This is a genomic window from Lysinibacillus sp. NPDC056185 (assembly GCF_047737915.1).
Lineage (GTDB): Bacteria > Bacillota > Bacilli > Bacillales_A > Planococcaceae > Lysinibacillus.
Genome location: NZ_JBLLLQ010000009.1, coordinates 1 through 169,815 on the forward strand (window position 1 = coordinate 1; position 169,815 = coordinate 169,815).

General features: G+C 36.4%; 171 protein-coding genes and 2 riboswitches. Of the genes, 138 read left to right on the top strand and 33 right to left on the bottom strand.

Features of this window, described 5'->3' with window-relative positions:
- Positions 1–84: 84 nt before the first annotated feature.
- The 3 genes from nspC to ACMZ42_RS11030 form a co-directional block, all read right to left on the bottom strand.
- Positions 85–1,224: a carboxynorspermidine decarboxylase gene (nspC, locus tag ACMZ42_RS11020; RefSeq protein WP_415731476.1), complete on the bottom strand. Its 1,140-nt coding sequence runs from the start codon at positions 1,222–1,224 to the stop codon at positions 85–87.
- Positions 1,221–2,450: a saccharopine dehydrogenase family protein gene (locus ACMZ42_RS11025; RefSeq protein WP_370081673.1), complete on the bottom strand. Its 1,230-nt coding sequence runs from the start codon at positions 2,448–2,450 to the stop codon at positions 1,221–1,223. Before ACMZ42_RS11025 ends, nspC begins: the two co-directional genes overlap by 4 nt.
- 280 nt (positions 2,451–2,730) lie before the next feature.
- The gene (locus ACMZ42_RS11030) at positions 2,731–2,937 is read right to left on the bottom strand and encodes a hypothetical protein (RefSeq protein WP_415731478.1); all 207 of its coding nucleotides are present in this window, start codon (positions 2,935–2,937) and stop codon (positions 2,731–2,733) included.
- A 750-nt stretch (positions 2,938–3,687) separates the two neighbouring features.
- Between ACMZ42_RS11030 and ACMZ42_RS11035 the strand changes: the two genes are divergently transcribed.
- The 20 genes from ACMZ42_RS11035 (at position 3,688) to ACMZ42_RS11130 (ending at position 20,941) form a co-directional block, all read left to right on the top strand.
- A complete protein-coding gene (locus ACMZ42_RS11035; protein WP_415731479.1) occupies positions 3,688–4,428 on the top strand; it encodes a tetratricopeptide repeat protein in 741 nt (246 codons plus the stop codon).
- Positions 4,429–4,913: 485 nt separating this feature from the next.
- Positions 4,914–5,384 carry a flavin reductase family protein gene (locus tag ACMZ42_RS11040; protein ID WP_415731481.1) on the top strand — a complete coding sequence of 157 codons (471 nt, stop codon included), beginning with the start codon at positions 4,914–4,916 and terminating at the stop codon, positions 5,382–5,384.
- Between the two features lie 27 nt (positions 5,385–5,411).
- Entirely contained in the window at positions 5,412–6,890 is a 1,479-nt protein-coding gene (locus tag ACMZ42_RS11045) for a 4-hydroxyphenylacetate 3-hydroxylase family protein (RefSeq protein ID WP_415731482.1), read from the top strand.
- Between the two features lie 22 nt (positions 6,891–6,912).
- The gene (locus ACMZ42_RS11050) at positions 6,913–7,668 is read left to right on the top strand and encodes an IclR family transcriptional regulator (protein ID WP_415731483.1); all 756 of its coding nucleotides are present in this window, start codon (positions 6,913–6,915) and stop codon (positions 7,666–7,668) included.
- A gap of 26 nt (positions 7,669–7,694) precedes the next feature.
- Positions 7,695–8,255 carry a 3-hydroxyanthranilate 3,4-dioxygenase gene (locus ACMZ42_RS11055; protein ID WP_370081684.1) on the top strand — a complete coding sequence of 187 codons (561 nt, stop codon included), beginning with the start codon at positions 7,695–7,697 and terminating at the stop codon, positions 8,253–8,255.
- Entirely contained in the window at positions 8,240–9,271 is a 1,032-nt protein-coding gene (locus tag ACMZ42_RS11060; protein WP_415731484.1) for an amidohydrolase family protein, read from the top strand. The genes ACMZ42_RS11055 and ACMZ42_RS11060 overlap by 16 nt, the downstream gene beginning before the upstream one ends.
- Positions 9,246–9,707 carry a RidA family protein gene (locus ACMZ42_RS11065; protein ID WP_370081688.1) on the top strand — a complete coding sequence of 154 codons (462 nt, stop codon included), beginning with the start codon at positions 9,246–9,248 and terminating at the stop codon, positions 9,705–9,707. Before ACMZ42_RS11060 ends, ACMZ42_RS11065 begins: the two co-directional genes overlap by 26 nt.
- Before the next feature lie 79 nt (positions 9,708–9,786).
- Positions 9,787–11,253: an aldehyde dehydrogenase gene (locus tag ACMZ42_RS11070; RefSeq protein WP_415731611.1), complete on the top strand. Its 1,467-nt coding sequence runs from the start codon at positions 9,787–9,789 to the stop codon at positions 11,251–11,253.
- Between the two features lie 14 nt (positions 11,254–11,267).
- Complete coding sequence (locus tag ACMZ42_RS11075) at positions 11,268–12,047, top strand: 2-keto-4-pentenoate hydratase (RefSeq protein ID WP_370081690.1); 780 nt, start codon at positions 11,268–11,270, stop codon at positions 12,045–12,047.
- A 17-nt stretch (positions 12,048–12,064) separates the two neighbouring features.
- Positions 12,065–12,955: an acetaldehyde dehydrogenase (acetylating) gene (locus ACMZ42_RS11080; RefSeq protein ID WP_370081692.1), complete on the top strand. Its 891-nt coding sequence runs from the start codon at positions 12,065–12,067 to the stop codon at positions 12,953–12,955.
- Entirely contained in the window at positions 12,948–13,961 is a 1,014-nt protein-coding gene (gene dmpG, locus ACMZ42_RS11085; protein ID WP_415731485.1) for a 4-hydroxy-2-oxovalerate aldolase, read from the top strand. The genes ACMZ42_RS11080 and dmpG overlap by 8 nt, the downstream gene beginning before the upstream one ends.
- On the top strand, positions 13,961–14,731 hold the full coding sequence (locus ACMZ42_RS11090; RefSeq protein WP_415731486.1) for a 2-keto-4-pentenoate hydratase: 771 nt from the start codon (positions 13,961–13,963) through the stop codon (positions 14,729–14,731). Before dmpG ends, ACMZ42_RS11090 begins: the two co-directional genes overlap by 1 nt.
- A gap of 12 nt (positions 14,732–14,743) precedes the next feature.
- On the top strand, positions 14,744–14,929 hold the full coding sequence (locus tag ACMZ42_RS11095; RefSeq protein ID WP_370081698.1) for a 2-hydroxymuconate tautomerase: 186 nt from the start codon (positions 14,744–14,746) through the stop codon (positions 14,927–14,929).
- A gap of 43 nt (positions 14,930–14,972) precedes the next feature.
- A complete protein-coding gene (locus ACMZ42_RS11100; RefSeq protein WP_370081700.1) occupies positions 14,973–16,019 on the top strand; it encodes a TRAP transporter substrate-binding protein in 1,047 nt (348 codons plus the stop codon).
- An 18-nt stretch (positions 16,020–16,037) separates the two neighbouring features.
- Positions 16,038–16,523: a TRAP transporter small permease gene (locus ACMZ42_RS11105; RefSeq protein WP_415731487.1), complete on the top strand. Its 486-nt coding sequence runs from the start codon at positions 16,038–16,040 to the stop codon at positions 16,521–16,523.
- The gene (locus tag ACMZ42_RS11110; protein ID WP_370081704.1) at positions 16,520–17,800 is read left to right on the top strand and encodes a TRAP transporter large permease; all 1,281 of its coding nucleotides are present in this window, start codon (positions 16,520–16,522) and stop codon (positions 17,798–17,800) included. Before ACMZ42_RS11105 ends, ACMZ42_RS11110 begins: the two co-directional genes overlap by 4 nt.
- Positions 17,801–17,969: 169 nt before the next feature.
- Positions 17,970–18,878 carry an MFS transporter gene (locus tag ACMZ42_RS11115; RefSeq protein ID WP_415731488.1) on the top strand — a complete coding sequence of 303 codons (909 nt, stop codon included), beginning with the start codon at positions 17,970–17,972 and terminating at the stop codon, positions 18,876–18,878.
- Positions 18,797–19,168 (top strand): MFS transporter, encoded by a 372-nt coding sequence (locus ACMZ42_RS11120; protein ID WP_415731489.1) that lies wholly within the window; start codon positions 18,797–18,799, stop codon positions 19,166–19,168. The genes ACMZ42_RS11115 and ACMZ42_RS11120 overlap by 82 nt, the downstream gene beginning before the upstream one ends.
- Positions 19,169–19,433: 265 nt before the next feature.
- Positions 19,434–20,066 carry a LysE family transporter gene (locus ACMZ42_RS11125; protein ID WP_415731490.1) on the top strand — a complete coding sequence of 211 codons (633 nt, stop codon included), beginning with the start codon at positions 19,434–19,436 and terminating at the stop codon, positions 20,064–20,066.
- Between the two features lie 452 nt (positions 20,067–20,518).
- Positions 20,519–20,941, top strand: coding sequence for a hypothetical protein (locus ACMZ42_RS11130; protein ID WP_415731491.1), 423 nt, complete (start codon positions 20,519–20,521; stop codon positions 20,939–20,941).
- Between the two features lie 160 nt (positions 20,942–21,101).
- On the opposite strand, the gene ACMZ42_RS11135 is transcribed toward ACMZ42_RS11130, so the two are convergent.
- Both ACMZ42_RS11135 and ACMZ42_RS11140 read right to left on the bottom strand, forming a co-directional pair.
- On the bottom strand, positions 21,102–22,148 hold the full coding sequence (locus ACMZ42_RS11135) for a Cj0069 family protein (RefSeq protein WP_402874639.1): 1,047 nt from the start codon (positions 22,146–22,148) through the stop codon (positions 21,102–21,104).
- 138 nt (positions 22,149–22,286) lie between these two features.
- A complete protein-coding gene (locus ACMZ42_RS11140) occupies positions 22,287–23,228 on the bottom strand; it encodes a DMT family transporter (RefSeq protein WP_415731492.1) in 942 nt (313 codons plus the stop codon).
- 110 nt (positions 23,229–23,338) lie between these two features.
- Here ACMZ42_RS11140 and ACMZ42_RS11145 point away from each other — a divergent pair, with 110 nt between their 5' ends.
- The 3 genes from ACMZ42_RS11145 to ACMZ42_RS11155 all read left to right on the top strand — a co-directional run bounded on the left by ACMZ42_RS11145 (position 23,339) and on the right by ACMZ42_RS11155 (position 26,016).
- Complete coding sequence (locus ACMZ42_RS11145; RefSeq protein ID WP_415731493.1) at positions 23,339–24,226, top strand: AraC family transcriptional regulator; 888 nt, start codon at positions 23,339–23,341, stop codon at positions 24,224–24,226.
- A gap of 268 nt (positions 24,227–24,494) precedes the next feature.
- A complete protein-coding gene (locus ACMZ42_RS11150; RefSeq protein WP_370081718.1) occupies positions 24,495–24,977 on the top strand; it encodes a MarR family winged helix-turn-helix transcriptional regulator in 483 nt (160 codons plus the stop codon).
- A gap of 1 nt (position 24,978) precedes the next feature.
- Positions 24,979–26,016, top strand: a complete 1,038-nt coding sequence (locus tag ACMZ42_RS11155; RefSeq protein WP_415731494.1) for a beta-carotene 15,15'-monooxygenase — start codon at positions 24,979–24,981, stop codon at positions 26,014–26,016.
- A gap of 121 nt (positions 26,017–26,137) precedes the next feature.
- Here ACMZ42_RS11155 and ACMZ42_RS11160 read toward each other — a convergent pair whose 3' ends face one another.
- The 4 genes from ACMZ42_RS11160 to ACMZ42_RS11175 all read right to left on the bottom strand — a co-directional run bounded on the left by ACMZ42_RS11160 (position 26,138) and on the right by ACMZ42_RS11175 (position 29,534).
- Positions 26,138–27,250: an ABC transporter permease gene (locus tag ACMZ42_RS11160; RefSeq protein WP_415731495.1), complete on the bottom strand. Its 1,113-nt coding sequence runs from the start codon at positions 27,248–27,250 to the stop codon at positions 26,138–26,140.
- The gene (locus ACMZ42_RS11165; RefSeq protein ID WP_415731496.1) at positions 27,243–27,941 is read right to left on the bottom strand and encodes an ABC transporter ATP-binding protein; all 699 of its coding nucleotides are present in this window, start codon (positions 27,939–27,941) and stop codon (positions 27,243–27,245) included. The genes ACMZ42_RS11160 and ACMZ42_RS11165 overlap by 8 nt, the downstream gene beginning before the upstream one ends.
- A 146-nt stretch (positions 27,942–28,087) precedes the next feature.
- Positions 28,088–28,552, bottom strand: coding sequence for a hypothetical protein (locus ACMZ42_RS11170; RefSeq protein WP_415731497.1), 465 nt, complete (start codon positions 28,550–28,552; stop codon positions 28,088–28,090).
- A 208-nt stretch (positions 28,553–28,760) separates the two neighbouring features.
- Positions 28,761–29,534 (bottom strand): type II CAAX prenyl endopeptidase Rce1 family protein, encoded by a 774-nt coding sequence (locus tag ACMZ42_RS11175; RefSeq protein ID WP_415731498.1) that lies wholly within the window; start codon positions 29,532–29,534, stop codon positions 28,761–28,763.
- Positions 29,535–29,930: 396 nt separating this feature from the next.
- Here ACMZ42_RS11175 and bioD point away from each other — a divergent pair, with 396 nt between their 5' ends.
- The 6 genes from bioD to ACMZ42_RS11205 all read left to right on the top strand — a co-directional run bounded on the left by bioD (position 29,931) and on the right by ACMZ42_RS11205 (position 35,426).
- On the top strand, positions 29,931–30,635 hold the full coding sequence (gene bioD, locus ACMZ42_RS11180) for a dethiobiotin synthase (protein WP_415731499.1): 705 nt from the start codon (positions 29,931–29,933) through the stop codon (positions 30,633–30,635).
- Positions 30,616–32,019 carry an adenosylmethionine--8-amino-7-oxononanoate transaminase gene (gene bioA / locus ACMZ42_RS11185; RefSeq protein WP_415731500.1) on the top strand — a complete coding sequence of 468 codons (1,404 nt, stop codon included), beginning with the start codon at positions 30,616–30,618 and terminating at the stop codon, positions 32,017–32,019. The genes bioD and bioA overlap by 20 nt, the downstream gene beginning before the upstream one ends.
- A complete protein-coding gene (locus tag ACMZ42_RS11190; RefSeq protein WP_415731501.1) occupies positions 31,986–32,576 on the top strand; it encodes a biotin transporter BioY in 591 nt (196 codons plus the stop codon). Before bioA ends, ACMZ42_RS11190 begins: the two co-directional genes overlap by 34 nt.
- A gap of 134 nt (positions 32,577–32,710) precedes the next feature.
- Positions 32,711–33,706, top strand: coding sequence for a biotin synthase BioB (bioB, locus tag ACMZ42_RS11195; protein ID WP_415731502.1), 996 nt, complete (start codon positions 32,711–32,713; stop codon positions 33,704–33,706).
- 665 nt (positions 33,707–34,371) lie between these two features.
- Positions 34,372–34,494, top strand: coding sequence for a hypothetical protein (locus tag ACMZ42_RS11200; RefSeq protein ID WP_255350007.1), 123 nt, complete (start codon positions 34,372–34,374; stop codon positions 34,492–34,494).
- 368 nt (positions 34,495–34,862) lie between these two features.
- On the top strand, positions 34,863–35,426 hold the full coding sequence (locus ACMZ42_RS11205; RefSeq protein WP_415731612.1) for a uridine kinase family protein: 564 nt from the start codon (positions 34,863–34,865) through the stop codon (positions 35,424–35,426).
- A gap of 168 nt (positions 35,427–35,594) precedes the next feature.
- Here the strand turns inward: ACMZ42_RS11205 and ACMZ42_RS11210 are convergent, their stop codons facing one another.
- Positions 35,595–36,758 (bottom strand): PLP-dependent aminotransferase family protein, encoded by a 1,164-nt coding sequence (locus ACMZ42_RS11210; protein WP_370081738.1) that lies wholly within the window; start codon positions 36,756–36,758, stop codon positions 35,595–35,597.
- 133 nt (positions 36,759–36,891) lie between these two features.
- On the opposite strand from ACMZ42_RS11210, the gene ACMZ42_RS11215 reads away from it, so the two are divergent.
- From ACMZ42_RS11215 to ACMZ42_RS11225, 3 genes are all read left to right on the top strand, one after another.
- Positions 36,892–38,289, top strand: a complete 1,398-nt coding sequence (locus ACMZ42_RS11215) for a PLP-dependent aminotransferase family protein (RefSeq protein ID WP_415731504.1) — start codon at positions 36,892–36,894, stop codon at positions 38,287–38,289.
- A gap of 324 nt (positions 38,290–38,613) precedes the next feature.
- Positions 38,614–39,414, top strand: a complete 801-nt coding sequence (locus ACMZ42_RS11220) for a hypothetical protein (RefSeq protein ID WP_415731505.1) — start codon at positions 38,614–38,616, stop codon at positions 39,412–39,414.
- Between the two features lie 338 nt (positions 39,415–39,752).
- Entirely contained in the window at positions 39,753–40,988 is a 1,236-nt protein-coding gene (locus ACMZ42_RS11225) for a DNA polymerase IV (RefSeq protein ID WP_415731506.1), read from the top strand.
- A 160-nt stretch (positions 40,989–41,148) separates the two neighbouring features.
- Here the strand turns inward: ACMZ42_RS11225 and ACMZ42_RS11230 are convergent, their stop codons facing one another.
- Complete coding sequence (locus ACMZ42_RS11230) at positions 41,149–43,248, bottom strand: hypothetical protein (RefSeq protein ID WP_415731507.1); 2,100 nt, start codon at positions 43,246–43,248, stop codon at positions 41,149–41,151.
- A 439-nt stretch (positions 43,249–43,687) separates the two neighbouring features.
- Here ACMZ42_RS11230 and ACMZ42_RS11235 point away from each other — a divergent pair, with 439 nt between their 5' ends.
- The 3 genes from ACMZ42_RS11235 to ACMZ42_RS11245 all read left to right on the top strand — a co-directional run bounded on the left by ACMZ42_RS11235 (position 43,688) and on the right by ACMZ42_RS11245 (position 45,155).
- Complete coding sequence (locus tag ACMZ42_RS11235; protein WP_415731508.1) at positions 43,688–44,455, top strand: alpha/beta fold hydrolase; 768 nt, start codon at positions 43,688–43,690, stop codon at positions 44,453–44,455.
- 341 nt (positions 44,456–44,796) lie between these two features.
- Positions 44,797–44,949 carry a hypothetical protein gene (locus ACMZ42_RS11240; protein ID WP_415731509.1) on the top strand — a complete coding sequence of 51 codons (153 nt, stop codon included), beginning with the start codon at positions 44,797–44,799 and terminating at the stop codon, positions 44,947–44,949.
- Between the two features lie 32 nt (positions 44,950–44,981).
- Positions 44,982–45,155, top strand: coding sequence for a hypothetical protein (locus tag ACMZ42_RS11245; RefSeq protein ID WP_415731510.1), 174 nt, complete (start codon positions 44,982–44,984; stop codon positions 45,153–45,155).
- 51 nt (positions 45,156–45,206) lie between these two features.
- Here the strand turns inward: ACMZ42_RS11245 and ACMZ42_RS11250 are convergent, their stop codons facing one another.
- Positions 45,207–46,118 carry a LysR family transcriptional regulator gene (locus ACMZ42_RS11250; RefSeq protein ID WP_415731511.1) on the bottom strand — a complete coding sequence of 304 codons (912 nt, stop codon included), beginning with the start codon at positions 46,116–46,118 and terminating at the stop codon, positions 45,207–45,209.
- A gap of 204 nt (positions 46,119–46,322) precedes the next feature.
- Here ACMZ42_RS11250 and ACMZ42_RS11255 point away from each other — a divergent pair, with 204 nt between their 5' ends.
- The 10 genes from ACMZ42_RS11255 to ald all read left to right on the top strand — a co-directional run bounded on the left by ACMZ42_RS11255 (position 46,323) and on the right by ald (position 60,603).
- Entirely contained in the window at positions 46,323–47,699 is a 1,377-nt protein-coding gene (locus tag ACMZ42_RS11255) for an aspartate aminotransferase family protein (protein ID WP_415731512.1), read from the top strand.
- 61 nt (positions 47,700–47,760) lie between these two features.
- Complete coding sequence (locus ACMZ42_RS11260) at positions 47,761–49,182, top strand: NAD-dependent succinate-semialdehyde dehydrogenase (protein WP_415731513.1); 1,422 nt, start codon at positions 47,761–47,763, stop codon at positions 49,180–49,182.
- Between the two features lie 167 nt (positions 49,183–49,349).
- Positions 49,350–50,006 (top strand): GNAT family N-acetyltransferase, encoded by a 657-nt coding sequence (locus ACMZ42_RS11265; RefSeq protein WP_415731514.1) that lies wholly within the window; start codon positions 49,350–49,352, stop codon positions 50,004–50,006.
- 155 nt (positions 50,007–50,161) lie between these two features.
- Positions 50,162–51,796, top strand: coding sequence for an amidohydrolase (locus ACMZ42_RS11270; RefSeq protein WP_415731515.1), 1,635 nt, complete (start codon positions 50,162–50,164; stop codon positions 51,794–51,796).
- A 308-nt stretch (positions 51,797–52,104) separates the two neighbouring features.
- Positions 52,105–53,376: an APC family permease gene (locus tag ACMZ42_RS11275; RefSeq protein ID WP_415731516.1), complete on the top strand. Its 1,272-nt coding sequence runs from the start codon at positions 52,105–52,107 to the stop codon at positions 53,374–53,376.
- A 54-nt stretch (positions 53,377–53,430) separates the two neighbouring features.
- Positions 53,431–54,819, top strand: a complete 1,389-nt coding sequence (locus ACMZ42_RS11280) for an APC family permease (protein ID WP_415731517.1) — start codon at positions 53,431–53,433, stop codon at positions 54,817–54,819.
- A gap of 77 nt (positions 54,820–54,896) precedes the next feature.
- Positions 54,897–56,150 (top strand): ArgE/DapE family deacylase, encoded by a 1,254-nt coding sequence (locus tag ACMZ42_RS11285; RefSeq protein ID WP_415731518.1) that lies wholly within the window; start codon positions 54,897–54,899, stop codon positions 56,148–56,150.
- A gap of 527 nt (positions 56,151–56,677) precedes the next feature.
- Positions 56,678–57,988 (top strand): aspartate aminotransferase family protein, encoded by a 1,311-nt coding sequence (locus ACMZ42_RS11290; protein ID WP_415731519.1) that lies wholly within the window; start codon positions 56,678–56,680, stop codon positions 57,986–57,988.
- 22 nt (positions 57,989–58,010) lie between these two features.
- Positions 58,011–59,432 carry an aldehyde dehydrogenase family protein gene (locus ACMZ42_RS11295; protein WP_415731520.1) on the top strand — a complete coding sequence of 474 codons (1,422 nt, stop codon included), beginning with the start codon at positions 58,011–58,013 and terminating at the stop codon, positions 59,430–59,432.
- Positions 59,433–59,457: 25 nt separating this feature from the next.
- Positions 59,458–60,603: an alanine dehydrogenase gene (gene ald, locus ACMZ42_RS11300; protein WP_415731521.1), complete on the top strand. Its 1,146-nt coding sequence runs from the start codon at positions 59,458–59,460 to the stop codon at positions 60,601–60,603.
- Positions 60,604–60,735: 132 nt separating this feature from the next.
- On the opposite strand, the gene ACMZ42_RS11305 is transcribed toward ald, so the two are convergent.
- Positions 60,736–60,969 (bottom strand): four helix bundle protein, encoded by a 234-nt coding sequence (locus ACMZ42_RS11305; protein ID WP_415731522.1) that lies wholly within the window; start codon positions 60,967–60,969, stop codon positions 60,736–60,738.
- Between the two features lie 100 nt (positions 60,970–61,069).
- On the opposite strand from ACMZ42_RS11305, the gene ACMZ42_RS11310 reads away from it, so the two are divergent.
- Positions 61,070–62,347 carry an MFS transporter gene (locus tag ACMZ42_RS11310; protein ID WP_415731523.1) on the top strand — a complete coding sequence of 426 codons (1,278 nt, stop codon included), beginning with the start codon at positions 61,070–61,072 and terminating at the stop codon, positions 62,345–62,347.
- A gap of 211 nt (positions 62,348–62,558) precedes the next feature.
- Positions 62,559–63,314 (top strand): IclR family transcriptional regulator, encoded by a 756-nt coding sequence (locus tag ACMZ42_RS11315; RefSeq protein WP_415731524.1) that lies wholly within the window; start codon positions 62,559–62,561, stop codon positions 63,312–63,314.
- Between the two features lie 79 nt (positions 63,315–63,393).
- Here the strand turns inward: ACMZ42_RS11315 and ACMZ42_RS11320 are convergent, their stop codons facing one another.
- On the bottom strand, positions 63,394–64,425 hold the full coding sequence (locus ACMZ42_RS11320; RefSeq protein ID WP_415731525.1) for a biotin-dependent carboxyltransferase family protein: 1,032 nt from the start codon (positions 64,423–64,425) through the stop codon (positions 63,394–63,396).
- Positions 64,416–65,156 (bottom strand): 5-oxoprolinase subunit PxpB, encoded by a 741-nt coding sequence (pxpB, locus tag ACMZ42_RS11325; protein ID WP_415731527.1) that lies wholly within the window; start codon positions 65,154–65,156, stop codon positions 64,416–64,418. The genes ACMZ42_RS11320 and pxpB overlap by 10 nt, the downstream gene beginning before the upstream one ends.
- A 278-nt stretch (positions 65,157–65,434) precedes the next feature.
- On the opposite strand from pxpB, the gene ACMZ42_RS11330 reads away from it, so the two are divergent.
- From ACMZ42_RS11330 to ACMZ42_RS11350, 5 genes are all read left to right on the top strand, one after another.
- Positions 65,435–66,199, top strand: coding sequence for a LamB/YcsF family protein (locus ACMZ42_RS11330; RefSeq protein ID WP_402873513.1), 765 nt, complete (start codon positions 65,435–65,437; stop codon positions 66,197–66,199).
- A 40-nt stretch (positions 66,200–66,239) separates the two neighbouring features.
- The gene (locus ACMZ42_RS11335) at positions 66,240–67,457 is read left to right on the top strand and encodes an NRAMP family divalent metal transporter (RefSeq protein ID WP_415731613.1); all 1,218 of its coding nucleotides are present in this window, start codon (positions 66,240–66,242) and stop codon (positions 67,455–67,457) included.
- A gap of 68 nt (positions 67,458–67,525) precedes the next feature.
- On the top strand, positions 67,526–68,317 hold the full coding sequence (locus tag ACMZ42_RS11340; protein WP_415731614.1) for a putative hydro-lyase: 792 nt from the start codon (positions 67,526–67,528) through the stop codon (positions 68,315–68,317).
- A 599-nt stretch (positions 68,318–68,916) separates the two neighbouring features.
- A complete protein-coding gene (locus ACMZ42_RS11345) occupies positions 68,917–70,356 on the top strand; it encodes a PLP-dependent aminotransferase family protein (protein ID WP_370081301.1) in 1,440 nt (479 codons plus the stop codon).
- A gap of 155 nt (positions 70,357–70,511) precedes the next feature.
- Positions 70,512–70,961: a YfmQ family protein gene (locus ACMZ42_RS11350; protein WP_415731528.1), complete on the top strand. Its 450-nt coding sequence runs from the start codon at positions 70,512–70,514 to the stop codon at positions 70,959–70,961.
- Between the two features lie 142 nt (positions 70,962–71,103).
- Here the strand turns inward: ACMZ42_RS11350 and ACMZ42_RS11355 are convergent, their stop codons facing one another.
- Positions 71,104–72,231: a DUF4261 domain-containing protein gene (locus ACMZ42_RS11355; protein WP_415731529.1), complete on the bottom strand. Its 1,128-nt coding sequence runs from the start codon at positions 72,229–72,231 to the stop codon at positions 71,104–71,106.
- Positions 72,232–72,666: 435 nt separating this feature from the next.
- Here ACMZ42_RS11355 and ACMZ42_RS11360 point away from each other — a divergent pair, with 435 nt between their 5' ends.
- The 4 genes from ACMZ42_RS11360 (at position 72,667) to ACMZ42_RS11375 (ending at position 77,874) form a co-directional block, all read left to right on the top strand.
- Complete coding sequence (locus ACMZ42_RS11360; protein WP_370081295.1) at positions 72,667–73,362, top strand: FadR/GntR family transcriptional regulator; 696 nt, start codon at positions 72,667–72,669, stop codon at positions 73,360–73,362.
- Between the two features lie 382 nt (positions 73,363–73,744).
- Complete coding sequence (locus ACMZ42_RS11365; RefSeq protein WP_415731530.1) at positions 73,745–75,157, top strand: FAD-binding oxidoreductase; 1,413 nt, start codon at positions 73,745–73,747, stop codon at positions 75,155–75,157.
- On the top strand, positions 75,150–76,433 hold the full coding sequence (locus tag ACMZ42_RS11370; RefSeq protein WP_415731531.1) for a (Fe-S)-binding protein: 1,284 nt from the start codon (positions 75,150–75,152) through the stop codon (positions 76,431–76,433). Before ACMZ42_RS11365 ends, ACMZ42_RS11370 begins: the two co-directional genes overlap by 8 nt.
- A gap of 64 nt (positions 76,434–76,497) precedes the next feature.
- Positions 76,498–77,874 (top strand): MFS transporter, encoded by a 1,377-nt coding sequence (locus ACMZ42_RS11375; RefSeq protein ID WP_415731532.1) that lies wholly within the window; start codon positions 76,498–76,500, stop codon positions 77,872–77,874.
- 337 nt (positions 77,875–78,211) lie between these two features.
- On the opposite strand, the gene ACMZ42_RS11380 is transcribed toward ACMZ42_RS11375, so the two are convergent.
- From ACMZ42_RS11380 to ACMZ42_RS11395, 4 genes are read right to left on the bottom strand one after another with little or no spacing between them, the layout of a single operon-like run.
- On the bottom strand, positions 78,212–78,757 hold the full coding sequence (locus ACMZ42_RS11380; RefSeq protein ID WP_415731533.1) for a DUF402 domain-containing protein: 546 nt from the start codon (positions 78,755–78,757) through the stop codon (positions 78,212–78,214).
- 15 nt (positions 78,758–78,772) lie between these two features.
- The gene (locus ACMZ42_RS11385) at positions 78,773–79,627 is read right to left on the bottom strand and encodes an SDR family oxidoreductase (RefSeq protein ID WP_415731534.1); all 855 of its coding nucleotides are present in this window, start codon (positions 79,625–79,627) and stop codon (positions 78,773–78,775) included.
- Positions 79,624–80,652 carry a polysaccharide biosynthesis protein gene (locus tag ACMZ42_RS11390; protein WP_370081283.1) on the bottom strand — a complete coding sequence of 343 codons (1,029 nt, stop codon included), beginning with the start codon at positions 80,650–80,652 and terminating at the stop codon, positions 79,624–79,626. The genes ACMZ42_RS11385 and ACMZ42_RS11390 overlap by 4 nt, the downstream gene beginning before the upstream one ends.
- Before the next feature lie 39 nt (positions 80,653–80,691).
- Complete coding sequence (locus tag ACMZ42_RS11395) at positions 80,692–81,291, bottom strand: glycosyltransferase family 2 protein (protein ID WP_415731535.1); 600 nt, start codon at positions 81,289–81,291, stop codon at positions 80,692–80,694.
- Between the two features lie 289 nt (positions 81,292–81,580).
- Between ACMZ42_RS11395 and ACMZ42_RS11400 the strand changes: the two genes are divergently transcribed.
- Positions 81,581–82,684: a glycosyltransferase family 4 protein gene (locus ACMZ42_RS11400; protein ID WP_415731536.1), complete on the top strand. Its 1,104-nt coding sequence runs from the start codon at positions 81,581–81,583 to the stop codon at positions 82,682–82,684.
- Between the two features lie 308 nt (positions 82,685–82,992).
- On the opposite strand, the gene ACMZ42_RS11405 is transcribed toward ACMZ42_RS11400, so the two are convergent.
- The 5 genes from ACMZ42_RS11405 to ACMZ42_RS11425 form a co-directional block, all read right to left on the bottom strand.
- Positions 82,993–86,490 carry a S8 family peptidase gene (locus ACMZ42_RS11405; RefSeq protein ID WP_415731537.1) on the bottom strand — a complete coding sequence of 1,166 codons (3,498 nt, stop codon included), beginning with the start codon at positions 86,488–86,490 and terminating at the stop codon, positions 82,993–82,995.
- A gap of 260 nt (positions 86,491–86,750) precedes the next feature.
- A complete protein-coding gene (locus ACMZ42_RS11410; protein WP_415731538.1) occupies positions 86,751–87,587 on the bottom strand; it encodes an energy-coupling factor ABC transporter ATP-binding protein in 837 nt (278 codons plus the stop codon).
- Positions 87,587–88,357 (bottom strand): cobalt ECF transporter T component CbiQ, encoded by a 771-nt coding sequence (cbiQ, locus tag ACMZ42_RS11415; RefSeq protein WP_415731539.1) that lies wholly within the window; start codon positions 88,355–88,357, stop codon positions 87,587–87,589. The genes ACMZ42_RS11410 and cbiQ overlap by 1 nt, the downstream gene beginning before the upstream one ends.
- A gap of 5 nt (positions 88,358–88,362) precedes the next feature.
- Positions 88,363–88,635, bottom strand: coding sequence for an energy-coupling factor ABC transporter substrate-binding protein (locus ACMZ42_RS11420; protein ID WP_370081271.1), 273 nt, complete (start codon positions 88,633–88,635; stop codon positions 88,363–88,365).
- A 1-nt stretch (position 88,636) separates the two neighbouring features.
- The gene (locus ACMZ42_RS11425; protein WP_370081269.1) at positions 88,637–89,383 is read right to left on the bottom strand and encodes an energy-coupling factor ABC transporter permease; all 747 of its coding nucleotides are present in this window, start codon (positions 89,381–89,383) and stop codon (positions 88,637–88,639) included.
- A gap of 138 nt (positions 89,384–89,521) precedes the next feature.
- Positions 89,522–89,707, bottom strand: a riboswitch (cobalamin riboswitch).
- 229 nt (positions 89,708–89,936) lie between these two features.
- Positions 89,937–90,119, top strand: a riboswitch (cobalamin riboswitch).
- 138 nt (positions 90,120–90,257) lie between these two features.
- Between ACMZ42_RS11425 and ACMZ42_RS11430 the strand changes: the two genes are divergently transcribed.
- The 18 genes from ACMZ42_RS11430 (at position 90,258) to rnz (ending at position 107,769) form a co-directional block, all read left to right on the top strand.
- Positions 90,258–90,629, top strand: a complete 372-nt coding sequence (locus tag ACMZ42_RS11430; RefSeq protein ID WP_370081267.1) for a (2Fe-2S) ferredoxin domain-containing protein — start codon at positions 90,258–90,260, stop codon at positions 90,627–90,629.
- A gap of 4 nt (positions 90,630–90,633) precedes the next feature.
- Positions 90,634–92,304 carry a precorrin-3B C(17)-methyltransferase gene (cobJ, locus tag ACMZ42_RS11435; RefSeq protein WP_370081265.1) on the top strand — a complete coding sequence of 557 codons (1,671 nt, stop codon included), beginning with the start codon at positions 90,634–90,636 and terminating at the stop codon, positions 92,302–92,304.
- A gap of 14 nt (positions 92,305–92,318) precedes the next feature.
- Positions 92,319–93,239, top strand: coding sequence for a sirohydrochlorin chelatase (locus tag ACMZ42_RS11440; protein WP_415731540.1), 921 nt, complete (start codon positions 92,319–92,321; stop codon positions 93,237–93,239).
- Positions 93,236–93,997, top strand: a complete 762-nt coding sequence (gene cobK / locus ACMZ42_RS11445) for a precorrin-6A reductase (protein WP_415731541.1) — start codon at positions 93,236–93,238, stop codon at positions 93,995–93,997. The genes ACMZ42_RS11440 and cobK overlap by 4 nt, the downstream gene beginning before the upstream one ends.
- A gap of 12 nt (positions 93,998–94,009) precedes the next feature.
- Positions 94,010–94,669 carry a precorrin-8X methylmutase gene (locus tag ACMZ42_RS11450; protein ID WP_053594968.1) on the top strand — a complete coding sequence of 220 codons (660 nt, stop codon included), beginning with the start codon at positions 94,010–94,012 and terminating at the stop codon, positions 94,667–94,669.
- A 32-nt stretch (positions 94,670–94,701) separates the two neighbouring features.
- Entirely contained in the window at positions 94,702–95,802 is a 1,101-nt protein-coding gene (locus ACMZ42_RS11455; RefSeq protein WP_402873603.1) for a cobalt-precorrin-5B (C(1))-methyltransferase, read from the top strand.
- Complete coding sequence (gene cbiE / locus ACMZ42_RS11460; protein ID WP_370081259.1) at positions 95,759–96,979, top strand: precorrin-6y C5,15-methyltransferase (decarboxylating) subunit CbiE; 1,221 nt, start codon at positions 95,759–95,761, stop codon at positions 96,977–96,979. The genes ACMZ42_RS11455 and cbiE overlap by 44 nt, the downstream gene beginning before the upstream one ends.
- Entirely contained in the window at positions 96,972–97,679 is a 708-nt protein-coding gene (cobI, locus tag ACMZ42_RS11465; RefSeq protein ID WP_415731542.1) for a precorrin-2 C(20)-methyltransferase, read from the top strand. Before cbiE ends, cobI begins: the two co-directional genes overlap by 8 nt.
- Entirely contained in the window at positions 97,679–98,464 is a 786-nt protein-coding gene (gene cobM / locus ACMZ42_RS11470; protein WP_370081255.1) for a precorrin-4 C(11)-methyltransferase, read from the top strand. The genes cobI and cobM overlap by 1 nt, the downstream gene beginning before the upstream one ends.
- Positions 98,457–99,578, top strand: coding sequence for a cobalt-precorrin 5A hydrolase (locus ACMZ42_RS11475; protein ID WP_415731543.1), 1,122 nt, complete (start codon positions 98,457–98,459; stop codon positions 99,576–99,578). The genes cobM and ACMZ42_RS11475 overlap by 8 nt, the downstream gene beginning before the upstream one ends.
- 11 nt (positions 99,579–99,589) lie before the next feature.
- A complete protein-coding gene (locus ACMZ42_RS11480) occupies positions 99,590–100,957 on the top strand; it encodes a cobyrinate a,c-diamide synthase (RefSeq protein ID WP_415731544.1) in 1,368 nt (455 codons plus the stop codon).
- Positions 100,950–101,588 (top strand): precorrin-2 dehydrogenase/sirohydrochlorin ferrochelatase family protein, encoded by a 639-nt coding sequence (locus ACMZ42_RS11485; RefSeq protein WP_415731545.1) that lies wholly within the window; start codon positions 100,950–100,952, stop codon positions 101,586–101,588. Before ACMZ42_RS11480 ends, ACMZ42_RS11485 begins: the two co-directional genes overlap by 8 nt.
- Complete coding sequence (gene cobA, locus ACMZ42_RS11490) at positions 101,585–102,352, top strand: uroporphyrinogen-III C-methyltransferase (protein WP_415731546.1); 768 nt, start codon at positions 101,585–101,587, stop codon at positions 102,350–102,352. The genes ACMZ42_RS11485 and cobA overlap by 4 nt, the downstream gene beginning before the upstream one ends.
- A gap of 37 nt (positions 102,353–102,389) precedes the next feature.
- Positions 102,390–102,950: a nitroreductase gene (locus ACMZ42_RS11495; protein WP_370081246.1), complete on the top strand. Its 561-nt coding sequence runs from the start codon at positions 102,390–102,392 to the stop codon at positions 102,948–102,950.
- Between the two features lie 14 nt (positions 102,951–102,964).
- On the top strand, positions 102,965–103,501 hold the full coding sequence (locus ACMZ42_RS11500; protein ID WP_370081244.1) for a cob(I)yrinic acid a,c-diamide adenosyltransferase: 537 nt from the start codon (positions 102,965–102,967) through the stop codon (positions 103,499–103,501).
- 903 nt (positions 103,502–104,404) lie between these two features.
- The gene (locus ACMZ42_RS11505; protein ID WP_415731547.1) at positions 104,405–105,904 is read left to right on the top strand and encodes a cobyric acid synthase; all 1,500 of its coding nucleotides are present in this window, start codon (positions 104,405–104,407) and stop codon (positions 105,902–105,904) included.
- The gene (locus ACMZ42_RS11510; protein WP_415731548.1) at positions 105,901–106,737 is read left to right on the top strand and encodes a class I SAM-dependent methyltransferase; all 837 of its coding nucleotides are present in this window, start codon (positions 105,901–105,903) and stop codon (positions 106,735–106,737) included. The genes ACMZ42_RS11505 and ACMZ42_RS11510 overlap by 4 nt, the downstream gene beginning before the upstream one ends.
- A 99-nt stretch (positions 106,738–106,836) precedes the next feature.
- Complete coding sequence (rnz, locus tag ACMZ42_RS11515; RefSeq protein ID WP_415731549.1) at positions 106,837–107,769, top strand: ribonuclease Z; 933 nt, start codon at positions 106,837–106,839, stop codon at positions 107,767–107,769.
- 199 nt (positions 107,770–107,968) lie between these two features.
- Here the strand turns inward: rnz and ACMZ42_RS11520 are convergent, their stop codons facing one another.
- On the bottom strand, positions 107,969–108,511 hold the full coding sequence (locus tag ACMZ42_RS11520) for a TetR/AcrR family transcriptional regulator (RefSeq protein WP_402873593.1): 543 nt from the start codon (positions 108,509–108,511) through the stop codon (positions 107,969–107,971).
- 169 nt (positions 108,512–108,680) lie between these two features.
- On the opposite strand from ACMZ42_RS11520, the gene ACMZ42_RS11525 reads away from it, so the two are divergent.
- The 10 genes from ACMZ42_RS11525 (at position 108,681) to ACMZ42_RS11570 (ending at position 117,955) form a co-directional block, all read left to right on the top strand.
- Positions 108,681–110,114 (top strand): DHA2 family efflux MFS transporter permease subunit, encoded by a 1,434-nt coding sequence (locus ACMZ42_RS11525; protein ID WP_402873596.1) that lies wholly within the window; start codon positions 108,681–108,683, stop codon positions 110,112–110,114.
- Between the two features lie 410 nt (positions 110,115–110,524).
- Entirely contained in the window at positions 110,525–111,097 is a 573-nt protein-coding gene (locus tag ACMZ42_RS11530) for a glycoside hydrolase family 73 protein (RefSeq protein WP_415731550.1), read from the top strand.
- 12 nt (positions 111,098–111,109) lie between these two features.
- Positions 111,110–111,748, top strand: a complete 639-nt coding sequence (locus ACMZ42_RS11535) for a response regulator transcription factor (protein ID WP_415731551.1) — start codon at positions 111,110–111,112, stop codon at positions 111,746–111,748.
- A complete protein-coding gene (locus ACMZ42_RS11540) occupies positions 111,745–113,100 on the top strand; it encodes a histidine kinase dimerization/phospho-acceptor domain-containing protein (protein ID WP_415731552.1) in 1,356 nt (451 codons plus the stop codon). Before ACMZ42_RS11535 ends, ACMZ42_RS11540 begins: the two co-directional genes overlap by 4 nt.
- A 391-nt stretch (positions 113,101–113,491) precedes the next feature.
- Entirely contained in the window at positions 113,492–114,061 is a 570-nt protein-coding gene (locus ACMZ42_RS11545; RefSeq protein WP_402875168.1) for a DUF6434 domain-containing protein, read from the top strand.
- A gap of 217 nt (positions 114,062–114,278) precedes the next feature.
- Entirely contained in the window at positions 114,279–114,509 is a 231-nt protein-coding gene (locus ACMZ42_RS11550; protein WP_402875171.1) for an acyl-phosphate glycerol 3-phosphate acyltransferase, read from the top strand.
- A gap of 218 nt (positions 114,510–114,727) precedes the next feature.
- On the top strand, positions 114,728–115,348 hold the full coding sequence (cdaS, locus tag ACMZ42_RS11555) for a sporulation-specific diadenylate cyclase CdaS (protein ID WP_402875174.1): 621 nt from the start codon (positions 114,728–114,730) through the stop codon (positions 115,346–115,348).
- Between the two features lie 98 nt (positions 115,349–115,446).
- Positions 115,447–115,890, top strand: a complete 444-nt coding sequence (locus tag ACMZ42_RS11560) for a MarR family winged helix-turn-helix transcriptional regulator (RefSeq protein WP_402875177.1) — start codon at positions 115,447–115,449, stop codon at positions 115,888–115,890.
- A 52-nt stretch (positions 115,891–115,942) separates the two neighbouring features.
- Positions 115,943–116,884, top strand: a complete 942-nt coding sequence (locus tag ACMZ42_RS11565) for a ring-cleaving dioxygenase (protein ID WP_415731553.1) — start codon at positions 115,943–115,945, stop codon at positions 116,882–116,884.
- 15 nt (positions 116,885–116,899) lie between these two features.
- On the top strand, positions 116,900–117,955 hold the full coding sequence (locus tag ACMZ42_RS11570; protein WP_415731554.1) for an LLM class flavin-dependent oxidoreductase: 1,056 nt from the start codon (positions 116,900–116,902) through the stop codon (positions 117,953–117,955).
- A 230-nt stretch (positions 117,956–118,185) separates the two neighbouring features.
- On the opposite strand, the gene ACMZ42_RS11575 is transcribed toward ACMZ42_RS11570, so the two are convergent.
- The gene (locus tag ACMZ42_RS11575) at positions 118,186–119,565 is read right to left on the bottom strand and encodes a sigma-54 interaction domain-containing protein (RefSeq protein WP_415731555.1); all 1,380 of its coding nucleotides are present in this window, start codon (positions 119,563–119,565) and stop codon (positions 118,186–118,188) included.
- A 182-nt stretch (positions 119,566–119,747) separates the two neighbouring features.
- Here ACMZ42_RS11575 and ACMZ42_RS11580 point away from each other — a divergent pair, with 182 nt between their 5' ends.
- From ACMZ42_RS11580 to ACMZ42_RS11615, 8 genes are all read left to right on the top strand, one after another.
- On the top strand, positions 119,748–120,521 hold the full coding sequence (locus tag ACMZ42_RS11580) for an SDR family NAD(P)-dependent oxidoreductase (RefSeq protein WP_415731556.1): 774 nt from the start codon (positions 119,748–119,750) through the stop codon (positions 120,519–120,521).
- A gap of 24 nt (positions 120,522–120,545) precedes the next feature.
- Positions 120,546–121,937, top strand: a complete 1,392-nt coding sequence (gene gcvPA, locus ACMZ42_RS11585; RefSeq protein WP_415731557.1) for an aminomethyl-transferring glycine dehydrogenase subunit GcvPA — start codon at positions 120,546–120,548, stop codon at positions 121,935–121,937.
- Between the two features lie 21 nt (positions 121,938–121,958).
- Complete coding sequence (gene gcvPB / locus ACMZ42_RS11590; protein WP_415731558.1) at positions 121,959–123,533, top strand: aminomethyl-transferring glycine dehydrogenase subunit GcvPB; 1,575 nt, start codon at positions 121,959–121,961, stop codon at positions 123,531–123,533.
- Positions 123,534–123,578: 45 nt separating this feature from the next.
- A complete protein-coding gene (locus ACMZ42_RS11595) occupies positions 123,579–124,331 on the top strand; it encodes an SDR family NAD(P)-dependent oxidoreductase (protein ID WP_415731559.1) in 753 nt (250 codons plus the stop codon).
- 177 nt (positions 124,332–124,508) lie between these two features.
- A complete protein-coding gene (locus ACMZ42_RS11600) occupies positions 124,509–125,294 on the top strand; it encodes an ABC transporter substrate-binding protein (RefSeq protein WP_415731560.1) in 786 nt (261 codons plus the stop codon).
- A 34-nt stretch (positions 125,295–125,328) separates the two neighbouring features.
- Complete coding sequence (locus ACMZ42_RS11605; RefSeq protein ID WP_415731561.1) at positions 125,329–125,994, top strand: amino acid ABC transporter permease; 666 nt, start codon at positions 125,329–125,331, stop codon at positions 125,992–125,994.
- Positions 125,995–125,998: 4 nt separating this feature from the next.
- Positions 125,999–126,721 (top strand): amino acid ABC transporter ATP-binding protein, encoded by a 723-nt coding sequence (locus tag ACMZ42_RS11610; RefSeq protein ID WP_415731562.1) that lies wholly within the window; start codon positions 125,999–126,001, stop codon positions 126,719–126,721.
- Between the two features lie 57 nt (positions 126,722–126,778).
- Positions 126,779–128,428 carry a M20/M25/M40 family metallo-hydrolase gene (locus tag ACMZ42_RS11615; RefSeq protein WP_415731563.1) on the top strand — a complete coding sequence of 550 codons (1,650 nt, stop codon included), beginning with the start codon at positions 126,779–126,781 and terminating at the stop codon, positions 128,426–128,428.
- A gap of 248 nt (positions 128,429–128,676) precedes the next feature.
- Here ACMZ42_RS11615 and ACMZ42_RS11620 read toward each other — a convergent pair whose 3' ends face one another.
- Positions 128,677–129,693 (bottom strand): DUF2332 domain-containing protein, encoded by a 1,017-nt coding sequence (locus ACMZ42_RS11620; protein WP_415731564.1) that lies wholly within the window; start codon positions 129,691–129,693, stop codon positions 128,677–128,679.
- A 122-nt stretch (positions 129,694–129,815) separates the two neighbouring features.
- On the opposite strand from ACMZ42_RS11620, the gene ACMZ42_RS11625 reads away from it, so the two are divergent.
- The 13 genes from ACMZ42_RS11625 (at position 129,816) to ACMZ42_RS11685 (ending at position 139,414) form a co-directional block, all read left to right on the top strand.
- Positions 129,816–130,697, top strand: a complete 882-nt coding sequence (locus ACMZ42_RS11625) for a LysR family transcriptional regulator (RefSeq protein WP_415731565.1) — start codon at positions 129,816–129,818, stop codon at positions 130,695–130,697.
- A 139-nt stretch (positions 130,698–130,836) separates the two neighbouring features.
- A complete protein-coding gene (locus tag ACMZ42_RS11630) occupies positions 130,837–131,124 on the top strand; it encodes a hypothetical protein (protein WP_415731566.1) in 288 nt (95 codons plus the stop codon).
- Between the two features lie 81 nt (positions 131,125–131,205).
- Positions 131,206–131,880, top strand: a complete 675-nt coding sequence (locus tag ACMZ42_RS11635) for a response regulator transcription factor (protein WP_415731567.1) — start codon at positions 131,206–131,208, stop codon at positions 131,878–131,880.
- Between the two features lie 82 nt (positions 131,881–131,962).
- Complete coding sequence (locus tag ACMZ42_RS11640) at positions 131,963–132,886, top strand: ABC transporter ATP-binding protein (RefSeq protein ID WP_415731568.1); 924 nt, start codon at positions 131,963–131,965, stop codon at positions 132,884–132,886.
- Complete coding sequence (locus ACMZ42_RS11645; protein ID WP_415731569.1) at positions 132,879–133,661, top strand: ABC transporter permease; 783 nt, start codon at positions 132,879–132,881, stop codon at positions 133,659–133,661. The genes ACMZ42_RS11640 and ACMZ42_RS11645 overlap by 8 nt, the downstream gene beginning before the upstream one ends.
- A 13-nt stretch (positions 133,662–133,674) precedes the next feature.
- Complete coding sequence (locus ACMZ42_RS11650; RefSeq protein ID WP_415731570.1) at positions 133,675–134,559, top strand: sensor histidine kinase; 885 nt, start codon at positions 133,675–133,677, stop codon at positions 134,557–134,559.
- Positions 134,560–135,568: 1,009 nt separating this feature from the next.
- The gene (locus ACMZ42_RS11655) at positions 135,569–135,940 is read left to right on the top strand and encodes a DUF5713 family protein (protein ID WP_415731615.1); all 372 of its coding nucleotides are present in this window, start codon (positions 135,569–135,571) and stop codon (positions 135,938–135,940) included.
- A 163-nt stretch (positions 135,941–136,103) separates the two neighbouring features.
- Entirely contained in the window at positions 136,104–136,697 is a 594-nt protein-coding gene (locus ACMZ42_RS11660) for a DUF6241 domain-containing protein (protein WP_415731571.1), read from the top strand.
- Between the two features lie 95 nt (positions 136,698–136,792).
- Positions 136,793–137,059: a hypothetical protein gene (locus ACMZ42_RS11665; RefSeq protein WP_415731572.1), complete on the top strand. Its 267-nt coding sequence runs from the start codon at positions 136,793–136,795 to the stop codon at positions 137,057–137,059.
- A 217-nt stretch (positions 137,060–137,276) separates the two neighbouring features.
- Positions 137,277–137,585: a hypothetical protein gene (locus ACMZ42_RS11670; RefSeq protein ID WP_415731573.1), complete on the top strand. Its 309-nt coding sequence runs from the start codon at positions 137,277–137,279 to the stop codon at positions 137,583–137,585.
- 239 nt (positions 137,586–137,824) lie between these two features.
- Positions 137,825–138,283, top strand: a complete 459-nt coding sequence (locus ACMZ42_RS11675; protein WP_415731574.1) for a hypothetical protein — start codon at positions 137,825–137,827, stop codon at positions 138,281–138,283.
- 191 nt (positions 138,284–138,474) lie between these two features.
- Positions 138,475–139,005: a DUF4303 domain-containing protein gene (locus tag ACMZ42_RS11680; protein WP_415731575.1), complete on the top strand. Its 531-nt coding sequence runs from the start codon at positions 138,475–138,477 to the stop codon at positions 139,003–139,005.
- A 61-nt stretch (positions 139,006–139,066) separates the two neighbouring features.
- Positions 139,067–139,414: a hypothetical protein gene (locus ACMZ42_RS11685; RefSeq protein WP_415731576.1), complete on the top strand. Its 348-nt coding sequence runs from the start codon at positions 139,067–139,069 to the stop codon at positions 139,412–139,414.
- A 244-nt stretch (positions 139,415–139,658) separates the two neighbouring features.
- Here the strand turns inward: ACMZ42_RS11685 and ACMZ42_RS11690 are convergent, their stop codons facing one another.
- Positions 139,659–140,672, bottom strand: a complete 1,014-nt coding sequence (locus tag ACMZ42_RS11690; protein ID WP_415731577.1) for a DUF2167 domain-containing protein — start codon at positions 140,670–140,672, stop codon at positions 139,659–139,661.
- A gap of 27 nt (positions 140,673–140,699) precedes the next feature.
- Positions 140,700–140,909 carry a hypothetical protein gene (locus ACMZ42_RS11695; RefSeq protein ID WP_415731578.1) on the bottom strand — a complete coding sequence of 70 codons (210 nt, stop codon included), beginning with the start codon at positions 140,907–140,909 and terminating at the stop codon, positions 140,700–140,702.
- 519 nt (positions 140,910–141,428) lie between these two features.
- Here ACMZ42_RS11695 and ACMZ42_RS11700 point away from each other — a divergent pair.
- The 10 genes from ACMZ42_RS11700 to ACMZ42_RS11745 all read left to right on the top strand — a co-directional run bounded on the left by ACMZ42_RS11700 (position 141,429) and on the right by ACMZ42_RS11745 (position 148,727).
- The gene (locus ACMZ42_RS11700; protein ID WP_415731579.1) at positions 141,429–142,280 is read left to right on the top strand and encodes a hypothetical protein; all 852 of its coding nucleotides are present in this window, start codon (positions 141,429–141,431) and stop codon (positions 142,278–142,280) included.
- Positions 142,281–142,334: 54 nt separating this feature from the next.
- Entirely contained in the window at positions 142,335–142,616 is a 282-nt protein-coding gene (locus ACMZ42_RS11705) for a hypothetical protein (RefSeq protein ID WP_415731580.1), read from the top strand.
- Positions 142,617–142,674: 58 nt separating this feature from the next.
- Positions 142,675–143,130 carry an SMI1/KNR4 family protein gene (locus tag ACMZ42_RS11710; RefSeq protein ID WP_415731581.1) on the top strand — a complete coding sequence of 152 codons (456 nt, stop codon included), beginning with the start codon at positions 142,675–142,677 and terminating at the stop codon, positions 143,128–143,130.
- An 80-nt stretch (positions 143,131–143,210) separates the two neighbouring features.
- Positions 143,211–143,675: an SMI1/KNR4 family protein gene (locus ACMZ42_RS11715; RefSeq protein ID WP_415731616.1), complete on the top strand. Its 465-nt coding sequence runs from the start codon at positions 143,211–143,213 to the stop codon at positions 143,673–143,675.
- Positions 143,676–143,913: 238 nt separating this feature from the next.
- Positions 143,914–144,660, top strand: a complete 747-nt coding sequence (locus tag ACMZ42_RS11720) for a hypothetical protein (RefSeq protein WP_415731582.1) — start codon at positions 143,914–143,916, stop codon at positions 144,658–144,660.
- 155 nt (positions 144,661–144,815) lie between these two features.
- Positions 144,816–145,115 (top strand): hypothetical protein, encoded by a 300-nt coding sequence (locus ACMZ42_RS11725; RefSeq protein ID WP_415731583.1) that lies wholly within the window; start codon positions 144,816–144,818, stop codon positions 145,113–145,115.
- 291 nt (positions 145,116–145,406) lie between these two features.
- A complete protein-coding gene (locus tag ACMZ42_RS11730; RefSeq protein ID WP_415731584.1) occupies positions 145,407–145,880 on the top strand; it encodes an Imm30 family immunity protein in 474 nt (157 codons plus the stop codon).
- A 171-nt stretch (positions 145,881–146,051) separates the two neighbouring features.
- On the top strand, positions 146,052–146,648 hold the full coding sequence (locus ACMZ42_RS11735; protein WP_415731585.1) for a hypothetical protein: 597 nt from the start codon (positions 146,052–146,054) through the stop codon (positions 146,646–146,648).
- Between the two features lie 380 nt (positions 146,649–147,028).
- Positions 147,029–147,292 carry a hypothetical protein gene (locus ACMZ42_RS11740; protein WP_415731586.1) on the top strand — a complete coding sequence of 88 codons (264 nt, stop codon included), beginning with the start codon at positions 147,029–147,031 and terminating at the stop codon, positions 147,290–147,292.
- Between the two features lie 379 nt (positions 147,293–147,671).
- Positions 147,672–148,727: a hypothetical protein gene (locus ACMZ42_RS11745; protein WP_415731587.1), complete on the top strand. Its 1,056-nt coding sequence runs from the start codon at positions 147,672–147,674 to the stop codon at positions 148,725–148,727.
- A 347-nt stretch (positions 148,728–149,074) separates the two neighbouring features.
- Here the strand turns inward: ACMZ42_RS11745 and ACMZ42_RS11750 are convergent, their stop codons facing one another.
- Complete coding sequence (locus ACMZ42_RS11750) at positions 149,075–149,191, bottom strand: putative holin-like toxin (RefSeq protein WP_415731588.1); 117 nt, start codon at positions 149,189–149,191, stop codon at positions 149,075–149,077.
- 905 nt (positions 149,192–150,096) lie between these two features.
- On the opposite strand from ACMZ42_RS11750, the gene ACMZ42_RS11755 reads away from it, so the two are divergent.
- The 11 genes from ACMZ42_RS11755 (at position 150,097) to ACMZ42_RS11805 (ending at position 156,835) form a co-directional block, all read left to right on the top strand.
- Positions 150,097–150,738, top strand: coding sequence for a DUF1963 domain-containing protein (locus tag ACMZ42_RS11755; protein WP_415731589.1), 642 nt, complete (start codon positions 150,097–150,099; stop codon positions 150,736–150,738).
- Between the two features lie 48 nt (positions 150,739–150,786).
- Positions 150,787–151,329: an SMI1/KNR4 family protein gene (locus tag ACMZ42_RS11760; RefSeq protein WP_415731590.1), complete on the top strand. Its 543-nt coding sequence runs from the start codon at positions 150,787–150,789 to the stop codon at positions 151,327–151,329.
- A 112-nt stretch (positions 151,330–151,441) separates the two neighbouring features.
- Positions 151,442–151,801, top strand: a complete 360-nt coding sequence (locus tag ACMZ42_RS11765; protein ID WP_415731591.1) for a hypothetical protein — start codon at positions 151,442–151,444, stop codon at positions 151,799–151,801.
- A 72-nt stretch (positions 151,802–151,873) separates the two neighbouring features.
- Positions 151,874–152,227: an immunity 51 family protein gene (locus ACMZ42_RS11770; RefSeq protein WP_370083376.1), complete on the top strand. Its 354-nt coding sequence runs from the start codon at positions 151,874–151,876 to the stop codon at positions 152,225–152,227.
- A 146-nt stretch (positions 152,228–152,373) separates the two neighbouring features.
- On the top strand, positions 152,374–153,237 hold the full coding sequence (locus ACMZ42_RS11775; protein WP_415731592.1) for a hypothetical protein: 864 nt from the start codon (positions 152,374–152,376) through the stop codon (positions 153,235–153,237).
- A gap of 60 nt (positions 153,238–153,297) precedes the next feature.
- Positions 153,298–153,717, top strand: coding sequence for an SMI1/KNR4 family protein (locus ACMZ42_RS11780; RefSeq protein WP_415731593.1), 420 nt, complete (start codon positions 153,298–153,300; stop codon positions 153,715–153,717).
- A gap of 105 nt (positions 153,718–153,822) precedes the next feature.
- A complete protein-coding gene (locus ACMZ42_RS11785; protein ID WP_415731594.1) occupies positions 153,823–154,041 on the top strand; it encodes a hypothetical protein in 219 nt (72 codons plus the stop codon).
- Positions 154,042–154,178: 137 nt separating this feature from the next.
- Positions 154,179–154,793, top strand: a complete 615-nt coding sequence (locus tag ACMZ42_RS11790) for an Imm43 family immunity protein (protein WP_415731595.1) — start codon at positions 154,179–154,181, stop codon at positions 154,791–154,793.
- A gap of 484 nt (positions 154,794–155,277) precedes the next feature.
- A complete protein-coding gene (locus tag ACMZ42_RS11795) occupies positions 155,278–155,721 on the top strand; it encodes a hypothetical protein (RefSeq protein ID WP_415731596.1) in 444 nt (147 codons plus the stop codon).
- Between the two features lie 134 nt (positions 155,722–155,855).
- Positions 155,856–156,470: an Imm43 family immunity protein gene (locus ACMZ42_RS11800; RefSeq protein WP_415731597.1), complete on the top strand. Its 615-nt coding sequence runs from the start codon at positions 155,856–155,858 to the stop codon at positions 156,468–156,470.
- An 86-nt stretch (positions 156,471–156,556) separates the two neighbouring features.
- Positions 156,557–156,835 (top strand): DUF1450 domain-containing protein, encoded by a 279-nt coding sequence (locus ACMZ42_RS11805; protein WP_415731598.1) that lies wholly within the window; start codon positions 156,557–156,559, stop codon positions 156,833–156,835.
- Positions 156,836–156,905: 70 nt separating this feature from the next.
- On the opposite strand, the gene namA is transcribed toward ACMZ42_RS11805, so the two are convergent.
- Both namA and proC read right to left on the bottom strand, forming a co-directional pair.
- On the bottom strand, positions 156,906–157,916 hold the full coding sequence (gene namA, locus ACMZ42_RS11810; RefSeq protein ID WP_415731599.1) for an NADPH dehydrogenase NamA: 1,011 nt from the start codon (positions 157,914–157,916) through the stop codon (positions 156,906–156,908).
- 198 nt (positions 157,917–158,114) lie between these two features.
- A complete protein-coding gene (gene proC, locus ACMZ42_RS11815; protein ID WP_415731600.1) occupies positions 158,115–158,921 on the bottom strand; it encodes a pyrroline-5-carboxylate reductase in 807 nt (268 codons plus the stop codon).
- A 522-nt stretch (positions 158,922–159,443) separates the two neighbouring features.
- Here proC and ACMZ42_RS11820 point away from each other — a divergent pair.
- The 11 genes from ACMZ42_RS11820 to ACMZ42_RS11870 all read left to right on the top strand — a co-directional run bounded on the left by ACMZ42_RS11820 (position 159,444) and on the right by ACMZ42_RS11870 (position 169,474).
- A complete protein-coding gene (locus ACMZ42_RS11820) occupies positions 159,444–160,391 on the top strand; it encodes an MBL fold metallo-hydrolase (protein ID WP_415731601.1) in 948 nt (315 codons plus the stop codon).
- An 8-nt stretch (positions 160,392–160,399) separates the two neighbouring features.
- Positions 160,400–161,155 (top strand): SDR family NAD(P)-dependent oxidoreductase, encoded by a 756-nt coding sequence (locus ACMZ42_RS11825; protein ID WP_415731602.1) that lies wholly within the window; start codon positions 160,400–160,402, stop codon positions 161,153–161,155.
- A 189-nt stretch (positions 161,156–161,344) separates the two neighbouring features.
- Complete coding sequence (locus ACMZ42_RS11830) at positions 161,345–162,544, top strand: hypothetical protein (protein ID WP_415731603.1); 1,200 nt, start codon at positions 161,345–161,347, stop codon at positions 162,542–162,544.
- 398 nt (positions 162,545–162,942) lie between these two features.
- Positions 162,943–164,136, top strand: coding sequence for an argininosuccinate synthase (locus ACMZ42_RS11835; protein WP_415731604.1), 1,194 nt, complete (start codon positions 162,943–162,945; stop codon positions 164,134–164,136).
- 87 nt (positions 164,137–164,223) lie between these two features.
- Positions 164,224–165,597 (top strand): argininosuccinate lyase, encoded by a 1,374-nt coding sequence (gene argH, locus ACMZ42_RS11840; RefSeq protein ID WP_415731605.1) that lies wholly within the window; start codon positions 164,224–164,226, stop codon positions 165,595–165,597.
- A gap of 209 nt (positions 165,598–165,806) precedes the next feature.
- On the top strand, positions 165,807–166,184 hold the full coding sequence (locus ACMZ42_RS11845; protein ID WP_370083362.1) for a carboxymuconolactone decarboxylase family protein: 378 nt from the start codon (positions 165,807–165,809) through the stop codon (positions 166,182–166,184).
- 518 nt (positions 166,185–166,702) lie between these two features.
- The gene (locus ACMZ42_RS11850; protein WP_415731606.1) at positions 166,703–167,080 is read left to right on the top strand and encodes a GntR family transcriptional regulator; all 378 of its coding nucleotides are present in this window, start codon (positions 166,703–166,705) and stop codon (positions 167,078–167,080) included.
- Between the two features lie 87 nt (positions 167,081–167,167).
- Positions 167,168–167,536, top strand: a complete 369-nt coding sequence (locus ACMZ42_RS11855; RefSeq protein ID WP_415731607.1) for a hypothetical protein — start codon at positions 167,168–167,170, stop codon at positions 167,534–167,536.
- 20 nt (positions 167,537–167,556) lie between these two features.
- A complete protein-coding gene (locus ACMZ42_RS11860) occupies positions 167,557–167,874 on the top strand; it encodes a DUF1648 domain-containing protein (RefSeq protein ID WP_415731608.1) in 318 nt (105 codons plus the stop codon).
- Positions 167,875–168,042: 168 nt separating this feature from the next.
- Positions 168,043–168,177, top strand: a complete 135-nt coding sequence (locus ACMZ42_RS11865) for a DUF5808 domain-containing protein (protein ID WP_415731609.1) — start codon at positions 168,043–168,045, stop codon at positions 168,175–168,177.
- Positions 168,178–168,190: 13 nt separating this feature from the next.
- Positions 168,191–169,474 (top strand): alpha/beta hydrolase, encoded by a 1,284-nt coding sequence (locus ACMZ42_RS11870; protein ID WP_415731610.1) that lies wholly within the window; start codon positions 168,191–168,193, stop codon positions 169,472–169,474.
- Positions 169,475–169,815 lie beyond the last annotated feature (341 nt).

Below are 169,815 nucleotides of genomic sequence, written 5' to 3' on the forward strand. Positions count from 1 at the left end.
GTTCTTAAGCTCTTCTATCCTTTTAATTTCTATATATTGTGTGACCTTATAAAAGAGTTCACTATTTAAAATAGTTTCAGCTTATTATGAAAGTCGGCCGCTATAGTCTTCGAATTTAAATTCACGAATGACTTTAATGCCTTCTGCATCGTTATAAGAAACGATAGATGGAAGGTTTACACCATTAAACATATGATTTTTCACCATTGAGTAATGTGCCATATCTGTAAATACTAGACGATCGCCTGGTTGTAAAGGTTGTTCGAATGAATAATCACCAATTACATCACCAGCAAGACATGTAAGCCCGCCTAGGCGATATGTGTAAGCTAGTTCATTTGGTTGACCAGAACCGATGATCATTGGGCGGTACGGCATTTCTAGAACATCTGGCATATGGCAAGTTGCCGATGTATCTAAAGTTGCTAGGTCCATACCGTTTTTCTGTACATCAAGAACCGTTGCTACTAAATAGCCTGTATTAAGTGCAACAGCTTCACCGGGCTCTAAATAGACGAGAAGGTTATACTTGTCTTGAATGTAATTAATGATATTCACAAGCTTTTCTACATCATAATCATCACGTGTAATATGGTGACCTCCACCAAAGTTTAACCATTTCATTTGATGTAAAACATCACCAAATTTTTCTTCGACAACTTGTATAATGCGCTCTAACGTATCTGAGTTTTGCTCACACATTGCATGGAAGTGTAAGCCGTCAATACCGTCAAGCTGTGACTTGTCGAAGTTGGCTAATGTTGTGCCAAGACGAGAATTCGTGTAGCAAGGATCGTAAAGTGCTGTTTCAATTTCAGAGTACTCAGGATTGATACGAATACCACATTCAATTGTTTTACCAGCAGACTTTACTTTGTCCTTATATTGATTCCATTGGTTAAATGAATTAAACACAATATGATCAACATAGCCAAGAAGCTCGTCCATTTCATGTTCCACGTAAGCTGGTGCATAGACATGAACTTCTTTGCCCATTTTTTCATAGCCGAGTTGAGCTTCAAATAATGAGCTAGACGTAATTCCTGCTAAATATTCACCCACTAATGGGAATGTGGAATGCATTGAAAACCCTTTTAAGGCAAGTAAAATACGGCAACCTGTGCGATCTTGAATCGATTTTAAAAGTTCTAGATTTTTTGTTAATAATCGTTCATCCACTACGTAAGAAGGGGATGGAACTTTTGAGAAATCAATTGGCTTCATCGACTTAATTCCTTTACATCTAACTCAAGGTCAAGTAATTCTGGATTATGGCTTTCTTGCCATGGTAGACCCCATTTATTTAGTGCATCCATGAATGGATCTGGATTGAAATCTTCGACATTCCAAACGCCAGGTTTACGCCATTGACCGTTCATCACTAGCATTGCACCAATCATTGCTGGGACACCAGTTGTGTAGGAAATTGCCTGTGAACCAACCTCGTTATAGCATTCCTCGTGGTCACATACATTGTAGACATAATAAGTTTTTTCCTTACCATCTTTTAGACCGCGAATAATACAACCGATGTTAGTTTTTCCTTTTGTACGTGGTCCAAGTGATGCTGGATCAGGCAGTACAGCTTTTAGGAAGTGAATTGGTTGAATCATTTGTCCTTCAAATTCAATAGGCTCGATAGAAGTCATACCAACATTCTCTAATACTTTTAAATGTGTTAAGTATTTTTCAGAGAATGTCATCCAGAAACGGATTTGCTTTAAGCCTTTAATGTTTTTAGCAAGTGATTCTAGTTCTTCATGGTATAAAAGGTAAATATCTTTTGGTCCGATTTCTGGTAAGTTATAAACCTCTTTTTTCTCAAGTGGTGCAGTTTCAATCCACTCGCCTGCTTTCCAGTAACGACCATTCGCTGTAATTTCACGAATGTTGATTTCTGGGTTGAAGTTTGTAGCGAAATGGTAACCGTGATCACCGGCATTTGCATCCACAATATCTATGTAGTGGATTTCATCAAATTCATGTTTTTGTGCATGAGCTGTGAAAACGCCCGTTACACCTGGATCAAAACCGCTACCAAGTAAAGCAGTTAGACCAGCTTTTTCGAACTTCTCTTTATAAGCCCATTGCCATTTATATTCAAATTTTGCCGTTTCAGGTGGCTCGTAGTTTGCAGTATCCACATAGTGTACACCTGTCGCTAAGCAAGCATCCATAATCGTTAAGTCTTGATAAGGTAGTGCTACATTAATAACAACTTCTGGTCCGAAGGCTTTAATAAGCTCAATAACCTCTTCCGTATTGTCTGCGTCTACCTGTGCGGTATGAATCTTTGTTTTTCCGCCATCTAGTTTTTCTTTTAGAGCGTCACATTTTGAAACAGTTCTACTTGCGATACAAATTTCCTCAAATACGTCCGAATTTTGAACACACTTGTGTACCACAACACTGGCTACTCCGCCAGCTCCTATAATCAATGCTTTACCCAATTGTCTACCCCCAAATTCAAATTAGTATTGTCAAACAAGCTGATTATACAGAAAATTGAATTACTACTCAATCATTCTTTTTAAATTTTCTACAAAATTTTTTATTTTTCAACAATAATTCGGCGTATACAGAGGGGAATGCCACGAAAAAAGAAGCATTTCGTGAAAAGAAATTCCCTCAACTACTGATGTAGAAAAGGGGGAAATCGCTTTTTTGTTCAATGGCAGTGTTCGAAAAAATCTGGGATGACTTCAAAACTATAGTTTGAAACCACCCAAGTTATTTAGAAAAACGATTCGATATTTGTTGTTTTTCATCCCCCCATAAATAAAAAAAGATCAGAAGTAATGTGCTTAAAAATCCCATCACAAGGGCATATGTGCTGAGGGCCACATCTACTTGACTTTGCATAGCGTAAATGAAAATAGCACCTATTGTTAACAAATTTCCAATAATAAGCGATACAAAATGAATTCGTCTATTCATAGCACAAGCCCTCCTATATATAATTTACTTGTTCTCAAAAAGTGAAAATACACTTCAATTATCTCACAATTCAGAACTTTATCCAATGTTTTTTTATCTGGGGTTTATCGTAACAGATGTATGTGTTAGCGGCGGAAGGGCACGAGTTAGCGGCGGAAGGCACGAGTTAGCGGCGGAAAGACACGAGTTAGCGGCGGAAGGGCACATGTTAGCGGCGGAAAGGCACGAGTTAGCGGCGGAAAGACACGAGTTAGCGGCGGAAGGGCACATGTTAGCGGCGGAAAGGCATGAGTTAGCGGCGGAAGGGCACGAGTTAGCGGCGGAAAGGCACGAGTTAGCGGCGGAAGGCACGAGTTAGCGGCGGAAAGGCATGAGTTAGCGGCGGAAAGCCCAGTTAGCTTCGAAAAGCCATGAGTTAGCGGCGGAAAAGCACGACCAAGCGGCAGAAACCTATGTCCAAGCGGCGAAAAGTCTCCATCAAGCGGCAAAATGCACGATCAAGCGGCGAACCCCCGTGCCGAGCAGCGCGAGTGAAGCGGCTCATCGGACGCCCTCGAGAAAACGCCCAATAGAAACGGAAATCAACTCTCGCTATGTGATGAACCATATTGTTATCAGACTTTTAATGTGGTCATTTGGCTCTGAATTAAAAGAATTGTAGAAAAATTATTTCTATTTAGTTTGTTTTAGATTTAAAGATGGTAAAATACCTATAATACTTTTCTTTTGGTGAAGGTGAGGATTTTAATAGTGATTAAACAGTTTGATGAGCAAGTACAACAGATAAATGAATTATTTTTAAATGGTCATGTGAAAGAAAGCTATCAATTAGCCAAAGCACTGTTAGCTAATAGTGCGTTTACAGAACATGAATCTTTTCCAACAATTCAACAACACGTCGCATTGTTGGAAGCGAACGGTTATGCAAATATGCCTATTCCTTCTGCTGAAAAAGGGAAGCAAAGTGTTGAACGAACAGATGGCTCCTATCCAGAGCGTGATGTACTCGCTGCATATCTAGGAAGTGAGGATGATCAGCAATTCGGTAAAGTAGTAGATGAATTATTAGCTGGATCGGTCGAGGCGCAAGCGAATGCTTACTATACTATGGCTGAATATTTTGCTCTTGCTAAGGAGCATGACAAAGCACTTGTGCAATATGCGGAAGCGATAAAACTACAGCCAAATAAAGCTCTATACTGGGGAGCGTTCGCACAGTTTTTGAGTCGAAATGAAGGCAGTCCGTATTTGGCATTACGTCTTATTGAAGAGGCTATTCAGTTAGATGGCATGAACCCTCGTTGGTATTACATTCAAGGAAATATTTTTTTACAACTTGTCGCAACTACAAAAAATTTAAGCTATTTACCAGCTCTAGAAGAAGCATGGGAGAAGGCTAAAAAGCGTTGCTCTGCCAAGCAAGTGGCATTAAAAGTGGACATTGCGAAATCCAATGACGTGTTAGCGCAATGGAAAAAGCAAATGCTCTAAAAGAAAACATACTAACATTAGTAGTACAAACTAAGACAATGGTTTGTGCTACTTTTTTTATTGTAGAAAGTGAAGAAAGGTCGATCAGTTTTTGGGGACAAGTATGAGTCCATATTAAAAACCGACCAACTTCGCACCCTTATTTTAAATAATAAAAACTAAATGGATGAAGCCATCTCTATAGGAGTTCTTCCCTTTTTGCTCATAAACGCAGAAAAAAATAGACTGAATTTTCGTGAAAATAAAAATGATAATAAAGTTTCAGATAAATAGATTTAAAGCAGAAAAATATCATATAAATCAGCGGGTTATCAAATCGTAGATGGTCATTACTTCATCTGAATAGAAAAATACTGATTTTTGCAGAAAAAATAAGTTTAAAGCAGAAGATAATTTTGTTCGATTTCACTATTTGAAATATAATGCATTTCAAAGAGAAGAGAAGTTGTTATGATTCTAATAATAAATAAAAGGAGGTGCTGTAAATGGAAACAAAATTACTTAGACAAACATTTGGGAAATTTCCTACAGGTGTGACGGTGGTTACTTGGTTTGATGGCGCGGGTATTAATGGAATCACAGTGAACTCATTTACTTCCGTTTCGTTAGAGCCAGCTCTAGCACTAGTATCTATCGATAAAAAAGCAAATTCTTTATCTCAAATGAAAAACAAAGCTTTTACAATTAATATTTTAGCAGATCAACAGGAGTCCATTGCATGGCAATTTGCAGGACGGAAGCAAGAAGGACTTGAAATTACATGGATTAAAGACGGTATAGCTCCTAAAATTGAAGGTGTGTCTGCTTTTATCGAATGTAAACCATGGAAAGAAGTAGATGCAGGAGATCATGTGTTATTTATCGGAGAAATAATAAATTTTGGACGCACCGAAAGGGAAGCGCTTACATTCTTTGAAGGCAAGATGGGCTCGACAAAACAGCTAATACAACAATAAATATTTCGGAGAGGGGGATTTTCAGTTATGGGAATCAGAACAGGACAACAATATATAGATGCATTAAAGTCAAGAAAACCGGAAGTATGGCTAAATGGCAGTTTAATAGAGAGTGTTTACGATGAACCCTATTTTCATCAACCAATCCAAGAAATTGCAAAGTTATTTGATTTACAACATGATCCAAAATACCAAGAAGAATTAACGCATGTTTGTGAAGAAACAGGTGAACGTGTAGCAACTTCATTCCTATTTGCTAAATCTTATGAAGACATCATGAAACGTAGTAAAGCTTTTGAAGTTGTAGCTCGACAAACATATGGCTTGATGGGCAGAACACCAGATTTTTTAAATACAGTGGTGACTTCATTAGCACAAAATTCTTGGTTCTTAGCGAAATACAACCAAGATTGGGCTAAAAATATTGAAGCTTATTATCGCCATATACGTGATAATGATGTGTTCTTAACTCATGCAATTGTGAACCCGCAAAATGATCGAAGTAAATCATCGCATCAGCAGTCAGATATGTTTACACATTTAGGTGCAGTAGAAGAACGTCCAGAGGGATTAGTCGTCCGCGGAGCAAAAATGCTAGCAACATTAGCAGCACTTACGGATGAAGTGATTGTCTATTCATTCCCTGGATTTGCACCAGGAGATGAGCGATATGCATTAGCTTTTGCCGTACCAATTGATGTGAAAGGATTAAAAATTATTTGTCGTGAACCAGTTCAAGATGGTACACGTTCAACATTCGATCATCCGCTGGCTTCTCGCTATGAGGAAATGGATGCTCTACTCATTTTTGAAGATGTATTAGTACCATGGGATCGTGTATTTTTATACAACAACGTTGAAGCTGCGAACTTGCTGTATCCAATGACAGGTATTGCAGAACAGCCAGCACATCAGTCAGGTGTTAGAGGATACATCAAACTTGCATTTGCTGTAGAGGTGGCTTGCAAGGTTGCTGATTCGATTGGTGTAGATCAATTTTTAAATGTGCAACGTGACCTCGGTGAATTAGTGCAATCTGTAGAAGTCATCCGTGCATTGCTTCGAACAGCAGAGCATGAATTTACAATTACAGAGCACGGTGAAGCTCGATTAAATCCAGATGCCTTAGAAACAATTCGCGGCATGATGCCTGAAATGTATCCGAGAGCAATTGAAGTAATGCAAACAATTGGTGCAGGCGGTTTACTTATGATGCCAACTGAAGCAGATTTCCTAAATCCAGAACTCCGTCCAAGCATCGATCGCCATTATGGTGGACGAGAAGGTGTAGATGCAGAACTAAGAATGAAAATCTTTAAGCTAGCTTGGGATCTATGTGGTGAAGGGTTTGGTATGAGAGCACTTCAATATGAACGCTATTATACAGGGGATCCTGTTAGGAAACGTGCTATTTACTACAATAAATTTAAGAAACAGTATTCTTTTGATTTAGTTGATTCAATTCTTGCTAAGAAAGAAGAAGTAAGAGAGAAACAAATAATTTAAATTGAACTTGGAGGTGAAGGATTTGATTTCATCAGTAAAAAAAATCACACGCATTATCGATTTATTTTCGGATGGCGAACCATCTTTGAGTAATAAAGAAATTGCAGATAAGCTAAATTTACCTCCGAGTTCAGTCCATCATTTCTTAAAAACAATGTGTAAAGAAAGTATCCTCTTGCAAGGCAGTGATAAACGTTACCGATTGGGCTGGAAAATTCTTGAGTGGAGTAACAAAGTTATGTATTCCCAAGATATTAATTTTGAAGCAGGACCCATTATAAGTAATTTGATTGCGCGTTTTAAAGGTACTTCTCATATTGGGATGTTTGATAATGGGGAAGTTCGATTTGTCTACAAGGCCATGTCTCCACATGTGGATGTAGTACCAACGTTTGTCGGGATGACTCGTTATCCTGCTTATTCAACAAGCATCGGAAAAGTATTGTTAACGTATAATCCGGCATTTATGATACCGATGATGGAAAAAGGAATGTTTAAACAAACGACCAATACCATTACTTCTGTGGATGACTTGAAAAAGGAGCTTGAAGTGGTATATAAAAACGGCTATGCCATTAGCGATTTAGAAAATGAATCGAATACTTATGGAATTGCAGCACCAATTAAAACCTATAATGGACAGGTTGTGGCGGCTCTTAACTTAGTAGGTGAAAAAAGTTATATGAACGGTAAGGATAAACATGCGATTGTTCGTGAAGTAATCCGTTCAGCAGAAATGATTTCGAGACAAATAGGCTATATGACAATCAATTATTAAATCTAAAAAACAGGAGGAATTCAAATATGTCAAATTCAACGCAAGTAAGCAAATTACAAGCTCGTTCTCAAAACCTTTTAAAAATCATTGAGGAGAACAAGAATTTACTAAAACCGCCAGTGAATAATAAAGTTCTATGGGAAGACTCTGAGTTTTTAATTATGTTAATTGGTGGTCCAAATGCTCGTCGTGAATTCCATGTTGACCCATCAGATGAACTATTCTATCAAATTAAGGGTTCTTGTTTTGTAGAGGTTATTAATGATGAAGGTAAACGTGAAGTAATTGAAGTGAAGGAAGGCGAAATGTTCATGCTACCGGCAAACGTTCCTCATTCACCGCACCGTATAGCAGACACATATGGAATTGTCGTGGAGAGAAAGCGCAAAGAGGGCGAGTTAGAAGATTTAGTATGGCTATGCAGTGAATGTGACCATGAATTGCATCGTGTACGCATTCAAGTAACAAACATTGGTAAACAAATTGCAGAAGGTATTGATCACTTCAACTCTTCTAAAGAATTACGCCAATGTGATAATTGTGGACATGTAATGCCTGAGACGGTGAGTGAATGGCAATGCGAATAGATTTCCATACACATATTTATCCAAAAGATTTACCGAATTTTGCTATTAAGTATGAAAATGAAAAGTGGCCTGTCCTAGAGCAAAAATGTTCTTGTGGAGCGGATATTATGGTAAGTGGTAAAGTGTTTAGGGAAGTGACCGATCAAGTCTGGGATGCGAAAAAACGCATTGAGGATATGGATAATGAGGGTGTGGATATGCAGGTTATTTCACCTGTACCTGTAACATTTTCTTATTGGGCTCCTATTGAACAAGCAGTAGAGCTTGCACAATTCCAAAATGATTTTATTGCAGAGGTTGTTAAAGAACATCCAGATCGATTCGTCGGCCTAGGAACTGTACCGTTGCAAGATGCAAAAGCGGCAATTGTTGAGTTAATACGGTGCAAGGAAATGGGGCTAGCTGGAATTGAAATCGGCACTAATATAAATGGAGAAAATTTAGACAGCGAGTATTTACTGCCATTTTTTGAAGCGGCAGAACAATATGAAATACCACTATTTATTCACCCTTGGGAAACCTTAGCTCAAGATAGAACACCAAGACACAATTTTTTATATACAATCGGCATGCCAAGTGAGACAGCTTTAGCAGCAGCAAGCTTAGTGTGGAGTGGCGTAATGGAAAAGTGTCCGAATTTAAAGGTTTGTTTTGCACATGGTGGCGGATCATTCCCTTACATTCTTCCACGTCTAGATCAAGGTTGGGATGTTTGGCCAAATCTTAGACGTACAAAGTATCCTCCAAGCCACTATACGAAAAACTTTTACTTTGATTCATTAGTATATGAATCACATAATCTACATTATTTAATTGAACGTTTTGGCCATGAGAAAATTATTATGGGATCCGACTATCCATTTTTACTGAGAGAAATTAACCCTGGGAAAATTATAGATGAAACCTTGGACTTGTCAGAAGAAGTACGTAAAGCAATTTTAGGCGAAAATGCTATGACATTTTTAAATGTAGAAAGGAGCAAGGTTTTAAATGGTAAATCAAGTGAAAACACCTGAAGAACGATTACAAGAACTTGGAATAGAGCTTGCTGAGCCTAGGGAAGCAGTTGGAAATTATGTTAGTTGCGTACGAACAGGTAATTTAATTTTTACTTCGGGGCAAGGTGTCGATCAGTATCATGGCAAATTAGGTGAAGATTTAACAGTAGAGGATGGCTATGCAGCTTGTCGCCAATCAATGATTAACCTTTTATCTGTATTGAAATATGAATTAGGTGATTTATCGAAAGTGAAGCGTATTGTAAAAATTTTAGGGATGGTCAATTCTACACCTGATTTTATACAACAACCAAAAGTTATGAATGGTGCATCAGATTTACTAGTGGATGTTTTTGGAGAGCGAGGTAAGCATGCTCGTTCGGCAGTTGGAATGGCCCAACTCCCTAATAATACAGCGATTGAAATAGAAATGGTTGTTGAATTTTCAGAATAATCAAAAAGCGACTTCGGGAAATAAGGTAAGAGACTCTTTTCCTTAAAGTCGCTTCATAATTGAGGGAGTGAGAAAAGTGATGCAACATGCAACGATTAAAACGAAAAGTATCAATTGCCGTAATTTCATAAACGGCGAATTCATTGAGACTACAGATGGGAAAGTATTTGAAAATATAAATCCTGCGACAGAAGAAGTCATTGGATGGGTAGCAGAAGCGACTAGAGAAGAGGTTGACGCAGCAGTACAGTCTGCAAAAGCTGCTTTGAAAGGAACATGGGGAAGATTCACTGTCAAAGAGCGTTCTCAACTTTTACGACGTATTGGCGACCTCATATTAGAAAATGTTGAAGAACTCGCTGCTTTAGAGGCAACCGATACAGGCAAGCCGTATCATTTAGCTTTAGAAATGGATATTAAACGTGCGGCACATAATTTCCACTTCTTTGCGGATTATGTTACTTCACTTGGGAATGAATCTTACAACCAAGACAATATGGCACTACATTATTCAGTGACACGACCAGTAGGTGTTGTGGCCATGATTAATCCTTGGAATCTACCATTACTACTTTTAACTTGGAAATTAGCCCCTTGTCTAGCGGCAGGTAGTACTGCTGTCATGAAACCGGCGGAGCTTACACCAATGACAGCTACTCGCTTGGTTGAATTGTGTCAAGAAGCGGGGGTACCAGACGGTGTTGTAAATTTAGTTCACGGTTTTGGTGGAAATTCAGCAGGTGCATTTCTATCGGAACACCCTGATGTAGATGCTATTACATTTACGGGGGAAACCAAAACAGGTACCACTATTATGAAGGCTGCCGCTCCTACATTGAAAAAAGTCTCATTTGAATTAGGCGGCAAAAATCCTAATATTATTTTTAAAGATTCGGACCTAGATGAAGTTCTTACGACAACGCTAAAATCGAGCTTTATGAACCAAGGGCAAGTGTGTCTCTGTGGTTCTCGTATATATGTAGAACGTGATATTTATGAAGAATTTGTAGAGAAATTTGTAGCGCGCACAAAAGAATTAAAGATAGGGGATCCATTTGATGCAACGACAGATATCGGCTCTGTTGTTGGGAAAGACCATTACGAAAAAGTAATGGGTTACATTCAAACTGCGAGAGAAGAAGGTGGCAATATTCTTACAGGCGGTGGTCCCCCAGCTAATATAGATAAAGGCTATTATATTGAGCCGACAATTATTACAGGATTAACGGATCAAGATCGTTGTGTACGCGAAGAAATTTTTGGCCCGGTTGTTACAGTATTGCCTTTTGATACAGAAGACGAAGTGATTGCACGTGCAAATGATACAAATTACGGCTTAGGCGCAACTATTTGGACAAATGATTTAAGACGTGCACATCGTGTTGCAGGTCAAATTGAGTCAGGAATCGTTTGGGTAAATACATGGTATTTAAGAGATCTTCGGACACCATTTGGTGGTATGAAGCACAGCGGAATCGGGCGTGAAGGTGGCGCACATAGCTTTGAATTCTACTGCGAGGTCTCAAACGTAACAATTAAATTATAACATGGGGTGATAGCATGGTAGTGAATCTAATTGAATGGTCTAACAAATTACTAGAAGCGGAAAGAACACGCATTGGAATTGCGCCAATTACTCAATCAATTAAAGATATTTCATTGAAAGATGCTTACTCCATTCAACTTGAAATCATTAATGAGAAGTTACTGAACGGCCATAAAATTACAGGTAAAAAAATTGGTTTGACATCATTAGCAATGCAACATCTATTAAACGTAGATGAACCGGATTATGGACATCTTTTATCGAATATGGAAATTACAGAAGGAAAAACCGAACGAACTGGTTATTTAAAGCCAAAAGTGGAAGGTGAAATTGCGTTTGTATTCAAGTCTCCATTAAAAGGACCTAATGTGACTGTTGAGGAGGTACTAGAAGCAACAGATTATATTGTAGCTAGTCTTGAAATCGTGGATAGTCGCATTGCCAATTGGCAAATAAAATTGCTAGATACAATCGCAGATAATGCTTCCTCTGCAAAATATGTACTAGGTCAAGTGAAACGCGAGGTCTTCAATGTTGACTTACCAGCAATCGAAATGCAGCTTTATAAAAATGGAGAGTTTATGAATGAAGGTAAGGGAGAAGATGTTTTAGGTAATCCGGCAAGCTGTGTTGCATGGCTTGTGAACCGTCTAGCAGATTTCAACATTGGTATTGAAGCAGGAGAAGTTATATTATCCGGCGCTTTATCGGCAGCATTGGATGCTGAACAGGGTGATAAGTTTACAGCAGACTTTGGTGAACTATTAGGTACAGTCGAGCTAGAGTTTGTGTAAAGGGAGGCAAAGCTACCATGACAAAAATTAAAGTGGGCATTATTGGATCAGGAAATATTGGTACGGATTTAATGGTGAAAATTCAACGATCTCCGTACATAGAAATGTCAGTACTTATTGGTATTGATCCTGAATCAGATGGTTTAAGACTTGCACAAGAGGCGGGTTTTCAGACGATTTCTAATGGTATTGAAGGATTTCTAGAACAACCACATTTGGCTGATATTTTATTTGATGCAACATCAGCAAAAGCACATATTGCACATGTGGAAGCTTTACAAGGTTTAAACAAAAGATTAATAGATTTAACCCCAGCGGCTGTAGGTCCATTTGTTGTACCGACAGTGAATTTGACAGAGCATATTGAAAAGCCTGTTGTAAACATGATTACGTGTGGGGGTCAGGCGACGATACCAATCGTCAATGCTATTAGCCGTGTACAAAGCGTTGCTTACGCTGAAATCGTTGCAACGATTGCTTCAAAAAGTGCAGGTCCAGGAACACGAGCTAATATCGATGAATTTACAGAAACAACATCAAATGCAATCGAGCTGATTGGCGGAGCAAAAAAAGGTAAGGCAATTATTATTTTAAACCCAGCAGAGCCACCTTTACTCATGCGTGATACGGTATTATGTCTACTTGAAGATGAAGCTAATGCTGAAGAAATTATAGAATCCGTAAAAAATATGGTCGCAAATGTAAATGAATATGTACCAGGCTATCGTTTGAAGCTAGATCCAATTGTAGATGGAAAGAAAGTTACGGTATTTATTGAAGTAGAAGGATTGGGAGATTATTTACCGATCTACGCTGGAAATTTAGATATTATGACGGCTGCTGGGTTGAAAGTGGCTGAAGAAATTGCAAAAACAATGCACTTAAGGGAGGTGGAAGTGTATGAGTAAGATCTATTTAACAGAAGTTGCACTTCGTGATGGTAGTCATGTAGTTGCCCATCAATTTTCTTCTGAGCAAGTTCGTTATGTAACGAAGCAATTAAGTGATGCAGGTGTACCGTATATCGAAGTCACGCATGGAGATGGTTTAGGAGGCTCGTCACTTCAATATGGGTTTTCTAAAGAGCACGATATTCAGTTAATAAAAGCGGCAGTAGAAGTTGCTGGAGATTCTAAAATAACAGTTTTACTTATCCCTGGAATTGGCACGATACATCAATTGAAAGAGGCTTATGAAGCTGGTGCTCGAGTTGTTCGTGTCGCAACACATGTAACTGAGGCGGATGTATCAAAGCAACATATTGAAACAGCGAAAGCACTAGGTATGGAGGCATTTGGTTTTTTAATGATGTCACATTCTGCATCACCTGAAAAAGTATTAGAGCAGGCATTGTTAATGGAATCATATGGAGCTGATGCTGTGTATGTCACGGACTCAGCGGGAGCTATGCTACCTTCAGATGTACAGGATCGTATTCGTCTATTGCGTACTAATTTAAACATTGAGATTGGTTTTCATGCGCATAATAATTTGTCTCTAGCTGTTGCCAATACACTTGTAGCGATTCAAGAAGGTGCTACGCGTATCGATGGTAGTATCTGTTGTTTAGGTGCAGGTGCAGGCAATACACAAACCGAGGTATTGGTCGCTGTATTAAATCGCATGGGTATTGAAATAGGCATAGATTTATACAAAATGCTCGATTTGGCTGAATATGTTCGTGCCAATATTTTGCCACATCCTCAAGATATTACGACAGGTAGTTTAGTAATGGGCTATGCTGGCGTATATTCGAGCTTTTTACTTCACGCAAATATAGCCGCTGAAAAAGTGGGCGTCGATGCTAGAGATATTTTAGTAGAGTTAGGCAAATTAAATGTTGTAGGTGGACAAGAAGATACAATCATTGAAGTAGCACAGAAAATCGCACAACAGAAAGTGGGGAGCGTATAGTGTCTTTATTTGAATATGCTGAGCGAGTAGCGGAAGCACAAGCAACAACAGAGGCAATTGAAAAGATTACCGAATCAAAACCAAATCTTACAGTAGAAGAAGCATATGAAATTCAGAAAATTAGTATGGAAAAAACGATGACAGCTGACAATCGGTTTATCGGTTGGAAAATGGGCCTAACGAGCATTGCTAAACAGCAACAAGTGGGGGTGAATTCTCCAATTTATGGGCGTTTAACTTCAAAAATGAATCTTAGGGCAAATGAGATTACAGCTTCTGAATATATCCATCCACGTGTTGAAGCAGAGGTGGCCTTTGCTTTTAAAAAAGAGCTACAAGGAGCGGATTTAACACCTTTAGAGGTTTGGGATGCGATTGAAAATGTATTTCTAGCACTTGAAGTAATTGATAGCCGCTATAAGAACTTTTCATTTACATTACCTGATGTAATAGCTGATAATGCTTCTTCATCAAAAATATGGTTGAGTGCGCAAGCGTTTTCACCATATGCATGTGATTGGGCTTCTACAGAAGTTATTTTGAAACAAAATGGAGAAGAAAAATTACATGGTACAGGAGCAGCGGTGCTAGGTCATCCAATTTATTCAGTCATCGAATTATTAACGATGTTAGCAAAAGAAGGTAGGGGTATTTTACCTGGTCAACTAGTTTTAACAGGTGGCATAACTGATGCAATTCCAGTAAAAGCCGGTGATGAAGTAGAAGCAGACTATGGGACACTCGGCAAACTAACATTAGTTGTGAAGTAGCGAGGACTAAGTATGCCAATTGTTCAAATTCAGTTGTTAGAAGGACGGTCTGTGGAGCAAAAGAAAGAAATTATTCAGGGAGTAACAGCTGCCATTGTTCAAACGGCACAAGTTCCAAAGGATAGTGTACGCGTTATTTTAATAGAAGTATCACCCATTCATTGGGGAACAGGTGGAAAGACGAAGGCGGAGCAATAACAAATGCAACATAATAAATCAAAAATAGAGGGGATATTTTATTATGAAAAAACCGCTAAAGTTTACGCTAGTTAGTTGTTTACTAGCACTTTTATTTGTATTGGCAGCTTGTAGTAACTCGAACGCAACAAAGGAAACAGACAACAAATCAGCTGAATCAACAAATAGTTCGGGTAGAGATATTCCGGAGATGAAATTTAAGCTTGCACATATTACATCAACAGATCATATGTGGCATAAAGCAGCTGAAAAATTTAATGAAGAATTAAAGGCACGTTCAGATGGCAAGATGGAACTTGAAATTTACCCTGCGAGTCAATTAGGTACTGAAGCAGATATGGTACAACAAGTAGAAGCAGGCTCAATAGACTTTGCTTTTATTACAGCCGCGTATTTAAGTGCACGTACACCTGAGATGTCCGCGTGGTTCGCACCGTACACTTTTAAAAATTTACAAGAAGCATCTGATGCAAGTCATACGGATATTGCACGTGAAATTTTAGGGAAAATAGAAGGAACGGGCTTAAAAGGGTTAGATTACTTATTCGCTGGTCAACGTACGATGGTATTCAAATCAAAAGAAGTTAAAAAAGCTTCTGATTTAGAAGGTTTAAAAATGCGTGTAACACCAAGTCCGCCGCTTCAAATATTCTATAAAGAAGCGGGAGCTGCGCCAGAAGGTTTACCATTACCAGAAGTATATTCAGCTTTACAGACAGGCGTTATTGACGGAATGGATATGGACTTAGATGCGACAATCACAAATAAATACTCTGAAGTAGCCAAGTATGTAGCTGTTACAAACCACATGGTATGGCCATCAATTGTCGTCACAAATGAGAGGATGCTTGATGGATTATCTGAAGAGGCTCAAAAAATTATTAACGATTCCTTACAAGCAGCAATAGCTTATGCAGTAGAAACTCGCTCTGGACAAGAAGAAGAATTCAAAAAGGAACTTGCCAGTCAAGGAATGACTGTTTATGAGTTAGGTGCAGATGTATTTAAAGAGCAAATCGAAGCTTTCGATGCCGAGTACAGTGCGAAATCAGATTTGATTAAACAGTTTATCAAAGAATTCCGTAAGTAAATTAGGGGGAATGGCTAAATGGCGAAAATTAGTCAAGGCATTACTAAAATCGAAGAATTTCTGATGACCATTTTAATGGCTGCTCTAGCTGTCTTAATGATATTTGCTGTTATTTTTCGTTATTTTTTAAAAGATCCCATCCCTTGGGCTGGTGAAGTTTCGATTTTCTTATTAATATGGACTTCGTTTATCGGAGGAAGCTGGGGCCTGAAATATGGCACCCAGGCTTCTGTTACATTTTTATACGATGCTGTATCCGAGCGTAATAAGAGAATATTGAGGATTATTCAGGATTGCATCATGATTGCATTCTTATTTATATTAATCTATTACTCTTATAAATGGATGATGCACCCATCTATGTTGCTGCAAAAATCTAGCTCATTGCAATTGCCAATGTGGATTCCATATAGTGCAGTATCTGTTGGATTAATTTTTGCAGCAATTCATCTTATTTCACATTTGATTGACACAATTATGAATAGAGAGGGAGAAAATACATGACATATATTGTACTCGTAATTTTCTTTCTTTTACTTATAATTGGTATTCCAATCTCGATGGTGCTTGGTATTACGACAGTTATTTATTTCATATTAAATGGTCAGATGACATTATTAAATTCTACACCATTACGTATGTATTCAGGTCTTGAAAATTTTGGACTATTAGCGATTCCGTTATTCATGTTAATGGGGGAAATTATGAATGAGGGAGGAATTACAACGAGGCTTGTTCAATTTGCTCGTGTACTTATCGGGCATTTTAGAGGAGGATTGGCCTATGTTACAGTTGTTGCTAATATGTTCTTAGCATCGATTTTAGGATCAGCTAATGCCCAAGCTGCGATGATGAGTAAAGTAATGGTACCGCAAATGGAAAAGGAGGGTTATAAACGTGAATTCGCAGCGTCTATAACGCTAGCATCTTCTATTATCGCACCTATTATTCCACCAAGTATGATTTTCATTATTTATGGTACGTTATCAAGTACATCGGTTGGTGCTTTATTTATGGCTGGAATTGTCCCAGGGATTATTTATGGACTTGTTTTTATTTTAGTTATTTCTTATATGGGCTATAAACAAAATTTCCCGAAAAGTGAACGTGCTTCGTGGACAGTTATTAGAAGCAATACATTACAAGTAGTTCCAGCACTATTAATACCAATTACAATTGTTGTAGGTATTTTAACGGGTGTATTTACAGCAACAGAATCTGCTGCTATTGCTTGTTTACTAGCAGTAATTGTAGGTTTATTTTTCTATAGAGAGTTAGATATTAAAAAGCTCCCTAAAATGCTGATCAATACGGTGACAAATACTGCAACGGTAACGTACTTAATTATTATGGCAAATATTTTTGGATGGATGATTGCATTTGAACGGATTCCACAATTGTTAGTAGAAAGTATGTTAAGTATTACAGAAAGTCCATGGGTATTCTTATTATTAGTGAATTTAGCATTGTTAATAGTCGGCATGCTACTAGATGGAATTGCAGCATTAATAATTCTAGTACCTGTAATGATGCCACTCGTAATAGCATTTAATATTGACCCGGTGCATTTTGGAGTCATCATTTGTATTAACTTAACGTTGGGCTTATTAACACCGCCAGTAGGTACAGGACTTTTCATAGTATCATCGATGGCGGATGTGAAATTCGAAACGCTAGTAAAGAATGTTTTTCCATTTATAGTTATTTCATTTGTCGTACTATTATTCCTGACATATATTCCGGACCTTGTATTATTCGTACCAAAATGGTTGGGGGTGTAGGGAGTATTTAGTTAAAAGTATTTAGGTATATTAATTTTTACAAGGTAATGGCAAAAGTGGTGGTTAAATTTAGCTAAAAAACAAATCTGAAAAGTTCTATTACTTTATTAGGTAGAAATAAATCTTTGCGAATGTGCTCATTAAGAGTAAAAGGTGGTTTTGATAAATTATGCAACAGATGAAATTTATCGCAATGTGGATCATCATTGCTCAATTTTTAACTGCCTTTGTTGGGAGAAGCATTAGCCCTTTAATGTTCTATATTAGTGCTGACTTATCACTGAATAAAGGGCAGTTAGGATTCCTTCCAACTGCCCTTTTTATTGGTCAATTTATAGCAACGTTGATAATTGGGTATTTAGCAGATCGATTAAGTACCCGTAAAATGATGGTTTGCTTGATGACTGTTGTTGGAACAGGCTTTTTAAGTTTTGCTTGGATAGACAATTATTCGTTGGCCTTACTATTTGTTGTACTAGCAGGGATGGGTTATGGAGGAATGCATCCTGTCACAAATCGTTTTCTTGTGAATACACTTCCGATAAATAAAGTTTCATTACTAATGGGTGTAAAACAGATGTCTATCACACTAGGGTCAGCAGGCTCGAGTGTTGTGTTGATTCCGTTGGTAGCGTACATCGGTTGGCGCTACACATTGTCGGTTGCAGCAGTATTATTATTATTGTTTAGCTTCATCATACCTTTTGTATTAAAGACAAAAGAAGATTCACAAAGTGAGATGGCTACTAAGATGCCTTTACGTCAGCAGTTACGCATTTTCTTTCACTCAAAATGGCTATTTTTTACGAATAGCTCTGCATTCATATTAATGGGTGTTCAAATTACATTTAACACGTACATTATATTATTTTTGTATGAAATAAAGGACTGGTCAATTTATAGTGCTGGAATATGCTTGGCTATCTCTGAAATAAGTGGGGCATGCGGGCGAGTGTTGTGGGGTATTATTAGTGATAAATTTTTTAATAGAAATCGATGGGGCGTATTGTTAATCATTACAATGCTGAGCACAATTGGGATAACCCTTATGTACTTTTTATACATTCCTCTAGTTTAATAGTTATATGTATAGCTATTGTAGGTTTTTCTCTTGCTGGCTTTAATGGTATATGGATGACGCTAGCTGTTGAAAGTGTGGAAAAATCTATGAGTGGTTTTGCAAGTGGATTTAGTATAATGGTTGCATCCATTGGTGTATTTTTAATTCCACCTATTTTCGGTTCACTTGTAGAATATTGGGGTTATTCGGGAGGTGGGATGTTTTTACTTAGTTTATTTGCTTGCTGTGCAATATTGATGGTAATTGCTCTGTTAACTGTAAAGAAAGTCAACATTCAAAACGGCTAACTGACCTGCATCGTCCTGTGACATTACCGAAATGACTGACAGCGTCCAGGGCGCAAATCAAACTCCGGATGTAATTATGCCAAAGCGAATTAAATGGCAATAAGAATAGATTTCCCAATAATATCATACAAATAGATTAACTAAGTATCAGCATATAAAAAATGAATATTTATTAGTAAAAATAACATTTTATGTATTTTTATGCTATAATACAATTATAAACGGACGTATGAAACTTATCTTATTGCATGAAAGAAGTGTTTAGTTGAGTCTATATGTAGCGTATGTATTGGTAGGACTTGCGATTGCCATGCCTGTTGGGGCTATTACAGTAGAAATGACAAAGCAAGGACTAAAAAATGGCTTTATGCATGGTTGGGCTGTCGGTCTTGGTGGTATGACAATTGATTTTGTATTAGTTTTTGCATTGTATATGGGACTAGCGTCCATTTTAGCAATGCCAATCATTCAAATTCCTATGTGGATTATAGGAGCGGGCTTTTTATTCCTTTTAGGGCTGGACTCTATAAAAAATGCTGATCATGGTATTACGCTTGCAGGAGAGAAAGTGACAAGATCATTTTTTACTTCTTATCGTAATGGTTTACTAGTTGCAATTTCACCTGGGAATCTAGTATTTTGGGTAAATGTTTTTGGAGTTGTACTAGCTAAATCTTATGGGCAGGGAGAGTCAGCAAACTTTTTAGTGATCGCGGCAGGGGTTCTCAGTGGCATATTGTTGCATGATATTGGTTTGATGACCATTGTTTCAGTTACCCGTAAAGCGATGAGTCGTAAGTTCATTAAGTCGCTTACGATGGTTGCGGGCGTTTTATTAATAGGCTTTGCCGGATATTTTATTTATGAATTTATACAAGCCATTAAGATTTATATATAAAAAGTGCGATTCTCATATTATCTTAGGGTGACAACCTTCAAACGTATGTAAAGAAATGAGTCTAGGACAGAACTCGTTTATTTTGAAAAATAACAAAAAGAGATAATAACTTTTCTGCTTCATCAAAGTGAATTTCCATCTAAAATCAAAGAAATGTTAGACCGATTATATCTAGGTCTAACATTTTTCTTTTTGTCTCAGCTCATTTTTTATGATTCTGTTCGTAGCGATTGTTGTTTTATCTTGGCTTACTCACTTTTAGATGAAAGAGGAAAATATTTCATATATGAAATAAGGCAATACATTGTTAAGATTTGATAGGTAAAGTATTAATGAAATTAGAATGGTGGCGTTTCTCCAACAGGTGAGGGCGTTTTTTTAGTGTACTTGAAGAAGAACTTAAACAATGAGAAGTTAAATAAAAGTCACTCTAAAACAAGGAGTATGTGAAAATGAGTATAGCAACCTATATTGGTTTAAATTTTCCAGTAAAACTTAATGAGTATTATACGGAGGATGAAGTTGAAATTGATTATATTTTCTCGGATGAAGAAGATCGTGATGTAGTTAAACAGAAGCATTTTACTACGCCTTATATTTATGAAGTTTATGAGAAAGGTAACCCTATTTGGCAAATGAATGAATATCAAAAGATTCATTCACCACATAACTATGAAAATTCCAAAAAGACTTTTCTCTGTTTATGTCACTTACTAAAAGAGTTGCTTCCACAAGGTGATTATTGTGAAGTTTATATTTGTTGGTTGGGTGAAGAAGATGAAGAGCGTGAGGGTGAGTTGAAAATTGATTTAAATAATCCACAGATTGAAGCAATAGATATTTATGAAAAATACTTTATCCGAATAGAAAACTAAAAGTCCAACTCAAAATAAAAATAGTATGTATATAAAAAGAGGATAACCAGCCTCTATAATAGGCTAATTATCCTCTATTCCTATACCCTTATATAATCAGAAGATCGCACTTTTTTATTTATCCCACATTAACGGGCAGTAATGAAGAAGACCGGTTTCACTATGCTGAAATCTCGGTATTTTCATGGATACAAGCTAAAATTTCTTCTGCTACTTGATGTGCTAAAGAAAGTTCAGAAGTGAAGCCTACACATGAACAATTCATTTCCCCTAAAATATAGCAATCTTCGCCAGCTTCGTTTGTATCAAGCATGAAATCGGCAGTCCATAGGAGCGGTAAATCATAATTGCCCAGTAAACTAGTTACGAGTGGTAGTTGTCTTAAAAAGTTTTGGACAAGCTCTTCCCAGTCTTCTGGTGCATCATAACGATAGTGCGCACCTGAAAATAGTGTTGCACTAAATGCGTCCTCGGAATCTGCCGGTTTTTTATGTACTACGTTAACTGGTTTATTTCGTAACATAAATAAGCGGATTTCGCCTTCAGTAATACGCGGAAGGAAGCGCATATCAACTAGCATGCCATTTGGACCAGTAATATATTGCTCACAGAACGTCATGAAATCGCTTAGTTTCCAATATTCCACATGATTATCCTTTGCTTCTGTACATTTAATCTCCGCATCAAGTGGTACTTCTGTAATTCCCTCAGCAAGGGGTTCAACCAGTTTTACTCGCCATATACCTTCTCCTGTCGATCCACGATTTTGCTTTAGGACGCGTTCAGTAATAGCAAGAGAAGTAGGGAACTGAGCTTTAAATGCTTCAATTGTATAATAAGCAAATGTATCATCAGGCACTAAATTCGTTGAGGACAGCTTTGATAATGCATCTTTAGAACCATAACCAATCATAGAATCAGGGTGTGGCATACCAATGACACCTGCATTACATAGTTCACGCAACATATCGAAGTACTCTTGTTCATGCTGTAAGTTTCCTGGATTAATACGTGATACATAGGCAATACCTTGCTCTTTGACGTAATTAAAAATTTCCTCTTTTTTTGTAACATCAAAGAAAATGACTTCTGCATCCTGTCCACGTTGTTTTAGCGCATTCACCATTGGCATTGTATCTTGTCGATAGCCGTCAGGGCCTTTATCTGTGCCACCACGAACCTCGAAAAAAATAACCTTTTTGTCCATAAAAATACCCCCTTGAATGATGATATTTTCAGTATAATAGACAGTTAAGGAAAAAAGATATATATAATATGTAAATTTTATGTGGAAATTCATAGTTTATAAATTTTACATAGGAATTTACGACTAATACTTTCGGAATTATCCTAGATTGGTTAAGCCTTCCTGACGATTCTTTTTCTGAAAAACTGTAAGATATAATATCATGCAGAGAATTAGCATTGTCCCAATAAACTGAAAGCTCCCAAAGGCAATTTTAAGCCATAAAACACTTGTGATAACAGCTGTTAGAGGCTCTAGGCTACCAAGTAAACTAGTTTCTTTTGGTGATAAATAATGCAAACTTGCAATATAAAACCAAAATGCCAACATTGTCCCGAAAATTACGATAAACAGAAAGTAAGCGATTGTCGAAAATGCCCAGTTTGACAGATCAATTTGCCATGGCTGATGGAAAAGACTCATCAAAATCCCGCCAATAAGCATCGACCAGCCTACAACTAACAATGAGTGGAACTGCTGTAACAGTGGGATGGCATATAGCGTATAAAAAGCAGCCGAAAGACCAGATAATATCCCCCAAAATACGGCCATCGTTGGAACAGAAAGTGTAGAAAACGAGCCATTTGTTAGTAATAAAAAAGTACCAATAAGTGTTAGCGTCACAGCTATTCCATCCTGCCTTGTCAATTGACTGTGCTTCGTGACTAAATAATAAGCCATAATAAAGAGTGGTGCTAAGTATTGCAATAATGTTGCTACAGCAGAGTTGCCTATAGCAATCGACATCATATACGTATATTGAACTGCCAGCATTCCAAGTAAACTAAATAAAATTTGTCTAAAAGCATTGTGCTTTGTTCGCCACATCACAAAAATAGACTCTTTACGATGTGTAATTTTATAAGCTGTGATGAGTAATAAGCCAGATAAAAGAAGACGACTGGAAACAAGCCAGCCAACTTCTATATTTTCCTGCTGAAATAGCTTTTGTGCGACGGTTCCACCAATACCCCAAAAACTTGCCCCTAGAATGACAAGAATAAAACCAAGCGTACGATTTTTCTGTGCAGATTGATTCATCTTAAAACATCTCCTAAACTATCAATATAAAGCAATTATAATGAATAGTAATCTAAAGAAATATCGATTTAATGGATTAAAAATATCAATATATTGAGGTGAACGAAGTAGTGACGTTAAAACATATTAAAATTGCGAAGGATTTACAAGAGCTAACGTTACATGGGACGAAGGAATTTCCAGTTGCCTTATATGAGACGGTTTTGCGATTAGATAATCTAGATTTTTTACCGTTACATTGGCATAAGGAAATTCAATTTGTTTATGTAAAAAGCGGTCTTGTGGAATACCGAGTAGGAGCAGATGTCTTTGTACTTGAGGAGGGGGAGGGACTATTTGTCAATGCATCAGGTTTACATGAAGCAAAGCCGTTTCAAGTAGGGATGGCTACAATTTTCTGTATTAACGTGGATCCATTGCTATTAGGTGGACACAAGAACAGTATATTTGCTACTAAATATGTACTGCCGTATATAACGAGCAATAGACTGCCTTATGTAAAGCTATCAGGCAAATTGGCGCAAAAAGTAGAAATTGTGGCGAAATTACTGCAAGAGCAAGCCGTATTTTATGAGCTAAAGGTATGGAGAGAGTTATTAGCCATTTGGGAAACTATTTTGTCACAATCAATGCTAACAGAAGAAATACTTGATCCAGCAATTATTGTCCAGCATGAACGAGCAAAGGAGATGCTTGATTATATACATGCTCATTATCAGGAGAAAATTTCTTTAGAAAATTTAGCTACACATGTTTTTTTAAGCCGTGCAGAATGTAGCCGTTTTTTCAAAAAAATGGTCGGCATGACACCATTCACATATTTACTACACTATCGTCTTCGCAAAAGTATGGAGCTATTACGTGATAGTGAGCAATCGATCACCACAATTGCTACAACAACAGGCTTTAGTACAGTAAGTTACTATATTGATAAATTTAAGAAATATACAGGATACTCCCCACATGTTTATCGTAAACAATTTTTTGATAAAGGTTAGCAGAATATAATCGCGCGAACAGGGAGATATCCGTGAAAGAGAAGTAAATACCCGCACTTGCAATGAATCGCTTAATCTTAATCATTAAATATGAAAAATTCCTGAAAGTTATTGGAGTAGACCACACTGTTTATTTTTGAATCATCAGCACACGTTGTGGTAATGATCTTTATTATTGTTTATTGACAATAATAACCACATGCAATAAAGTAAAGTTAATAGTAAAGATACCTTTACTATTAACTTTACTTAAAGGATGGATTTAGTGATGACAAAGGATGAAGAACTTATATATAAGCTTGTGGAGGAAATAAATGAAGCTATTTATTCGATGGATAGCCATTTCATAAAATTACATCATAATTTAATTAGTGATGAGTTATCCCCTAAGCAAATAATTCTTTTAGATTTTATTAAAAAAAATAGTCAAGTGACTATTGGACAGATTGCAAGTTATATGAATATAACGTCTAGTGCTGTCGGACAGCTAGTTAGTAAACTTGAAGAGCAGCAATACGTAACTCGGAGCATTAATCCAGAAAACCGACGTGAAATATTTGTAAATCTTGATACTTCAGGCATTACATATTTTGAAAGAGAAGAAGAAATAAAACGATTTATTATTTCGAGATATTATTCGAAGCTTGAGTTAAGTGAGGTCGTGCAATTAAAAGAGATTGTGCAAAAGCTCAATCAAATTGTATTAAAGGAAGGAATTATACATGAAATAAATGACAAGGGAGAGATTTAACATGGTTGCATTAAAGAAAAAGCAAAATATATGGCTAGCTTTTTTGTTACTCGTACTTGCTAGCAACTACACGCTTTATAACACTGGTTTTGGTATATCGATTCTACCAATTGAAACAAATGGAGTTGTTATTGGCTCATTAATTGATTTTGTTCTTGTAATGCCTGTTTTATTTCTATTGTATAAAGGAAAGTTTTCTATAAAACAAGCGGTTATTTTAGCAGCAGCAGGTTGTATTGCAGCTCGTTTTATTATTCCAGTAGAACATTTGAAGCCGTTTGTTGCAGTGACTTGGGCTGGTTTTGCGATTGAAGGTACGCTAATCTTATTCGAAATTTTACTAGTTGCAACGCTTGTTCGTTACATGCCGAGAATTCTAGCGGATGTACGATCAACTACTTTGCCAGATTTGTTCTCATTTCCAAAAGCAGTTGAAAAACATGCATCAAAGCATCCTATTATCCAAATGTTTTGCGCAGATTTTTTAGTATTTTACTATGCTTTTGCAAGCTGGAAGAGAAAAGAACGTTCTGGTTTAACTTTGCATAAAAACTCGAGCTATATTGCATTTATCATTATGCTAATCCATGGGATAGCCATTGAAACAATAGGGATTCATTGGTGGCTCCATGAAAAATCAATAGTTCTTTCTATTTTATTACTTATTTTAAATGTATACACTGTTCTATTTTTTATAGCGGATATGCAGGCCATTCGTTTAAACCCTGTCCATGTAACATCTGATAAATTGTATTTGTCTTTAGGATTGATGAAACGAGCAGAAGTTCGCTTTGAGCAGATTGAAGAACTTATTGAGGATAAGGAACAATTGGAAAGAAAATTATCCAAGGATACAATTGATTTTATAGCACGTGATTTTGAAGCGGCATATCCACAGTTTATTTTAAAAATGAAGGAGCCTGTGGAAGTGACTTTCATGTTTGGGCTGAAAAAACGTTATAACAATGTAGCCATTAAAGCCGACCAAGCTCAGGAATTTAGAAAAATGCTTATTCAAGGAATGGAAGATAATAAATAATAAACAACAGGTGCTAGCAAACAAAGCTGGCACCTGTTTAAATAGGGGATGATATTTGTTTAAACACATACCATTTATATAAAAGTCGGAACGGAAATCAACCTCACGTTATGGGCCTTATTTACAGGACTAAAATAATAATTAAAATAATAAGGACACACAATAGTGGGAGATCTACAAATCCCTTTAGCAATCGATTGCTAGCTGCCTGAATTTGTTCATTGGTTACTTGAAAGATTGACCAAATTTTATGCTCAAAAGTTTGCTGGATCACGGATTGCATCATTGAACGTAAAGTAAAATAAAGAATTCCAAGTACGATAATTTTCGCCCACGACGGAACAATAATAGTTAGACCGATACCCATTGATAAAAAACGCAGATAGCCGAAGAGATACTGTTTTTGGCGTAGCATCGTTTTACATACTAATTCCTCTATAAAATAATCAGAACGTCGAAACATACGCTTTGAATTTTTCCATAATAGGCGAGGCTTTTTTAATTTCGGTACTAACTGACTTCGAAGTTCAGGAGCAATCTGGAATAAAAGACTTTGCCATTTATAAAAAGCTGCTTGATCGAACTCCACTTGCTGATCAAAATGTTTAGTGCTATAAACAAAATGTCTATTATAATAGCTTGTGCAACAAACAAGAAGAATTACATAAATAAGTGCAGACAAAAGAGCTGGGACATATAAAAAGAAAACTGTACCGAGAATGCACATGAAAATTTTACTTACTAGCTGCTGCCATTTACGAAGCTTTAATTGTAAAAGTATGTTTGTAAAATTAGTTGTAAAAAGTAGTAGAAGTAAAATAAGTAATTCTAATATCGTTACATGATGAACGATTATAAAAATGGGTGCTAATAGAGCAAGGGCAGTAACAAGTAAAATTAGGTGCTTACTTAACGACCAATAAAGACCAGCTTGTTTTAACCGTACCATTTGTTTTCGGTTTTGGATTAAAAAAAGACGATCGGCTCGTTGTAAATAGGTACGAATAGTTTCAATTCGTGTAATAAGAAATAACAGTACAATAAAGAGCACTAGTGGAATATGTATGACCCATGATGTACTTATATTTAAGATAAAGTCTTTATAAAGGAAAAAGCCTATGACTAGTGCAGGCACAACAACATATAAGGCGACTGTCCAATCGACGATGCTTGCCAGTAGTTTATAATTGTTGGAGCGCTCTAATTTTCTTCGTTGTCGCAATAAACTACTCATGGTGGTTTTCCTCAAGCAGGGTGTCGAAAATATCAAGAAGAGATGCTTTGTCCTGGTTCACTGCTAAGCGTAAAGATTCGAGTGTACCTTGCTGTAAAATTCGGCCATCATCAATCAAGATGAAACGATCACATATTTTTTCTGCTGTATCGAGTGCATGTGTACTCATTAAAATGGAGGCACCTTGCGCTTTTAATTCTTCTAAAATCGTTAAGAGCTTACGCATTGCCTGTGGATCAAGCCCCATAAATGGTTCATCTAAAATATAAGTAGAATGCTTGTCGAGAAATGCTAAAATAAGCATCACTTTTTGCTGCATACCTTTGGAAAATGTTGTTGGATAATCGTGTAGTTTATGGTCCAAATGAAAAATTTTCAGTAATTCATTCGCACGATTTGTTAAAGAATTTTCTTTACCAGCTACACGCATGTAAAAATCGATATGCTCCCACAATGTGAAATACTCATACAAAATTGGTCTTTCTGGTACGTAGCCATAAGTTCCTATTGTCACTTGACCATCGACTATTGGTAATACACCCATCATTGCTTGTAAGGTTGTACTTTTGCCTGCCCCATTGGAACCGATTAATCCAACGAGCTCACCTCTGTTTACTTGAAATTGAATGTTTGAAATAATGGCTTCATTTTCTATATAGCCACCTTTATGTATGTTAATATCTATTGTCATTCACTTCCTCTCTTTATTAATTTACGAATTAAAGTGGGAAATGTTTCAAGTTTTGAGGCTTTTATCGTTTAGAAGATGAGTTTACTGATAGAGGAATGAGGGAATTTAATAATGTTCGAAGGATGGTCTTTGCAATTGCCACCTACTTAATCTAGGTGGGCAATTGCATTTAATATATCTTCACACACCGCATCCCAAAATTGTTCCTGTACAGCATCACAATTCATATATAGCTCTTTATTTTGGACATGCTCATATAGCTCAGAAATCGCTTCTTTCTGAAAATGGAGTCGATGATTTAATGCTTCTCGTTCTTCCTCAATACAAAACGATTTATATATATCTGCGAGACGTTCAAGCTTTGCTAATTTTTGTTTCGTTCCCTCGTATTGTGTTTGGTGAAATCGACCTACTGCTGTAGTCATAGAGATTTTTGCCCGATGCTCGGTATTTAACGTTCGCAATTCTTCCTGACGAATAGCCACACGATACCAAAATTCATATCGAATAGGTAAGTCTTTTAGCTCGTAGGTGAGCAAGGATTTTAAAATAAAACTAACATGCTCATAAGAATCTGTAGTCTTTTCTGATTCTTTAAAAATACCAAACATACAGCCACCCCCGTTAAGTTTAATACTACGAATGAAGAGTAAAACCCTTTAATTTACCTAAATATTCAGAGAAGTAATGAAACAATAAAATTCTCTGGATATTAATAGAAATCTAGCTGAAATACAAGTTTAAAAGGATTAGTGAGTTTATAAAAAAATCTTGTTACATTTACTTATGTAACAAGACTTTAAAAGTTGCATTATAAAATTAAATTGAGTTTATGTTTTGAGGTTTAGTTTTTTTTATTATTCCTATTAATAACAAAATCCATAGTAAACTATTTCCAACAGAATGGGTTACAAAAGAGGCCCATGTTGAATTAGTAAACTGGGCGATCCACGGAGCAATAAGCATACTAGGAAGCATATTGATAAAATGCCACTTCAAACAAGCATGAATAACCCATGCCCAAAGTAATCCATTTACTACCCAAGCCCAATTCCCGAAAATCTCTTGCTGAATAGGAAGGAAAAAACCTCTCCACATTAGTTCCTCACATAGCATAGCCAAAAGGTGTAATGGAATAAATATGGCTATCATTTTCCAATTTCTATAAAGCGTAACACCGAAAAATTCTGATGGAGGTAATTCCATTCTTTTTAATGGATTAAATGGGGCAGGAAGATAACTTGGTGGGGCAAGTATTGGAAATCTCGCAAAAAACTTTCCTAAAGGTTCGAGAAGTTGGTCAAAGATTATTGTAAAAATAATTGCTCCCACAACCCAGTACCAATCGTTTTCTGTTAAAGGATTGAAACGAAATCTTTCCAAAATATTTTGCCATGTCCATGTATTTCCCTCTAAATGATACAGTAGTAATGATACTGGAAATAAACTCATTACAGGAAACCAAAGGAAGAACCAAAAAGCATAAATTAATGGGACACCCTTTTTAACTAAAAGAGGTGTCCCATAGTAAACACCATAGTATACTAACGAACCTGTTATGCCGAAAATGAGTAACTGCACCAGATAGGACATTAGAAGACCCCTTCCGCATAATGGATATATTTACAAATATATAAACATAAATTATTATATTTTTCTATATATTTTTTGTCATAGTTACATCTAGTCTGCACTAAAGTTTCATAGGGCTCTACGTTAGAATAGCCTTCTAATTAATAAAAATGGACAAAGATGATTATTAACATACCTATGAAAATATACATTAACCAGCACTAGATTTTGCCACATGGTAAGAATCTAGTGTTTTTTATTGATGAAAAAAACGTATAAGTTATCACAAAATTCTCTATCTTTTGCAAAGATAAGGGCCGTTTTTGAAGAAATATGGAAATAGCATTTACAAAATAAAATTAAATGTGTTAACTTAAAAACTGTGATAAGTTAACTTAAAAGAGGGGGAGGTTAACGATGCAACATTTTTGGGTTGTTGGGACGGATACAGATGTCGGTAAAACGGTTATCACTACATTACTGATGCGTCAATTACAAAAGCATGATTTACAAGTCACGCCTTATAAGCCCGTGCAAACTGGCGAAATTAATGACAATGGGCATTGCTATTACTACGATACAGCAATGTATGAAAAGTATTCATTACAAAGTCTAAAGCAAGAAAATTTAAATGGCTATTCGTTTAAGGAAGCCGCATCACCACATTTTGCTGCACAACTGGAGGGTCAGCAAATAAATGTGGAGTATTTATTACGGCAAATGCAGTTGTTACAGCAAACATACGATGTCGTGATTTGTGAAGGAGCAGGAGGGCTGTTTGTCCCGTTAGATACAAATGGAGAAAATACGCTTCTTGATGTCATCGTTCAAAGTAAGCTTCCAGTTGTTCTTGTCACACGAACAACACTAGGAACGATTAACCATACATTGCTTACACTTGAGGCATTACATGCTCGTAATGTTGAGGTTCTTGGCATTGTATTTAATGGAGACACAGGTAGTCAGATGGAACAAGATAATGTGAATACGATTCTACAACATCATGATTTGTCATATGCGACGATCCCAAAGCTTGGGGATATTTCACAGATTGTTGACTACTCCATATCACAAACTTCTTTGTTTGAAAGGTTGGTCAATTATGAAACAAGCATTAACTGAATTGCAGACGAGAGATTTACAGCATGTTTGGCATCCATGCTCACAAATGAAAGACTATGAACAATTTCCGCCAATTGTTATTAAAAAAGGGCAAGGGGTATGGCTTTACGATGAAAATAATAATCGCTATTTAGACGCCGTATCTTCCTGGTGGGTTAATTTATTCGGACATGCGAATCCGCGTATAAGTCAAGCATTAAGCGATCAAGCGTTTACATTAGAGCATACAATCTTTGCGAATTTTTCACATGAACCTGCCATTAAGGTGGCAGAAAAATTAGTTGCCTTAACGCCAGATGGTTTAAACAAAGTATTTTTTGCAGATAACGGTTCTTCAGCCATAGAAGTCGCATTAAAAATGAGTTTTCAATATCATATGCAGACGGGAAAAACGACGAAAAAGCGATTTTTAGCTTTAACGGATGCTTATCACGGTGAAACACTTGGTGCCTTATCTGTTGGCGGAGTAGGGCTGTATAACGAAGTGTATCAGCCACTTTTATTGGATACAGTTCGTGCACAAGGACCGGATTGCTTCAGATGTCCTTTCCAAGAGAATCCTGGAAGCTGTCAAGCCCAATGTATACAGTTTGTTGAAGAGGAGCTTAGTCAGCACCATGAAGAAATTACAGCTATTATTATTGAGCCACTCATTCAAGCAGCTGCAGGCATGAAAATGTATCCTCCACTATATTTGAAGCGATTACGAGAGCTTTGTACAAAATACGATGTTCATTTTATTGCAGATGAAATTGCAGTTGGGTTTGGTCGAACAGGTACATTATTTGCCTGCGAGCAAGCGGGTATTGCTCCAGATTTTATGTGCTTATCAAAAGGTTTAACGGGTGGTTATTTGCCACTATCCGCAGTTTTAACGACTGATGATGTATACAACGCTTTTTATGATGATTACGGTACAATGAAAGCGTTTTTACACTCCCATAGCTATTCCGGTAATACACTTGCTTGTCGCGTAGCCCTAGAAGTTTTGACAATATTTGAAGAGGACCGTGTGATCGATATGATACAAAACAAGGGCGAACGTATGCGAAAGCTAGCTATGAATGCATTTGGAGAGTTGCCGTTTGTTGGTGAATATCGACAAGTAGGACTAGTTGGTGCAATAGAATTAGTCGCCAATCGTGAAACAAAGGAGCCGCTACCAAATGAGGAACGAATCGGTTATCAAATCTATAAACGTGCCTTAGCAAAGGGATTATTGATTCGTCCTCTTGGCAATATATTATATTTCATGCCTCCATACATCATATCTGATGATGAAATGAGTTTTATGATTGATACAACGAAAGAGACGATCATGCAATTTTTTGAGGAGCGGGAGGGAGTAAGTTGTTCAAACGACAATCAACACTGTCACTTGTGATGATTGCGATGTTTGCCGCTTTAACCGCAATCGGTGCATTTATTAAAATACCGCTACCAGTAGTGCCTTTTACATTACAAATAGTTTTTGTATTTTTAGCAGGCAGTTTGCTCGGCAGTCGCAATGGATTGCAAAGCCAGCTCGTCTACATAGGGGTTGGTTTAGTTGGTTTGCCAGTATTTACGCAAGGTGGAGGCATCACCTATGTATTACAACCAACATTTGGCTTCCTTATCGGTTTTGCACTGGCCGCCTTGGTAATTGGTTTCATGATTGAAAGAGTGGATATGCCAACGAAAAAACATTTTATCGGTGCAAATATTGTCGGGCTTTTTATTATTTATGCAGTGGCAGTCCCATATTTATATGTGTCTTTGAATTTTTGGTTACATATGAAAACGAGCTGGTCACATATTTTCGTAGTTGGCTTTTTAAACAGCATTGTTGCAGATTTTTGTTTAGCAATCGCTTCTGCATTTTTGGCCGAGCGACTTTACAAAGTATTTAATTCAGCAAGGACAATAACTTCTTTCAACGGCAATCTCCCACCTCTATAGATGTGAGAGGAATGCAGATTTAAGTTATTTTCAGCAGATATCAAACATCAGCTGATATAGCCTCAGGAAGATTTCACGCAATTATGCCGAGACATAATTGATAAATTATACAAGTAGAGAGGGAGAATGTTTAAATGAATTGGTTACAGTTAGCAGATGAAGTTATTGCAGGAAAAATCATTAGCAATGAGGAGGCTCTTGCCATTTTAAATAGTGATGATGATGAGCTTTTAAAGGTAATGGACGGTGCCTTTGCTATTCGTAAGCATTACTATGGGAAAAAAGTAAAATTAAATATGATTATGAATGCTAAGAGCGGTTATTGTCCAGAGGATTGTGGCTATTGTTCACAGTCATCTAAATCAACAGCACCGATTGAAAAATATCCATTCATTACGAAAGAGGAAATTTTAGCAGGGGCAAAACGAGCATTTGACAATAAAATTGGCACTTATTGCATCGTGGCAAGTGGTCGTGGGCCAACTCGAAAGGATGTCAATGTTGTAAGTGAAGCTGTTACAGAAATTAAAGAGAAGTATGGCTTAAAAGTATGTGCCTGTCTTGGCTTATTAAAAGAAGAACAGGCACAGCAATTAAAAGAGGCAGGGGTGGATCGTTACAATCATAACTTAAATACATCTGAACGACATCACTCCTATATTACTACGTCCCATACGTATGAAGATCGTGTTAATACGGTTGAAATTGCGAAAAAGCATGGAATATCACCTTGCTCGGGTGCCATTATTGGTATGAAAGAAACAAAAGAGGATGTCGTGAATATTGCGCGTGCACTTCATCAATTAGACGCGGATTCCATTCCGGTTAACTTCTTAAATGCGATTGATGGTACGAAACTAGAAGGGACGAAGGAATTAAATCCACGCTATTGTTTAAAGGTTTTAGCGTTGTTCCGTTATATTAATCCAACAAAGGAAATTCGTATTTCTGGTGGTCGTGAAGTCAATCTTGGGTCACTTCAGCCACTAGGTTTATATGCAGCAAATAGTATCTTTGTAGGGGATTACTTAACAACTGAAGGACAAGAAGCAAACAATGATTATCGTATGCTTGAGGATTTAGGTTTTGACATTGAATTATCGGAAAAGCAAGAAGCCGCATTCTGCTAAATAAAAACTTATCCCGAATTAACGGGCAGTAATGAACTGCCCGTAAATGCCCGATTGGTGAAGACTAATAATCAGTGCGGGATAAGAAACCCCACTGATTAAAGTTTCACTTTATGAAATAAAATCTACTACTACTACTTAATTATCATCGAATTTGAAAGTCGTATGTGCGCCGTGGAAAAGGCGTACATACGGCTTTTTCTGTCGGACGGATAAAATCGTAGAAACGCTCAGGTAGGGTAAAGTGCTCGGGTTCAACGGTGAAACGCTCAGGTAGGCAAGAAAAGTGCTCGGGTTCAATGGGGAAATGCTCAGGTAGGAAGGTAAAGTGCTCGGGTTACCAAGAAAACTGCTCAGATAGCATGACCAACTGCTCAGGTCCGTCGAAAAGCCCGCGATTCGCATATAAGAGATAAAAAGTGACGGATGCTAAAACGAAAAGAACTGTTTTTATGCCTTAAAAAATCCGGTTTTCACAAATTGTTCAATGAAAGCGTTTTGAAATTGAACAGTTTGTGAAGGGCTTCACATAATACTTTATTTTTTAAAAAAATGGCGTAAAATAAGAATCAAGTAAGGAAATTGTTATAAAACAGTTTGAAAAAAGTATCACGGTTTTAAGTGGTTGTTATATTACAAATACAAATTGGAAGGGAGAATTTTGTATGTGGGTTATTACAGTATTTGATAAAAAGGACGTTCGAATTTTTGAGTATACAAACAAAGATGAGGCGACACAGGCTTTAGCGAAATTTAAGAAAAATGCAGTTTTAACGTATACAAAATAATTTCAGAATTGAGCGAAGCAGCCCTTTTCGACGCTATAGCGTACGAAGAGGGCTGCTTTTTACGTTATGGGAATTATCAAGTTAATGACAAGGGATTGATTATATAAACATATTATTTGACTCATATTCTGCAAAATAGATGCCGATTCTATTCTAGGAAGTTAAAGCATTAAGAAAAGAAAAAGAGCACCATTCATCAGATGCTTTTTATACGGATTAAGTAGTTTACTGTTATTCAACTACAGACCAGGTTATTTTAAGAAGCAGGATTAATGAAATGTTTGAAGAACTAATTATGTAAACAATTAAAAAGTGGTGATATAGTGAATTTCAAAACGAAAAATGGTGAATTTAATAATTTTGAGCAATTGATTAGGTCAATAAATTCAATTCAAAAAAAACAGTCAACCTTGTTAATTGGAATAGATGGATGTGGGGGGGCAGGAAAAAGTACACTTGCAAATAAATTAAAGGATGAATTTTCTAATGTAACTGTTGTACATATGGATGATTTTTACTTACCATCCTCACAACTTATTAAAACTTCTACAGAGAAAAAGCCTGTTGGTGCTGATTTTGATTGGAAGCGCGTATTAAATCAAGTTCTTGAACCAATCAATCAAAATATAAAAACACGATATCAGCGATATGATTGGGATGCGGATGATATGGCAGAATGGCATAGTGTTCCTGTTGGTGGAACTGTCATAGTAGAAGGTGTCTATTCTATTCGCAAGGAATTATCAAATAAATACGATTTTACAATATGGGTGGACTGTCCAAGAGAAACTAGGCTTTCAAGAGGTCTTGAAAGAGACGGGGAAGAGGCTCGTGATATGTGGGAAAATAATTGGATGATTTCAGAAGATATATATGTTGAAAAACATAAACCATTTGAAAGAGCAGATATCATAGTTTTTGGAACCAATTAAATCTTTTTCAATAAGGAGTATTACCTTTTTGCTATTCAACGAAAGAGGTGCTTTAGTTAAATTTTCGATTCACTAAGTATCAAAACAATCTTTGAAAAAACAGCCTTCTTTTATTAATAAGAAAAGATGGTGTGAAAATTACACCATCTTTTTTTAATAACTTTGTTTTTATAAAATACTGCCTAAACGTTTAATTCCTTCGCGGATGACTTCAGGTGTTGCATTCGTATAATTTAGGCGCATTGTATTAACATCAGTTTTTGATGTATAGAATGGATCGCCAGGTACGAAGGCTACTTTTTGGTCCATCGCTTTTTCGAAGACATCTACTGCCGAAGCACCGTTGTTCATTGTAGCCCAAATGAACATTCCGCCTTCAGGTCGTGTGTAATCCACATGTGCTGGGAAAAACTCCTCCATTGCATTAAGCATGGCATCTGCTTGATTTTTATATAACGCTATAATTTTCTGAACGTGCTCCATATAGTCATTGTTTGCTAGATAATCATAAATAACATATTGAGAGAAAATATTTGTGTGTAAGTCAGTTGCTTGTTTCGCTGTTTCGATATGCTGCAATAATTCTTTATTCTTTGTAATGATAAAGCCAAGACGCATACCTGGTGTAACTGTTTTAGAGAAAGAACCTAGCAAAATACTATTTTCTAATTTACCAGCACCAATGTATGGTAGTGGCTCACCTTGGAAGCGTAATTCTCCATATGGATCATCCTCGATTAACGCTACATCATATTTTGCCATGATTTCGCAAATTTGTTGACGTTTTTCTTTAGAATACGTAAGACCTGTTGGGTTTTGGAAATTCGGAACTGTATATACGAATTTTACATTTGGTTGTTGTAGCGCATTCTCTAACTCTTCTAAGTTTAATCCATCATTTTCAAGTGTTACACCATAGAAAGTCGGCTCACTTAATGTGAAGGCTTGAATGGCACCTAAGTAACCAGGCTCCTCGATGACGATACCATCACCTTTGTTAATCAATACTTTCCCGATTAATTCAAGAGCCTGCTGTGATCCTGTTGTAATAAATACATCATCAGCATGGATATCTAGTCCATGTACACGTTGGTATTTTGCGGCAATGTACTCACGTAAAGGCGCATACCCTTGTGTAGAAGAGTATTGGAATAGTCGACTACCATTTTCCGTAATGGCATGGTTCGCAGATGCCTTTAACGCTTCGATTGGGAAAGAGATTGGGTTTGGAAGTCCCCCTGCAAAAGAAATGACATCCTCAGATTCAGTTACTCTCAAAATATTTCGGATGAATGAGGACGGGGTATTTAAAATCTTTTCTGAAAATTGCATAATTTTTCATTCCTTTTTTCTGATTTTTTAAAAATTATATCATTGCCATCATATGCATACAATATTATCATTGTATGCAAGACAATTAAATATTGTATGCAAAAAAATAGAGAGAAGGAGCTTAGCTTAGAATATGCCAGTTAATTCGTTTGAAGAATATCCAATGAGTTGGAAACCGGACATTAGTAAAAGTCCGACTCCATTATATATAGCAATAGCTGAACAGCTGGAACAAGATATCAAGGATGGAAAATTATCGCCAGGCACCAAGCTACCTCCTCAGCGTGAGTTAGCTGATTTTTTAGATGTTAATTTAAGCACGATTACGAGGGCTTTTAAACTTTGTGGCCAGAAGGGGCTTATTTATGCTTCTATCGGAAATGGTACATTCGTTTCATCTGATGCAGCGACAAATAAAATGTTATTACCAACAAATAAATCTTCTCAGATGATCGAAATGGGTCCTGTACTGCCAGAAAATCATGCTAATGAGGATATTACACGTTATATGAAAAAGATGATGAATGATCCTAATTTTAGTAAATTATTTCAGTACGGACGACCGGAGGGAAATGCGTGGCAAACGGAAGCGGCAATGAAGCTTTTGGAAAAGGTCAATTTTCAAACGGATCAACCTGTATTGCTTGGGGCGGGGGGACAAAATGCCATTGTTGGAACGTTAGCTGCGTTGTTTCAACCAGGAGATCGAATCGGTACAGATCCCATTACATATGCAGGTATAAAAACAGCTGCTAATATGCTTGGTATCCAACTAGTGGCAATCCAACAAAGTAACGGTGAAATGACAAGAGAGGGGTTATTATATGCTTGTAAGAATGAGCATATAAAAGGTCTTTATGTTATTCCTGATTTTCATAATCCTACTACCCACACAATGTCGATGGAAACAAGAAAAATGATTGCGGAAGTTGCGAGGCGGAATGGCTTAATCGTCATTGAGGATGCGATTTATAGCTTTCTTAAGGAGAAGCCGCTTGCACCAATAGCGGCCTATGCTCCTGAACAGGTAATTTATATTGCTAGTGTATCAAAAACCATCTCACCTGGCTTACGACTATCCTATATCGTTACACCGCCAGCGTTACGAAAAAAAATAATGGAAACACTGTATAATATAAATATTTCAGTATCTCTCATGATGGTGGAGCTTACAGCAAGGATGATTCACGATGGCGTTGCACAAACAATTTTAGAGAAGCACCGGTTGTATGCAAAGCAACAAAATGCCCTTGTCGATCAATATTTAGGGGAATATAACATTTTAGGAGAAGAAGAATGCATTTTCAGATGGCTAATACTCCCCGAAAAATTCACCAGCGTTCAGTTTGAATTGCTAGCAGCAAAAGCTGGTGTGCAAGTGTATGCAGCTGAACGTTTTGCCGTAGGAAATGCGAAGCTAGTTAATGCAGTTCGTATGGCCATCACTGCACCTGAAAATCAACTTGAACAAGCACTCATTATTTTGAAGGATTTACTTGAAAGTGATGGTGACTATACATTTGTTGATTAAAGTAAAGATACACCTTCAAAGGGAGGTGTATTTTTTTTGTACTTTGGAACTGGGTAGTGATAGAAATCTCAAAAGTTAAAAAATGAGAAATTACTCATAAATCTTTAATCAACTTCTTATAAAAGATTCGTTAACTTCTCATTACGACCTGTTAAAGTGGAGGCTGTAAATAAGTTCCTAAAGATACTACATGATTCAATGGCCAAATGATTCGATTATTCAGTGGTATTTGTTAATGGTTCATGTAGTTTTAGTTTGCATGTAACAGTCATCATGGAAGTGTATGTATGACTAGTTGATATGAATAATAAGGAGATGGATTAAATGATTAAAAATTCGTTTTTATCTGAAGAATCAGTGGTCCCTTCATTACAACAAATATTGAGCAAGGTTCCAGAAGTCACAATCTTCTTCTGGATCATCAAGATAATGGCTACTACGGTAGGTGAGACGGCTGCAGATTTCCTGAATTTTAACTTACACTGGGGTTTGTCCAATACGACCTTTCTAATGAGTGGACTGTTGATTATTTCTTTGTTCATCCAGTTCAAATCGAAAAAATACGTGCCGTGGATCTATTGGCTTGTGGTTGTACTAATTAGCATTGTCGGAACTTTAATCACAGACAACCTCGTAGACAATTTCGGGGTTGCTCTAGAGACGACTACTATTTTCTTTTCTATTGCGTTATTCGTGACATTTGTAGTTTGGTATATGAGTGAAAAAACATTGTCTATTCATTCCATCTATACAAGCAAGCGTGAAGCTTTCTACTGGTTAACCATCCTCTTTACCTTTGCTTTAGGTACGGCAGCTGGTGATCTTATTTCAGAGGGTATGGACTTAGGGTACTGGAAGTCTGGTCTCATATTCGCTGGCTTGATTGTTGCAGTTATGATTGCTCATTACGGTTTCAAATTGAATGCCGTATTGGCTTTCTGGGTTGCTTATATCCTAACGCGTCCACTTGGAGCATCTTTCGGTGACTACTTGTCACAGTCTCGTGCAGATGGTGGTCTAGGTCTAGGTACTATCGGAACGAGCGCAATCTTTCTAATTATAATTTTTAGTTTGATCATTTATCTGACTAAAACAAATAGAGATAAAATCTTGTTATCAAACTGAACATCGAATGATTAATAAACTAGAATAATATAACCAAAGAGCTGAGAGTTTTCATTAAATTGAATACTCTCAGTTTTTTAACTTTTATTGACTAAAAATATAGTAAGTCAAAAATAAAATTTGATAGTTTTAGGATTTGATCATTTCCGACAGAAAACGCTCGATTCACAGCTAATAGTAATGGGAGGTGAATGTCATGTCGGTTGGCGATAGCCAAAAACGATGACATTGTGATAAGATAGAAACAAATGTTCTTGTATTGAGGTGGAGTCCATGTTAGTCAAAGGACTGCTAAGAATTCTAAAGAAACTTTGGTTAGTAAAATGAGGTGATAAAATATGAATAAAGGAAGAATCATTTTACATATCGACCTTAATTGCTTTTATGCCTCTGTTGAACAAATTTATGATCCCTCATTAATAGGGAAACCCGTAGCCATCGCAGGTAATCCTAAAGAGCGTAGAGGTATCATTATTACGTGTAGCTACGAAGCAAGAGCAAGTGGTGTATATACAACTATGAATGTCGGAGAGGCGCGGCGAAAGTGCCCAGAGCTAATTGTACTACCTCCTAATTTTGAACGGTATAGAGCTGCGTCCAAGTCATTTTTTAATTTGTTAAAAGAGTATAGTGAAATTCTCCAACCAGTTTCGATCGATGAAGGATATTTGCAACTTCCTATAGTGGAAGGCCAAAATGTCTTGCAACACGTACAAAATATGCAAGATAGAATCTGGAACGAACTTCAACTCCCTTGTTCAATCGGTATTGCACCGAATAAATTTTTGGCGAAAATGGCAAGTGATATGAAAAAACCAATGGGTATTACAATACTGCGAAAGCGTGATGTGCCAACAATATTGTGGCCGATGAATGTCATTGAGATGCATGGGGTTGGCAAAAGTACAGCGGAGAAATTGGGGAATTTAGGTATCCGAACAATTGGAGAACTAGCTGTAGCTGATGAATATGTATTAAAGCAAAACTTTGGCATTAATGGTCAACGTATGAAGCAAAAGGCAAATGGTGAAGATGACAGACCTGTTGATCCAGAAGCAATATATGATACGAAAAGTGTAGGGAACTCTACAACACTTTCTAGTGATACGACAGATAGAGATGAATTATATAAAGTAATCGCAACACTTTCTGAAAAGGTAGCGGACAGATTAAAGGCTAAGAAACTTGCCGGGGTAACTGTAAGTATCATGATTCGTTCAGCTGACTGGGAAACATGTACACGAAGTAAGTCGATCAATAACGCGATTCATACTAAAGAGGAGATAATTGAGAATGCCTGGTATCTATTTAATAAGCATTGGGATGAGGAACCTGTACGATTACTGGGCGTTACCGTATCAAATGTCAGTGATATTAAAGAAACGACACAGCAACTAACGTTATTTAATTTTGAAGAGCATGTAAAAGATGAACCAATCATTAAACTGGTTGATCAAATCGAGCAAAAGTTTGGAAAAGGAACAATTTTGCGGGGGTCAGATATTGCCAAACCAGTAGGGAAATATCAAGCGAATACGAGTTTTAGCAAGGACTTTTGGGACGAACATAAGTAAAAAGGAACAAATGGAGAGTTAGTTTCTTAGGAATATTCTTTAGTTAAAAAGAACAGAACAAACTTTAAATCAAACAGAAAACCGTCATTTCGATCAATCTTTTTTCGAAATGACGGTTTTCTATTTGTATTTAGATGAGATGTTTATTCAGGTATAGATATTATATATTTGTAAAGTGTTCATTTTCCTTTTGTTCATAGTTTTCACGGCGATTTTTGATGTTTTGTAATACACTGTCAATAACATTCCGTTCAGACAGCGTTTGATACAGGACATTTTGTACCTCTGCGGCTTCCTTGTTTTCTTCTTGGTTACTTAGAAATTCACTGTATGTTTCCATATATTCGTGATAATCAATATTAGAAAGTGTCTTAGCAGCAATTTGGTTGTGCTTAGTTAAAGCAGAAGTAAACTGTTTACGTGCCTCATCTGGTTGGGCAGGTATTATTTTGATTTTACCTCTTGTATCGGAGTCTCCTGTGAAATCAAGGAATTGATAATCGAACGCCAGTGGTTTAGCAAGAGCGATATGAGCGTGAAGAGCAACAGCATGGTCACTAAGTTTTTCGGTTACCTCACGAAGGATATCGTTCCCTTTTTCAAGATAACGGCTGCCATCGAGTGCGAGAACACGGCCGACTTCTTCAGAGAAAAAGTCTTGAGCAAGGAATTCCTGATCGTATCCGGTAGGCGGTAAAACCCGAAGTCTTAAGTTATTTGATACGATGTTATGACCGTTTATTTGCATAGCCACTTGAATGTTATAAAATCCTGGGTCATCAATTAACCAGCCATTTTTCCCAACGGAAGCGAAAATGGTTTCGTACAGTGATTCACCAGGCATCATTACTTTGTTCTCTATGTTCCATAAATACTGAACATGAGGTAGTAACCGACGTCCTTGTTTTCCATCTTTTTTAACCATTACAGACATTCCGTATAAATCGGACAATAAATGTTTATTGATTGACTGAGGTTGATTCGAAGTATTCGTTAGTTTGATTTCAATAACTGTAGGTTCTAACCATTGGAATATAGGTGTTTTACGGTTAACCCTCAATTCAAGATTAAAAGAAGGGTGAATAGAAATGATTGGTTGCTCAAAACCATGATCTACAGCCCAGTCAGCATTACCCATTTGTACGAAGCGCTCAGGTGCGTGTCGCATAAACAACAGTTCTTGATCACTAAAACGATACTCAAAGTTTTTAAAGAACTCCTTGCCATTAGTTTTACTATCAAAATTGTAAGGATAATTCATAAAGCTTAGAGCCTTTGGTTCTGGGATAAGAGGACGCTCCAAAGGTTCCCAAGGATGACCTAGGTGTTTTTGCCAAGAATGCAGAAGATTAAAAGCATGTCCCATCTCATGGCAAGCACACCAAAAACGATAGCGCTGTACAAAAGCTTCAGGAGCGGAGTCACCTTTAGGTGGATCGGCAATAAATGAATTATTAAAAATGGCAGTTCCTTGGCGATGATTCGGACCTATGCTATCAAACATAATACCGCCCAGACCATGTCCTTCTTCAGCTTCCGAATTTGCAAAAAATGTCCACATGGACCATTGGGGCTTATTATCAAAGTGTGACCAATATACTTGCATGGCATCATGCATCTCTTGAGTGTTCCACTTTTTATCAGTCCCTGTATAGTCTTTAGAAACAGTATTATTACCTTCCGATATTTTCACATCAAACCCAGTGCGTTTAAAAACCTCTGGGATTGATAGAGTTTCATCCGGCAAAGATGTTGGCATGTCTGGATGCGCGTGCGTTTGATAAGTTGTAACTGGTGTTGTACCTTCTTCAGCATCAAATTCAAATTCCACAGGATGGAAGTAAGGAGATTGAAACTGGAAAGTTCTAGTTCTGTCTGTCTCTCCTCCGATAAGAAAAATAACTTCTGCTGTATGCTGTTCAGGTAATGAACCGCGTGTTACCTGTATTTTTACATTTGTATAAGGAAATGATTGTATTTCGTCTAGGTATTTATTTCGAATATTGCCTGTCCATGTATCTGGACCATTAGCTGTTAACTTAGCAATCCAATGAATAGTAGAAGACAGGTTTGAAATAACAGTTCCACTTGCTACCATTTGTGGGTAGTGTCCATCTACGTCGAGGCGAAGTTCCTCACGAATTTGCTGTTCACTCCATGCATATAAGCCACTAATTGGTGCGAGGGGAAATTCTCCTAAACTGGAAGGGGTAATGGCTTTTACTAATTCCTTTGGTTCGTTAGTCTTATTTTGATCCATCTGTATTACCTCCATGTTTATTATTTTTTTGTCTTTCTTCCTCAATCCCAAGAGCCACCATGCTTCATAAAATGTTTTTCAAGTATTATATATGCAGCAGTAACTATAAATATGACACATAAACACTATAAATTGGTAAAATAAATACAATGTGTAAAAATATAGCCCATAACAATAGCGTGTGGTTGATTTCCGTTCCGACTAGGCGCTTTCCTGGGGGCGTCCGATGAGCCGCTTCACTCGCGTTGCTCGCTCCAGGGTCTCATCTGTGACGCTGATCCCCGAGGAGTCGCCCAGTCTCCACTCCAATCAACTTATATATATGGCATACACTTTAACAAAAAAAGTTATCCACTGCTTATGGTGATGATTCGAAAATATGTTAGAATAATCTGATTATTTCCCGAGAAATACAAGAATGAAGAAAGCGGGTGTGGTAATGCATTATAAGGAGTACGGAGATCTACATAAGCCACTCTTATTGTTGATTCATGGGGGTGGTGTTGGAGGGTGGATGTGGGATAAACAAGTCCAATACTTTTCCGATTATCATTGCGTAGTACCAGAATTAATAGATAAAGAGGCTAATAATACCTCTGATTTTTCAATTGAAGATAGTGCAAAAAAGCTTCTAACTATAATAGAAGAAAAAGCAAAAAATAAACGTGTCATAGTAATCGGATTTTCACTAGGAGCACAAATTGCTATTCAAATGGTTAGTTTAAAACCGCAATTAATAGATTTTGTCATCATCAACAGTGCTTTAGTGACACCTTCCCCAGTTGCAGAAAAATGGATTCGACCATTGATAAAATTAACTTTTCCCTTAATAAAAAATAAATCATTCGCCAAGCTTCAAGCTAAAACGTTATATGTAGATCAAGACTATTTTGAGCAATATTATGAAGATAGTTCAAAGATAAAATTAGATACCCTTATTAAAATATTGCAAGAGAATATGTCGTTTGCCATCCCACATGATTTTTCGAAAGCCCAATGTAACATTTTAGTAACGGTCGGTGAAAAAGAGAAGGGCAACATGAAAAAATCTGCGCTCCATCTTGTGAATAGCAATCCTAAATGTCAAGGTGTTGTGTTATCGAACATTGGCCACGGTGTCTCATTAGCGAACCCTGAGTTTTTTAACCGTTTTGTTGAAGAGTGGATTAAGGATGGGAAGTTACCAGAAGGGGAGGTTATCAATTAGTCAATAGTGCAAAAAGGAATCTATTTTTACTTTTTGCCTATTCTAAATAATAGGTAGGGACGATATTTGTAAAACGTATGCCATATTTATAAGTTGATTTATAGGATGAATAGGCAAGATACACTCGTAGAAGCTGAAGTATTGGCGTTTCTAGACTCGTGTTCGACACCTGTCGTCTCCATACATAAAGTGGATACAAACGTAGTCATATCAACGATTTAACAGACTAGGGATATTGAAAGGGAGTTGATCTCTTGTTGAATATCCCTTTTCTTATCCCTACATATTTTAACTATTCGTAGACCTTCAAATTCAGTAATGAGAGTGGAGGTTTTTTTGTTTTGTCTAAAAGTAGAAAGCATGGTGTATTTGCAGTAAGTGGTGATGTGGTTGTACTGCCCACAAAACAGTATGAGGACGTTCGCGATGCTATTACAGTAGCTGCAGCATTGGAAACGGTATTTAAACAAATATTTTTTATTACGTTCAGTTAGGAATAATAAAACCATTTGATATGGTTCTTTACGTGAAGTATTTAGAGTTATTTAACAAAGATTGTGGCTATGCATTTCCAACAATTTATCAGCTTGAGGATTATTTGAATTGCAGCCGCCAAAGTATTGTTTCGGCTAATAATCGATTAGTAGCCGTAGGATTGCTAATTCCTGATGTTAAAGTGAGAATGCTTATTTTGACTTAATATGCATTATCTACCGAATATTTTAACTTGAACGCCATTACTTAAGTCAGATTAATCATTGAAAATGCTTGTCATTTTCTCTGCAACCTCTTCGGTAATCGCAAGAAATCGTTTGGAAATTGATGTCATGTAACGATCCTTAAGTGTAATTATATTAAGTTTTGTTTGTAACATTGGATTTGCTAGTGGTCTAAGTACCGGTAAATCAGGAGAATTAAGTAGCTTGAAACAGCTAGGTACAAAACAAATTCCTGCGCCTTTCATTACCATCATAAGTGTTGGTAATGTTTCTGTCCCCCAGTAAACGACATTAGGCGTAAATCCACTTTTTTGGCATGCCTCGATCACATCATCAGCAACACCTGATCCATAAGATGTTGTATTTAAAAGAAATCGTTCGTTTTTCAAGTCTGCAATATTAATAGAATCTTTTTCACATAGATGATGGTTGGGTGGAAGAGCTAAAAGTAAAGGTTCTGTTAGTAGTGTTGAAGTATGGATGTCCTCCGCTCTCACTGAAGTTCGGACAATTCCAATATCTATTTTATGACTTCTTAGTTCTTCTAAAATATATGATGTATTACCCTCGCGAACATGTGTAACTATGTTAGGAGTTTCCTTTTGAATTTTTTTAAAGACATTTGGCAAAATAAATAGATTTGCTGAAGTAGTACAACCCAATTTCACAGTACCTCTAATTCCTTCATGAAACTCGACTAATTTCTTCTCCGTATTCTCAGATATATCAAGTAATTCTTTTCCTTTTTCATATAAAAATACTCCACTTGGTGTTAATTCAAGAGATCTACCTAAACGATTAAACAAAGTGACATTTAATTCTTGTTCAAATTTTCTAATTAAAATACTTAAGGGGGGTTGAGTCATTTGCAGTGCAGTAGCAGCTTTTGTGATGCTACCTTCCTCAACTACTGTAATAAAACAATGTAAACGATGAAGGTTCATTTTGATAACTCCTCCTTTTAGTATTCATAAAATATATGGAAGTCATATAAATATTATAATTTACATTATAAAAATGTAAAGATATACTATTTTCATAATTAAGAATAGTTCAAAAATTGGAACTAAACTGTATTTCAGTTTAGTTGATACCAGAGTGTGTCCATCCAATCGCAAATTATTAATTTATAAATGGAGGTTTTATCAATGACAACTAAAATTACTCAACAATCAAAAACTGTAGAGTTAGCTAAACTGGACAAAAAGCACTTGCTACATCCAGCTACAAATCCGAAGGCTTTAATTGACAATGGACCGCCTATTATCTTTGTTAAAGGTAAAGGCGTTACAGTTACAAGTACGGATGATGTGGAATACATCGACGGGATGTCAATGCTTTGGAACGTGAACTTAGGACATGGGAATCAAGAACTTGCAGATGCTGGTAATAGTCAATTATCTACCCTCGCGTATGCATCATCATTTAAAGGATTCTCAAATGAACCATCCATTCTACTTGCTGAAAAATTAGCTGAGTTAGCACCAGGAGATTTAAATAGTGTATTCTACACTTCTGGTGGGTCAGAATCAAATGATACAGCAATTAAATTAGCTCGTTTCTACTGGGAGCTTAAAGGGAAATCAGAAAAAAGAAAGATTATTGCGCTAACGAATGCTTATCACGGTGTAACAATAGGAGCGCAAACAGCTACTGGTCTTGCAGCATACCACAAGTTCTCATCATCAAATATAGACGGAGTTGTTCGTGCAACAGCCCACCTACTAAACTGTGAGTTAGGTGATAAGAATGATCCAAACTTTGCAGATTCAATTCTTGGAACAATTGAAAGAGAAGGTGCAGATACGATTGCCGGAATAATTATTGAACCTGTACAAGGTGCGGGCGGAGTTAATATTCCACCAGAAGGTTACTTAGAAGCAGTTCGCAAAATCTGTGACGAGCACAATATCCTTTTCATGGCAGACGAAGTTATTTGTGGATTTGGTCGTACGGGGAAAATGTTTGGTGTAAACAACTGGAATGTTGTCCCTGATATGATGTCAATTGCAAAAGGAATTACGAGCGGTTATTCGCAACTTGGTGGCGTCATGATAAATGATGAAATTAGAGAAACAATTGCAAATTTTGATGCTGTTATTCCACATGGTTTCACATATAGTGGCCATCCAACTGCTTGTGCTATTGGTCTGAAAAATATTGAAATACTAGAGCGTGATAATATTATTGACCACGTAAACGACATGGAGAAAGAACTTAAAAAAGGTTTAGACTACTTAGCTGAAAAACATAGTATTGTAACAAATTGCAGAGCAATTGGTCTGTTGGCTGCATTTGAACTTTACGAAGATCCAACAAGTGGAAAATTATTTGATCCAACTGTTTTCCCAGCAAATGCGGTAGTTGACGCATGTTTCGAACGCCAATTAATATTAAGAGCGCTTGGAGCCAATAACCAAATTGTGGCAATTGCGCCACCGCTTATTATTAACAAAGAAGAAATTGAAAAAATGATTCAAATTATAGACGATTCGATTACTGCTTTTAAAAATACACGCAACTAAACTATTCCTATAAAGTAAGTTGAGTAGTGGTGGTTATAGTTAAAAAAGGGGAGGTTCTCTAGTGCTTTATATAAATGGTGAATGGCGAGATACAGGAAATAAATTAGATGTTACAAATCCTGCGACAGGAGAAATAATTAGAACTGTTGCTACAGGTGGTAAAACTGAAACTAAAGAAGCAATCGAAAGTGCGAAGAGAGCATTTGAATTCTGGGGTAAGACAACTGGAAATGAGCGCAGCTACTACCTGTTTCAAGTGGTTCAATTGATGAAAGAAAAAACAAAAGAATTAGCTGAAACAATTACACTTGAAAATGGTAAGCCTTTACCAGATGCTACTCGTGAAGTAGCAGGTGCGATCGGCTATCTAGAGTGGTATGCAGAGGAAGCTAAGAGAATTTATGGGGAAACAATTCCTGCATCTGCAGCTGATAAACACTTAATGGTAATTCGCGAACCTGTTGGGGTATGTGCAGCTATTACACCATGGAATTTCCCGTTATCGATGATTACAAGAAAAATTGCACCTGCACTTGCTGCAGGTTGTACGATTGTTTTAAAACCGGCTGACTTAACTCCTCTTTCGGCGATAAAAGTATTCGAATGCTTTCATGAAGTTGGATTACCTGCTGGAGTTGCAAACCTGGTAATTGGCCCAGCTGAAGAAATTGGGAACGAGATGACGAGTAACCCAGACGTTCGTAAAATCACATTTACTGGCTCGACGCGTGTAGGGAAAAAACTTATCCGTGATTCGTCTGATACAGTGAAGAAAATATCAATGGAGCTTGGTGGACACGCACCGTATATTGTGTTTGAGGATGCTGATATTGACGCAGCAGTTAATGGTATCTTAGTGTCTAAGTTTATTAACTCAGGTCAAACTTGCATCAGCACCAACCGGATTTACGTAGCAGAAACTGTAGCTGATGAATTCTCAGGAAAGTTAGCTGAAAAGGTATCTAAATTAGTTGTAGGAAATGGATTAGAAGATGGCGTAAATGTCGGTCCAGTAATTAATAAAGTGGCTCTTGAAAAAGTGAAAAGTCAAGTAGAAGACGCTGTGAAACATGATGGTAAAGTAATTGCGGGTGGTAATGTATTTACATTAAATAATGGAAGCGGTTACTTCTTTGAGCCCACAGTTATTCAATATGCAAGCGATAATATGAAGATTACAACAGAAGAAACATTTGGACCAGTTGCACCAATTTATACATTTAAGACGGAAGAAGAGGTAGTTGAAAGAGCAAACCATCCTGAATATGGTCTTGCAGCTTATTGTTATACGCGAGACATTGGTCGAGGCTTACGAATGATGCGTGCTTTAGAGTTTGGAATTGTTGGTATTAATGATCCAGCTCCAGTGGTTGTACAAGCTCCGTTTGGTGGTATGAAGGAAAGTGGAATGGGGAAAGAAGGCGGTTGGTACGGACTTGAGGAGTACTTGGAGAAGAAGTTTGTATCGATTTATTTAAAATAATAAAAAATGTTACTAATCTAGGTAACTAAATATATGGTAGTAGACTTATCTACATTCTCCATGTCTCTCATACATAGTTTCTAAAGAATGTATGGGAGACAGTCTACACAATTAATAAAGTAATAAACTTTAATTTAATTCCAATAAAATAAGAGGGTGAATTTATTATGTCTCAAGTAAATTTAAAAAATAATGGACAAGAAATAGTTGTCCGCAATATTTTAAAAGAGGATCTTGCTGAAGTTGCTGCACTTTCTATGAAGTGTTTTGGACCTGATATGGCATTAAAATATGAGCATTTTGAAAGTCAGATTGAGTTGTTCCCAGAAGGTCAAATTTGTCTAGAATATAACGGTAAAATTGTAGGAACCGCTTTAAGTCTAATTGTAAATTTTGAAGATTACGGAGATAGTCACTCATATTTTCAAATCTGTGATTTAGGATTTATTCGAAATCATAACCCTAATGGTAGAAACCTATATGGTATTGAAATTGGAGTACACGAAGATTTTAGAGGGTTACAATTGGGACGTCATTTGTATGATGGCCGAAAAAGAATATGTGAGAAACTTAACTTAGAAAGTATGTTAGTAGGTGGTCGTATACCTTTTTACTATAAATATGCTGAGCAGATGAGTGCAGATGAGTATGCACTAGAGGTAATGAAAGGGAAAATATATGATCCTGTATTAACATTCCAAATGAAAAACGGATACGTATTAAATAAAGTAATGCCAGGCTATTTACCTGGGGATGTTGAGTCATTAGAATATGCAACACTTTTGGAATGGAAAAATCCAGTTTACAAGCTTAAATTAGTATGAGTCTTTTGTCCGTTATGTTCGCCTATTTTAATAGGCGAACAGTGGATGCCCATTGTTTATTGCGATTATGTAACTTCTTTAGTTATGTAAGCGCTTTCAATATATTGTTATGAGTTCCATTAGAAGTAAATCTTAGGTAAAGAGAGGAGTTATAAATGGTTATCGCTGATAAAGTTATTTCGAGTGAAGCAGTATTTACAGGTTTAGAAAATGAAGCAAAGCCAGCTGCTATTGCGATTAAAGGTAACAAAATCATTGCAGTAGGTTCGATGGAGGAAATAAAACCATTTATAGGTTTAGACACGAAGGAATATCATTATGGCAACCAACTCATTATGCCAGGATTTCATGATGCGCACCTTCATCTCATGTTTGGTAGTCTTTTCTCGCATGCAAGTATCAATTTATCGGATGCTCATTCGGAAGAAGAAGTTGCTAGTTTAGTAAAGCAATTCTCGGAAAACCTGCATGCTGATGAGTGGATTATAGGCTATGGATGGGATCATACAAATTGGGCAGAGAAATGCTTTCCGAAACGTTTTTCTTTAGACAAAGTAGTTCCTAATCGCCCGATTATTCTTTTCCACGCAGAAGGTCATTATTCGTGGGTTAATAGTTTAGCACTTGAAAATGCTAGGGTTACAAATGAAACTGAAGACCCTCCTAATGGTACGATTCAAAAAGATGAAAATAATGAAATCACAGGAATTCTTCTTGAAACAGCAATGAATTTAGTTGTGGATATTGCTCTCGCATTTCCGGATAAACGGAAAGAAGAATTGTTTGAAGAGTTCTTAAAAAAATCAGCTCAATTAGGCATTACATCAGTAAATGATTTGTTTGCAAGTAGTTTTGATAAGTTAAATAGTTTCGATATGTATAAGGCATATGATGAAGCTGGCAAACTTACGACTCGAATTCATCTTTACCCTGAGTTAAATGATGATATAGATAGAGCGATAAGCTTGCGTGAAAAGTACAATTCCGAAAAATTACAGCTTGCAGGACTTAAGCAGTTTATTGATGGCGTTGTAACTGGACATACCGCATACATGTTAGATCCTTACTTAGACAAACCTATAACACGAGGGAGTACTGCTTTTCCTGTAGAAACGATCAAAAACTGGGTGACAAAAGCGGACAAAGAAGGATTTCAAATTCGCTTCCATACAATTGGTGATGGCGCAGTTAGGCTTGCTCTAGATATATTTGAAGCAGCAAGGATGGATAATGGTGTGAGAGATTCACGACATGCGCTAGAGCATATTGAAGTGATACATCCGACAGATATTAAGAGATTTAAAGAATTGGGGGTTGTTCCATCTGTACAGCCTTCTCATCTAGCATTGATGCCAAAAGAAAGTCATACTTTGCGTGTCGGTAAAGAGAAAGACCCTTATACGTATTTATGTAAAACGTTATACGACGCAGTCGAGTATATTGCTCTTGGTACAGACTATCCAATAGCAACATTAGATCCTTTTAAAGAAATTTTCCATGCGATTACGAGACTAGACTTTACTGGTGATTATGAGTGGAATAGTCAAGAGCAGATAACACTCGCAGAAGCGTTGAAAGCGTATACAAAAGGTACAGCATACAGCACATTCAGAGAAAAAGATTTGGGTACATTAGAAGTTGGAAAATTAGCAGATATTATTGTACTAGATAAAAACCTCTTTGAAGTAGAAAATAAAGAAATTCTTCAAACGAAAGTTTTGTTAACAATTATGGATGGTGAAGTTGTTTATCTTTATTCAGCAGAAGACTCCCACCTCTATAGGTGCTGAGATGAATGCGATTTTGGTACCTTTTCAGTGGGTGTCCAAACACCTACTGAATAAAGATAAAAGCCTCCGGCGGATGTCACGGATTTTCAAAGGAATGAATTGTGCGGGCACAATTCAAAATCCGGACGCAATTACGCCAAGGCGTAATTGATAGTGAATCAGTCTACTATCCTACTATTTTAGTTAATTGATCATTTTACCGGGAAGATTTTTTTATTACTATTCGAGGAGTGAGAAAAATAAAACATCCAGTTAATTTGTCTAGAGCGCTTTCTTTAACGTCTGTTGTTGTTACTGGGACGGCCTTTATGGCTTTAACTACAGTGTTTAGCACATACGGCATAGCCTCTAAAATATCTCATGGTATGGTCGCTGGATCGTATGTACTTGCATTAATTGTGATGATGTTTACGGCTCATAGTTATGGTCAAATGGCAAAAGCGTACCCCATTGCGGGATCTGCCTATACCTATGCGCAAAAAGCTATTAATTCTCATGTTGGTTTCTTAGTGGGATGGGCAATTTTAATGGATTATCTCTTGATCCCAATGGTTAACTTTTTACTATTTGGTATTTTCTTCTCAGCTGCTATACCTGAAGTTCCACAGTATGTTTGGATATTTACATTAGTCGTTCTTGTGACGTTTGTAAATGTTAGAGGTGTAAAGTTAAGCGCAAATATCAACATGATTGTAACAGGCTTATCGGTATTATTTATAGTTGTCTTTTGCATCTTATCGGTTAAATCAATAGTAACTGGAACCGGGACTGGCATTTTATTTAACCTTGATCCCTTTATTAATACCGAGGAGTCATTTAAGTATATAGTTGCTGGTGCTGCACTATTATGTTTCTCTTTCCTCGGTTTTGATGCAGTTTCTACTTTTTCAGAAGAAGTAAAAAATCCGGAGAAAAACATACCGCGTGCAATAACTTTAGTAACAATTATTGGTGGATTATGTTTTGTAGTCGTATCTTATTTGGCACATAATGTTTGGCCAGATTATACGAGTTTTAAAGATGCTGATTCTGCTTCCTATGAAATTATTTTCCTAGTAGGCGGGAATGCCTTACAAGCAGCATTCCTAGCAAAAACTGCAGTGGTTGTATTTGGTTCCGCGTCCGCATCTCAAGCAAGTGCTGCACGTGTATTATACGCAATGGGAAGAGATGGACAATTACCTAAAAATTTTTTTGGAAAACTAAATAAAAGAACGAGAACCCCGGTTAACAACATTTTATTAATTGGTCTTTTATCATTATCTGCATTGTTTTTAAGTCTAAACTTTGTCGCGTCTTTCATTAACTTTGGCGCCCTACTTGCATTTACTGCTGTGAATCTATCCGTTGTTTTTTTATATTACGGTAAGCGAAAAGAACGCTCCTTAAAGGGGATTATCTTCTATTTGATTTTTCCATTAATCGGAGCAGTACTTACAACTTGTTTGCTTTTCAACCTAGATGTTTATTCGATTGCTCTTGGTAGTGTTTGGTTAGGAATTGGTGTTATTTATTTATTATTTATGACAAAAGGTCTTAAGCATAAACCACCAGTGCTCAATACAGATCAGATTGATTAGTCGCAGTTTAAAACATTAATGAAGCAGCTAAAAATATGTAAAGGGGATGGATGAATGACAGATAAAACTACGCTCAAAAGGTCATTAGGTGTTTGGTCAATTGTTGCACTGGGATTAGGATATATGACGCCTACAGTGGTCTTTGATACGTTTGGAATTGTATCAAAATTAACAAATGGTGTAGTACCAATGGCGTATTTTGTCGCCTTGTTAGTAATGGTATTGACAGCGATTAGTTATGGAAAGATGGTACAGGTATTCCCGGCAGCTGGTTCAGCATATACATACACCCGGGAAACAATGGGGTCTCACCTAGGATTCCTCGTAGGGTGGGCATCGTTATTAGATTATTTATTATTACCTTTAGTTAATGCATTAATTATTCGAATATATATGGAATCTCTGTTTCCGAATGTACCTGTTTGGATTTGGGTTTTTGCTTATGTCATTGTAGTTACTGCAATTAATGCTTATAGTATGGAATCAACATCCAGCTTAAACTTTATACTCGTTGTTTTCACGATTTGTTTAATAGGTATCTTCATAATACTTGCTTCTGTACAACTTTATCACGGTATGGGAAATGGTACTTTATTCACGATTCATCCACTATCACATGAAAATGTGAAATTAATAGCCGTTTTAACTGGGGCAACAGTAGTAGCTTTCTCGTTTATCGGTTTCGACGCAATAACAATGTATACGGAAGAAGCAAAGGATACATCAACAGTTCCTAGAGCAATCCTTCTAACTGTTTTAATCGGTGGGGGTATTTTCTTTATTGCTTCTTATTTTACACAAGCATTATTCCCGGATGTTTCTGTGTTCGAAAATGTAGATGATACATTGCCGGAAATAGGTTTATATGTAGGAGGGAAGTTATTCCAACTGATTTTCATTGCAGGAGCTTTCGCTGCTACTGTAGCTTCAGGACTTGCATCTCATGCAAGTGCATCTCGTTTGCTGTTTGTTATGGGCAGAAATGGTGTACTTCCTAAAAAAACTTTCGGATACTTACACCCTAAATTTAGAACGCCTGTTTTTACGATTGTTTTGACGGGAATCGTATCATTATTTGCAATAGGACCAAATTTAGAATTAATTGCTTCAGTCATTAACTTTGGGGCATTAATTGCATTCACATTCGTTAACCTATCTGTTATTGTTCATTTCTATATACGTCAGAAAAGGAGATCAGGCAGTGAAACCTTTAAGTACTTAATTATGCCTTCTTTCGGAGCATTAGCTACTGGAGTTCTTTGGTATCATTTACACGCTGATGCATTTATAGGTGGAATCGTTTGGCTTATAATCGGAATCATTTACATGCTGTTTATAACAAGATTCTTTAAAAAAGAACTTGGAAGCATGGACTCTATTGATGACTTGGAGTCATTAGATAAAGAGATTTTTAATGAAGATAAGATTAAAGTCTTGAATTAACTATTTAGAGGATGAGAATCTCTTAGATAATCTTCCTCTTTTTAATGACACAAGAAGTAAATAAAGGAGTGATTGCTTTGAAAGAAAAAATTCGACTGTATATAGAAGAAAATAAAGAAGAATTATTTAAAACAATTCAAGATGTCGTACGTATAAAAAGCGTTGTTGGTAATGAACAAGAAATGCAATTATACATGAAAAAAAAATATGAAGAACTTAACTTGATTTTGCATGAGATTGAACCAAAATATGAGAAGGTTTCAGCTCATGAAGCGTTTATTGATTCAGGTATTCCGTTTGAAGACCGAAAAAATATTATCGGAATACATAAAGGTGTCTCCAATGGTAAGTCATTAACGATTCATGGGCATGTAGATGTTGTTTCTCCAGAACCATATTCAAACTGGACGATGGACCCATGGAGTGGAGATATTATTGGAAACAAGTTATACGGTCGAGGCTCTGCCGATATGAAAGCAGGACTTATTTCAAATTGGTTCGCATTGAAAACATTAATTGATTTAGGTTATCCAATTGCTGGAGATGTTCAGCTACATTCAGTAATAGAAGAAGAAGCTGGTGGTGGAGGCGGAGCTTTAGCATGTTTGGAGGAAGGCTTCGTAACAGATGGGTACATTTCGACAGAGCCACATAATTTGAATATGACAATAAGTCATGGGGGGATTATGTATTTCCGAGTGTACGTAAAGGGAAGAACAGCGCATGCTGGTTTAGCGCATGAAGGCATAAATGCTATTTCAAAAATGATGAAAATCCTTAGTGCGCTGGATGAATTAAGTGAATGGCGTGCTAAAAATGTTAAGTTTGATTTATTTGAAAAGGGGTCTGGACAGTCCGTTCACTTAAACTTAGGTGTACTAAAAGCTGGGGACTGGGTATCGACAGTTCCAGGGGAAGCGATCCTCGAAGGAAGAATTGGTTTTATCCCAGGGGAAACTCGCGAAGAAATTAAGCAACTAGTACAAGACACGATTATGAAATCTGTCTTAGGAGATGAGTGGATGGATAAAAATCCACCTATTATAGAGTGGTTTGGATGGTCAACGGAGCCATGGTACCAAGATCCTGAGAACCCTTTTGTAAAATTATTCATCGAAAATGCAGAAGGTGTTATGGGACATAAAGTAGTAATGGTTGGAAGAGCTGGAGGAAATGATGCACGATTTACTCAGTATTACGGAAAACAAGGATTGTGCTTTGGGCCAATTGGAGAAAATATGCATGGACCAGATGAATGTGTTCATTTAGATAGCGTAGTAGAAGTAACTAATGTTTTGGCAAATTATATTATTAAGTGGAGCGAGAGTTAATCATCGTTAACTTTCTGGAATATCCATTTCAAACTAATATAGTGTCTCTCATAATGCTGCTAGCTTGGGTAGCTGAATGATTAGGAATGTTATGGAAAAAGGGGGTAGGCTTAATACAATTGGTCTTAGATTTAAAACAAAATCTAGCATTAAAAATGACACAAGAAATGCAACAATCTTTGCAACTTCTATAAATGTCGTCTTTTGAATCGCATGACTATTTATCGGACAAGGCGATCAAAAACCATTTAATAACTATTGAGAAGATGGCACTTATTAAGTGAGGATTATTTGTACACTAAAAAAACTTTTAATCGGGATATTATTAGTGTGGAAAATTATTTGATAAAACAAATCTCTCTTAACAATTAAATCGACGTAACAATCCCTGTATTCAAAAATAATTGAAAATTAAATTAATTCATTTCCAAGATGTAAGTAAATCACATTTTAGTAGTTGGCAAGCTTATTGTTTATTAATTGTGAGTGTATTGTTTAAAAACATTTAAAAGAGAGGATGTATTTTTATGAAAAGAAATTATTCTGTTGAAGAACTTAAAGTGTTAGACCAAAAGCATTTTCTACACCCTACTTCGCCAGTAAAGACGGAAAATGGACCGGCATTTATTTTTACAGAAGGAAAAGGTGTTTATCTGTATGATATTACAGGTGAAAAAGTTATTGATGGTATGTCTTCACTTTGGAATGTGAATATCGGACATGGTAGAACAGAACTTGGTGAAGTAGCGAAGGAACAAATGGATAAATTAGCCTTCAGTTCTTGTTTTGCAACGTTTAGTAATGAGCCTGCTATTCTATTAGCAAAAAAGTTAGCAGAATTAGCACCTGGTGATTTAAATACTACATTTTTTACGTCCGGTGGTTCCGAATCCAATGATAGCGCCTATAAATTGGCTCGTCATTATTGGATATTAAAAGGGGAAACTTCTCGAAAAAAAATTATCTCAAGATCGAGATCTTATCACGGGGTGGCAATCGGTGCTACAAGTGCGACGGGTTTAAAAGGATTTCGTGATTTTACAAATTCTAATGCACCGGATTTTCTATTCGTAGATCATTTCTCCATACAGGCTTTACGTGATTTGATTGAAACTGAAGGTCCAGAAACAATAGCTGCTTTCATCACCGAGCCAGTACAAGGTGCAGGAGGGGTGCATGTTGCACCGGATAATTATTTCAAAGAAATTCGTGAAATTTGCAATGAGTACGGTATTTTGATGATAACTGATGAAGTTATCACAGGATTTGGTAGGACGGGTAAGTTCTTTGCGATGGAACATTTTAATGTGGTACCCGATATGATGTGCTTTGCAAAAGGGGTTACTAGTGGATATGCACAATTAGGTGGTGTAATGATCTCAGAGAAAATACACCAAGAATTTTCTGAGTTATCAGAAGGAACTATATTGCATGGATACACTTATAGTGGTCATCCAATGGCCTGTGCAGTTGGGTTGAAAAACATTGAAATTATAGAGAAAGATAATTTAGTAGCAAATGCAGAAATTCGTGGTCAAGAGCTATTAGCAGGGTTAAAAGTATTACAAGCGAAGTATCCATTTATTGTAGAAGCAAGAGGTTTAGGTTTAATGGCAGGTATAGAAATCTCTTATGAAAGAAGACTCCTCGCTCCGCAAATAGTGACAGAGGCAGCAAAGTTGGGATTAATATGTCGCTCTGTTGTACTAGATGCTCAAGATATTGTTGTATTTTCACCACCATTATCAATAAGCCAAAAGGAGTTAAGAGATTTATTAGATATTCTAGAAAAAGCGATTCAAGAAGTAGAGAATCAGGTATTGGCAAATAAGTTGTAATATGAAAGGTGAGGTAATTATCATGAGGAAAAATTTATTTATCAATGGGGATTGGGTGGAAGCAGCAGAGTATACAGAATTATGCTCTCCGTATAGTAGCGAGGTCATTGCAGAAATACCGAAGGCAAATGTCGAGGAAGTAGAAGCAGCTTTAGTAGCTGCCGATGCTGCACGTAAAACGATGGCGAATATGCCTTTGTATAAGCGTGCGATTATTCTTGAAAAATTAGCTTCTTTATTAGAAGCACGTGCTGAAGAAGCAGCAGAGCTAATAGCACTAGAAGCAGCCAAGCCTATTTCAACCGCCAAAGCTGAAGTTCAGCGTACAATTCAAACGTATAAATTTGCTGCTGAAGAAGCAAAACGAATACACGGAGAAACAATTCCTGTGGATGCTGCCCCCGGTGGAGACGGGCGCATTGCCTATACGGTTCGTGAACCATTAGGCATCGTGGCAGCTATTACACCTTTTAATTTCCCAATGAATCTAGTAGCTCATAAAGTAGGACCAGCAATAGCATCAGGTAACACGGTTGTATTAAAACCTGCAAGTCAAACACCATTAACTTCCTATTTTATTGGTGAATTATTAGTAGAGGCAGGATTACCGAAGGGTGCGTTAAATATCGTTACTGGTGCAGGTTCTTTAATTGGTAACAAATTAGTCACGGATAATCGCGTGAAAAAGATTTCTTTTACAGGTAGTCCCGCTGTAGGTATTGGCATACGCAATCAAGCAGGTCTTAAGAAAGTAACGCTTGAATTGGGTTCTAATGCGGCTGTTATTATCGATGAAAATGTTAATATTGATAAATTGATTCCACGTGTCGTTTCCGGTGCATTTGCATTCCAAGGGCAGGTATGTATTTCAGTTCAACGAATCTATGTTCACGAAGAAATGTATGATTTGTTTGTAGATAAATTTGTAGCAGCTACAAAAGAGTTGAAACTTGGTGATCCCCTAGATCCTACAACGGATGTTTCAGCCTTAATTAGTCCACAAGATGTAAAACGAACATTAAGTTGGATTGAAGAAGCAAAGGGGCAAGGGGCAATTATTGCAACTGGTGGAGAATCTGAAGGGAATATCTTACAACCTACCGTACTATTAAATGTAAAACCGGAGCAGAAGGTTTCCTGTCAGGAGGTATTCGCACCAATCGTATCTATTATGAAGTTTACATCTATTCAAGAGGCATTTGATCAAGTAAATGACTCCAAATATGGTTTGCAAGCTGGTATTTATACAGATAATATCCATGTTGCTTTACAGGCAACGCAAAAACTCCATGTAGGTGGTGTCATTATAAATGATATTCCTACATTTCGTTTAGATCATCTACCATATGGTGGCGTAAAGGAAAGTGGTATGGGAAGAGAAGGGCTGAAGTATGCAATTGAGGAAATGACAGAAATGAAACTTGTAGTTATAAACCAAAACTAATAAAAAATAGGTAGGAGGAAATATAATGATAATTGGTGTACCTAAAGAAATAAAAAATAATGAAAATCGAGTAGGAATTACTCCAGCAGGTGTTGTGGCTTACAAAAAAGGTGGTCATGAAGTAATAATTGAATCGAGTGCAGGGCTAGGTAGTGGATTTACAGACCAAGATTATTTAGATGTAGGCGCTCAAATTACTAAATCGACTAAGGAAGCTTGGGATGTTGATATGGTGATTAAAGTGAAGGAGCCGATTCAGGAGGAGTACAAATATTTTAAAGAGAATTTAATTCTCTACACATACCTACATTTAGCTCCAGAGCCAGAATTAACGAAAGCTTTGCTTGAAAGTAAAGTTACTGGAATTGCTTATGAAACAATTCAATTAGATTCAGGTGCCTTACCGTTGTTAACGCCAATGAGTGAAGTTGCAGGCCGAATGTCTGTACAAATTGGTGCACAGTTTTTAGAAAATTCCAAAGGAGGAAAAGGAGTTCTCTTAGGTGGTATTCCTGGTGTTGCACCTGGAAATGTAGTGATTGTAGGTGCTGGAGTTGTCGGGACAAATGCTGCGAAAATGGCAATAGGATTAGGTGCAAACGTAACAATTTTAGACGTTAATATTACACGCTTAAGTCAAATAGATGATATGTTCCAAGGACGTGTTCGTACACTTGCATCAAATACCTACAATATCGCTGAAGCAGTGAAAACAGCAGATTTGTTAATTGGTGCTGTGCTAATTCCAGGTTCACGTGCACCACAATTAGTTTCAAAAGAAATGATTCAAACGATGCAAAAGGGGTCTGTTGTAGTGGATGTAGCGGTAGATCAAGGGGGTTCTATTGAAACAATTGATCGAATTACTACTCATAGTAATCCTACTTATGAAGTATACGGTGTTGTGCATTACGCAGTTGCGAATATGCCAGGTGCTTGCGCGCGTACCTCAACAATGGGCTTGTCAAATGTAACTGTTCCATACGGTTTGCAAATAGCTAATAAAGGCTATCGCCAAGCTGCTTTAGATAATCCTGTTTTAGCGAAGGGGATAAACGTAGTAAATGGAAAAATAGTATATAAAGCGGTAGCTGATGCACATGGATTACCATATACGGATATACAAGTAGAATTAGCAGCAGATTCAACTTCGGCGTTAGCAGTTAAATAGAATAAGAGAAATAATGTTATTTGAAATGAAAAGAAGGTGAAAATTGGTAGGGAACGTAATCTACCAAGCTTTCACCTTCTTTTCTATTTTAAAATTTCGACCTATTAATATAGTGGTGAATAGATATTAATATTAGCCTCTTGGTGGATAAGGGTCGTTTCCATAACTATTTTTTTCACGGATTCGACCTTGTTTATTGTGTACAAGCAATTCAGATTTTTGGTTTATGGCGATCATAACTACTAATATTTTAATAATTTGTTGTGTCAATTCATTTGCCTGATTATATTGTTGCTTCGATATATAGCCATTTTGCAACGCCACATCCAACCAATAGATTAATTCGTTATTAAGAACTAAAAGCATTTTCAACCAAATTCAAACCATAAAACTACTTTGAAAAACAGGTTTTAACGTTACCTATAATTCATATATATAGAGTAAAAGCTAATAGGAGTAGAAATCAATGGACAAACAAAATAGTAGATATAGATGGGTAGTATTTGTTTCTGTACTATTTACTTATTTGTTAATGGCGAGTCAACGAACCGCCCCTGGACTGATTACAGACCAATTGATGCGAGATTTTAATGTAACAGCATCAACGATTGGGTTATTGACAAGTATACAATTTTTTGTCTACACGAGTTTGCAAATTCCGATGGGGATTTTGGCTGATCGATTTGGGCCAAATTTTTTTCTAATTATTGGTGCTACTCTTACAGGTTTAGGAACAATTATTTATAGTCTGAGTACACATGAATTCGTCCTGTTTTTTGCCAGAATACTAACTGGGGTAGGGGATGCGACCATATGGGTTAACATGGTGCTAATTTTAGCCCAATGGTTTCAACCAAAGGAATTTGTTCGATTAATTGGCATGGCTGGCATGACAGGAAGTCTTGGTTTTTTATTGGCGACAGTACCTTACTCCACGTGGATACTTTTATTTGGTTGGAGGGTAACATTTTTCTCAGTAGGACTACTATTATGTTTCTGTGGCATTCTCCTTTATTTTGTACTTGTAAAAAAAACAAAACAAATTTTGGGGGATGAGCAAGTAATTGATACAGCAGAAGTGCAACGTGAAAAAACATCAGTTTTACTACGAAGAATATTTTCAAATCCGCAAGCATGGGCTCTATTCTTTTGCCATTTTGGGGTAGTCGGCGGTTATGTAGGCTTTATCAGTTCATGGGCAGTACCATATGGGATGAATATGTATGAAATGACTCGCTCAGATGCCAGCCAGCTGATTATGATCGGTCTTATCGGGGCACTTATTGGAGCACCTCTAGCTAGTTGGATTTCAAGTCGGTTAGAAACAATTAAAAAACCGTATATTGTCGTTCATATTATTGTTTTATTAGGGTGGTTTTCTTTCCTTTTATGTAATGGGCATCCTTCCTTTTTCTTTCTCATTATTATTTTCTTTATCATTGGCTTTGGATATGGGGCAAGTGCATTAACCTTTGCAGCTGTACGTCAATCTTTTAAACTTGAAGAATCAGGAATTGTTTCAGGGATTGCGAATACGGGCGGCTTTCTAAGTGCTGTATTGCTACCCATCATTTTTGGATATATATTAGATCATTTTCAATCAACTTCAGGAAATCTATTTGATGGATATTACTATGGTTTCATCACGCCAGTTATCTTCTCCATCGTTGGTTTGATTGGAGTGATTTTATTTAAGGAAAAACGTCAAAGCGTAGGACAAAAAAAGAAAATCCGCATTTTTTAGCTAGCATAGTAATCGAGGGAATCAAAATAAGAATAACAAGCAGGGGTAAAGAGCATGGAAGCAGAGCAACCATTCTCTACTCCTGTTTTTTTATTCCTTTGTCAACCTGATTTAAAGGGTATATAAAAACAGTAAGATGTTAGGTATAATTATTAATTAAGAAAAATTATGATTAGTTTAAATCTAGTATAGAAGGGGAAGAAAACTTAAATTGACAAATAATAAAACGGTTGTCCGTTCAATGGATATTTTAAATCTATTTATCGATCATACTGAACTGTCATTCCAAGAAGTAATTGAGTTGTCAGGAATCCCTAAAACCTCTGCTTTCCGCATGTTGAAATCTTTCGAGGAAATGGAGTTTTTAGAAAAGGGGGCTGATGCAAAATATAGGTTAGGCATTCTCTTCCTTAAATTTGGACATTTAGTATCAATGCGCCTAGATGTGCGGAAAATTGCAGATCCAATTATGAATGAGTTACATAATGATGTAAAAGAAGCGATTAATTTAATCGTTCGTGATGGTGACGATGCTGTTTATATCGAGAAAATTGATACGCAGCAAAAAGTTCGACTCTACACAGCAATTGGTAGAAAAAGTCCTCTTTATGCAGGGGCATGCCCTCGTGCTGTATTATCCTTTTTACCGGATGCAGACATCAAGGAATATCTTGAATCGGTAGAACTTCAATCATTTGCAATGGGGACAATTACAGAAAAGGAAAAGCTTTTTGAAACGATTGTGCAGGCTAGAGAACTTGGTTATACAATCAGCCATTCAGAATTAGAAAATTATACTTCTGCTGTTGCAGCACCGATTTACGATCATAAAGGAGAAGTCGTTGCAGCAATGAGTATTGCGGGACTAGAAACCAATTATCGAGGGGAAAACGTTGAAATCTTCGTCGATAAACTTAAGAAGGCTACCGCAGCGATTTCTAAACAATTGGGGTATGAACAGCTTTAAAAAATGGGTAGTCTCAAAAGTCATTTGAGATTACCCATTTTGCGCTGAAATTGCTAGTTTTTTCGGAAAATATTACTATCTAAATAATCGAATTTTGGACGGTTGAATAGCCTCTATCTCTTCTATAACCTTTTAAACGAAGCCCAAATGCTAATTCATTTCGTTTTCTTTCTTGCTGTATTAACGCCAATTGAGCTTCTTCAAGAGTGACCTCTTTAAAATAGACTCGACCATTTGCTTGCATTTGTGCTAATGATGGTAAATCGGCAGAAATCACTTGAGCTATTTTAGGATATCCACCAGTTGTTTGACGATCTGCCATTAAAATAATAGGTTGCCCATTGGAGGGCACTTGAATCGTTCCAAATGTAACCCCTTCGGATAATAATTCAAATGGCTCTTTTAATTGAATAGCCTCTCCTTCTAATCGATAGCCCATTCGGTCTGACTGTGTTGTGATGGTGTAAGGTGTTGAAAGGAATTTTTTTAAACTCTCCTCATCGAAATGCTGGTATTCAGAGCCTCTTATGAAACGGATTGTTTGCGTTTTTTTAAATGTAACAAAGGGTGTGTAATCAGCTGACCAAGAAAGATACGTTGGTTCTTTTTTTAATTGTTTAAAAAGATCCTCTCCTAAATCTGATCGTCTATCTAATTCAAAAACATCATTCTTCAGCAATTTTCTTCCTTGAAATCCTCCAATTCCAGCACGTATGTAGGTACTTTTACTGCTCATCACTTTGGGTACTTGAATTCCTCCACTAAACGATACGTAGGCTCGGCAACCACTAATCGCAGTATTAAATTTTAAAACAGAGCCTTTTTGAATAAAAAGTGGCCGCCACATTGGTGCTTCTATTCCGTCTATTGTAGGTTGTAAATTCCCACCTGTAATTGCGATCAGTTCATCAGTTTCAAATAAAAGGGTTGTTCCATAAAGTGTTACCTCAAGAGCGCCTTCTCCTTCCGAATTTCCAACAAGTAAATTCGCAATTCGTAAGGAAATTGAATCCATTGCTCCTCCGACGATAACACCAAACTTTTGTAGTCCATATCTTCCTAAGTCTTGAATGGTTGCCAGCATACCTGGCTGTAATACCTTTATGCCCATGTTTTCATCTCCCAATCGCTCTTATATTCATCCAACGAAATTGGTACAAACTGAATTCGATCACCCGGCTGTAATAAGGTTGGAGGAGATTGTTCAGGTAGAAACAAACGAGAAGGTGTTCGTCCGATGATTTGCCATCCACCTGGTGTTTCTAATGGGTAAATCCCTGTTTGATTTCCCGCAATTCCAACAGATCCCGGAGTAATCGATAACCGTGGAGTTTCTTTACGAGGTGTTGCAATTTGTCTGTCCATTCCTCCCATAAAAGGAAAACCTGGGGCAAAGCCTATCATGTAAACAAGATATTCTACAGAAGAGTGAATTTTAATAACTTCATTAGGTGTTAAACCATGATAAGAGGCTACAAATTCTAAATCTGGTCCCATTTCACCACCATATACTACAGGGATTTTTACGACACGTTCCTTCGTTGTTTCAACTATATGAGATTGGTTCATTAAAGAAAGAATTGCTGCTTTCACCTTTTCGTAAGGCATTTGAGCTCCTTTTTCTATAGTTGAAAAGTATACTTCAATCGGATTGTAATAAACTGTCACATTATTATAGGCAGGTACAACCTCGATGAATCCTTCAAATGGATTTCTCTCTAATAAATTCAATATATTTTTAACTTTGTAGTGAATTGCCTCACTGATTCCTTCACCTACATGTATAACTAGTGCAGAATCGCTCAAAGGTCTTATTTGTACATTCTCTTTTAAATTCAGCATAAAAACCAACTCCTGAAGTTTCGTAATTCGGTATATCAGTTTTAAATAACGGATTATTAAATAGTATATTTAAAGAATAAACAAAAACAAGTTTAATTTAAATGAAAATTTTAAAAAAAATATTCTTTCTCAAAATTTTAAATTTATACTTTTCAGAAATTATAAAATATGTTAAGATTTTTTTAAATTTCAAAACTTAAGTTCCGAATATCGGTACAAAATATTTGTAAACGTATTCATAATAACTACTTAAGTGGGAAGAAAACGGGGAGAAGAAGATGTTTCGAGTTGATTTAAACTGTGATTTAGGGGAAAGTTTTGGTCGTTATCGACTTGGAGAGCAAGAAGAAATCTTAAAATATGTAACCTCTGCTAATATTGCTTGTGGATTCCATGCTGGAGATCCAACAGTCATGCGAGAGACAGTTAAGCTAGCCATTGCTAATGGTGTGAAAATCGGAGCACATCCAGGATTACCGGATTTAAATGGTTTTGGACGACGTGAGATGAACATCACACCACAGGAAGCCTATGATATGGTTATTTATCAAGTTGGTGCATTGCAAGGTTTTCTAACGACTTACAATGAAACGATGCAGCATGTTAAGCCACATGGAGCACTTTATAATATGGCTGCTAAAAATCCAGCGATTGCTGAGGCAATCGCACAAGCTATTTATGATATTTCACCTTCACTTGTGTTATTCGGTCTCTCAGGTAGTGAATTAACAAAAGCCGGAGAAAAAGTAGGGCTTCAAACAGCCCATGAAGTGTTTGCAGATCGTACCTATCAGAAGGATGGTTCTTTAACATCTCGTCAACAACCTGATGCATTGATTACCGATAAGGAACAAGCTGTGAATCAGGTTGTGAGAATGGTGAAAGAGGGACTTGTGCTGTCACAACAGCAAATCGAAATTCCATTACAGGCAAATACTATTTGTATTCATGGGGACGGGGAACATGCTGTAGAGTTTGCAAAATATATTCATTCAAGATTAGCAGAACATCAAATATCAGTACGTGCAATCAAGGAGGGGTAGACCAATGGGAGCAAAAATAACGGAAGTTAGTGAAGCTGGGATCGAGCAAGAGAAAAAAGGTAAATTTGTTAAGAAAACAGCAAGTAAAAGTGTGTTAATAGGAGCAGCCTTTTTAATGGCTACCTCATCTATCGGACCAGGTTTTTTAACACAAACGACAGTATTTACACAGCAATTAGCGGCTAGTTTTGGATTTGTCATTTTAATTTCATTAATTCTAGATATTGTCGCACAGGTAAACGTTTGGCGAATCATTGCTGTTTCTGGCTTGCGAGGGCAAGAAATTGCCAATAAGGTGTTACCTGGATTAGGTGTTCTCCTTGCAATAATGATTGTTATAGGCGGTTTAGCATTCAATATTGGGAACGTTGCCGGAGCTGGATTAGGGTTAAATGCGATGCTTGGCGTAGACCCAATTATGGGTGCCATTGTAAGTGCACTTTTTGCTATTTTTATATTTATCTATAAAGAAGCAGGGAAGGCAATGGACAAGGTAGCGCAAATTGCTGGCGGTGTTATGATTCTACTCATGCTATTCGTTGCTTTTAAGACTTCACCACCTGTAGGAGAAGCGATTGTGAGCACCGTTTGGCCTAAAGAAATTAGCTGGTTTGCGATTGTAACTTTGGTTGGTGGATCAGTTGGAGGTTACATTACTTTTGCTGGTGGTCACCGCCTTTTGGACGCTGGCATCAAAGGACAAGAATCCTTACCAGAAGTAACAAAAAGCTCTGTGACAGGTATTTTGATTACTGGCGTAATGCGTATTGCTTTATTTTTAGCAGTTCTTGGTGTTGTTTCAAAAGGTTTAGTCATTGACCCTGCCAATCCACCTGCATCTGTTTTCCAACTAGCTGCGGGTAATATTGGTTATCGTATGTTTGGTATGATTATGTGGGCTGCAGCGATTACTTCTGTTGTAGGTGCAGCTTATACATCCGTTTCATTTATTCGTTCATTCCACCCTAACATAGAGAAATATCATAATTGGGTGATTATAGCATTTATCGTCATTTCAACAACAACTTTTGCCTTAGTTGGAAAGCCTGTTAATGTGTTAATTTTGGTAGGTGCATTAAATGCACTGATTTTACCATTATCACTTGGCATTATATTAGTTGCTGCACACAAAAAAGAAATTGTTGGTACATATAAGCATCCACGTTGGCTAACTGTAACTGGAGCAATTGTAGTTGTTCTTATGGGATATCTCAGCATCAATACATTTATTGAAGAAATTCCAAAAATTTTTAGTTAATCTAACAACCATCCATCCATGAGCATCTTTTCATGGATGGTTAATTTATAAGGGGTGAAGAATTGATGATGACAACATATAGTGCTTTAGAGCCGAATGAAATCCGTAAACTTATTCGCAATCAAGAAATTTCTGGACCAACTTCTGGCATGTCGATTGGGTTTACACAAGCAAATTTAGTGATTTTGAAGAAGGAGCATGCCTTTGACTTTCTACTATTTTGTCAGCGAAATCCAAAGCCATGCCCGTTATTAGACGTGACAGAACCTGGATCATTTATCCCTTCAAAAATTGCTAAAAATGCAGATATTCGCAAGGACATTCCGAAATATCGTATTTATCGGGATGGTATTTTAACTGAAGAAGTATTAGATATTACAGAGTATTGGGAAGAGGATATGGTAGGTTTTTTAATAGGATGTAGCTTTACATTTGAAACACCTCTTCTTGAAGCAGGTATTCCAATAAGACATATTCAAGAAAACTGTAATGTGCCAATGTATAAAACAAATATCGCTTGTGAAAAAGCAGGTGTGTTTGAAGGACCAACTGTTGTCAGTATGCGCCCTATGACACCAGAGGATGCGATTCGTGCAATCCAAATTACTTCGCGTTTTCCAAATGTACACGGTGCACCAATTCATATTGGTAGTCCAGAACAAATAGGTATTACGGATATTTCAAAACCAGATTTCGGTGATGCCGTGTCCATTAAGCCAGGGGAAATACCAGTATTTTGGGCTTGTGGCGTAACCCCTCAGGCAGTAGCAATGGAAAGTAAACCTTCTATTATAATTACCCATGCTCCGGGTCATATGCTAATCACTGATATAAAGGAAACAAGCTTGAGCATACTTTAAGGTATGTTCGAGGACATCTATTTATTTTTCTGCATAAGTAAGAGTCAAGAGATTGGGACAAAACCTATTTCTGAAATCTAAAAGCTGGAAGGACTTACTTGGGACACTACAAAAACAAACGAAAAAGTACCACGGTGTCGTTCGATTCATGGACCTTAAGGGTAAAGAAATCCTGTCGTGACAAAACGTGACTAGATTGCCGCATTACCCTGGGGACGTACAGTTTATAACGTTATACTTAGAGAAAAAATAAGCATTTTCGCTTATGATTCAATTTTACAGTACTCGGTCAATCGAGTTTCTGTATTAATGGATTGTGCGTGGAGGTGCTTTTTTCTTTGCCCTAAAAGAAGGGGATATTTGAAATTCAAATAGTACAACCGTTATTGCAAGTTAGAAAACATGAAGAAAAACGAGATGATTTAGCAGTTGAAAAAATGAGGATTGATTATTTAAGTGGATGGCTAAAATAAAAAGAAGTGGATGGTTCATTACAATTGAAATAATATTAATATATAATCTTTTACCAGGAATAACACTGATGAAAGAAGAAAGCAAGATTTTAAGTAAGTTTTAAGGAACTAATGAGGTGAGTATATTTGGATTGGAAACCTGATAGACAAGCGAAAAAAGCGATCTATAAACAACTCGCAGAATATATGGAAAAGGGAATTGCAGATGGTACATTTCCACCTGATAAACCATTGCCATCAGAGAGATATTTAGCTAGTGCTTTACATTTAAATAGAAGTACTGTCGTTAATGCATATGACGAATTAGAATCGATGGGGCTAATTGAAAGAAATAGAGGCAGTGGTACTACAATAAGTAAAGATATATGGGGTATGACAAAAAAAAGGATTCCTAGCTGGAATAGGTATATTGAGGCGGGTTCTTTTTTACCTAGTCAACCTGTAACGCAAAAAATAAGAAAAGAAGCTGTTGAACATAAATTAATAAATTTAGCTTCCGGTGAATTATCTGAAGAACTTTTCCCGAAAAGCTTTTTAAGCGAGATAACTTCAACACGTTCTTTTATTGGAAGCCTAGGATACGATCATCCACAGGGGAATGAAACCCTTAGAAATACCATTACTAAACACGTAAAAAAAAGTCGGGGAATCGAAACTAATCCTTCTTCAATACTTATAACATCAGGAGCGCAACAAGCATTACATTTAGTTGTACAATGTTTGTTAAAGCCTGGAGATGCAATAGCAATAGAAGATCCTTCTTACAATTATAATCTTCCAATTTTTAAATCGGTAGGTATACAAGTACATTATCTACCTGTCGATAAGGATGGAATGAACCCAGAAGATTTGCAGTTATTATATAAAAAGCACCGAATTAAAATGATTTTTTTAAATCCATATTTTCAAAATCCAACGGGCTCCTTATTGAATAATAAGAAAAAAGAAGCGATTTTAGACATATCCTCAAAGCTTGGGATTCCAGTAGTAGAAGATGATCCTTATAGTTTAACAGCTTTTTCAGGAGAAAAAATCTCTACCCTTAAATCAATGGATAGGAATGGAAACGTATTATACATTAGTTCTTTGTCCAAAATTGTTGCATCAGGATTAAGAATAGGGTGGATTATAGGCCCAACATCTGTGATTGAAAGATTATCCGATGCGAAACAACAAATCGACTTCGGTCATTCTAGCTATACTCAATGGATAGCGAATGATTTTTTAGAATCAGAAAATTTTCATATTCATATAAAAAGTTTAATTAAGGAATTAGAAAAAAGGAGAGATAAAATAATAAAAAGCCTTGATACTTATTTAAAAGATCTGGTGGAATATTCTATTCCTCAAGGTGGTATTCATATATGGTGTAAAATACTTAAAAATTATAATGAAACTCAATTGCTTGAAGAATCTATTAAAAGAGGTGTCATTTATGTTCCTGGTTCTACACTGGGATCCAAAGATGGTTTTGTTCGATTTACTTTCGCCAGGGAAGATGAAGATTCAATAGATGAAGGAATCAAAAGGTTTGCAGAAGCTCTTAATAGTTTAATAGCCAATTGAATGACTAAAAATGTGTTAGCTTATATATTTATCCCTAAGATAAATGGATGGTCAAAAAAGTATCAAATTGGATGGTTATAAAAAATATAAATCCCTTATCATTGAGAGGTGGATGATAAATCATCGATATAGCCTACTGAAAGAGTTGATATGATATGACATCGGGTTTGATTATTACACTAGTAATTGGATCTATTATTAAATTGTTAATGAGCCCTCCCAGTATAGCTGTGGCATGGGGAGTAAGAAAATTTGAACTGCATAAAAAACTTGATGTTAAAGATGTAACGGTAACATTTAACGGAAAGAATTTAGAAGAGGAAGAAAAAAATAGATTTACAGCCTATTTTAATAAAGCTTCCTTTTTAAAAAAATATTATATATTTCCAGGCAATGAACAATTATTTCTACAGCCAGAGACTAATGTTACTCCATTTGTCATCAACGTAAAAAGAGGCAAAAAAGAAGACGTTAATTTCTTTGTTTTTAGTTACGATAATCACGTTGATGTAGTCAAGAAGTGCAAGGAGAAGGTTGTTTCATATAGTATTAGTTCTGAATATCTACAAAATTTCTCCATTTTAACTACAAATGCAAACCATTGAAAAAAGTTTTCGAAAAATTAGGGGTTCAGTCACCTAGCATGAAAGATTGGCTGTATAAAAAAACCAGAATGGAGAAATCCATTCTGGTTAAAGTCTAACTTTTGAGGTTCACTACAACTTTACAGTGTCTTCTGGCATGAGACTAATATTTGATTTTGAGAGTATCCCCATCGACATAAACTCCCTCGGAACGGGAAATCTGCAGCTTTTGCTCTGCTGAGAAGCCGATCGTTTCTCCATCCCTTAAAGTAACATCCTCTTCTACAATATATCCGGAAATAGTAATCAAAAAATCACGCAGCTCGGCAGGAGATGCTTGACTGTCCAGGATTTCAATTTCATCCTTGCCAAAGGCTTTTAGCCCATAGGTATATCCATTTACCCCGGTTTCCGTTCCGACCAGGCCGAAATAAACCAGATTCAGTAAAGGAAACATGTCGTCATTCTTCATGACTTCTGCCATATCCTGAAAAAGTTCAGGCTGGAATACTGTGCCAGATGTATAGATCCCTATTGCGTTAGGAAGCTTTAGACAACTTGCCGCCAGTTTGGTGTATAGCATGCCGCTGTCCAGCGGGGAGCCGGAACGAGTAAATACAGCCAGGATGATTTGAGCAACATGCGTTTGAGTAACCTCCACGGCTTCTTTCCACATGTAGTTTCCCTGTGCATAATACTCTGCCTCACCATCTGGTACGGGAGCATCGACAAAACTAACCGCTAACATGCAGTCGTCCACTTCAAAGACCAGGGTTCCTTCGTTTGTTTCTTCGGCGTTTTCCTCATCCTCTACTGACGAGCAGGAGAGGTTCCAATCATTCAAAAGGTTGGCTTTTATCTGATCAATATCACATTCTGCAGAGTTAAGCAGAACGAATCCGTTAAAAATACCAGATCCACTGTCTTGTGTTTCCGTCTCGTCCTCCATGGATTGGGTAGCTTCATATGCTGCAGCCTGCTGCATCCAGTATTCTCGGATTAATTCTACCATTTTTACAGCTTCTTGCTCTGCAGTCGCAGGGTCATAAGGTTGCATCTCGCTGAATATATGGCCACAATGCTCAGTGTAAGAAGGGTCCTCATAGCCTCCGCATACACCAAGGAGCCATTTTCCAAGCATTGTTTTTTTATACTTGAATATATAGTAGTGCATATCATGTAAATCAAACTCTCCCGCAATTTCTATTTTACTAGGTTGTTTCCCGAGTTCTCGTTCATCTGCTAGCCAATCAATCATAGATTGCATCGCTGCTTGTTGTTGAGCTGTCATTAATTTCTCTCCTTTACAAATGTATGATTCTACCATTGTACTACCAACTTTTAGGGAATTGAATAATAAATCAAGAATTTTACCTCTGATGGCAGATCACTTCTAGGCGAAAACAAAACATTATATTTTCCTTCAAATCTTTATCCTCATCAAGCAATTCACCATTTCCAAACCCATCCCATTAATTTCGACAAAATGTGAATGGGGGCTACCGTTTAAAAGCCGCTCTGACCTTTTTTCAAAAACTGAAAAGTGTATTGTTTATAAAATTAAGATAGATGTAAAAAAAGGAATTCGATACTTTTGACAAACGATTAAAGTTATTATGCAAAGAAAATTTATGAAAAATATAGAAAATTAAGAAATTAACTTGTATACTTGTATTATAAGTCGACAACTTGAGGGTAAAGATATATTAGAAAGTGGGTTTTATAAATGATGATTGAACGTAAAAGTATTTCAAATCAGGTTTTAGAAGAAATATTAGAAATGATAAAAAATGATGAATTATCAGTTGGGTCTTTAATGCCAAGTGAACATGATTTAGTTACGCATTTTGGTGTTAGTAGGGCACCTATTCGAGAAGCTTTAAAAGTTCTCGAAGTGTCGGGTATTATTTCCAGTAAACAGGGTGGAAGAAGTCGTATTAATTCGATCAATTTATCAGATATGTTAGCGCCAATTCGCTTTGAAGTCATTTCTTTAGAGGAAATTCTTGATTTATTAGAGTTTCGTATACATATTGAGTCGAGTGCAGCAAGTTTGGCAGCTGAACGCCGTACAGAAGAAGAATTGGAAGCTTTAAAAGAAGCAGTTCAACAATTTGAAGAGGTCTATAAATGTGATTATGATACAGGGCAACAAATTGATTTTGCTTTTCATAAATTAATTATGCAAGCATCGCACAATCAATTTTTTATAGATACACAAAATAATCTCTCGGAACTTTATATAAAGGCGTTACAATTTTCTTTATCAAAAAATTTGGGGTTAGAAAAGAAGCGTAATGAAGTACTAGAAGAGCATAGAAAAATTGTAGAAGCGATTGAGAGAAAAGATGCACGTGCGGCAAGTAGTGCGATGATTTTACATTTAACAAATGCACGAAATAAATTGGAATCCTTGAAATAACACAGTATTGAATGTTAGTTAGAAACCCAATAGCATGCAAAGGTTATTTTTGAAGTCCTTCAAGGCTTTCACGATGTAATCAATTTCTTTATTTACAAGGAGTCAACCGGATGCTGTGATCTTCTGAAGAAAATTCGCAAGCAAGTCACTCTTTTGTTGTATTAACAATTAGGAAAGATGTTTCTTAGTGGAAACTAAAAAATTTTTAAAAAATGATTCTCTTTTTTGATTTCTGAAAAAACAGATTTCGATTAGGTGAACCATTAAAATAACAGCGAAAAAGCAAATCGGTGACTATTTACTATTAGAAATATAAAGAATTCGCAGTTTTCAGGCTTAATCGAAAAGAACTCTTATTATTAATTAAAGAAAGAGGGATTGTATGGAGCTACAAAAAGTAGAAAGTGAAATTAGAAAAATTATTTCAGACACAGAACGAGTTATGAGAGATCCAGCAGATTTAGTGAGTTATTCGTATGATGCCTCTTTTGGTTCGTATATGCCTGATATTGCCGTACAAGCTATAACAACTGAAGAAGTAGTAAATATTATGAAAATAGCTAATCACTATAAAGTGCCAGTGTATCCGAGAGGGCAGTCAACGAGTTTGAGTGGCGGACCTTTACCTGTACAAGGCGGTATTGTTTTAGATTGTTCTCAATGGACATCGAAATTAGAAGTTTTTCCAGAGGATATGCTTGTGGTAGTTTCACCAGGTGTTACAGCGAAGCAAATTAATGATGCCGCACTCAAACATGGCTTAATTTATCCACCAGATCCAAGTAGTATGAATATTGCTACGATTGGTGGTAATCTAGCAGAAAATTCAGGGGGACCTAAAGGGTTGAAATATGGAGTGACGAAAGACTATGTAGTAGGTCTAGAAGTCGTGACGCCTGAGGGAGATATAATGCGTACAGGTGGAAAAACTATTAAAAATGTAACCGGTTACGATGTGACGAATTTGATTGTTGGTTCAGAAGGTACACTTGCTGTCATAACAGAAGCAACGCTACGACTTTATCCGAAACCACAGGCTACAGTTACATTAATGGCTTTATTTGATAATTTGATAGATTCCGGCCACAGTATTTCTAATATTTTAAGTGCAGGTATTATACCTGCTAAATTAGAAATTATGGATCAAGCGTCTATTCAAGCTGTTGAAGAATATCAACCGACAGGTCTACCGATAGATGTAGAGGCAATGATTTTAATTGAACTAGATGGGCATCCGGTAGCAATTGAACAAGAAATTGAAGTTGTTAGAAATGTATGTACAAAGTATAACGCTCGAAAAGTAGAAATTGCTAAAACAGAAGAGAAAGCTCTAGCTTTATGGAAAGCACGTAAGCTAGTGTCACCAGCAATTGTTCGTAATAAACCGACAAAAATTTCAGAAGATGCAACTGTTCCGAGAAGTAAAATTCCAGAGATGTTTTCACGATTAAAAGAAATTCGTCAAAAATACGATGTTGAGCTAGTTATTTTCGGTCATGCAGGTGATGGAAATTTACATCCAAATATTATTGCAGATGCAAATGATTTGGAGGAAATGAAACGAGTGGAAAAAGCTGTAACAGAAATTTTTGAAGCAGCAATTGAACTTGGTGGAACACTTTCAGGTGAGCATGGAATAGGCACATTAAAGGCACCATTTTTAGAAATGGAACTAGGTGAGGTAGGGGTAGATATGATGAAACGAATTAAACAAGCATGGGATCCAAATAATATTTTAAATCCAGGAAAGATTTTTGCTGAAAAAGGGCAGCAATTTTCGTTAACAAATGATTAAACAAGAACTTGCTTATAAAGAAACGCTTAGCTGTGTACAATGCGGCTATTGTCTACCTGCTTGCCCAACCTATATTACTTTTAAAAAGGAGAAACACTCACCACGTGGCCGTATTAATTTAGTGAAAATGGCTGCTGAAGGAAAAATTTCTTATGAAGATATGGAGCAAGGTATTGAGCTTTGTCTTGGATGTAGAGCTTGTGAAACTGCCTGTCCTTCAAACGTTCCTTATGGCACGATTTTAGAATCGGCTGTTGCGAGTTTAGCGACTTATAATAAAGAAAGAATGAAAAAACGTCACAAACTTATTAAGTATATGTTGTTTGAACATACAATTCCAAATAAAAAAGTACTAAATATTGGTGAAGTAGGGTTAAGTCTTTATCAAAAAACAGGGGTGCAAAAAGTAGTCCGTAAATCAAATATATTAAATGTATTCCCAGAAAAAATGAAAGCGTTTGAAAACATACTACCAGAAGTAGACCGTCACAAAAGGCAATCATTTTATGCATCAAAGCAAATAAAAAAGTTTAATGTAGGATTTTTTACAGGTTGTGTAATGGATACGATGTTCAAAAAAATTAATACGTTAAGTATTAAATTATTGCAAGTGGCTCACTGTAATGTAAGTGTAGTTCCAAAGCAAGGCTGTTGTGGAGCATTACATAATCATAGCGGAGAACATGATTTAACAATAAAGTTAGCGAAGCATAATATTGAAATTTTTGAAAAACATCAATTTGATTATATTGTTAATAGTATTGGTGGTTGTGGAGCAATGCTCATTGAATATGATGTTTTATTTAAAAATGATAGTAAGTGGGCCGAACGTGCAAAAGCCTTTGCTGAAAAAGTTGTTGATATAAGTGTCCTTTTAAATCAAGTAGATTTGCCATTTAAAAAATCTATTTCACAGCTCGTCACATATCAGCCTTCTTGTCATATGACAAATGTTCAAAAATGTGTAGCACCGCCTGTTAATTTAATTCAGAAAATTCCGGGTATTTCATATGTACCATTACTAGAAAAAGATATGTGCTGTGGCTCAGCTGGAATTTATAATTTTATAAATTATGAAGCTTCAATGAAAATTTTAGATGAAAAGATGCTTCATGTAAAAAATACACTACATCAAGAAAAAGCATGGATTATTACATCAAATCCGGGGTGTCATTTGCAAATGAAACTTGGTATTGATCGTGAAAAAATGGATGAAAGTGTTGAAGTATATCATCTTGTAGAAGTTTTAGCTGATGCATGTGATATCCATATATAATTGGTATTTTGCTTCTCACAAAGGGGCTTAAATATAGAAAATAGTTAAATGGGGGATATAGTTTATGAAAAATAATTTACCGCAAGTTGACGAGCGTAAATTAATGAGAAAAGTATCTATACGTATTTTGCCATTCTTGATTTTATGTTACATATTAGCGTACTTAGATCGTGCAAATATAGGCTATGCTGCATTAGAAATGAATGCAGATTTAGGTTTAACAAGCCAGGTTTTCGGTTTAGCAACAGGGATTTTCTTCATTGGATATTTTGTGTTTGAAATTCCAAGTAATATTTTAATGGAGAAGTTTGGCGCACGTATTTGGATTGCGCGTATTTTGATTACATGGGGTATCATTTCAGGTTGTACGGCTTTTGCACAAAATGAAATGCAACTATATATTATTCGATTCCTACTAGGGGTTGCAGAAGCAGGATTTTTCCCAGGTATTATTTTGTATTTAACATATTGGTTCAGAGGTAAGGAACAAGCATCTGCAATTGCTATTTTCTCAATGGCCATTCCAGTTTCATATATTATAGGAGCACCGTTATCAACTCTTATAATGGATAATTTCAATTTCTTAGGTTTTGAAGGATGGCGTTGGATGTTTATTTTAGAGGCATTTCCAGCTATTCTTTGTGGATTTATTGCATTTAAATTATTAACAGATAAGCCAGTGGATGCAAAATGGTTAAATGATGATGAAAAGCTTTGGTTAACGAAGACAATTGAAAATGAAAAAACTGTAAAGCAGAGTAAAGCTGTAAAACAAGATGGTCATTTTGCAGCATTTAAAAATGGGCGTGTATGGTATTTATCAATTATTTACTTTGTTTATTTGACAGGAAGTTTAGGTGTAGGTTATTGGATGCCACAAATTATTAAAGGATTTTCAGATGACTTATCGAATACACAAGTTGGATTTATTGCTATGGTGCCTTATATCGTAGCGACAATTGTGATGATTTTATGGTCACGTAACTCAGATCGCACGAAAGAAAGAAAGTTCCACTCGGCATTCCCTTTATTTGTAGCTGCTATTACGTTAGCGGGTGCAGGGGTATTTAATGCACATCCTGTTTTATCTATGATATTGATTACATTTGCTTTAACAGGGATGTATAGTTTCAAAGGACCATTCTGGACGTATCCACAGTTGTTGTTGGCGCCGTCATTACTTGCGGTAAGTATTGCAATGATTAACTCATTTGGTAACTTAGGTGGTTTTGTTGGGCCATATATGATGGGGTATTTAAAAGATACATTTAATACAACAACTGTCGGATTATATTTCTTAAGTACATTATTATTAATTAGTTCTATAATGATATTCTTCTTAAAAGACGTTGAGAAAAAAGAGGATATTAAAAAAGTAAAAGAAACAGAAAAAGCAAATAAAGAAAATGTAAAAGAAGATAGTGCTAATATTTTCATATAAATAACTCTTTATCACACATTAGCAATAAAAAGCTTGTCGCGAATAATCTTTTTCGACAAGCCTTTATTTAATTTACGTTTAGCTTACAGTGAATTATGTTCTATAATATGCTCTCTATAAGGTACAATCATCTATAACTTATACTGACTGAAATGTGTCGAATGATTTGGGGTCTAATGCCACCATAAATCTTTGTAAGACCATAATCAAATACTCATATTAACATCAGCATCTCCATGTACGATAGACGTATCAATTAAAGGAGGTGCTTTTCTTAAGAAAAGAAACCACATATGTCTTTACGACAGAACTAGTCTAAGCTCTTGAAAAATATGATTTATGAAATTGATTCATTTATTAAAAAATCTTTATGATTTTTAGAAAGGTTAACCAACTTAAATTCACCTTTGCATAAATCTCTTTTTATGCTGTTTAGCTCGTTCCAAGCTAAATCATAAAGAGATTTATCAATGATGCCATTCAAATAAGCTTCTTCTAATTCATCAGCATCTTTTTCAATCACTTCTCCCGATGGTAACAAGATAAGATCTAAAAATAGATCATCCATATAAGGTACATTTTCTTCTATTGAATTTTTATGGCAAATATCGATATACCATTGAATTATTTCTCCGTTAGCATCAAACATGGTTGTTACAGAATGGTTTTTTTTATGAGGAAATTGTTGTAACCATAAATAGCAGTTATCAACAATACATAGCTTTTTCTCTCCATAATTCACGAATAAAGGTTCAGTAACTCGGGTTGTTTTTAATAATGTTATAAAACCCTTAAAATCTCTAGTATCAAGATATGACTGACTGTACTTTCTTTCTATAACTCGTCGCCATTCTGCACGGTCTCCGTACTTTCTTTTTAGCATACTGAACCTCCAAACTCATTGAAAATAATGAGGATACAAATCTTTATGCTGCCACATCCAGTTTTTCATCTCAAGTATCATTTCTTCATAGCTAGGTACAGTAAATGAAAAATCTTTTCGTGTATTAATTAGTGTTTTATCAATGTTTACGAGCTGATCTGGTCGAATGATTACTTTATTTTCCTTGAAATGCTTATTGAATAATTGCAGTAGATCAAACTTTGAAATACTGCTATTGTTGACGAGGTGGTAGAGGCCTGTTGTCCCTTCAATTGCTGCACGTTCAATGGCTTTTGCTAATGTTAGGGTAGTAACTCCCGTCCATATTGCGCCAGTATAGCCGTTAATAGTATCTTGCTGCTTCATAAACCAATGAAAGAGGCCAATGCCAGCTTCTTTCATATCAGGGCCGATGATAGAGTTACGAAACGTCAGGTGTGGAGTGTTTTCAATTTCCCCTAAGCCCTTCGTACGATCATAAAAGGTTTCTCCGTCGAGAAGGCTTTTTTCATGATAGGGTGCTGCTTTTCCTGAGAATACACAATCCGTACTCAAATGAATAAGCTTTGTTTTCTTGTTTTTTAATAAAGATACGATGGCATGAGGCAAATAACTATTGAGATATATGCTATTCTCACGGTCGGTTTCACAGGCATCATTTAAAACTCCGATACAATTGACTACAACATCGTAGTCGTGGTCTAGTAATAGTGACCTTAAAAAATTTGTATCTAAAATATCTCCCGTAATATTATTTCCGTATGAAAAGGCTGTTCGTGAATAGGTAGTTACATCATGCCCTTGAGAGCACAAATAGAGTGAAATCGTGTGGCCAGCCATTCCAGTAGCTCCAAGAACTAAAAATTTCAAGGTTTTCCTCCCATCCAATTATGTAATTCTTCTTGAACAAGAGGGAGCTTTAATAATTTTTCTTTGATTTCAGCGACGGACAGTATTTTCGTATTAGTAGAGTTGTATTCATCGGTTAACGTAATTTTAGGAGAGCCCTCATCAAGATATTTCCCGTAATTTAAATCCCGATTATCTGCAGGGATTCTATAAAAATTCCCCATATCGATGGCCTTTGCAGCTTCTTCCTTTGTTAATAACACTTCATAAATCTTTTCACCATGCCGTGTTCCGATAATTTGTATCTTATTTTGAGCCTGAAATATTTCTAGTAAAGCTTGTGCTAAATCCTCAATATAAGCAGCTGGTGATTTTTGAACCATAATGTCCCCGTTACCAGCGTGTGAGAAGGCGTATAAAACTAGTTCTACTGCCTCGTCAAGACTCATCATAAAGCGTGTCATTTTTGGATCTGTAATAGTTAAAGGCTTGCCAGCTTTAATTTGTTCGATAAATAAAGGGATAACAGAGCCTCGAGAGGCCATCACATTGCCGTATCGTGTACCGCAAATCAATGTTTGATCTGGATGAACCATTCTTGACTTAGCAATAAACGTTTTTTCCATCATGGCCTTTGATATTCCCATTGCATTTACTGGATAAGCAGCCTTATCAGTAGATAGGCAAATAATTTTTTTTACACCTGTTTGAATAGCAGCAGTTAAAACATTATCGGTACCGAGGATGTTCGTCTTAACTGCTTCTAGTGGGAAAAATTCGCAAGAGGGGACTTGCTTAAGAGCGGCAGCATGAAAAACAAAATCGACATCATACATCGCATTGTAAATGCTTTGGATGTCACGTACATCACCGATAAAAAATTTAATTTTCGGATGTTGATAGAGTTTACGCATATCATCTTGCTTTTTTTCATCTCTTGAAAAGATGCGTATTTCTTTAATGTCTGTATTCAAAAATCTCCTTAATACAGCATTACCAAAAGAGCCTGTGCCCCCTGTTATGAGAAGAACTTTATCTTTAAACATTGTATTGTTTCACACCTCTTACATGCATGGAGTACCAATTTATTTTAATCCTCTTCGATGTAAATCATATTCAGAATTCTCCCTCGGGAAGTTATACCAATATGCCAATTCATTTGTATATTTGCTCGTCGGGTTTTTATCCATTAAGGCACAGTTAAAATCCCAATCCCCAGCAATATCTTTTCTTATGGTAAAGGTTGCATCACCTAAAAAACTTCTTCGAATAATTTTAAATTGTCCAGGTAAAGTGTATCGATTAGATTCATCTTTTATAAATGCATAGCCAGCCTTTGTTAGCATGTTGTAGTAGTAAATATCAAACTGACCATCTACTTGGGCTAAGACGTTTCGTATAGCGGGTAAATAGTGATCATCACTATCAATGATAGCTATATAATCACCTGTAGCTTCTGCGATACATCGATTATAGGCTACACTAGCACCTAAATTAGTTGGATGGATAATTATTTTTAAGGCAGGACAGTTTTTTTGATAGTCCTTTAATAGGGCTACAGTATTGTCGGTTGAGCCGTCATCGCAGACGATAATTTCATAGGCATATTCTTTCGGGATACTTTCCAACATGGTCAATATCCACTCTTCACTATTATAGGCAGGTGATAAAAAGCTAATATTCATGAAAAACCTCGATTCTTTTATAGTTAGTTGAAATAGGTGTAAGTAGGAGTTTTATAAAGTCTAATGCTGTTTACTTTGATTGACATAAAGGATTCTTTATTACAATATGCGTTGCAAGAGCTGTTCTATAGGCAATTGTTTATATTCGTTGTTATTTAAAAGAGAGAAAGCATATTGAAAATAAGGTGATTTTACTAGTGTATTCACGGTGCTTATACTATTCTTTTCACGTTATTAAACGAGAAATCATAATTTAATGAAAGCATTTCATTTTAATAAGGGGGATGTTATGTCAAAAAAGATAGCCTTCATATGTAGCGTGGAATCGTATAAGCTTTCCGACGCACATATTTTCAAAGATTTGTGCCTTGTTCCGATTTTGTTAGGTGAATATTTAGGCTATGATGTTAGTATTTTGACGACGGAAATGAATGAGGCATTATTGAAGCAAAATTTTCCTACTGTTACTTTTCAACATATTCCGTTTGGGGATGACTATGTTGCGAATATGAATACCTATTTAATAGAGCATGCGAAGGACATCGATATTGCATTTGCAATAGGGCCGTATCCATCGTATTTATCGATATTAAAAACCTATAAAAAATATAATCCGAACGGAAAAATTTATATGAAACTAGATGTTAATCGGTTTTGGTTAAATCGATTGAAAACCTATCCTTATTTTACGGAGTTACTCCAGCTTTGTGATGTGCTGTCCTCTGAATGTGAATCCATTCAAAACTCTATTCATGAATTTTCGAATTTAGATATTAAACGTATTCCTAATGGCTTTTATGAGCTGTTTCAAACGGAGCCTGTTTCATTTAACGAGAAAGAAAATAGAATATTAACGGTTGGCCGTTTAGATGCTCCTGAAAAACAAATTCTTTTAGCAGTCAAAGCATTTTTAGCAGCACAACTTTCAGATTGGGAATTTCGGTTAGTAGGTCCAATGTCAGAGGCGTTTAGACAGGAGCTGTTGAACGTGCTTGATGGAAACCCATTTGCAGCAAAGGTCACTATTTTGGGACCGATTTATGATAAGGTGCAATTGGAGGAGGAGTATAGAAAGGCTAAAATTTTTTGCCTTACCTCTTTAGTGGAATGCTATGCTCATGTTTTTGCTGAGGCCGTAAAGAATGGTTGTTATATCGTTACGACTGATGTAGATGGGGCTGCGGATATTACTTATAATCAACGCTACGGGTCAATTCATCCGACACATGATTGGCAAAGTGTTGGACGGACATTGCAGCAAGTTACGAATCAAGAAGTTTTATTGGCTGATACATGCGAACACCTCCAAGCATTCGCAAGAGCGGAGTTAAATTGGAGAAATATTGTGCAAAAAGTGGCTGAATATTTAGGGGAAAAGCCAAGTTTAAATTAGGTAGAATAAGAGGAAGGGTAGAGTCATTATTATAAGGTGATTGGCCTGAAGACAGGGCACCTCCTTGGAGATTTTAGAGCCAGTAGGGGAACAAGGTTAAAAGCATCCTAAGCCTTCTTGATGAACGGAAATAAAATCTTCGTTATGGTGAATAAAACATAAATGTATAAAAAAATCCCCTAGATTTTCCATTGTCTAGGGGATAATCTTTCATTTTTTTGAAAACTTAAATCGTGCAGCTATTACACTACCTTCAACTGAAAAGTCTATTCTTCTACAAAGTTCGTTTTTCAGCCCAAGGGTATATCTTATTTTATTTCAAGTGTATACGGTTGAGTACTAGCTTTGCCGTAGTATTCACTTACTTCAATATAGTAAGTGCCTTTATCTAGTTCGACTGTACCTACTTCAGCATCTCCAGCTCCGTAAAGATCTAAAGTTTCTACTGTTTTTCCTTTTGCATCAATAATTCGGATGACGCCATCTAGTGCTTTTTCTGTTTGAAGAGAGAAGGACACATTGCGTTTGCTGTCGTTATTAAATTCAAAATAGTCCTTATCACCAAATGGAACACCAGCATTTAGATATTGAGTGGCTACCCATTTATCATCTTTTTTCGAAAGTGCAGTTGGTTTTGTCGGTATACCGTTAACTAACTTAGAATCTGCATCTTCATCTGGTTTTTTATGATCAAACAAAGTTAAAGTATATGGCTGGATTGATACTTGTCCAACATTGCTTCCGTTAAGAACAATAAAATAACCGTGATCTTTTTTTGCTTTAAAGGAAGTATTTACATCTGTTGTTCCTCCAAGACCGAGTAACATTTGAAGGAGGTCTTCACCTTGTCCAAATGGAATTTGTGTTGCCATTTCTTCTGGATCGATTTCCATGTTACCATTTGTATCTTCAATAATGACGCCTGAAAACTTTAAGTCATTTTGAAGTTCTTTAGGTAATTGATTTAGTTGTTCTTTTGTAAATGGTACAGAAGAAATAAGAAGACTCATGACTTCATCGTTACCTTTTTGTTTGTAGTAGTAGAAATCAGTATCATCTTGATAAATGAGATGATCTTTGTAAGTGATACCAGGTTGAATCGTGTTAGCAGCTCCTGGTGAATTATTATTTCTATTATCGTCTTCTGGAATTGCTGCCATTTTACTAGTTTTAAGTGTATATGGTTCAGCAGAACGGTCACCAAGATTCATAACTTTTACAACATATGTTTTGTCCTTTTCCAATGCAATTGCCTTAGCATCGTTTGGATCACTTGTTTGTCCTAGAAGTAGCCCGAGTAGTCCCATATCATTCGTTAATGAAGTAACTGGATTTAATTCATTTGTTTTCTCATCGTATTCAAATATAGTACCAGCTGGTGATTGGTTCATACCTTTTTGAATTTGGAAACCATATACGGCATCTTCTTTAGCAGTAAATGCGAAGTAATCTTCATCATCTTCTGTTTGGAAGTATGCTTTTTGATCTTTGCTGATATCAAAGCGAATTGCTTGGTCCATGATTTGGTCAACGTTTTCTGGTTTTTCCATAGCATATGGATTCATGAATATATTCATGAAATCATTTTGTTGCTTACGTTTTTTTGTTTTATATTGAGTTAAAGGTAAAAGACTCTCTTGTACGTTGTCTTCTAGCATCATCGCATTTAATTGAAGGCCATCTTCATCTTTAGGATAAGTAACTACTTCACCTTTTAATGTGTAAGGGATGATTGATTCACTAACAGTTTGCTCAGTATCAATACCGCCGCTAAAGAACATATCAAGTGAAAAATTACTACCGGTTTCATTAGATACGCTTATTACATACTCTTCCTCAGGTATAGCATCGACAACTAAGTTTACTCCATCGCCTTTATCCGCGCCGTAAGTTGCTCGAATTGGATAGGCCTCATTTAATCCTTCAACATCGTCTTCCTCTGTCGGAACATTAACTAAGTCTTCTTTTAGAAAAAGCTCCATGGATGCAGTAACACCTGGAATCCCAGTTAAATCAAATTTCAGTGTCGTTGGTTCATTCACTGAAAATGTAAAATAATCTTTGTCACCTAGATGATCTTCAGAAAGTAGGGTATAGTTTTTCCCGGCTGTACTGAATGGGAATTTTTCAATCTTCTCCATATGTTCCATATCTAATGCATCAATTGGTAATTTTTTAGTCGTTTGAGCCGTGAAGACGTAGTTAGAATCACCCTTTGAGCTATAGCTGCCATTTTGATCTTTAACTCCAATAAGAAGGGTTCCTTTTTGATCTGCATTATATAGGTATCCTTCTTGCTTGCCTACGCGAACATCATTGACGTTAATTGGTTCTACTTCTTCTTTTTGACCTTCAGGGTAGAAGTATAAATCAAATGCATAATCGTATTTGTTTGCACCTTTTAATGTCAGTTGAGCATACTCATTTGCGTCTAGATCAACCTTGTACCATTTCTTTTCGTCCGGTAACTTGAATTCTCCTTTTTCGGTATTTAAGGTATCTTTTTTAAGAACTTTTGCGTTTTTCAAGCGCTCTTCTTTTGTTTCAGAATACTGTTTTGGTAGATTGTTAATATTAAACTGTAATGCTTTCACAGGATCTACTAGGCCATGTCCATATGTAAGATCATAGCCCTTGTCACCTAAATCCTTTGCGGTCATTTCGAGAATAGCTTCTATTTCATAAGGCTTTAAATCTGGATATTTTGATTTTAGTAGGGATGCCACACCTGCAACCACGGGAGATGCCATCGACGTTCCACTAATTTTTGCAAATGATGAGCCTTTTTTCTCATCATAAACTGTACTGTATATATCTTCACCTGGAGCTACAAGGTCAACTGATGGACCATAGTTTGAATAGCTTGATAGTTTGTTTCTTTCATTCGTAGATCCTACACTAATAACGCCTTCGAATGAAGCAGGGAAGGAGTATTCATCTGTCGATTCATTACCAGCAGCTGCTACAACGGTAATGCCTTTATCAATCGCTTTTTGAACAGCTTCCTTCACTAATGGAGATTCTCCATAGCCGCCAAGGCTCATATTGATAACATCTGCGTCTTGCTCAATCGCGTAAAGGATTCCTTGTGCTATGAAGTAATCGGTAGTACCTTCCTTTCCGTTAAATACATCAATTGGAAGAATCTTAGCGTTTGGATTAATCCCATGGCCTCCAATCCCATTATCTTTTGCTGCACCAACAATTCCAGCCACATGTGTTCCGTGGTCGTTTGGATAAGGATTATTGGCAGGGGCTGCTGCATTATATGGCGGTAACACTTGAGATTTTAAATCTGGATGCTTAAAATCCACACCACCATCGATAACGGCTACTTTTACATCATTGTTGCCAGCTAATTCTAGTGCTTTATCAATTTGAAGAAGGTTCAAATGATACATATCCTGTTTCTTTGGATCTACCTCTGTACCGAAGGAATAATACATATAGCTTGGGGATACATTTTTAACCCCTTTTTGCTTCGCATAAAATGAAACTGCTTTTTCTAAATCTGTTCCTTTGTTTAGTTGGATAACATCGTATCCTAATGAAGGAATAGAGCGGATCACTTTTGCGCCAATTTTTTTGTGTGCATTCTTATCAAGACCGGAATGTTTGACGATAATAGTATCCTGACTAATCCATTCTTTTTGATTCTTAGATGATTGTTCCTTATTGCTAGCTATTTTCACTAACTCTTGGTTCTTTGCTGTTTTTTGTGGTGCTTCAGCAAAGGCAGAAGTAGCAGGAACCATTAGTGCTGCGGATGCAACTAAAGCTACTGATTTTTTCTTCCAGTTTTTCAACTGTATTCCCTCCTTGGGTGTTCCAAATATTTGTGACATCTATACTATTACGAATGAACGATAGAAAAGTTTCGTAATAAGTATATATTTTTCCAAAAGTACCATTCTATATTTTACCACGTTCCTCGTTATAAAAATATGTAGAAGGGAAGTCAAAAATCCTCAAAGGACCATAGGGTACATCCTACTCGATTTGTGCGTTTGGAGTAGTAGCGTGGATTCTACTACAATTGAAAAGTACCAAATATGGACAAATTATCTTAAAGCCGCTCAATAAGTCTGTGTAAATCTTTCTTCGAACGAGGCATTTTCATGTTTTTCTCAAATAACTTTTTCTTTTGTAAGGCAACGGCCATTTCAAAGACCCATGGGCGTTCAAGATGGGCTCTTTCAAGCAAATCCTCTTGGAAGAACATTGCAACTGGATCCCCATTGTAAATAATTCTCCCAGCTTCCATCACGATGATTTGATCAGCCCATTCATAAGCTAAGGGGATATCATGCGTTGCCAATAATATTGTTCGTTCCCCGTTTTCTAACATAGCTAAATACTGTAAAACTTGTGCACTATAATAATTATCTAGTCCAGCTGTCGGTTCATCTAATAATAAAACGGAAGGTTCCATTGCAAGTACGCCTGCCATTGCGACACGTTTTTTCTGACCAACACTTAAAAAATGGATCGGTTTATCTAGCAATGCTTCGACTTCGGTTTGAGCGACAGCCCACGCAATTTTTTCTTCAATTTTTACAGTTGTCCAGCCAAGATTCAAAGGACCAAATGCAATATCTTGCTTAACTGTGCCGGAAAAAAGTTGGTTGTCTGCATCCTGAAAAACAATGCCAACCTGTTGGCGTAATTCTTTTAATGCTTTTCTACTATAGTTCAGTTCATTGCCACAAAAGGAGATACTTCCAGCGGTAGGCTTCAAAATACCATTTAAATGCTGAAATAACGTTGATTTCCCGGCTCCATTATGACCAAGTAAAGCGATTTTTTTCCCCTTTGGAATTTGAAGTGAAATATCTGTTAAGGCATGAGTTCCATCTGCATAAGCGTAGGATAAATGTGTTAAATCAAAGTATAAATCTGTCATCAGAAAAAACCTCCATAAATGATGAGGAGTATAAAAATAGCAGCAATACCTACCCAATTTTTCGTGTTATAGGGAACATCATCTTGCCAATAGACCGTTTCGCCACCACGTGCTTCCATCGCATTGTTTAGCTCACGACTGCGTTGAAACATCTCGACAAATAAAGCTGCAATTAGCATTGATACCGAACGAAGCCACTGCATAGGGGAGCTGTATCCCAGACGAGCCTGTTGGGCAAGATGAATTTTTTGCATACTATCTATAAAGATAAAAATAAAACGATACGTTAGCTCTACTAACTCTACAAATAGAGTTGGGAGTCGCCATTGTCGTAAGACGTAACAAATAGATTGGACTGATGTTGTGAGAATTAAAAAATACAAACAGCTAATGCTGCCAAGGACGATGAAAAAAAGCTGCTGCGCTGTTACTAGGCTTGCACTGCCGACAAAAATTGTCCAATTATGAAGTGAAAATGACCAAATGTTTGAAGGAAGCCTGTTTGTTGCAGGAGCGATAGAAATTAAAATGGATACTAAACTTGATAGTAAAAAAAATCCAGGTAGCAACAATAACTTTGCGTAATATTTAGTAGGGATTTTTGCGCCTAAAATGATAAAAGCACTCATCACAATAAATGTAATGAGTGAAATTCGTTCATCTCTCATGATAAGCGACAATAAAAGCAGTCCAAGGGATAACGTCATTTTTTCTAGCGGATGAACAGACGCTAGTTTATTCAAATAAGCATACTTATCAATGAGTAACATCGCGTTTAACCTTCTTTATGTTTGCCGCGCATTAAGCCGATGAAATACCCGATGAAACCAGCACCGATAGCAGCTTGTAGTGCGAATAATAAGCTTTCAATTTCACCACTCGGTGGTTCCCATAAGCTTTCAAACCATGGCTCGTAGCTAGCATCTATTTCACTAATCGCTGCTTCCGCTTCGCCATCAGCCCCTTCGAATTCAGCACCTTTTTGAATAAACAGGGGAACGATTGCTAACAACACAACAATGGCGATGAGCAGTAAGTTTTTTTTCATTTTAGTGAGCCTCCTTTGCAGAGAACACACGTAGAGCTTTTAGTTCACTCACATTGTATTTTTTCAGAAAGTTCATAACGATCACTGTTAAAATTCCTTCACTAACAGCAAGAGGAATTTGTGTTAAAGCAAAAATACCAGCAAATTTAGTGAATGAAGCCATAAAGCCTCCGACCTCAGAAGGGAAGGCAAGAGCTAATTGGACAGAAGTGACAATATATGTACCTAAGTCACCAAGCATTGCTGCTAAAAAGACAGCAATGGAAAAGGATAGTCCCAATTTTTGTGAGCCCTTAAATACATAGTAGGCGATAATAGGACCCATAATTGCCATAGAAAAAGTGTTTGCCCCTAATGTTGTAAGCCCACCATGCGCTAACAGTAAAGATTGGAATAATAATACGATTGTCCCGATAACACTCATCGCTAATGGTCCAAAAAGAACTGTTCCAAGCCCAACACCTGTAGGATGCGAGCAACTTCCTGTTACAGAAGGGATTTTTAAGGCAGAAAGTACAAAGGCAAAGGCACCCGAAAGCCCTAATATCATTTTTGTTTCAGGATTTTCATCAATGGTTTTACGAATAGAACGTAATCCTAAAATAATAAATGGAATCGAAATGACCCACCAAAAAATCGCCCATTCGATTGGCAAAAAGCCCTCCATTATATGCATCGCAAATGCACGATTTGGTACGAATAAAAATGCCAATAAAAAATAACTAAGCTTCCAACCTGAAAATTTCAAAAATCACTCCTCCTTACATTAAAATTTTTAGAAAAAGTATGCGAAAAAAAGCACTTCTCCGATAGTGGAAAAGTGCATAGCTAAAAAAGCAAATAAAATTCTAATCTGCTAAGCCGCACACCCATCCTCGTAGGTTGAAACGATCACATATTTTTCGGCAGGTCTCCTGGCTTTAGTTCAACGTTTTATAGGCCTTCCCATCCTTTGGACAGTGACATTATCTATAAAACTCCCTAATACAGTGGCGGGACCGCGCCGGACTTAAACCGGCTTCCCTTTTAAGCGAAATGCTGAACATTTCACACCGAAAAAAAGATGAAGTTGTGAGATTTCACGACAAAGTGTAACACGAATTTCCATATATATGCTATCCCTTTTGTGAAAAAATTTTAAATTGGGTGTCTATGTCGAAAATTTAGATAAATAGAAAATGGATGTCGCATTTTTCTATGGAATTTTAAAAAAATTGTCACAAATTAAGAAAGAAATATTGAAATTTTAAAAAAATAAGCTATGATAGAAACAGTTTTCAATTACAAAAAAACCATATAATTCATATAAAACATCCATAAGTGCTTGAATATTCAAGATAATAGGGAAATCGGTGAAAGTCCGATACAGCCCCCGCTACTGTAATAGCTGATGAAATCGCGGATGCCACTAGTGAAAACTTAGGAAGGCGCGAAAGTAAAAGGAAGCTTAAGTCAGGAAACCTGCTTATGTGATGATGCAAGCAAACTTTTCGGAGGGAGAAGTTGAAGCGAAAGCGAGTACCAGTATATATTCGTTTTTATTTGGCTTCTACTAAACCTTTACTCTTCGTCTAGAGTAAAGGTTTTTCTTTTTCCTAAAAGCAAATGAGGGGAGAACGACTATGACAACTTGGAATTTAGAGGGGATGAAAACACATCTTTTTATTTGCAATGGTAGTAGCTGTATGAAAAAAGATGCTGAGGACATTACACAGGCAATTCGTGATGAAATACAGTTACTGGAGCTTGATAAGGAAATACATACAACAAGGACCCGCTGTAATGGCAGGTGTAAGGATGCTTGTGTTGTCATTGCATATCCTCAGGGCAATTGGTACCGAGTGCCAACGAAGGAGCATGCGAGAGTGCTTGTACAAGATTTAAATCATGAAGCGTTACATAATGAGCATGTTTTTACATTGCGTGAAGGTTCGTTGCAGCGTACAGCACAAACAACAGCCATTAAAGGTATTGAAAAGGTGAAAGAGGGGTAACAAAATGGCGCAAAAAGGTAAGATTTTCGTAGTTGGCTTTGGCCCTGGAGACTTTAAACATATTACGACTCGTGCTGTGGAGGCACTACAACAAAGTCATATGATTATAGGCTATAAAACTTATGTTGAACTGATTCAGGATTTAGTTAGTGCAAAGTCGATTATTAGTACTGGTATGACAGAGGAAGTTTCACGTGCACAAGAAGCGGTGCGTCAAGCAGAGGCTGGAAGTATCGTATCGGTCATTTCCAGTGGGGATGCCGGGGTTTATGGAATGGCAGGATTAGTGTATGAGGTATTAATCGAGCTAGGCTGGACAGAAGCAACTGGTATCGAGGTAGAAATTGTTCCAGGTATTTCAGCTATTAATTCATGTGCCAGTTTACTAGGTGCTCCCATTATGCATGACGCCTGTACCATTAGTTTAAGTGACCACTTAACACCTTGGAATTTAATTGCAAAACGAGTAGAAGCAGCAGCAATGGCGGATTTTGTTATTGCTCTTTATAACCCGAAAAGTGGACGTCGTACGAGACAAATTGTAGAGGCACAACGAATTTTATTGGAATATCGTTCTCCAGATACGCCGGTTGGACTTGTGAAAAGCGCGTATCGTGACCGTCAGGAGATTACGATGACTACTTTAGCAGAAATGCTTGAACATGATATAGGTATGTTAACAACGGTTATTATCGGTAATTCAACAACATTCTTTTACGACAATAAAATGATTACGCCACGTGGTTATCAGCGTAAATATACACTTGGTGAGGAAAAACAACCGTTACGACCACATCAACGACTTAAAGAAGAAAATGAACCATGGGCGATGAATCAAGAAACAGGAGCAGCACGTAATGATTTTGCGACAGATCCTAATGCCAATCGTATTAAGCCCAGTTTAGCCATAACACCACAACAAAAGCCTAAAAAATCGTCACTTGAAATGGCGACAGCTGCTCTTACTATGGTAAAGGGAACAAGCGCGGTGAAAGTAACACCTAAGCGTGTTCAACAAAAAATCGAATCTATTTTTGAATTAGCGGTTAGTCCTGGGGTTGCCAATAAGTTCTTTAGTCCTCAACAAATGATGACGTTGGCTGAGGTAGTTGGTGAGGAAGGAACGATGGAGTATACACCAGACCATCAAATTCATTTGAAAGTTCCAACGTCCGAGCCTGAAGAGGTTACCGCAAAGCTTCGTGAAGTTGGCTTTTTACTAGCACCAATTGGTGACGTGCTATCGTTAAAGGCTTGTGACTTCTGTTATGGAGAAAAGTTCGATTCGATTCCATATGCGGAAGAAATTCAAGAAAAGCTTGGTGGTATGTCGTTACCGAAAACATTAAATATCGGCTTTAACGGCTGTGGTATGGCATGTTATCGAGCAGTATTTGATGATATTGGCATTGTTTATCGTAAAAGTAAATTTGATGTTTTTATTGGTGCCAAGCCGGTTGGTCGGACAGCACATGCTGCTCAGCCAGTTGTTGAGGGATTAGAGCCTGAACAGCTCATCCCACTTATTACCGATATTATCGAAGAATATAAAGCAAATGCACATCCAAATGAACGTTTGTTTAAATACTTCAAGCGTGTGAAAAAGATATTACATTTTACGTATCAGGATATGTCTTCAAAAATAAAAGTAGAGCCCGCTCCATGCGGCGACTAGTGAGGAGTAATAAGATGAAAGCAATTTTATTTGTCGGCCACGGGAGCCGTTTAGAAGCAGGGAATGACGAGGTACGCACGTTTATCGAGCAAATGACACCTCGTATTGATGATAGCTTTTTAGTAGAAACATGTTTTTTAGAGTTCGCTTCGCCGAACATTGAAGAAGGTATTACGAACTGTGTGAAGAAGGGTGCTACAGAGGTACATGTTATTCCGATTATCCTTCTTCATGCTGGACATTCAAAAATGCATATTCCAGCAGAAATCGAACATGCGCGTGAGCATTATCCGAATATAACGTTCACATATGGTCAAACAATCGGTATCCATGAAGAAATATTTGCGATTTTAGAAGATCGTTTAGCAGAAATCGGCTTTAATGCTGAAGAAGAACATAAAGATACAGCCGTTTTATTAATTGCACGAGGCGGCAGTGATCCATATGCAAATGGTGATTTTTATAAAATTACACGTTTGTTATGGGAAAAACTCCCGGTTCAGTATGTAGAAAGCGCGTTTATGGGCGTAACAGATCCGCGTGTTGAAGAAGGAATAGAGCGCTGTGTGAAGCTGGGTGCTAAAAAAGTCATTATGCTACCATACTTTTTATTCACGGGTATCCTAATGGAACGAATGAATGGTATGTGTAAGCAATTTAACGAAAAATATCCTGATTGTAATATTCAAATTGCCAACTATTTTGGCTATCATGAGCGTTTACAAAATGTGCTATTGGAGCGTATTGAGCAAGCTGTGAATGGCACATCAACAGGTATGCAAGATTTAGAGAATTATCGTGCTTATGCGGCAGTGCATGGACATGCGCATCATCATCACCATCATGACCACGATCATGGACATGATCACGATCACCTTGATCACGACCACGACCACGACCATCATCACCATCATGAAGAGGAGCCAGTGAAATGATTTTCATGTTAGCAGGGACGAGCGATGCTAGGAATCTAGCACTTGAAATCCAGTCAGCAGGTTATGCTGTGACAGCAACGGTCGTTACTGAATCAGCTGCTTCTAGCCTGGCAGAAGTAGGCCTTCCTCATTTAATCGGTCGTTTAACAGCGGATGAAATGGCGACGATTATTACGGAGCGAGGGTACCGTTTAGTTGTAGATGCCTCTCATCCATTTGCTGAAGAAGCTTCAAAAAATGCCATGGCGGCAGCTAAGCAAGCCAATGTTCCGTATATCCGCTATGAACGTGCTCATGAGCATTATGCCCATCCACTAATTACGGTAGTGAAAGATTATGAGGAGGCTGCCCATTTAGCAGCGGAAAAACGTGGTGTCATTATGCTAACGACGGGCAGTAAAACGCTAGCAACCTTTACGAAGGTGTTACATGGTTTAGAAAATACACGAGTGATTGCGCGTATGCTTCCTCGACTCGATAATATGGAAAAATGCGAAGCACTTGGTGTGGCACAAAGAGATATTGTTGCCATACAGGGCCCTTTTTCAAAAGAATTAAACGAAGCCCTCTTTCGTCAATATGATGTGACATTGATGATCACGAAAGAAAGCGGCAAGGTTGGCTCGGTGGATGAAAAGCTAGACGCTGCCCTTGCATGTGGCATTGAAACGATTTTAATTGCAAGACCAAATATAAAATACGGACAGCAATATTCTACATTTGAAGATGTATTACAAGCTGTACAAAACACACTTTAGGAGGCCATTCAGATGGATTTTAAAACAGATTTCAAACCTTTAACAGTAGACCCAGATAAAATTTACGATTACAGTTTTTCAATTATTGCAGAGGAAATGGGCGAGCATAACTTCTCAGAGGATGAGTGGAAAGTTGTTCGTCGTATCATTCACGCTTCTGCTGACTTTGAATTAGGACGTAGCGTTATTATTACACCAGGAGCACTTGAGGCCGGTATTAAATCAATCCTTGCTGGTCGCCATGTCATTGCAGATGTGCAAATGATCGAAAGTGGTTCAGGGAAAAAACGCTTCCAAAAGCATGGTGGCGATTTACACTGTTATATTGCTGATGAAGACGTATCGATTGAGGCGAAAAAACAAAACACAACACGTGCAATTATTTCTATGCAAAAGGCTACTAAATTACATGAAGGTGGCATCTATGCAATTGGGAATGCACCAACAGCATTACTTGAATTAATTCGTTTAATTAAAGAAGGCTTAGCGAAACCAGATTTAATTATCGGTATGCCCGTTGGTTTCGTGTCAGCTGCTGAATCGAAGGAAGAGCTGTTAAAACTAGAAGGTATTCCGTATATTACAAATGTTGGTCGTAAAGGCGGTAGTACAGTGACGGTTGCCGCATTGAATGCTGTCTCACTTTTAGCGGATGAACAGGCGAAAAAATAGTGGAGCGGAAGCCAAAAAAGGATCCCAAAGACATGCGTCACGGTTATACAACGGGATCCTGTGCAACTGCAGTAACGAAGGCCGCATTACTTGCCTTAATTACAAATGAAGAGCAAGAAACTAGTACCATTCATTTACCGATTGGGCGAGATGCGACCTTTACGATAGAAAGATGTACATTTCAGCAGGATGCTGTCAGCTGTGAAACGATTAAAGATGCTGGTGATGACCCAGACGCAACACATAAAGCACTCATTATCGGCACGGTGAGCTGGTCGGATATACCAGGTATTCATCTGGACGGTGGAATTGGTGTCGGGCGTGTAACAAAGCCCGGCTTACCAGTACCTGTCGGAGAAGCGGCCATCAATCCAGTACCACGGAAGATGATTCATAGTACTGTACAAGGCGTACTTGATGAATTTCAAATTAAACGAGGCGTTAACGTAGTTATTTCCGTCCCTAAAGGTGAGGAAATTGCTAAAAAAACGTTAAATGGGAGACTTGGTATTATTGGAGGCATCTCCATTTTAGGCACAAGGGGAACCGTCGTGCCTTTTTCGAGTTCCGCCTATATGGCCAGCATTGTCCAAGCGATTAGTGTTGCAAAAGAGGCTGGTTGTGAGCATCTAGTTGTGACGACTGGTGGCCGCAGTGAAAAGTATGGGATGGCACAGTACCCTCATTTGCCAGAGGAAGCGTTTATAGAAATGGGCGATTTTGTAGGCTTTACATTAAAGCATTGTAAACGACTTGGTATGAAGCAAGTATCGCTTGTTGGTATGATGGGGAAATTCTCGAAGGTGGCACAAGGTGTCATGATGGTGCACTCCAAAAGTGCTCCTATTGATTTTAACTTTTTAGCACAATTAGCAGTGGATATAGGTGCAGATGAAGAAACCGTTACAAACGTACGAGAGGCAAACACTGCTTCACAGGTCGGAGAAATTATGGCAGAAAAGGGCTATGATGCATTTTTCAACCACTTATGTGAAGCTTGCTGTTATTCTTCATTACATCATATTAAGGGCGGTTTAACGCTTTCCACATCGATCTATTCGATGCAGGGACAATTATTAGGAAGGGCTGATGACATTGCATCGATCGATGAAATTGATTGGGATCGGGGATAACGGACAAGAAAGCTTACTACCGCAATATGTACAGTGGATTGAAGACTGTGAGGTACTTGTTGGTGGAGAGCGTGTTCTAGAATTTTTCCCAAACTTTACTGGAGAAAAAATGTTGATTAAAGGTGGTCTTTCAGCGCTTGTCGAAAGGTTATCTGCAGAAACAAGAAATACAGTTATTTTAGCGTCAGGTGATCCATTATTTTACGGAATCGGTGGTTATTTAGCGAAAAAGCTAGACATTGACGTTTATCCATATATGAGCTCTGTGCAGCTTGCTTTTTCAAAGATGGGGGAAAGCTGGCAGGATGCTTATGTTACAAGTATTCATGGGCGCTCCATGAAAGGCTTAGCACAACGAATTGATGGTAAAAAGAAAGTGGCATTGCTAACAGATGCAGAGAATAATCCGAATGAGTTGGCACGTTATTTAAAGCACTTTGGCATGACAGAGTACCGTGCATTTGTCGCAGAAAATTTACAGGGCACAAATGAAAAATTCGGTTGGTATTCGCTTGATGAATTAGAAATGGCTGATTTTTCTCCATTAAATGTTGTCATTTTACAGCAAACTTCAGAACCGAAACGCTATGCACTCGGTATCGATGATGAAGAATTCTCACAGCGTAAGCCAGACAAAGGGCTGATTACGAAAAAAGAAATTCGTGTCTTAAGTTTACAAGCGATGCAACTGCAAAAGGATAGCACTATTTGGGACGTTGGGACATGTACGGGTTCGATGGCGATTGAGGCAGGCAAGCTTGCGCCAGAAGGTCAAATATTTGCCGTGGAGAAAAACGCTCCAGATTTAGAAAATTGCCTGCAAAATCAGCAAAAGTTCCGTGTAGATATTACTGCTATTCATAGTAAAGCGCCAGCAGGACTTGAAAACTTCCCTGACCCGAATGCGATTTTTATCGGCGGCACGGGAGGAGAAATGGTGGAGTTATTACAATTGTGCTGTACACGCTTAAAGCCAAATGGTCGTATTGTCTTGAATGCTGCAACCATTGAAAATTTATATAAAGCAGTCGAAGCGTTTAAGTCTTGTGGCTTTGCTGTAGACATCTTGCAGGCACAGCTTGCGCGCAGTAAACCAATATTAGATATGACACGTTTTGTCCCATTAAATCCAATTTACATTATTTCTGCATATCGAAAGGAAGAAAATCATGAGTAATCTTGGTATTTTATATGGCTTGGGCGTAGGTCCTGGCGACCCAGAGTTAATTACAGTTAAGGCATTCCGTATCATTCAAGAATCGCCTGTTATTGCCTATCCGAAAAAACTAAAAGGCAGTAAAAGCTATGCACATCGTATCGTAGATGTCTACATTAACCCAGAAGAAAAGGACATGCTTGGCCTAGTATTTCCAATGACAAAAGATGAAGCTGTATTAGAACGCGAATGGACGAAATCAGTGGAACTTGTCTATGGAAAATTAAAAGAAGGTAAGGATGTCGCATTTGTTACAGAAGGTGACCCATTATTATATAGTACGTTCATCCATATGATGAAGCTTATGCAGGACATGCACCCGGACGTTGAAATTCAAACAGTTCCTGGTATTTCTTCGTTCAACGGTTCAGCATCACGACTTGGCATTGCGCTGGCAGATGGCGATGATCGTGTTGCCATTGTCCCTGCCCATGATAACTATGAGGCGATGCGTGAAGCGATTGAAAGTCACGATGCAGTGGTGTTCATAAAAGTAGCGAAGGTTATTGATTTAATGCTTGAGGTGCTACGTGATTTAGATTTACTTGATAAGGCATCAGTCGTAACAAAGGTAACATCTGATAAGGAAATTATTTGGGATGTGCGCGAGCTAGACGGTGTCGATTTAGAATATTTAACGTTAATGGTGGTGCGTAAATAATGAAAAAAATATATATTGTCGGCGCTGGTCCTGGTGATCCAGATTTAATTACAGTGAAAGGCTTACATATGCTACAAACAGCGGACGTAGTAATGTATACAGATTCTTTAGTGAGTGAGGACCTTATTGCAAAGGCACGACCAGATGCAGAGGTTATTCGTACGGCAGGTATGCATTTAGAGGAAATGGTAGCGACCATGGTAGATCGTGTCAATGCGGGGAAAGTGGTAGCTCGTATGCATACAGGAGACCCTGCGATGTATGGAGCCATCATGGAGCAGGTGGCACTATTAAAAAAAGAAGGTATTGGTTACGAGGTTATTCCTGGTGTTAGCTCTGTCTTCGCTTCTGCAGCGGCAATTGGGGCAGAATTAACTATTCCTGACTTAACACAAACACTTATTTTAACGCGTGCCGAAGGACGTACTCCTGTACCAGAATTTGAAAAGCTACGTGATTTAGCAAGTCATCATTGTACAATTGCCTTATTCCTGAGCGCAACGTTAACAAAGAAAATAGTAAAAGAACTACAGAATGCTGGCTGGGCTGATGATACACCAGTAGCTGTTATTCAACGAGCTTCTTGGCCAGATCAAAAAATCGTACGTACAACATTAATTGAACTGGATGAAGCCATGCGTGTAAACGGTATTCGTAAGCATGCGATGATTTTAGCTGGCTGGGCATTAGATCCAGATATTCATGATAAAGATCAATATCGTTCGAAATTATATGATGCTACTTTTACACATGGCTTTAGAAAAGGCGTGAAGACTAGTGATTGAGTTACAAGAGGGCGTATTCCCAGAAGTTGACCAACGAAATCCTTATGCAGTTGTCGCCATTACAAAGCACGGTGTTCAAATTGGACGTCGCTTGCAGCAAACCTTTGCTGCGAGCGACTTATATTACATGAGTAAATTCGAGCAGGGTGATGAAGCAGAAAAGCATATTCAGATGTTTACAGGTACTGTGCGTTTACTGTTGCCTACTCTTTTTAAGCAATATAAAGGCTTAATTTTAATCATTTCACTCGGTGCAGTTGTACGCATGATAGCACCGATTTTAAAGGATAAAAAGACAGATCCAGGCGTTGTTGTCATTGACGATCGTGGTGAAAACGTAATTAGCGTGTTATCGGGACATTTAGGTGGCGCCAATGAACTGACACATGAAGTAGCTGCAGCACTTGGAGCAAATCCGATTATTACAACAGCCTCAGATGTGCAAAAGACCATTCCGGTTGATTTATTTGGTGCACGTTTTGGCTGGGTATGGGATAGCGCCGATAAACTAACACCTGTCAGTGCCTCTGTTGTCAACGAGGAGCACGTCGCAATCGTTCAGGAAACTGGGGAACGTGACTGGTGGATGCGTGATACAGCGATGCCAGAACAAATTAAAATGTATCCGTCAACATATGCTGCGCTTGAAGCGAAACCACATGCTACTCTGCTGATTACTGACCGCATCATTGACCCGGAGGAAGAAGTACTTCTTGAAAATGGTGTCATTTATCGACCAAAATCGGTCGTGCTTGGCATGGGCTGTAATCGTGGAACAGCTGTGGAAGAAATTGAGCAAGTCATTGATGAAACTCTTGCAGAGCTGAAGCTTTCGAAAAAAAGTGTGAAAGCGCTATGCACGATTGATTTAAAGAAGGACGAGCAATGCCTACTAGAAATAACGAAGAAATACGATTGGGAGTTTGTAACATATTCACCGGCGGAATTAAATGAAATTGATTTCCCATCACCTTCGGAAACCGTATTTAAATATACAGGAGCATACGGGGTGAGTGAGCCTGCAGCGATGCGTTATGCGCAGGTCGAGTCGCTTGTGCTAGAAAAGAAAAAATCGGGCAATGCTACAATCTCAGTTGCTAGATTAACATTTTAAGGAGGAAGCCTATGCAAACGAATCGCTTTGTACTTGCTGGTACTGGTAGTGGAGTTGGTAAAACAACCTTTACCATTGGACTCATGAAAGCGTTACAAGAAAAGGGCAAAATTGTGCAAGGCTTTAAATGTGGTCCCGATTATATTGACCCTACCTATCATACTGCCGTAACAGGACGTGTATCTCGCAATATCGATAGTTGGATGTTTTCACATGAAGCAGTGCGAGATATAATCGCACGCGCAAGCAAAGATGCCGATGTTTCCATTATTGAAGGAGTTATGGGCTTTTATGATGGCAAAAGTCCGCTATCGGATGCTGGCTCTGCAGCAGACATTAGTGTTGTCACAGAGAGTCCTGTTATTTTAATTGTCAATTGTGCAAGTATGGCACGAAGTGTAGCGGCAGTTGTGAAAGGTTTTCAATTGTTGTCGGATCAACCGAATATCGTTGGTGTCATTGCCAACCAAGTCGGAAGTGTCGGTCATTATGAGATTGCGAAGGCTGCTATTGAGCAGGAGTGTGGTATTCCTGTCATCGGCTATTTGAAGCGAGAGGAAGGGATTGATATTCCTAGTCGTCATTTAGGATTAGTCCCTGCCATCGAACGAGGAGAACTCGATACATTTTTTGATAAGCTGGGCGCTCTAATGACTGAGACCATTGATTTAGATCAATTGCTTGAATTAACAAAGGCTCCTGTTCTACAAGAATCAGGGCAACTATTTGCGGAACAACCATCTCAAAATATTTGCATCGCTGTAGCAAAGGATGCCGCGTTTAACTTTTATTATGAAGAGAATTTGAATTTACTGCGTGCAAAAGGAGCCGAGCTTCAATTTTTCTCACCACTTGCGAATGAGCCTGTACCGACTGAAGCAGACGGATTGTATATAGGTGGGGGCTTCCCAGAGGAATTTGCAGATATTTTAGCGGATAATTCGGATGCCAAAAAGTCTATTCGTGAAGCAATTGCCAAAGGTCTTCCAACATTAGCTGAGTGTGGTGGCTTTATGTATTTGACGGAGGCTATTACGAATAGCAATGGTGACCGTTATGACATGGTTGGTGTTATTCCGGGAGAAGTAGCGATGCAAACAAAACTAGCGGCTCTCGGCTACCGTGAGATTTTCGGCACACCAAATAATTTTTTAATTGGTACGGATGAAGAAGCAAAGGGACATGAATTCCACTATTCAAAATATAGCGGCGCGCATAATACGCCGGCCTATGAAACGAAGGGGCGCTTTGGTAACAAACAAGAGGGCTACCAAGAAGGAAATTTAGTAGCTGGCTATACGCATTTTCATTTCGTATCTAACCCAAAGCTTGTTGACAATTGGCTAACAGCTTGTAAGAAGGTGAAAAATCATGACTAATTATTTTCCTATTCATATCAATATTGAATATAAAACCGTAGTAATTGTTGGAGGAGGGCACGTAGCAACACAGAAGGTAGCTTCACTGCTTCCAGCTAAAGCTAATATCGTCGTTGTCAGTCCAGCTCTAGATGAATCCTTACTGCCTTTTGCTGAGTCAGGGCAAATTACGTGGCGTGAAAAAGAATTTGAAGCGCGTGATTTAGATGATGCATCGCTCATCATTGCAGCGACAAATGATACGTCAGTAAATGAGGCTGTCCAAGAAGCAGCACAACATTGGCAGCTCATCAACCGTGCAGATGCACAGGCTGAAAGCGACTTTATAACGCCAGCAACAGTGCGCCGTGGTCCTTTAGTGTTAACAGTGTCAACGTCAGGTGCCAGTCCAGCACTAGCGCGTAAAATCAAAGCTGATCTCGAAGAGCAATTTGATGACGTTTATGATGACTATGTATGCTTCCTACAGCAGGCACGTTTAATGATTGCTGCTAAGTTTGAAAAAGGTCCACAAAGACGTACCGCTTTACAAGCATTACTTGAACCAAACCTACTAGAATGGACACGTAGTGGAGAGATTGATAGACGTGAAGCATTTTTACAACAAATACTGATGGGAGAAGCGCGATGAAAGACGGAATAGTGTATTTAGTTGGAGCTGGACCAGGAGATCCGAAGCTCATTACAGTATACGGGCTCGAATGTATTCAAAAGGCTGATGTCATTGCATATGACCGTCTTGTGAACCCGAAATTACTAGAGTTTGCGAAAAAAGATGCTGAGCTTGTGTACTGTGGTAAATTACCTGGTAAGCATCACTTAATTCAAGATGAGATTCATACATTACTTGTCGAAAAAGCGCAGGAAGGCAAGGTTGTCACACGATTAAAAGGTGGCGATCCATTTGTTTTTGGTCGTGGTGCAGAAGAAGCGGAAATCTTAAAAAATCATGGTATTGCTTATGAAATTGTGCCAGGTATTACAGCTGGAATTGCTGCCCCAGCGTATGCCGGCATCCCTGTAACACACCGTGATTTTGCAACAAGCTTTGCGCTTGTAACAGGGCATGGTCGTGAGGAAAAAGGACAGGACTTTTTAAATTGGCCAGCACTTGCAACAGGCATCGATACAGTCGCCTTTTATATGAGTGTTGGTAATATTGCTTATATTTCTAGAAAGCTCATCGAAAATGGTCGCAAAGCAACTACTCCAGTGGCCGTTATTGAGTGGGGAACAACAGAGCAACAGCGTACCATTACAGGACAGCTTGATGAAATTGCAAGCATTATTGAACGAGAAGGCTATCATAATCCTTCCATGATCGTCGTTGGCGAAGTCGTCAATGTACGTGACAAAATTCAATGGTTTGAAGAACAGGGACTAGCCCTTACATAAAGACAAAAGTTATTTGAGCATAGGGAGGAAACACATCATGACAGTAATCGAGGCTTTAAAAAATCGTCGAGCGATTCGCAATTACACGACACAGCCTGTTGAAAAAGAAAAAATCGAGCAAATTTTACAAGCAGCAACTTATGCTCCAAATGACCGAATGCGCGAACCTTGGCATTTTTATGTTATTCAAGGCGATGCGATGAAACGCTACGAGGAAATGGCAAATGCTTATTTGCAAGAGCGATTCCCCACAAAACCAAATTTAGTGGAAAGCTCGTTAAAAGTTGTTCAAACAACGCCTGTGGCCATTGTTGTGACAGCAGATATAGTAGAAGACGATGCTGATGCGACAGCAGATAATGTCTTTGCTGTATGTAGCGCTATTATGTCTATGTGGCTTACCGCAGAGGAGCAAGGACTTGGCTTCGTATGGCGTACACGTGGTGTAGGGCTTGTTCATGACCCGCGTATGCACGCATTCATTGGCGCAAGTGAATCACAAAAAGTAGTAGGAACGATCTTTATTGGCTACCCAGAAGAGCAGGAGCTTAAAGACAAGAAACGTACCTCATTTGAAGAAAAAACAACATGGCTTTAAGGGAGGCTTAAAGAATGGCTAGAAAAGGCTTGCTTTTAGTTTATACAGGTGAAGGGAAGGGCAAAACAACAGCTTCTCTTGGTGTCACATTACGCGCAGTAGGTCGAGGCCTAAAGGTGCGTTACATGCAATTTATTAAATCACCAGAGCGTACATACGGTGAGCAAATTGCTCTTCGGAAGCTTGGCGTAGAAATGGAGCAAATGGGAATCGGCTTCACTTGGACAAAAACACCCGAGGAGCATCGCGCTGCGTTAGCAAAGGCATGGAAAAAAACAAAGGCCGCTCTGCAAGACGACAGTATTGATGTACTCGTATTAGACGAGCTCAACAATGCGCTTGCTATTACAAAATTCCCAATCGATGATGTGCTCCCATTAGCCGAAGTCATTGAAGCTATTCAACAGCGCCCATCTACAATGCATTTAGTTGTAACAGGCCGTAGCGCCAATCCAGCGCTAATTGCAATGGCTGATTTAGTATCAACCATCGATGCGACAAAGCATTATTATGACGAAGGCATTCCAGCTGTTAAAGGTCTTGAATTCTAATTAGATCCTCTTGCAGCGGTGGGTACTCGCAGAACGGGGTAGAATCCCGGGAAGCAAGCTGAACCCCGTGTATCAAGTTGAACTTCGCACGTTTGTGAGAATACTCGCGCTTTGAGGGGAAATACTCGCGGAACGAAGCAGAATACTCGCGCTTTGGGGAGGAATACTCGCGGAACGAAGCAGAATACTCGCGCTTTGAGGTGAAATACTCGCGGAACGAAGCAGAATACTCGCGCTCTGAGGGGAAATACTCGCGGAATGAAGCAGAATACTCGCGCTTTGGAGGGAAGTACTCGCGGAACGAAGCAGAATGCCCCCGCTCTGGAGGGAATGCCCGCGGAACGGGGTAGAATCCCGGGAAGCAAGCTGAACCCCGTGTATCAAGTTGAACTTCGCACGTTTGTGAGAATACTCGCGCTTTGAGGGGAAATACTCGCGGAACGAAGCAGAATACTCGCGCTTTGAGGTGAAATACTCGCGGAACGAAGCAGAATACTCGCGGAACGAAGCAGAATGCCCCCGCTCTGGAGGGAATGCCCGCGGAACGGGGTAGAATCCCGGGAAGCAAGCTGAACCCCGTGTATCAAGTTGAACTTCGCACGTTTATGAGAATACTCGCGCTTTGAGGGGAAATACTCGCGGAACGAAGCAGAATGAGGGAATGCCCGCGGAATGGGGTAGAATCCCGGGAAGCAAGCTGAACCCCGTGTATCAAGTTGAACTTCGCACGTTTGTGAGAATACTCGTGCTTTGAGGGGAATACTCGCGGAATGAAGCAGAATACTCGCGCTTTGGGGAGGAATACCCACAGAAGCGAGAAGAATACTCACGCTATGGAGGGAATACCCGCGAAAGCAAGAAGAACACCCGCACTTCAACTATAAAAAAAGGAGGGAAAAGACTATGCCAGCAAAATCTATCATGATTCAAGGGACGGCTTCTGATGTAGGGAAAAGTATGATTTGTACTGCGCTGTGCCGTATTTTCTCTGATGATGGGCTAAAGGTAGTACCGTTTAAATCACAAAATATGGCCCTTAACTCGTTTGTAACTCAAGATGGCGGAGAAATTGGCCGTGCACAGGGTGTACAAGCAGAGGCAGCACGTGTTGTCGCAACTACGGATATGAATCCTATATTGCTAAAACCAAAGCAGGATATGGTATCGGAAGTGATTGTTCATGGCAGACATTTTTTAAATATGGACGCCAAAAGCTATCGCAATCAATTCGTACAAGAAGCGATGCCGATCGTTGAAAAGTCAGTACGAACTTTACAAAATACATATGATGTCATTGTTCTTGAAGGTGCGGGAAGTCCGGCAGAAATCAATTTGAAAGACCGTGACATAGCAAATATGCGCATGGCTCATCTAGCAGATGCAGCGGTTGTGCTAGTTGCTGATATCGATCGAGGCGGAGTATTTGCATCGATTGTTGGAACACTCGCATTACTTGACGATGCAGAACGTGCACGTGTAAAAGGGCTGATTATTAATAAGTTTAGAGGGATGCGTGAATTACTCGATGATGGCGTTGAATGGGTTGAGCGTGAAACGGGGATTCCTGTCCTTGGAGTTGTACCATATGTAGATGTCAATATTGAGGCTGAAGATTCGCTAGCACTATCTTCGTTGCGTTTTAAAAAACCAAAGCAAGGGGAGTTTGCAGTGGATGTGGCAATGATTCGCCTGCCGCGCATTTCAAATTTTACGGATGTTGATCCATTTTTTGATGAGCCAGAGGTTGGTGTGCGTTTAATTGGCAATGTCAATGAGCTTGGCACGCCCGACTTACTTATACTACCTGGAACAAAAAGTACAATAGATGATTTAGCGTGGTTAAAGGCACAAGGCTTCGATCATGCGATAGCAAATTTACGCGCACGAGGGACAAAAATTATTGGCATTTGCGGTGGCTTCCAAATGCTTGGCGAAACGTTACTAGACCCAGATGCAGTAGAAGGTAATGGTGATTCAGCGCAAGGTCTAGGTTTATTGCCAATGGAAACTGTTTTTGTTGGCGATAAAAAAACAGTTCAAATGACAGGAACAAGAGGACAGGATACGTTTACTGGCTATGAAATTCATCTAGGACGTACAAAAATTTTACGTGATGAAGTTTCACCATTTTTACAGCTTGCAGATGGGCGAGTAGATGGTGCGGTAAGTGCTGATGAACAAGTGGTTGGAACATATTTCCATGGTTTATTCCATAATCGTACCTTTACACGACAGCTTGTCAACGACATTCGCGTGAAAAAGGGGCTCGCTACTTTACCAAGCGATGTGAAAAGTGACGCAGAACGAAGAGAGGACGCTTACAATATGCTGGCAAAGCATGTGCGTGCTAATCTCGATATGAAAAAAGTATATGAAATCATGAATATTGAGGTACCTGTATGACAAGAAAAGGACCGTTAGCTATTAATTATGAGGCGTTATGGCAGGAAGGTGTGAAGGACTGGCATGGCCAAATGCCTGAAAGAATGGTCAATGATCAACTAGAGGAGCAGTTTTGGGCACAGTCAATCGCACGTAAAAAGGCTGGACAAACAGATCCTTATGCTGCAAAAATTTTTCAAGAAATTAAAAAAAGTATTCAACCTGAGGACTCGGTATTGGAAATTGGTCCAGGCTGGGGTAATTATACATTTCCACTAGCTGATCATGTGCGCAAGCTAACGTGTGTAGATAGCTCAGAAAGTATTCTTAGCTATTTAGAAAATTGCATGGAAGACAAGCAACATGTTTCTTATATTCATGCAAAATGGGAAAGCCTTACTGAAGATGAAGTAGGAGCGCACGATATAGTTATTGGTGTCAATTGCTTTTATCGTATGTATGAAATCAAATCAGCACTTTACCATATGAATCGTCTAGCTAAAAAGCGTGCAATTATTGGCATGACAACAGGGCCGATTCAACCCCACTATGAAATATTATACGAAAAGTATGGCTACGATATTAAATTTCCACGAAGAGATTATATAGAATTTTTAAATTTGCTCTATGAAATGGACATTTATGCAGAGTGCAAAATCATTCCTTTAGAACGAGTGTATGAATATGAAAGCTATGAGCAACTTGTCACAACACAAAGTAAAAAAATATTAAATAATACTTTTAATAGAGAGCATGTTGAGGAATCGCTCTTGCCGTTTATTGAGGAAAAGAACGGGCGTTATTATTATCGTCATGATTTCCATGCGGCAATCGTATCATGGGAGCCGAAATAATTATGAAACCTTTGGACAAAACTAGTGACCAAAGGTTTTTTTTATTGGAAGCAATAGGGTACAATAAAGCGATATAGAAATAGAAGTGAGGTGGCATATGTGCAACTACATTTTTTAGGAACAGGCGCAGGAATGCCTTCAAAGGAACGAAATACAAGTGCTCTAATGGTAAAGCTATTAGATGAAGTGGGGGAAATGTGGCTTTTTGATTGTGGGGAGGCGACCCAACATCAAATTTTGCATACATCGTTAAAGCCACGTAAAGTAACAAAAATATTTATTACACATTTACACGGTGATCATATTTTTGGATTACCTGGCTTTTTAAGCTCTCGTTCATTTCAAGGGGGGGACGAGCCATTAACGATATTTGGCCCACAAGGTTTACAGCAATGGATTGAGCAAACCTTAGCCTTGTCGAAGACGCATTTAACATATCCATTACAATTTGTTGAAGTTCATGAAGGTATTATTTATGAAGATGAACATTTTACAGTAAGTGCGAGTGAATTGCGACATGTAGTTCCATGCTATGGATACCGTATTGAGCAAAAGGATTTGCCTGGCGAACTGTTAATGGAAAAAGCACAGGCTCTTGGTGTTCCGAAAGGTCCTTTGCTAGGACAATTAAAATCAGGGAAAGATATTGAGCTAGCGGATGGCACCGTTGTATATGCGAAAGATGTTGTCGCTCCATCCAAAAAAGGCTTTACGCTCACTATTTTAGGAGATACTAAATACTGTCCAGAGGCTGTTTCATTAGCTTTTGGAGCAGATATCGTTATTCATGAAGCGACCTTTGATGATACTACGACAGATTTAGCAGCGAACTATGGACACTCTACAAATGTCGAAGCGGCAAAGGTGGCACAACAGGCAGGAGCAAACTATTTACTGCTGAACCATTTAAGTGCCCGCTTTTTACCACATGATTTACCGAAATTTTTAGCAGATGCACAGGAGGTTTTCCCACAAACCTTCCTGACATCCGATCAATCCATATTCTCTTGGAATAACAACAAATTAACTTAATCAAAAACATAAGTACCCTTTAGATGACGTTTCATTTAAAGGGTACTTTTATCTTTACTTCAGCGAATGTATTCTGAGCGAAAGCGCAGCGACAGCAACAAAATGTTTTTTCTGTGCGAAAGTGCAGCGACAGCAACAAAATGCTTTCATAACGAAATACACCCACATTTTGAGGTTAGCAATTTATTTGTACGAATAATTATCGATATAGCTCAATAATTTGAGTGGCTATATATTCGGAGCTAAAGTGAACCCCGTTTCTGAGCCACCACATGATGATGCCAAGTATTGAAGATGCAAGAATATCCATTGATAGAGTTGTGTTAGTACTATTAGCACCTTCACTTTTATGTTGTATGACAATCAAGTCCTTTAGTGTCATATGCATTTTTTTATTGAAACCAGGGTGCTCAAATAGAACAGCTAAAATTTTTCGGTGCTTATAAAAGTAATCTAAAAACGTAATTAATTGTTCTTGATTATTTAAATTATCAATTTGTAAAGTTGGGGATATTTCCGACAACAAGTCGTCGAAAATATCATAAACTACCTGCTTTAATAAATCGTTAATATCTAAAAAATGTAAATAAAAAGTTGCTCGATTTAGTTCTGCACGTTGGGCTATTTTTTGTACTGTAAGTTTCGAAATATCTGGGTTTTCAATCAAGATTTCTACAACAGCTTCTTTGAATACCCGTTTAGAGCGAATAGATCGGGGGTCTTGCTTTTTTTGTGTAGTCAATTTAATTCTCCTTTATCTATTAAATACAAATTTAATTAATAGTATTTTAAATTTTGTTGTTTAATTGACACTTCTTGAAAAATTGTAAATAGGAATCAAAAAATAAAAATGTTATTATCTATTTTATTGACATTGTGTTAATAAAACAAGGGGAAAGAGGAATAAATTAATGCCGGAATCAATAAATAAAAAGGTACTATTAACAGTACTAATTTTAGGGTGTTTTTTATCTACACTAAACCAAACATTGTTAAACGTTGCATTAAGTAATTTAATGGACGTATTTTCCGTTTCTGCTACAACCGTTCAGTGGTTGTCTACTGGTTTTATGTTAGTAAACGGGGTGCTAGTCCCTATAACAGCATACTTAATGAAACGTTTTTCAACACGACAATTATTTATAAGTTCAATGCTGTTTTTATTATTAGGCTCTATTTTTTGTGCAATAGCTCCGAACTTCACCACTTTACTAATAGGTCGTATGATTCAAGCAATTGGAGCAGGAATTATTATGCCATTGCTAATGAGCATCGTGATGTTTATTTTTCCTCCTGAAAAAAGAGGCAGTATGATGGGGTTAATTGGGCTAGCTATGATTTTCGCTCCAGCCATTGCACCAACATTAGCAGGTTTCGTTATAGATTATTATTCATGGCGTTGGTTATTTATCGGAATAATTCCATTTGTCGTGATCATTATATTTATGGCAATGAAATATTTAATTAATGTTTCAGAAACAGCAAAAACGAAGTTAGATGTAATCAGTGTTATTTTATCGACAATTGGCTTTGGTCTTATTTTGTATGGTTTTAGTAATGCAGGAAGCCATGGTTGGGATGATAAAGTTGTAATCGCTTCTATACTTGTAGGGATAATGATTACAGCAATATTCTGTCTACGACAAATTAAATCTGCTGATCCACTTCTTAACTTATCCGTTTTTAACAATAAATTATTTACGCTAACGTCCATCATCAATATTATTGTCACAATGATGATGTATGCGGACATGATTTTATTACCAATGTATTTACAAAACGGAAGAGGATTTACGGCTTTAGACGCTGGTTTATTATTATTACCGGGTGCACTTGTAAATGCCTTTATGTCTCCAGTGACAGGAAAAATGTATGACCGCTTTGGGGCAAAGCCGTTATTTATTATCGGTTTGATTTTTGTCATTCCTTCAATGTGGGTTGTAACGGATTTATCAGACACAACAACTTATAGCTTTATAATGATACGTACTATTTTTCTACGTATAGGGTTGAGTTTTATTACAATGCCATTGAACACAGCTGGTTTAAATGCCTTACCTAAGACACTTGTCACACATGGTACAGCAGTAAATAATACATTACGCCAAATTGCAGGTGCCATTGGATCTGCTGTCGTTATTACAATTTTTACAGCACAAACGACAAACCATGCGAAAACATTGCTAGCAGAAACACCAAATGCTACGGCTGAAGGTATTCGCACACTTGCTTCAACCTTAGGTTCAAGTGATGCCTATTATTTCATGACAATCTTAGCGATCATTGCATTTGTATTAACTCTATTTGTTCCATCTAAAAATAAGTTTAAACAACAAGCAGAATGATTTTATATACTATAATTACGAGCAGTAGTTAACGTTTTCTAAGTTAGCTTACTGTTCTTTTTTTATGGTTAAATGCTTAGGAAGTCAACCAGTCAAGTGGGCATATTGGAAAGCTAAAGAAGATGGCGAACTACCAGATAGAAAAGATATAGAAGTGGATAATTCGATTTGGGATGCATTGAAAAAAGGACTGAACAAATGACCTTGTTCGATACACTTAGTTCAAAATAAAATAATAGTATCCGTAGTACAAACAATAGTTTGTACTACTTTTTTATTATAGAAATAAGTGAACAACGTATTCCTTAAACCTATTTAAGTTTTTTATCTAATATTATTCTTTTGTCAAATTACTGTAACATTCCTCTTTTAAAATACATGTATAAATTCATTTAAAAAGAGGTTATACAATGAAAAGAATCTGCAAATATAGAAAATCTAAAGTGTCAATAATTATACTAGTAGTTAGTTTAGTTTTACTTTCTGTATTTTTTATAAGACTATTTCAGAAAGAAAATGGAGAAATTCATTTTATAGATGAAATTGCTCCTATAGCTGTAGAATTAAACCAACAAACAGGAGGAGTGCTTCCGAGTATAACAATTGCACAGGCTATATTAGAATCGAATTATGGCAAAAGTGAATTAGCTATAAAAGCAAATAATTTATTTGGGATAAAAGGTAGCTATAAAGGCAATTCAGTAAAAATGCCAACTATGGAATATAAAAATAATAAAAGTTATACAATTGAAACTGAATTTAGAGCTTATCCAGATTTGAAAAGTGCGTTTATTGACCATACTAAATTAATTTTAGAAGGAACGAGTTGGAATAAGCATCAATATTATGATGTTCTTGCTGCAGCGAATTATCAGGAAGCAGCCCATGCTTTGAAAAAAAACCACTATTCCACAGATCCTATGTATCCAGAAAAATTAATTGCTATTATAGAACAGTATAATTTAGGGAAATATGACGATTAGGAGATAAATATAATGAATATACTTATCGCTGATGATGAACTAGATATGTTAAAGATTTTACAAAGTTATTTCAAAAAGGAAGGATTTACGGTATATACGGCTACAAATGGTTCAGAGGCACTTGATATTTTCTATAATGAAAAAATTGATTTGGCCATTTTGGATTGGATGATGCCAGAAAAAGATGGGATTACAGTTTGCCGCGAAATGAAGAAGACTCAAAAAATTAAAGTATTAATACTAACGGCTAGAGATACTGGAGAAGATGAATTTATTGCCTTATCTGATGGCGCTGATGATTATGTAAATAAACCATTTTATCCAAAAGTTTTATTAATGAGGGCGAAAAAATTGTTGCAAATGGAATCCATTCAACGAATAAACGATGTTTCATTTGATATTTCAAGCAAACGTGTATGGAGATCTGGAAATGAATTGATTTTAACAAAGACTGAATTCGAGCTTTTACGCATATTTAGCCAAAATAGAAGACAAATATTAACGAGAGATCAACTACTTGATTTAATATGGGGAATGGACTACGAGGGTGATCCGCGGACGGTAGATACACATATTCGGCGTCTACGTGAAAAAATTGGAGAGGATATTGTCCAAACACATCGAGGAGTTGGATATAGTACAAGAGAATGAAACGAAAAATTGGAACAAAATTAACTATTTATATAACTCTTGTTGTTATCATCACATTTAGTATCTCACTTACGATAAGTCAGTTTTTTCTACCAAAATATTATCTTCATCAATTGAACCAAAAAGTAACTAATGCTTTTTCAGTATATCAGGAATTTGAGGATAAGAGTTTGGTGGAGGATCAATTTGATGTAACTATTCTTTCAGTATCGCTAAAAGATAATATTAATGTCCTGAATGAAAATTTAAAACAGCAACTTGCCAGAGAACATATTGCACTTAATAAATTTTGGGTTTCCGAAGAAGTATTACAAAAAGTTAATGAGGATAAAATTGTAGGCAAGGTTTACAATCAAGGAAAACAAAAGTCCAGTTTTATCGCACATTATTCAAAAGATGATCATCAGCTAATAATGATTGGAGCCTCGATGGCTAATTTTATTGAGATAGCTAATTTTATTAATCGTTTTAACATATTCTTTTTGATAGTCAGTATCTTGCTGATTATTATTATTACTGCCTTTTTATCTCGAAAACTAACAAGGCCGTTAAATGAACTCAAAAAAGTTGCAAAAGAAATTGGCGAGTTGGATTTTAAACAGGCTGAAATTCGGACAGGAGATGAAATCGAGGACCTTGCAAGAAGTATTAATAAAATGAGTAAGACACTTGAAAAAGCGCAACAGGATTTATCAAAAAGAAACATTGACTTAAAGCAATTTATGATAGGTTTAACCCATGAGCTTAAAACTCCTTTAGCATTAGTTAGAGTATATTCCAGTGGGATTGAAGATGGTATGGATGATGGAACTTATCTTGCAACCATTAACAAGCAAGTTGATAGAATGGAAAAAATAATAACAGATATGCTTTATTTCGCTAAAACAGAAGAAAACGATTCTAATAAAACTAACTTTGATTTAATTATGTTGATTAATGAGATACTGGATAATTATCGACCTATACAAGGGGAAAAACAAATTTATTTTAAAACTGAAGTTACTGAATTTATGCTGACGACTGAGCAAGATAAAGTACATTTCATTTTTGAAAATATGATTAGTAATGCAGTCAAATATGCTTCTGGAAATGAAATTCAGATTTTCTTTGGTCGAGACGGAGTGTTCGAAATTAGTAATGATACCACTCTTACAGATATATCTAGAATATGGCAGCCATTTCATGTTGGAGAAAGCTCTCGTGACAAAAACTTTTCAGGTACTGGGCTAGGACTAGCTACCGTTAAAAGCCTTGTTGAACAATTAGGATATTCAGCTCAAGCAACGCTATCTAACAGTAAAATCATTTTTAAAATCGATTTTGTAAATCATGATTGCGTGGATATGCATTAAATCATATTATTGCTAATTTAAAATGGGTCTTAATATTAATTGATAACAGTTGCTGAACTATCCTAAAACAACAAAATAAATAGACAAACAATCGCAACATTGTTTTTTATTTGGTAGTTGTATCTTTGCATACATGTATTTAAAGAAATAAGCCTAATTAACTTGGAATAAATTAATCAAAAGTCTTGATAAAACACTAAGCATAAAAGTTTGACTCGAATTGGTTTGTGAATGTTTACACTTCAACAAAGAGCCTTACTACAATAAACTGTAGCAAGGCTCTTGTTTTTATAATTAGCTGTTTTCGTAAAGTTTGTTGCTCTAAAAATTTGATTACATTAAAGAGCAAACGTTCTATAATATGAAAGTGTATACATAAGGAGTGTTATGAATGAGACCTATTCTTACAAAAGAGATTAGTAGTCAAAATTTTAAGGATTTTTATTGGTTAAAAGAAGAATTGCAATCATTTTGTAGAGATAATGGAATAAGCGCGTCGGGTTCTAAGATAGAGATTTCTGATAGAATTGAGACTTTTCTTCGGACAGGAAAGATAAAAAAACCACAAAGAAATTCTAAGGCTAATAATAAGCCTCAAACTAACAGTGAACTAAGTCTTGATACAGTCATTACGGAAAATCATCGTTGTAGTCAAGATGTGAGAGCATTTTTCAAGACAGTAATACCAAAGTTTCATTTTTCTACCTATATCCAAAACTATATTAAAAACAATATAGGAAAAACGTATCGTGATGTTGTGGATGCTTGGTATGAAGAAGAAAAACGCAAGAAAGACCCGTCACACCAGAAGAAAATTCCCCCTCAGTTTGAATACAATCAATTCATTCGTGACTTTTTCTCTGACTCAAAAAATAAAGGCAAAAGTCGTGCAGAAGCGATTGAAGCTTGGAATAAAATTAAGAAACTCCCTGGGAGTAACAAATATATACCTGAAAATTAGTCTTTTAATAGAGTTGATTTTCGACAGTCAGCGAAACCAATACTGCATTGTAAACTGCTCTGTTAGTAGGATAGCAACAAATCGTCTCTACCTTTCAAGTTATAAGAAATCAAATACAAAGTAGTAATAGTTGTAGAACGGAAATTTGGAATATAGAAGAATTATAATGCGGTTAATAGTTAATTTTTGTATAATTGATTAAAGGGGAGTGGTTTATATGAATCAGCAAAAGATGCCACCAGCATTATTGCGTTTAATCGTTATTTTTCCCAATGTGCTGAGCTATTTATTACTATTTGGACTAATTATGTTTGTTATCTCAAATTATGACACATTAAAAGCGACGGACAACTTAACGGTTTGGCTTATTTTTATTGTAGTGCTTGCACCAGCTGCTGCCTACACAACATTCAAAATCGTCAAAAAAATCCGTACTGGACAAATGTAAACTAAATGACAACACATGTATTCTTTAGTTAATCTAATGGATACACGTGTTTTTTTGTGTTTGTAAGATTACTCGTTTCATTAAATTACATTTTCAGAAATAATTTATTGAGAAAGTAGACTGAATGAAACCCAAAGCGAATAAAATAATTCCATCTAGAGAAACTAAAAATAAATATGAGTTGTTTCATAAAAAATTTGAAAAGCGGGGTGTTTTTTGTGGATCCAACAAATTGTGATTTTTCACCAATGAAACAAACATTAAAGGAAGAGCTTCTGCAGGTCATTCATTCATTACAGCAAAGTGTAGAAGCAATGGATACGGATGCAAACTGTCTTCTTGGGAATTTTGAAAAAATTAAAGAGAAATTTGTAACGATTGAAATGAAAGCTGCAACATTTTATTTAAATTGCTATCTTTCCCCGTTTACTGAAAAATATCCTGAGCTTTCGCATTGCGTACAAAATATGTCTAAAAGAAGACACGGTGGACTAATTGTGATTGAACGGAAGGATTCTGTGACATCGATTATACAGCCAGGTATTCATATTGGAGCAGAAGTAACGCATTCCTTATTAGAATCTATTTTTTTTCCTGGAAATCCACTTCATGATGGCGCAGTTTTAATAAGCCAAAATCAAATTAAGTCAGCAGCAAATGTACTGCCACTATCAGAGATATATACGGGGGAAAAGAAATTAGGCACAAGACATCGAGCAGCATTAGGGTTAAGTGAAGTAAGTGATGCGCTTGTCTTGATAGTGTCTGAAGAAACAGGGAGAATTTCGTTTGCCTTTAAAGGAAACTTATATCCAATTACGACCCATGGCATTATATAGTGTGAGCTTCACACTGGAAAACATCTCGAATTCGAGATATTTTTCTTGCTTATTTATCTCTTGCGTTGTAAAGTGATGAATGAGAGGAGGAGGAAGCGATGCGAAAACACACGCTCGGATCACTGACCTGGATTCGGATGATGCGCTTTACAAATCAAAGTAACCAGCTATCCAATGAGTTTCTAAAGCGCTTTGACTTAACGACTGCACAATTTGATGTCCTTATTCAAATAAAGACATATGCACCGATAACGCAATCCCAATTAGCAGAGAAAGTGATAGTAACGCAAGGTGGTATGTCTCGGATGCTTGCTCGTCTTGAAAAAGAGGGACTTATTGAACGCAAGCAAAATTGGAAGACTAAAACAATCTCACTAACAGCTAAAGGCGAGCAGATGATTGATGCGGCAACTCCAAGTCAGCTACAATTTCAATCTTCATTTTTTGAAGAAGTATTAACAGAAGAAGAAATGAAAACTTTAAATACACTAATGTCGAAAATAGAGAAGCATAGTCGCGATAAAAAATTACCACCAGCGTGATTTTTTTACACCATCACTTGCTTAGTCAAGTGAAAACGAGGAGGAAACATTCATGAACAAATTAAGTGGACATCATCATATATCAATGCTAACAAAAAACGGCAAACGTAATAATGATTTTTACACAAAAATTCTCGGCTTACGTCGTGTAAAGAAATCAGTTAACCAAGATTCGCCTTCCATGTATCACTTATTTTATGGAGACTTAACAGGAGCACCGGGTACAGAATTAACATTTTTTGAAATGCCTGTAGCAGGACGAACAGTTCGCGGAACAAATGCCATTACACGTATTGGACTACTAGTGCCAAACTATGACAGTCTGCAATATTGGAAAAATCGTTTTCAACAGTTAGAGGTTGAACATAGTGAAATAACAACATATGCAGGGAAAGATGCTTTATTTTTTGAGGATCATGAAGGGTTAAGAATGGTGCTTTTAAACAATCATGGTCATGAAACACCAGCTCATTGGCAACCATGGGTCGGCTCTGATATCCCTGCCGAACATCGTATTTTAGGGATGGGGACAGTTGAAATGACAGTTCGTTACTTGCAACGGACAGTTAACGTATTAAAAGAGCTATTTAACTACACAGCTGTTGAAGAAAGTGAAAAAGAAGCAGTATTGCAATCCATTCCCGGTGAAGTACTTGGAGAAATCGTCGTTAAAGAATTAGAAGGGCCAAGTGAGAAACCTGGTCGTGGTAGTATTCATCATCTTGCACTACGTGTCGGAACAGTGGAGGAATTGCAACAGTGGGATATCAAAATTAAAGAGCAAGGCTTTGATAGTACTGGCATTGTGGATCGTTATTATTTCCAAAGTCTTTATTTTAGAGATCGTAATGGAATTTTATTTGAAATGGCAACAGATGGCCCAGGGTTTACAGTTGATTCGGCAGTAGAGGATCTTGGTAAAGAACTTGATCTCCCACCATTTTTAGAAGAAAGACGTGCAGAAATCGAAGCTATTTTAGAGCCACTAGATTAAGGAGAGATTATAATCATGGAAAAATATCGCATTGATCAATCAAAAGGCATTGAATTTGGCTTGTATTCATTAGGGGATCACATTCCAAATCCATTAACTGGTGAACGTATTTCGGCTCAGCAACGAATCCAAGAGTTAATTGAAGCTAGTCAGCTAGCTGAACAAGCAGGTATTGATGTTTTTGCTGTTGGTGAAAGTCATCAATCGTACTTTACTACACAGGCACACACGGTTGTTTTAGGAGCAATCGCACAAGCTACATCAAAAATCAAATTAGCAAGCTCCGCGACGGTACTGAGCGTCTCTGATCCAGTACGGATATACGAAGATTTTGCGACGATTGATTTAATTTCAGATGGACGTGCAGAAATAGTTGCTGGGCGTGGCTCTCGTGTTGGAGCATATCAATTACTAGGCGTTGATTTAAAGGATTACGAAGAAATTTTTGAAGAAAAATTAGAGTTACTGAAAAAAATAAATGACAACGAATTGGTCACTTGGGAAGGGCAATTCCGTGCACCACTTCACAATGCGCAAATTTTGCCACAACCTAAAAATGGGTCGTTGCCAATTTGGCGAGCTGTTGGTGGACCACCCGCTAGTGCTATTAAAGCAGGCTATCTGGGCATTCCGATGATGCTAACGACATTAGGTGGCCCCGCAGCTAACTTTAAGCCATCTGTAGATGCCTACAGAGAAGCAGCAGAGAGAAGTGGCTTTGATCCGAAAGAGTTACCGATTGCTACAACGAGCCTATTCTATGTTGCTGATACGACTCAAGAGGCACTAGAAGGGATGTATCCCCATTTAAATGGTGGATTCCAAGCAATTCGTGGCGCGGGTTATCCAAAGCAACAATTTGAACAAGCACCAGATACAAGAGACGCCTTAATGGTCGGCAGTAAGGAACAAATTATTGAAAAATTACTGTACCAATACGAGCTCTATGGCATGCAGCGATTTATGGCACAAATTGACTTTGGTGGTGTGCCATTCGATAAATTAATGAAAAATATCGAAATTATAGGGAACGATATTCTACCTGTGATTAAAAAATATACCGCGAAATAAAAGCGTGACTATGTAGCAATCCCTAATATATGTATAAATACAAGAGATGTGGATACTGATTTGCTTGGTGTTCGCTGTTTGATTCAGCGCATGATGTCAAATCCGCATCAATTATTGGAACCCCTCACTTACATTTATTGTAGATTAGTAGGTGAGGGGTATTCCTAGTGATTTAATAATACAAAGTACAATACTAGTTTTTTATTGAAGTAACCCAAATTAGGCGACTGTTAAGCGAAGGTTTGAATCTTTCTATACAATGAACGAACACTTATACCTAAATCATCTGCTACTTTTTGCTTGCCAGCACGATCAGAGCCATATTCATTTAACTTTTGAAGGATCAGTTCCTTCTCTGCTTGTTTCAGTGAATTAGCAGGATTTTGTTGAGGCTTATGTTGAGTGCTTTCTAAAATATAAGGTGGCAAGCTAGCAATTGAAAGCTCCATCGAGTTCTCCATAATCATGCTGTATTCAATAACATTTTCTAACTCTCTTATATTCCCGGGCCAATGATAACTTTGAAGCAGTTCAAAGTAGGTAGGGCTATAACTTCGAATAAATTTACCAGTACGATTTTGAAGCTTGGCCATTAAAGTGTTCACTAAATCGTGCAAATCTTCTTTTCGGTTCCTTAATGGAGGTAGGGAAAGAGGAATAACATTTAAACGATAATATAAATCCGCACGAAATTCCCCCTTTTTCACTAATTCCTCTAATGGACGATTGGTAGCTGCGATTATTCTAATATTTACTTTTTTTAAGTTTGTACTACCGACTCGTCTTATAATGCCATCTTGCAATGTCATTAATAGTTTAGCTTGGAGATGAATAGGCAACTCGGTAATTTCATCTAAAAACAATGTCCCTTTATCGGCTAATTCGAAATAACCTAGTTTCCCTTTTTTACGTGCACCAGTAAATGACCCTTCTTCATAGCCAAATAATTCACTTTCAAACAATGACTCTGGAATACTCGCACAGTTAATTTCAATAAATTCTCCTTTTTGCACCAAACTATGCTCGTGAATGTATTTTGCCAATAGACTTTTGCCTGTTCCTGTTTCTCCAGTTATGAAAATTGACGAAGCACTATTTCTAATATTTTTTAATGTCGTGTGAATGTGAGAGAAATTATCTCCAAGTATATAAGAGATAGCTTTAAGCGTGCGTTTTTTTAGTGGTTGATAATGCCCAAAGCTTTTTTGTAAATCAATCAGTATATCTCCTAATTTAGTTAACCAGTATTGATAGGTACTTTGTTGACTAAGTAATTGTGTTTCCCCATCAGACGTAAAACTTACAAAATTAAGATAACCGTAGTGATTTTCATCTTGAATAAGATTTTTTAATATTTCAACTTTCGAAGGACAGTTATTTTGAAAATGGCAACCTTTACACATACTCATATGTCCAGGCTTTTTAACATCAATAAATGAGTCAGCTTTATATTTTTGAAAGTATGGAAGGTGTACCTTTATGCCTTTTTTTTCTTTATAAGCAGTTGTAGCTACGAGAAGTTCTCCTTCTGAACTAAAAAAAGCAATGTCAATCATTAATAATTGAGAAAAAGTTTCAATTATTTTTGAAATAGTGTTATAGAATGTCAAAAATAATCCCCCCTATACGTATTAAAAAACATTTTAAGTCTGAATATTCAAAAATGTCAATGTTTTGACGAGGATGACAATTGTTGGACCTATAAATATAAAGGAAGCCTAGAAATAGCTGAAGAAAGAATTTGGCATGGTTTTTGCTTATATAGTTAGTAACAAACAGAAAGGGGAATGGCATGATTAATCACTATTTTAATTTACATGACAAGGTTGCAGTTATAACAGGGGGAGCATCTGGAATAGGCTTGGCATCAGCAAAACGCTTAGCTGAAGTCGGAGCGAAGGTAGTGTTACTAGATATTGATGAAGAAAAAGGGAATGTTGCTGCATCCAAATTGCAAATGGAAGGATATCAAGCTTGGTTTGTTAAATGTGATGTAACAAATGCAAGAGATTGCGAGACGGTAGCAAATTATATCAAAGAGCAATTTCAAAATGTGGATGTGTTATTTAACAATGCAGGCATCATTCGGCGTAAAACGGTTGTGGAATTAACTGAAAGTGAATGGGATGCAGTTATAAATGTGTCATTGAAAGGCGCTTTTTTACTATCTAAATATGTGATTCCGCTGATGAGTGAAAGTGGTGGCAGTATTATCAATACTGGCTCAGGTTGGGGACTAAAAGGTGGAGAAAAGGCTGCCTCCTACTGTGCAGCAAAAGCTGGAGTAGTGAATTTAACGAAGGCAATGGCTATTGATCATGGACATCAAAATATTCGTGTGAATTGCATATGCCCAGGCGACACCGATACACCTCTTTTAAGAGGCGAAGCAGAGCAATTAAATCTAGAAGAACGTGCATTTTTGAAGGATTCAGCCATTAATCGTCCCCTCGCGCGACTTGGTACACCAACTGATATTGCCAATGGTGTATTATTCCTTGCGAGTGAATTGTCTAGTTGGGTAACAGGAACAACGTTGACCGTAGATGGCGGAGGATTAGCATAAATAAAAATTTTAGGAGGTTATTGAATGACTAAAAAAGTCCATCCATATATCCCAAATATGGTATCAGAAGTAAAACAAAAAATGTTAGAAGAAATCGGTGTAAATTCGATAGAAAATCTATTTGAATGTATTCCTAAAGAACTTCGGTATCAAGATGATTTGAATATTCCAAAGGCATTAACAGAATACGAGTTACGACGTCATATTGAAGGTTTATTAAATAAGAATATAAGTTCAACTGAATACTTAAATTTCTTGGGAGCTGGATGTTCGCAACATTTTGTACCTGCAGTGTGTGATGAAGTAAATCAACGGTCTGAGTTTTTGACAGCATATGCAGGCGAGCCCTATGAAGATCATGGTCGCTTTCAAGCTCTTTTTGAATATCAAAGTTTGATGGCTGAGTTAGTAGATATGGATGTTGTAAGTGTGCCAACATTTGATTGGGGCCAAGCTGCTTCGACGGCTATTCGAATGGCAAGCCGTATTACCAAAAGAAATAAAGTATTACTTTCGAATACTGTATCACCAGAAAGAAGGAAAATTATAACAAATTATGGTACTCCTCAATTGTCGTTTAGTGGGGTGGCGTTTGATATTAATACGGGGTTATTAGATTTGGAAGATTTAAAAAGTAAATTATCCGATGAAGTGGCTGCCATTTATTTCGAAAATCCATCTTATTTAGGATTTATAGAAACACAAGGACAAGAAATTTTTAAATTGGCTAAAGAACTCGGTGTATTAATTGTCGTTGGGGTAGATCCCATTTCGTTAGGTGTTTTAGCACCGCCAAGTCACTATGGTGCTGATATTGTATGTGGGGATTTACAGCCCCTAGGCATGCATATGAATTATAGTGGCGGTCAAGCAGGGTTCATTGCTACACAAGATAAGGAAATTTTTATTAATGAATATCCTTCAAGATTATTTGGGATTGTCCCTACAAAAAAAGAAGGAGAGTATGGATTTGGTGATGTAGCGTATGAACGGACATCCTTTGCTTTACGAGAAAAAGGAAAAGAATCAGTCGGTACACAGACGGCATTATGGGGCATTACTGCTGGTGTATATCTTTCTTTGTTAGGACCTGAAGGGATGTATGAAGTAGGACAAACAATTATGCAAAATAGTCAATATGCAGTGAAACAGTTAAATCAGATTGAGGGAGTAAATGGATCGCGTATTGTTTCTCCATTCTTTAAAGAATTTATTGTTGATTTTAATGATACAGGCTTAACAGTAGCACAAATTAATAAAGAATTATTAACAAGAAACATCTTCGGTGGGAAGGATTTATCAGAGGAATTCCCAGAGTACGGACAAAGTGCATTATATTGCGTAACTGAAATTCATACAAAAGAAGATTTAGATTATTTAGTAGCCACAATTAAGGAAATTGTAGAGCAACAATAAGTGAGAGGAGAGAAGATAACTGTGAAAAAAATAAAAAGATTAGAGTCGAAAGTAGATTTTCATCAAGCGAAATGGAATGAACCCATTATATTTGAATTACATCAAGCTGGTGAAAGAGGGGTAGAGATTCCTTTAGCTTCCGAAGAGGTTGTAAAGGCAGTTGGTAATGGCCTTTCTACTCTTCCTCACAACATGTTGCGTGTTGATAAGGTGAATCTTCCCGAAATAGCGCAAGTTCGTGTGTTACGCCATTATGTTAGATTATCACAGGAAACACTAGGCTCAGATTTCAATGTAGAAATTGGCCAAGGCACATGTACGATGAAATACATTCCTAAAATAAATGAGCTATTAATTCGAAATCATAAAATAATGGGGTTACATCCATTACAGGATATCAGTACCGTGCAAGGAATGCTTGAAATTATTCATAATTTAGATTTAGCTATGCGAGAAATATCAGGGTTAGACTTTTTTTCATTTCAGCCAAGTGGAGGAACGCAAGCCTTATTTGCGATGGCATCTATCGTACAGAAATATCATGAAGCACGAGGAGAAGGGGATCAACGTGATGAAATTATTACAACGATTTTTTCACATCCATCGCAAGCTGCTACAGCTGCAGTAAAAGGATATAAAATCATTACCTTGTATCCTGACAAAGATGGCTTCCCGGATATTGATAAATTAAAGGAAGTACTTTCTGAACGGACTGCAGGTTTTGTTGTAGCTAATCCAGAAGATACAGGGATTTATAATCCTAAGATTAAAGAATTTACAAAACTTGTCCATGAAGCAGGAGGTATTTGTTATTACGATCAGGCCAATGCAAATGGCTTATTAGGCATAACAAGGGCGAAAGAAGCTGGATTTGATATGTGCTTTTTCAATTTGCATAAAACATTTGCAGCACCACATATGTGTGGTGGACCAGCGACAGGAGCATTAGGTGTTACGAGAGAGTTAAAAGAATACTTACCTGGTCCAATCGTTGAGAAAAATAAAGAGGGTTATTATTTAAATGATACTTTGACACATTCTATTGGCAAGGTAAGGGCATTTCATGGCGTAGCACAAACTATTCTGCGATCGTATGCTTGGATTAGGTCCTTAGGGCCGTCTGGTTTAAAAGCTGTGGCACAGACTGCTGTGTTAAATAGTAACTATCTATATAGCCGTGTTCAGAAAATTCGTGGAGCAAGTGCGCCTTATGTAAAAGGGCAACGTTTAGAGCAAGTACGGTATAGTTGGGAGCAGTTGACACAAGAGACAGGTATAACGACAGAAGACGTCCAACGAAGAATGACCGATTTTGGCTTACATTATTGGACAAGCCATCATCCTTATATCATCCCGCAGCCATTCACACTGGAGCCGACAGAGTCTTACTCCAAGACAGATTTGGATGAATATATTGCGGCTCTTGAGCAAATATCCAGAGAAGCATATGAATCACCGGAAATTGTTAAGAATGCCCCATATAATAGCACCATCCATCAGCTAGATGAACAAGATTACTTGGATAACCCAGATAAATGGTGTCTTTCGTGGCGTGTTTATCAAAAAAAGACGCAAGATGTCAATGCCCTTCAATAAATTATCTTTTTAGTTATAAAACTAAAGCTATATAGGAGGCAGTTGATGAATAAAGATGCATTTTTCGATAGTTTAGCAAGTAAAAGAGTAGTAATCACTGGAGCAGCAAGTGGTATTGGGTTAGCTACAGCAAAACGGTTTGTTGCTGAAGGAGCGAAGGTAATAATTCTAGATATAAATAAGGAAGCCATTCAAACTACGCTATCAGAAAACCCAGGTATTTTCGCAGGTTTTTCTGTAGATGTTAGCAATGCTGAACAAGTGAATGAGATATTTAATAAAATCGTAGAAAAGATGGAGGGAGTAGATATATTTATTGCGAATGCTGGCATTAGCGTTCGTGCGAATTTTCTAGATATTTCACCAGAGCAGTGGAACAAAGTGATAGATATTAATCTTACTGGCGTGTTCTATACAAGTCAAGCAGCTGCTAAATTAATGATACAACAAAAAGCTGGTGTCATCTTGATGACAGCTTCAACTAATGGGATAACAGGTCACCCCTATTATGCTGATTACAACGCTTCAAAAGCGGGAGTCAATCTATTGGCTAAGACAATGGCACTAGAGTTGGCTCCGACGATTCGTGTCAACACAATTTGCCCAGGATATGTCTTAACGCCAATGCAAAAGGCTGAGTATACTCCAGAAATGTTAGAGCAAGTAAATGCCGGTATTCCGTTAAAGCGACATGCATTGCCAGAAGAAATTGCAGCTCTATATGCATTCTTAGCTTCAGATCAAGCAGCTTATATTACCGGTCAAAATATTTCGATAGATGGTGGAGAATTGGCATAAGTATGGTAATACAAAGCCGACAAATGTTTTTTGTTCAGGGGAGCTCGGTTTTTGTTTTTTTCGAAACAAAGATGATCCTGATGAAAACGCTTTACTACATGATTTTCCGTTTCACCGAACAGCATGATAAGTAGGTTATGTGAAAAGAAAAACTATAAGTTAGATGGAGGCGTAAGGATGAAAATTAACTTATTGAAATCTGAATATGCAGTAGCCATTTTTATTATAGTGTTAACACTTCTAGGATGCGGACAAAAATCGGACAATGAAGAGATGCAATTGGTGAACGACGGAAAATTAACATTTGCCATGAGTGGATTGTTAAAACCATTAAATTATAAAGAGAATAATAAATTAGTTGGTTTTGATGTTGAAATAGGTGAAGAAATTGCTAAGCGTATAGGTCTTGAAGCCAATCCTGTAACCAACCCATGGGAAACGATTATTCAAGGATTAAAGGGCAAAAAGTACGATGCCATTATCGGGAGTATGACAGCAACAGAGGAGCGTGCGAAACAAGTAGATTTTTCGAATCCATATTATATTTCAGGTGCCCAAATTTTTGTGGGGGAAGATAACACTACTATTCAAGTAAAAGATGAATTAAAAGATAAAACAATTGGTGTAATGCAAGCGAGCACTTATGAAGAGAATGCAAAACAATATACATCATCCATTAAACTTTTTTCTAGTGATATTTATGCATTACAGGATATCCCAACTGGTCGTCTAGATGCAGTGATAACAGATCGTCTTGTTGGTTTGTCCATTATGAATGAGACAGGATTAAAGATAAAAGCTGTAGATGATGTAATCAAACGAGAAGAAATCGCAATTGCGGTGAATAAAGGAAATGAAAAACTCCTAGAAGCGATTAATCAAGCTATTGCTGATATGGTTGAAGATGGAACTTACGAAAAAATTAGTATGAAATGGTTTAATGCTAATTTACTAGAAAAATGACTTTCACTATATTTTAACGTGTTGGAGTGATGTTATGGAATTTCTAGAGAAAATACTCTATATATTTGAAAAGCATGGGATTGAATTTTTAAAAGCTGCGTGGATTACGATTGAATTAACATGTGTGTCCTTAATTATTGCGACAATAATTGGTTTATTATTTGCTTTCTTTAAAGTCTCAAATCTGAAGATTCTCGAAAAAATCGCAGATGTTTATATTTTTATTATTCGTGGAATGCCTTTAATTGTTCAATTAATGTTCTTATATTATGGGATATCCAGTATATTTGTCCTTTCAGATTTTACAGCTGGTGCATTGGCGTTAGGAATTCATTCTGGCGCATATATCGCAGAAATCTTTAGAGGTGCCATTCAATCCATTGATCGAGGACAAGTGGAAGCTTCTCGCTCGTTAGGAATGCCATATATGTTACTTATGAGGAGAATTATTTTACCGCAGGCATTTAAGCGTTCTATACCCTCTTTATGTAACCAATTTATCATAGGTTTGAAGGACTCTTCTTTAGTCGCCTATATAGCTGTTTCAGAATTGTATAATCATGCATTATCGGCTCAAGCCGCCAACTATATGCCACTTGAAACATATTTCGTAGTGGGCATCTATTATCTGATTCTTGTTTTGATATTTACTCTTATTTTCAAAAGGGTAGAAAGAAAATTAGATGTAGGAAAGAGATGATAAGATGATTAAAATAAAGAATTTACAAAAGTCATTTGGTGATTTACAAGTCTTAAAGAATATTACGTTGGACATTCAATCATCACAAGTTGTTGTATTAATTGGTGCCAGTGGATCGGGAAAAAGTACATTGCTTAGATGTATGAACTTTTTGGAGGTGAAAGATGCTGGTACAATTGCCATTGATGGAAAGTTGATTGATGCGGAAAAGGATAACTTGAATTTGATAAGGCGAGATATGGGGATGGTTTTTCAACACTTTAATCTATTTCCTCATCTATCGGTTATTCAAAATATTATTGAGGCTCCTATACAAGTGAAGAAAATCAAAAAAGAAGTGGCGATTGAGCGAGGACTAGCATTACTTCAAATGGTAGGGTTAGCGGATAAAGTGGATTATTATCCAGATCAATTATCAGGAGGTCAAAAACAAAGGGTAGCAATTGCTCGTGCTTTAGCTATGGAGCCCAAAATCATGCTTTTTGATGAGCCAACTTCAGCACTCGATCCTGAACTCGTAGGAGAAGTTTTAGAAACGATGAAAAAATTAGCGAAAGAAGGGATGACTATGGTTGTTGTCACTCATGAGATGAATTTTGCTAAAGAGGTTGCTGATCGTGTAATCATGTTATCTGAAGGTGAAATTATTGAAGATGGTTTGCCGGCGGAAATTTTTACTAATCCTAAAAACGAAAGAACAGCTAAGTTTTTACAACAAGTTTTATGATGGGTTGATAGAGATGTATGTATAAATTACTGATAATTCAGAAAGAAGGTTGCGGATGTGTTAAAAAGCTATGAGACAGTCTTAGAGGTAACAAATAACTTAGTGCAGGTGGAGAGTGTAGTAAACACTCGGGGTGAAATTGAAATTGCCAATAAATTGTACAACGAGATTCGAAACATAGCATACTTCAAAAATAATCCTAGTCAAACTTTCATCTCACAAACACGAAATGATGAGATTGAACGATACAATGTCTTTGCTTTTGTTAAAGGGACCAAAGATAAATCCAATAAAACCGTTATATTAATGGGGCATATTGATACAGTGGATATTGAAGATTATCATCATTTAAAAAGTAAAGCCTGCTCACCCAATGCATTAAAAGAGGCATTGAAATGTGAACAGTTACCTGATTTAGTGATGGAACATGTACATTCTGATAACTGGCATTTTGGTCGAGGTGTACTAGACATGAAGAGTGGTGTTGCTAGTCATTTTTATCTGTTGAAGTATTATGCTGAACACCCTGAAGAGCTCAATGGTAACCTTGTGTTTTTCGCAGAATGTGATGAGGAAGATGGTTCGAAGGGTGTCTTATCAGGTTTACATGACTTAAAGAGATTAAAACATGAACAGGGCTTTGACTATGTTGCTCTTATCAATTCAGATTTTGTAGCGCCACGTTATGTAGGAGATCCCAATCGCTATATTTATAAGGGTTCTGTCGGAAAATTGCTACCTTCTTTTTTAATTATAGGTGCAGAGACACATGCGGGGTCAAGCTTTGAAGGGTTAGACCCGAATTATTTGGCTGCTGAATTAACTTCCCATATAAGTTATAATCCTATTTTTTGCGATCTATCAAAAGGTGAAGCACCGATGCCACCCGTGTCATTAAAACAAACGGATTTTAAACCAACTTATACCATTCAGACAGCATTATCTACTTATGTGTATTACAACTTCTTCATACAATCGTGGACTCCAAGGCAAGTATTATCCTTGCTAAAAGAACAAGCGAGGATTGCATTTGATCAAGCAATATTAAAATTGAAACAACGACATAAAATCTACTGTGAGCTAAGTAACAGTCCGTATGTTGAATTGCCTTGGAAAGCGAGAGTCATTTTGTATGAAGAGATGCAACAGCAATTAGTCGCTGAGTACGGTTCAGAATTTTCGGAATATATGCAGAAATTTAAAGAAAATTTATTATTAGATGAGTCATTAGATGTACGGATGTTTTCAGCTAAAGTAGTAGAAGAGGAATGGAAATGGATGAAAGACAAGAGCCCTGCTATGATTCTTTTCTATTCCTCAATGTATTCGCCTCGAATAGATTTAAATGATTCAAACGACAAAGAGGCAAATTTAATTCATGCATTAGATCAGGCAATTAAAAACGTACAACCATTTTATCAATATCCGATAACAGCCAAAAATTATTTTCCTTATGTATGTGATATGAGTTGTGTGTCTATTAATGATGATGAAAAAGGGATTGAGACCGTTATGGACAATAATCCAAGTTGGGGTTCGAAACATTTCGTAGATTACGATGCGATAAGAGAGCTAAATATTCCTACTATTAATATAGGGCCATACGGTTATGATGCTCATAACCGTTACGAACGTGTTGAACTCGATTATTCGATGAAAATAGTACCCAATATTACAAATGAGGTTATAAAAAATCTAATAAATTAAATGGAGCAGATTGTTTCGCAGTGAAATGAGATGGTTGAATTAATATAAAAGCTGATTTCCACAATGTATAGGGAAATTCAGCTTTTATTTTTTAGAAGTATAGTAAAGTCATCGATAAAATATATTGGAGTTTTTGGGGAAAATAATCCTTAATGGTGCTTATTTTACTGTAATGCAATTGAAATAAGTATCTACCGATGCAAGTTCTCGTCAGGTTATTGCGTGACATTTAAATAAATTTTTGATTGCTAGGCCCACTTAAACCACCGAGCATGACCATCAGGGCGTTCCAGTATGCGTATAGATTCTATTTCTCCTTGATCAATAAAATCTTGATGCAGTTGCATATCAAATAAATTGTTATAACAATGGTAGAGAGGTCGCTCCATGCTGATCTCTTTTAATTGTTCAATTAGTTCAAGGCGTAATTCCATTGGGATTTGATTGGCCACATGCGTATGATAAACAACTAATAGCGCATCTTGATTTATATCTCTACTAATCTCTTTTATAAGTTTAATAGCATCTCCTTTTATCAGCTCTAAATCGAGTTCTTTTAAAATAGAAAGTGCTTGATTTAATAAAAGTCTACGTTCTTGATGCTCTGGCCAAATTAATGCCTGTAACCAACGAAGCTCTTCCTCGTTATGAATATCAATAGGATTTAAATCAATACCAACTCGCTTACAAACAACTGGCGCATTTGAAATGGAAGCTGGAAGCGGTTCTCCCCGATTTTCTGAGGACAAGACGAAAGCACTATTTGAATTGTTTATATGAAGCTGTTGATTATAGCAGTAATTGTATTGATCCATTCCAAGTTGAAGTCCTGCACTTGCCCCGATTTCTATGAAGGCTAGTGGTTTTTGATGGCATTCATAAATTTCTGTTATCATTGGGTAAAGGTAAGAACAACGGCGAATTTCATTAGTCTGAACAAGTTTTTCTTGAAATAAAGTCTTCAATTCTTCTGAATGGGACAAGACGAATGCTTTAAAAACAGGGTACACTTTATTTATTGCTTTGGGTGTTGTCGTTAAGGAAGGATAAAAATTAACTAATTCATCATTTGATGATGGCAGCAAATATTGAACGCCAGCTAATAATAAATTTGGTACAGGTTGTCCTTGGGGTATAAATGCAGCAACTTTTAAGAGTTCGTCATCATCGGCAATTTTATTCGCTAAATATTCATACAGTGGACTTGAATTTTCACATTCATTTTTTGCAAAAGTACGAAATTGCTTACTTAATTTAGCTAACATACGATTCTCCCCTTTGTGTAAAAGTAATCGATTCTATTTTTAGTTTATTATTGTTGGATAATTTAGTAAATTAAATATAGTTAATGAAGTTGATTAACAACATTAATGAAAGAGGTGAGAATTTGGATTATAAATGGATACAGTCGTTTGTAGTAGCCGCTAAATCTTGTAATTTTCGAGTAGCCGCAGAAGAACTTCATTTATCGCAGCCAAGTATTACAGTTCATATTCATCAGCTAGAACATTTTTTGAATGTTAAATTATTTAAACGTGAAAAAAATCGTGTGCAATTGACGGAGGCAGGACAGCTTTTTCTAATAGAAGCTCAGCAAATCATTCATCAATGGGAAAAAAGTATTGAACGTTTTCAGTTAGCAACAAAGGGTATTGAAGAAAAACTAGTGATTGCAATGACCCCTTTAATGGTGGAAACGATATTGCCTCATGTTATCTATCAGTTTATCAATGAAAATCCTGCCATTGAAATATCGATTCTAGTAGAGGATTCAGCAAAAATTGAGGATTTAATAAATAGTGATAAGGCGCATATTGGTATTTCCTTATTGCCAACACGTTACCGCCATTGGCACCAAGAGCTTCTTGTAGAGAGTCCCTTAGAATTGGTTATTCCCCTGGATGCTTTCGATGATGAGACAGGAGCTTATATTGATTATGAGGAATTATTTCAAACCTACACTTTATTTACACACCATCATCCAACTATTTGGGAGGATTTATTACATAAACTACAGGAAAAATATGTAGTGACCAAGCAAGTGTCCATATCCCAATCCTATGTGGTAAAACGCTTAATAAAAGATGGACTAGGCATGTCATTTTTGCCACGGATGATTGTGAGAAGAGAGCGGATGGAAGGTCGGTTCAATATCGTTCCCTTCGATGAATTAGCTTTGCCAAGTGTTCCTGTATATCTTTTTTATAAGGATTCAGTAAAAATTCCAGAAGAGCTATTATGTTTATTTCAGACGAGGGATTATTTATAAAATTATAGTCAACTATTTCAACAATTTCTTAGCGATCTTATAACTTTATTAATGGTTCATATCAAAAGTAGAGAAGTCGTTAGTAAAACCTATGCCATGTAAGTTGATTGGAGTGGAGACTGGGCGCCCCCAGGAAGCTTTGCTCTGTAGCGAAAGCGAAGCGGCAGCAACAAATGTTTTCTGTAGCGAAAGCAAGCGGCAGCAACAAATGTTTTCTGTAGCGAAAGCGAAGCGGCAGCAACAAATGTTTTCTGTAGCGAAAGCGAAGCGGCAGCAACAAATGTTTTCTGTAGCGAAAGCAAAGCGGCAGCAACAAATGTTTTCTGTAGCGAAAGCGAAGCGTCAGCAACAAATGTTTTCTGTAGCGAAAGCAAAGCGGCAGCTACAAAGCACCCAGTCGAACGGAAATCAACCCACGTTATGGTGATAGCTATTAAAAATTTAATGTTGAACGATATAAAGTTTTATATAATATCAATAGGAATATTTTAACAAAGGTGTGATTGTATTGAGAATTTTAATGGTTGAGGATCATGAAGATGTAAATGCGATGTTAACCGAATTGTTTGAGCAAGCAGATTATCAGGTAACAAGTGTGATGGATGGCATAGAAGGTCACCGAGCATTTCTGCAAAATGAGTTTGATATTGTGCTTCTCGATATTATGCTTCCCTATAAAAGTGGTGATGAATTATTAAAAGAAATTCGCGCTATTTCGGATGTACCTGTTGTTATGATTTCAGCGAAAGATTTAGTGTCTACAAAAATTGATTTGCTTCGTTTAGGAGCGGACGATTATATTACGAAACCTTTTGACCTTGGTGAGGTTCTTGCCCGTATTGAATCGATATTACGTCGTGTTAAAAAACAAGCTACACCAATGAAGCAGCTGCAATACAAGGATATAGTGCTGGATGATGTCGCTAAGCGAGTTACAGTGAGTGGTGAAGAGGTCTTGCTAACTGCAAAGGAATATTTATTGCTCGAATTATTTATGACAAACCAAGAGAAAGTATTCACGAAAGCAAATTTATATGAATCCATTTGGCAGGAAGAATATTTAGGGGATGAACATATTATTAAAATCCATATTAGTAATCTTCGACATAAATTAAAGACAAAAAATCCACAAGCGGATTATATCGAGACGCTTCGAGGGCTTGGTTATCGCTTACGTCCATAAATTATCCGTAATCTATACGCCATCTTTACTTTATCTATACCTTTCATGAGTAATCTATGAATATGAAAGGGAGGTGCTTAATATGGGAGAAACCATATTAAAAACGAATCAATTAACGAAAACATATAAAAAGCATTCAGTACTTCACGACGTATCGATCGAATTAAAAGAAGGGCGTATATATGGGCTTATTGGTGAAAATGGTGCGGGTAAATCAACCTTAATGAAGATTATTTCAGGAATTAGTTTTCAAACAGAAGGTTCATTTGAGTTATTTGGAAAATCATCTGACAAAGAAATACAGCAGCAACGAAAACGTATTGCCAGCATGATTGAACAACCAGCGATTAGCCCTGATATGACTGCAAAAGGTAACCTTAAATATCATCGTTTAATGCGCGGGATTCCGAATGAGGAGCTAGAGGATGAAATACTGCAATTGGTTGGATTGACGAGCACAAACAATAAGAAAGCTAAGCATTTTTCACTAGGCATGAAACAACGTTTGGGCATTGCTATTGCGTTATTAACTAACCCAGAGCTATTGATTTTAGATGAGCCAGTGAATGGGTTAGATCCTATAGGTGTTGTTGAAATTCGTCAGCTTTTAACACGTCTTTGCGAAGAGCGACAGATGACGATTTTAATTTCGAGTCATAATTTACCAGAACTTTATCAAACAACAACTGATTACATCATTATTCATAAAGGGAAAATTATGAAACAAATGACGCAACAACAGCTCGACGAAGAATGTAGACATTATATTCGCATTGGTTGTACAGCTCCCGAACAATGTGCACATGTATTAGAAACAATTCTTAAAACACAAAATTTCCAAGTTATGCCAAATAAAACGATTAAACTGTATGATTTCTTAGAAGATCTTGGGGACGTATCAACCGCCTTATTTGAAAATGGGGTAACACTTACGGAATTTAGTCTACAAGGAGATACATTAGAGAACTACTTCCTTTCGTTAATTGGAGGTGAGCACCATGTTTAATTTAGTACGTGCTTACCTCTATAAAACAACTAAATCCAAAATATTTTGGGTCTTACTGGCTCTTACAACATGTTCTGCAATCGCAATGTGTAGTATTGCTTATGGTATTGGCAATAACTCAATAAATGAAAGTATCAGTAACGTTGGTTTTTTATTATCTGATATGAATACGATGTCAATAGTAGGCGCAGTACTTGCCACTATACTTATTTGTTCAGATTTTGATACAAAAAATATCCATCATCCAATTATAAGCGGCTTTGCAAGAATCCAAATTGTCATAAGTAAGGCGATAGTTTTCTGGATATTACTTATTGTTCTTGTAAGCCCGTATATCATCGTGACAATAATTGGTTTATCAATGGACAGCACGTTTAGTATGGGCGGGAAAGCGGCCGGTTTTTTAAGCATTCTAACTTTGACTACTAGTGGTAGCTTTGGCGAATACGTTACAATAATGATCACCATGACAATGGTTTATCTTGCACAGTTAACGACTTGTATTTTACTGGCGTTTGCCTTAAGAAAATCGGTGCTTGTAGTAGCTGCCTATTACATGATGTCCATGTTTTTTGGGCAGGTCGCTAGTTTTCAGGATTCATTTGTGATTATAGATAAAGTATTATCCTTCACACCATATTCAGCGGAGTATCTTACGATTAATTTAAGCATGAGTAAAGGTGATATATTTTCGGCCGTTTCCATTTGTGTCATCTTTATAGTAGTAATTATATATTTAACATTCATGACATTTAGAAAAGCAGAAATCAGGTAAGGGGATGTAGGGAATGTGGATAGTGGCAATTGTAGTCATTGTAGGATTACTGTTTTATATTTTTTATATTCAAAGGCAACTACGATTGATGAACATACAATTGTCACAACGTCTACATGAGCAATATACACAGCCAATTACCGTAGAGCTCCTAAATAAAGAAATAAACCAACTAGTGGCAAATATTAATCGCATATTAATAGAATCGCAGAAATCAAGGTCGTATATTAAGCGGGAAGAAAAATACTACAAGGAAATGATTTCAAACATTTCTCATGATTTTCGTACGCCGCTAACTGCGATAAAGGGCTATCAACAAATGCTTTTAAAAGAACCTTTAACAGAAAAGCAACTTGCAAAGCTTGAAGTCGCACAAAAACATGTTGGAAGACTAGAACAATTATTAGCAACATTTTTTGAATATTCCTATTTGCATAGTAATGAAGATCAACCCAAAAAGGAACGTATTAATATATCAAATATCGTATTTGAAGAGATTGCTGGTGCCTTTGCACAATTTGAACAACAAGGAATAGCCGTCAACTTACCTAATTTTGAGCCGCTTATTATTAACTCTGATGAAGAAATGCTGTTACGCATTGTGCAAAACTTAGTACGAAATAGCATCATGCATGCGCAAGGGGATGTAACGATTAAGATATGGTTAGAAGAAGAACATGCATATATCTGTTTTCAAAATCCGATTGACGAAAATATTCAACTAAATCCTAACCAGCTCTTTGATCGATTTTATACAACAGACAATTCCAGACGTAAAAATACGGGTCTAGGGCTATCTATTGTCAAGCTGCTAGCAGAAAAATTAGGTGGAAATGCAACGGCCAAAATAGAAAATGGCATGATTGAGTTTTTAGTGTGTTTAAAAAAGAATTTGTAATAGTAGTAGCCAAGACGCTTAGTGCATCTTGGCTACTACTATTACATAAAACGTTTACAACTATGTTATAATCACCGTGGAAATATAAAACTATTTATGGTAATTATAGTATATGTGGTGATGGTTATGTTGGAAAAACTACTGGAGTCGAACTTACACATTGGTTTAATGGAGACGGTAATATATTTATTTTTTGGCACGATTCTTGGGAAGTGGAATTACTACATAACTCTCTGCAGGAAATGTTAATGAAATATTTCCCACCATCAGGAGGTTATTATGTATAAATTTACTGGTATGACAGATACATGTTAAAAGTTATTATCCATTGTAGATAGGAGAATAGGAGATCTTAATAGATGGATTAAATCAACATAAATACTAGTTAAAAGAATAGTTTGTCTTACAAAAAATAAGAATAGGTGTAGTTATGTTAAAAAGGTTTAGCTGGAAGAAAAACGATATACATTCAATTCAATTAAAAGATAGTTTATATATCGTTGCTCAATTATTAGAAAGTCCATATGTTGCATTTTTTAATATTACGAGTGAAAGTAATAATTTTTATGAGAAGCCACTTGACTTAAATGATTTAAAACCTTTTGGGGTATGTATGGTTTTAAAAGATTTTTTTAAAAAGTGTTCTGTCGGAAAGGTGAAAGATGTAAAACCTAACTTGAATATCCCTATACCTGAGATCTTTATTAGTAGTGACAGAGGACAGTGGGGGAATCGCTCAGAATTCAGAGATGATGAACTAATATACAATTTGGTGAGAATTGATCCAGCAGTAGGAGATCAGGGTATTATGGGTAATGAAATTGTTCAGTATAATATCGATAGGAAAGATCCTAATATTTTGAATAACTATGAAATTACTGGATATAACACTGGTTACGAATTTGTACGTCGCTTAATTTTATCGATTGTGAATAGCCGTTGGATCGATCCATTAAAAGAACAACGATTGCTTGGTGAAGACAACTATCCGTTAAAAACAGTAGAAGAAATGTGGCGCTCTGGGGTTCCGAAGTATATCAAAGGAGGAAACATTGTGAAGAAACTTGATTCTGAATTCAACTATCTAGAGGATATGTATGAAGATTCTTTCTTTCCATCATTTTTAGTAGATAAACTTAAATCTCATATTGTGAATGTAGTACATTTTATTGAGGAGAACACTTATACAGTAGAAGAGATTCAGGGAAGATTAGACGAAATGACTATAGCAATCAATGAGCTACAGAATGAGTTTTATGAAAATGACAGTGAAATTGAAACGTTTGCACGGGATTCAATCGGATTAACAGTAGAAAAAATTTTAAAATATTTTGAGATTGATATCGATATAGAAGAAGCTCTTAGAGAACGAGAATGGTGAAAAATTGTATGTAATCCTAACTCACTTCTTTATCCATGGGTTTTAGAAAGTATCGTTTGTCGACATCTGATAAGGCTCCATAGGGTTATCATAGTGTGATACTGTTATTGCGCTGGTGTTTGCATAGTGTTTTGGGATAATTATCTATAAAGGTGGTAAAAAAATGAAGTTTGTTCATATTTTAGGTATAGTTGTTTTAACAGCATTATTGAGTATAGGTGGTACGTTTTTGATTATGAATAAGAACTATGAAAACGAAAACTCTAAAAGTGCCGAGAGGGAATTAACTAGCGGTCAATCAATTGCAAAAGAAAATAATAAGGAAAAGTTTGTATCGACAGTGGATACGAATTTTGGATGGGAAAATACTACGTATTCCAAAAAGATTGATGAATGGAAAAGTGGAGATGAACCCTTTATTGATAATCTAATGCAAGAAGTTATTCAAGAAATGTCACATCAAAAAATTATTGCAGATGAGAAAGAATCATCCATTATGATTACACCGGAGAGAATAGAAACTTTACTGCAAATGGTAGAGGAAAATAAAGATGGATACGAACACAGTGATAAATATTTAGATATATTAAATCGTTGGAAACAAGGTGATTTTAAAATGGTGGATAAAGACCATAATGATATGTGGTTTATTCAAGGGACAAAAGAAGGTGGTATATCTACTGGTATTGCTACAAAGGAACAAGAGAAAGATTATATATTCCAAGTCTTTGGTATTCCAATTGAAAAGCAGAATTAAATTCTGTTTTTTTGCACTTGTGATTAGTATGAGAAGGTTTTCCGATTCCTGACTTGCTTGTTGTGAAAAATGTTGTTTCAAAGGAGAAAAAATTGATGCAGGAAAGTGAAAATATCTTAAAAGATTTTGAAGAATGGTTTGGTACAGCAGGTAAGTCGTCATTAATATCTCCTAGTCCATTTAAAATCGAACATATACTTCATCCAAATGGTAATCACTATTATTGTTTAAAAATAGATTTCGATAGTAATAATTCTAGTGCAAGACTAACGCTTTGGGAAGAGAAATCAGTGTATTTTGAAGCTATAGATTTGAAAAATAATGAAAATTTTATTAATGAAAACTATTTTTTTCAGATTTAAATGAATTAATGAACAAAGTGATGCTATTTATAAAGCAGTTAAATGATAAAGAGCAAAATGCGCAAGCAAAGTAGTTAGAAGTAGCCTCTATTAATTAAGTGGTTTTTTTATTAATGTCGTTTTTTTTATGCTCTATATAGAAAATACAACATGAAATAATGACTCTTTAGAGAGATGAAAGATAAGTTTTATTAGAATTCATATGGGGAGCGGGCTTATGGGTACAGAAGAAGCAATTGCTATAATTTATGATGGGTTAGTAAGTGAAAATTCAGTTCCAGTAAAATTAAGAACGTATAGGGAATTAGATTTTGATTTATTAAATCAAGTGAGAGAGGCACTAGATGTTTTAACTCAATACTATAAAGATAAAGAGACAGTTCCTAAAAAATTAGCAATCGCTATGGTCGATATCAATAGTGCATTTTCATTTCAAGCAGGGTATTTTGACGATAAGTTTTTGGAGGAATTAGAGGGAATCGGTATTGAGTTACAGGAAAAGGCAATAGAGCTTTTTTCTGAATGATTTATACCTAAAAGGAGAGGGATGCAATGAACTTTCTTGGTATGGAAAACTTACCGCTTTTTGATTTTTCTAAAAGTATAGATGAATATGATTTTGTCATTGAGCCTTTGAATAAGTTTATGTAATAGTAATGAACCGAGACATTTCTTGATAATAGATTACTTATGTTGCTGATGAGAGAATTAAAAGTGTATGGAGAAAATGTAAGGCTCTTAGTTTTTATAGAAGAGGTGTATTGTATGGATTTTTCAATAGTTACAGACACTGCGGGTGCGAGAGTTGATGAATTAGCTAGTGAATTAGCACACGCATTGGAATGTAATATAAATTCAAAATATAAGAATGTCGATGTTTCAATCGGGATAGCCTTTAGATGCTTACCTGAATCCTATGAAAGAAAATCATTTATTAGATATACTAAAAAAGATAACTATTTGACAATCGATATGGCAGTTACGGTAGAAGAATATGAAAAAATGTATAAATTAGAACAAAGGTATTATTTAGGAAATCTATTTTTAGAGTTTCTAAACAGGGCGTTAGAAAAGCACAACTTTGAAGGGCTTGAAAAAGAGATGTTCATAAGTGACATTAAAATGTGGGCAAGAGAAATCCCTTTGAAAATGGATAATGGTTCAACAAAATTGTGTAATTGGTTTAATGAAGAGATTGATTGGACTGTAGATCTAGACAAATAAAGATAGTTTTATGTTGGATGAACATTTCTGCAGAAGATATAATTTAAAAACAAATTAAAAATTCGGCGGATTCACTTGTGAAAAATTCACACTTACATCAAAAGAGGAGTATGAATTATTTGGGAATTGTTGACGCTGATTAAAAATATATTGGATCGATGTAAAGAATATTCATGCAAGAAAGGGATTATATGTATAATAATGACCTCGAAATATTAGCTGACGAAATAGCAATTGCAACGGAAAAATCATTTTTAAGTTTATTTCAAAATCAAGAAAATTATTATTATTGTACGTTGGTGACAACAGGGGAGGCTGTTGCGCCAGTTATTTCTGCATGGTCTTTAGAAGCGTTGGTGACGGTCGCTAAAAAATATGCAAAGGCAGATGCTGAATTAATAAAATGGTCATATGCAGATTCACCATATTGGAATTTTGGGTACGAGAATTTTGAAACTGTAAGAGAACTATTTAATGAGCGTATACTTGACTATACTGATGAAATTAAATGGTTTAAAGAAGTGGACTTTAGATTAGAAGCTATGGTTTTGGCTATGGAAAAAATAGATAATAAAGGACTATTTTCATTGACACAACCGAGAAATAAAGTGTACGTGAACGTTGAGGTAATGCCTCCTGATGAAACAAATATAATCAGAGCTTTACGCCTTAATAAGAAGGAAAATATATTAGATTGGCTTAATGAGGCAGCGGAAGAATAGTATAGTTTGTAGTGCGAATATTGTTAACAATTAGATAAAGTGTGCGTGTGTGGAGGGAATTATGAAAATATTTAGTACAGCACCAGATGGTAATGAAGCTGCAGAGTTAGAAAATGCCCATTATTTTAATTTGGCAATTAAAAAAATTGAAGAAAGCAATGAGTGGTTGAAGAAAACTGAGAAACCATATCAGGTTATGTTAGTTCATATAGATATTTTATTGATGCTTTCTAAAAAGTATAAGGCAGATGCGAACTTAAGTATTAAGAAGGATAGGGTTTTAGAATGGCAAAATACTTTTGACACATGGTTTACTAGGTGCGGTCAAAAAATCCCTTCAAAATATAGAACGGGAATTAAAGAAAATGGTGAAGAGTTATTTAAAGAATTGAGTGAATATGGTCATTAAAATATCTTATTATTTCTGTCACTTAAACTAGGGGATAATGTAATCTAAGGTGTTTTGAGAAGGTTATTATGTGTCGGTGATAGTTTCCACAAGGCAGCTTATTTTATAAGGAGCTTCTATTTAAATGAATAAACGATATAAAAGCCCCTCCTACTCACTCGGCTATCGAGCGATTAGGAAGGGCTTTGATTATTCTCATTTTTGGAACAATGCAATAACCACTCCGAAAAACGTTTAGCGGTTATTACTCATGCGAATTAACCTTGCTGCGTTCACTCGCCTGATCCTGTTCCGTTTGTTCCGACTGTGCAGGTTGTTCTGACTGTTCCGTTTGCTCCGACTGTGCCGGTAGTTCCGACTGGTCCGTTTGCTCTGATTGTGTCGTTTGCTGCTCAGACTGCTCTTTCTTCATTCCGAGTTTTTTGCGAATAAAGCCCCAAATTGCGCCTACAGCCAGCACAAGCACGATCCCAAACTTCTTCAATAGAGGGATGAGCACAGCAAACAAGCTCGCTTTTTTGGCAACTGCTAGCCCCACGCCTCCAAGAATTAATCCAGTCAAGCCGAATTCAGCTACCTTATCGGTTTTTTTGTCAAAATCCTCATAGCGCTGACCTTGCTTTAAGTTAAACTGCTTTAGGATCTTGTTGTTAAACACTATACGATCAGCCTGCAAATTCGCCGGATCTGAGACGAGTATCGCTGAGATATAGCCTTCGCGGGATAGAATTCGCACATTGTAGTTAATAACACTGTTGTTCTGATTATCATGCGCCAATAAAGACCACGACAAACTATGTAATTGATTGTCGTAGAATGGAGCAACATCCCATTTGTCAACGAATATCTGATTTTCAGGGCTTGACTCCTTATTCATTTCTTTCGCACCTTCTTTGTAGCTTTCCAACAAGGCATCAGCATCGATCTCCGTTTTCTCGTCGTCTTCTATATGTCCAGATTCTTCATATTCGAAATAAACGGCCCAAGTCTGATTTTCATCCTTTGGGAAAACCACACCGATTTCTGACCCGTTTGGTTCCATTCCGCCCTGAGTTAGATACTTTTTCGTATCTTCGGCATTAAGAAAAAGAAAATCACTGCCTAACTCCAGTTCCGCTAAATTGGTCCCTACGTCGACTTTCTGTCCACCTTCTACCCAATTCAGCTCCTCTTCGGCGTATGCGGGAACCGCACACGCCATTATAATAAGAGTCATAACTGTTACTGATTTTAATAGTTTTGCAATCAACGATTTCAAAAATAGCTTCCTCCCAAATCTGTGTTCTTACGCTGCGGACGACTTGTCCTTATTTCCTTTAAATAAATGAATGCCTACTAGGATGGCACCGATACCTGCAAAAGCAATTTCAACAAAGGTTTCGCCTCCGCCAAAAATTTTGCCGAAAACGGTAAATAATTTGAATTGTATACCGAATAGCGGCAGTATGAATGCACCTAACCCTAAAATTAAAAATATAATACCAGTACGTAACATAATTAACCTCCCCTTAATAATAAAAAATACTTCTGTAGACTATCATATAAACCAAAATGTGGCAATAATGTAAATAGTCATATAACTTCTGTAGTAATTATGAATCATTAGAAATAAAAGGTTATTTCTGGAGATTACGGATTTTCTAAAACGATTTACCAACCAACTAACTAATATTAAAATCCGGTCGCATTGTTTATCTGTTCGAAAGCGAAGTAAGAGGAACAAACGTTTTCTGTAGCGAAAGCAAAGCGTCAGCTACAATTACGTTAATGCGAAATCGACAGCGATTTTTCGGAATTGATTGACAATAGTTCGGTTTTTATTGCTTTATTTTTGTGTTAACCTACTTTTAATTATAGTTAGCGCACAAGTCTAGGACATTATAGGTGCTATTATATTTTAATTGGAGCAACTGGTTTACCAGTATACGTATATTGAGGATGCGCTCAAATATGCGATTGTATCTCTTCAGTCATACATACGGTTTAGTAGAAGCAAAGGGGCTGTAACAAAAAAATGAAATACCTAACTCAGTCGATTTTTAAAAATGAAAACGGCAGTAAGATTAGATTTCTAAAAACATCTGAAGAAACGAAACGGGAGTTAAAAGAAAATTTTAAACTCCCTTTTTTAAGTCAAACACTTTTGGAATGGTACAGTGACTTACCTGAATCTAAAGACCTAATGTTTGAATGGACAAACGACTTCTATTTAGTTGGTAAGGAAAATCTAATGAATGCTTTAGAAGGTTACAGATTTATTAAAGAAGATAAAGGTTGGGTAGATTTCTCGGAGAAAATGAAATGGAACCAAAATTGGATTATTATCTCCATTTGGAGCGGAAATCCAGTGATTGCAGATGTAAGTAAAGTGGAAACCCCGATTTATTATGATTATGTTGGAGAAGAATTTTCCCCAAAACTTCTAGTGGATTCACTAGAAAAGTTCGACTACTTTTTATCTGTTTGGCTTGATAAACATGATGATAAGTACTATAAAAGTGGTGAATATCAATCTAATTTTTATGAGTCAATGGAGAAGGAGTGGAAAACTAAATTAAATAATGAAGAAATTAAAAATATATGCGAATTTCTTCCTATTACAAAATCAAATGAAAATTTTGCACCAAGTGTGCAACGAGTTAAAGAAAAAGTTAAAAAACATCATGTGTATCTTGATGATCCAGGCAAGAATAAATCTAAAGTAATCTTAGCAGTAAAAAAAGAAACAGGTCTATCATTCGATGAAATACGAAACCGATTAAATAGTAATGGATTTCTAATAGCTGAGGGATATGGAGAAAATACTTTAGTTTTGGCTGACTATTTTACTTCGTTAGGTGCTAAAGTAAGAACTGAGCAAAAATGAAATATTTAGTGGTTTTGTGTAGATATGACATAAATAGTGAGAAATGGAGTATTAATGAGAAAATTAAATCCTAGTCAAGAAATGTTTTTTAGGACATTACATGAAATTCAAGAGGATGTAGTACAGGTTGCTCTAAGTAAATGTAATTGCAGTTGTGAAAATATTGAAGCATTATTATACGATGTAACTTACGATACCATTTTTAAGATAATGGAGCTTATTGATGGTTATTCAAAAGATGATTTACAGTTAGATGTTATTGAAAAAGACAGTAAGAAATCTTTGAAGGAAAATATTCAGTTACATGATGCTTGTGTAGATTTCATCAAAGCATGAGTTTCATATTCTATAACATTATGCAATGTAAATAAGATATCTAAGAGGTGAAAAGAATATGAATGATATAAATGAATTAAGACATAAATATATTTCTTTATATGATGATGTTGATGGAATTTCTAAAGATTACTTGGATAAAATTGAACAGAATCTTCAAGTAAAACTACCAAATGACTTTCGTGAAATATCTAGTTTCTACAGTGGAGGAGATATAGGAGGGAAAAATATACATTCTTATGTATTTTCTGATCCAACAAATCTTATAGGAGAGACTTTGAGAATTAGAGAGGCGGTTGGTTTACCGAATAGATTTGTTGTTATTGCAGAACATGATATGAGTATTATTGTTATGGATACTGAAAACAAGCCTTCCATCATATGGCTTGATTCTGTAGAAATAACTAAATTAGAAAAGCAAGATTTTATTTCTATGCCAGATGTATGGGAGGCCTTTTCTGACTTTTTTAATTGCTTACTAGATGAAGAAGAGGAAGAACGTAATAATATCTAGTAGATAGGAGTGATTAAATATGTCTTTAAAAACTAAAAACGATTTTACCTGTACCTGCAAAAACTTTTGGCGCAGGAGATATATTTCAATGGAAAGAGGCTGAAAAGGAATTAGGCTCAAAATTTCCATCAGATTATAAAGAATTTATTTCTATCTATGGAACAGGTGGGGTAGGTGGCTTTTTAAGGATTTACTCCCCATTTACTTGTGATGAAAACTTAAATTTTTTTATAAGGTCAAAAGAAGAGAATGTTGCTTATTTTACTTCAAAGCAAAAATTCCCTGAGGATTTTCCTCGAAGTTTATTTCCTGAAGAGAATGGATTGCTTCCTTTTGCGGGAACAGATAATGGAGATGTATTAAATTGGATTACCTCAAATGACCCGGAAAACTGGTCCATATTGGTCTATGATGGAAGATCAGGTGTTTCCTATGAATATAAATGCTCGTTGGTTGAATTTCTTTATGGTGTCTTTAGTGGAAATATAACTTGTCATCTATTCCCTGATGATCTTTTAGATATTGAACTTGAATATATAGTATGACAGGTAGATTGAAGTAAATACCAAATTAATTAAAATGATTAGTTAAAATAAGAGTTTTTTAGAGACTATTCTTTTTAATATCTACACTAAGAGTAGCGTATTTGGCTATGATGAGAATGCAAGCTTTTACAGACTGCTAACGCAGAGAAAGTTTTTTTATATTTAGTGGAAAAATTTTATTATTAAAAATTTAGGTAAGCATAAAGTGGTGATTGGATTAAAACGGAAGGTGATTAACATGTTATTAAACGAGCTGCAGGAATATTGTGAAATAAGTAATATTAAAGAAATGAAAGATTGGTATTTTTATTCTAACAAAACGCCTACTTTTATTTTTACACACTATTTAAATTTCTCATTGATCGAAGGATATATCATAAAGGTTTCTATAAGAGGTGTATTGGAGGTAAAAGTGATTTATGAATTTTTAATGTCCATTGAAAAATTCATAAATACCGATTGTACAAATAGAATAGTTAAGATAGAAAATATTGCATACAAGGAAACTAAGTTTGACGCAATGTTATTTATACCTTCGCAGTATCATACTAGTTTTTCAACTTTTAGTGATAAACTCTATCAAAAAACCATAGATGTATTTCCGATATATGGTTGTGAGTTTAGTGGAGATGAATCTCCTGATATTGTTAAATTGTTGCGACAAAACTTTGTTTCAACTATAAATTGGAAAAGGGAAATATCCCCAAAAATAAAACTCCGTTTTAAAAATAACAAAACAAAAAGCGGCACAATTGGGAAAAAATTATATTTAGACAAATGGAGTAATCTTTTACATGAACTCAATAATTTACAAGAATGTACAGATTCTTCTTCTTTTATTGAAGTTGAAAATTACAAAAATGAATATATTCACATTTCAATATTAAATAATAAAGTAATGGTTATTCGGAATAAGAACGAGATATTGCTACAAGGCAAGCTTAAAGATATAAAGAGATACGTCTCTAATTTTATTTTTAATTAAAAATTAACCGTTATTGATAGTGTATTAGGATTTACTGCAGAAGAGTTGCTGGAAATAGTAATTGATCAAGATAGGGTTCATTTGTTGATGAGGCAGATAGAAAAGGTAATTTTGTTTGTAAATTCATTATTTGAAATCACAAGGGAGGTAGTTTTATGGATAATTCTAATATTATTTTACCAAAAGAAATTAGTGACCTTGTTAGCGATTGGTTTTGGGATATTATTTGGAACGCAAATCAAAATGCGGATCGATTAAGAGAAATTTTAAGAGAAATGGATCAAGAAAGTATTGTAAAATTTCAGGAACAATTTTTAGATGCAGCAGGCGAATTACAAATCCAACCATTTTTAAATTATATGGAAGAGTCGGAGGATGGAATTGAAGAAGTTATAAGAGTATCTGCGGATGACTTTAAAAATAATTTATTATACGAATGTTCTCAATTAGAATAAAATCTTTTGAAATATGGATGTTAATAAAGTTTGGGCAATGTTTGTAGAGCGAGCAGAAGAGTATCATAAATACTAAGCCGGGTTTTATTGCTACTTTAAAATGAAACGCAATGTAGGAGATTCTCTTATGAGATGCGGAAAACCTAAGCAACAAATTGACAAGGGTATAAGAGAGATGCAGATGCTGAAGAATTTGTAGTAATGAAGTAGCCTCTGTAATGGAGGAAGAGAGGAGCGGTACTGTTATCTATACTTCAGAAATAAAACAACAAGGGAATGGGTGATATGAAAATGGAGTTGGGTATGAAGATAGAAAAAATAATAAATGGTAAGTTAGTTGATCCTGATATGGAAATGGAAGAGTTTGAGCAACTGTTGTCAGAAATAATTAAATCAAACAATAGTGAATATATACGAGCACTGTATTTGGCTTTTGATGATAGGTTCGAGCTACCAGAGTATGGGGAAAATTTATTGTATACAGTAGAACATAGCAGAATAATATTTGGAGATGAAAAAGGATTTGAGATATTAATTGAAATGCTCCCTAATGCTCAACAATGGGCAGAATGGATACATGCAAGAATTTTAAACGAAGAAATAGGCAGAAAGATTTATGCAGCTTTAGTTTCTAATGCAGATCCTAATTTGCAAAAGTTAGTTATTAACATTATGAATCAATTAAAAGAAGAATCGCCGAGTCATTATGATTCAACTGCAGAGGTTTTATCGATTATTGAGGCCCGTACAGGTGAACTCCTTTAAAGGATGAAAGTATATCATTATCTTTACATATATTTTTTTGTTAGAAATAGAGTTTCCTATTCCTTGTATTTAGTGTATATCAGCTTTTGACATAAGGAATAAAATCGTTTCGACCTTTGAAATCAGGCGGAAAAGTTAATGAAAGATTTCTATGCAGGTGGGGTGTAAGTAATGGTAATAAAAAAATTTAAATTGATGTTATATGCTCCTGGGTTAGTTGTGTTTGATCCCCTAACTTTAAATAACTATTTAGAGAAAAATAACATTGTTGAAAGCGATTTGCTCAAACTTTTTTGTAACAATGAAAAAATTGGCCAGGAGGTTATTTCTCAAGGTTGCATTATTCCAATATACGAAATTCCTGAACTCGATGATCACTATCAAATAATAATTAACCATGAACAGGATAATGCCTCAATACCTGAACAAAATAATATCTTTATAACAAATCCTTTTCCTCTACATGTTACTAGTGGAAATCTTATTATATCGGATATCTCTGCTATTATTGATTGGGATAAAAATTATTACGTAAACTATGAAAATATAAAAGATGAAAGTTACGACAATTGTAACAGTGTGCAGATGTCGAACAACAATTACTCGGTTAGAATAACAGGTTACTGTGGTAATAAATTAAAAACCAATATAGAGTTTGGCTATATTTTTAATTTTAGTGCTACTGAAAAGCTACCACAATTTGATTTTACAAAGAGTATCGATGAGTATAATTTTGTAGTCGATCCTGAAAATCGAGGGAGTAAATGATACAAATTTTCCAAAATAGGAGTTACAAAACATATGTAAAGAAGAAGTTATAAGCTCTTTCTGTACATATGTTTTTTGTGTTAGAAATGGAATTTCCTCCTCCATGTATATACCGAATACCGTCATCGAAAACATAAAATTGTGTTTTGTTACACGGTAAAATCAGAGGATGGGTGTTACGTGCAGAATTCTTTGAAAGAAAGTATGATGCTTTTTGTTCAGATGAACAATTGGTATTTATATTTAGTGTAGGAATTCCACTTTGGTAGATGCTGAAAGGAATTTTATCATGGAAACGATGAAAAAATAGATTTTTAATACAACATAGCAAATACGTCCGTAAATCAGCTGGTACAATAATAAAAGCGAGGTTGATGTTAATGAACGAGGATATTAAAAAAATTATTGATTGCCTAAAAGAAGGTTTAAACGAAAATCACTCATATATAGTTTTTGGAAAATTAAATGATGGCATCAGGGAAGTTAATTCTTTAAAGTTAGGGAAATATTACTATTTATTAAAATTAACAAACGGTGCGCGGTGTGGTGATATTGATTTATGGAGTTACAATGAATTAGAAAGCAATCAATATGTTCTTTCAGATATTCAAGATGAAAAAGAATCGTTCTTTATGATCCATTAGTAATTAACAGGTTTGATGGGAATGTTTATAGGTTCATCATGGATGAAGGCACTATGATGAATTGTTATGGAGAATTCGATTCCTTTTAAAAAAATTATGTTTTTGGATCTGGATATTGTAAAGTTATCCCGAATTCTGAAGAGGACGATTGGGTTTTATTTCTGAAAGAGAGAGGAATAATTTCTGATTAGGATATTAATAAGGGGGAATTGTTGCGGAGGCATTCTTTGGAAGATGTACTTGTGGAACCCAAAGGAGTAGCATAAATCCTAAGAATATGGATTATATTGCGACTTTTTCGTTTAACTAAAAAATTGTTTATTACCTTTTGGAAAAGCTTTCAAAAAGGGAACCGGATTATATGTCAGAGGTGAAATTAATGGAAAATACGGCTTTGTTGTTGGAACAAGGTTATTGTTCTAACCATTTAAAAAATGCAAAATTGCAAACTAAAAGTTTAACGCTAGAAATCCCTTTTAATGAAACTATTAGCGAATACGATGTTTGTAGGTTTAAATTGATTGTTGAAGAAGTGAGAAGTGAAAAACAATTATTGATGGACTCCGCTATATTAGGTGAAAAAATATCAGAAATAACATATAAAAATGTATCGTTTTTGGATCAAGATTTTGTTCGTTATACACATGAAAATAATTTTGATTTACTTAAAAATAGTGAAAATGAGACTATTCAACAAGCACTTAAAGATGGGGTATTACATAAAGAAAATTCCTATCGAAAGGATTACATAGAATTAAACGGGGAATGCGATATAAAAATTCAAGTTTTTCGACAAGGGATTCGTCATCCTGATTTTTTATCATCAGAATCCCCTCAATATTTTACGGATTATGAACAAAAAATTGAAACAATTACGGTTTATGTGTTGATATATAGAAGCTCTATTGATATTCAAAAAAACAAAAAGTTTACTAATTCTTCTGTTTACGGAAGTCTGGGGAATCTAGGATTTTTTATGGTAGATCTTAAACTATTTAGTGAATTTATAAGCGATGAAGTTGGTAATGGGCCAATCAATCTTGTTGATTTATTTACTACTACCGATTTAGTTGATAAATGTTTTGAAGAAGGTATGTTGGTTATTACTTGGGGGATTAAGCCTTGGCATTATTATATTCAAACGATGAATAACTCAATTATATTTGATGAATGCATAGTCAGTGGAACCTATAAAATTAAAAAAGAGATAAAGGAGTTATCTGTTATTCCTGGTGAAGAATTGCTCACGTGGCCAGCATGTTTAGAAAAAGAATGGCCTAAAATACAATTGGAAGGTGTTGGTGAAAAAATTGATCTTTCGCTATGTACTTGGTCAGGTGCTCTCGGAAACGAAATAATTCCGATGTATATTCTTCAAAGAAGTGAAGAAAAGGTAGAAAATATAGAACCGATTATTAACTACAGTTTCTTTTGAATTTTGATTTTAATAAATACTTGAGATTAAGGGCATTCCTCTACTCATTTAGAAATAGATTGTAAAAGACGACCTTGTTCGTAAATATTCACCTTACATTACTTATAGTTTTTTTATGTAATCTTGCAATTACTTAGAGTATACAACGTTTACCGTTACATAATAGATTACGAAATAACCATAGAGGAAGGGGAATAGGGGTATAAATTCTTGAGGAATAAAAGTGATGTGTTACAATAAGGCTAAGAAAAAGACCGTATGGTGCTGTAACACCATACGGTCAAGTAACAAAACAAACGCTTTAAGTGCGATTGGCAAGAGCAAAAGTAAAAGCACTTTAACCTCGCTTAGGTTTTAAAGGGTGCTTTTACTTTTTTTTGTGAAAAAGTATATGACAATGCAAGGATAGCTACAATTAAAGTGCCAATACCAATAGCTATGCTTAATGCTTCGTATGTTGTCATAAGCAATCCCTCCTTTCTCTCCTAGAACTAAATAGCAAAATTTGAATTAGGAGTAGTAGAGAAGATCGCCAATCACCCTAAAATACCTTTGTTCTGTTACACTTTAATTATACTATTTCTTCTATCATTATCGCAGATTTGCTATCTTTTACTAGATTCTAATTCCTCTAACTGATTAGTTATTCTCTTCTTCGATTTTTAAAACTTTATCACTCAATAATTCAAATGATTATTTTCTTATCCATGGTTTGTATTTGCCGATATACCGATTATGATGTGTAATAGGGCTGCGTTAATTGTGTATCCTTCAACATGCAGCTATCAATGGGGAGCGGACATTTAGCATATAAATTGAAATATGGAAAACCAGCTACAATAAAAGATATAGTTGACATATTTGAGTTTGACGAGGATTGAGATTTGTAGAAATCTAAGAACAGTACAATTACTATATTAACTGGTTAAAAAGTTTAGAAGGTTAGGTTTGTTAGTTGAAGAAGAGTTTTCACAATATAAACATATGCAAGAAGTTGGTCAAATCCCTTCTTTTGCATATGTTTTTTCGTTTTAAATTGGCATCAGAACACACAGGGAGTAAAACCGAATTAGTTATTTTACATAAGTGAGTAGAGGATAGTTATATATTTGTGAAATTAATATTTTCGAATGCAGTTTCATTGATAGAAGCCTTGAAACTATGTTTTTTGATTCAGATACTTATTTTTGCTAAAATTACAATTAAGGTAATTTATAGTATTGATGGTAATTATATAGGTGTATGTATTGGATCGACTATCAGTAAACAAGTTTGGTCAAGTGAGTTAGGTATTTTTGTCGGGAAAATCAGCTGTATATAAGAGAGGAAAGATTGACTAGAAAGTTATAAATGAAGGTGGTATTGAAAAATGTCAATTGAAGTTATTTTTAAAGGTGTAGAAAATGGATCCAATGTAGCTCGACTGGGCGGATATAGCTTCTTGCCTGAAAGTATTGAATGGCCATTAAATCCAGATGGAGATAAATTAACACTTGTATTATGTTTACCAACGGATTTTCTTAATGAAACTCTAAATGTAAACTTACCAGAAGAACATGTTCTATCCGTTTTTACAACGTATAAAAAAGATGATTACTTTTTAGATTCAATCACTTTTCATGGAGATGAAGAAGAGTTGAAAAATATTAAAAAAGGATATACAAAAGTTTTATTACACAAAGCAGGTGATGTTCGAAATGAATCAGACTTTCTAATACCAGCACAAGAGTTCGTTTTTGGAGATGAAATAAATTTAGATTTAGAAGAAGTTGATGAAGAAGACTTTGATGATATTGAGATTTACTGTGGTTCGTTGATTGGCAATAAACCATCTTTGTTACAAGTAGAAAATATGGGTTTGGATGATTATCAATTTTGCTTACAAATTTATGGTGGTGATTTTCCTGAAGGATATCAAGATGTGTTTAGCCTTAGTGACTCTGTCGGATATTTGTTTTTAAATAAAAATGATCAAAATCATGCAGGTGTCTTCTTTACACAATGTAGTTGAGCAATAAAAGTCGAAATATTTAAAAGGGGAAGTAGGAAGTAGACTTAAATGAACAAAAATTCTAAAGGTAACATTAATGACTTTCTGAATAAAGATATTTTGTTTGAGAATTATTGGAAGGAGATATCGACTTCCGAGATTAATGAAATTGTATCTGACGACTTTCCAGGAAAAAAAGATTTTATAGAGTTTTATCTTGCTAAAAATGGAGGGATGTTTACTAAAGGGGCGTATATTTACCCTGATCATTTTTATGAAATATTAAACAACGATTATTTCTCGATAGAAATTGGTAGTTTTTTTCATATTCCATTAATCGAAGATGAGGATGATTCAAATTACACAATGTCTATTGAAAGAGCAAAAGATAGAAGGATAGATTACTCTGAGGACTTTGAGAACTTTGTTTTGTTTCATATCCCATTTGCTGATAATCATGCAGACAATGATTTTTGGATTGATATCCAAACAGGAGAAATAAAATATATGGATTACGAAGAAAGTTACGACCCTGATGATGCAATCGTAGTAGCACCTTCATTTTTGGAATTTTGCAAACACATTCAGGCACAACGTAGGGAATTGAATTAGAAAGATATGGGGAGATATTAGGGAAATGGGTTCATCGACTCTATTGATAGTTAAAGAAAGATAGATGATCCATTAAAAAGATTTAGAGTAAATGCAATGGGGAATGATGAAATTGAGGATCTTTGGAATTAAGCCTGAAGATAATGAAGCAGCGGAATTTGAAAATGCTCGATACATTAATCTAGCAATTGAACATATCAATAAAAGCAATGAATGGTTAAAGAATAGCGATAAGCCATATCAAGCAATGTTAGCGCATATTGATATTTTAGTAATGCTTGCAAAAAGGTTTCCTGTTAATGCAAATTTATTGATTAAACAATATCAGACGAAGGAATGGAGAGAAACATTTAACGAATGGTTTAATAGGTGTGAAAAAAAGATACCATCTAAATATAGAGAAGGCATTAAAGCAAATGCTGATGAACTCTTTACTGAATTAGAAAAATACGGCAATAATTTACGTTATTGATGCCTATTACTAAAAAAATAGTATTACAAAAGTCGATCGGTATAAAAAAATTTATTTTTGTGGAGGGTTAAAATGAATTTTATTAATGATAAACAGCTTATAGCTCCGTTTTTTTGGGTAGATCGTAGTAGTAGCTCGGCGTCCTTTTGTTTATATGTTGGTGAATATAAGCAAGAGATTTTTGATACACGAGCTGATGAGGGATTTGAAGGAGGAGGTTATGATTGGGAATCTTTAGCGATAGTCTTTCTTGAAGAAAAAATGCCTGAATTAAAAGGTATTGTCAATTTTGATTCCGAAGCCAGTATGTTTTGTGCTTATTCCTCTGATAAAAAAGCATTAGAGAAGTTTGCTATTTCATTTAAAAATACATGTGAAGATGAATCGACTATTACGGATTTATTTTCTCGTGCAGAATTGGATTGAAGGTATTATTTATAAACTTTCTCGGGCGAAATACACGCCAATAAACAATATACTCAATGATATTTTTGTTTTCAGAAGAGGAAGCCCGAGAGAAACCTTGTCTTGGAGTTCAATAGGGGGAGTCTAGATAAGAAGGGGTGTAAATAATGAGTAGCTATGCATTTAATGATAGTATTGGCTATTTTGAGATAGACCCACTTTTCCTTGAAGAAGGAATACAGATTGCTGAGAAGGAAAATCACCATTCAATTCGAATCCGTAATTTGAATCTGGCAACAGATTTGAAATGTCACTTAGATTTTTCATCTTTCAACAACAAAACATTTATCAATAAATTGCTGATTAGCGATAATTTTAAATTATCCAAGCATCAAAATATAGAAGCATTATATACATTATGTAATCTTACAGAAGTCACACTAGGTCAGTCAATAAAGCTTGATTTGAATTATTTTAAAAAATTGGAGAAGGTTGTTGTTGAAAAAGATTACTATCTAAACTTAGATAAACTAGTAAATTTAAAAAGCTTATACGCAATTAAATATATTAAACCAGATTGTAAAGAGTTTTGTTCATTAAAATCATTAGAATTTTTGCGTCTTGACACCTCGACTAAGCTAAATTCTTTGTCTGGGATAGAGGATTTAGAATCCTTGAAATGGTGTTGGTTCCAGTATCTAAATAATCTAGAAGATGCACACGCTATTAGTAAACTAAAAGGACTTGAAAGACTTCAAATTGAAAAATGTAAACAACTTACTGATCTAACATTTTTGGCAGGAAATAGTACTATAAAAGAATTACAGGTTTCAGATGTTGATTCTCTTGAATTTGTGAAATCTATGAAAAATTTGCATAAAATAAATTTTTGGAATTGCAAAAGTGGAGATTTATCACCATTGTTAGAGTGTCCATCACTAAGAGAGGTTTCATTTCATCCTGAAAAGAGACATTACTCTCACAAAAAAGATGAAATAAATAAAATGTTACAAGAAAGAAAGTCCATATAATGGGCTAAAGGATTGCGATATGAAAAAGTTGGTCTTGCAGAATGAAAGAAGGACTGCTCAATGAAATTTTCATTTATTAAAGATAATAGTAGTCTTCAGTTTTCCTCAATAAAAAGTGATGAAATTGAACAAGTAGAAAGCGAACTAGGTATTATTTTTCCAAAAGAATTAAAGTTATTTTTGATGGAGATCGGTTACGGATCTTTTGTCGGCGAAGAAGAACTAGATGAAAATTGTGTTTTGAGTCCGTCGGCAATTAGAGATTTTCGATTAAGACAAGGTTTTTTTGAAGCTTACCCAAACTACGATGAAGAAAATAAATTAATCTTCTTTATTGGATGGGAGTCAGTGCCTTTTTCAATCGGATTAACAGATGGGGAACAAAATGCTGTCTATAATAACGAGAAGAAGATCGCAAACTCTCTTGAAGAATTTTTAACAAAGATTATCGAAGATCCTGAATACTTCCAACAGGATTAGTGCGAAAGATTAACATGGTAAAAATGGTGAAAAAATCATTGTCATTGTGTAACGTAAAGAACTGTTTTTAGTATTGTTGAAGCTAAAATAGAAAGGTGATAATATTTGGGATTTTATGAGAAAATCGAACAAGTAACTACAAAAGATCAATTTTTGGAGTTTTTAAATTTACTTACAAAGGATTTTAAACATAATGTTGATGAATGGGAAAATAAATCAATTGATAACTATCTTGAAGCAATTGAATCATGGATAGAGGTCATGAAAGTTTCTATAAGAACAGTGATTTACCAATACCAAATAACATCGATTGGAACTTCCTAGCCCAAATTTTTTATGTAGGTAAAATTTATGAATAACAACATGCTTCAACAATCAATGCGATTTTACATATGTGTGAATTGAATTTGCTTTTCCATAGAGTGGTAGAATATTTTAAGTGAAAGGAATGAGGGGTAAATATGGGAGAAACATTTGCGATTTTTGAAAAAGAGGGTATATTCTGTCCTACTTATCTAGAGGGAATAATACATACAGAGTTCTTTGAAAATGATCCTTTTGAAGCAAGAGACTCTGATGCTGGTGAATGGAGAAACTCAAGAGATAATATGACAGAGATGCCAGAAGAAGTATGGTTTGTTACAAAAGATATAAAATATAATTTTGATTTACGATTGGCGAGGGGGGGGTTTTTTGTATCATTAGAATTTCTAAACCTATTACAGAAATTTGGAATTAACAATTTTCAATACACTAAAGCATATATGGTGAACAAGCATAAGGAAAGCATATCTTCAAAGGAATATTTTTTTGTACGATTTTATAATAAGCTAAAAGATGAGATTGATATGGAGAAATCAAATATTGAATTCTATAAGCAAGATGGACGTATTAAAAAAATATGGGATTTACAACTGAAAAAATCAGATAATCTCCCAGATGTTTTTCTACTAAATAATACTAGGCTTTTAAGTATATTATTTTGTTCAGAAGAATTTAAAAAAGAAGCTGAAAAACTTAAATTGAAGGGTATTACTTTTGTTCCTTCAAATGAAGCTGGTGTATATAAACCTTAGCGTTAGTGAAAGTGACACGAGCCGCAGCAAGAAAGAATAAATATCTATCTAGTTAATACCATTGAATCGTTGCCAGTTGTTACACTAAATGAGCAACGCTTGCTGATGCATGCTCTAATCCCAATCTACATAGAAATCTGTTCAAAAATAGATAGAGAAGAGTTTGATGTATTTCGCAAATGAAAATTGAGCCACTTCGCAATTGAACAGGCAATCCATTTCAGTGGACAAGTTAAATGTCATAGCATATTTTTCGGTGGGCTTTACATGGAGCCTCTGCGGGCATAATTCGCACTTTAAAGGCGTAGTATCAGTAATTTAACGCCCGTACAAGGGTATCATGCCCGCCACTCCAAATAAAGCCGAAGTGTTCTTCTGGAAAAGACAGGTAGTGTAAAGTGGCTCACTGGCTCAGTTAACAATTGGCTCAAAATTGGGTTGCGATATACAGTTTGAAGAACAGCGATTGAAAGGATAGTATTACATGTTAAATGATAAAGTTAGAAAATTTCTTTTAAATAAAGGTTGGCTAATTACAGAAGAAGATCGAGAATATGACAGGGTCATAAGTGATCTTGCTATCCCCAATGATTCTGATTTTGCTGAATTTCAAAGGTTTACTACCGAAAGTACATTTAGTACAAATAAAGGACCTGAATTGATTAATATTTGCTGGTTTTCTCTATATAGTGACGATTTTGAAGTATTAACAAATTCTCTTTGGGAAAATAGACCTAAAGGAAATTTACCAAAAAATTTTATCCCGTTTAGTGATACTAGTGGGGAGTATATATTTTTATACGATAAAATTAATAAAACCGTATACTATGTAAATGAAATAGAGATGAATGCAATTATTAAAGGTAAATTTGTTCCACAGTGGAGCAGTTTTAATGAATTTTTAGAGTGGTATTTTGATATTAATTAAAGTCTCTTATTTTTGAAGGAGCAGTAAAGTAACTTTTTTCTTCTTAATTCTTTAAGATGGAAGCTACCCTATTCAATTTAATATAAACACCTAGAACTTATCTATCTAAAAATGAAGGGAATGGCGTTTTTAATATGGGAAATACATTTGCGATTTTTAAAAAGAAAGAGAAGTCGAGCCCTACTTTATTAGAGGGGATATTGCATACGGAATTCTTTGAAAAAGATCCATTTGAAGCTAGAAAATCTGATGCTGGACAATGGAGAACCACGAAAAATATAAAAACAGAATTACCTAAAGAGTTATGGTTTGTTTCAAAGGATAGAAGTTATGCGTTTGATTTGAGATGGGATAGTCAAGGTTTTTTCATAACATCAGAATTTCTAAATTTATTATTAAAATTTGGAATCAATAATTTTCAATACACTAAATTGCACATGGTTAATAAGCATAAAGAGAGTATAACTTCAAAGGAATATTATTATGTGCGATTTTATGATAGGTTAGAAGATGTAATAGATATGGAGAAATCAAATATTGAATTTTATAGGAAAGATGGAAGTATAAAAAAAATATGGGATCTACAGCTGAAAGAATCAAATACTCTCCCAGATGTTTTTCTAATAAATAATACTAACCTTTCAAGTATATTATTTTGTTCAGAAGAATTTAAAAAAGAAGCTGAAAAACTTAAATTGAAGGGTATTACCTTTGTCCCGTCTAATGAAGCTGATGTGTATAAACCTTAATATTGTATCGATTATTATTCATTAACAGCGAACGGTAAATTATATTGTTTAAAAACTTTTCTTTGAGTGGGAGGAGGCATCAGGGGATGGTATTTTCTCTTTTTAAGAAAAAGAAAGCGCCACAGCAATTGAAAAATAGAGTTGAATTCTGCATCACAAACTTATCACTTGGAGCGGCAGATGCCTATGATATATTAAATGAAAGATCCGATATTGAAATTGAAGAATCGGGTTGTACATCACATTGTGAAATTTGTGAGCAAGGTATCTTCGCCATCGTCAATGGAGAAGTCGTAACTGCAGATGATGCAGAGACGTTAGTGAAGGCAATTGATGAAGAAATTAAACAAAACCCTCTTTTTTGAAATGAAAACAGCTTGTTAGCATAAATCAACAAGCTGTTTTTTATATTTTGGTGAAGAGCCACTATACAGTTTACCAGCCTCGTACGTATTGCACTGGAGGTTTAATTTCTTCTCTTAAATCCTTAGCAGCATGAAGTGGCCAATATGGCTCGCGCAGAAGAACACGCGCTAGGAAGATTAAGTCAGCACGATTATTTTGTAAAATTTCCTCTGCTTGAATAGCTGTCGTAATAAGGCCGACTGCTCCAGTTGGAATATCAGCACCATGTTTAATCGCTTCAGCATGAGTTACTTGGTAGCCTGGAAAAACATTTATACGTGCTTGCACGACACCACCTGTAGAAACATCCACTAAATCGATACCTTGTGATTTCATCCAACGACTGAAGACGATAAAATCATCCATTGTTGTACCATCTTCTGCATAGTCCTCAGCGGAAACGCGCACAAATAAAGGGCCTTCCCAAACACTACGAATAGCATCGATGACCTGACGTAATAATCGATAACGATTTTCTTGAGAGCCACCGTATTGGTCATTGCGTTTATTCGTTGCTGGTGATAAAAATTCACTAATTAAATAGCCATGTGCTCCATGGATTTCAAGAACATCAAAGCCTGCTTTAGCTGCCCGGACAGCTGCGTTTTTAAATGCTTCTACAACATATTCAATGTCTTCTAATGTCATTTCAGTTGGCGTTTTAAAATCATCACTAAAAGCAATGGCTGATGGCGCAAATATTTCTCCATCTACAGTTGCTTTACGTCCAGCGTGTGCAAGCTGTATGCCGGTGTTTGCTCCGTATGCTTTCATTCCTTGAACTAATTGACTTAAACCTTCAATATGAGCGTCATCCCAGATGCCAAGATCGTTACTAGAAATACGACCCTCTGGTACAACACCAGTAGCTTCGACAATAATTAAACCAACTTGACCAGCAGCCCGCGTTGCATAATGTACTTGGTGGAAAGGTGTTGCAAGCCCATCATCCTGTGCCGAGTACATACACATCGGTGCCATCACAACACGGTTTTTTAAAGTGATATTTTGTAATTGATAAGGTTCGAATAATTTAGCCAATTTGAAGCCCCCTAATCCCTAGTGATATACTTTACCCCGCTTTAACGGGCAGTAATACTTCCACCTTAAAATTTTACCACAAGCAAAGAAGTTAGATGAGAGATAAACTGCCCGTAAAAGCCCGATTCGTTCAACTAATAATCATTGGGGGATGAAGAAAACCCCCAATGATTAAAGTTTCACTTTATTTTGCACACATTATTTACTATTTGCAAGTGATCGAGATCGAGCTTCAGCTTCTTTAATGCATGCTTCAATGGCTTCATTAAATCGATATTGTTCAAGAGCTTTAATTCCAGCTTCTGTTGTACCACCTGGACTTGTTACTTTCTGGCGTAATACATCAGGCTCATCGACGGATTGCTTCAGCATCTCCGCAGTACCAGCAAGTGTTTGCGTCATTAATAGTCGTACTGTATCCTTCGAGAGACCAACCTTTGTACCAACCCGTTCAAATGCCTCCATTAAATAATAAATATAAGCTGGCCCACTCCCGGAAAGAGCCGTTACAGCATGTAGTTGATCCTCATCTACCTCAATAACTGAACCAACCGCCTCTAAAAGCTGTAAGAAAATAACGCGTTGTTCTGCTGTCACTTTGTCATTAAAGGCAATCCCGCTCGCAGACATCCCAATAGTGGCAGAAGTGTTAGGCATAACGCGTGCGACTGGACGAGCACCTAAATGTTCTGTAATAGTAGTAATGGCAATACCAGCTAAAATAGAAAGAACGGCTGATTGCTTTGTAATTTTAGGCTTTAGCTCACGCATCGCTGCAACGGCATCTTTTGGTTTCATCGCTAAAATGATTAAATCAGCCTGTTGATAAATAGCATCATCAAAATTGCCATTCACATCATATGTGTCGTGTAAAAATTGTAAGCGTTCCTTGTCTGAGCGGTTGGTGACGTAAATTTCTTGTGCTGTAAATACTTTTTGTTTAATCCAGCCTTGAATCAATGCCTCTGCCATAGAGCCTGCGCCAATAAATAGTATTTTTTTCATGATAAAACCTCCAGTTCAAATTCAATTTCGCCTTGGCGTAATTGCGTCCGGATTTTGAAAATCCGTGACATCCGCCGGAGGCTTTATCTTCATTCAGCTGTCGCTACCAAAACATTTGTATCAGCCGGCTACTAAAACATTTGCTGAATGAAGATAAAAAAAGCGCTCCCGTCCTTATAAAGAAGGACGAAAACGCTGTTGTTTCCGCGGTACCACCTTTGTTTGCCAATTGGCACAACTCATAGCCCTTTTATCGCAAGGGAAACGGTTATGTTTTCATAACTGCTCAGAAGTAGGTTCGGTAATGGGAGCGGGTGATGTCACTTTCAGCAAATGTGACACTCTCTAAGACACCTTCACCAATTACGTACTTGGCTTCATCAATGCACAAATATAATTAGATTATTCAAAATTATATTAATAATACGTCGTCCTGTCAACAGGAGGGTGACGAAAAGAAGAAAAACTTGTAAAATAGAATGAATAGGTATTCACTAGTTGCATTAAAGGGGGAAACAGCTTTTGTCTATATACAAAATAGAAATACCAACACCCTATGAAGTAGGAGATGTGAATGCATTTGTTGTAAAAGGGGATGCATTGACCATTTTTGATGTTGGTCCAAAAACAATGGAAGCCTATGATGCGCTTAAATGGGGTATTCGAGCAGCGGGCTTTGATATGCGAGATATTGAACAGGTTGTGTTAACCCATCATCATCCAGATCATGCAGGTTGGGTGGATGCCTTTCCAAACGCAGAAATTTTAGGGCATGCCTATAACGATAAATGGCTTCGTCATGATGAGGACTTTTTACGTTACCATGTGCAATTTTACAGTGAGCGCTTATTTGAGCACGGAGTTCCTCAAGAATATATCCAGCCGAGTGTACATGTCCGCCGTGAAATAGAGCTTGTAGGTGAACGACCTTTAACACAAATTCTTAACGATGGGGATGAAGTGCCAGGACATCCTGGATTAAAGGCTATTGAAACATTAGGACACGCACAAAGTCACTTAATATTCTGGGATGAAAAAACTCATGATGTAATAGGTGGAGATTTATTGCTTGCAAAAATAACGCCAAACCCATTAATTGAACCACCACTAGACCGTACATTAGGACGTACTAAATCGTTACTTCAATATAATGAATCGCTAGAAATTTTACGTCGATTACCTGTAAAAAAGATGTATACAGGACATGGTGCTGAGTTAGAGAATATTCCTGAATTAATTGATAAACGACTAGAACGCCAGCATCAGCAATCTTTGAAGGTTTGTGAATTATTTGGTGACGATTCATTAACTGCTGTACAAGTAACGAAGCGCTTTTACCCAGCGGTTTTTCAGCGTCAGTTTGGTCTGACGTTGTCCAAAACGCTCGGTTATTTAGATTACTTAGAGGCCAACAATTTCATTACATCTACAAAAACGGAAGAAGGTATCTATTTATTTCAAAGGAAGTAGGTTTAAATATGAACATGAATAAAAAGACCATCTTCGTTACAGGTGCAACAAGTGGTGTAGGATTGAAAATAACAGAATTATTAGTAGCATTGGGTCATACGGTTTATGCAACAGGACGCAATGCGGTTGCATTAAAAGCATTAGAACGCGTAGGCGCAAACGTGATCCAAGCAGATTTAACTAATTTATCTACAATCGATGAAGTATGTGCACAACTACCGCCTCTCGATGTAGCTATTTTATCTGCAGGGGTAGGTAAATTTGGCACTGCGACTGAATTATCAGATGAAGCTATTAGACAAATGGTAGAGCTAAATGTCAGTGTACCGATGTATTTAGCAAAACGTCTCGCAGCACCTATGATACAACGTCAGCAAGGTCAATTAATCTTCATTGGCTCACAGGCAGGAAAGGTCGCGACACCTAAGGCTAGTGTTTATGCTGCTACAAAGCATGCGATTGTCGGTTTTACGAATGGACTTCGCATGGAACTGGCTCCATATAATGTTAAAGTTACTGCGATACATCCTGGTCCAATCGATACACCATTTTTAGATAAGGCGAGTGATGAAAGTGGCTATCGCGAATCTTTAGGAAGATTTTTATTAACAGCTGAAGAAGTGGCACAAGCTACAGTAAAAACGATCGAGCGCCCTGTTCGAGAGGTTAATTTACCAAGGATCATGGGATTAACAAGCAAGCTGTATGCAATGGCACCTGCAACCGTAGAATTTTTAGGTAAATCATTTTTTAATAAAAAATAGGGATTAAACTGTAAACATACCAAGTTGAGTGTGTTTACAGTTTTTTTATGGTTCATCATCAAAAATTGTAGATGGCATTTGTTCAAACATAAGTCCAGGATAGTTGCATAAGCTCCCTTTTGAAAAAGGATATTTTTCATCCCAAAGAGAATTTAAATATAATGAATTTTTATATGGAGGATGAAGAGGATGACTACATATCTTAATCGAATTTCCCAAGACTTAGTAAATGCAAACTTAGATAATTATTGGTCAGGTTTTGAATCGGTTGCTTACGCATTATATGATAAGCGTTATGTTTATCTTTTCAACCATCCTAGAATGAAAAAAGATCAACTAAATAATTATCAAATTTTAAATTGGGATGAACAATTTATGGGGTGTACACTTATTCTGTATAATGATTATCCAACAGCAATTGTAAATGTCGAATTGTATGAAGATTACGAAAGTTTATATTCTATTCTTGTACACGAATTATTCCACGGTTTTCAATATGTTAAAGGCGAAACCCGGTTTGCGAATGAAGTTCTAGGAATCACATATCCGTTATCAAAAGAAAATGTGGAATTACGAAATCAAGAAAGAGCAAACCTTTTTAGTGCGGTGTTAGAAAATAATATTATTAAAAAGAAACTATATCTTAATACTTTCATTGCCCTAAGAGAAAAAAGAGCTGCTAAGTTTAGTAATAATCTAATATACGAAAACTTAATTGAAACAATTGAAGGACCTGCGTGGTATGTTGAACTAAAGGCTTACTCAGAAAAAACCCCGATAGCTTACAAATCAGTTCTAGAAAAGTATGGACAACACCTTAAAGACAAATATGAATCTACTTCTGATATACGAAAGAGTTGTTATAGTTCAGGTTTGTTTATGTGTTTGTTACTAGATGAGTTTTCACCAGGTTGGAAGGAAAGTTTTTGGGGTAAAGAGGATACATTATACGATATATTTAAACAGCTTTCTGATGATTTTATAAAAATAAGTAACGTAGAAATAAGTCCTGAAACAGAGGAGGCAATTAATTTTGCTATACAAAATAGAAAAAATACATTTGAAATCTTTGAACAACAAAAAGGAATTCATCTATTTATTGAAGGTGAAATAACTGCTAAATCTTTTGACCCGATGAATATCGTCTCATTTGAAAATAGGCTTTTACATAAGAACTCTATAAAAGTAAGAATTAACAATGAAGACTATCTTATACAACAACCTGTTATTGCCTATTGTAAGGATGGACTTCAAAATATAATTAAATTACATCTGATATTAAAGAATAATCCCATTGAAAATGCCGATTCACTAAAAATTGATGGAATCGGAGTAATCAAGGGGAGGTATGAGAAACAGGAAAATGTTTTGCATTTATATGTGAATTAGGACCATTTAATCTTTCAGATCAATATAAAACCGCTAGAGAAGAATTACACTCTCTAGCGGTTTCTTGTTTCTAAGTTAATTCGTTTACAGAAAACTATTCCATATTTCAATGTAAATCACCTCCTCATTTTCCCGAAGAACAAATTACTTTCCTGAAATTTATATAATATACATTCATGTAGCTAGTAAAAATTCGTTTATCCGAGTGAAAATATTCATAGTTGGTACAAAGGCTTAAAGTATTGTAATGACACACTTTTTACAATAAACATAAAAGTCTATAAATTTATAAAAATACACTTGTTTTTATTTTTATAACATGATACTATTCGTGTATAAACTTTTAAATGAATGTATAAACATACATATCTTATAGATTAATTGGAGGCGCATTTTTTATGGCGAATAAAAAAGTAGTATTAGCATATTCAGGAGGACTTGATACTTCTGTAGCAATTCCGTGGTTAAAAGAACAAGGTTGGGACGTTATTGCAGTTTGTCTTGACGTTGGTGAAGGTAAAGACCTTGAGTTCGTAAAAAATAAAGCTCTTCAAGTAGGAGCAATTGAATCATATATGGTAGATGCGAAGGATGAGTTCGCTGAAGAATATGCATTAATCTCATTACAAGCTCATACTTGGTACGAACAAAAATATCCATTAGTATCGGCACTTTCTCGTCCATTAATTTCTAAAAAATTAGTGGAGATTGCAAACCAAGTAGGAGCGGACGCAGTAGCTCATGGTTGCACAGGTAAAGGTAATGACCAAGTTCGTTTCGAAGTTTCAATTAAAGCGTTGAATCCAGATTTAGAAGTGTTAGCACCTGTACGTGAGTGGGGCTGGAGCCGTGATGAGGAAATCGAATATGCTATGAAACATGATGTACCGATTCCTGCAACGTTAGATTCACCATTCTCTATCGACCAAAACTTATGGGGCCGTGCAAATGAAGCGGGCGTAATGGAAGATCCATGGGTATCACCACCAGAAGAAGCTTATGGTTTAACAGTTTCTGTGGAAAACGCTCCAAATGAAGCGGAATACGTAGAAATTGAATTCGTTGCTGGTAAGCCAGTATCGTTAAACGGTAAAGAAATGAAGCTTGCTGATTTAATCCAAGAATTAAATGCAGTAGCTGGCGCACACGGTGTTGGTCGTATCGATCACGTAGAAAACCGATTAGTTGGTATTAAATCTCGTGAAGTATATGAAATTCCAGGAGCTAAAGTGTTATTAACGGCTCATAAAGAACTTGAAGACTTAACGCTTGTAAAAGAGTTAGCACACTTCAAGCCAGTCATTGAGAAAAAATTATCTGAATTAATTTATGATGGTTTATGGTTCTCTCCATTACGTGTAGCACTGGAGTCATTCCTTGCTGAATCACAAAAGTTTGTGAACGGAACTGTGCGCGTGAAGCTTTACAAAGGTCATGCAATTGTAGAAGGACGTAAATCCCCAAATTCACTTTATAGTGAAAAGCTAGCAACATATTCTAAAGAAGACCAATTCAACCATGCTTCAGCAGTAGGCTTCATCGAATTATGGGGTCTGCCAACAGTGGTTAACTCTTCAGTAAATAAAAAATAATCTTTTTTGACAGCAGGGTGTAGTGTAGCATTAAACGCTGTACTACACCTTTTTTAAAAAGAATTTTTAAGGAAAAGGTGAGCTGTTATGACAAAACTTTGGGGCGGACGTTTCCAAAAATCAGCAGAAGCATGGGTGGACGAGTTCGGCGCATCGATTGGCTTTGACCAACAGCTTGTTCTAGAAGACCTTGAAGGTAGCGTAGCACATGTTACGATGCTTGGCGCAACAGGAATTTTACCAGCAGCTGACGTAGAGGCCATTCTCGGTGGCCTTGCACAATTACAAGAAAAAGCAATCGCAGGGGAGCTTGAATTTACAGTTGCTAATGAAGATATTCACTTAAATCTGGAAAAAATGCTCATTGATTTAATTGGTCCTGTAGGTGGTAAGCTTCACACAGGCCGTAGCCGAAATGACCAAGTAGCAACGGATATGCATATTTTCTTGAAAAAACGTGTGAAGGAAGCAATCGGTTTAATTGAGATATTCCAAAAGACATTGCTTGAAAAAGCTGAGGAGCATGTAGAAACAATTGCGCCAGGCTATACACATTTACAACGTGCCCAACCAATCTCATTTGCGCATCACTTAATGGCCTATTTCTGGATGTTAGAGCGTGATAAACAACGTTTTACGGAGTCGCTTAAGCGTATCGATATTTTGCCTTTAGGTGCAGGTGCCATGGCGGGGACAACTTTCCCAATCGACCGCTTAAAATCCGCGGAGCTTTTAGGCTTCAGCGAGGTTTACGCAAACTCGATGGATGCAGTAAGTGACCGTGATTTTATCGTTGAATTTTTAAGTAATTCATCATTATTAATGGCGCATTTATCTCGTTTTGCAGAGGAAATTATTTTGTGGTCGACAGATGAATTCAAATTTATCGAATTAGATGATGCCTTCTCAACAGGTTCTTCTATTATGCCACAAAAGAAAAATCCTGATATGGCGGAGTTAATCCGTGGAAAAACGGGACGCGTTTACGGTAACTTAATGGGCTTATTAACTGTTCTGAAAGGAACACCGTTAACATACAACAAAGATATGCAGGAAGATAAAGAAGGTATGTTCGATACAGTCCATACAATTCTTGGTTCACTAAAAATCTTTGAAGGTATGATTCGCACGATGACTGTCAATACAGAGCGTTTGCACCAGGCAGTACACTCTGACTTCTCCAATGCTACGGAGCTTGCAGACTATCTAGCAACAAAAGGTATGCCTTTCCGTGAAGCACATGAAGTGACAGGAAAACTTGTATTCACATGTATTCAAAAGGGTATCTACTTATTAGATTTACCGCTGGAAGACATGAAAAAAGAAAGTGAGCTTATCGAAGCGGATATTTACGATGTATTAGCGCCTGAAGCAGCCGTTCGTCGTCGCCATTCTTTAGGTGGTACAGGATTTGATCAAGTAATCATCCAAATTGAAAAAGCAAAAGCTTGTCTCGTTTAACCATAACTTAGCGTGCATGTCCTTGTGACTTTTGCATAGATATTCATTAAAGCTGTCCAGTGAGGCACTATGAAAACCATTTTCCTTTTTCGTTAGAGCCAGAGGGTGAAACGAAAAAGAGCCCCTTACATAGGTGAAGGACAATCCCCAATTCTGGAGACGCGGAATTGGGGTTTTTGTGTAAAGAAATAACAATGGGAGGGATTACAATGAATGAGCGTTTTACAAAGGGATTAGAAACAATTAAACAGTATGTGACAAAGGAAGAAGCGGCACGAATGATTGAGGCAGATGCACTAGCTGATGTAGCCCCAGATTTACGCAAAATGATTATTGAATTTGCCTACGGTGATGTTTATTCTCGACCAGGGCTTGATGCCAAAAGTCGTGCACTAGTTGTCATTACAGCAGTAGTAACTCAAGGTGCTGCCCCACAAACAAAGACACATATTAAACGTGGTTTACATGCGGGTTTGACACAGACAGAAATTGTGGAAGCATTATTACAATTAGTGCCATATATAGGTTTTCCGCGTGTGCAAAATGCTTTAACGATTGCGCAACAAGTCTTTAAAGAAGACGCCTAAAATAAAAACTCTGCATTTTCGTGGAGTTCTATTCTTTAACAAGGTACTTTTGATAAAAATGCGCTTCACATGAATAAACACTTGTGAAACGGTTCATATTAAGAGAGGAATCACTTATTAATCTAATATGATTAGGAGGATGTAGAATGAGTAGTCAAACACCCAAAGACCAGGAATCTCAGGAAAGTCCGCCACAGTTGTATAGGGTGAGCTTCTAAAATCTTAAGGAAAAAGGCGAGGCAGAGGATATTCTGTTTTGCTGTATCTTAAGAAGAAGCAAAAACCGATACAGATATAATCAAATAGAAATAAGTGTTCTTGGGATCCAGAATTTTTCTGGGTCCTTTTTTTTTTTGCATTAAATGCCCTAAAGCCTGATAGACCAGTGTTGATGAAGAAGATTCCCTACTAATTAAATTTTCGCTTTATAGAAGAATTTGACTTTTTAAAAAAACTGTATTACTTTAAGTGTGACAGATTTCTGTTTGGTGATAAGCGATACAGATGGGAGGGGTAAAATGAATATTCATTTAGATCCAAGCAGTGAATTACAGCTTTATAAACAGTTAGCGAATCAATTAATTGAGTTCATTGCTAAGGGAGAACTAAAAAATGGTGACACATTACCTTCAGTTCGTTCAATGGCTGCGGATTTAGGGATTAATGTCAGCACAGTTAGTAAGAGCTATCATGAACTTGAAGAAAAAGGTTTAATCGAATTAAAGCCGAAAGCAAAGGCGATCATTATCGGTGGTCAAAAAAAAGAGCTGGAAGAGACGGAAGTTGAAAAAGTAGAAAATGCGTTAAAACCAATTATGGCAGAGGCCTTTGCACGTGGTCTCGAAAAAGATCAGATGACAAGTTTGTTTCATCGAATTTTAAAACAATGGAAGTAGGGGAAATATGGGCTTTTTATATTAAGCATCTTTATCTTTGTAGGGGTACTGGAAACATTAACACCATATTTTGCGAGAAAAACAACTGTGTTTGGTGTTTCAATTCCAGAACCTTATGTGCAACATCAGCAATTACGTATATTTAAAAAGCGCTACAGCATCCTGGTAGGGAGCATAGCAGTTGCCTTTCTTTTAGGCCAAATTTTGCTACTGTTTACGTCTATTCAAGAAGAGCAATTTGTTTTATTATCATTTATCTTGCTATATGTCGTACTTCTTATATCAGCTGGACTTTATATGTTTTATTATATAAAAACAAAAAAACTAAAAAAGCAAGAAAATTGGGAAGTGCATGTAAAAACTGTTTATGTGATGGATTTATCTATACGTGATAGAGATGAAGTACTGTCGTACTGTCACCTACATTTTTTGTATTACCAATTATTGTTATTTTAGCATTGATGACCTTTACCTATATGAATTACAATGCGATCCCGGATGTATTTGCTACTCATTGGAATGCAGTAGGTGAGGTAGACGGTTGGACTGAAAAAACATGGCTATCAGTTATTGTAATGCCACTTATTTTACTAGGGACACAAATTAGCCTTTTCATTATGGGCATAGGTATGAAAAGGGCAAAAATACAATTGAGCGCACAGGCGAAAGAAGCTTCAGCCAATAGAGAGCTTACACAGCGTAAATATGGCAGCTGGTATTTAGCGGCGATAAATTATACTATGACCATTCTTCTTGTTGTTTTACATTACACGACAGTGATTTTAGAAAATTAAACAGCTCCTTACTTCTTCCCACTTTTTATCGTTTTTATGATCGTCACTTTAGGGGGACTTATACTCTTCATTTGGAAATTAAGTAAAAGTAATGAGCGCTTTGATGATTTATATACAAACGAAACAGCTGCAGCCGATGATCGCTACTGGAAATGGGGTATTTTTTATATGAATAAAAATGACCCTTCATTATTAGTACAAAAGAAATACGGTGTTGGTTGGACTGTGAATATGGCGAATAAATGGAGCTATATCATTTTACTTGTAATATTTTTACTAATCTTGTTAGTCATTTTCATATAGAGGGAGAGATTTTATGAAAAAACTATTGTTGTTATGTTGTGCACTCTTATTGTTAGCAGCATGCGGTCAAAAGGAAGACAATACAAAAGGTAAAGAGACGAAAGGGGACAATAAAATGAATGAACAGCTAGTAGGTAAATGGGAAGGGAATATTGAAACGCCAAACGGAGCACTTCCAATTATCGTTGATTTGCAGAAAGATAGTGGGACATTATCAGTACCAGCACAAGGATTATCCAATTATCCATTTAAAAGCATTAAATACGATGGTGATCAAGTGAGTATTTCGATCAATTTAAATGGCTCGGCAGTTGAAATTAACGGAACATTAAAAGATGGGCAAATTGAAGCAACGTTTCAACAAAATGGTGGCAAATTCCCACTTGTCTTAAAACCATTCAAAGAACAACCAGTTACGTATGAAACGTTGAAGATTCCCGTTCAAAATGGTGAGTTAACAGTGGCTCTTCAAAAGGCAAGCAAGGAGCCATCTCCAGTGGCGCTTATTATAGCAGGCTCTGGACCAACTGATAAGGATGGAAATTCAGCAATAGCTGGTAAAAATAATAGCTTAAAAATGATTGCGGAAGGGTTAGCTAATGAGAGTATTGCTACTGTCCGCTATGATAAACGTGGTCTTGGCGATAATCAATCCCTTTTAACTAAGGAAGAGGATATCACGATTGATCAATACGTAGACGACGCGGTTCAAGTGATTAATACCCTTTTAGCCGATAAAGCGTATTCGAGTGTTCATATAATTGGACATAGCGAAGGCTCATTGATTGGTTTGCTAGCAGCACAAAAAGCAAATGTAGAGTCCTTTGTTTCCATCGCAGGTGCTGGAAGACCGGCAGATGAAATTTTGTTAGAGCAATTAAAAGGTCAATTATCTCCAGAGCTTCTAAAAGAATCAACAGATGCTCTTACATCCTTGAAAAAAGGAGAGCTAGTGAAGAACGTTTCTCCAGATTTACAATCACTCTTCCGTTCTTCCGTTCAACCGTATATGATTTCATGGTTAAAATATAACCCTGCAAGTGAGTTAACAAAAGTGAATAGCCGAGTTTTAATTCTTCAAGGAACAACCGACTTACAAGTAGTTGCAACGGATGCGGAAACGTTAAAGAAAGGCAAACCAGATGCCAAGCTTGTATATATGGACGGAATGAATCATGTGTTAAAAGATGCTCCGGCAGATCGTACGAAGAATTTAGCAACATATTCAGACCCGTCATTACCACTTCATAAAGAATTACTGCCAGCCATTCAGCAGTTTATTATGAATGATAAGTAGAGACTAAGAATCATGTACGCCATTGTTTGGTTTATTATTATGATTCCTTTCCTAATCTTTGCGATTGTTTTATTCACAGAATTGAGCTTCAGGAAGCCCACTTCTTCAGAGGTGGGAGGAATGAAGTGCTTTTTTCTTTATAGAACATATGTTTATATTGTATATTGTGAATAATCAAAAAAAGAAAGGAGTGACGGGTAATGACGAAAGGGAAGAAAGATTGTTTTGTTATAGAACTCAAGTTACTTATAGATACATGGCAAAAGGATATTCTATTAAAACGTTTTGAGATTGCCCGTACACTCTATAATACAACTTTGTCTTATGCAGTAAAACAATAT

What these genes read in the sequence shown, in the direction of transcription:
- nspC (WP_415731476.1), bottom strand. Translation starts at nt 1,224, where the DNA reads ATGAAGCCAATTGATTTCTCAAAAGTTCCATCCCCTTCTTACGTAGTG.
- ACMZ42_RS11030 (WP_415731478.1), bottom strand. Translation starts at nt 2,937, where the DNA reads ATGAATAGACGAATTCATTTTGTATCGCTTATTATTGGAAATTTGTTA.
- ACMZ42_RS11040 (WP_415731481.1), top strand. Translation starts at nt 4,914, where the DNA reads ATGGAAACAAAATTACTTAGACAAACATTTGGGAAATTTCCTACAGGT.
- ACMZ42_RS11045 (WP_415731482.1), top strand. Translation starts at nt 5,412, where the DNA reads ATGGGAATCAGAACAGGACAACAATATATAGATGCATTAAAGTCAAGA.
- ACMZ42_RS11055 (WP_370081684.1), top strand. Translation starts at nt 7,695, where the DNA reads ATGTCAAATTCAACGCAAGTAAGCAAATTACAAGCTCGTTCTCAAAAC.
- ACMZ42_RS11060 (WP_415731484.1), top strand. Translation starts at nt 8,240, where the DNA reads ATGGCAATGCGAATAGATTTCCATACACATATTTATCCAAAAGATTTA.
- ACMZ42_RS11065 (WP_370081688.1), top strand. Translation starts at nt 9,246, where the DNA reads ATGGTAAATCAAGTGAAAACACCTGAAGAACGATTACAAGAACTTGGA.
- ACMZ42_RS11070 (WP_415731611.1), top strand. Translation starts at nt 9,787, where the DNA reads ATGCAACATGCAACGATTAAAACGAAAAGTATCAATTGCCGTAATTTC.
- ACMZ42_RS11075 (WP_370081690.1), top strand. Translation starts at nt 11,268, where the DNA reads ATGGTAGTGAATCTAATTGAATGGTCTAACAAATTACTAGAAGCGGAA.
- ACMZ42_RS11080 (WP_370081692.1), top strand. Translation starts at nt 12,065, where the DNA reads ATGACAAAAATTAAAGTGGGCATTATTGGATCAGGAAATATTGGTACG.
- dmpG (WP_415731485.1), top strand. Translation starts at nt 12,948, where the DNA reads ATGAGTAAGATCTATTTAACAGAAGTTGCACTTCGTGATGGTAGTCAT.
- ACMZ42_RS11095 (WP_370081698.1), top strand. Translation starts at nt 14,744, where the DNA reads ATGCCAATTGTTCAAATTCAGTTGTTAGAAGGACGGTCTGTGGAGCAA.
- ACMZ42_RS11100 (WP_370081700.1), top strand. Translation starts at nt 14,973, where the DNA reads ATGAAAAAACCGCTAAAGTTTACGCTAGTTAGTTGTTTACTAGCACTT.
- ACMZ42_RS11105 (WP_415731487.1), top strand. Translation starts at nt 16,038, where the DNA reads ATGGCGAAAATTAGTCAAGGCATTACTAAAATCGAAGAATTTCTGATG.
- ACMZ42_RS11110 (WP_370081704.1), top strand. Translation starts at nt 16,520, where the DNA reads ATGACATATATTGTACTCGTAATTTTCTTTCTTTTACTTATAATTGGT.
- ACMZ42_RS11115 (WP_415731488.1), top strand. Translation starts at nt 17,970, where the DNA reads ATGCAACAGATGAAATTTATCGCAATGTGGATCATCATTGCTCAATTT.
- ACMZ42_RS11120 (WP_415731489.1), top strand. Translation starts at nt 18,797, where the DNA reads ATGGGGCGTATTGTTAATCATTACAATGCTGAGCACAATTGGGATAAC.
- ACMZ42_RS11130 (WP_415731491.1), top strand. Translation starts at nt 20,519, where the DNA reads ATGAGTATAGCAACCTATATTGGTTTAAATTTTCCAGTAAAACTTAAT.
- ACMZ42_RS11135 (WP_402874639.1), bottom strand. Translation starts at nt 22,148, where the DNA reads ATGGACAAAAAGGTTATTTTTTTCGAGGTTCGTGGTGGCACAGATAAA.
- ACMZ42_RS11140 (WP_415731492.1), bottom strand. Translation starts at nt 23,228, where the DNA reads ATGAATCAATCTGCACAGAAAAATCGTACGCTTGGTTTTATTCTTGTC.
- ACMZ42_RS11150 (WP_370081718.1), top strand. Translation starts at nt 24,495, where the DNA reads ATGACAAAGGATGAAGAACTTATATATAAGCTTGTGGAGGAAATAAAT.
- ACMZ42_RS11155 (WP_415731494.1), top strand. Translation starts at nt 24,979, where the DNA reads ATGGTTGCATTAAAGAAAAAGCAAAATATATGGCTAGCTTTTTTGTTA.
- ACMZ42_RS11160 (WP_415731495.1), bottom strand. Translation starts at nt 27,250, where the DNA reads ATGAGTAGTTTATTGCGACAACGAAGAAAATTAGAGCGCTCCAACAAT.
- ACMZ42_RS11165 (WP_415731496.1), bottom strand. Translation starts at nt 27,941, where the DNA reads ATGACAATAGATATTAACATACATAAAGGTGGCTATATAGAAAATGAA.
- ACMZ42_RS11170 (WP_415731497.1), bottom strand. Translation starts at nt 28,552, where the DNA reads ATGTTTGGTATTTTTAAAGAATCAGAAAAGACTACAGATTCTTATGAG.
- ACMZ42_RS11175 (WP_415731498.1), bottom strand. Translation starts at nt 29,534, where the DNA reads ATGTCCTATCTGGTGCAGTTACTCATTTTCGGCATAACAGGTTCGTTA.
- bioD (WP_415731499.1), top strand. Translation starts at nt 29,931, where the DNA reads ATGCAACATTTTTGGGTTGTTGGGACGGATACAGATGTCGGTAAAACG.
- bioA (WP_415731500.1), top strand. Translation starts at nt 30,616, where the DNA reads ATGAAACAAGCATTAACTGAATTGCAGACGAGAGATTTACAGCATGTT.
- bioB (WP_415731502.1), top strand. Translation starts at nt 32,711, where the DNA reads ATGAATTGGTTACAGTTAGCAGATGAAGTTATTGCAGGAAAAATCATT.
- ACMZ42_RS11200 (WP_255350007.1), top strand. Translation starts at nt 34,372, where the DNA reads ATGTGGGTTATTACAGTATTTGATAAAAAGGACGTTCGAATTTTTGAG.
- ACMZ42_RS11210 (WP_370081738.1), bottom strand. Translation starts at nt 36,758, where the DNA reads ATGCAATTTTCAGAAAAGATTTTAAATACCCCGTCCTCATTCATCCGA.
- ACMZ42_RS11215 (WP_415731504.1), top strand. Translation starts at nt 36,892, where the DNA reads ATGCCAGTTAATTCGTTTGAAGAATATCCAATGAGTTGGAAACCGGAC.
- ACMZ42_RS11220 (WP_415731505.1), top strand. Translation starts at nt 38,614, where the DNA reads ATGATTAAAAATTCGTTTTTATCTGAAGAATCAGTGGTCCCTTCATTA.
- ACMZ42_RS11225 (WP_415731506.1), top strand. Translation starts at nt 39,753, where the DNA reads ATGAATAAAGGAAGAATCATTTTACATATCGACCTTAATTGCTTTTAT.
- ACMZ42_RS11230 (WP_415731507.1), bottom strand. Translation starts at nt 43,248, where the DNA reads ATGGATCAAAATAAGACTAACGAACCAAAGGAATTAGTAAAAGCCATT.
- ACMZ42_RS11235 (WP_415731508.1), top strand. Translation starts at nt 43,688, where the DNA reads ATGCATTATAAGGAGTACGGAGATCTACATAAGCCACTCTTATTGTTG.
- ACMZ42_RS11250 (WP_415731511.1), bottom strand. Translation starts at nt 46,118, where the DNA reads ATGAACCTTCATCGTTTACATTGTTTTATTACAGTAGTTGAGGAAGGT.
- ACMZ42_RS11255 (WP_415731512.1), top strand. Translation starts at nt 46,323, where the DNA reads ATGACAACTAAAATTACTCAACAATCAAAAACTGTAGAGTTAGCTAAA.
- ACMZ42_RS11265 (WP_415731514.1), top strand. Translation starts at nt 49,350, where the DNA reads ATGTCTCAAGTAAATTTAAAAAATAATGGACAAGAAATAGTTGTCCGC.
- ACMZ42_RS11270 (WP_415731515.1), top strand. Translation starts at nt 50,162, where the DNA reads ATGGTTATCGCTGATAAAGTTATTTCGAGTGAAGCAGTATTTACAGGT.
- ACMZ42_RS11275 (WP_415731516.1), top strand. Translation starts at nt 52,105, where the DNA reads ATGGCTTTAACTACAGTGTTTAGCACATACGGCATAGCCTCTAAAATA.
- ACMZ42_RS11280 (WP_415731517.1), top strand. Translation starts at nt 53,431, where the DNA reads ATGACAGATAAAACTACGCTCAAAAGGTCATTAGGTGTTTGGTCAATT.
- ACMZ42_RS11290 (WP_415731519.1), top strand. Translation starts at nt 56,678, where the DNA reads ATGAAAAGAAATTATTCTGTTGAAGAACTTAAAGTGTTAGACCAAAAG.
- ACMZ42_RS11295 (WP_415731520.1), top strand. Translation starts at nt 58,011, where the DNA reads ATGAGGAAAAATTTATTTATCAATGGGGATTGGGTGGAAGCAGCAGAG.
- ald (WP_415731521.1), top strand. Translation starts at nt 59,458, where the DNA reads ATGATAATTGGTGTACCTAAAGAAATAAAAAATAATGAAAATCGAGTA.
- ACMZ42_RS11305 (WP_415731522.1), bottom strand. Translation starts at nt 60,969, where the DNA reads ATGCTTTTAGTTCTTAATAACGAATTAATCTATTGGTTGGATGTGGCG.
- ACMZ42_RS11310 (WP_415731523.1), top strand. Translation starts at nt 61,070, where the DNA reads ATGGACAAACAAAATAGTAGATATAGATGGGTAGTATTTGTTTCTGTA.
- ACMZ42_RS11320 (WP_415731525.1), bottom strand. Translation starts at nt 64,425, where the DNA reads ATGGGCATAAAGGTATTACAGCCAGGTATGCTGGCAACCATTCAAGAC.
- pxpB (WP_415731527.1), bottom strand. Translation starts at nt 65,156, where the DNA reads ATGCTGAATTTAAAAGAGAATGTACAAATAAGACCTTTGAGCGATTCT.
- ACMZ42_RS11330 (WP_402873513.1), top strand. Translation starts at nt 65,435, where the DNA reads ATGTTTCGAGTTGATTTAAACTGTGATTTAGGGGAAAGTTTTGGTCGT.
- ACMZ42_RS11340 (WP_415731614.1), top strand. Translation starts at nt 67,526, where the DNA reads ATGACAACATATAGTGCTTTAGAGCCGAATGAAATCCGTAAACTTATT.
- ACMZ42_RS11350 (WP_415731528.1), top strand. Translation starts at nt 70,512, where the DNA reads ATGACATCGGGTTTGATTATTACACTAGTAATTGGATCTATTATTAAA.
- ACMZ42_RS11355 (WP_415731529.1), bottom strand. Translation starts at nt 72,231, where the DNA reads ATGACAGCTCAACAACAAGCAGCGATGCAATCTATGATTGATTGGCTA.
- ACMZ42_RS11360 (WP_370081295.1), top strand. Translation starts at nt 72,667, where the DNA reads ATGATGATTGAACGTAAAAGTATTTCAAATCAGGTTTTAGAAGAAATA.
- ACMZ42_RS11365 (WP_415731530.1), top strand. Translation starts at nt 73,745, where the DNA reads ATGGAGCTACAAAAAGTAGAAAGTGAAATTAGAAAAATTATTTCAGAC.
- ACMZ42_RS11370 (WP_415731531.1), top strand. Translation starts at nt 75,150, where the DNA reads ATGATTAAACAAGAACTTGCTTATAAAGAAACGCTTAGCTGTGTACAA.
- ACMZ42_RS11375 (WP_415731532.1), top strand. Translation starts at nt 76,498, where the DNA reads ATGAAAAATAATTTACCGCAAGTTGACGAGCGTAAATTAATGAGAAAA.
- ACMZ42_RS11380 (WP_415731533.1), bottom strand. Translation starts at nt 78,757, where the DNA reads ATGCTAAAAAGAAAGTACGGAGACCGTGCAGAATGGCGACGAGTTATA.
- ACMZ42_RS11390 (WP_370081283.1), bottom strand. Translation starts at nt 80,652, where the DNA reads ATGTTTAAAGATAAAGTTCTTCTCATAACAGGGGGCACAGGCTCTTTT.
- ACMZ42_RS11395 (WP_415731535.1), bottom strand. Translation starts at nt 81,291, where the DNA reads ATGAATATTAGCTTTTTATCACCTGCCTATAATAGTGAAGAGTGGATA.
- ACMZ42_RS11400 (WP_415731536.1), top strand. Translation starts at nt 81,581, where the DNA reads ATGTCAAAAAAGATAGCCTTCATATGTAGCGTGGAATCGTATAAGCTT.
- ACMZ42_RS11410 (WP_415731538.1), bottom strand. Translation starts at nt 87,587, where the DNA reads ATGACAGATTTATACTTTGATTTAACACATTTATCCTACGCTTATGCA.
- cbiQ (WP_415731539.1), bottom strand. Translation starts at nt 88,357, where the DNA reads ATGTTACTCATTGATAAGTATGCTTATTTGAATAAACTAGCGTCTGTT.
- ACMZ42_RS11420 (WP_370081271.1), bottom strand. Translation starts at nt 88,635, where the DNA reads ATGAAAAAAAACTTACTGCTCATCGCCATTGTTGTGTTGTTAGCAATC.
- ACMZ42_RS11430 (WP_370081267.1), top strand. Translation starts at nt 90,258, where the DNA reads ATGACAACTTGGAATTTAGAGGGGATGAAAACACATCTTTTTATTTGC.
- cobJ (WP_370081265.1), top strand. Translation starts at nt 90,634, where the DNA reads ATGGCGCAAAAAGGTAAGATTTTCGTAGTTGGCTTTGGCCCTGGAGAC.
- ACMZ42_RS11440 (WP_415731540.1), top strand. Translation starts at nt 92,319, where the DNA reads ATGAAAGCAATTTTATTTGTCGGCCACGGGAGCCGTTTAGAAGCAGGG.
- cobK (WP_415731541.1), top strand. Translation starts at nt 93,236, where the DNA reads ATGATTTTCATGTTAGCAGGGACGAGCGATGCTAGGAATCTAGCACTT.
- ACMZ42_RS11450 (WP_053594968.1), top strand. Translation starts at nt 94,010, where the DNA reads ATGGATTTTAAAACAGATTTCAAACCTTTAACAGTAGACCCAGATAAA.
- ACMZ42_RS11455 (WP_402873603.1), top strand. Translation starts at nt 94,702, where the DNA reads ATGCGTCACGGTTATACAACGGGATCCTGTGCAACTGCAGTAACGAAG.
- cbiE (WP_370081259.1), top strand. Translation starts at nt 95,759, where the DNA reads ATGACATTGCATCGATCGATGAAATTGATTGGGATCGGGGATAACGGA.
- cobI (WP_415731542.1), top strand. Translation starts at nt 96,972, where the DNA reads ATGAGTAATCTTGGTATTTTATATGGCTTGGGCGTAGGTCCTGGCGAC.
- cobM (WP_370081255.1), top strand. Translation starts at nt 97,679, where the DNA reads ATGAAAAAAATATATATTGTCGGCGCTGGTCCTGGTGATCCAGATTTA.
- ACMZ42_RS11480 (WP_415731544.1), top strand. Translation starts at nt 99,590, where the DNA reads ATGCAAACGAATCGCTTTGTACTTGCTGGTACTGGTAGTGGAGTTGGT.
- ACMZ42_RS11485 (WP_415731545.1), top strand. Translation starts at nt 100,950, where the DNA reads ATGACTAATTATTTTCCTATTCATATCAATATTGAATATAAAACCGTA.
- cobA (WP_415731546.1), top strand. Translation starts at nt 101,585, where the DNA reads ATGAAAGACGGAATAGTGTATTTAGTTGGAGCTGGACCAGGAGATCCG.
- ACMZ42_RS11495 (WP_370081246.1), top strand. Translation starts at nt 102,390, where the DNA reads ATGACAGTAATCGAGGCTTTAAAAAATCGTCGAGCGATTCGCAATTAC.
- ACMZ42_RS11500 (WP_370081244.1), top strand. Translation starts at nt 102,965, where the DNA reads ATGGCTAGAAAAGGCTTGCTTTTAGTTTATACAGGTGAAGGGAAGGGC.
- ACMZ42_RS11505 (WP_415731547.1), top strand. Translation starts at nt 104,405, where the DNA reads ATGCCAGCAAAATCTATCATGATTCAAGGGACGGCTTCTGATGTAGGG.
- ACMZ42_RS11510 (WP_415731548.1), top strand. Translation starts at nt 105,901, where the DNA reads ATGACAAGAAAAGGACCGTTAGCTATTAATTATGAGGCGTTATGGCAG.
- ACMZ42_RS11525 (WP_402873596.1), top strand. Translation starts at nt 108,681, where the DNA reads ATGCCGGAATCAATAAATAAAAAGGTACTATTAACAGTACTAATTTTA.
- ACMZ42_RS11530 (WP_415731550.1), top strand. Translation starts at nt 110,525, where the DNA reads ATGAAAAGAATCTGCAAATATAGAAAATCTAAAGTGTCAATAATTATA.
- ACMZ42_RS11535 (WP_415731551.1), top strand. Translation starts at nt 111,110, where the DNA reads ATGAATATACTTATCGCTGATGATGAACTAGATATGTTAAAGATTTTA.
- ACMZ42_RS11540 (WP_415731552.1), top strand. Translation starts at nt 111,745, where the DNA reads ATGAAACGAAAAATTGGAACAAAATTAACTATTTATATAACTCTTGTT.
- ACMZ42_RS11545 (WP_402875168.1), top strand. Translation starts at nt 113,492, where the DNA reads ATGAGACCTATTCTTACAAAAGAGATTAGTAGTCAAAATTTTAAGGAT.
- ACMZ42_RS11550 (WP_402875171.1), top strand. Translation starts at nt 114,279, where the DNA reads ATGAATCAGCAAAAGATGCCACCAGCATTATTGCGTTTAATCGTTATT.
- ACMZ42_RS11560 (WP_402875177.1), top strand. Translation starts at nt 115,447, where the DNA reads ATGCGAAAACACACGCTCGGATCACTGACCTGGATTCGGATGATGCGC.
- ACMZ42_RS11565 (WP_415731553.1), top strand. Translation starts at nt 115,943, where the DNA reads ATGAACAAATTAAGTGGACATCATCATATATCAATGCTAACAAAAAAC.
- ACMZ42_RS11570 (WP_415731554.1), top strand. Translation starts at nt 116,900, where the DNA reads ATGGAAAAATATCGCATTGATCAATCAAAAGGCATTGAATTTGGCTTG.
- ACMZ42_RS11580 (WP_415731556.1), top strand. Translation starts at nt 119,748, where the DNA reads ATGATTAATCACTATTTTAATTTACATGACAAGGTTGCAGTTATAACA.
- gcvPA (WP_415731557.1), top strand. Translation starts at nt 120,546, where the DNA reads ATGACTAAAAAAGTCCATCCATATATCCCAAATATGGTATCAGAAGTA.
- ACMZ42_RS11595 (WP_415731559.1), top strand. Translation starts at nt 123,579, where the DNA reads ATGAATAAAGATGCATTTTTCGATAGTTTAGCAAGTAAAAGAGTAGTA.
- ACMZ42_RS11600 (WP_415731560.1), top strand. Translation starts at nt 124,509, where the DNA reads ATGAAAATTAACTTATTGAAATCTGAATATGCAGTAGCCATTTTTATT.
- ACMZ42_RS11605 (WP_415731561.1), top strand. Translation starts at nt 125,329, where the DNA reads ATGGAATTTCTAGAGAAAATACTCTATATATTTGAAAAGCATGGGATT.
- ACMZ42_RS11610 (WP_415731562.1), top strand. Translation starts at nt 125,999, where the DNA reads ATGATTAAAATAAAGAATTTACAAAAGTCATTTGGTGATTTACAAGTC.
- ACMZ42_RS11620 (WP_415731564.1), bottom strand. Translation starts at nt 129,693, where the DNA reads ATGTTAGCTAAATTAAGTAAGCAATTTCGTACTTTTGCAAAAAATGAA.
- ACMZ42_RS11640 (WP_415731568.1), top strand. Translation starts at nt 131,963, where the DNA reads ATGGGAGAAACCATATTAAAAACGAATCAATTAACGAAAACATATAAA.
- ACMZ42_RS11645 (WP_415731569.1), top strand. Translation starts at nt 132,879, where the DNA reads ATGTTTAATTTAGTACGTGCTTACCTCTATAAAACAACTAAATCCAAA.
- ACMZ42_RS11650 (WP_415731570.1), top strand. Translation starts at nt 133,675, where the DNA reads ATGTGGATAGTGGCAATTGTAGTCATTGTAGGATTACTGTTTTATATT.
- ACMZ42_RS11655 (WP_415731615.1), top strand. Translation starts at nt 135,569, where the DNA reads ATGTGGCGCTCTGGGGTTCCGAAGTATATCAAAGGAGGAAACATTGTG.
- ACMZ42_RS11660 (WP_415731571.1), top strand. Translation starts at nt 136,104, where the DNA reads ATGAAGTTTGTTCATATTTTAGGTATAGTTGTTTTAACAGCATTATTG.
- ACMZ42_RS11665 (WP_415731572.1), top strand. Translation starts at nt 136,793, where the DNA reads ATGCAGGAAAGTGAAAATATCTTAAAAGATTTTGAAGAATGGTTTGGT.
- ACMZ42_RS11670 (WP_415731573.1), top strand. Translation starts at nt 137,277, where the DNA reads ATGGGTACAGAAGAAGCAATTGCTATAATTTATGATGGGTTAGTAAGT.
- ACMZ42_RS11675 (WP_415731574.1), top strand. Translation starts at nt 137,825, where the DNA reads ATGGATTTTTCAATAGTTACAGACACTGCGGGTGCGAGAGTTGATGAA.
- ACMZ42_RS11680 (WP_415731575.1), top strand. Translation starts at nt 138,475, where the DNA reads ATGTATAATAATGACCTCGAAATATTAGCTGACGAAATAGCAATTGCA.
- ACMZ42_RS11685 (WP_415731576.1), top strand. Translation starts at nt 139,067, where the DNA reads ATGAAAATATTTAGTACAGCACCAGATGGTAATGAAGCTGCAGAGTTA.
- ACMZ42_RS11695 (WP_415731578.1), bottom strand. Translation starts at nt 140,909, where the DNA reads ATGTTACGTACTGGTATTATATTTTTAATTTTAGGGTTAGGTGCATTC.
- ACMZ42_RS11700 (WP_415731579.1), top strand. Translation starts at nt 141,429, where the DNA reads ATGAAATACCTAACTCAGTCGATTTTTAAAAATGAAAACGGCAGTAAG.
- ACMZ42_RS11705 (WP_415731580.1), top strand. Translation starts at nt 142,335, where the DNA reads ATGAGAAAATTAAATCCTAGTCAAGAAATGTTTTTTAGGACATTACAT.
- ACMZ42_RS11710 (WP_415731581.1), top strand. Translation starts at nt 142,675, where the DNA reads ATGAATGATATAAATGAATTAAGACATAAATATATTTCTTTATATGAT.
- ACMZ42_RS11720 (WP_415731582.1), top strand. Translation starts at nt 143,914, where the DNA reads ATGTTATTAAACGAGCTGCAGGAATATTGTGAAATAAGTAATATTAAA.
- ACMZ42_RS11725 (WP_415731583.1), top strand. Translation starts at nt 144,816, where the DNA reads ATGGATAATTCTAATATTATTTTACCAAAAGAAATTAGTGACCTTGTT.
- ACMZ42_RS11730 (WP_415731584.1), top strand. Translation starts at nt 145,407, where the DNA reads ATGGAGTTGGGTATGAAGATAGAAAAAATAATAAATGGTAAGTTAGTT.
- ACMZ42_RS11735 (WP_415731585.1), top strand. Translation starts at nt 146,052, where the DNA reads ATGGTAATAAAAAAATTTAAATTGATGTTATATGCTCCTGGGTTAGTT.
- ACMZ42_RS11740 (WP_415731586.1), top strand. Translation starts at nt 147,029, where the DNA reads ATGAACGAGGATATTAAAAAAATTATTGATTGCCTAAAAGAAGGTTTA.
- ACMZ42_RS11745 (WP_415731587.1), top strand. Translation starts at nt 147,672, where the DNA reads ATGGAAAATACGGCTTTGTTGTTGGAACAAGGTTATTGTTCTAACCAT.
- ACMZ42_RS11750 (WP_415731588.1), bottom strand. Translation starts at nt 149,191, where the DNA reads ATGACAACATACGAAGCATTAAGCATAGCTATTGGTATTGGCACTTTA.
- ACMZ42_RS11755 (WP_415731589.1), top strand. Translation starts at nt 150,097, where the DNA reads ATGTCAATTGAAGTTATTTTTAAAGGTGTAGAAAATGGATCCAATGTA.
- ACMZ42_RS11760 (WP_415731590.1), top strand. Translation starts at nt 150,787, where the DNA reads ATGAACAAAAATTCTAAAGGTAACATTAATGACTTTCTGAATAAAGAT.
- ACMZ42_RS11770 (WP_370083376.1), top strand. Translation starts at nt 151,874, where the DNA reads ATGAATTTTATTAATGATAAACAGCTTATAGCTCCGTTTTTTTGGGTA.
- ACMZ42_RS11775 (WP_415731592.1), top strand. Translation starts at nt 152,374, where the DNA reads ATGAGTAGCTATGCATTTAATGATAGTATTGGCTATTTTGAGATAGAC.
- ACMZ42_RS11780 (WP_415731593.1), top strand. Translation starts at nt 153,298, where the DNA reads ATGAAATTTTCATTTATTAAAGATAATAGTAGTCTTCAGTTTTCCTCA.
- ACMZ42_RS11790 (WP_415731595.1), top strand. Translation starts at nt 154,179, where the DNA reads ATGGGAGAAACATTTGCGATTTTTGAAAAAGAGGGTATATTCTGTCCT.
- ACMZ42_RS11795 (WP_415731596.1), top strand. Translation starts at nt 155,278, where the DNA reads ATGTTAAATGATAAAGTTAGAAAATTTCTTTTAAATAAAGGTTGGCTA.
- ACMZ42_RS11800 (WP_415731597.1), top strand. Translation starts at nt 155,856, where the DNA reads ATGGGAAATACATTTGCGATTTTTAAAAAGAAAGAGAAGTCGAGCCCT.
- ACMZ42_RS11805 (WP_415731598.1), top strand. Translation starts at nt 156,557, where the DNA reads ATGGTATTTTCTCTTTTTAAGAAAAAGAAAGCGCCACAGCAATTGAAA.
- proC (WP_415731600.1), bottom strand. Translation starts at nt 158,921, where the DNA reads ATGAAAAAAATACTATTTATTGGCGCAGGCTCTATGGCAGAGGCATTG.
- ACMZ42_RS11825 (WP_415731602.1), top strand. Translation starts at nt 160,400, where the DNA reads ATGAACATGAATAAAAAGACCATCTTCGTTACAGGTGCAACAAGTGGT.
- ACMZ42_RS11830 (WP_415731603.1), top strand. Translation starts at nt 161,345, where the DNA reads ATGACTACATATCTTAATCGAATTTCCCAAGACTTAGTAAATGCAAAC.
- ACMZ42_RS11835 (WP_415731604.1), top strand. Translation starts at nt 162,943, where the DNA reads ATGGCGAATAAAAAAGTAGTATTAGCATATTCAGGAGGACTTGATACT.
- argH (WP_415731605.1), top strand. Translation starts at nt 164,224, where the DNA reads ATGACAAAACTTTGGGGCGGACGTTTCCAAAAATCAGCAGAAGCATGG.
- ACMZ42_RS11845 (WP_370083362.1), top strand. Translation starts at nt 165,807, where the DNA reads ATGAATGAGCGTTTTACAAAGGGATTAGAAACAATTAAACAGTATGTG.
- ACMZ42_RS11850 (WP_415731606.1), top strand. Translation starts at nt 166,703, where the DNA reads ATGAATATTCATTTAGATCCAAGCAGTGAATTACAGCTTTATAAACAG.
- ACMZ42_RS11860 (WP_415731608.1), top strand. Translation starts at nt 167,557, where the DNA reads ATGAATTACAATGCGATCCCGGATGTATTTGCTACTCATTGGAATGCA.
- ACMZ42_RS11865 (WP_415731609.1), top strand. Translation starts at nt 168,043, where the DNA reads ATGAATAAAAATGACCCTTCATTATTAGTACAAAAGAAATACGGTGTT.
- ACMZ42_RS11870 (WP_415731610.1), top strand. Translation starts at nt 168,191, where the DNA reads ATGAAAAAACTATTGTTGTTATGTTGTGCACTCTTATTGTTAGCAGCA.